General features: G+C 68.1%; 211 protein-coding genes, 1 rRNA gene, 2 pseudogenes and 2 riboswitches (1 of these 216 cut by a window edge). Of the genes and pseudogenes, 92 read left to right on the top strand and 122 right to left on the bottom strand.

All coding sequences use genetic code 11. From position 1 onward, the window contains the following. Together ACFU5V_RS01070 and ACFU5V_RS01065 are read right to left on the bottom strand one after the other, a co-directional pair. On the bottom strand, positions 1–551 hold the 5' portion of the coding sequence (locus ACFU5V_RS01070; protein ID WP_378696123.1) for a maleate cis-trans isomerase. 190 nt of this gene lie to the left of the window's left edge; the window shows 551 of its 741 coding nt (coding positions 1–551); it begins with the start codon at positions 549–551; its stop codon lies beyond the left edge, outside the window. A 47-nt stretch (positions 552–598) separates the two neighbouring features. Next, the gene (locus ACFU5V_RS01065; RefSeq protein ID WP_378696121.1) at positions 599–1342 is read right to left on the bottom strand and encodes an Asp/Glu/hydantoin racemase; all 744 of its coding nucleotides are present in this window, start codon (positions 1340–1342) and stop codon (positions 599–601) included. 80 nt (positions 1343–1422) lie between these two features. Here ACFU5V_RS01065 and ACFU5V_RS01060 point away from each other — a divergent pair, with 80 nt between their 5' ends. From ACFU5V_RS01060 to ACFU5V_RS01045, 4 genes are all read left to right on the top strand, one after another. Beyond that, the gene (locus ACFU5V_RS01060; protein WP_378696119.1) at positions 1423–2397 is read left to right on the top strand and encodes a D-2-hydroxyacid dehydrogenase; all 975 of its coding nucleotides are present in this window, start codon (positions 1423–1425) and stop codon (positions 2395–2397) included. A gap of 36 nt (positions 2398–2433) precedes the next feature. Next, positions 2434–3804: an amidase gene (locus ACFU5V_RS01055; protein ID WP_378440425.1), complete on the top strand. Its 1371-nt coding sequence runs from the start codon at positions 2434–2436 to the stop codon at positions 3802–3804. 128 nt (positions 3805–3932) lie between these two features. Beyond that, complete coding sequence (locus ACFU5V_RS01050) at positions 3933–5420, top strand: hypothetical protein (protein WP_378696117.1); 1488 nt, start codon at positions 3933–3935, stop codon at positions 5418–5420. After that, positions 5417–5764 carry a YidH family protein gene (locus tag ACFU5V_RS01045; RefSeq protein ID WP_095863124.1) on the top strand — a complete coding sequence of 116 codons (348 nt, stop codon included), beginning with the start codon at positions 5417–5419 and terminating at the stop codon, positions 5762–5764. The genes ACFU5V_RS01050 and ACFU5V_RS01045 overlap by 4 nt, the downstream gene beginning before the upstream one ends. On the opposite strand, the gene ACFU5V_RS01040 is transcribed toward ACFU5V_RS01045, so the two are convergent. From ACFU5V_RS01040 to ACFU5V_RS01005, 8 genes are all read right to left on the bottom strand, one after another. Next, complete coding sequence (locus ACFU5V_RS01040) at positions 5756–6640, bottom strand: formylglycine-generating enzyme family protein (protein ID WP_378696733.1); 885 nt, start codon at positions 6638–6640, stop codon at positions 5756–5758. The two genes, ACFU5V_RS01045 and ACFU5V_RS01040, sit on opposite strands and share 9 nt — an antisense overlap. Before the next feature lie 75 nt (positions 6641–6715). Then, on the bottom strand, positions 6716–7657 hold the full coding sequence (locus ACFU5V_RS01035) for an HAD family hydrolase (protein WP_378696115.1): 942 nt from the start codon (positions 7655–7657) through the stop codon (positions 6716–6718). A gap of 5 nt (positions 7658–7662) precedes the next feature. After that, complete coding sequence (locus ACFU5V_RS01030) at positions 7663–9201, bottom strand: arylsulfatase (RefSeq protein WP_378432215.1); 1539 nt, start codon at positions 9199–9201, stop codon at positions 7663–7665. Between the two features lie 106 nt (positions 9202–9307). Beyond that, on the bottom strand, positions 9308–9961 hold the full coding sequence (locus ACFU5V_RS01025; protein ID WP_378432216.1) for a hypothetical protein: 654 nt from the start codon (positions 9959–9961) through the stop codon (positions 9308–9310). Positions 9962–10003: 42 nt separating this feature from the next. Beyond that, positions 10004–10462, bottom strand: coding sequence for an Rrf2 family transcriptional regulator (locus ACFU5V_RS01020; protein WP_218272333.1), 459 nt, complete (start codon positions 10460–10462; stop codon positions 10004–10006). Positions 10463–10472: 10 nt separating this feature from the next. Beyond that, positions 10473–11216 carry an SDR family oxidoreductase gene (locus ACFU5V_RS01015; RefSeq protein ID WP_378432217.1) on the bottom strand — a complete coding sequence of 248 codons (744 nt, stop codon included), beginning with the start codon at positions 11214–11216 and terminating at the stop codon, positions 10473–10475. A gap of 73 nt (positions 11217–11289) precedes the next feature. Further along, positions 11290–13479 (bottom strand): maltose alpha-D-glucosyltransferase, encoded by a 2190-nt coding sequence (treS, locus tag ACFU5V_RS01010; protein WP_378696113.1) that lies wholly within the window; start codon positions 13477–13479, stop codon positions 11290–11292. Positions 13480–13638: 159 nt separating this feature from the next. After that, positions 13639–14700, bottom strand: coding sequence for a LacI family DNA-binding transcriptional regulator (locus tag ACFU5V_RS01005; protein WP_378696111.1), 1062 nt, complete (start codon positions 14698–14700; stop codon positions 13639–13641). Positions 14701–14910: 210 nt separating this feature from the next. On the opposite strand from ACFU5V_RS01005, the gene ACFU5V_RS01000 reads away from it, so the two are divergent. The 3 genes from ACFU5V_RS01000 to ACFU5V_RS00990 are packed head-to-tail and all read left to right on the top strand — an operon-like array spanning position 14911 to position 18967. Next, entirely contained in the window at positions 14911–15576 is a 666-nt protein-coding gene (locus ACFU5V_RS01000) for a ThuA domain-containing protein (RefSeq protein WP_378432222.1), read from the top strand. A 20-nt stretch (positions 15577–15596) separates the two neighbouring features. After that, positions 15597–17384 carry a thiamine pyrophosphate-binding protein gene (locus ACFU5V_RS00995; protein ID WP_378432224.1) on the top strand — a complete coding sequence of 596 codons (1788 nt, stop codon included), beginning with the start codon at positions 15597–15599 and terminating at the stop codon, positions 17382–17384. Beyond that, entirely contained in the window at positions 17381–18967 is a 1587-nt protein-coding gene (locus ACFU5V_RS00990) for a GMC oxidoreductase (RefSeq protein WP_378696109.1), read from the top strand. The genes ACFU5V_RS00995 and ACFU5V_RS00990 overlap by 4 nt, the downstream gene beginning before the upstream one ends. 231 nt (positions 18968–19198) lie before the next feature. Here the strand turns inward: ACFU5V_RS00990 and ACFU5V_RS00985 are convergent, their stop codons facing one another. The 4 genes and pseudogenes from ACFU5V_RS00985 to ACFU5V_RS00970 form a co-directional block, all read right to left on the bottom strand. Continuing rightward, positions 19199–19714 (bottom strand): hypothetical protein, encoded by a 516-nt coding sequence (locus tag ACFU5V_RS00985; RefSeq protein WP_378432227.1) that lies wholly within the window; start codon positions 19712–19714, stop codon positions 19199–19201. A 281-nt stretch (positions 19715–19995) separates the two neighbouring features. After that, complete coding sequence (locus tag ACFU5V_RS00980) at positions 19996–21264, bottom strand: MFS transporter (RefSeq protein WP_378696107.1); 1269 nt, start codon at positions 21262–21264, stop codon at positions 19996–19998. A 107-nt stretch (positions 21265–21371) separates the two neighbouring features. Then, a pseudogene (locus ACFU5V_RS00975) lies at positions 21372–22688 on the bottom strand (MFS transporter); the annotation flags it as partial. 269 nt (positions 22689–22957) lie between these two features. After that, a complete protein-coding gene (locus tag ACFU5V_RS00970; protein ID WP_378696105.1) occupies positions 22958–24499 on the bottom strand; it encodes a PucR family transcriptional regulator in 1542 nt (513 codons plus the stop codon). Positions 24500–24629: 130 nt separating this feature from the next. Between ACFU5V_RS00970 and hisD the strand changes: the two genes are divergently transcribed. From hisD to ACFU5V_RS00940, 6 genes are all read left to right on the top strand, one after another. After that, entirely contained in the window at positions 24630–25955 is a 1326-nt protein-coding gene (hisD, locus tag ACFU5V_RS00965; protein ID WP_378696103.1) for a histidinol dehydrogenase, read from the top strand. Next, positions 25952–27346: an aspartate ammonia-lyase gene (locus ACFU5V_RS00960; protein WP_378696101.1), complete on the top strand. Its 1395-nt coding sequence runs from the start codon at positions 25952–25954 to the stop codon at positions 27344–27346. The genes hisD and ACFU5V_RS00960 overlap by 4 nt, the downstream gene beginning before the upstream one ends. Before the next feature lie 134 nt (positions 27347–27480). Further along, positions 27481–29067: a GMC family oxidoreductase gene (locus tag ACFU5V_RS00955; RefSeq protein WP_378696099.1), complete on the top strand. Its 1587-nt coding sequence runs from the start codon at positions 27481–27483 to the stop codon at positions 29065–29067. A 29-nt stretch (positions 29068–29096) separates the two neighbouring features. Beyond that, positions 29097–30896: a thiamine pyrophosphate-binding protein gene (locus tag ACFU5V_RS00950; protein WP_378696097.1), complete on the top strand. Its 1800-nt coding sequence runs from the start codon at positions 29097–29099 to the stop codon at positions 30894–30896. Between the two features lie 12 nt (positions 30897–30908). Next, positions 30909–31748, top strand: a complete 840-nt coding sequence (locus ACFU5V_RS00945) for a sugar phosphate isomerase/epimerase family protein (protein ID WP_378696095.1) — start codon at positions 30909–30911, stop codon at positions 31746–31748. A gap of 215 nt (positions 31749–31963) precedes the next feature. Continuing rightward, positions 31964–33028: a LacI family DNA-binding transcriptional regulator gene (locus tag ACFU5V_RS00940; protein ID WP_378696093.1), complete on the top strand. Its 1065-nt coding sequence runs from the start codon at positions 31964–31966 to the stop codon at positions 33026–33028. 1 nt (position 33029) lies between these two features. Here ACFU5V_RS00940 and ACFU5V_RS00935 read toward each other — a convergent pair whose 3' ends face one another. Continuing rightward, positions 33030–33923 (bottom strand): LysR family transcriptional regulator, encoded by an 894-nt coding sequence (locus tag ACFU5V_RS00935; protein WP_378696091.1) that lies wholly within the window; start codon positions 33921–33923, stop codon positions 33030–33032. 110 nt (positions 33924–34033) lie between these two features. On the opposite strand from ACFU5V_RS00935, the gene ACFU5V_RS00930 reads away from it, so the two are divergent. Next, positions 34034–35524, top strand: a complete 1491-nt coding sequence (locus ACFU5V_RS00930) for a CoA-acylating methylmalonate-semialdehyde dehydrogenase (protein WP_378696089.1) — start codon at positions 34034–34036, stop codon at positions 35522–35524. A 12-nt stretch (positions 35525–35536) separates the two neighbouring features. Then, on the top strand, positions 35537–36703 hold the full coding sequence (locus ACFU5V_RS00925) for an iron-containing alcohol dehydrogenase (protein ID WP_378696087.1): 1167 nt from the start codon (positions 35537–35539) through the stop codon (positions 36701–36703). On the opposite strand, the gene ACFU5V_RS00920 is transcribed toward ACFU5V_RS00925, so the two are convergent. From ACFU5V_RS00920 to ACFU5V_RS00910, 3 genes are all read right to left on the bottom strand, one after another. After that, positions 36700–37521 (bottom strand): PhzF family phenazine biosynthesis protein, encoded by an 822-nt coding sequence (locus tag ACFU5V_RS00920; RefSeq protein WP_378696086.1) that lies wholly within the window; start codon positions 37519–37521, stop codon positions 36700–36702. The genes ACFU5V_RS00925 and ACFU5V_RS00920 overlap by 4 nt on opposite strands. A 68-nt stretch (positions 37522–37589) precedes the next feature. Continuing rightward, complete coding sequence (locus ACFU5V_RS00915; protein ID WP_012691631.1) at positions 37590–38084, bottom strand: DUF3830 family protein; 495 nt, start codon at positions 38082–38084, stop codon at positions 37590–37592. 69 nt (positions 38085–38153) lie between these two features. Beyond that, positions 38154–39395, bottom strand: a complete 1242-nt coding sequence (locus tag ACFU5V_RS00910) for an aspartate aminotransferase family protein (protein ID WP_378696085.1) — start codon at positions 39393–39395, stop codon at positions 38154–38156. A gap of 115 nt (positions 39396–39510) precedes the next feature. Between ACFU5V_RS00910 and ACFU5V_RS00905 the strand changes: the two genes are divergently transcribed. Continuing rightward, positions 39511–40959 (top strand): NAD-dependent succinate-semialdehyde dehydrogenase, encoded by a 1449-nt coding sequence (locus ACFU5V_RS00905; RefSeq protein ID WP_378696083.1) that lies wholly within the window; start codon positions 39511–39513, stop codon positions 40957–40959. 4 nt (positions 40960–40963) lie between these two features. Here ACFU5V_RS00905 and hsaB read toward each other — a convergent pair whose 3' ends face one another. From hsaB to hsaA, 4 genes are read right to left on the bottom strand one after another with little or no spacing between them, the layout of a single operon-like run. Further along, a complete protein-coding gene (gene hsaB / locus ACFU5V_RS00900; protein ID WP_378437745.1) occupies positions 40964–41542 on the bottom strand; it encodes a 3-hydroxy-9,10-secoandrosta-1,3,5(10)-triene-9,17-dione monooxygenase reductase subunit in 579 nt (192 codons plus the stop codon). A 5-nt stretch (positions 41543–41547) separates the two neighbouring features. Then, positions 41548–42450: an iron-dependent extradiol dioxygenase HsaC gene (gene hsaC, locus ACFU5V_RS00895; protein ID WP_378696081.1), complete on the bottom strand. Its 903-nt coding sequence runs from the start codon at positions 42448–42450 to the stop codon at positions 41548–41550. Continuing rightward, positions 42450–43328 (bottom strand): 4,5:9,10-diseco-3-hydroxy-5,9,17-trioxoandrosta-1(10),2-diene-4-oate hydrolase, encoded by an 879-nt coding sequence (gene hsaD, locus ACFU5V_RS00890; protein WP_378696079.1) that lies wholly within the window; start codon positions 43326–43328, stop codon positions 42450–42452. Before hsaD ends, hsaC begins: the two co-directional genes overlap by 1 nt. Before the next feature lie 8 nt (positions 43329–43336). After that, positions 43337–44512 carry a 3-hydroxy-9,10-secoandrosta-1,3,5(10)-triene-9,17-dione monooxygenase oxygenase subunit gene (gene hsaA, locus ACFU5V_RS00885; protein WP_378696077.1) on the bottom strand — a complete coding sequence of 392 codons (1176 nt, stop codon included), beginning with the start codon at positions 44510–44512 and terminating at the stop codon, positions 43337–43339. A gap of 190 nt (positions 44513–44702) precedes the next feature. Between hsaA and ACFU5V_RS00880 the strand changes: the two genes are divergently transcribed. The 3 genes from ACFU5V_RS00880 (at position 44703) to ACFU5V_RS00870 (ending at position 46755) form a co-directional block, all read left to right on the top strand. Next, positions 44703–45887 carry a Rieske 2Fe-2S domain-containing protein gene (locus ACFU5V_RS00880; protein ID WP_378437735.1) on the top strand — a complete coding sequence of 395 codons (1185 nt, stop codon included), beginning with the start codon at positions 44703–44705 and terminating at the stop codon, positions 45885–45887. Between the two features lie 2 nt (positions 45888–45889). Further along, a complete protein-coding gene (locus ACFU5V_RS00875) occupies positions 45890–46237 on the top strand; it encodes a hypothetical protein (protein WP_378696071.1) in 348 nt (115 codons plus the stop codon). Positions 46238–46377: 140 nt separating this feature from the next. After that, positions 46378–46755, top strand: a complete 378-nt coding sequence (locus ACFU5V_RS00870; protein WP_378696069.1) for a VOC family protein — start codon at positions 46378–46380, stop codon at positions 46753–46755. Positions 46756–46783: 28 nt separating this feature from the next. Here the strand turns inward: ACFU5V_RS00870 and dmpG are convergent, their stop codons facing one another. From dmpG to ACFU5V_RS00855, 3 genes are read right to left on the bottom strand one after another with little or no spacing between them, the layout of a single operon-like run. Then, positions 46784–47827, bottom strand: coding sequence for a 4-hydroxy-2-oxovalerate aldolase (gene dmpG / locus ACFU5V_RS00865; protein ID WP_378696730.1), 1044 nt, complete (start codon positions 47825–47827; stop codon positions 46784–46786). 44 nt (positions 47828–47871) lie between these two features. Then, complete coding sequence (locus tag ACFU5V_RS00860) at positions 47872–48774, bottom strand: acetaldehyde dehydrogenase (acetylating) (protein ID WP_378696067.1); 903 nt, start codon at positions 48772–48774, stop codon at positions 47872–47874. Between the two features lie 10 nt (positions 48775–48784). Beyond that, the gene (locus tag ACFU5V_RS00855) at positions 48785–49570 is read right to left on the bottom strand and encodes a 2-keto-4-pentenoate hydratase (protein WP_378696065.1); all 786 of its coding nucleotides are present in this window, start codon (positions 49568–49570) and stop codon (positions 48785–48787) included. Positions 49571–49716: 146 nt separating this feature from the next. Here ACFU5V_RS00855 and kstD point away from each other — a divergent pair, with 146 nt between their 5' ends. After that, on the top strand, positions 49717–51435 hold the full coding sequence (gene kstD, locus ACFU5V_RS00850) for a 3-oxosteroid 1-dehydrogenase (protein WP_378696063.1): 1719 nt from the start codon (positions 49717–49719) through the stop codon (positions 51433–51435). After that, the gene (locus tag ACFU5V_RS00845) at positions 51425–52291 is read left to right on the top strand and encodes a MaoC/PaaZ C-terminal domain-containing protein (RefSeq protein WP_378696061.1); all 867 of its coding nucleotides are present in this window, start codon (positions 51425–51427) and stop codon (positions 52289–52291) included. Before kstD ends, ACFU5V_RS00845 begins: the two co-directional genes overlap by 11 nt. 98 nt (positions 52292–52389) lie before the next feature. Here the strand turns inward: ACFU5V_RS00845 and ACFU5V_RS00840 are convergent, their stop codons facing one another. Next, a complete protein-coding gene (locus tag ACFU5V_RS00840) occupies positions 52390–53724 on the bottom strand; it encodes an MFS transporter (RefSeq protein ID WP_378434643.1) in 1335 nt (444 codons plus the stop codon). A gap of 218 nt (positions 53725–53942) precedes the next feature. Beyond that, positions 53943–54680 (bottom strand): GntR family transcriptional regulator, encoded by a 738-nt coding sequence (locus ACFU5V_RS00835; RefSeq protein WP_378696058.1) that lies wholly within the window; start codon positions 54678–54680, stop codon positions 53943–53945. Positions 54681–54886: 206 nt separating this feature from the next. On the opposite strand from ACFU5V_RS00835, the gene ACFU5V_RS00830 reads away from it, so the two are divergent. The 4 genes from ACFU5V_RS00830 (at position 54887) to ACFU5V_RS00815 (ending at position 59604) form a co-directional block, all read left to right on the top strand. Beyond that, entirely contained in the window at positions 54887–56224 is a 1338-nt protein-coding gene (locus tag ACFU5V_RS00830) for an enolase C-terminal domain-like protein (RefSeq protein ID WP_378696056.1), read from the top strand. Continuing rightward, positions 56221–57687: an aldehyde dehydrogenase (NADP(+)) gene (locus ACFU5V_RS00825; RefSeq protein ID WP_378434649.1), complete on the top strand. Its 1467-nt coding sequence runs from the start codon at positions 56221–56223 to the stop codon at positions 57685–57687. The genes ACFU5V_RS00830 and ACFU5V_RS00825 overlap by 4 nt, the downstream gene beginning before the upstream one ends. Continuing rightward, positions 57687–58904 carry a fumarylacetoacetate hydrolase family protein gene (locus ACFU5V_RS00820; RefSeq protein ID WP_378696054.1) on the top strand — a complete coding sequence of 406 codons (1218 nt, stop codon included), beginning with the start codon at positions 57687–57689 and terminating at the stop codon, positions 58902–58904. Before ACFU5V_RS00825 ends, ACFU5V_RS00820 begins: the two co-directional genes overlap by 1 nt. A gap of 172 nt (positions 58905–59076) precedes the next feature. Continuing rightward, complete coding sequence (locus tag ACFU5V_RS00815) at positions 59077–59604, top strand: NlpC/P60 family protein (RefSeq protein WP_378696052.1); 528 nt, start codon at positions 59077–59079, stop codon at positions 59602–59604. Here ACFU5V_RS00815 and ACFU5V_RS00810 read toward each other — a convergent pair. Genes ACFU5V_RS00810 through ACFU5V_RS00790 form a run of 5 tightly spaced genes read right to left on the bottom strand, consistent with a single transcriptional unit; the run spans position 59583 to position 63539 of the window. Then, complete coding sequence (locus ACFU5V_RS00810; protein ID WP_378696050.1) at positions 59583–59897, bottom strand: hypothetical protein; 315 nt, start codon at positions 59895–59897, stop codon at positions 59583–59585. The genes ACFU5V_RS00815 and ACFU5V_RS00810 overlap by 22 nt on opposite strands. After that, positions 59894–61117 carry a DUF58 domain-containing protein gene (locus tag ACFU5V_RS00805; RefSeq protein ID WP_378696049.1) on the bottom strand — a complete coding sequence of 408 codons (1224 nt, stop codon included), beginning with the start codon at positions 61115–61117 and terminating at the stop codon, positions 59894–59896. Before ACFU5V_RS00805 ends, ACFU5V_RS00810 begins: the two co-directional genes overlap by 4 nt. A 30-nt stretch (positions 61118–61147) precedes the next feature. Beyond that, positions 61148–62104, bottom strand: a complete 957-nt coding sequence (locus ACFU5V_RS00800; RefSeq protein WP_378434658.1) for an AAA family ATPase — start codon at positions 62102–62104, stop codon at positions 61148–61150. Further along, a complete protein-coding gene (locus ACFU5V_RS00795; RefSeq protein ID WP_378434660.1) occupies positions 62101–62583 on the bottom strand; it encodes a hypothetical protein in 483 nt (160 codons plus the stop codon). Before ACFU5V_RS00795 ends, ACFU5V_RS00800 begins: the two co-directional genes overlap by 4 nt. Further along, a complete protein-coding gene (locus tag ACFU5V_RS00790) occupies positions 62565–63539 on the bottom strand; it encodes a DUF4129 domain-containing protein (protein WP_378434662.1) in 975 nt (324 codons plus the stop codon). Before ACFU5V_RS00790 ends, ACFU5V_RS00795 begins: the two co-directional genes overlap by 19 nt. Before the next feature lie 122 nt (positions 63540–63661). Here ACFU5V_RS00790 and ACFU5V_RS00785 point away from each other — a divergent pair, with 122 nt between their 5' ends. Next, positions 63662–64972, top strand: coding sequence for a TrpB-like pyridoxal phosphate-dependent enzyme (locus ACFU5V_RS00785; protein ID WP_276137959.1), 1311 nt, complete (start codon positions 63662–63664; stop codon positions 64970–64972). 43 nt (positions 64973–65015) lie between these two features. On the opposite strand, the gene zapE is transcribed toward ACFU5V_RS00785, so the two are convergent. Beyond that, positions 65016–65933 carry a cell division protein ZapE gene (gene zapE, locus ACFU5V_RS00780; protein ID WP_378696728.1) on the bottom strand — a complete coding sequence of 306 codons (918 nt, stop codon included), beginning with the start codon at positions 65931–65933 and terminating at the stop codon, positions 65016–65018. A gap of 146 nt (positions 65934–66079) precedes the next feature. Here zapE and ACFU5V_RS00775 point away from each other — a divergent pair, with 146 nt between their 5' ends. From ACFU5V_RS00775 to ACFU5V_RS00720, 12 genes are all read left to right on the top strand, one after another. Further along, a complete protein-coding gene (locus ACFU5V_RS00775; RefSeq protein WP_378434665.1) occupies positions 66080–67327 on the top strand; it encodes a DUF6986 family protein in 1248 nt (415 codons plus the stop codon). A gap of 87 nt (positions 67328–67414) precedes the next feature. Further along, on the top strand, positions 67415–68410 hold the full coding sequence (alc, locus tag ACFU5V_RS00770; RefSeq protein ID WP_378434667.1) for an allantoicase: 996 nt from the start codon (positions 67415–67417) through the stop codon (positions 68408–68410). Next, positions 68407–69339 (top strand): allantoinase PuuE, encoded by a 933-nt coding sequence (puuE, locus tag ACFU5V_RS00765; RefSeq protein WP_378434669.1) that lies wholly within the window; start codon positions 68407–68409, stop codon positions 69337–69339. The genes alc and puuE overlap by 4 nt, the downstream gene beginning before the upstream one ends. Positions 69340–69349: 10 nt before the next feature. Further along, positions 69350–70063 carry a GntR family transcriptional regulator gene (locus ACFU5V_RS00760; RefSeq protein WP_378434671.1) on the top strand — a complete coding sequence of 238 codons (714 nt, stop codon included), beginning with the start codon at positions 69350–69352 and terminating at the stop codon, positions 70061–70063. 178 nt (positions 70064–70241) lie between these two features. Next, complete coding sequence (locus ACFU5V_RS00755; RefSeq protein WP_378696047.1) at positions 70242–71783, top strand: NCS1 family nucleobase:cation symporter-1; 1542 nt, start codon at positions 70242–70244, stop codon at positions 71781–71783. 10 nt (positions 71784–71793) lie between these two features. Continuing rightward, entirely contained in the window at positions 71794–72522 is a 729-nt protein-coding gene (locus ACFU5V_RS00750) for an aspartate/glutamate racemase family protein (protein ID WP_378696045.1), read from the top strand. Positions 72523–72595: 73 nt separating this feature from the next. Further along, a complete protein-coding gene (uraD, locus tag ACFU5V_RS00745) occupies positions 72596–73108 on the top strand; it encodes a 2-oxo-4-hydroxy-4-carboxy-5-ureidoimidazoline decarboxylase (protein ID WP_378696043.1) in 513 nt (170 codons plus the stop codon). Further along, on the top strand, positions 73108–73437 hold the full coding sequence (uraH, locus tag ACFU5V_RS00740; protein WP_378696041.1) for a hydroxyisourate hydrolase: 330 nt from the start codon (positions 73108–73110) through the stop codon (positions 73435–73437). The genes uraD and uraH overlap by 1 nt, the downstream gene beginning before the upstream one ends. Before the next feature lie 3 nt (positions 73438–73440). Next, positions 73441–74352 (top strand): factor-independent urate hydroxylase, encoded by a 912-nt coding sequence (gene pucL, locus ACFU5V_RS00735; protein ID WP_378696039.1) that lies wholly within the window; start codon positions 73441–73443, stop codon positions 74350–74352. Continuing rightward, positions 74352–75719 (top strand): 8-oxoguanine deaminase, encoded by a 1368-nt coding sequence (locus tag ACFU5V_RS00730; RefSeq protein WP_378696037.1) that lies wholly within the window; start codon positions 74352–74354, stop codon positions 75717–75719. Before pucL ends, ACFU5V_RS00730 begins: the two co-directional genes overlap by 1 nt. A 4-nt stretch (positions 75720–75723) precedes the next feature. Next, a complete protein-coding gene (locus ACFU5V_RS00725; RefSeq protein WP_378696035.1) occupies positions 75724–76533 on the top strand; it encodes an FAD binding domain-containing protein in 810 nt (269 codons plus the stop codon). Then, entirely contained in the window at positions 76530–79253 is a 2724-nt protein-coding gene (locus ACFU5V_RS00720) for a molybdopterin-dependent oxidoreductase (RefSeq protein WP_378696033.1), read from the top strand. The genes ACFU5V_RS00725 and ACFU5V_RS00720 overlap by 4 nt, the downstream gene beginning before the upstream one ends. 21 nt (positions 79254–79274) lie before the next feature. Here ACFU5V_RS00720 and ACFU5V_RS00715 read toward each other — a convergent pair whose 3' ends face one another. Continuing rightward, positions 79275–79742 carry an NUDIX domain-containing protein gene (locus ACFU5V_RS00715; protein ID WP_378696031.1) on the bottom strand — a complete coding sequence of 156 codons (468 nt, stop codon included), beginning with the start codon at positions 79740–79742 and terminating at the stop codon, positions 79275–79277. Positions 79743–79751: 9 nt separating this feature from the next. Further along, on the bottom strand, positions 79752–81056 hold the full coding sequence (locus ACFU5V_RS00710) for an NAD(P)/FAD-dependent oxidoreductase (protein ID WP_378431879.1): 1305 nt from the start codon (positions 81054–81056) through the stop codon (positions 79752–79754). Positions 81057–81209: 153 nt separating this feature from the next. On the opposite strand from ACFU5V_RS00710, the gene ACFU5V_RS00705 reads away from it, so the two are divergent. Then, positions 81210–82109 (top strand): LysR family transcriptional regulator, encoded by a 900-nt coding sequence (locus tag ACFU5V_RS00705; protein WP_378696029.1) that lies wholly within the window; start codon positions 81210–81212, stop codon positions 82107–82109. On the opposite strand, the gene ACFU5V_RS00700 is transcribed toward ACFU5V_RS00705, so the two are convergent. Then, complete coding sequence (locus ACFU5V_RS00700) at positions 82106–83050, bottom strand: alpha/beta fold hydrolase (protein WP_378696027.1); 945 nt, start codon at positions 83048–83050, stop codon at positions 82106–82108. The genes ACFU5V_RS00705 and ACFU5V_RS00700 overlap by 4 nt on opposite strands. A gap of 132 nt (positions 83051–83182) precedes the next feature. On the opposite strand from ACFU5V_RS00700, the gene ACFU5V_RS00695 reads away from it, so the two are divergent. Continuing rightward, complete coding sequence (locus ACFU5V_RS00695; RefSeq protein ID WP_378696025.1) at positions 83183–83764, top strand: NTP transferase domain-containing protein; 582 nt, start codon at positions 83183–83185, stop codon at positions 83762–83764. On the opposite strand, the gene ACFU5V_RS00690 is transcribed toward ACFU5V_RS00695, so the two are convergent. Beyond that, a complete protein-coding gene (locus tag ACFU5V_RS00690) occupies positions 83761–84579 on the bottom strand; it encodes an ABC transporter permease (RefSeq protein WP_072939452.1) in 819 nt (272 codons plus the stop codon). The two genes, ACFU5V_RS00695 and ACFU5V_RS00690, sit on opposite strands and share 4 nt — an antisense overlap. Beyond that, on the bottom strand, positions 84576–85532 hold the full coding sequence (locus ACFU5V_RS00685; protein WP_378431875.1) for an ATP-binding cassette domain-containing protein: 957 nt from the start codon (positions 85530–85532) through the stop codon (positions 84576–84578). Before ACFU5V_RS00685 ends, ACFU5V_RS00690 begins: the two co-directional genes overlap by 4 nt. 149 nt (positions 85533–85681) lie before the next feature. Here ACFU5V_RS00685 and ACFU5V_RS00680 point away from each other — a divergent pair, with 149 nt between their 5' ends. After that, entirely contained in the window at positions 85682–87322 is a 1641-nt protein-coding gene (locus tag ACFU5V_RS00680) for a LuxR C-terminal-related transcriptional regulator (protein WP_378696023.1), read from the top strand. 109 nt (positions 87323–87431) lie between these two features. Further along, entirely contained in the window at positions 87432–88529 is a 1098-nt protein-coding gene (locus tag ACFU5V_RS00675; RefSeq protein WP_378696021.1) for a flavin-containing monooxygenase, read from the top strand. On the opposite strand, the gene ACFU5V_RS00670 is transcribed toward ACFU5V_RS00675, so the two are convergent. Beyond that, on the bottom strand, positions 88530–89729 hold the full coding sequence (locus ACFU5V_RS00670; RefSeq protein ID WP_378696019.1) for a PucR family transcriptional regulator: 1200 nt from the start codon (positions 89727–89729) through the stop codon (positions 88530–88532). 147 nt (positions 89730–89876) lie between these two features. Here ACFU5V_RS00670 and ACFU5V_RS00665 point away from each other — a divergent pair, with 147 nt between their 5' ends. The 3 genes from ACFU5V_RS00665 (at position 89877) to ACFU5V_RS00655 (ending at position 94014) form a co-directional block, all read left to right on the top strand. Further along, complete coding sequence (locus ACFU5V_RS00665) at positions 89877–91397, top strand: long-chain fatty acid--CoA ligase (RefSeq protein ID WP_378696017.1); 1521 nt, start codon at positions 89877–89879, stop codon at positions 91395–91397. Continuing rightward, complete coding sequence (locus ACFU5V_RS00660) at positions 91394–93091, top strand: PHA/PHB synthase family protein (RefSeq protein ID WP_378431869.1); 1698 nt, start codon at positions 91394–91396, stop codon at positions 93089–93091. The genes ACFU5V_RS00665 and ACFU5V_RS00660 overlap by 4 nt, the downstream gene beginning before the upstream one ends. A 98-nt stretch (positions 93092–93189) precedes the next feature. Further along, positions 93190–94014 carry an alpha/beta fold hydrolase gene (locus tag ACFU5V_RS00655; RefSeq protein WP_378696015.1) on the top strand — a complete coding sequence of 275 codons (825 nt, stop codon included), beginning with the start codon at positions 93190–93192 and terminating at the stop codon, positions 94012–94014. A 6-nt stretch (positions 94015–94020) separates the two neighbouring features. Here ACFU5V_RS00655 and ACFU5V_RS00650 read toward each other — a convergent pair whose 3' ends face one another. The 6 genes from ACFU5V_RS00650 to ACFU5V_RS00625 form a co-directional block, all read right to left on the bottom strand. After that, positions 94021–95190 (bottom strand): lipid-transfer protein, encoded by a 1170-nt coding sequence (locus tag ACFU5V_RS00650; RefSeq protein WP_378696013.1) that lies wholly within the window; start codon positions 95188–95190, stop codon positions 94021–94023. Beyond that, positions 95187–95609, bottom strand: coding sequence for a MaoC family dehydratase (locus tag ACFU5V_RS00645; protein ID WP_378431864.1), 423 nt, complete (start codon positions 95607–95609; stop codon positions 95187–95189). The genes ACFU5V_RS00650 and ACFU5V_RS00645 overlap by 4 nt, the downstream gene beginning before the upstream one ends. Beyond that, positions 95606–96601, bottom strand: coding sequence for a bifunctional MaoC family dehydratase N-terminal/OB-fold nucleic acid binding domain-containing protein (locus ACFU5V_RS00640; RefSeq protein WP_378431863.1), 996 nt, complete (start codon positions 96599–96601; stop codon positions 95606–95608). The genes ACFU5V_RS00645 and ACFU5V_RS00640 overlap by 4 nt, the downstream gene beginning before the upstream one ends. A 14-nt stretch (positions 96602–96615) precedes the next feature. Continuing rightward, a complete protein-coding gene (locus ACFU5V_RS00635) occupies positions 96616–97767 on the bottom strand; it encodes an acyl-CoA dehydrogenase family protein (protein ID WP_378696011.1) in 1152 nt (383 codons plus the stop codon). Further along, the gene (locus tag ACFU5V_RS00630) at positions 97752–98792 is read right to left on the bottom strand and encodes an acyl-CoA dehydrogenase family protein (RefSeq protein WP_378431859.1); all 1041 of its coding nucleotides are present in this window, start codon (positions 98790–98792) and stop codon (positions 97752–97754) included. The genes ACFU5V_RS00635 and ACFU5V_RS00630 overlap by 16 nt, the downstream gene beginning before the upstream one ends. Before the next feature lie 83 nt (positions 98793–98875). Continuing rightward, complete coding sequence (locus tag ACFU5V_RS00625) at positions 98876–101038, bottom strand: acyl-CoA dehydrogenase family protein (protein ID WP_378696009.1); 2163 nt, start codon at positions 101036–101038, stop codon at positions 98876–98878. Positions 101039–101132: 94 nt separating this feature from the next. Between ACFU5V_RS00625 and kstR the strand changes: the two genes are divergently transcribed. Both kstR and otsB read left to right on the top strand, forming a co-directional pair. Next, on the top strand, positions 101133–101771 hold the full coding sequence (gene kstR, locus ACFU5V_RS00620; protein ID WP_005566090.1) for a cholesterol catabolism transcriptional regulator KstR: 639 nt from the start codon (positions 101133–101135) through the stop codon (positions 101769–101771). Positions 101772–101839: 68 nt separating this feature from the next. Next, positions 101840–104380 (top strand): trehalose-phosphatase, encoded by a 2541-nt coding sequence (gene otsB, locus ACFU5V_RS00615; RefSeq protein ID WP_378696007.1) that lies wholly within the window; start codon positions 101840–101842, stop codon positions 104378–104380. A gap of 13 nt (positions 104381–104393) precedes the next feature. Here the strand turns inward: otsB and ACFU5V_RS00610 are convergent, their stop codons facing one another. Continuing rightward, complete coding sequence (locus ACFU5V_RS00610) at positions 104394–105482, bottom strand: substrate-binding domain-containing protein (protein ID WP_378696005.1); 1089 nt, start codon at positions 105480–105482, stop codon at positions 104394–104396. A 137-nt stretch (positions 105483–105619) separates the two neighbouring features. Here ACFU5V_RS00610 and ACFU5V_RS00605 point away from each other — a divergent pair, with 137 nt between their 5' ends. The 3 genes from ACFU5V_RS00605 to ACFU5V_RS00595 are packed head-to-tail and all read left to right on the top strand — an operon-like array spanning position 105620 to position 108358. Beyond that, the gene (locus ACFU5V_RS00605) at positions 105620–106576 is read left to right on the top strand and encodes a metal ABC transporter solute-binding protein, Zn/Mn family (protein ID WP_378696003.1); all 957 of its coding nucleotides are present in this window, start codon (positions 105620–105622) and stop codon (positions 106574–106576) included. Positions 106577–106589: 13 nt separating this feature from the next. Then, on the top strand, positions 106590–107468 hold the full coding sequence (locus ACFU5V_RS00600; RefSeq protein WP_072939478.1) for a metal ABC transporter ATP-binding protein: 879 nt from the start codon (positions 106590–106592) through the stop codon (positions 107466–107468). Then, positions 107465–108358, top strand: a complete 894-nt coding sequence (locus ACFU5V_RS00595) for a metal ABC transporter permease (RefSeq protein ID WP_378431851.1) — start codon at positions 107465–107467, stop codon at positions 108356–108358. Before ACFU5V_RS00600 ends, ACFU5V_RS00595 begins: the two co-directional genes overlap by 4 nt. A gap of 20 nt (positions 108359–108378) precedes the next feature. On the opposite strand, the gene ACFU5V_RS00590 is transcribed toward ACFU5V_RS00595, so the two are convergent. From ACFU5V_RS00590 to ACFU5V_RS00575, 4 genes are all read right to left on the bottom strand, one after another. Further along, positions 108379–108888 carry a DUF3558 family protein gene (locus ACFU5V_RS00590; RefSeq protein WP_378696726.1) on the bottom strand — a complete coding sequence of 170 codons (510 nt, stop codon included), beginning with the start codon at positions 108886–108888 and terminating at the stop codon, positions 108379–108381. Between the two features lie 23 nt (positions 108889–108911). Next, the gene (locus tag ACFU5V_RS00585) at positions 108912–109325 is read right to left on the bottom strand and encodes a hypothetical protein (protein WP_378696001.1); all 414 of its coding nucleotides are present in this window, start codon (positions 109323–109325) and stop codon (positions 108912–108914) included. Positions 109326–109388: 63 nt separating this feature from the next. Then, positions 109389–110150: an ESX secretion-associated protein EspG gene (locus ACFU5V_RS00580; protein ID WP_378695999.1), complete on the bottom strand. Its 762-nt coding sequence runs from the start codon at positions 110148–110150 to the stop codon at positions 109389–109391. After that, a complete protein-coding gene (locus ACFU5V_RS00575; protein WP_378695997.1) occupies positions 110147–111322 on the bottom strand; it encodes a hypothetical protein in 1176 nt (391 codons plus the stop codon). The genes ACFU5V_RS00580 and ACFU5V_RS00575 overlap by 4 nt, the downstream gene beginning before the upstream one ends. A 129-nt stretch (positions 111323–111451) precedes the next feature. Between ACFU5V_RS00575 and ACFU5V_RS00570 the strand changes: the two genes are divergently transcribed. Continuing rightward, positions 111452–112210, top strand: a complete 759-nt coding sequence (locus tag ACFU5V_RS00570; protein WP_378695995.1) for a LamB/YcsF family protein — start codon at positions 111452–111454, stop codon at positions 112208–112210. Then, on the top strand, positions 112210–112830 hold the full coding sequence (locus ACFU5V_RS00565) for an allophanate hydrolase subunit 1 (protein WP_378431839.1): 621 nt from the start codon (positions 112210–112212) through the stop codon (positions 112828–112830). Before ACFU5V_RS00570 ends, ACFU5V_RS00565 begins: the two co-directional genes overlap by 1 nt. Positions 112831–112875: 45 nt before the next feature. Here ACFU5V_RS00565 and ACFU5V_RS00560 read toward each other — a convergent pair whose 3' ends face one another. From ACFU5V_RS00560 to ACFU5V_RS00530, 7 genes are all read right to left on the bottom strand, one after another. Next, the gene (locus ACFU5V_RS00560) at positions 112876–113829 is read right to left on the bottom strand and encodes a PDR/VanB family oxidoreductase (RefSeq protein WP_378695993.1); all 954 of its coding nucleotides are present in this window, start codon (positions 113827–113829) and stop codon (positions 112876–112878) included. Next, entirely contained in the window at positions 113810–114835 is a 1026-nt protein-coding gene (locus ACFU5V_RS00555; protein WP_378695991.1) for a Rieske 2Fe-2S domain-containing protein, read from the bottom strand. The genes ACFU5V_RS00560 and ACFU5V_RS00555 overlap by 20 nt, the downstream gene beginning before the upstream one ends. A 19-nt stretch (positions 114836–114854) precedes the next feature. Further along, positions 114855–115625, bottom strand: a complete 771-nt coding sequence (locus tag ACFU5V_RS00550) for an SDR family NAD(P)-dependent oxidoreductase (protein ID WP_378695989.1) — start codon at positions 115623–115625, stop codon at positions 114855–114857. After that, positions 115622–117127: a C45 family autoproteolytic acyltransferase/hydolase gene (locus ACFU5V_RS00545; protein WP_378695987.1), complete on the bottom strand. Its 1506-nt coding sequence runs from the start codon at positions 117125–117127 to the stop codon at positions 115622–115624. The genes ACFU5V_RS00550 and ACFU5V_RS00545 overlap by 4 nt, the downstream gene beginning before the upstream one ends. Further along, positions 117124–117963 carry a polysaccharide deacetylase gene (locus ACFU5V_RS00540; protein WP_378695985.1) on the bottom strand — a complete coding sequence of 280 codons (840 nt, stop codon included), beginning with the start codon at positions 117961–117963 and terminating at the stop codon, positions 117124–117126. Before ACFU5V_RS00540 ends, ACFU5V_RS00545 begins: the two co-directional genes overlap by 4 nt. Before the next feature lie 192 nt (positions 117964–118155). After that, positions 118156–119643 carry an APC family permease gene (locus tag ACFU5V_RS00535; protein ID WP_378695983.1) on the bottom strand — a complete coding sequence of 496 codons (1488 nt, stop codon included), beginning with the start codon at positions 119641–119643 and terminating at the stop codon, positions 118156–118158. A gap of 115 nt (positions 119644–119758) precedes the next feature. Continuing rightward, a complete protein-coding gene (locus ACFU5V_RS00530) occupies positions 119759–121138 on the bottom strand; it encodes an aspartate aminotransferase family protein (RefSeq protein ID WP_378695981.1) in 1380 nt (459 codons plus the stop codon). A gap of 291 nt (positions 121139–121429) precedes the next feature. Here ACFU5V_RS00530 and ACFU5V_RS00525 point away from each other — a divergent pair, with 291 nt between their 5' ends. Then, complete coding sequence (locus ACFU5V_RS00525) at positions 121430–122956, top strand: gamma-aminobutyraldehyde dehydrogenase (RefSeq protein ID WP_378431666.1); 1527 nt, start codon at positions 121430–121432, stop codon at positions 122954–122956. A gap of 2 nt (positions 122957–122958) precedes the next feature. Here the strand turns inward: ACFU5V_RS00525 and ACFU5V_RS00520 are convergent, their stop codons facing one another. Further along, positions 122959–123420 (bottom strand): Lrp/AsnC family transcriptional regulator, encoded by a 462-nt coding sequence (locus ACFU5V_RS00520; protein ID WP_378431667.1) that lies wholly within the window; start codon positions 123418–123420, stop codon positions 122959–122961. 252 nt (positions 123421–123672) lie between these two features. On the opposite strand from ACFU5V_RS00520, the gene ACFU5V_RS00515 reads away from it, so the two are divergent. Then, positions 123673–125169 carry an APC family permease gene (locus tag ACFU5V_RS00515; protein WP_378695978.1) on the top strand — a complete coding sequence of 499 codons (1497 nt, stop codon included), beginning with the start codon at positions 123673–123675 and terminating at the stop codon, positions 125167–125169. Positions 125170–125231: 62 nt separating this feature from the next. On the opposite strand, the gene ACFU5V_RS00510 is transcribed toward ACFU5V_RS00515, so the two are convergent. The 3 genes from ACFU5V_RS00510 to ACFU5V_RS00500 form a co-directional block, all read right to left on the bottom strand. After that, complete coding sequence (locus ACFU5V_RS00510; RefSeq protein WP_378695976.1) at positions 125232–128489, bottom strand: NAD-glutamate dehydrogenase domain-containing protein; 3258 nt, start codon at positions 128487–128489, stop codon at positions 125232–125234. Between the two features lie 129 nt (positions 128490–128618). Continuing rightward, the gene (locus tag ACFU5V_RS00505; RefSeq protein WP_378695974.1) at positions 128619–130007 is read right to left on the bottom strand and encodes an aspartate aminotransferase family protein; all 1389 of its coding nucleotides are present in this window, start codon (positions 130005–130007) and stop codon (positions 128619–128621) included. Positions 130008–130027: 20 nt separating this feature from the next. After that, positions 130028–131599, bottom strand: coding sequence for a CoA-acylating methylmalonate-semialdehyde dehydrogenase (locus ACFU5V_RS00500; RefSeq protein WP_378695972.1), 1572 nt, complete (start codon positions 131597–131599; stop codon positions 130028–130030). 141 nt (positions 131600–131740) lie between these two features. Here ACFU5V_RS00500 and ACFU5V_RS00495 point away from each other — a divergent pair, with 141 nt between their 5' ends. Continuing rightward, positions 131741–133348: a PucR family transcriptional regulator gene (locus tag ACFU5V_RS00495; RefSeq protein ID WP_378695970.1), complete on the top strand. Its 1608-nt coding sequence runs from the start codon at positions 131741–131743 to the stop codon at positions 133346–133348. Between the two features lie 212 nt (positions 133349–133560). Continuing rightward, positions 133561–134667: an alanine dehydrogenase gene (gene ald / locus ACFU5V_RS00490; RefSeq protein WP_378695968.1), complete on the top strand. Its 1107-nt coding sequence runs from the start codon at positions 133561–133563 to the stop codon at positions 134665–134667. Positions 134668–134672: 5 nt separating this feature from the next. On the opposite strand, the gene ACFU5V_RS00485 is transcribed toward ald, so the two are convergent. Further along, positions 134673–135362, bottom strand: a complete 690-nt coding sequence (locus tag ACFU5V_RS00485; protein ID WP_276139084.1) for a ZIP family metal transporter — start codon at positions 135360–135362, stop codon at positions 134673–134675. A 47-nt stretch (positions 135363–135409) separates the two neighbouring features. On the opposite strand from ACFU5V_RS00485, the gene ACFU5V_RS00480 reads away from it, so the two are divergent. Beyond that, positions 135410–136291, top strand: coding sequence for a biotin-dependent carboxyltransferase family protein (locus ACFU5V_RS00480; protein WP_378695966.1), 882 nt, complete (start codon positions 135410–135412; stop codon positions 136289–136291). A 13-nt stretch (positions 136292–136304) separates the two neighbouring features. Here the strand turns inward: ACFU5V_RS00480 and rlmB are convergent, their stop codons facing one another. The 5 genes from rlmB to carD are packed head-to-tail and all read right to left on the bottom strand — an operon-like array spanning position 136305 to position 140345. After that, positions 136305–137273, bottom strand: coding sequence for a 23S rRNA (guanosine(2251)-2'-O)-methyltransferase RlmB (rlmB, locus tag ACFU5V_RS00475; protein ID WP_378431678.1), 969 nt, complete (start codon positions 137271–137273; stop codon positions 136305–136307). Between the two features lie 2 nt (positions 137274–137275). After that, the gene (gene cysS / locus ACFU5V_RS00470; protein ID WP_276139081.1) at positions 137276–138670 is read right to left on the bottom strand and encodes a cysteine--tRNA ligase; all 1395 of its coding nucleotides are present in this window, start codon (positions 138668–138670) and stop codon (positions 137276–137278) included. An 11-nt stretch (positions 138671–138681) separates the two neighbouring features. Beyond that, positions 138682–139158 (bottom strand): 2-C-methyl-D-erythritol 2,4-cyclodiphosphate synthase, encoded by a 477-nt coding sequence (ispF, locus tag ACFU5V_RS00465; RefSeq protein WP_378431680.1) that lies wholly within the window; start codon positions 139156–139158, stop codon positions 138682–138684. Further along, positions 139158–139838 (bottom strand): 2-C-methyl-D-erythritol 4-phosphate cytidylyltransferase, encoded by a 681-nt coding sequence (ispD, locus tag ACFU5V_RS00460; protein ID WP_378695964.1) that lies wholly within the window; start codon positions 139836–139838, stop codon positions 139158–139160. The genes ispF and ispD overlap by 1 nt, the downstream gene beginning before the upstream one ends. 18 nt (positions 139839–139856) lie before the next feature. Continuing rightward, the gene (carD, locus tag ACFU5V_RS00455; protein WP_005262216.1) at positions 139857–140345 is read right to left on the bottom strand and encodes an RNA polymerase-binding transcription factor CarD; all 489 of its coding nucleotides are present in this window, start codon (positions 140343–140345) and stop codon (positions 139857–139859) included. Positions 140346–140608: 263 nt separating this feature from the next. Between carD and ACFU5V_RS00450 the strand changes: the two genes are divergently transcribed. Next, positions 140609–141241, top strand: a complete 633-nt coding sequence (locus ACFU5V_RS00450) for a hypothetical protein (RefSeq protein ID WP_378695962.1) — start codon at positions 140609–140611, stop codon at positions 141239–141241. Between the two features lie 46 nt (positions 141242–141287). Next, positions 141288–142670 (top strand): DNA repair protein RadA, encoded by a 1383-nt coding sequence (gene radA / locus ACFU5V_RS00445; RefSeq protein WP_378695960.1) that lies wholly within the window; start codon positions 141288–141290, stop codon positions 142668–142670. Between the two features lie 9 nt (positions 142671–142679). Here the strand turns inward: radA and ACFU5V_RS00440 are convergent, their stop codons facing one another. After that, a complete protein-coding gene (locus ACFU5V_RS00440) occupies positions 142680–143243 on the bottom strand; it encodes a PaaI family thioesterase (RefSeq protein WP_378431684.1) in 564 nt (187 codons plus the stop codon). Between the two features lie 85 nt (positions 143244–143328). Here ACFU5V_RS00440 and disA point away from each other — a divergent pair, with 85 nt between their 5' ends. Continuing rightward, positions 143329–144414 (top strand): DNA integrity scanning diadenylate cyclase DisA, encoded by a 1086-nt coding sequence (gene disA / locus ACFU5V_RS00435; protein WP_012691546.1) that lies wholly within the window; start codon positions 143329–143331, stop codon positions 144412–144414. A gap of 17 nt (positions 144415–144431) precedes the next feature. Here disA and ACFU5V_RS00430 read toward each other — a convergent pair whose 3' ends face one another. Continuing rightward, positions 144432–145151, bottom strand: coding sequence for a FadR/GntR family transcriptional regulator (locus ACFU5V_RS00430; protein WP_378695958.1), 720 nt, complete (start codon positions 145149–145151; stop codon positions 144432–144434). 218 nt (positions 145152–145369) lie between these two features. On the opposite strand from ACFU5V_RS00430, the gene ACFU5V_RS00425 reads away from it, so the two are divergent. The 3 genes from ACFU5V_RS00425 to ACFU5V_RS00415 are packed head-to-tail and all read left to right on the top strand — an operon-like array spanning position 145370 to position 149234. After that, positions 145370–146818: an aspartate ammonia-lyase gene (locus tag ACFU5V_RS00425; RefSeq protein WP_378695956.1), complete on the top strand. Its 1449-nt coding sequence runs from the start codon at positions 145370–145372 to the stop codon at positions 146816–146818. Further along, positions 146815–148257, top strand: coding sequence for an amino acid permease (locus ACFU5V_RS00420; RefSeq protein ID WP_378431687.1), 1443 nt, complete (start codon positions 146815–146817; stop codon positions 148255–148257). The genes ACFU5V_RS00425 and ACFU5V_RS00420 overlap by 4 nt, the downstream gene beginning before the upstream one ends. A 14-nt stretch (positions 148258–148271) precedes the next feature. Beyond that, positions 148272–149234 carry an asparaginase gene (locus tag ACFU5V_RS00415; RefSeq protein WP_378695954.1) on the top strand — a complete coding sequence of 321 codons (963 nt, stop codon included), beginning with the start codon at positions 148272–148274 and terminating at the stop codon, positions 149232–149234. Here the strand turns inward: ACFU5V_RS00415 and ACFU5V_RS00410 are convergent. Further along, positions 149227–149991: a hypothetical protein gene (locus ACFU5V_RS00410; RefSeq protein WP_378695952.1), complete on the bottom strand. Its 765-nt coding sequence runs from the start codon at positions 149989–149991 to the stop codon at positions 149227–149229. The two genes, ACFU5V_RS00415 and ACFU5V_RS00410, sit on opposite strands and share 8 nt — an antisense overlap. 59 nt (positions 149992–150050) lie before the next feature. Next, a complete protein-coding gene (locus ACFU5V_RS00405) occupies positions 150051–150677 on the bottom strand; it encodes a carbonic anhydrase (protein WP_276139070.1) in 627 nt (208 codons plus the stop codon). A gap of 100 nt (positions 150678–150777) precedes the next feature. Here ACFU5V_RS00405 and ACFU5V_RS00400 point away from each other — a divergent pair, with 100 nt between their 5' ends. Next, positions 150778–151719: an A/G-specific adenine glycosylase gene (locus ACFU5V_RS00400; RefSeq protein ID WP_378695950.1), complete on the top strand. Its 942-nt coding sequence runs from the start codon at positions 150778–150780 to the stop codon at positions 151717–151719. On the opposite strand, the gene ACFU5V_RS00395 is transcribed toward ACFU5V_RS00400, so the two are convergent. Both ACFU5V_RS00395 and ACFU5V_RS00390 read right to left on the bottom strand, forming a co-directional pair. Then, on the bottom strand, positions 151658–152650 hold the full coding sequence (locus tag ACFU5V_RS00395; RefSeq protein WP_378431691.1) for a methyltransferase: 993 nt from the start codon (positions 152648–152650) through the stop codon (positions 151658–151660). The genes ACFU5V_RS00400 and ACFU5V_RS00395 overlap by 62 nt on opposite strands. 2 nt (positions 152651–152652) lie before the next feature. Next, positions 152653–153909 (bottom strand): hypothetical protein, encoded by a 1257-nt coding sequence (locus ACFU5V_RS00390; RefSeq protein ID WP_378695948.1) that lies wholly within the window; start codon positions 153907–153909, stop codon positions 152653–152655. A 217-nt stretch (positions 153910–154126) separates the two neighbouring features. Between ACFU5V_RS00390 and ACFU5V_RS00385 the strand changes: the two genes are divergently transcribed. The 5 genes from ACFU5V_RS00385 to ACFU5V_RS00365 all read left to right on the top strand — a co-directional run bounded on the left by ACFU5V_RS00385 (position 154127) and on the right by ACFU5V_RS00365 (position 161733). Next, entirely contained in the window at positions 154127–155179 is a 1053-nt protein-coding gene (locus ACFU5V_RS00385; RefSeq protein ID WP_378695946.1) for a cupin domain-containing protein, read from the top strand. Next, positions 155173–158616 carry an ATP-binding cassette domain-containing protein gene (locus ACFU5V_RS00380; protein ID WP_378695944.1) on the top strand — a complete coding sequence of 1148 codons (3444 nt, stop codon included), beginning with the start codon at positions 155173–155175 and terminating at the stop codon, positions 158614–158616. Before ACFU5V_RS00385 ends, ACFU5V_RS00380 begins: the two co-directional genes overlap by 7 nt. Further along, complete coding sequence (locus ACFU5V_RS00375; RefSeq protein WP_378695942.1) at positions 158582–159508, top strand: hypothetical protein; 927 nt, start codon at positions 158582–158584, stop codon at positions 159506–159508. Before ACFU5V_RS00380 ends, ACFU5V_RS00375 begins: the two co-directional genes overlap by 35 nt. Continuing rightward, positions 159509–160363: an aminotransferase class IV gene (locus ACFU5V_RS00370; protein WP_378695940.1), complete on the top strand. Its 855-nt coding sequence runs from the start codon at positions 159509–159511 to the stop codon at positions 160361–160363. A 125-nt stretch (positions 160364–160488) separates the two neighbouring features. Beyond that, a complete protein-coding gene (locus ACFU5V_RS00365; protein ID WP_378695938.1) occupies positions 160489–161733 on the top strand; it encodes an acetyl-CoA carboxylase biotin carboxylase subunit family protein in 1245 nt (414 codons plus the stop codon). Between the two features lie 38 nt (positions 161734–161771). Here ACFU5V_RS00365 and ACFU5V_RS00360 read toward each other — a convergent pair whose 3' ends face one another. The 5 genes from ACFU5V_RS00360 to ACFU5V_RS00340 form a co-directional block, all read right to left on the bottom strand. After that, positions 161772–162965, bottom strand: a complete 1194-nt coding sequence (locus ACFU5V_RS00360) for an ATP-grasp domain-containing protein (RefSeq protein WP_378695936.1) — start codon at positions 162963–162965, stop codon at positions 161772–161774. Between the two features lie 64 nt (positions 162966–163029). After that, a complete protein-coding gene (locus ACFU5V_RS00355) occupies positions 163030–164049 on the bottom strand; it encodes a methyltransferase (RefSeq protein ID WP_378695934.1) in 1020 nt (339 codons plus the stop codon). A 117-nt stretch (positions 164050–164166) separates the two neighbouring features. Beyond that, positions 164167–165357, bottom strand: coding sequence for a PIN domain-containing protein (locus tag ACFU5V_RS00350; protein WP_378695932.1), 1191 nt, complete (start codon positions 165355–165357; stop codon positions 164167–164169). A 19-nt stretch (positions 165358–165376) separates the two neighbouring features. After that, the gene (locus ACFU5V_RS00345) at positions 165377–165835 is read right to left on the bottom strand and encodes a helix-turn-helix domain-containing protein (RefSeq protein ID WP_378441065.1); all 459 of its coding nucleotides are present in this window, start codon (positions 165833–165835) and stop codon (positions 165377–165379) included. A 62-nt stretch (positions 165836–165897) separates the two neighbouring features. Beyond that, complete coding sequence (locus ACFU5V_RS00340) at positions 165898–166653, bottom strand: alpha/beta fold hydrolase (RefSeq protein WP_378695930.1); 756 nt, start codon at positions 166651–166653, stop codon at positions 165898–165900. A 32-nt stretch (positions 166654–166685) separates the two neighbouring features. Here ACFU5V_RS00340 and ACFU5V_RS00335 point away from each other — a divergent pair, with 32 nt between their 5' ends. From ACFU5V_RS00335 to ACFU5V_RS00325, 3 genes are all read left to right on the top strand, one after another. After that, entirely contained in the window at positions 166686–167000 is a 315-nt protein-coding gene (locus ACFU5V_RS00335; protein ID WP_012691525.1) for an antibiotic biosynthesis monooxygenase, read from the top strand. Positions 167001–167050: 50 nt separating this feature from the next. Next, positions 167051–167184, top strand: a riboswitch (cobalamin riboswitch). 22 nt (positions 167185–167206) lie between these two features. Continuing rightward, positions 167207–167401, top strand: a complete 195-nt coding sequence (locus ACFU5V_RS00330; protein WP_005244930.1) for a CbtB domain-containing protein — start codon at positions 167207–167209, stop codon at positions 167399–167401. Then, positions 167392–168189 carry a CbtA family protein gene (locus ACFU5V_RS00325; protein ID WP_378441069.1) on the top strand — a complete coding sequence of 266 codons (798 nt, stop codon included), beginning with the start codon at positions 167392–167394 and terminating at the stop codon, positions 168187–168189. Before ACFU5V_RS00330 ends, ACFU5V_RS00325 begins: the two co-directional genes overlap by 10 nt. A gap of 40 nt (positions 168190–168229) precedes the next feature. On the opposite strand, the gene ACFU5V_RS00320 is transcribed toward ACFU5V_RS00325, so the two are convergent. Continuing rightward, positions 168230–169174 (bottom strand): DUF5996 family protein, encoded by a 945-nt coding sequence (locus ACFU5V_RS00320; protein ID WP_378441327.1) that lies wholly within the window; start codon positions 169172–169174, stop codon positions 168230–168232. 70 nt (positions 169175–169244) lie between these two features. Then, complete coding sequence (locus tag ACFU5V_RS00315; protein WP_378441325.1) at positions 169245–169910, bottom strand: DsbA family protein; 666 nt, start codon at positions 169908–169910, stop codon at positions 169245–169247. 237 nt (positions 169911–170147) lie between these two features. On the opposite strand from ACFU5V_RS00315, the gene ACFU5V_RS00310 reads away from it, so the two are divergent. The 5 genes from ACFU5V_RS00310 to ACFU5V_RS00290 are packed head-to-tail and all read left to right on the top strand — an operon-like array spanning position 170148 to position 172122. Beyond that, a complete protein-coding gene (locus ACFU5V_RS00310; protein ID WP_378441323.1) occupies positions 170148–170342 on the top strand; it encodes a CbtB domain-containing protein in 195 nt (64 codons plus the stop codon). Between the two features lie 22 nt (positions 170343–170364). Further along, positions 170365–170808 carry a hypothetical protein gene (locus ACFU5V_RS00305; protein ID WP_378441321.1) on the top strand — a complete coding sequence of 148 codons (444 nt, stop codon included), beginning with the start codon at positions 170365–170367 and terminating at the stop codon, positions 170806–170808. Beyond that, positions 170805–171104 (top strand): SH3-like domain-containing protein, encoded by a 300-nt coding sequence (locus tag ACFU5V_RS00300; protein ID WP_378441319.1) that lies wholly within the window; start codon positions 170805–170807, stop codon positions 171102–171104. The genes ACFU5V_RS00305 and ACFU5V_RS00300 overlap by 4 nt, the downstream gene beginning before the upstream one ends. Further along, positions 171101–171790: a thiocyanate hydrolase subunit gamma gene (scnC, locus tag ACFU5V_RS00295; protein ID WP_072947369.1), complete on the top strand. Its 690-nt coding sequence runs from the start codon at positions 171101–171103 to the stop codon at positions 171788–171790. Before ACFU5V_RS00300 ends, scnC begins: the two co-directional genes overlap by 4 nt. Then, positions 171787–172122 (top strand): ScnB, encoded by a 336-nt coding sequence (locus tag ACFU5V_RS00290; RefSeq protein WP_378441315.1) that lies wholly within the window; start codon positions 171787–171789, stop codon positions 172120–172122. Before scnC ends, ACFU5V_RS00290 begins: the two co-directional genes overlap by 4 nt. Before the next feature lie 7 nt (positions 172123–172129). Here the strand turns inward: ACFU5V_RS00290 and ACFU5V_RS00285 are convergent, their stop codons facing one another. Together ACFU5V_RS00285 and ACFU5V_RS00280 are read right to left on the bottom strand one after the other, a co-directional pair. Then, positions 172130–172567: an OsmC family protein gene (locus ACFU5V_RS00285; protein ID WP_378441313.1), complete on the bottom strand. Its 438-nt coding sequence runs from the start codon at positions 172565–172567 to the stop codon at positions 172130–172132. Between the two features lie 39 nt (positions 172568–172606). Continuing rightward, positions 172607–173557 (bottom strand): helix-turn-helix transcriptional regulator, encoded by a 951-nt coding sequence (locus ACFU5V_RS00280; RefSeq protein WP_378695925.1) that lies wholly within the window; start codon positions 173555–173557, stop codon positions 172607–172609. 61 nt (positions 173558–173618) lie between these two features. On the opposite strand from ACFU5V_RS00280, the gene ACFU5V_RS00275 reads away from it, so the two are divergent. After that, the gene (locus ACFU5V_RS00275; protein WP_378695923.1) at positions 173619–174200 is read left to right on the top strand and encodes a TIGR03086 family metal-binding protein; all 582 of its coding nucleotides are present in this window, start codon (positions 173619–173621) and stop codon (positions 174198–174200) included. 68 nt (positions 174201–174268) lie between these two features. On the opposite strand, the gene ACFU5V_RS00270 is transcribed toward ACFU5V_RS00275, so the two are convergent. The 18 genes and pseudogenes from ACFU5V_RS00270 to ACFU5V_RS00185 form a co-directional block, all read right to left on the bottom strand. Further along, positions 174269–176806, bottom strand: a complete 2538-nt coding sequence (locus ACFU5V_RS00270; RefSeq protein WP_378439663.1) for an ATP-dependent Clp protease ATP-binding subunit — start codon at positions 176804–176806, stop codon at positions 174269–174271. Positions 176807–177292: 486 nt separating this feature from the next. After that, positions 177293–178225, bottom strand: a pseudogene (locus ACFU5V_RS00265) (esterase/lipase family protein); the annotation flags it as partial. 99 nt (positions 178226–178324) lie between these two features. Then, complete coding sequence (locus tag ACFU5V_RS00260; protein ID WP_072947363.1) at positions 178325–178675, bottom strand: Lsr2 family protein; 351 nt, start codon at positions 178673–178675, stop codon at positions 178325–178327. 139 nt (positions 178676–178814) lie between these two features. After that, a complete protein-coding gene (lysS, locus tag ACFU5V_RS00255; RefSeq protein ID WP_378439659.1) occupies positions 178815–180326 on the bottom strand; it encodes a lysine--tRNA ligase in 1512 nt (503 codons plus the stop codon). A 45-nt stretch (positions 180327–180371) separates the two neighbouring features. Continuing rightward, positions 180372–180794, bottom strand: a complete 423-nt coding sequence (locus ACFU5V_RS00250; RefSeq protein ID WP_378695921.1) for a rhodanese-like domain-containing protein — start codon at positions 180792–180794, stop codon at positions 180372–180374. Further along, positions 180791–181324 carry a cysteine dioxygenase gene (locus tag ACFU5V_RS00245; RefSeq protein ID WP_378439656.1) on the bottom strand — a complete coding sequence of 178 codons (534 nt, stop codon included), beginning with the start codon at positions 181322–181324 and terminating at the stop codon, positions 180791–180793. The genes ACFU5V_RS00250 and ACFU5V_RS00245 overlap by 4 nt, the downstream gene beginning before the upstream one ends. Before the next feature lie 122 nt (positions 181325–181446). After that, positions 181447–182262: a type III pantothenate kinase gene (locus ACFU5V_RS00240; RefSeq protein WP_378439654.1), complete on the bottom strand. Its 816-nt coding sequence runs from the start codon at positions 182260–182262 to the stop codon at positions 181447–181449. Between the two features lie 3 nt (positions 182263–182265). Then, positions 182266–182712, bottom strand: coding sequence for an aspartate 1-decarboxylase (gene panD, locus ACFU5V_RS00235; RefSeq protein WP_012691507.1), 447 nt, complete (start codon positions 182710–182712; stop codon positions 182266–182268). An 18-nt stretch (positions 182713–182730) separates the two neighbouring features. Then, positions 182731–183666, bottom strand: a complete 936-nt coding sequence (panC, locus tag ACFU5V_RS00230; protein WP_378695919.1) for a pantoate--beta-alanine ligase — start codon at positions 183664–183666, stop codon at positions 182731–182733. Positions 183667–183671: 5 nt separating this feature from the next. Then, the gene (locus ACFU5V_RS00225) at positions 183672–184598 is read right to left on the bottom strand and encodes a Rossmann-like and DUF2520 domain-containing protein (protein WP_378695917.1); all 927 of its coding nucleotides are present in this window, start codon (positions 184596–184598) and stop codon (positions 183672–183674) included. A gap of 147 nt (positions 184599–184745) precedes the next feature. After that, complete coding sequence (locus ACFU5V_RS00220; protein ID WP_378695915.1) at positions 184746–185714, bottom strand: DUF6779 domain-containing protein; 969 nt, start codon at positions 185712–185714, stop codon at positions 184746–184748. Between the two features lie 69 nt (positions 185715–185783). Next, the gene (locus ACFU5V_RS00215) at positions 185784–186251 is read right to left on the bottom strand and encodes a DUF3180 domain-containing protein (RefSeq protein ID WP_378437771.1); all 468 of its coding nucleotides are present in this window, start codon (positions 186249–186251) and stop codon (positions 185784–185786) included. Positions 186252–186271: 20 nt separating this feature from the next. After that, on the bottom strand, positions 186272–186784 hold the full coding sequence (gene folK / locus ACFU5V_RS00210; RefSeq protein ID WP_378695913.1) for a 2-amino-4-hydroxy-6-hydroxymethyldihydropteridine diphosphokinase: 513 nt from the start codon (positions 186782–186784) through the stop codon (positions 186272–186274). Continuing rightward, positions 186781–187143, bottom strand: a complete 363-nt coding sequence (gene folB, locus ACFU5V_RS00205; protein WP_087559822.1) for a dihydroneopterin aldolase — start codon at positions 187141–187143, stop codon at positions 186781–186783. The genes folK and folB overlap by 4 nt, the downstream gene beginning before the upstream one ends. Then, positions 187136–187993: a dihydropteroate synthase gene (gene folP, locus ACFU5V_RS00200; protein ID WP_378695911.1), complete on the bottom strand. Its 858-nt coding sequence runs from the start codon at positions 187991–187993 to the stop codon at positions 187136–187138. Before folP ends, folB begins: the two co-directional genes overlap by 8 nt. Then, complete coding sequence (gene folE / locus ACFU5V_RS00195; protein WP_043826734.1) at positions 187990–188607, bottom strand: GTP cyclohydrolase I FolE; 618 nt, start codon at positions 188605–188607, stop codon at positions 187990–187992. The genes folP and folE overlap by 4 nt, the downstream gene beginning before the upstream one ends. Before the next feature lie 60 nt (positions 188608–188667). Beyond that, positions 188668–190956, bottom strand: coding sequence for an ATP-dependent zinc metalloprotease FtsH (gene ftsH, locus ACFU5V_RS00190; RefSeq protein ID WP_378437762.1), 2289 nt, complete (start codon positions 190954–190956; stop codon positions 188668–188670). A gap of 212 nt (positions 190957–191168) precedes the next feature. Further along, complete coding sequence (locus ACFU5V_RS00185) at positions 191169–192515, bottom strand: amidase (protein ID WP_378695909.1); 1347 nt, start codon at positions 192513–192515, stop codon at positions 191169–191171. A gap of 164 nt (positions 192516–192679) precedes the next feature. On the opposite strand from ACFU5V_RS00185, the gene ACFU5V_RS00180 reads away from it, so the two are divergent. Continuing rightward, positions 192680–194782: a serine/threonine-protein kinase gene (locus ACFU5V_RS00180; protein WP_378437757.1), complete on the top strand. Its 2103-nt coding sequence runs from the start codon at positions 192680–192682 to the stop codon at positions 194780–194782. A gap of 10 nt (positions 194783–194792) precedes the next feature. Here ACFU5V_RS00180 and hpt read toward each other — a convergent pair whose 3' ends face one another. From hpt to dacB, 4 genes are read right to left on the bottom strand one after another with little or no spacing between them, the layout of a single operon-like run. Further along, entirely contained in the window at positions 194793–195347 is a 555-nt protein-coding gene (gene hpt, locus ACFU5V_RS00175) for a hypoxanthine phosphoribosyltransferase (protein ID WP_072947351.1), read from the bottom strand. Between the two features lie 4 nt (positions 195348–195351). Further along, positions 195352–196332, bottom strand: a complete 981-nt coding sequence (gene tilS / locus ACFU5V_RS00170) for a tRNA lysidine(34) synthetase TilS (RefSeq protein WP_378695907.1) — start codon at positions 196330–196332, stop codon at positions 195352–195354. A gap of 19 nt (positions 196333–196351) precedes the next feature. Beyond that, the gene (locus ACFU5V_RS00165; protein WP_378695905.1) at positions 196352–197398 is read right to left on the bottom strand and encodes a zinc-dependent metalloprotease; all 1047 of its coding nucleotides are present in this window, start codon (positions 197396–197398) and stop codon (positions 196352–196354) included. Beyond that, complete coding sequence (gene dacB, locus ACFU5V_RS00160; RefSeq protein ID WP_378696724.1) at positions 197398–198783, bottom strand: D-alanyl-D-alanine carboxypeptidase/D-alanyl-D-alanine-endopeptidase; 1386 nt, start codon at positions 198781–198783, stop codon at positions 197398–197400. Before dacB ends, ACFU5V_RS00165 begins: the two co-directional genes overlap by 1 nt. Positions 198784–198914: 131 nt before the next feature. On the opposite strand from dacB, the gene ACFU5V_RS00155 reads away from it, so the two are divergent. After that, complete coding sequence (locus tag ACFU5V_RS00155; RefSeq protein WP_378437750.1) at positions 198915–199406, top strand: inorganic diphosphatase; 492 nt, start codon at positions 198915–198917, stop codon at positions 199404–199406. 57 nt (positions 199407–199463) lie between these two features. Here ACFU5V_RS00155 and ACFU5V_RS00150 read toward each other — a convergent pair whose 3' ends face one another. Both ACFU5V_RS00150 and ACFU5V_RS00145 read right to left on the bottom strand, forming a co-directional pair. Continuing rightward, entirely contained in the window at positions 199464–201161 is a 1698-nt protein-coding gene (locus tag ACFU5V_RS00150; RefSeq protein WP_378695903.1) for an MDR family MFS transporter, read from the bottom strand. 75 nt (positions 201162–201236) lie between these two features. Then, the gene (locus ACFU5V_RS00145; RefSeq protein ID WP_378433388.1) at positions 201237–202067 is read right to left on the bottom strand and encodes a crotonase/enoyl-CoA hydratase family protein; all 831 of its coding nucleotides are present in this window, start codon (positions 202065–202067) and stop codon (positions 201237–201239) included. Between the two features lie 82 nt (positions 202068–202149). On the opposite strand from ACFU5V_RS00145, the gene ACFU5V_RS00140 reads away from it, so the two are divergent. Further along, a complete protein-coding gene (locus ACFU5V_RS00140; RefSeq protein ID WP_378695901.1) occupies positions 202150–203469 on the top strand; it encodes a monooxygenase in 1320 nt (439 codons plus the stop codon). A gap of 75 nt (positions 203470–203544) precedes the next feature. Continuing rightward, positions 203545–204612, top strand: a complete 1068-nt coding sequence (locus ACFU5V_RS00135; protein ID WP_378695900.1) for an alpha/beta fold hydrolase — start codon at positions 203545–203547, stop codon at positions 204610–204612. 67 nt (positions 204613–204679) lie between these two features. Here the strand turns inward: ACFU5V_RS00135 and ACFU5V_RS00130 are convergent, their stop codons facing one another. Then, entirely contained in the window at positions 204680–205258 is a 579-nt protein-coding gene (locus tag ACFU5V_RS00130; protein ID WP_378696722.1) for a TetR/AcrR family transcriptional regulator, read from the bottom strand. A gap of 124 nt (positions 205259–205382) precedes the next feature. Here ACFU5V_RS00130 and ACFU5V_RS00125 point away from each other — a divergent pair, with 124 nt between their 5' ends. The 3 genes from ACFU5V_RS00125 (at position 205383) to dszD (ending at position 207686) form a co-directional block, all read left to right on the top strand. Beyond that, positions 205383–206474: a hypothetical protein gene (locus ACFU5V_RS00125; RefSeq protein ID WP_378695899.1), complete on the top strand. Its 1092-nt coding sequence runs from the start codon at positions 205383–205385 to the stop codon at positions 206472–206474. A 34-nt stretch (positions 206475–206508) separates the two neighbouring features. After that, complete coding sequence (locus ACFU5V_RS00120; protein ID WP_378433384.1) at positions 206509–206982, top strand: YbaK/EbsC family protein; 474 nt, start codon at positions 206509–206511, stop codon at positions 206980–206982. Between the two features lie 119 nt (positions 206983–207101). Further along, a complete protein-coding gene (dszD, locus tag ACFU5V_RS00115; protein ID WP_072947395.1) occupies positions 207102–207686 on the top strand; it encodes an NADH:FMN oxidoreductase DszD in 585 nt (194 codons plus the stop codon). Positions 207687–207691: 5 nt separating this feature from the next. On the opposite strand, the gene ACFU5V_RS00110 is transcribed toward dszD, so the two are convergent. The 5 genes from ACFU5V_RS00110 to ACFU5V_RS00090 form a co-directional block, all read right to left on the bottom strand. Continuing rightward, positions 207692–208318 carry a hypothetical protein gene (locus ACFU5V_RS00110; protein ID WP_378695897.1) on the bottom strand — a complete coding sequence of 209 codons (627 nt, stop codon included), beginning with the start codon at positions 208316–208318 and terminating at the stop codon, positions 207692–207694. A 55-nt stretch (positions 208319–208373) separates the two neighbouring features. Further along, positions 208374–208442: a putative leader peptide gene (locus ACFU5V_RS00105; RefSeq protein ID WP_369325290.1), complete on the bottom strand. Its 69-nt coding sequence runs from the start codon at positions 208440–208442 to the stop codon at positions 208374–208376. Positions 208443–208470: 28 nt separating this feature from the next. Next, a complete protein-coding gene (locus ACFU5V_RS00100) occupies positions 208471–209766 on the bottom strand; it encodes an aminotransferase class V-fold PLP-dependent enzyme (RefSeq protein WP_378695895.1) in 1296 nt (431 codons plus the stop codon). Between the two features lie 51 nt (positions 209767–209817). Continuing rightward, positions 209818–209932, bottom strand: a riboswitch (SAM riboswitch). Between the two features lie 79 nt (positions 209933–210011). Further along, positions 210012–211259, bottom strand: coding sequence for an MlaD family protein (locus ACFU5V_RS00095; RefSeq protein ID WP_378695893.1), 1248 nt, complete (start codon positions 211257–211259; stop codon positions 210012–210014). Next, positions 211256–211378: a hypothetical protein gene (locus tag ACFU5V_RS00090; RefSeq protein WP_378695891.1), complete on the bottom strand. Its 123-nt coding sequence runs from the start codon at positions 211376–211378 to the stop codon at positions 211256–211258. Before ACFU5V_RS00090 ends, ACFU5V_RS00095 begins: the two co-directional genes overlap by 4 nt. Positions 211379–211551: 173 nt before the next feature. Here ACFU5V_RS00090 and ACFU5V_RS00085 point away from each other — a divergent pair, with 173 nt between their 5' ends. The 4 genes from ACFU5V_RS00085 to ACFU5V_RS00070 are packed head-to-tail and all read left to right on the top strand — an operon-like array spanning position 211552 to position 215704. Next, on the top strand, positions 211552–213033 hold the full coding sequence (locus ACFU5V_RS00085; protein ID WP_378695889.1) for a purine-cytosine permease family protein: 1482 nt from the start codon (positions 211552–211554) through the stop codon (positions 213031–213033). A 27-nt stretch (positions 213034–213060) separates the two neighbouring features. Beyond that, positions 213061–213687, top strand: a complete 627-nt coding sequence (locus ACFU5V_RS00080; RefSeq protein WP_378433379.1) for a TetR/AcrR family transcriptional regulator — start codon at positions 213061–213063, stop codon at positions 213685–213687. Continuing rightward, positions 213684–214682, top strand: coding sequence for a nitrilase-related carbon-nitrogen hydrolase (locus tag ACFU5V_RS00075; protein ID WP_378695887.1), 999 nt, complete (start codon positions 213684–213686; stop codon positions 214680–214682). Before ACFU5V_RS00080 ends, ACFU5V_RS00075 begins: the two co-directional genes overlap by 4 nt. Then, positions 214679–215704 carry an agmatine/peptidylarginine deiminase gene (locus ACFU5V_RS00070; protein WP_378695885.1) on the top strand — a complete coding sequence of 342 codons (1026 nt, stop codon included), beginning with the start codon at positions 214679–214681 and terminating at the stop codon, positions 215702–215704. The genes ACFU5V_RS00075 and ACFU5V_RS00070 overlap by 4 nt, the downstream gene beginning before the upstream one ends. Here ACFU5V_RS00070 and ACFU5V_RS00065 read toward each other — a convergent pair. Continuing rightward, complete coding sequence (locus ACFU5V_RS00065; protein ID WP_378695883.1) at positions 215683–216936, bottom strand: RNA polymerase sigma factor; 1254 nt, start codon at positions 216934–216936, stop codon at positions 215683–215685. The genes ACFU5V_RS00070 and ACFU5V_RS00065 overlap by 22 nt on opposite strands. Next, positions 216936–217637 carry a YciI family protein gene (locus ACFU5V_RS00060; RefSeq protein WP_378433375.1) on the bottom strand — a complete coding sequence of 234 codons (702 nt, stop codon included), beginning with the start codon at positions 217635–217637 and terminating at the stop codon, positions 216936–216938. Before ACFU5V_RS00060 ends, ACFU5V_RS00065 begins: the two co-directional genes overlap by 1 nt. A 219-nt stretch (positions 217638–217856) precedes the next feature. On the opposite strand from ACFU5V_RS00060, the gene ACFU5V_RS00055 reads away from it, so the two are divergent. Next, the gene (locus tag ACFU5V_RS00055; RefSeq protein ID WP_378695881.1) at positions 217857–221747 is read left to right on the top strand and encodes a Pls/PosA family non-ribosomal peptide synthetase; all 3891 of its coding nucleotides are present in this window, start codon (positions 217857–217859) and stop codon (positions 221745–221747) included. Between the two features lie 14 nt (positions 221748–221761). After that, positions 221762–223060 (top strand): M1 family metallopeptidase, encoded by a 1299-nt coding sequence (locus tag ACFU5V_RS00050; RefSeq protein ID WP_378433393.1) that lies wholly within the window; start codon positions 221762–221764, stop codon positions 223058–223060. Here the strand turns inward: ACFU5V_RS00050 and ACFU5V_RS00045 are convergent. From ACFU5V_RS00045 to ACFU5V_RS00035, 3 genes are all read right to left on the bottom strand, one after another. Continuing rightward, on the bottom strand, positions 222991–224325 hold the full coding sequence (locus ACFU5V_RS00045; protein WP_378433373.1) for an MFS transporter: 1335 nt from the start codon (positions 224323–224325) through the stop codon (positions 222991–222993). The genes ACFU5V_RS00050 and ACFU5V_RS00045 overlap by 70 nt on opposite strands. Beyond that, complete coding sequence (locus ACFU5V_RS00040) at positions 224322–224969, bottom strand: GntR family transcriptional regulator (protein ID WP_378433392.1); 648 nt, start codon at positions 224967–224969, stop codon at positions 224322–224324. The genes ACFU5V_RS00045 and ACFU5V_RS00040 overlap by 4 nt, the downstream gene beginning before the upstream one ends. Positions 224970–225118: 149 nt before the next feature. Next, positions 225119–225979 carry a LysR family transcriptional regulator gene (locus ACFU5V_RS00035; RefSeq protein ID WP_378433372.1) on the bottom strand — a complete coding sequence of 287 codons (861 nt, stop codon included), beginning with the start codon at positions 225977–225979 and terminating at the stop codon, positions 225119–225121. A gap of 83 nt (positions 225980–226062) precedes the next feature. Here ACFU5V_RS00035 and ACFU5V_RS00030 point away from each other — a divergent pair, with 83 nt between their 5' ends. Then, on the top strand, positions 226063–227067 hold the full coding sequence (locus ACFU5V_RS00030; protein WP_378695878.1) for a bile acid:sodium symporter family protein: 1005 nt from the start codon (positions 226063–226065) through the stop codon (positions 227065–227067). An 8-nt stretch (positions 227068–227075) separates the two neighbouring features. On the opposite strand, the gene ehuA is transcribed toward ACFU5V_RS00030, so the two are convergent. From ehuA to rrf, 5 genes are all read right to left on the bottom strand, one after another. Next, on the bottom strand, positions 227076–227837 hold the full coding sequence (gene ehuA / locus ACFU5V_RS00025; protein ID WP_378696720.1) for an ectoine/hydroxyectoine ABC transporter ATP-binding protein EhuA: 762 nt from the start codon (positions 227835–227837) through the stop codon (positions 227076–227078). A 19-nt stretch (positions 227838–227856) separates the two neighbouring features. Continuing rightward, a complete protein-coding gene (gene ehuD / locus ACFU5V_RS00020; RefSeq protein WP_378695876.1) occupies positions 227857–228501 on the bottom strand; it encodes an ectoine/hydroxyectoine ABC transporter permease subunit EhuD in 645 nt (214 codons plus the stop codon). Further along, positions 228498–229229 (bottom strand): ectoine/hydroxyectoine ABC transporter permease subunit EhuC, encoded by a 732-nt coding sequence (gene ehuC / locus ACFU5V_RS00015; RefSeq protein WP_378433369.1) that lies wholly within the window; start codon positions 229227–229229, stop codon positions 228498–228500. Before ehuC ends, ehuD begins: the two co-directional genes overlap by 4 nt. A 22-nt stretch (positions 229230–229251) precedes the next feature. Beyond that, complete coding sequence (gene ehuB / locus ACFU5V_RS00010) at positions 229252–230136, bottom strand: ectoine/hydroxyectoine ABC transporter substrate-binding protein EhuB (protein ID WP_378695874.1); 885 nt, start codon at positions 230134–230136, stop codon at positions 229252–229254. Between the two features lie 230 nt (positions 230137–230366). After that, positions 230367–230483, bottom strand: a 5S ribosomal RNA gene (rrf, locus tag ACFU5V_RS00005). Between the last annotated feature and the right edge of the window lie 203 nt (positions 230484–230686).

The following is a 230686-nucleotide window of genomic DNA, read 5'->3' as shown; positions in this document are numbered from 1 at the left end:
GCTTCGGCGTCCGGGTGGTCGTTCTCCACCGCGAGTTCCACCACGGATTCGGGGCTGAGCTGACCGACCTCGGCGGCGGTGTCGATGCCCGCGCTCGACATCGACAGCACCTCGATGCCGGCGGCGGCGAGGAATTCGACGAACAGCTTCGCGACGTCCTCCGGGTAGCTCGCGGCCACCGCGACCCGGGTGATCCCCAGTGCGTGGAGGGCGTTGACGAACGCGAAACTGGTGCTGGACGTGGGCACACCGGTGGCCGCGGCGAGCGTCTCGGCCTGCTGCTTCGCGCCGTCGGGGCCGTAGACGAAGCTGCCCGACGTGCACGCCCACACGACGGCGTCCGGCTTCTCGTCGGCGAGCAGCGCGGCACCGCCTGCGAGCTTCTCGGGGCTGCCGAGGTCGAGCAGTTCGGGCACGGCGTGCAGGTCGGTGCCGTAGATGTGCACGACCGGCAGATCCACGCCGAGCATTTCCGCGGCGAAGGGGTAGTCGTCTTCGGCGGCGTGGTCGGGGTAGATGAATCCCACCGTGGGGGTCGGCGTGCTCGTCATGCGTTCTCCTCGTTCCGTGTCGTGAAGGAGTTGGGTCGTGAGGTGTGTCAGAAGACGTTGCGGAGCCACTTGCCGGGCCCCGTCATGGGGAGTTTCATCCGGCCCAGACAGGCCCAGATCGTGAGCTGGTTGGCGGTGAGGACCGGTTTGCCGAGTTCCTGCTCGAGCGGGGCGATGACGTCGTAGGTCGGCAGGTTGGTACAGCTGACGAAGATCGCCTCCGACCGTGGGTCGTCCGCCGCGATGATCCGCTCGGCGATCGTGCGGTAGTTGACCTTCCAGATGCCGCCGCCGAGCCCGAGGTGATCGGAACGCACCACCTCGGTGCCGGCCTCGTTCAGGAACGCGTGCAACCGTTCGGTCAGCGGGGCGTCGTACGGCGTGATCACCGACAACCTGCTCAGCTCGAGGTGTTCGATCGCCTCGACCAGCGCCCCGGACGTGGTGATCGCGTGCAGGGCGCCGGCCTCGCAGATCGCGTCGCACAGCGTCCGCTCGTATTCGAGGCCCTTGATGAAACTTCCCGACGTGCACAGATACGCCACGACCTCGGGCTCGACGTGCAGGACGTCACGCGTCGCCGCCATGAGGTGTCTTCGCTCGGAGACGAGTTCGGCCATCTCCAGGCTGACGGGCACGGGTTCGTACGGCGTGCGCGCCAGATGCAGGCTCACCTCGAGGGGAGCCCAACGCCACAGTTCGCGTTCGAGCGCCAGGTCGAACGGGGCGATGATGCCTATTCCCCGTTGCGCGATCGGCCCTTCGAATTCGGGAATGTTCAGTTCCAACACCAGGCCTCACCTTCGATTCGGCCGCGCCCGAGCATTTTCAGATTGTTGACAATCATACGAGTTACTCTTACGGTGTCAACGTGAGTCGGAACCCGATCGTCGCGGTGCTACATGCCCACGTTCTGCCGAGCGACGAACTCATGGCACCGGTCGCGTCCCGTGCCGAAGTTCGCTACACCGGCAAGGCGGGGCTGAGCGACGCCCTCGACGGCGCGGACGTGCTGTTCCTCTACGACTTCCTCACCGATGCGGTGCCCGGAGCGTGGCATGCCGCCGGTTCCCTGCAGTGGCTGCACATCGCCGCGGCCGGCGTCGATCCCGTCATGTTCCCCGAGGCCCGCGACAGCGACGTCACGATCACCAACTCCCGCGGCGTGTTCGACGGCGCGATCGCCGAATACGTGCTCGCCCAGATCCTCTCCTTCGCGAAGGATCTGCCGGGTTCGCTGCGACTGCAGCAGTCCCACACGTGGCAGCACCGCGAATCCGAACGAATCGCGGGCCGCACCGCCCTGATCGTCGGCACCGGACCCATCGGCCGCGCCATCGCTCGGCTTCTCCGCGCCGCGGGGATGAAGGTCAGCGGATCGGGTCGCACCGCCCGGGGTGCCGATCCCGACTTCGGGACGGTCACCGCCACCGAAGATCTGCCGCAGCAACTCGCCGTCGCCGATTACGTGATCGCGGTGGCCCCGCTCACCGAGCAGACCCGCCACCTGTTCCGCGATACGACGTTCGCCGCGATGAAGCCGGGCGCCCGGTTCGTCAACGTCGGACGGGGTGAGCTCGTGCGCACCGACGACCTCGTCGCCGCACTGCGGGCAGGAACGATCGCGGGCGCCGCGCTCGACGTGTTCGACACGGAACCGCTCCCCGCGGACCATCCGCTCTGGGACATGCCGAACGTGTCGATCACGCCCCACAATTCCGGCGACTTCGCCGGCTGGCGCGACGACCTCGTCACCGTGTTCACCGACAATTTCGAACGCTGGGTGACGGGGTACCCGCTCGAGAACGTAGTTGACAAGCACCTCGGGTACGTACCGAGCCGATGATGACAGGGCCCGAACGTCCAGGCTGAAGGAGTTCTCATGAATCCCACCGACATGACCGCCGTCGAACTGGTCACGGCCTACTCGTCCGGAGAACTTTCGCCGGTGGAAGCCACGCAGGCGATGCTCGACGCCATCACCGAGCGTGATCGCGACATCAACTCCTACTGCCTCGTCGACGAGGAGCGGGCGCTCGCGCAGGCCCGCAAGTCCGAGGAGCGCTGGAACACCGGCTACTCCAAGGGACTGCTCGACGGCGTCCCGATCTCCATCAAGGACATCTTCCTCACCGACGGCTGGCCGACGCTCCGCGGATCGCAGGCCGTCGACGAGGACCAGCCGTGGGACGTCGACAGTCCCGTGGCCGCCCGGCTGCGCGAGGACGGGATGGTGTTCCTCGGCAAGACCACGACCCCCGAGATCGCGTGGAAGGCCGTCACCGACAGCGCCTTGTGCGGCATCACGCGCAACCCCGCCGACCCGACCAAGACGGCCGGTGGTTCGTCGGGCGGCAGTGCCGCGGCGGTCGCGGCGGGTCTCGGCCCCTGCTCCGTCGGCACCGACGGCGGCGGCAGTGTGCGGATCCCCGCGTCGTTCTGCGGCGTCGTCGGTTTCAAGCCCACCCACGGTCGGATCCCCCTGTTCCCGGCGAGCCCCTTCGGGCCGCTGGCGCATGCCGGCCCGATCACCCGCACAGTCGAGGACGCGGCGCTGCTGATGGACATCCTGGCGCTGCCCGACCCGCGCGACCCCACGTCGCTCGCCCCGTTCCCGACCACCTTCCGCGGCGAGATCGGCCGCGACGTGGTCGGACTCGGCGTCGCGTACTCCCCCACGCTCGGCTACGTGACCGTCGATCCGGAGGTCCGGGCGATCGTCGACCGGGCGGTGCAGGCGATCGACGCCGCGGGTCTGCCGGTCACCGCCGCCGACCCCGGGTTCGGCGATCCGATCGACGCCTTCGAACTGCTGTGGGCGGCCGGGGCCGCGGCCATGCTGAAGAACTTCCCGGACGGGGCACGCGACAAGGTCGACCCGGGCCTCGGCAAGGTCTGGGAACGGGGCGAGAAGTTCAGCGCGGTCGACTATCTCGACGCTCGCGCGGTCGCCGCGGACATCGGCATCACGATGGGAAAATTCCATCTGATGCACAACGTCCTGCTCACACCGACCGTCCCCATTCCGGCTTTCGAGGCGGGGTACGACGTGCCGCCGGGCAGCGACCTCACCGGCTGGCCGCAGTGGACGCCGTTCACGTACCCGTTCAACCTGACGCAGCAACCGGCGATCAGCATCCCGGTCGGTCGCACCGCGGCGGGTCTGCCGGTGGGCCTGCAGATCATCGGCCCCCGGCATTCGGACGACCTCGTGCTCGCGGTCGCGCGCTACGCGGAGCACGTCCTCGGCTAGGTCGGCCGAAAAGCACACGATTCGCGCCGCATCCGAGGATGATCAGGGTGAGGCCCGGTGCTGCGAACGTCTGCTCTGCTGCCGGGTGACGGTTGCCTGACAGGAGTTTTCGGGGTCGGGGAGAGTAGATGACAGCAGTGCCGGTGTCCGGGGTCCCGCCGCATTCGCCGCAGGACGGGGGTCCGTTCGCCCCGGGCATGCTCGTCGCCACTCGATACACACTCCTCGGACGATTCGCCGGACCCGGCTGGGTGCAGTGGTGGCACGCGCACGACACCGAACTGTGCAGGGACGTCTCGCTCAGCCTCGTCGACGCCGCCCATCTCCGCGCCACCGACACCCGTCCGGATCCGGTTTCCCGGTTCTGCCGGAACACCACGGGGACCAGCTTCAGCCACGAGGGGCGGATCGCGCAGGTCTACGACATCGCGGCGGTCGGCGACCGGATCGCCGTGGTCGCGGAATGGACGCCCGGATGGCGTGTCGCGGATGTCGCGCGCACGGTTCCGCGGCCGTTGGACGCTGCGCGCATCGTGCGCGACCTCGCCGCCGCCACCGCGGACGCACATCATTTCGGCGCCCGCATCTCGCTCGATCATCCCAACCGGGTGCGGATCTCCCGGGAGGGGCTCGCGGTCCTCGCCTTCCCCGCCACCCTTGCCGACGACAGCACGGCCGACGACGTCGCCGGCCTCGGCGCGCTGCTGTACGCGTTGTTGCTCGGCACGTGGCCGCTGCCTTCGTCCGGCGAGACCCTCGCGGCCGGACTTCCCCCGGCCGGCCGTCGGGGTGACGGTTCCGTCGTCCCGCCGCATCGGGTGCGACCCACGATTCCCCGGCGGCTGTCCGACGTGGCCGTGAACGCCCTGACCCGGCAACCCGGAATGGACACCGCGCAGGCGGTGGTCGACGCCCTCGACCGGATGCTGGCCGACGCGCGGGCTCGGTCGGCTCCCGCGTTCGCCCCGAAGAAGAAGGTCCGCCCGAAGCCCGACGACCGGTCGGCCCGACCGAGGACGCCGCTTCCCGCGATGAGCGCCGCGCTCGCCGTGGTCGTCGCCCTCGGCGCCGCCGGGTGGGCGATCGGCACCGCGTTCACCGCGTCGGACGCCCCGCCCGCGGCCGTCGCGGACAGCACGCTCAGCGAGATCGCGCCCGCACCGGAACCCGACCCGACACCGCTGATCCCGTCGTCCGCGACCGTCTACTCTCCCCAGCACTTCCCGGACAACGGGACGAGGGCGTCGCTCGCGGTCGACGCGAACCCGGCAACGTTCTGGGCCACCGACCGCTACCCGCAGCAATTGCCGCCGACGAAGGGCGGCGTGGGTCTGATCGTGTCGTTCCCCGAGCCCGTCGATCTGCGGACCGTCTGGATCGAATCACCGACGCCGGGCACCAGGGTCGAGATCCGGACCGCGCCCGCCGCCTGGGCCAACATCGGCCACACCCAGTTGCTCGGCGCCGCCACGCTCGCGCCCGGAGTCACCCGGATCGCCGCCCGGACGCCCGCACCCACCACCCGCGTCCTCGTGTGGATCTCGGGCCTGTCCCCGGTCGAATCCGGATTCCAGTCGAGCCTGGCGGAGATCGGGTTCCTGGGCGGCGGCGCATGAGTCGCGACATCTTCGGCCCCACCCAGCCGAACACGGGCAGCACCGCGCGCGACCACCTCGCGAACGAGCGCACCTACCTCGCGTGGCATCGCACCGGCATCAGTGTCGCCGCACTCGGTGTGGCGGTGGCGAAGTTCGCCCCGCACCGCGGCGACCACGCCATTGCCGCCGGATTCATCCTGATCGGCGCGGGCCTGCTGGTATCCGCCTACGGCACCTACCGATACCGGGTCATCAGCAGGCAGATCGAATCCGGGGTATTCGCGCCGGCGACGTTCGCCGCCGTCGTCACCTCCAGCGTCGTCACACTGCTCGCGCTCCTCGCCGTGCTGGTTCTACTCTGACCCCGACACGGCCTCGACGCAGCGGAATCCGATGTGGCTCATCCCGGTGTCGACCATCTGCGGCCGCCGCGCCGCGGGCCGGTACCGGCGGCAGTAGGTGTCGGCGCAGAGGAACGATCCACCCTTGATCACCCGCCGCGGAACCCGGAACTGGGGTTGGCGCGGGTCGAAGCTCTCCGCCATGCCGGGTCCACGCGGATTGCGCGGCGCACAGCACGACTCCGCGGCGTCGTCGTGCCGATCGGCGTACCAGTCGTCGGTCCACTCCCACACGTTTCCCGCCATGTCGAACAGACCGTAGTCGTTGGGCCGATAGCTACCGACCGCGGTCGTGGTGCCGTACCCGGAGTCGGCGCGCCACGGGAAGTCCCCGTGCCAGTAGTTCGCCGGCGGCGGGGACTCGGCGTCCGGGGTGTCGCCCCAGGTGAATTCGGCCTGGTCGAGACCGCCGCGCGCCGCGGCCTCCCACTGTGCCTCGGTGGGGAGGGACCGTCCGGCCCACTGTGCGTACGCGGCCGCGTCCTCGTGGGCGACGTGGACGACGGGATGCCGTTCGCGGCCGGCGATCGTCGACGCCGGCCCGGTGGGGTGCTGCCAGGACGCGCCGACCGTCCAGGTCCACCACTGGCTCAGGTGACGGAGATCGACCGGTCCGCGAGTGGGGGTGAACACCATCGATCCGGGTTGCAGATTCTCCGCAGGCGCCCCGGGAAAGTCGGCGGGGTCCAGTGGACGCTCGGCGACCGTGACGTAACCGGTGTCGTGGACGAACGTCGTGAACTGTTCGTTGGTGACCGGGTACGCCTCGATCGCGAACGTGTCGACCGCCACCCGATGCGCCGGACCCTCTTCCGGATAGTGCCGATCCGAGCCCATGGTGAACGTCTGGGCGGGAATGCGACGGACGTCGGAAACGGTCACGGTGTCCACGAAGTCTCCCCTTCCGACTGCTCAGGTGACGGCCGGCGAGAAGACGCTCGTCCAATCGTTCTTCATGCTTACCACGGTCCAGTTGTTCGCTCGTGCCTCTTCGAGGGCCTGCTCGGCGCCGGCGACGTAGTCGAATTCGCGATCGGCGTCGTCGTGCAGGATCAGCACCCGCAGTGACGGGCGGTCGGGTAGCCCGGAGAACGCCAGCATCGGCAGGTCGCCGTTGGAGTTGCCGACCGACAGGATCGGCCGACGCCCGATCCTGCTCCAGATCCGGACCGGTTTCTCCGGTCCGTCGTCGAAGAAGTCCATCGCAGCCTTGTAGAGCAGCTCCGTTCGGCCCTCCTCGGCGCTGTAGGTCAAGCCGAGTGCGCTGCCGATGATCCGTTCCGGCGGCACCCCGTAGAGCTGCCCGGCGATCGGGCGCATGAAGTCCCGGTCACCGCCGGACGCGATGTAGATCGTGAATTCGTTCGCCTCCAGGTAGCGCAGCAGTTCGACCATCGGTGCGTATCCGCAGCCCCGGTACGGGCGACCGAGCGTCGGATGGTCCGCCCCGTCGAAGAATGCGGTGACGCGGGCGTCGTAGTCCTCGACGCTGACCTCGTCGAACGCCCGGGTGATCGCACCCATCAGCAGCTTCAGATCCGCGTCGTCGCCGTGATAGTGCTTGACCATCGCGGCGCCGAGCCATGTCAGGTCGTGCTCGTGCGCGGCCTTCCAGGGCTGCGTCTGCTGCAGATCGGGATCGGCAGCGGCCATCTCGGCCAAGCGCCGGATCGTGAAGTCGAGTTGGATCGGCATCGGCTTCTCGCACCACAGTGTGCCGTCGTTGTCGAAGACGGCGACCCGGTCCGCAGGCTCGACGAAGTCCGGACCCCGCGCCGTCACCCGTCCGACGAAGTCCTCGATCGCGGACCGCGTCGATCCGTCCGCCCAGGAACCACCCAGTCCGGCACCCATCCCGGTCAGTCCTTCGACAGGAAGGCGTGCAGCTTCGCCACCGCGTGGTCGATCGTGAAGCTCGCCGGCTCCTGTCGCGGAGGAAACTCCTTGAACGTCTCGAGGAATTGCGTCGTGATGACCGTTCCGTAGATCGCGATGTAGTCGTGGTCGAGGAACCAGTCCCAGTAGGTGTTCGACGTGATGTCGGCCCGCTCGAACGGGTCGGTGCGCAGGTTGAACAGTTTCGGTAGCCGCAGTGGGGTGAACGGCTCCGCCCACAGTCCGAGGGTGCCCTGCGCCCGCTGCTCCATGAACACGATCTTCCAATTGTCGAACCGGATGCCCAGCACATCGCAGTCGTCGGAGAAATAGACCATCCCCCGCCGCGGGGACTTCTCGACCTCACCGGTGAGATACGGGAGCAGGTTGTAGCCGTCGATGTGCGCCTTGAACGTCTTGTCGCCGGCCTCGTGACCGGTCTTCAGTTGCTCGACGACCTCGGGTGCACCCGCGGCGGCGAGGAAGGTGGGCAGCCAGTCGTGGTGCTGAACGATCTCGTTGGAGACCACGCCGGCGGGAATCTTGCCCGGCCATCGGATCACTTCCGGGACGCGGAATGCGCCCTCCCAGTTGGTGTCCTTCTCACTGCGGAACGGGGTGGTCGCGCCGTCCGGCCACGTGTTCGCGTGCGGGCCGTTGTCGGTGCTGTAGATGACGATGGTGTTCTCGGCAAGACCCAGTTCGTCGACGGCGTCGAGCAACTGGCCGACATGCTTGTCGTGATCGACCATCGTGTCGTGGTACGGCGACTGCCAGTGCCCGGCCTGCCCGACGCTCTCCGGTTTGGTGTGGGTCCGCAGGTGCATGTGCGTCGTGTTCATCCACACGAAGAACGGGGTGTCCGCTTCCTTCTGCCGCGTGATGAAGTCGATTGCCGCGGAAACCGTCTCGTCGTCGATGGTCTCCATGCGCTTCTTGGTCAGCGGCCCCGTGTCCTCGATACGCTGCTTCCCGAACGGCCCGTACCGCGGATCGACCTCGCCGGCATCTTCCTCGGTGGCCCAGCAGTGGAGGACGCCGCGCGGCATCATCACCTCGTGCAGTTTGGGATAGTCCTGCGCGCTGGGATAGTCCGGCAGTTCGGGTTCTTCCTCGGCGTTGAGGTGATAGAGGTTGCCGAAGAACTCGTCGAAACCGTGGACGGTCGGCAGATATTTGTTCAGGTCGCCGAGATGGTTCTTCCCGAACTGCCCGGTGGCGTATCCGAGGGGCTTGAGCAGCTCGGCGATGGTGGGGTCCTCCGGGGACAATCCGACGTCGACTCCCGGGATTCCCACCTTGCTCATGCCGGTCCGGTACACGCTCTGCCCGGTGATGAACGACGCGCGGCCCGCCGTGCAGCTCTGTTCCCCGTAGGAATCGGTGAACCTCATCCCCTCGTCGGCGAGGCGGTCGATGTTCGGTGTGCGGTAGCCCATCAGCCCGTCGCTGTAGCAGCTGAGATTGGTGATACCGATGTCGTCGCCCCAGATGACCAGAATGTTGGGTTTCGCGTCCGTCATCTGTCTCTCCTCGCAGCATCGGGGGAATCGCAATCCTGACGATGCTCGCGGGACGTCCCGGCCACATCACCCGCACCGGGTGAGAACCTCCTGCCGCCGACCGGCGTCAGTCCGGCGGCACCGACGCCGGTCGGTCCACGGTGAGGATGTACACGCTGATCACCATCACCCACGCCGGAAACACCAGCGTCACCCAGAGACTGAAGCTGACGACCACCAGGAGCGTGAGTGACAGCACGTAGGTGGCGACGGCCAGCCATCGCGGCATCAGCCCGGTGCGGAGCCAGATGGTCCCCAGCGAGATCATGAACACCCCGGCCATGCGAACTCCGTAGACGTTGTTCATATGCAACATCACCTCCCGACCGAAGTAGACGAGGTCGTTCTGCGGAGCGTTGGGCAGCCGGGATATGGCGAGCATTCCACCGGCGAGTGCCATCGACACGAAGGTCGTCGAGAGGAACAACAGCCCGCTGCCCAGGAAGACGGTCGAGAAGAATCGGTCTTCGAGGTCTCCGAGCCGGTCGCGAACGACGCCGATGAACCACAGGAACGCGATGCCCGCGAAGGGTGCGAGGACCAGGGCCGCCGTGATCTGAGTCTGGTGACTCACCCACGGGGTGCCCGCGGCGCCCGGCAGTGCGCTGCGCAGCAGGACGATGCTGGAGGCGAACAGGACGCCGAAGACGACGCCGGCGACGGCTGCGGCCCGTGGGGTCCGCAGCCGGTGGTACTCGGCATCGCCCCGTGTGCCGGCCATGAGATCAGTCTTCGCCGAGGTCGCGCTCCGGGGCAACAGGGACTATCCGGAAGCCTCCAGTGTCGCTTTGAGAACGGTGACGTCCAGCGTCGCCGCGAGATCGGCGATCGTCACACCCGACAGCGTGTTCCGCCACGCACGCTCGGCGTCGGCCATGACCTTCGCGATGCCGCAGGGGGTCGTGCACTGTTCCGGTGGCGCGGCGAGCAGCCCCTGCTGGCGGATCTCGGTGCACCGAAATGCCGGCGCATCGCCGTCGACCGCCTGCACGACGTCGAGCACCGTGATGTCGCCGGGGGCGCGGGTGAGGACGTACCCGCCGTCGCGGCCCTCGGTCGGGTGGACGAGACCGGCCCGTGCCAGCGACTGCAGGTGCTTGGCGAGATAGGACTTCGACACGCCGTGCAGGTCTGCCAGCCGCGCGGTCGGCACCGGACCCTCGGCCTGGCTGAGCACGACGCAGCAATGGAGCGACCACTCCACACCACCGGAAATCTTCATGCTCACGACCCTATTTGCGCAACCATTCGTCCAGGGTGGTCGGGGCGATCCAGGCGCCGGCGCCGGGTGTCGGCGTGATGGCCGCGTCGTCGAGTTGCGCACCGAAGTAGCCGGCGGCGGGATCGGTCGTCACGGACCGCTTGTCGCCGGTCGACGCGAACAGCCGGCGCACCAGTTCGTCGATGCCCAGCGGCTCGGGACCGGCGATCTCGACGGTGCCGTTCAAGGGGGCGCCGGCGGCGACCTCCGCCACCCGGGACACGACGTCACGCGAGGCGATGGGCTGCAGGTGCGCCGGCGTCGCGTGCACCGTCTCGCCGACGGTCCCGGCGTCGGCGATGCCCGCGATGAACTCGAAGAACTGGGTCGATCGCACGATCGAGTAGGGCACCGGGCCGGCCTTGACCACGTCTTCCTGCGCGACCTTGGCCCGCATGTATCCCGAGTCGGGAAGCCGGTCGGCGCCGACGATGGACAGGACCACATGGTGCCTCACACCGGCGGCCTCCTCGGCGGCGAGCATGTGCTTCGTCGAGTCCCGGAAGAACGCCAGGACGTCGTCGTCCGCCCACGACGGCGAGTTGGTCAGGTCCACCACCGCGTCGGCTCCCGCGACAGCCTCCGCGACACCCTTGCCGGTGGTCGTGTCGATTCCGTCGCCGCGGCCGAGTGCCACGACGTCGTGCCCGGTCTCGCCGAGCGTGGCCGCGACCTGCCGTCCGATCAGTCCGTTCCCGAAAATGACGATCTTCACGTCTTCACTCCTTTACTCGGATAAGTCATATCCAAGTTTACTCCGACAAGTGTTGTCCGAGTCAAGACCCGTGTCACGCCGATTCCGGCCGCACCACGACGGGGACGCCCTCGTACGGCGCGAGGGTGATCGGAAAACTGTGCAGCTCGTCCACGGCGCCGATCTGTTCGTCGGTGAACAGATCGACCGCAGGCGAGCCCGCCGGCAGGAACTGCGACTGGACGGTCGCGGCGATCTCCTCGGACGTGAAGTTGAGGACCGTGACCTCCAAACTGGCGTCTGCCAGTTCGTGGACCATCACGAGCAGCCCCTTGTGCGACACGGTCGGCACGTCGAGCTGGACGGCGGTGGCGATGCCGAATCGGTTCCGGACGTCGATGATGCGGGCCAGCCGGCGCGCGAAGGACGTCGGATCCTGCAGTTGCACAGGCAGACTCCCGTACAGACTGTGTCCGCGGGGAATGCCCGACTCCGACCGCTCGGCGTCCGGGTTGACGCCCATCAGGTCGTGCGCACCCCGGTTGATCCAGCGGGTGTCCCCCTCGGCGAGGAGATCGGCGACATCCTCCGAGGGCACGGGAAGCAACCCGCACAGGTCCCAGCCCGACAGGGCGAACACTCCCGGCTGGAGTGCGTTGAACATCGCCAGCAGCAGGTGGGCCTGCTTGACGGTGTCGATGTCGGCGGCGTCCATCCGGTCGAGGTCGCGGATGCCCAGCGCGGCGGTGATGACACTGGCTGTCGTGCAGGCGATCCCGTTCGTGGTGAACGTGCGGTTGTACGGCGCCCACCGCCCGGTGAGCCGCTCGCACAGGTCCTTGCGGATGCGGTCACCGAGGTCCGACCCGGTGACGGACTCGCCGCCGTAGTCGAACTCGTCGTCCTTGTGCAACGTCGCGAAATGGACCAGCTCGAACGTCAGCTCGTCGTGGTTCTGCAGAGCATGGACGAGCGAAGCCGCGTCGACGCCGTGATCGCGGGCGAGGTTCATCGTCAACCGGAGAAACTCGGTGTTCCCCATGACCAGCGCATGGTGGTAGGCGGGGCGATTGATGAAGTCGTACGACAGGTCGGCGCCGGTCGTGCCCATCGCCTTGATGTCGTCGATGGTGAGGTTCAACTCCTGGAACGTGAATCCGCCCATCTTCCGCACGATGCTGGCGATGAGGTGATTCGCCGCCTCCGACAGCGGGTGCCCCTCCGACCAGCCGGGAAGGCCCTCGGTGCGGCGTTCCACCCCGAGGAAACCGTTGGCGTCCAGGCGGAGCGCCCCTGCGCCGAGGTCCGCGATGGAATGGCATGCGTCGCCGATGACGAGGCGCATGCCCGCGAACGACGGATCGAGCCAGTTGATCGACGGCTGCCCCGCCTTGAAATAGTGCAGATACACCCACCTGCGCTCGACGCCGTCCACCCCCATCACCGCAGGTGTGACACTCCAGTTGGTCTCCTTCACCCCGAGTTCGTAGAAGATGACCCGCTGGAGTTGCCCGATGATGTACCCGGCGCGGGCGAGTTGCGCCTCGGTGTCGGCGTCGATGTTCACCGCGTCCCGGCCTTCCGGCACGCGGGGAAGCAGATGCCAGTCCTGCTGTTCGATCTCCACCATGTGATAGATGCCCGGATAGTCGGCGTGCGCCATCTCGGCGAGCCGGAAGTCGGCGCCCTTACCTGTGTGACCGGGGACGATGTCGTCGATGACGATGCCGTCGTACGCTGCGGCGACGACGCAGAGCTTGCGGAACTCCTCCTCCGTCCCGAACGCCGAGTCGATCTGCATGCTGATGCGGTCGAAGTGGCCGTCCACCGAGGGCGTGGCCCGCCAGCCGTCGATCCCACCGGCCTGCTTCACCGGCCCCGTGTGCACCGCCGTCACCCCGATCTCGGAGAACGCCTGCCACAGCGATTCGTCGCCGAGCGAACTCAGGAAACTCGCGCCCGGCGCCGTGATGATCGAGATCGGGTACGCCGTGAACCACACCGAACCCCGCTCCACCGCGGCCCGCGGATTGGGGTCGGCATACGGGTTCTGCCACATGCTGCCTTTGCCGGACAACTGCTCCGCGATCAACTTCGCGTCGTGCAGGATCGACTGGTTGATCAGCCACTCCACATACTTCGGGTTGTCCGGCACCGGTTCACCCGACTGCGCATCCACCCTGGCCGCGCGGCGCACCGACGGTCTCAACGGCCGCGGGCGCGCCGGGTAGAACTGCTCGTCGTAGCTGATCTCGCTGGGCTCGTGATGGATCTCGGGGTTCATGGTCCTCCGTCGTCATCTCGTCGACTCCGCCGCACCGGTCGGCTACCCGTCCACCGTCCCACGGAAACGACCGCCCGGCACGTTGTTGATTGTTTCCACGCGTGACCCCCACGTGAGTGAGAAAGTGTGCTCGGGCACTCTTTCCCACTCACGTGGTGGTCACGATTCCCGCAACCGGGCGGTGCTGGCGCGCACGACCAGTGACGTCTTCATCAACGATCGCGTGCGGGTGCCGCCACCCAGTCGATCGAGCAGGATCGTCGCGGCCGCGCGCCCCTTCTCGACGATCGGCTGATGAATCGTGCTGAGACCGAGAAGTTCTGCGACGGGCGCGTCGTCGAAACCGATGACGGACATGTCGTCCGGGACCGACAGCCCGCGCTCGCGCAGCACCTGCCACGCCGCCACCGCGTGCACGTCGGACGTCGCCACGAGCGCGGTGGGCCGTGCGGCGTCGAGCAGGATCCGGGTGGCCTCGGCACCGGAGTCGCTGTCGATGTTGCCCGCCACCACGATGGACAGGTCCTCCACCGGGAGGTGATGGTCGCGGGCCGCGTCGAAATAGCCGGCGAGGCGTTCGCGTGCGTTGCGCTCGGTCGCCGCACCGACATCGTCCGCCGTGACCATCCTGCAGTCGGAATCCTGGCCGAGTTTGTCGACGATGATCCCGATGCGCCGGTGGCCCAGCTTCAGGATGTGGTCCATCTGGAGATAGGCGCCGTTCCGGTCGTCGATGGCCACGAAAGGCAGTCCCGCGCTCCTGGGCGAATCGACGACGACGGCCGGGATACCCCGCGCGATGATCGCCTCGACCAGCGGATGCCCGTCCGGGACGTTGTGGATGACCACACCGTCCACTAGTCCACGCAGGACCAGCGAGTTCGGGGGTGAATCCGCGGCGCCACCGCGCGAGGCCGGGAACAGGGTGAGGGCGATGTCGGCGGAGTTCCCGATCTCCGCGATGCCCTTCATCAGCAGGGTCACGGACGGATCCTCCAGCGCTTGCACCGGGGAGTCGGGCACGATCACGCCGACTGCGCCGATCCGTCCCGACCGCAGGCTGCTCCCGGCGATGTTCGGCCCGGCGTAGCCGAGGTCCGCGGCCACGGAGTAGATACGTTCCCGTTGTGTCGCAGAGACCTTCGACGATTTGCTGAATGCGTAGGAGACCGTGGCGACCGACACTCCGGCCGCCTTCGCGACGTCTTTCATCGTGACCACGTGGTACTCCCTCGTCGGCGTTCATCGGCCACGACCGGCCGTTGCACACCGAAGCGCACCAGGTGGCGAAGCCCGATCCTAGTCCGCGGTCGGGCGCTCCCCGGCACTCCCCTCGACATCACCCATTGACAGCACTCCAGCCGGTGATACGATTCACCACCATAAGTTAATCGTTTCACCATTTCGGTTTCACCATCCATGGGAGCACTCATGACCAAGGTCCTCTACCTCTACGGCGGCTGGCCCGGCCACCATCCGTACGACATCGCCGCGTGGGCACGCGAATTGTTCTCCGAGCTGAACTACCAGGTCGAGGAGTCGCAGGACATCTTCACCCTCGACCGCGACCTCACCGGATACGACCTGATCGTGCTCGGCTGGAACAACGCGCTCACCACCGAAGACCTGAGCGATTCGCAGGAGAAGAACCTGCTCGACGCCGTCGCCGCCGGAACCGGGGTCGCGGCGTGGCACGGCGCCGCGGCCGCGTTCCGGGCGAGCCTGAAGTACCACTTCCTCCTCGGCGGCGACTTCGTCGAGCACCCTGCGGGAGAAGCTTTCCCGCAGCCGTACAAGGTGAGCATCACCGACCGCGAGCACGAGGTGACCGCCGGGGTCGAGGACTTCGCCGTCGCGTCCGAGCAGTACTACATGCACGTCGACCCGAACAACCGGGTCCTCGCGGAAACTGAGTTCAGCGGCGAGCATCTGCCCTGGTTGGAGGGGCTGCGCAGCCCGGTGGCGTGGGTGCGGCAGTGGGGCGCCGGCCGCGTCTTCTACCACTCGATCGGCCACACCCCGGAAGACCTGTCGGAGCCGAACGTGCGCCGGCTGACCAAGCAGGGACTGCGCTACGCCGCCCGCGTAGCGAACTGACACGGCAAGGAGACACGATCATGGCGAAATTGACCGGCGGGCAGGTGGTCGCCCAGGTCCTGAAGCAGTACGGCGTCGAGTACGTCACCGGCATTCCCGGCCACGGCATCTGGTCGCTCACCGATGCGTTCCTGGAGAAGGGATCCGAGATCCCGTTCATCCAGGTCTACCACGAGCAGAGCGCCACACACCTCGCGGACGGGTACTACCGGGTGTCCGGTAAGCCGATGGCCGCGGTGGCGTCGATCGGGGCGGGCGCCGCGAATACCGTGCTCGGTCTCGCGACCGCGTACAGCGACTCGACGAGTCTGCTGTGTATCACCGGCGGGCCGCCCACCCACATGCGCGGGCGCGGTCTGCTCCAGGAACTCGAGCGGCACACCGACAACGGATTTCCGCAGGTCACCGACGCGGTGTCGAAGCGCAGCTGGGTCGCCACCCGCGTGGAGGAACTGCCGTTCATCATGCACCGCGCGTTCAGCACCATGCTGACCGGCCGCCCCGGACCGGCGCACATCGAGGTGCCGATGGACGTGCAGGCCGAAGCCGCCGACGTGAACCTGCACGACCTCGCGCGACGGCTGCCGGTCGGCCTGCAGCAGCCCGACCCGCTGGCGATCGACAAGGCCGTCGACGTGCTCCGTGACTCGCGCCGGCCGGTGATCGTCGTCGGTGGCGGCGCCATCACGTCCGACTCGGCCGACGAGGTGCTCGCCCTCGCCGAGGCGTGGCAGATCCCCGTGGTCACCACGTGGAACGGCAAGGGCGCATTCCCCGAGGACCACGCACTGTTCGCGGGCAGCGTCGGCCAGACCGGCACGATCGTCGGCAACGCCGTCGCCTCTCGCGCCGACGTGGTGATCTCCATCGGATGCCGGTTCACCGACTGGTCCTCCTCCAGCTACGCGCAGGGAGTGACGTTCTCGATCCCGCCGGCCAAGCTCATCCACATCGACATCGACCCGCACGAGATCGGCAAGAACTACCCGGCCGAGGTCGGCATCGTCGCCGACGCCAAGCCGACCGTCGCCGCGATCGTCTCCTCACTCCCCCGCAGCAGCGCCGACCGCTCCGAATACCTCGCCGAACTCGAACAGCTGAAGGCGGAGTGGGAGGCCAAGCTCGCGGGCCGACGCGACTCCGACCGGTTCCCGTTCACCTCGCAACGCCCCCTCGGCGGTCTGCGGTCGGTGATGGAACGGGACGGCATCATCGTCGCCGGCTCCGGCAACACCCAGGGCGCTGTGAAGCAGACGTTCCCGGTGTATCACCCGCGCACGCATCTCACCTCCGGCGGATTCTCGTCGATGGGCTGGGCCGTGCCCGCCGCGATCGGCGCCAAGCTCGCCGCCCCCGACCGTCAGGTCGCGTGTGTGCTCGGTGACGGCGACTTCCTCATGACGTCGCAGGAGATCGGTGTCTGCGTGCAGCACGACATTCCGGTCGTGTTCGTGGTCCAGGACAACGCCGGCTTCATGTCCATCCGGGGCGGCCAGCGCAAGCAGACCAGCCGGCACATCGGCACCGAATTCAACCGCCCCGACGGCACCCCGTACAGCCCCGATTTCAAGGCGCTCGGCCAGTCGTTCGGCCTCGAATCGTTCCGGGTGGACGACCCAGCCGACCTCGAGAGCACGTACCGGAAGGCCTTCGACTCGAAAGCGCCTGCCCTGATCGAGATCCCGACGGATCGTGACGCCGCCGGACCGTGGGTTCCCGGGTGGTGGGACTTCCCCGTCCCCGCGTACATCGACGACGAACGTCAGGACGAGTACTGGTCGACCCGAGCCAAGGAACAGCACCTGTGAGAACCTCGGGCCACGATCAGATCGACGCGTATTCACCGCTGCGCGAGGGCGCGGTGGTCGAGGTGGGCGACTCCGACACGGTCACGGCCGATGTCGTGGTCGTCGGGTCCGGGATGGGTGGTTCGACCCTGGCGTGGGCGCTCCGGGATCGGGACGTCGACGTCATGGTCGTCGAACGCGGCCGGTTCCTCCCCCGCGAGGTGGAGAATTCGCAGGCCGCGGAGATGTTCCTCGAGGGCCGGTACAAGACCGCCGAACCGTGGTTCGACGGCAGCAACGGTGAGCCGTTCCAGCCCGGGGTGTACTACTGGGTGGGCGGCAACACGAAGTTCTACGGCGGCAGCCTCCCCCGCTTCCGCGTCACGGATTTCGAGGAGACACAGCACTACGACGGCATCTCACCGAGGTGGCCGTTCCGCTACGCCGACCTCGAACCGTTCTACGCCGAGGCGGAGCGCCTCTACCAGGTGCACGGCAGCGACGGCGAGGATCCGACGGAACCGCCGCGGTCGTCTCCGTACCCGTTGCCGCCGCTGCCGCACGAGCCCACGATCGAGCGTTTCGCCTCCTCGCTGCGCAAGCAGGGTCTGCACCCGTTCCACACACCGAACGGCATGAACCTGACCACGCAGGAGCATCGCCGGCAGTCGACGGCGTCGGACGGCACCCCGTCGCAGACCGATCACAAGAGCGAAGCGGAGAACCGCGCACTGCGCCCCGCCCTCGAGTCGGAGCGGGTGCGCCTGCTCACCGAGGCGAAGGTGACTCGTCTGCTCACCGACGCGAAGGGCACGCGAATCGTCGCCGCGGAGGCCGAGTTCCGTGGCCGCACGATCCGGATCACCGCCAACCAGTTCGTCGTTTCGGCGGGCGCGGTCAACACCGCGGCGCTGCTGCTCCGCTCGGCCGACGAGCGGAACCCCGATGGCCTCGGCAACTCGTCGGGACTGCTGGGCCGGAACTACATGGTGCACAACAGCACGTTCTTCATGGGCGTCAACCCCTTCCGGACCAACACAACCGCGTGGCAGAAGACGCTGGGCATCAACGACTGGTACGTCGCCGGCCCGGACAACGAATTCCCGCTCGGCAATCTGCAGATGCTCGGCAAACTGCAGGCCGCGCACGTGAAGGGGGCACGGCCCTGGGCGCCGATGTGGGCGCTGAAGGCGGTGGTGGATCGCAGTCTCGACATCTACCTCACCACCGAGGACCTGCCGGCGCGCAGCAACCGGGTCCGCGTCGACGGCGACCGGATCATCGTCGACTGGACGCCCAACAACACTGCGCCGCACCGTGAACTGGTCCGCCGGGTCTCCGCGGCGGTCCGCAGGGCAGGGTATCCGATCATCCTCACCGAACGGATGGGGATCGCGACGAACTCGCACATGTGCGGAACCGCCGTCGCGGGGACCGATCCGGCGGCGAGTGTCCTCGACCCGAACTGCCGCAGTCACGACGTCGACAACCTGTGGGTCGTGGACGGATCGTTCTTCCCGTCGTCGGCGGCGCTCAACCCCGCACTGACCATCGCAGCCAACGCGCTGCGGGTGGCACCCCACATCGCCGTCGCGGCCGGGTGACACCGGACTGAACCCGTCAGGCTGCATTAGCGACTCAGGCCCGGATCCGGTTGATGAAACCGGCCCGGGCCTGAGTAGTTCTGCTGAAAGCAGCGGGTTCGATTACAGCTCGAGTCATCGGTGGTGCGGGCGTTGTCGGTGTTCGGGTAGCGGGATGGTGCCACGGCTGACAGGTGGGCGGGCGTTGCGTGACGCTCCCACACTCGAGCCCGGTCTTCGAGCGCACATGCTCTACGGGACGGCGAAGGTGCCGAACCCCGGGTGGACCAGTATCTGGTACCCGTCGGCAGGAGGATCTGCTCCGACGTCGGCGACCGCGGCGATCATGCCGCCGCCGGTGACGACCGTCGTGGGGGCGTATCGGCATCGATCCCCCGGTCCGGTGGACCCACTGAGGTCACGCTCCACAAGCCCGAGGACTGTCGTCCCGGCGACGCCTGTGGTCAGGTTCCTCCAATTCACCGACACGGGAACGCAGTATCTCGCGGTCGTCGCGGAACGCTCCGCCGCAAAGGTCACCACCCCGGATGCACCCGTCGTTGCCGACGGCGTGACGGTCGACAGTGGCGGCGGGTAGTCACAGGCCAACACGGTCAGCAACAAGCATCCTGCGACGAACCGCACCGGGACCTGGAACACCGTGGTCGTCGCCGCCGGGACCGGCGGCGTGTCCGCCACCGCCGAGGCGGACGAGCAGAGCGGGATCGTCACGACCGCCAATGACGCCGCGGCCCAGGCTACGAACAAACGACGAATCGCTACACGACGCACGGCGTCAGCCTCCCGTGTCAGGTCTATCCCGACCCTATGCAGTGTCACGCTACTCGCTCGGCGGCAGCGCGGACCTGGCAATGGCGATCGGGACAAACCCAGACACACTCGAGCCCGCGGGAATGGACTCCGATCACCGACCTGCCCGCAGCGCGCGATGACGCGAAAGACAGGGGTTCACGCCCGCCGCACCGGTCAGGTCCGTGCGTCCACGACGGCCGCGCCGATGCGGCCGGTTCCTCCGACGACGAGGATCTTCATTGCCGAAAACCTGGGTGTTGAAGACATTCCTGTGTTTCCAGCGGCGGCGGTGCCTGAAATATTCCGGGATCACGGGCCGCGGTTTCCCGCGCCGCACTCGCCACCAGTCCGGCGAGGACGGCGCCGGCGAGGACGACGTAGAAGGCCTGCAGGAGGCCGAACTGCTCGCCGAGCAGACCGAGGAGCGGCGGCCCGACGAGGAATGCCATGTACCCGAGCGTCGACACCGCGCTGACTCGCCGCGCAGAGTCCTCGTCCGATTCGGCGGCCGCGGACAGTGCAAGCGGAAAGCCCAGGGCGACACCGACACCCCACAACGCGCACCCGGCCGCGGCGAGTATCAGGTTCCCCGACAGGATGACCGTGAGGACCCCCGCCACCGCGAGCACGGCGGACCAGCGGACGGTCACGGCGCGGCCGTACCGGTCGACGACACGCCCGCCGAGTAGGCGGCCCGACGTCATCGCGGCCACGAACACGACGTAGAACGCGGCGCCGGTCGACGAGGCGACTCCGTAGCCGTCGACGATCCCGAGCGGCAGCCAGTCGTTGGCACTGCCCTCCGCGAACGCCATGCCGAGCGCGATCAGTCCGAGCAGGACGATCCGGGTGTCCCGCCAGACCGTCGTGTTCCCGGACGCGCTCGGCCTCGTGCGTGTGCGCGTGACGTCTCGCCCGGACGCCGGCGGAAGCAGCGCCACGACGCTTCCGCTCGCCACCAGGACGACGGCGGCGAGCACCCCGAGATGCACGGGCACCGGGACGTCGAGCAGTTCGGCGATCGCCCCGAGGCCGGCGCCGGCGAGTGTTCCGAGGCTGAATGCACCGTGCAGCGAGGGAAGGAAGCTGCGTCCCATGCGTTTCTCGATCGCGGCGCCTTCGACGTTGAGCGCCACCTCGCACATGCCGAATCCCGCGCCGGTGAACGCGAGTCCGAGACCGACCAGGGCTGCGATCGCGAAACCCGATCCGAGCCCGACGGTCAGGAGGCCGAGGCTCGCGATCGTGGCCGCGGCCGTGATGACGTGGCGGGCTCCTACGCGGGCAACGATCGGACCGGCGAGCAGCAGTCCGGCCATCGAACCGATCGACAGACCGAGAATGATCAGACCCATGTCGCCGGTGTCGACCCCCAGGGACGAGCGAATGGCCGGGGTGCGGGTCACCCAGGACGCGTAGGTGATCCCCGTTCCGACGAAGATGACGAAAGTTGCTGCTTTCCAGCCGCGCTCACCGCGCTTCAACGGCGGACTCTCGGTAGGCACAGCTGTCTCCTGTTCGTCTCGACGGAATGTGGTTAATCGTATCAACAGACAACGGTCCGGCACCTCGGGAGAGGTGCCGGACCGCGGGAGCCGGAGTGGCGGACGACCTACCCGGCCGCCACCTCGTGCCTGCTCGAGTCCGCCGCCGGCTTGTGGTAGCGCGGCACCAGGCGCATCAGCGCGGGACCGCCGACCGCGATCAGCGCGAGGAGGATGGCCGGCAGCAGCGGCATCCATTCGATACCGAGATTGTCGACGACGACGGTGATCGCGGCCGGTCCGACGAGCATGCCGACGTAGCCGATTGCGTTGACCAGTCCGATGTTCCGTCCCGCATTCTCAGGATCGCGTCGCCCGGCCGCCGACAGCATGAGCGGTGCCATGCAGGCCAGGCCGAGACCCAGCAGCACGAAACCGGTGAGTGCGAGCGGCGCCGAGCCGCCCAGCATCGCGAGAAGAGCACCGGCGGCACCGATGACACCGCTCGCGCCGACGATGAGGCGGGCACCGAAGTACTCGGCCAATTTGTCGCCGAACAACCGGCCGACGAACTGCGCACCCGAGTAGAGCGTCACGGCCGTCGCCGCCAGGCCGGCCGTGGTGCCGACCGCACGGCGAACGAATTCCTGGCCCCAGTCCAGGACCGCACCCTCGCTCAGCATCGAGCCGAGCAGGAGCACACCGAATCCGATCATCACGAGCAGCGTCGCCGTGGTGGCCGACCGCTTCCCCGGGTGGGCGGGGTCGGCAGCGCCGGGAATCTCGTCCCGCTCCGGGGGCAGCAACTCGTCGAGGGAGAGGAGCCACTTGCCGAAGACGAAACCGAGCACGGACAACACGACGCCGATCGAGATGTAGGCGACGGCGGGGCTGTCGGTGAAGTGCCGGGCCAGCGCACTGCCGACGAGACCCAGTACGAAGCCACCCGCCGGGTAGGCCGCATGGAACGCCGACATGATGGGTCGCCCGTAGTACCGCTCGACCTGCACACCGTGGGTGTTGAACGCCGTGTCGAAGGCGCCGCGGAGCAGCCCGATGAGCACGCCGATCACCATCGCCCCGATCAGCCCGTCGAGGAACGCGAGGGGGATGTAACAGAGCGGGTAGATCACCATCGTGGGCATGGCCGTGTTTCGCGGACCGTAGCGATCGATGAACGGGCCGATGGCGAAGCACCCGACGGCGGCGCCGATGCCGATCGACAGCGCGAGGAGGCCGAACTGCGAGTCGCCGCCGTCGCCTTCCCATCCGAGGTGACTACGCAACGAGGTGGTGCTCGTCGACCACATCAACATCACGGCGCCCAACTGGAAGAAGCCGAAGAATGTTGCGATTCGCGCCTTTCGCACGCGTGTATGGTCGAGCACGGGAGCGGTGCCTGCTCCATGTGTTGCCATGATTTCGTCCTTGCGGTAGGTCTCGGACCGCCGCGGGCGCCTACGGGGGTAGGCATCCGTTCAGCGAGTAGCGAGTGCGTGAACTTTCGATCAACGCCGACTGGATGGCCGGAATCTTGGTGAAAACACTACGAAGGTGACGCGCCGCACAACAGGTACAGACCGTGTACCTCCTGCGCGCAGACTGCACAAAATGAGAACCCCATACCGACGGTTTCATGGTCGCCCGCTCCGAATCATGGTCGCCCGCTCCGTGTCATGGTCGCCCGCTCCGAATCATGGTCGCCCGCTCCGAATCATGGTCGCCCGCTCCGCCGCGCCGCGACCGACGACCCCTCGAGCAGATCCAGCCCCTTCACCGCGAGCAGCAGGCTCTGCCGGGTGGCGGCGTCGTCCAGGGACTTGCCCAGGATCGCGGCGATGCGGTCGAGCCGGTTGTACAGCGTCCGGCGCTGGATGAAGAGTTTGTCCGCCGCTTCGGTCTTGCGGCCGTCGACGGCGAGGAAGGCCCGCAACGTGGGGAGCAGCGGGGTCGTGGACTGCGCATCCTTCGTGAGCAGGGGGCCGAGTTCGTCCTCGACGAAGCTGGCGAGTTCGGGACCCTGCGCCAACGTCACGAGCAGACGTTCGACGCCGAGGTCGTCGAAATGCAGCATCGGTGAGGCGGGCAGGGAGCGCGACACCGCGGCGGCACTCTTCGCCTGCGTGACCGCGACCTGCAGCATCGACGCGGGCACCGCGCGGCTCATGCCACCCCCGTGCTCCGTCTTCCCGAGCAGGCCCGCGAGTTCGGCGCGTGTTCGCCCGGATTCCGGCGCCACCGCCACGACGTAGTCGCCCATGTCGGCGTGGATCGCCCCGGTGTCGGGCTGGCGGCCGGCGCGCGGAGCCGACGACTCGTCGCGGCCGTCCTTGTTCGCGATGACGACGACGATAGGTCCCGACCCCAGCTGATATCCGAGTCTTCCCGCCTGGTCTACGAATTCGGCTCCGGAGAGGTCGCCGATCAGCAGTCGCGTGATCAGTGCCGTGCTCCGCTGGTCGTCCCTCGCTTCCCGGCTCCGGTCGGTCAGCAGGGAGATCGCGACGGACGCGGCGGCACGCTCCGCTGCGAACACGGCTGTGGAGCGTGCGGTTGCCGGCCGGTCGGTGAAGACGTGGATCCAGCCCCACGGCTGGCCGCGCATCAGAACCGGCCTGCGAACACATCCGTCGTCGTCGCCGTGGAGGCCGCGCGCGTGCTTGTCCCAGTCCTCGATGCCGGCCTCCTCGTCGAACTCGCCGACGTACGCCATCACACGGTGCGCGATGTTCTCGAGTACCACCGTGCCGTCGGTGAGTTCTGCCAGCGTCTGCACGATCGACAGGTAGTCGGCGCCGTCGAGCAACAGGTTCGAGAACGTGGACTCGACTTCCCGCTCGTAGGTGAGTGCCTGCAGGCGCCTGTCGGTGAGGATCTCGTGCACCTGCGCCGAGACCCCGGCGAACGGCACCTCGCGGGCGAGGGCAATGATCGGCAGGTCGCAGGCCTGCCCTTCGGCGACTACGGCATCCGGTACGCGGTCGAACATCCGTCCCGACTCCTCGATGACGAGAGCGGCGGCCCCGGCATGAGCGGCTGCGCGCACGAACACCTGCTGGAGGGCGCCCGTGTTGCCCATTCCGAGCCCGGCGGTCAGGAGTAATTCTCCACCTCGGAGGAAGCGGGCGATATCCGAGATCTCGGAGGAATGCACCCAGCGGACCTCACGGTCGAGGCTGCCCGATCCGGTCAGGACACGGGCTCCCGCGTCCTTGAGGAGATCGATTTCGAGGGCATCGGCGACGGTGAAGACCATGAACAATGGTACACAGAACGTGCATGAACCGACGCAAATAGTTCCCACAATGCAACTGTCGGAAACGGTGTGGCACCGCAATGCTGAATGACAACAGATCCAGCCCCTCGCTCATCCGAAGGAAGCACCCATGTCATTCGTTCTCAAGGCCGCCGTCGGTGAACCAGCGCAGCGGGCGAGCAACCCCGCCGTGGTCGCCACCGTCGCCGCCGTCATCGCCGACGTCCGCGCGAACGGCGACGACGCCGTCCGGAAGTACTCCGAGAAGTTCGACGGCTGGTCCCCCGAGTCGTTCCGGCTGAGCGAGGACCAGGTCGCGGAGATCGTGAAGTCCGTACCGGAGACCGTCCTCGACGACCTGCGGTTCGCGCAGCGACAGATCCGCAACTTCGCTCAGGCGCAGCGGGACTCGATCCAGGACATCGAGGTCGAGACGCTGCCCGGCGTCTTCCTCGGCCACCGCAACGTGCCGATCGACGCGGCTGCCGCCTACGTGCCCGGCGGGCGCTACCCGCTGACCGCGTCCGCGCACATGACCGTGCTCACCGCGAAGGTCGCCGGCGTCGATCGCGTCGCCGCGACGACCCCGCCGAACGCGGGCGAGGCACCGCCGATCAGCGTCGCCGCCATGCACCTGGCCGGCGCCGACGAGATCTTCGTCCTCGGCGGCGTCCAGGCGATCGCCGCGCTGGCACTCGGCACCGAGACCGTCGACCCGGTCTCGATCCTCACCGGTCCCGGCAACGCCTACGTGGCCGAAGCCAAGCGGCAACTGTTCGGTGAGGTCGGAATCGACCTGTTCGCCGGGCCGACCGAGACGCTCATCGTCGCCGACGACCACGCCGACCCGTTCACCATCGCCGTCGACCTGCTGTCGCAGGCCGAGCACGGCCCCGACTCCCCGTGCGTGCTGATCACCACGTCCGAGGCGGTCGGCCGGGCCACCCTCGACCACATCGAGGCCCTGCTCCCGGGCCTGGTGACCAACGCCATCGCCGGTCCCGCGTGGCGCGATCACGGGCAGGTCCACATCGTCGACACCCTCACCGAGGCCTACGCCCTCGCCGACAAGTTCGCGTCCGAGCACGTCCAGATCCTCACCGAGGACCCGCGCCAGGCCCTGACGTCCATGCGCAACTACGGCGCCCTGTTCCTGGGCGAAGGCACGTGTGTTCCCTACGGTGACAAGCTGATCGGCACGAACCACGTCCTCCCGACGCTCGGCGCCGCGAACTACACCGGCGGTCTGTGGGTGGGCAAGTTCCTCAAGACGCTCACCTACCAGGAGGTCCGCAACCTCGACACCAGCGCCCAGCTGGGCGAGATCTGCGGACGGGTCTCGCGACTCGAGAAGTTCGAGGGCCACGCCCGGTCCGGCGACCTCCGGGCCGCAAAGTTCGGCAACGCCCCGCTGGCGTGGGGCGACCTCCCGACCCGGGTGACCTCGGACCGATGACTCGACTCGAGCACGATCTCCTCGGCGACCGGGAAGTTCCCTCCGACGCCTACTACGGCATCCACACCCTGCGGGCGACCGAGAACTTCCCCATCACCGGCATTCCGCTGTCCGCCCATCCCGACCTCGTGTCGGCGCTGGCCGCAGTGAAACAAGCAACAGCACAGGCCAATGCGAACCTCGGCCTGATCCCCTTGCGCGAGGCGGGGGCGATCGCTCAGGCGTGCGAAGAGATACGGGCAGGCGCCCTCCGGGACCAGTTCGTCGTGGACGTCATCCAGGGCGGCGCCGGCACCTCCAGCAACATGAACGCCAACGAGGTGGTGGCCAACCGGGCCCTGGAACTGCTCGGCCACGCCCGCGGCAGCTACGAGCATCTCCATCCGCTCGAGCACGTGAACCTGAGCCAGAGCACCAACGACGTCTACCCCACCGCGATCAAGGCCGGCCTGCAAACCGCCCTGACCAGGCTGCGGGCGTCGATGCAGGACCTGGCGGGCGCGTTCGCGGTGAAGTCGACGGAGTTCGCCGACGTCCTCAAGGTCGGGCGCACGCAACTGCAGGATGCGGTTCCGATGACCCTGGGGCAGGAGATCGCGACGTTCGCGCTGATGATCGACGAGGACTCGCAGCGGCTCGGGGAGGCGGCGACGCTCATCTCCGAGATAAATCTCGGCGGAACGGCGATCGGGACCGGTCTCAACGCGCACCACGAGTACGCGTGGCGGGTCCGCGAGCATCTCGCCGCGATCACCGGCATCGAGGTGACGACGGCGTCCGACCTGATCGAAGCCACCCAGGACGTCGGGGCGTTCGTCCAGTTGTCCGGGGTACTCAAGCGCACCGCGGTGAAGCTGTCGAAGATCTGCAACGACCTTCGGCTGCTGTCGTCGGGGCCGCGCGCCGGTTTCGGTGAGATCACGCTGCCGCCCGTGCAGGCCGGCTCGTCGATCATGCCGGGCAAGGTGAATCCGGTGATCCCAGAAGTGGTCAACCAGATCGCTTTCCGGGTGATCGGGAACGACCTGACCGTCACGATGGCCGCCGAGGGCGGGCAGCTACAGCTCAACGCGTTCGAGCCGATCATCGCGCACAGCCTGTTCGAGACGATCGAACTGCTCACCCGCGGATGCACGGTACTCCGCGAGCGGTGTGTCGTGGGAATCGGCGCGAACATCGAGCACTTGAAGAACACCGTCGACGCGTCCATCGGCGTGGTCACGGCCCTCAACCCGCACATCGGGTACACCGCGGCCACCGCGATTGCCGCCGATGCACTGGCGACCGGTCGCACCGTGGCCGCGCTCGTGCTCGAGCGGGGTCTGCTCAGTCGCGAGCAGCTCGACGACGTGCTGCGTCCGGAGAATCTCACTCGACCACTCGTGCCCTGACGACCGCGAGCAGCTCGTCCCCTACCGGGATGAGCTGCTCGTGCGGGGTTGACATCCACGACGTCGTCGCTAACCTTTAGTTATACGTATAACCAACTCGTCACACCACTCTCTACGACCGAGGAGCAGGACCCATGAGAGACGCATCCGTGGGGGAGCCCACAGGCCCGAGCAAACACAGCTACGACGTCGTCATCGTCGGCAGCGGAATGGGCGGTGGAACGCTCGCCTACGCGCTCGCGGAGTCGGGAGTCGATGTGCTTCTGATCGAGCGCGGCGACTTCCTGCCGCAGGAAAAGCAGAACTGGAGCCCGCAGGAGGTCTTCGAAGATCACCGGTACGCGAACGCCGAGCAGTGGTACGACACCGAGGGCAGGCCGTTCAGCCCCGGCACGTACTACTACGTCGGCGGGAACACCAAACTCTACGGCTCCTCACTGGTGCGGTTCCGCCGGGAAGACTTCCAGTCGACGCAGCACGAGGCCGGCGAATCACCCGAGTGGCCCTTCTCGTACGACGACTTCGCGCCGTATTACGCACGCGCAGAACAGGTGTACCGGGTCCACGGCGACCACACCGACGACCCGACCCTGCCCCGCGACGAACCGTTCCCCTACCCGGCGATCGGACACGAACCGACGGTGCAGGAGGCCGCCGACGCCCTGCGCCGCCTCGGATACACCCCGTCGAACATTCCGCTGGGCATCGACCTCCGCGAGGGCGGCGGCTGCATTCGATGTCGGACCTGCGACGGGTTCCCCTGTCGCGTGCTTGCCAAGTCCGATGCGGACGTGTGCTGCGTGCGTCCCGCCGTGGCCTCCGGCACGGTGGAACTGCTGACCAACGCCTACGCCGAACAGGTCCTGACCGACGACACCGGCACACAGGCCACCGGAGTTCGGCTGCGGCACCGCGGGACCGAACTCGTCGTCGAGGCAACCACCGTCGTGGTCTCCTGCGGCGCCGTCAACTCCGCGGCACTGCTGCTGCGGTCGGCGAACCCCGCGCATCCGGACGGTCTCGCCAACTCCTCCGGCATGGTCGGACGAAACTACATGGTGCACAACAACTCCATCATGGTCGGCATCAACCCGCTGAAGAAGAACACCGCCGAGTTCCAGAAGACGCTGTACCTCAACGACTTCTACACCCGCGGCACCGCCGAGCACCCCTACCCGCTCGGGCACGTGCAGCTGATCGGGAAACTGCAGGGCGAGATGATCAAGGGCCAACGGCCGCTGATCCCCAAGTGGGCGCTGAGCCAGGCGACGGCCCGCAGCATCGACTGGTGGCTGTTCACCGAGGACCTGCCCGATCCGGACAACCGCGTCACCCTCACCGCCGACGGCAACATCCAGATCGCGTGTACCCCCAACAACACGCGCGCCCACGAGGTGCTGGTCCGCGAGATGCGCACGATCCTCCGCAAGATCGGGTACCCGTTCGTCTTCAGCGAGGGCACCGGCATCGAGGTCAACTCCCACCAGGCCGGCACCGTCCGCGCCGGAACCGACCCCACGACCTCCGTGCTCGACGCCGACTGCCGCGCCCACGACGTGCACAACCTGTACGTCGTCGACTCGTCCTTCTTCCCGTCCCTGCCCGTGATGAACCCCGCCCTGTCCATCGCGGCCAACGCCTTCCGCGTCGCCGAGGCGATCACCGCACAGCACCGCACGACCGCAGGCCGGACTTCCCCGGCCGAACCCACGTCCGTCTGACACCGTCACCGACAGCGAGGAACACCGACATGACAACACAGCAACTCACCGGCGGACAGATGGTCGTCGACTTCCTGATCCGCGAGGGAGTCGAGAAGGTCTTCGCGATCCCCGGCCACGGCAACACCGCACTCCTCGACGCGTTCGTCGACCGCGCCGACGAGATCGAACTGGTCCCCGCCATGCACGAGCAGGGCGCCGCCCACATGGCCGACGGCTACTACCGGGCCTCCGGGAAGATCGCCGCGATCTGTACCTCCATCGGACCGGGCGCCACCAACACCCTCACCGGGTTGGCGACCGCGTTCGCCGACTCGATGCCGATGCTTCTGATCACCGGCGCCGTGCACACCTACATGGAGAACCGGGGTGTGCTGCAGGAGATCGACCGCCCGCACGGCAACAACTTTCCCCGCATGGTCGAACCGGTGGTCAAGCGCTGGTGGCAGCCCAGCCGCCTCGAACAGCTTCCGGTGGCGCTCGCCCAGGCGTTCAACACGATGCACGAGGGCAGGCGCGGACCCGTCCTCGTCGACATTCCGCAGGACCTGCAGGCCGAGTACGGCGACTACACCCCCGACACCGGCACCCGCAGGCCCGCCACCCGCGCCACCGGTGACCCGGCCGTGATCGCCGACGCCGCCCGCCTGCTCGCCGGTGCGAAGCGTCCCGTGATCGTGGCCGGCGGCGGCGTCATCCACGCCGAGGCCGCCGCGGAATTGATGGCCGTCGCCGAGCACCTCGGGGCACCGGTCACGCACTCGTTCCAGGGCAAGGGCGCATTCCCCGCCGACCACGACCTCTACGCCTGGCCGTGCGGCGACATGGGTTCGATCCCGGGCAACGGCGTCACCCGCACCGCCGACGTGATCCTCGCCGTCGGCTGCCGGTTCAGCGACCGCATCACCTCCTCGTACCGCCCCGGCGTCACGTTCGACATCCCGAACACCAAACTGGTGCAGATCGACATCGACGGATTCGAGATCGGCCGCAACTACCCGGTCGAGGTGGGTGTCGTCGGCGACGCGAAAACGTCCCTGCAGTCCCTGCAGAACGCCCTCACCGACCTCGGGCCCGGCCGCGACTACCGCAGCACCGACTACTTCGCGGAACTGCAGGACCTCAAGGCGCAGTGGGACGAGCACCTGCGGCCGATGCGGACCACCGACTACCTGCCGATGACCAACTCGCGGGCGATGGTGGAGATCCGCAAGGCCCTGCCGCGCGAGGGCATCCTCGTCACCGACTCGTCCAACCCCGCCAACCAGGCGTTCAACGAGTTCCCGATCTACGGCCCGAAGACCAACATCGTCGCGGGTGGGTTCTCCGGCATCGGATTCGGTGTGCCCGCCGCGATCGGCGCGCAGATCGGCGCCCCGGACACCCCGGTCCTGGCGATGGTCGGCGACGGCAGCTTCCTGCAGACCGGCACCGAGATCGCGACCGCCGCGATGCTCGGAGTGCCGCTGGTGATCGTCGTCCTCAACAACGGCGGCTGGGAGGCGATCAAGGACCTCCAGATCAGCCTGTTCGGTGAGGAGCGCGAAATCATCTCCGGATGGAAGAATCTCGACGGGACACCGTATTTCGCCGACATCACCCGGTTCGCCCAGTCGCTCGGCTGCAGCGCCGAACGCGTCGAGGACCCGGAGAAGCTGGCCGACGCCATCGAGCGCGCGTTCGCGACACCGGGACCGGTGATCATCGAGGCGATGAGCGCCCACGAACTGCCCTGGACCGAGATGCACCCCACCGGCTGGTGGGACATCACCGTCCCCGCCTACCACGGCGAAGTCCGCGACGACTACGTCGCTCAGCGCGGATTCTGATCGGGGACCGGCATGGGAGAAATCAAACTCGGCCTGAACCTGGAGTTCGCGCGGTTCGAGAACGGGTCTTTCGACTGGGCGATGGACCAGGCCGCGGAGATCGGCTACAAGTACGTCGAACCGATGGTCTACTGGGGCCGCGAACTTCTGAGCACCGCCGGGTACTTCCACACCCGGTCCATGCTCGACGACCCGCTGATCATGCGGGACGCCGCCGAATCCCGCGGGCTGAGCATCTCGTCGCTGTCCAGCCACGCCCCGCTCGCCAAACCGGACGTGAGCGTCGACTACCTGAAGCAGTCGATCCGCTACGCCGCCGAGGTCGGGTCTCCGATGATCATGGTCGACGACGGCCCACTGCCGACATGGACCACCGAGGCGGAGAACTACACGCTGATGCGGTACACTCTGCAGGAGGCGGCGAAGGTGGCCGAACCGCGCGGCATCAGGATCGCAATCGAGACGCACGGCGAATACACCGCCACCCCGGAGCGGCTCGAGAAGATCATGAACCTGATCGACAGCCCCGCGCTGACGATCAACCTCGACACCGGAAACAGCTACCTCAGCGAGAACGACCCGCACGAGTGGCTCGAGCAGATCATCGGGGACGTCACCCACCTGCACGCCAAGGACATCGGCGTCGACGACGCGAAACGGCTGCGCGGCAAGGTCCGCGGCATGCTCGGCTGCGCCTGCGGCGACGGCGTCATCGACTGGGAACGGATCGTGACAACCCTCCACGGGGCCGACCACGACGTCGTCCTGTCCGTCGAATGCGGCGGCCTCGACGCCGCGAAGAAGAGCTACACCTATCTCACCGATCTGATCACCCGCATCCAGGCCGGCTGACAACGGCGTCACGGTCCTGCAGGTGATCCCACGACACGCTGGATCCTGAACCGACATTCGAGTCTCCGGCGCGTCGTGTCCACAGCGTGCCGCCCGACACACCCCGTGCGCCGGGCGGCACGCTTCACCTCAACCGGCGGCACGGATGGCGGTGGGCATCCTGTCCGGCCGATAAGCTGGGCCGGGTAACCGCGTGACGGAGAGGATCGGCATTCGTGACCACGATGCACGACGTTGCCCGAGCGGCAGGCGTGTCCCAGGCGGCGGTCTCGTATGCGTACAACCAGCCCCACAAGCTGTCGGCGGCGCGGCGCGCCCACATCTTCCAGGTGGCCGCGGAACTCGGCTACGCCGGCCCCAACCCCGCGGGACGCAATCTGCGCACCGGGCAGGTCGGTGCACTGGGGCTGATGATCACCGACTCGTTGCGCTACGCGTTCGACGATCCGGCCACCTCACAGTTGCTGAAGGGCATCTCGGAGGTCGGTGAACTCGCCGAGGTCGCGCTGACGCTGCTGCCCTGCCCACTCGAGTCGACCCGGGTCGCGGAAGGTTCCGGGGTGCTGGTGCGCGGCGCGGTGGACGGCTTTCTCGCGTACGCGATGCCGGAGGGCCACCCCGGTATGCAGACGGCGATGAGCCGCCGGCTGCCGATCGTCGTGATCGACGGTCCGAATCCCGGCGGGCTGCCCCGGGTCGGAATCCGGGATCGGGAGGCCGCCAAGGAGATCGCGGAGCATGTGCTGTCGCTCGGGCACCGCCGTGTCGGGTTTCTCGTCGACCGCCTCGTGCCCGACGGCAAGGGCGGGCGCGTCGACGCCGCCCGCACCCGGGCAGCCCGCGACCACGTGATGAAGGAACGCCTCGCCGGCTACGCGTCCGCGTGCCGCAAATTCAAGGTCCCGTGGTCCACCGCCGTGGTCGTCGAAGCAGGCGGGTTCGACTACGAGTTGTCCCGCACCGCCGTCGAGACTCTGCTCGACGCCGGACCCGTGACCGCCGTCGTCGCAGCCTCCGACCTGCTGGCCCTCGCCGCGATCGACGTCGCCCAGGAACGCGGCCTCCGGGTGCCGGAGGATCTGTCGGTGGTCGGTTTCGACGACATTCCCGCGGCGCGCGGCGCGGGACTCACGACGGTTCGGCAACCCCTCGTCGGTAAGGGTCGCGAGGCCGCACAACTGCTGCTCGACATCATCGGCGGCGGCGCCGGACGCGAGATCACACTCCCCACCGAACTCGTCGTCCGCGAGAGCGCCGGACCGGTTCCCGCCGATCAGTGAGTTACCCTGCTGCGCCGCGCAGTTCGGGATTGCCGTCGACGATGGAGTAGAGCGCCTCGGTGATCGCCTTGACCCGGGCCAGGCGGGTCAGTTCCCGCGGCACCACCAGCCAGTAGGTGCGGTGGGCGATGAAATCGTCGGTGAGGATCGGCACGAGGTCCTCGTCGAGCGCCCCGATGTAACTCGGCAGTGGCGCGATCCCGACACCGTGCTTCACCGCCTGGTAGTGACCGGCGATGTTGTTGGTCTGGATCTGCGCCTGGAAATCCGGAATCAGCGCGTCGAGGATGCGCAGCGGTTCGACGTCGAGGAACGCGTCCACGTACCAGATCAACGTGTGATGCCGCAGATCCTCGAGCGCCGTGATGGGGTCGTGCTCGCTCAGGTAGTGCCGTGACGCATACAGGCGGAGGTCGTACTCCGCCAGTTTGCGGACCACCACGGACCGCGGCGACGGTCGCTCGAGGGTGACGGCGATGTCGAAGTCGCGCCCGGTCAGCAGGTCGTGGGTGGTCGACGTGACGAGTTCGGTGAACAGATCGGGGTGCTCGGACCGCACCGCCGCGAGACCCGGCACCAGCACGAACGACCCGAAACCGTCGGGCGTGATGATGCGGACGGTGCCGGTCAGCCCGCCCCGCGACGACGTTTCGTCGAGGGCGGCGAGCACTGCGGTCTCCACCGCCTCGGCGTGGGGAACCAGCCGCCTACCCGCTTCGGTGAGCTGCCATCCCGACACCCCGCGGTCGAAAAGCCTGGTGCCCGTATCCTTCTCGAGTCGGGTAATTCTCCGCGAGACGGTCGTGTGATCGACGCCGAGTCGCTTCGCCGCGTCGGCGAGGCGGCCGGTTCTCGACAACTCCAGAAGGTATCGCATGTTGTCTGCGGTAAACATCGCCCTCACCCTCGTGCAAATCTGCAGTCCGAAGTGCCATTTTACTCGTTGACGTAGGCATTGTTGCCCAGCAGACTCGTGGTCACCCCACCTTTCCAGGAGTACATCCCATGGCCGTCATCTCCCATTGGTTCGACAACAAGACCTTCCCCGGCACGAGCGGCAACACCGCCCCCGTCACCAACCCGGCCACCGGTGCCGTCACCGGTCAGGTCGCCCTCGCCAGCGTCGAGGACGCCCGTGCCGTCATCGACTCGGCCGCCGCCGCGTTCCCCGCCTGGCGTGATACTTCGCTGGCCAAGCGGACGCAGATCATCTTCAAGTTCCGGGAACTGCTCAACGAGCGCAAGGGTGAACTCGCCGAGATCATCACCTCCGAGCACGGCAAGGTCGTCTCCGACGCATTGGGCGAGGTCTCCCGCGGCCAGGAGGTCGTCGAATTCGCCTGCGGCATCGCCCACCTGCTCAAGGGCGGCATGACCGAAAACGCCTCCACCAACGTGGACGTGCACTCGATTCGTCAGCCCGTCGGCCCCGTCGGCATCATCTCCCCGTTCAACTTCCCCGCGATGGTGCCGATGTGGTTCTTCCCCATCGCCATCGCCACCGGCAACACCGTCGTGTTGAAGCCGTCCGAGAAGGACCCCACCGCCGCCATCTGGATGGCCGAACTCTGGGCCGAGGCCGGACTCCCGGCAGGGGTGTTCAACGTGCTACAGGGCGACAAGACGTCCGTCGACGAACTCCTGACGAACCCCGCCGTCAAGGCCATCTCCTTCGTCGGCTCCACCCCGATTGCCCAGTACGTGTACGCCACCGGCACCGCCCACGGCAAACGCGTCCAAGCCCTCGGCGGCGCGAAGAACCACGCCATCGTCCTCCCGGACGCCGACCTCGACCTCGCCGCCGACGCCATGGTCAACGCCGGCTTCGGATCCGCCGGCGAACGCTGCATGGCCATCTCCGCCCTCGTCGCCGTCGGCGACATCGCCGACGAGTTGGTCGCGAAAATCAAGACGCGCACCGACACGTTGAAGATCGGCGACGGCACCAAAGATTCCGACATGGGACCGCTGGTGACCAAGGTGCACCGCGACAAGGTCGCCTCCTACATCGACGCCGGCGAGAAGGACGGGGCCACCATCGTCGTCGACGGCCGGCAGGTGCAGCCCAACGGCGGCGCCGACGGATTCTGGCTCGGCCCCACCCTGATCGACCACGTCACCACCGACATGTCCGTCTACACCGACGAAATCTTCGGCCCCGTCCTCTCTGTCCTTCGCGTCGAGAGCTACGACGACGCCCTCGACCTGGTGAACTCCAGCCAATTCGGCAACGGCACCGCCATCTTCACCAACGACGGCGGCGCCGCCCGCCGATTCCAGAACGAGGTCGAGGTCGGCATGGTCGGCATCAACGTCCCCATCCCCGTCCCCATGGCCTACTACTCCTTCGGTGGCTGGAAGAACTCCCTGTTCGGCGACACCCACGCCCACGGCGCCGAAGGCGTCCACTTCTTCACCCGCGGCAAAGTCGTCACCACCCGCTGGCTCGACCCCAGCCACGGCGGCCTCAACCTCGGCTTCCCCCAGAACGCATAAGGAACCTCTCCCATGAGCGCACACCTCTCACTCCCCCGTTTCGCCAGGATCGGGGCCGGAGCAGTCGACGAGATCGGCTCGGTCGTCGACCAATTGGGTCTGCAGAGACCGGTTCTCGTCACCGACTCCTACCTCGTCGGCACCGGCGCAGCCGACCGGGTGATGGCCCTCCTCAGGTCGGCGGGCAAGGACCCGGCCCTGTTCGACGGCACGGTGCCCGACCCCACCACCGATTCCCTGGCGGACGGGCTGAGGATCGTCACCGAACACCGGGCGGATTCGGTGATCGGGTTCGGCGGCGGCAGTCCGATGGACACCGCGAAGGCACTGGCCGTGCTGTCCGCGAACGGCGGCGAGATGCGCTCGTACAAGGCGCCGCACGTGTACACCGGGAAGGCGCTGCCGATCATCGCGATCCCGACCACCGCAGGCAGCGGCTCCGAGGCGACGCAGTTCACCGTCATCAGCGACAGCGCGTCCGACGAGAAGATGCTGTGCCCCGGGCTGTCGTTCCTGCCGATCGCCGCGATCGTGGATTTCGAACTCACGATGTCGATGCCGCCGCGACTGACCGCCGACACCGGAATCGATGCCCTCACCCATGCCATCGAGGCGTACGTCAGCAAGAAGGCCCAGCCGTTCACCGACGGACTCGCTCTCGCCGCGATCCGCACCATCGGCAAGCACATCCGCACGGCCTACGCGGACGGTGAGAATCGCACCGCGCGGGAAGCGATGATGGTCGCGTCCACCCAGGCCGGCATGGCGTTCTCCAACTCGAGCGTGGCGCTGGTCCACGGGATGAGCCGGCCGATCGGTGCGCATTTCCATGTCGCACACGGGCTTTCGAACGCCATGCTGCTTCCCGCGATCACAGCGTTCTCCGTACAGGGCGCGGAGAGCCGCTATGCCGACTGCGCGCGGGCGTTCGGCGCCGCATCGGAATCGGCAGGCGACTCCGTGGCCGCGCAATTCCTCGTCGAGACGCTGAGCACGCTGTGTCACGACCTGAAGGTGCCGACCCCGCTCGAATACGGGATCGATCGCGATGCCTGGGACGGCCTCGTCCCGCTGATGGCGCAGCAGGCGCTGGCGTCCGGGTCGCCCGGCAACAACCCGGTCGCGCCCACCGCCGAGCAGATCGAGACGCTGTACGCGGAGGTCTTCAGCCAGCGCTAGAACTCGACGGTGCCCCTGAGGTACCGCCGGTACGCCCCGGACAGGTGGACGCGGTCGCCGCGCACGTCGCAGTGAACGGTTCCGCCGCGCGCCGACAGTTGCCGTCCGACGAGGTTGTCACGCCCCAGCGTGGCAGCCCAGTACGGCGCGATCTGCGAGTGCGCGGAACCGGTCACCGGGTCTTCCTTCACACCGGCCGCAGCACCGAACCAGCGCGACACGAAGTCGACCCCGTCCGCGTCCGACGCTGCGGTGACGACGACGCCGCGCACCTTCAGCGGGCTGATCACGGTGAAGTCGGGGGTCATCGACGCGATGTCGTGTTCGGATTCCGCGACGAACACGAGATCGGTGGCCTCCAGGCACTCCCGCACCGGGATGCCGAGCGCTGCAACGATCCGAGGATCGGCGGCGGTCGGCACCGGCGCCTCGGCCGGGAAATCCATCACCAGTGTGGCGTCCGGTCCGCGGTCGACGTGCAGCCAACCGCTGCGCGTCCAGAACTGAATCCGGTCGGCGTCCGGGTGCACGTCCTCGAAGATCTGCGCGGCGGCGGCGAGCGTCGCATGACCGCACAGATCCACCTCGACCGCCGGCGTGAACCACCGCAGGTGATACGCCGGATGTGCCCGGTCGTGAGGCGTCGCATCCGCGGGAAGGCGGGCGGTGTAGAACGCCGTCTCGGACAGATTGTTCTCTTCCGCCAGTTGCTGGAGAACCGCATCGTCCAGCCAGTCGGTCAGCGGCATGATCGCCGCCGGGTTGCCCTCGAACGGTCCGGCGGCGAATGCGTCGATCTGATGGATGTCCAGCTTCATAACGTCCGATCGTGGCCGATGCCCCGACGGTCGTCGAGGGCCATCCCGCACACTCTGGACCGGTCGAGTCAGGCGCGCGCGAAGCTCATCGTCTCGCCCTCGACCCCGCGCATCCAGAGGTCGTTGCACGCGGCCGCCAGTTCCGGCAGCCCCTCCTCGATGGCGGCGAACACGTTGCCGGGCACCCAGCCGACGTCGCCATTGAGCAACAGGTTGTTGCGGCCGTAGAAGATCGCGAGGTCGGTGGCGCCCTGTGCGGCGTGCGCCTCGGAGCCGGGTTCGTACCCGTAGGCGGAGTTGCCGATCTCCCAGGGCTCGAAGTCGAACAGGCACACGTCACCGGGAATCGGTGTGACGGTAGGATTTTCTCGCCGCGGTGCCGCCGTGATCCGCGGGATCAGCGTGTACACCTCGTTGCGCGCGTACTTGGCGTGGTACGCGTCGCCGCTCTGCGGAAGGACGTCCCACACCGCGTCGCACGTGAGCGGTGCGTCCTCGTCGAGAAGCCGGGCGCGGCACGTCACGCCGCGCTTGTCCAGGGTGATGGTGATGTAGCGAGCCATGTATGCCTCCTTCGGAGCCCGTGAGTACTTCTTAACCGCCCGCGGTTAACAAGTACTCACGGGTGCTGGTCACACTTCGTCGAGTACCTCGGACCAGATCTTCAGGGCGTCCTCGATCTGGTCTGCCGTCACGATGAGCGGTGGAATCATCCGTACCACGTTCATGTGGGCGCCGCAGGTCAACAGCAGCAACCCCTTCTTCGCTGCCAGTTGCTGCGCTGCAGCCGCTTTCGCACGGTCGGCGGTGCCGTCGGCGGCGGTGAACTCGCTGCCCACGAGCAGTCCGAGGCCGCGGACGTCGCCGATGCCGTCGATGGCGTTCCGGCGGGCACCGTCGAGCAACTGCGCGCCCCGGGCGGCGGCGTTGGCGACGAGGTCTTCCTTCTCGATGACCTCGAGCGTCGCGATCGCGGCCGCGCAGGAGACGGCGTTGCCGCCGTAGGTTCCGCCCTGCGACCCCGGCCAGCCCTTGGACATCAGCTCCTCGGACGCCGCGATGCCCGACAGTGGGAAGCCGCTGGCCAGACCCTTGGCGATGGTGATGATGTCGGGGCGGACGCCGAAGTGCTGGTGCCCGAAGAACTTGCCGGTGCGACCGAACCCGGTCTGGATCTCGTCGATGACGAGCAGGATGCCGTAGCGGTCGGCGCGCTCACGGAGCCCCTGGAAGAACGCGGTGTTGCCGGGCACGTACCCGCCCTCGCCGAGAACCGGTTCGACGACGAACGCGGCCGTCTCGTTCGGGGCGGTGAGCGTCGCGAAGATGTAGTCGAGTTCCTTGAGCGCGAACGCGGTCGCCTCCTCCTCGGACCAGCCGTAGCGGTACGCGTTGGGGAACGGTGCCACGTGCACACCGCCCATCAGCGGGCTGAAGCCGGCCGAGAACCGGGTGCCGGACGTGGTCATCGTCGCCGTCGCGACGGTGCGTCCGTGGAATCCGCCGTGGAAGACGATCACGTTGGGCCTGCCGGTCGCCTGCCGCGACAGTCGCAGCGACGCCTCCACGGCCTCGCTGCCGGAGTTCGCGAAGAACAGCGAGTCGAGTCCTTCGGGCAGCACCGACCCCAGGCGGTCGACGAGTTCGAGCATCGGCTGGTGCATGACCGTGGTGTATTGGCCGTGGATCAGGGAGCCGACCTGCCTGCGGGCGGCCTCGACGACGTGCGGGTGGCAGTGCCCGGTACTGGTGACGCCGATGCCCGCGGTGAAGTCGAGATAGCGGCGGCCGTCGGTGCCGTAGAGGTAACAACCTTCACCGTGATCGACCGTCACGGGTGTGGCCTGAGCGAGCAGTGGAGATAGCCGAGTCACGGGTAACCCTCCCACGCGTAGATGCCGTCGGATGTCGGCAAAGTGCATTGTCAGATTGTTGACAATATGTATAACATGGGGGCGTCCCTACGGCAACGGAGAACGGGGAAAAATCATGCTCGAGGACGCAGCAATCGGATCGGTGCAGACCGGCCTGTTCATCGGCGGCAAGTGGCGCGACAGTGCGCGCACCATGCCGGTCCACGACCCGTCCACCGGACAACTCCTGTGCACGGTCGCCGACGCCGACGCCGCGGAGGCCCGCGAGGCGCTCGACGCCGCGGTGGCCGCGCAACCGTCGTGGGCGGCCACCACGCCCCGCGAACGCAGCACCATCCTCATGAACGCGCACCGTCTGCTGCTCGAGAACGTCGACCGGCTCGCGCTCGTCATGACACTCGAGATGGGCAAGCCGCTCGCCGAGGCGCGTGGTGAAATCGCCTATGCCGCGGAATTCTTCCGCTGGTTCGCGGAGGAAGCCGTCCGCATCGACGGCGGTTACACGACGGCGCCGGGCGGCGGATCGCGATTCCTCGTCACCAAACAGCCCGTCGGGCCGAGCCTGCTCATCACCCCGTGGAACTTCCCGATGGCGATGGGCACCCGCAAGATCGGGCCCGCGATCGCCGCCGGATGCACGTCCGTCATCAAACCGGCCGCCCAGACGCCGCTGTCGATCCTGGCGCTCGCCGACATCCTCACCGAGGCCGGACTGCCGGACGGCGTCGTCAACGTCGTCACCACGTCCAGCCCCGACGAGGTCATCACTCCCCTCATCCTCGACGGCCGGGCCCGCAAGCTGTCGTTCACCGGTTCGACCAAGGTCGGGAAGCATCTGCTGGAACTGTGCGCCCGCACCGTGATGCGCACGTCCATGGAACTCGGCGGCAATGCGCCGTTCCTTGTGTTCGACGACGCGAATCTCGACGACGCCGTCGACGGGGCGATGGCCGCGAAGATGCGCAACATCGGCCAGGCCTGCACGGCCGCCAACCGCATCCTCGTGCACAGTTCGGTCGCCGAGGAATTCACCCGCAAGCTCACGCAGCGAATGGAGGCCCTGCCCGTCGGGCGCGGCACCGAGGACGGCGTCGTCGTCGGACCGCTGATCGACGGGGCCGCCGTCGCCAAGGTGAGCAGCCTCGTCGCGGACGCCATCGACCGCGGCGCCACCGTGCTCACCGGAGGCGAGGCGCTCGACCGCCCGGGCAACTTCTACCCGGCGACGGTACTGACGGGCGTGCCCGACGACGCCGAGATGTGCCACAACGAGATCTTCGGCCCGGTCGCCGCGATCAGTACGTTCGAGACCGAGGCCGAGGCCGTCGAGCGCGCCAACGACACTCCGTACGGGCTGGTGGCCTACGTGTACACCGAGAGCCTCAAGCGCGGCATCCGCGTGTGCGAGGCGCTGGAGTCGGGCATGGTCGGACTGAACCAGGGTGTGGTGTCGAACCCGGCCGCACCGTTCGGCGGCGTGAAGGAATCCGGTCTCGGACGCGAGGGCGGGACCACCGGTATCGACGAATTCCTCGAGACCAAATACATCGGGGTCGCCGTCTAGATATCTAGAGCCAGGTGTCTTCCGACGACGTGGTGAGGAACGCCTCGAGGTCGTCGCGCCACGGCGCGGGCACGGTCTTGTCCGGTTCGATGCCGGTGTACTGACCGCGGTAGAACAGCAACGGCCGCTCCTCCTTGATCTCGCTCAGGGAGGAGACCCGGCCGAACGCGACCCAGTGGTCGCCGCCGTCGTGCACGCTCTCGAGCGAGCAGTCGATGTGGGCGAGCGACCCGGTGAGGATCGGCGACCCCAGCGGCGACGCCGTCCAGTCGATTCCGGCGAACTTGTCCGGTTCGCGGGATCCGAACCGGGCGCACGTCGACTGCTGCTCTTCCGCGAGCACGTTGACGCAGAACACGCCGCTGCGCTCGATCGCCGCCCACGACCGCGACGTCTTCGTCGGGCAGAACAGCACCAGCGGCGGTTCCAGCGACAGCGCGGCGAACGACTGGCAGGCGAACCCCACCGGTTCGCCGTCGTCGACGGTCGTGATGATGGTGACCCCGGTGCAGAACTGGCCGAGCACCGTCCGGAACCGTCGCGGGTCGATCGCCTCGGCCGCGACGGCCCCGTCCCCGGTCATCTCGCTCACGGCTGCATCCCGACGCTGAAGTCGTGACCCCACAGGCTGACGGCCGTGCTCTCCCTCGCAATCCAGCTCTCGTCCTCGACCTGACGTCCCTCGCAACCGAATTCGACGTCGAACCCGCCGGGTGTCTTCATGTAGAACGACAGCATCAGGTCGTTGACGTGACGGCCCAGTGTGGCCGACATCTTGACCTTCTTGCGGAGCGCGCGGTCGAGGCACAACCCGACGTCGTCGGAGTTCTCGACCTCGATCATGAGGTGCACGATGCCGCTGGGCGTGGGCATCGGCAGGAACGCGAGGCTGTGGTGCCGCGGATTGCAGCCGAAGAACCGCAACCACGTCGGTTTGCCGTCGGCCGGTCGCCCGACCATCTGCGGGGGCAGCCGCATCGAATCGCGCAGGCGGAAGCCGAGGACGTCGCGGTAGAAGTGCAGCGACGCCTCGTCGTCCGTCGTCGAGAGGACGACGTGCCCGAGCCCCTGCTCACCGGTGACGAACTTGTGCCCGTACGGGCTGACCACCCGCCGATGTTCGAGGGCCGCGCCGTGGAACGCCTCGAGCGTGTTGCCGGACGGGTCTTCGAACGTGATCAGCTCGTCGACCCTGCGGTCCTGCAGTTGTTCTGCCGTGCCCTCCTTGAACGCGACGCCGGCCGCGGACAGGTTGTCGCGAACCTCCTGCAGCTCCGCCGCATTCGCCGTCTCCCAGCCCGACACCGACAGCCGGTCGTGCTCCCCCGGGAAGATCACGAGACGAGCCGGGAAGTCGTCCATCCGCAGATACAGGGCGTCCGGGTCGGAACCCTTGCCCTCGACCATGCCGAGCACCTTGAGACCGTATTCGCGCCACGCGGCCATGTCGGTGGCCTCGATGCGCATGTACGCCAGTGAACGAATACTCATCACTTATCCCCGTCCAGGAGGAAATCGGTTGCCAGGCGGTTGAACTCGTCGAACTTCTCCAGCTGCGCCCAGTGTCCGCACCCGCCGAACACGTGCAGCTGCGCCCGCGGGATCATCTTCAGCGCCACCAGCGCACCGTCGAGCGGGTTGACCCGGTCTTCGCGACCCCAGATCAGCAGCACCCGCTGGCGCAGCTTGTAGGCGTCACGCCAGAGCATGCCCAGCTCGAAATCGGCCGAGGAGAACGACTTTCCCATCGCCTTCGCGGCCGTGAGCGACTCGGGGGTGCTCGCGGCGGCGAACCGTTCGTCGATCAGGTCGTCGGTGATCAGCTTCTGATCGAACACCATGATGCGCAGGAACGCCTCGAGGTTCTCGCGGGTGGGCTGGTAGCCGAACCTGCCGAGGTTCTTCACACCCTCGGTCGGGTCCGGGGCGAACAGGTTGACGCTCAGCCCGCCCGGCCCCATCAACACCAGCCGGCCGGCGCGGTCCGGATAGTCCAGCGCGAAACGCACTGCGGCACCGCCGCCGAGAGAGTTGCCGAGCAGGTGGACGCGTCCACCGATGCCGAGGGTGTCGAGCAGATCCTTCAGCGCGGACGCACTGTGCACGAAGTACTGCGGGTGCTCGGTCGGCTTGTCCGACAACCCGTATCCCGGCTGGTCGACGGCGAGCACGTGGAACTTCTCGGCGAGGACCGGGATGTTCCTGGCGAAGTTCGACCACGACGACGCACCGGGACCGCCGCCGTGCAGCAGCACGATCGTGGTGTCGTTGCCGACGCCGGCCTCGTGGTAGTGCAACCTCAGGTCGGGCCGCACCTGGGCGAACTTCGAGGTGGACTCGAACGTGAGGGCTTCTTCGGTCGTCGTCACGTGTTCTCCTAGACCATCGTGTCGGTGATGGGCAGTCCGAATTCGCCTGTGCCGTACATGACGTAGGCGCGCTCGGGATCGTTGGCCGCATGGACGCGTCCGGCGTGCGCGTCCCGCCAGAACCGTTGCAGCGGGGTGCCGTTGGCCAGCGCGGTGGCCCCCGAGCTCTCGAACAGTTTGTCGATGGACGAAATGGCGCGGCCGGTGGCGCGCACCTGGTCGCGGCGCGCCCGCAGTCGCAGCTCGAACGGCACTTCCTCACCGGCGACGAGCAGCGAGTACTCGTCGGCGACGTTGCCGGACAACTGGCGCCACGCGGCGTCGATGTCACTCGAGGCCTCGGCGATGCGGACCTTCGCGAACGGGTCGTCCTTCGCCTTTTCGCCGGCGAACGCCGCGCGGACCCGCTTGCCCTGGTGTTCCACGTGGGCGTCGTAGGCGCCGTAGGCCATCCCGACGATCGGCGCGGAGATGGTGGTGGGATGGATTGTCCCCCAGGGCATCTTGTAGACGGGCGCGGTGTTGCGCTCGAGCCCGGGCGCGGTGAGAGTGCTCATCGCCTTGAAGCTGAGGACGCGGTGCCGCGGGACGAACACGTCCTCGACCACCACGGTGTTGCTGCCGGTTCCGCGGAGCCCGACCACGTTCCACACGTCGTCGATCCGGTAGTCCTCGCGGGGGATCAGGAAGCTGACGAAGTCGACGGGGCGGCCGTCCTTGATGACGGGGCCGCCGAGCACCGCCCAGGTGGCGTGATCACAGCCGGAGGACCAGGCCCACGCGCCGTTGACCGTGTATCCGCCGTCGACGACCTGGCCTGCGCCCATCGGCGCGTACGACGACGAGATGCGGACGTCGGTGTCGTTGCCCCACACGTCCTCCTGCGCCTGCTGGGAGAACAGCGCGAGGTGCCAGTTGTGGACACCGATGATCGACGAGACCCACCCGGTGGAACCGCACGCGCTCGCGATCTTCCGCACCGCGGAGTAGAAGAGCACCGGATCCGCCTGATATCCACCCCACTGTTCGGGCTGGAGCAACCGGAAGAATCCGGTCTCCTGGAGCGCCTTCATGGAATCGTCGGGGATACGACGGAGATCCTCGGTCTCCTGTGCCCGCTCTCGCAGCGTCGGCAGTAGTGCGTCGAGCCGCTGCATCACCTCGTGACTGTCATGGTCACCCACAGGACGCTCCTGTCTCGTTCGATGGTTCACCTGTCTTCTGAGACTAGAACACGTTCCCATTTATGTCGAGATACCGGCAAAGGCGCTGTTTGACGCCCCGGGTCTGGAAGAAAGCCTCCGGAAATCTGGCGGATCGTGGCGAAGTTCTATAACGTGTTCTACTAACAGCATGAAGGGATGTGAGGGCACAATGGCGCAGATTCGCGAGATCGATGTGGGCACGGTCCAGACGCGCTTCGCGCGTGGTTGGCACTGCCTCGGTTTGACCAAGACGTTCACGGACGGCAAACCGCATTCGATCGAGGCATTCGGCACCAAGCTCGTCGTCTTCGCCGACAGCAAGGGCGAACTGAAGGTTCTCGACGCGTACTGCCGGCACATGGGCGGAGACCTGTCGCAGGGCACCGTGAAGGGCGATTCCGTGGCCTGCCCGTTCCACGACTGGCGCTGGGGCGGCAACGGCAAGTGCACCAGCATTCCCTACGCACGCCGGGTTCCCCCGATCGCCCGCACCCGGGCATGGATCACGCTCGAGCAGAACGGTCAACTGTTCGTCTGGAACGACCCGGAGGGCAACCCCCCGCCGGAGAACGTCACCATCCCCCGCATCGAAGGTGCCTACAGCGACGACTGGACCGACTGGACCTGGAACTCGATGCTGATCGAGGGCTCCAACTGCCGCGAGATCATCGACAACGTCGTCGACATGGCGCACTTCTTCTACATCCACTACGCGTTCCCGACATACTTCAAGAACGTCTTCGAAGGCCACATCGCGACGCAGTACCTCAACACGAAGGGCCGCCCCGACGTCGGGATGGCGACGCAGTACGGCATGGAATCGCTGCTGCGCTCCGAGGCCGCCTACTACGGCCCGTCCTACATGATCAATCCGCTGTGGAACAGTTACGGCGGATACGAGGTCGAGAGCGTTCTCATCAACTGCCACTATCCAGTGACGAACAATTCGTTCGTGCTCCAGTACGGCGTCACCGTCAAGAAACCCACCGGCATCGACGACGTGACGGCCGACAAGCTGGCCGCGAAATTCACCGAGGGCATCGCCGAAGGCTTCCTGCAGGACGTCGAGATCTGGAAGAACAAGACCAAGATCGACAACCCCCTGCTCTGCGACGAGGACGGCCCGGTCTACCAGCTGCGACGCTGGTACGACCAGTTCTACGTCGACGTCGCCGACGTCACGGACAAGATGACGCAGCGCTTCGAGTTCGAGGTCGACACCACCAAGGCCAACGAGGCCTGGCAGCACGAGGTCGACGAGAACCTGGCCCGGCAGAAGGCCGAACGTGAGGCCGCCGAGGGGTCCGAGAATGCGACCGCCGAGGCGTCCGACAGCAGGGAAGCGCAGGTCTGATCATGAGTGCCTCGACAGAATGGGCCAAAGCTCCCGACTTCGCCGGGCAGCCTGCTCGGCTCGAGGCCATTCATGCGCAGACGGTGGCCGACAAGGCCACCTACCTCGACGACGGCATGAACGAAGTCGAGTGCCGTACGTGCGGAACCTGTGTGCTGGTGCGCAAGAACAGCCTCGAGCACACGAGCGTCCAGTGGACGGACGACCCCGCGAAGACGTGCCCGACCTTCCGGGACGCCGTCGGCGAGGGAAAGTCCACCGCGCTCCGGGAAGGGTGCCCGCGGCTGTGGGACAGCATCGATCACGCGGTGATGGAGGGGTTCATCGACGTGCGAGATCGAGTCGAATAGTCGCCGACGCCCGCGCGCCCGGGTAGATCGCCCGATGTGACATTCGTGCAGTCAGGAGCTGCACGAATGTCACATCGGGCGCTTACGCTGGACTGTGCCGTCGGACGCGGCGGCGTCAGCCGAACCACCGGAGGCGTGCCATGACAGGCCGAATCGTGCACTTCGAGATCCCCTTCGACGACGGTGACCGCGCACGAGCGTTCTATCGCGACGCATTCGGGTGGGCCATCGCCGAGATCCCCGACATGGAATACAGCATGGTGACCACCGGACCCGTCGGCGAGAGCGGCATGCCCGACGAGCCCGGCTACATCAACGGCGGCATGATGCAGCGCGGCGACGTGACCTCTCCCCTGGTCACCGTCGACGTCGAGAGCATCGAATCCGCCCTCGAACGGATCGAATCCCTCGGCGGGAAGACCGTCACCGGCAGAACACCCGTCGGGAACATGGGTTTCGCCGCGTACTTCACCGACTCGGAGGGCAACGTCGTCGGGCTGTGGGAGACCGCCCGCTGACCCGTGAGTACTTGTTAACCGCCGGACGTTAAGAAGTGCTCACGGGCGGCGCAGCCGCATTCTCGCGCTGCAGTTCGAGCGCAATGTCGATGAGCTGGTCTTCCTGGCCGCCGACGAGTTTGCGTTTGCCCGCGCGGACGAGGAGTTCGGCGGACGAGACGCCGTACCGTTCGGCCTGGCGTTCGGCGTGCTTGAGGAAGCTCGAATAGACGCCCGCGTACCCCATCATCAGGGCCTGCCGGTCGAGGAGGCATTCGGCGGGCATCGCGGGCCGCACCACGTCCTCGGCGGCGTCGGCGATCGCGAAGAAGTCGATGCCCGTCTTGACACCGATCTTGTCGCAGACGCCGACGATCGCCTCGACCGGCGCGTTTCCTGCGCCGGCACCGAATCGTCGTGTGCTGCCGTCGATCTGCTTGGCGCCCGCCCTGATCGCGGCGATCGAATTGGCCACGCCGAGGCCGAGGTTCTCGTGACCGTGAAAGCCGACCTGTGCGTCGGAGCCGAGTTCCTGCACCAGCGCCTCGACGCGGTCCGACACCTGCTCGAGCACGAGGGCGCCCGCGGAGTCGACGACGTACACGCACTGGCAGCCGGCGTCGGCCATGATGCGGGCCTGCTCGGCGAGCTTCTCCGGTGGGATGGAGTGCGCCATCATCAGGAAGCCGACGGTCTCGAGGCCGCGGTCGCGGGCCAGCCCGAAATGCTGAACGGACACGTCCGCCTCGGTGCAGTGCGTGGCGATGCGGCAGATCGACGCGCCGTTGTCCTGGGCGACGATGATGTCGTCCTTGATGCCGAGCCCGGGCAGCATCAGGAACGCGATCTTCGCGTTCTTCGCCGTGTCGACGGCGATCGAGATGAGTTCCTGCTCCGGCACCCTGGAGAATCCGTAGTTGAACGAGGACCCACCGAGTCCGTCGCCGTGCGTCACCTCGATGACGGGGACCCCGGCGCCGTCGAGGGCACCGACGATGGCCCGGACCTCGTCCCCGGTGAACTGGTGCCGCTTGTGGTGCGAACCGTCCCGCAGGGAGGTGTCGGTGACGCGGATGTCCCAGCTGCTGCTCATATTTCCCGTCGCTTCGCTCGCCCCTTCGAAATGGACCATTGTGCTCATGCCTCCACACTCAGGAGTTTCTGGGCGATCTCCTCGCCCACCTTGGTTGCCGCCGCGGTCATGATGTCGAGGTTGCCCGCGTACGGCGGCAGGAAGTCGCCTGCACCCTCCACTTCGACGAACGTCGTGACCGTCGCCTGCCCGCCCGACACGACGCTCGGGTCGTCGAACTGGGGTTCGTTCAGTAGCCGGTAGCCGGGGACGTACTGCTGAATGTCCGCGACGACGCGGTGGATGGACTCGGTGATGGCGGCGCGGTCGGCGTCCTCGGGGATCGCACAGAAGATCGTGTCGCGCATGATCATCGGCGGGTCGGCGGGATTGAGGATGATGATGGCCTTGCCGCGCTGCGCTCCGCCGATGGTCTCGATGCCGCGGCTGGTGGTCTTGGTGAACTCGTCGATGTTGGCGCGGGTGCCCGGGCCCGCGGAGACGGACGCCACCGACGCGACGATCTCGGCGTAGGGCACGTCGACGACGCGGGAGACGGCGTACACGATGGGGATAGTGGCCTGCCCGCCGCACGTGATCATGTTGACGTTGGGGGCGCCGAGGTGTTCGCGCAGGTTGGCCGGCGGGACCACTGCGGGTCCGACGGCGGCGGGCGTCAGGTCGACGGCGCGGATGCCGGCGGCCTCGTACTTCGGCGCGGCCTCCCGGTGTACGTACGCCGACGTGGCCTCGAAGACGAGGTCGGGTTTCTCCGCCTGGTTCAGCAGCCAGTCGACGCCGTCCGCGGACGTCTCCAGCCCCATCGTGCGGGCCCGCGCCAGGCCCTCGCTCTCGGGGTCGATACCGATCATCCAGCGGGGTTCGAGCCACTCGGATCGCTGCAGCTTGTAGAGCAGGTCGGTGCTGATGTTGCCCGAGCCGACGATCGCCACACTTGCCTTGGTCATGAACAGACTCCTACTTGAACTGCAGGGATACGGTGCCGAGCCCACTGAACTCGGCGCGGAAGTGATCGCCCGGGTGCGCGTCGATGGCGCGGGTGCAGGAGCCGGGCAGCACGATGTCGCCGGCCTTCAACCGCACACCGAAGCTCTCGACCTTCTGCGCGAGCCAGGCGACGGCGGTCACCGGGTTGCCGAGTACCGCGTCGCTGCGGCCCTCGGCCTTGGTCTCGCCGTTGCTCGTCAGGACGGCGTCGATGGCTGTGATGTCGATGTCCGCCGGCCGCACCCGATTCTTGCCGAGCACGAAGCCGGCGGACGACGCGTTGTCGGCGATCGTGTCCGGCAGGGTGATCTTCCAGTCGGTGATCCGGCTGTCGATCAGTTCGATGGACGGCCTGAACGCCACGGTGGCGTCGAGGACGTCCTGTTCGGTGCAGCCTGCGCCGGGGAGGTCGGCGCCCAGCACGAACGCGACCTCCACCTCGACGCGCGGGAAGCAGAACCGGGCGGTGTCGACGGGCTGGTCCTCGAACACCTCCATGTCGGCGAGCAGGTGCCCGTAGTCGGGTTCGTCGACACCCATCATCTGCTGCATGGCAAGGGAGGACAGGCCCACCTTGTGCCCGACGACCTTCGCCCCGTCCTGCAGCCGGCGGCGGATGTTGATGAGCTGGATCTCGTAGGCGTCGATCACGTCGATGTCGGGATGGTCCGCGGTCAGGGGGCCGATGGGAGCGCGGCCGCGTTCCGCGGCGTCGAGCCGATCCGCCAACTCGGTGCGTAGTTGCGTCGAGAGCATGGTGTGAGCCCTTCCCTGAAGTTCGTGTGCGTGCGCACACCACCGGTTTTCACTGCAACGTGTTTCGTTCTTCTTCGTTGGCGTCAGTAATACTTCCTGGCAGAAAGGATGGACTGACAACCCCATCATTCTATAACGTGTTCTACATGAGCAAGCACGAATACGACATCGTGGTCGTCGGTAGCGGTGCCGGTGGAATGACCGCGGCCCTGACCGCTGCCCACAAGGGACTCAGCGTCGTCATCCTCGAAAAGGCAGCGCACTTCGGTGGCTCCACCGCGCGCTCCGGCGGTGGCGTGTGGATCCCGAACAACGAGGCGCTGATCGCCGCCGGCGTCGAGGACACCACCGACGCCGCGCGGACCTACCTCCACAGCATCATCGGCGACGTCGTCCCGAAGGACCGGATCGACGCCTACATCGACCGCGGCCCCGAGATGCTGTCGTTCGTGCTGAAGAACAGCCCGCTGAAACTGCAGTGGGTGCCCGAATACTCCGACTACTACCCGGAGGCCCCCGGCGGTCGGCTCGGCGGACGGTCCGTCGAGCCGACCCCGTTCGACGGCCGGAAACTCGGCGCCGACCTCGCGAAGCTCGAACCCGATTACGTCAAGGCCCCGTCGAATTTCGTGATCACCCAGGCGGATTACCGCTGGCTTAACCTGCTGATGCGCAACCCGCGCGGTCCGCTGCGGGCCGCCCGGGTCGGGCTCCGGTTCCTCGGCGCCAAGCTCACCGGCAAGCGCCTGCTCGTCCGCGGTCAGGCCCTCGTCGCCGGATTGCAGGCCGGACTGAAGGCCGCCGGCGTCCCGATCCTGCTCGACACCCCGCTCACCGACCTGTACGTGGAAGACGGTGTGGTCAAGGGCGTCAACGCCACAGTGGACGGACAGCCGCAGGTGTTCCGGGCACGCCGCGGCGTGGTGATCGCGTCGGGCGGATTCGAGCACAACGACGAGGCCCGCAAGAAGTACCAGCGGGCGCCGATCGGCACCGAGTGGACCGTCGGCGCGAAGGCCAACACCGGCGACGGCATCTGGGCGGGCGAAAAGCTCGGTGCCGCGCTCGATCTGATGGAGGACGCGTGGTGGGGGCCGTCCATCCCGCTCACCGGCGGGCCGTGGTTCGCGCTGTCCGAGCGGAGCCTGCCCGGCTGCATCATGATCAACGAGTCCGGCAAGCGCTTCGTCAACGAATCGGCACCGTACGTCGAGGCGACGCACGCGATGTACGGCGGGACGTACGGCCAGGGCGACGGACCGGGTGAGAACGTCCCGTGCTGGCTCGTCCTCGACCAGCGGTACCGCGACCGGTACGCGTTCGCCGGCGTCACCCCGCGGTCTCCGTTCCCCGGTCGGTGGCTGAAGGCCGGTGTCATCGTCAAGGCCGGCACCGTCGCCGAACTGGCCGGGAAGATCGGCGTGCCCGTCGACGCACTCACCGAAACGATCTCGCGTTTCAACACTTTCGCCCGCAACGGCAAGGACGAGGACTTCGGCCGCGGCGAGAGCGGATACGACCATTACTACGGGGATCCCCGCCACAAACCGAACCCGAGCCTCGGCGCGCTCGAGAAGGCGCCGTTCTTCGCCGTCAAGATGGTTCCGGGCGATCTCGGCACCAAGGGTGGGCTGCGCACCGACCGCAACGCCCGCGTGCTCCGGGCGGACGGCAGCACCATCGAGAACCTCTACGCGGTGGGCAATGCCAGCGGTCCGGTGATGGGCCACACCTACGCCGGCCCCGGCGCGACCATCGGTCCGGCGATGACGTTCGGCTACCTCGCGGTCCTCGATATCCTCGACAAGTCCGCCCAGTCCGACTCGCCGACGTCACTGACCGGAGACGCCACCAATGCCGATTGATCCCAGCATCGCCCTCGGGGCCGAACTGCCCATCCAGGAGTTCTCCTGGACCAGTTCCGACGTCCAGCACTACCACCTCGCTCTCGGCGCCGGAGCGCGCCCGCTCGACGAGAAGGAGTTGCGCTACCTGACCGACGGGACACCGCAGGTACTTCCGACGTTCGCCACGGTCGCCGCGAATTTCCACGCCACCGAGGCGCCGAGCGTGTCGTTCCCGGGAGTCGAGATCGACCTCGCCAAGGTCGTCCACGGCACCCAGGAAGTGACCGTGCACCGGCCGATTCCCCCGGAGGGCAAGGCCCGCACCACCACCCGCATCGCCGAGGTGTGGGACAAGGGCAAGGCCGCCGTCATCGTGCAGGAATCGGCGACCACCGACCTCGACGGCACTCCCCTGTGGACCGGGCGGTCGTCCATCTTCGCCCGCGGCGAAGGCGGTTTCGGCGGTGAGCGCGGCCCGTCCCGGTCCGTCACGTTGCCCGACCGGCCCGCCGACGTCGAGGTCGACACCCCCGTCCTCCCGCAGCAGGCACTGATGTACCGGATGTGCGGTGACCGCAACCCACTGCATTCCGACCCGAAGTTCGCCTCCGCCGCAGGGTTTCCCGCCCCCATCCTGCACGGCCTGTGCACGTACGGGATGGTGTGCAAGGCGGCCGTGGACGCGGTCCTCGACTCGGACGCAGCGCAGGTCGCGGGATTCCGGGTCCGGTTCGCCGGCGTCGTGTTCCCCGGCGAGACCCTGCACACGCGGATCTGGAAGGAACAGGGAAGACTCCTCATCTCGGCGACGGTCCCCGAGCGTGATCACGCCCCGGCCCTGGCCGACGTGGTCCTGACCGTGGCCGAGGGATGACAGTCAGCGTTCACGCGCAGCCGGAACGATCACGCCCTCGATCGGATGGCCCCAACCTGCTGAGAGGGTGGGGCCATCCGTTCCGGTGAGCAGGTCGCTCAATGCGGGGAAGCTTGGGGTGCAGCGACTTTCAGCGGTTCGATCTTGCCCATGACGAACAGGTAGTTGGCCGCACCGAGCAGGGCCACCGCGCCGATCACGGCGAGTGGGGCCATGTAGGAGCCGGTGCGGTCGACGAGGACTCCGATGACGACCGGGGTGAAGATGCCGGCCAGGTTGGAGGCGAAGTTCTGGATTCCCCCGATCGACCCGACGTGGTTCGAGCTGGGTGCGACGTCGGCCGGGAGGGACCAGATGCCGGTGGCGGCGATGGTGAGGCTCGAGTAAGCAAGCGACAGGAGGGCGAGTGCCATCCAGGCCTCGGGGACGGCGGCCGCGAACATGATGACGGAGCCGCCGGCCAGGCCTCCGGCAATCTGGGTCTTGCGGACAACGGTGATCGAGTGTCCCCGGCGGACTGCGCGGTCGGCGAGCAGGCCGCCGATCCAGCCGCACGCGACGGCGCACACTCCGGGCAGGGCGCCGAACATGCCGAGCTTAAGCAGGTCGAAGCCGCGTTCGCTGACGAGGTAGCTGGGGAAGAAGGTGATGAAGAAGTAGATCGCGCTGTTCAGGCAGAAGAAGCCGAACATCATGCTCAGGATGGTGCGGTACCGGAACAGCGCCCGCCACGGCAACTTCGCGGCCGCGGCGTCGTCGTTCTCGGCGCTGCGGGCTCCGCCGTCTTCGATGTGCGCGAGTTCGGCTGCGTCGACGCGCGGGTGCTCCTGCGGGCTGCGGTAGAACTTCCACCAGGCGAATGCCCACACCACGCCCAGCGCGCCGATGATGACGAATACGCCGTGCCAGGTGGTGAACGAGATGATGAGCGCAACGATCGGCAGCGCGATCACGGCGCCGACACGGGATCCCGAGTCCCAGATGCTCGTCGCGAAAGCCCGCTCGCTCCTCGGGAACCACGTGGCGACGACCTTCGCGGACGTGCTCGGGGCCGGGCTCTCACCGACACCGAGGAGGAAGCGGACCGCGAACAGCGAGCCGAACCCGCGGGCGAGCGAGGTCGCCATCGTGCACACCGACCACCACAGGGCGGCGATGGTGAACGATCGCCGTGGTCCCACCTTGTCGACGTACCATCCGGCGGCGAGTTGGCACACGTCGTAGGCCCAGAAGAAGGCCGCGAAGATCAGGCCCTGCTGGGTGCCGGTGAGATGGAAGTCCTCGCCCATGAACGGCAGGGCGACGCTCAGGCTCGACCGGTCGAGGTAGTTGATGCTCAGCCCGACGAAGGCGAGCCAGATGATCGCCCAACGCGTGCGCGTCATGGTGCGCGGTGCTCTCACGTCGGTTGCACGTCCTACTGCAGTACTCATGTGGGGTCTCCCTGACCTGACCATTGTGTCTCTCGGATGCGGGTGCCGAGCCGGGTGGAGGTGTCGATCGACGAGCCGGATCGTATAGGAACCAACTTGATCGTATAGGGAGCATGGAATCAGGTGATCGCCGTCACTGTCAAGGGTGCGGGCGGGACGGGCACTGTTTTCGAGTCGGCCGACGGCCGGGATCGCCCGCGAAGGTGTCGAGGGCGCGCCTAGCGGACGACGCGCATCGCCGAGGACGGCCGCGCCGCGTCGGGGTCGAGCGCCGGGAGGGTGCCGTCGAAGGCCTGCGCGAATCGGGTGAAAGAGTTCCGAATGTGGTCGGCCATGGCCTGCTCGGCCGCCTCCGGCGTGCAGGCGCGGATCGCGTCCCACACGCGGCGATGCTCGGTGACGGTGACGGTTCCGTCGACATCGGCAGGGTAGAGCCGGAAAATGTGCAGGTGGCAGTGCGTTTGCTGAAACGCCTGCTGGACCACGCGGTTACCGGCCGCGCCGAGGATGGTGTCGTGAAAGCGGGTGTCGTGCGCGACGAGGTCCTGCCGCAGGTCGCCGCCCTCGTCGATCCGCCGTTCGAAGACCTCCAGCTCCCGATCCAGGCCGGCGCTCGGATTCGCAAGGCGGTCCACTGCCGCCGACCGTGCAGCCCACGGTTCGACGAGCAGGCGGAACTCGAACAGAGAGCGCAATTCCGGCAGACCGAGCAGAGGGGTGGTGCTGTATCCGCGACCGGGGCTGTAGACGACCAGGTTGTCGCCCTCCAGTCGTTGCAGCGCCTCCCGGACCGGTGTCTGCGACACCCCGAGCTCACGCGCGATGGCGTCGATGTTCATCCGGGTGCCCGGCGGTATCTCGCTGGCCACGATGGAGTCGCGTAGCGTCGAATAGACCTCGCCCGCTGCCGCTTTCGGCGCGGACTTCGGAGCGTCGGACACCTCTCGCCGGGGCATGACTACCTCATTTCATTCCTCGGGCTGCCACAGCGACGTGGCAGGTCACGGGCATGACGACTCTATACGCCCGGCGTCGGGTCTCGGTCGATCAGGCGCAGTGCACGCGGTCGGTGACGCGGCCCGGATTCCAACTCGGGGTTGACGCCCATCACAGCATCTATATGATTACGGCTATTCCTATACGATTCTCGGAAGAGAGCGCCATGTCTCACATTGCTTCCATCACCACCGCCGACGTCCGGTTCCCGACCTCGTTGGAACTCGACGGCTCGGATGCAGTCAACGTCGACCCCGACTACTCCGCCGCCTACGTCACGATCCGGACGGACGCCGGCGAGGAAGGCCACGGCTTCGTCTTCACCTGCGGCCGCGGCAACGACGTCATCACGCACGCTATCGACGCCTACGCACAGTTGCTCGTCGGCCGGAACGTCGAGGAATTGATCTTCGACCTCGGTGGTGCGTCCCGACGGCTGGTCCACGACTCGCAGCTGCGGTGGCTGGGTCCGGAAAAGGGGGTGAGCCAGATGGCATGCGGCGCACTGATCAACGCGCTGTGGGACATTCGCGCGAGGCGTGAGGGCAAGCCGCTGTGGCTCCTGCTCAGCACGATGACACCGGAAGAGATCGTCGACGTCGTCGACTTCACCCACATCCGCAACGCACTCGACCCGGCGGGGGCCCTCGACCTCCTGCAGCGCGCCGGTTCCGGCAAGGCCGACCGCATCGCCGCCCTGCAATCAGACGGATATCCCGCCTACACGACATCACCGGGATGGCTGGGCTACAGCGACGACAAACTTGTCCGGCTCAGCAAGGAGGCCGCCGCCGACGGCTTCGCCATGATCAAACTCAAGGTCGGCGGCAGCATGGAGGACGATCTGCGCCGCCTCGCTCTCGCCCGGGACGCGGTCGGCGACCTGCCCATCGCTATCGACGCCAACCAGCGCTGGGAGGTCCCCGAGGCCATCGACCGGGTCAACCGGCTCGCGCAGTTCGACCCGTACTGGATCGAGGAACCGACCAGCACCGACGACATCCTCGGGCACGCCGACATCCGCAAGGGCGTCGCGCCGACCCGCGTCGCCACCGGTGAGGCCGTCGCCAACCGGATCGTGTTCAAACAGTTGCTGCAGAAGCAGGCGATCGACGTGCTCCAACTGGATTCGACCCGGGTTGCGGGAGTGAACGAGAACATCGCCACGATCCTGCTCGCCGCACGCTTCGGCGTCCCGGTGTGCCCGCACGCGGGTGGGGTCGGGCTGTGCGAACTCGTCCAACACTTTTCGTTCTTCGACTACGCCGCCGTCAGCGGGTCGCAGGAGGGCCGCATGATCGAGTACGTCGACCACCTGCACGAGCACTTCGTCGAACCCGTCCGGATCGTCGGAGGACGCTACGCCGCCCCGACACTGCCCGGCATCGGCGCCGAGATGCTCGCCGGGTCGCGGGATCGTTGGGTCTTCCCCGACGGGGCCGGCTGGCGCGAGGTGAACGGCCGCGCAGCCACCACCTCCGCCGGGGTGGAGGTCGCATCGTGACCACGTCCCCCGAAGACCTGAATCGGGCGGTGGAGACGGCGCACGCCGCCTTCGAGAAGGCCCGCACGGTCACGCCCGACACCCGCGCCGGCTGGCTCGAAGCCGTCGCGGACGGCCTGGAAAGCGACGCGGCCGCTCTGGTCGAGATCGCCGCCCGTGAGACCCATCTCGCAATTGCCCGACTGCACGGGGAACTGCGGCGCACCACCTTCCAGCTCCGGCTGTTCGCCGACGAGATCCGCCGGGGTGAACATCTCGACGCCACCATCGACCACGCGGACGAAACCTGGGGGATGGGGCCGCGTCCCGACATCCGGCGTGTCAACGTGCCGTTGGGTGTCGTCGGTGTCTTCGGGGCGTCGAACTTCCCCTTCGCCTTCAGTGTGATGGGCGGCGACAGCGCGTCGGCGCTCGCCGCCGGATGTGCCGTCGTCCACAAAGCCCACGACGGACACCCCGATCTCGCCGCACGCACCGCGGCTGTCGTGGTCGCCGCACTGGAGGCCGCCGGTGCCCCCACCGGTCTCTTCGCGCTCGTGACCGGGCGGCCCGCCGCGGAGGCACTGGTCGATCATCGTCTGGTCAAGGCAATAGGTTTCACCGGATCCACTACTGGTGGTCGTGCGTTGTTCGACCGCGCGGCGGCGCGTCCCGAACCGATTCCCTTCTACGGCGAACTCGGTGGCATCAACGCGGTTTTCGTCACCGGATCCGCATGGAAGCGCCGCCGCGACGCCATCCTCGCCGGTTTTGCGCAGTCCTTCACACTCGGTATGGGACAGTTCTGCACCAAACCCGGACTGCTGTTCGTCCCGGCAGGAGACACCGATGACCTCGCGCGGACACTGGCCGATGCTCTCGACGGATTCGAGCCCACCGCACTACTCAACGAACGCCTGCACACCGGATACCGCAAGGCGGTGACCGCTGTCCGAAGCAATCCTGGTGTCACCGCGGTCATCGCCGGAACCGATCAGGCGGAGCCGACCCCGACAGTGCTCCGTACCACCGCGACGCACGTCCGGACGAACCCGGAACTGTTGCGGCAGGAAATGTTCGGTCCGGCGAGCTTCGTCGTCGAGTACGACGACGAAGCCGAGTTGACAGGTCTTGCACGACTTCTCGACGGGCAGCTCACCACCACGCTGCAGGCCGACACCGACGACGACGTGACCGAACTGGCCGCCATTCTCGCCGACATCAGTGGCCGGGTGCTGTGGAACGGCTGGCCGACCGGAGTGACCGTCAGTTACGCCCAGCACCACGGCGGTCCGTATCCGGCGACCACCTCGACAACCACCTCGGTGGGCACCGCCTCGATCCGGCGATTCGTCCGCCCCGTCGCGTATCAGTCCTTTCCCGCCGCACAGTTACCCGAACCGGTGCAGGACACGAACCCGTGGGGCGTGGCACAGCGGGTCGACGGTCGGTGGCGACACCCGGATCGGAAGGAATCGGAATGATGACGGTCGACCAAATCTTGCCCGACGACGCCGACCGTGCGCGTCTGGTCGGGAGGGTGTGGGACGTCGAGACGGGAGGCCCCCGGGTGGTCGCGATCCGTGGCGGCGACGTCTTCGATCTCGCCGCCGCCGCCGGGACCGTCTCGGATCTGCTCGAGTCGTCCAGCGTCGTCGCCGACATCGACGCAGCCACGACGACGCCGCGCTGGCGGCTCGACGACCTCCTCGATGCGTCGGCCGTCCAGGATCCGAGCCGCTCCCGCCTTCTCGCTCCGATCGACCTGCAGGTCGTCAAGGCATGCGGCGTCACGTTCGTCGACAGCATGATCGAGCGCATCATCGAGGAACGTGCGGCGGGAGATCCGAACCGGGCAGCGCAGATCCGGGCGTCCATCGGGCAGGCGATCGGCGGTAGCATCGCCGCACTACGGCCGGGATCGCCCGAAGCCGCCGCGGCCAAACGCATCCTGCTCGACGAGGGCCTGTGGTCGCAGTACCTCGAGGTGGGCATCGGTCCCGACCCCGAGGTATTCACGAAGGCCCCGGTGCTGTCGTCGGTGGGCTGGGGCTCGAAGATCGGCGTCCCGGCATTCTCGTCGTGGAACAACCCCGAGCCCGAACTGGTGCTGGTCGTGAACTCGGCGGGCCACATCGTCGGAGCCACGCTCGGCAACGATGTCAACCTGCGCGACGTCGAAGGCCGCAGCGCTCTACTGCTCGGGAAAGCGAAGGACAACAACGCCTCGAGCGCCCTCGGACCGTTCCTGCGGCTGTTCGACGAGCACTTCACCCTCGAGACCGTCCGGAAGGAGGAGATCCGGCTCCGGGTCGACGGTCCGGACGGCTTCGTGTTGGAGGGAACGAACAACGTCGAAAGGATCAGCCGTACCTTCGAAGATCTCATCGCGGCGACGATGGGCGATCACCACCAGTACCCCGACGGTATCGCCCTCTATACCGGAACGCTGTTCGCTCCCACCGTAGACCGCGACGTGCCGGGCCACGGGTTCACGCACCATCCCGGTGATGTCGTCACCATCCGAAGTCGTCACCTCGGAACGCTCGTCAACGAGGTCGGTGCCACCGAAACCTTGCCCGCGTGGACCTTCGGGCTGCGGCAGTTGTTCGACTACCTCCACTCCGGTGCCGTGCATCGCGCCGCCGCTGATCGCAGACAGCTCCGAGGTCTCCCGATCGATGCCACGTCAGGTCGGTGACAGTTACCGAAATTTGACCGAATTCGCCCAGTTCGGGCGGATGTTCGCAATTGCCGGGCACGGCGGGGCAACACTTTGTACGCTGTCCGTGACCTCATCGAGACGTGTCAACCGATGGTCGGGGCGGTTCCACGGCTCTCCACGAGCAGTAGCGAACAAAAGGGGGGACCTCGTGTCCCAGCGCAGACCTCTCCGTCCCGTGCGCCGTGCCGCCGTTGCCGGTGCTCTCGCGTTCTGTGCCACCGCTCTCGTCGCTTTTCCCGCGAATGCCGCACCGGTGGCGGGCAGTTCCGACAGCGGCAGCACCGGCGGCAGTTCGATGGGTTCTTCCGTCCTCCCGACGCCCATTCCCACTCCGACGGGGCTGGCCGCGCTCGCGGCCGCGACCACCCAGACGGGCAAGCCCTATCTGTGGGGTGGGACGGGTCCGGACGCGTGGGACTGCTCGGGTCTGGTGCAATGGGCATTCCGGCAGGCCGGGGTGAACCTGCCGCGCACCACCTGGGAACAGGCCGAGGTCGGTGCCCCCATTCCGCTGTGGGCGCTGGCTCCCGGCGACATCGTGGTGCTCAACGACGACGCGTCGCACATCGGCATCTACGCGGGCTTCGGTCAGGTCTTCAACGCGTACGGGCGCGGCGTTCCGGTGGGTCTGGCGCCGCTGTCGCAGTTCCACATCTACAGCATCCGCCGGTTCTGACGGTCGCCGACGTACGGCCACACCGCGACGACGAACAGCACCACCACCGCGACCGGTCCGAGCAGGGCCGCCCACGCGGGCACATCCGGCAGTGCCGCCGCCAGCACGGCCACGGCGCCGGTGGCGACCGCTCCCAGCAGGAGCGTCGGGATGCCCCGGGCGGGGCCGACGTAGGCGACGAGCAGCAGTGCCGTCGCCGCGACCCCGGCAGCGGCCGCTGCGGGCGCGGACGCGTCCCCCAGGACGAGCGCGATGAGCGCCCCCTGCACCGCGAGCACCGCAACCCATCTCATCGGTGCGCTCCCGACGGCCTGCGGGCCCGGTCCGCGAGGGCCAGTGCCAGATCCAGCGCGGAATCGTCGTCCCACGCCACCACCGGGACGCCGAGGACACTCATGTTCCGGTACATGTTCCGCCGCTCGAGCCGCCACATCCGGCCGGTCATCGGATCGAGTTCGTGCTCGAACGGCGGGCCGCGGAGGACGTCGACGGCCACGACGACGTGACCGCGCCGCCGCAACTCCAGCAGCGACAGCGCGAACCCGGTGTCCAGCATGGTGGAGAACGCGATGACCACCGCCCGCGGCGGCAACGCGACCCGCGGGACCAGCGTGCCTTCAGCCGCGCCCTCCTCGGAGTCGAGGACGGTGTCGAGGATCCGGTAGAACTGCCTGCGCCCGATGTCGGCGCCGAGCCACCGCAGCCGGAGACCGTGGGCGACGACCCCGGCCCGATCGCCGCGCTGCAGGGCCGTCTGCACCACCTGAGTCGCCCCGCGGACGGTGCGGTGCAGACTCTCCGACGCCGGTCCGGGCGCCTGCGGGGTGGTGTCGAGTACGGCGACGACGTCCGCGGCGCGGTCCATGATCCGTTCGGTCACGTGCAGCCTGCCGCGACGGGCACTGACGGGCCAGTTGACGCTGCGCAGCGGATCTCCCGGGGCGTGCGGCCGGATGTCGCCGAATTCGACTCCCGAACCGAATCGGCGGGTGCGGTGCGCGCCGATGCGGTCCGGAAGCGGGGCGCGCGGGAGTGGCGTCGGCATCGGCGGTGCGAGCGGAAAGATCCGCAGTTCCGCGGCGGGCACCCGCGCCGTCGCGGTCAGCAGGCCGCCGCCCGCCCGTGCCTTGACGATCACTGCGGGTTCGTATCGACCCCACCGGTCCGCCGACACCAGGTACTCGCCGTCACCGGTCTGCTCGACCCGGTAGCTGTCGGACGGCGCCGGTGTCACCGCCAGCTCCGCCGCGCCGCCGCACGTCGTCACGTCCACCGAGAACCGCACGGATTCGGATTCGAAGCACCGCAGCGTGCCGCCCGAACTGTCGACCCGCACACCGGTGGCCGGTCGCGGCAACCACGTCAGCGCACCGAGCGCGCCCAGCATCGGGGCGGCGAACACCATCAGTTCCCACCACCGCCCCACGACACCCACGGTCAATGCCACGGCCGCGCAGGTCGCCAGGGCGAGGGCCGCCGGCGACGCCCGCCACGTCAGCGGCTGCTCGGTCATCGTGCTCTCGCCGTCATCGCGCTCTCGGCGTCATCGTGCCCTCGGCGCGGGGAGGCGGCGCAACAGTTCCGCGAGGACGTCGTCGCTGCGGATACGGCGCACCCACATCTCCGGTCGCAGGCTGATGCGATGCGCGACGGCGGGAACGGCCAGCGCCTTGATGTCTTCGGGAATGACGAAGTCGCGGCCGGCGAGGAGGGCGCGTGCCCGCGCCAGTTGGACGAGGTCGAGTTCCGCGCGGGGACTGGCCCCGACCTCGACCTGCGGGTGGTGCCGGGTGGCGTTCGCGAGTGCGACGACGTACCCGAGGACGTCGTGATGAACACTGACCTGTTCGAGCGACTCCCGCATCGCCAGGAGGTCGGCGGCATCGACCACCTGCTCGACGACGACGGCGGCGGATCCCCTGTCCAGCCGGCGGCGCAGCATCTCGTGCTCGTCGGTCTCGGTGAGGTACCCCAGTCTCAGGCGGAGCGTGAACCGGTCCAGCTGCGCCTCGGGCAGCGGGTAGGTGCCCTCGTATTCGATGGGGTTGTCGGTGGCGAGCACGACGAAGGGACGCGGCAGGATCCGGGTGGTGCCGTCGACGCTGACCTGCCCCTCGGCCATGGCCTCGAGCAGCGCGGCCTGGGTCTTGGGCGGGGTGCGGTTAATCTCGTCGGCCAGCAGCAGGTTGGTGAAGATCGGGCCCGGACGAAACTCGAACCGTCCCGACGGCATGTCGTAGATGGTGGCGCCGAGCAGGTCGGCGGGCAGTAGGTCGGGGGTGAACTGGACGCGTGTGAAGTCGAGCCCGAGCGCGGCGGCGAAAGAGCGGGCCACCAACGTCTTTCCGAGCCCGGGCAGATCCTCGATGAGCACGTGCCCGCCCGCGAGCACGGCGAGCAGAATCGACGTGAGTTCGTCGTGCTTGCCGACCACCGCCCGTTCGACCTCCGCCAGCACGGCGTGGGCGCGCGCGGTGGTGACCTGGGCGGGCATCGTCACAACTGCTCCAGTCGTTGCAGGATCCGGTCGAGGACGTCCCGGCCCGGACCGGGCTCCGTCCTGTCGATGCGCTGAACGCCGTCGGGATCGACCCACCGCCACAGGTCGCCGAAGAACACTTCACCCGCGGCGGCGGTGTCGGCGGGGTCGAGTCCCTGCCGCTGTCCGGTGGACTGCTGGAATTCGCGCGCCAGCAACGGACGCAAATGGTGATCCCAGTCGCCGCGTGTACCGTCCGCCCAGCTGATCAACGATTCTGTCCGTGCCATCCAGCGGGCCGTTGCCTCGGCTCGTTCCGCTTCCAGACCCAACGCTTCGCCGTCGACGTCTGCGGGTGCCATCCGTCGCCGAATCTCGAACAGCACCAGCGCCGTCACCGCTCCCGCGATCAGCACGGCGGCGCCGTACCGGCCCGCGGCCACCAGCGGGACCTCCACGGCCAGTACCGCTCCGACCCCGATTACCGCGACGGCAAGCACGCGTCGCTCCCCAGGTCGGCGAGCACGCGCCGGAGCAGGTCCGCGGCCTCGTCGCGGTGCAGTTCGCCCATCGGATGCAGGCTGAACCTCGCCTCCGAGAACAGCCGCACCAGCGGCGCCGCCGCCTCGAAACGCAGCGCTCCGAGTTGCACTGCGCGAGCCAGTACTTCGGACGGTGTGTCCGAATCCCGCGGCTCGGCGCCCGGCGCCGTCCGCAACGCGTCCTCCATCGCGGCGTAACTGGCGATGATGGCCTCGCGCGGCGGCAGACCGGTGGCCACGACCACGGCGAGACCTTCCTCCGCGGCCCGGGCCAGCGACTGCGCGCCTGCCGGAGCGTCGGGGGAACTCGCCGCGGTCCAGGCGCCGACCCGGGACCTGAGGGGACGCCGCGCCACGGCACCGAGGATCAGCACCGTCACCAGAATCGGTCCGACAATGGCTGCCGCGGTCCACAATTCCGCGAGATCCTCACGGGTCTCGGCGACCGTGTCGGGCGGCAGGACCGTCTCGGTGGGAACCACCCGGTCGGTGCGGTCGGCCCCCTCGTCGGCGGTCTGGGTCGTCGTCGAGCGCTGACGGCCCGGGGGTTCGTCGCCACGGACGGATCCGAGGAGGAACGCCACAGCCACGAGAAGGGAGGCGAACACCGCCCACCCGACCACGTGCCGGCGCGAGACCGAGGACCCGGTGTTCCCGGTCGGCCCGACCGCCGGCGGGTCGGGGGCGACCCGTGGCCGTCCGCCGCGCACGGCCGACGCGAGTGCCACGGCCGCGACGACGACCGCGATCGCGGACAGGACGACCAACGCGCGCGTCGCCCCCGCACCCGGCTCCGCCGTTGTGGCGGGGGTGTCGGATGCGGGGACCGCCCTGACCACAAGCGTGACCGTCACGACGGCCGCCAGCAGGGCAACCGTGTGGACGACCCTGCTCATCACCCGACGGTCCGGCATCCTCACTCCCGAGTTGCCCCTCCATCGTGACACGCGGAGACCGCGAAAATCACTCGTTCACGACGGCGGACAGCGCAGCATGTTCTGCGGCGCATCCATCGACGAAGGAGAGTTACTCGACCATGTCCCCGGTAACCGGAGCAGAACTGGCTCGTTCATTGGAACCTCTGGGGGTTGCGGTCCCCTCGGCCGTTCCCACACACTGGTACAACCTGGCGGCGGATCTTCCGGAACCCGTTCCGCCGCATCTGCATCCGGGCACTCGCGAGCCGCTGGGGCCGGAGGACCTGGCGCCGCTGTTTCCGGCGAGCCTGATCGAGCAGGAGGTCGCGACCGACCGCTACATCGAGATCCCCGAGACGGTTCGGGAGATCTACGGCATGTGGCGTCCGTCGCCGCTGGTGCGGGCGCATCGGCTCGAGCGGGCGCTCGGCACCCCGGCGCGGATCTACTACAAGTACGAGGGTGTGAGCCCGGTCGGCTCGCACAAGCCGAATACGGCTGTCGCGCAGGCCTACTACAACGCCCTCGAGGGCACCACCAAGCTCACCACCGAGACCGGCGCCGGCCAGTGGGGCGCGTCGTTGTCGTTCGCCGGTGCGCTGCTCGGTCTCGACGTCGAGGTGTGGCAGGTTCGCGCGTCCTACGACGCGAAGCCCTACCGCCGACTCCAGATGGAGGCGTACGGCGGCATCTGTCATCCGTCGCCGTCCGACCTCACCGAGGCGGGCCGGGCGATTCTCGCCGAGCACCCCGACACGACGGGGTCGCTGGGCATGGCGATCAGCGAGGCCGTCGAGGTTGCCGCCCAGGACCCGCGCGCGCACTACTCACTGGGCAGTGTCCTCAACCACGTCATGCTCCACCAGACCGTGATCGGCCAGGAGGCCATGGCCCAGCTGGAGGAGGCCGGCGAGCCGGTCGCGCACACGGTATTCGGTTGCGCCGGCGGCGGTTCCAACCTTGCCGGCCTGACGTTCCCGTTCCTCGGCCGCAACTTGCGCGAGGGCACCACCACCCGCCTCGTCGCGTGTGAGCCGGCGGCCTGCCCGTCACTCACGCAGGGCGAGTACCGCTACGACTTCGGCGACGTCGCCGGTCTGACGCCGCTGTTGAAGATGTACACGCTGGGCAACGACTTCGTTCCGCCTGCAATCCACGCGGGCGGCCTGCGATACCACGGCATGTCGCCGATGGTCTCGCACGCCGTCGCCCTCGGACTGATGGAGGCGACCGCGATCGAACAGGACGACGCACTCACCGCGGGCCTGCTGTTCGCCCGCGCCGAAGGCATCATCCCCGCGCCGGAATCCACGCACGGTGTGGCCGCGGCCATCGCGCATGCCCGCACGGTCACCGAACCGGAGGTCGTGGTCATCGGATTGTCCGGCAACGGCCAGCTGGACCTGCCCGCGTACAGCCGGTACGTCTGATCGATGTGCCGAGGCAGATCCACGTACGGGTCTGCCTCGGCGGTCACCGGCGCAGCGTCGACAACCGGCTCGCCAGGCGGTCCGCGTCGAGGGTCCCCGTGAGTCCGCTGAACATGCCCTCCCACGGCGCGTCCGCCACGACGGTCAACGCGGTGCCGCGGTCGTACAGCACGTCGACGACGTTCGCGAACCGTCGCACGGTGTCCGTGCCTACCTCCCGCAACCGGGGCACACCGGTGATCACCCAGCAGCGGTACTGCTCGGACAGGTCGAGGTAGTCGGCGGGCGCGGTCGGGGTGCCGCACAGCGCCGCGAACTCGAACCAGACCGTCCGGTCGCGTACCGCCGCTGCCGTCACGGTCCGCGTGCCGACGGTCAGTGCAACTCGCTCGGACGGGGCCGGAACCTCCACTTCGGACGCATTGACGAAGCGGCCGGCGGCGAATCCGTTCTCCGACGTGACCGCCGTGCGATAGTCGACGGGTCCGGCCACCCGCACGACGGTCAGATTCTGCTCCAGCACGGTGATCGTCGGCGCGAACAGGTGGTGGAACAGCGGGTTGGGCAGCAGTCCTTCGGGCGGATAGTTCGACGTCACGACCAGCGTGATGCCGCGGGCGAACAGCGCCTTCAGCAGCCGCGCCACCAGCATCGCGTCCCCGACGTCGTGGAGGTGGAATTCGTCGAAGCACAGCAGCCGGACGTCGCCGAGCGTCGCGTCGATCGCGAGGTCGATGGACCCCAGCGCGTGCGCGTCGGCGTGGAGGCTGCGGAAGAACGAGTGAAAGTGCACGCGCCTTCTCGGGACGTCGGAAGCCGCGTGGAAGCGGTCCATCAGCCACGTCTTGCCCCGTCCGACGGGCCCCCACAGGTACACGCCGCGAACCCCGGGTCTCCCCTGCGCCAGGCCGTCGGCGGTCTCGTCCAGGACTGCCGCGGCCGAGCGCTGCGCGTCGTCCAGCAGAACCTCTACATTCACGGAAGGAGACATTACGAACGGGGAGTCTCGGGCGACAAGCAGATGTGAGCAGGGAGACTGTGCGACGCGACGGCCCGAACGCGGCAGACCAGGCGACGAGAATCCCGCATTTCTGGGAAGATCGTGACGTGAACCCCCAGTACCTCAGCCGTCTCCCCGACAGCGGTTTCGATCGCGTCGACGCACTCCTCGCGCCCGTCGACGACGACCTCGCGGCGGCGTTTCCGGGTGACCGGCAGCAACCGCAGCCCATCCACACCGTCTACGTGAGCGCGGCGGACGCCGGCCCGGACACTCCGAGGGTGTGGGGTGAGCAGGCTGTCGAACTGCTGGACAGGTACACGGAGGCACTGTCCGAAATCGGCACGACCGGTGCACTTCCCGACGTGCGTGCGACGCTCGAGCGCAGCCCGATCCAGGATCTGCGGATCGACTTCGAGGACGGCTACGGCTGGCGGAGCGACGACGTCGAGGACGCGGCCGCACTGGAGACGGGTCGCACACTGCGACAGCTGTCGTCCGACCTGTCCGGACCGCGGTCGCTGGGGATCCGCGCGAAGGGCCTGGCGCCGCACGAGCGCCGCCGCGGCATCCGCACGCTCGAACTCGTCCTCGAAGGCGCGGGTGGGGTTCCCGACGGCTTCGTGTTCACCGTGCCGAAACTGCGTGCAGCCCAGCAGGTCACCGCCGTCGTCGCGTTGTGCGAGGAACTGGAGAGCGCGTACGGGCTCCCCGACGGGTCGCTGCGCTTCGAGTTGCAGATCGAGAGCCCGCAGGCCGTCCTCGGTCCGGACGGCACCGTGACCGTCGCGAAGGCGATCCAGCTCGCGGAAGGTCGCTGCACCGGATTGCACTACGGCACTTACGACTACAGCGCGGCCTGCGGAATCGCCTCCCGGTTCCAGTCGCTCGAGCACCCGGTGGCCGACCACGCCAAGTCCGTGATGCTGGTGGCGGCGGCCCAGACCGGGGTGTGGGTGTGCGACGGATCCACCCAGGTGGTCCCGCAGGGCGGCGACGAGGAGATCCGCGCCGCGCTGGCCCGGCACTACCGGCTCGTCACCCGTTCGCTCGAACGCGGGTACTACCAGGGATGGGACATGCATCCCGGGCATCTGATCACCCGCTGGCTCGCGACGTTCGACTTCTACCGCGACGCCCTGCCCGGCGCGGCCACCCGCCTGCAGGCCTACCTCGACCGCCAGGGCGGCGGGGTGATGGACGAACCGGCCACCGCGCAGGCCCTCGCGACGGTGGTGCTGCGGGGGCTGGCGTGCGGAGCGTTCGACGAGGACGTGGTCCGCGTGCAGGCCCCCGGATGCACGGTGGACACGCTCCGCGACCTCCTCACCCGAGCGGTGGTCCCGGAGATCTGACCGCCTCCCCGCCCGCGAGGACCACCCGCACCACCGCCTCCGAGGTCCTACACTGGCCCCACGCCCGATCAGGAGGTACCAGCACCCGTGACCCCGAACGCCTTGACCCCGCCCAGCTTCCGGAGTCTGCCGGACCTGGCCGTACGCACACTCGGCGGCGCCGTCGTGTGGGCCAACGACGAGCTGTTCGCCGAGCGGGAGAACCTCATCCGCCCGACGGCCGCCGAGTACCAGCCGGCGACGTTCGGGCACAAGGGTCAGGTGTACGACGGCTGGGAGACCCGCCGGCGCCGGGTGGCGGGCACGGACGAGGCGATCGTCCGGCTCGGGGTTCCCGGTGTGGTGCGCGGCGTCGTGGTCGACACCGCCTGGTTCAAGGGCAACTACCCGCCGGAGATCTCCGTGCAGGCCGCGTCCGTCGACGGCTACCCGTCCTCCGACGAACTGGTCGCCGCCGACTGGACCACGATCGTCGAGCGCAGCCCCGTTCAGGGTGACACCGAGAATCCGTTCGCGGTCGACTCCGGCGCACGGTGGACGCACGTGAAGCTCACGATGCACCCGGACGGCGGTGTCGCCCGGCTCCGCGTGCACGGCGAGGGCCGTCCCGACCCCCGTTTCCTCGATGCGGGCCCCGTCGATCTCGCGGCGCTCGAGAACGGCGCCCGAGTCACGTCCTGTTCCAACATGTTCTACGGGTCGCCGCAGAACATGCTGCTCCCCGGTCTCGCCCGGGTGATGGGCGACGGCTGGGAGACGTCCCGCCGCCGCGACGACGGCAACGACTGGGTCGAGATCCGGCTCGCCGCCCAGGGCACGGTGTCGCTGGCCGAACTCGACACGTCCTACTTCCTCGGCAATGCCCCCGGTGAGGCGAGCCTCCTCGGCCGGGACGGCGACGGCGAGTGGACGGAACTGCTCCCGCGGACGCGCCTGCAGCCCGACACGAGGCACCGCTTCGTCATCGACAGCGACCGGCCCGTCACGGAGGCCCGGCTCGACATCTTCCCGGACGGCGGCATGGCGCGGTTGCGGTTGTGGGGTTCCCTGACCGACGCGGGTCGGGCAGGGTTGACGGCATGACTCACGGTTTCGATGACAGCTATCCCCGTGACCTGGTCGGATACGGGCCGCACCCGCCCGATCCGCAGTGGCCGGGCGGCGCGAAGATCGCTGTCCAGTTCGTCCTCAACTACGAGGAGGGCGCCGAGAACAATGTCCTCCACGGCGACGACGCGTCGGAGACGTTCCTGTCCGAGATGGTCGGTGCGCAACCGTTCCCGAACCGGCACATGAGCATGGAATCGATCTACGAGTACGGTTCCCGCGCCGGGTTGTGGCGGGTGCTGCGGGCGTTCGAACGGCGCGGACTGCCGCTCACGATCTTCGCGGTGGCCAAGGCCATGCAGCGGAACCCGGAGGCCGTCAGCGCGTTTCGCGAACTCGGCCACGAGATCGCCTGCCACGGCCTGTGGTGGAAGTCGTACCAGCTGTCCGACGAGGACGCCGAACGCAGGGACCTGGCGGAGGCCGTGGAGATCCTGCGGGACCTCACCGGTGAGGCGCCGCTGGGCTGGTACACCGGCCGCGACTCCCCGCTCACCCGGAAGCTGGTGGTCGAGCACGGCGGCTTCGAGTACGACTCCGACTCGTACGCCGACGACCTGCCGTACTGGGTGAAGGTCGACGCCCCCGGGAAGGGCCTCGTCGACCATCTGGTGGTGCCGTACACCCTCGACACCAACGACATGCGGTTCGCCTCGCCCGGCGGTTTCCCGAGCGGCGAACAGTTCTTCGCGCACCTGCGGGACGCCTTCGACGTCCTGTACGCGGAGGGCACGGCCGGGGCGCCGAAGATGCTGTCCGTGGGTCTGCACTGCCGCATCGTCGGCAGGCCCGCCCGCACCGCGGCGCTGGAGCGTTTCCTCGACCACGTGCAGTCCCACGACGACGTGTGGGTCGCCCGCCGCATCGACATCGCCCGCCACTGGCGCACCGTCCACCCGGCCTGAGGACGGCCCGATGCCCCCACGAAGACCGTCTGTGCTGGTCGCGAACCTGGCCAACCGGGATCCCGGCAGCTCGCAGACCGTGATCCTGGAGGAACTGCGCCGGGTGATCCTCAGCGGCGGCGCCCCGCCGGGCACCCCGATTCCGGTGGACGAGGTGGCCGAGCACTTCGGTGTCAGCCGCATCCCGATCCGGGAGTCGCTGAAGACGCTGATCGGTGAGGGTCTCGTCGATCACCGGGCCAACGCCGGATACACCGTCGCCCGGCTGACCGTCGACGAACTCGAGGAGCTCTACCTGGTGCGGGGCGTCCTCGAGTCGGCGGCGCACTCGGTGGCCATCACCCTGGCCGACGAGGCCGACGACACGAGGGCCCGGGAGACGTACGCGGCGCTCGACCGCTCGGTTCTCGAGGACGACCTGACCGCGTACCACCGGGAGAGCCGCAACTTCCACCTCGCCCTGGCGTCGCCGTGCCGGATGCAGCGGCTGCTGCACATGTTCGAGGCGGCGTGGAACATCACCGAGCCGGTGCAGCCGATGTCGCAGGTCGACACCCCGGAGCGGCTGCGGCTGCACCTCGGACACCGCGACATGCTCGCGGCGTTCCTCGCCCGGGACGCCGCCGCGCTGAAGGCGGCCACCGATCGGCACAACGAACAACTCGACACGGTGATCGCGGCCCTGCCCACGGACACCGGAATCTTCCGGGACACGCCCGGGTAGGCCGGGCGGCAAGATATATTCTCGGCCCGACCGGGCGCCCGCGAGAATATATCTTCGCCGTCACAGTCAGGAAATATCCGAAAACTACTTTTGCTCCCAGCGCTTCGGTGGTGTGCTTTTCACCGAGGCACCCTCACGTCGAAGCAGTCGTCTCCGGACTGCACCAGGGAGCAAAACGATGACTCAGACAGCGCCCTCCTCCTCCGAAGGGGAAACCGTCCCCGGTGCACACCTGGCCGGCGCCGGGCTGATCAAACCCGGCTACCACCCTCGACTGACCAACGACGACCTCGCGCCGCTGAAGACCCAGTCGTGGTCGTCGTACAACATCTTCGCGTTCTGGATGTCCGACGTGCACAGCGTCGGCGGGTACGTCACCGCGGGCAGCCTGTTCGCGCTCGGGCTGACCAGCTGGCAGGTCCTCGTCGCCCTGGTGGTCGGCATCGCGATCGTCAACGTGTTCGCGAACCTGGTGGCCAAGCCCAGCCAGGTCACCGGTGTCCCCTATCCGGTCATGTGCCGCAGCGCCTTCGGCGTCCTGGGGGCGAACGTCCCGGCCGTCATCCGCGGACTCATCGCGGTGGCCTGGTACGGAATCCAGACCTACCTGGCGTCACACGCGTTCGTGATCCTCGGTCTGAAGATCTGGCCGGGCCTGGCGCCCTGGGCGGACGTGCACGAGCACGGATTCCTCGGACTGTCGGCGCTCGGCTGGGCCGGCTTCATGACGATGTGGGTGCTGCAGGCGCTGGTCTTCTGGCGCGGCATGGAAAGCATCCGCAAGTTCATCGACTTCTGCGGCCCCGCCGTCTACGTCGTGATGTTGATGCTCGCCATCTATCTGATCAGCGAGGCCGGCTGGTCGAACATCAGCCTGAACCTCGGCGAGGTGAACTACACCGGCTGGTCGGCCGTTCCCGTGGTGCTGGGCGCGATCGCCCTTGTCGTGTCGTACTTCTCGGGCCCGATGCTCAACTTCGGCGACTTCTCCCGGTACGGAAAGACGTTCGCCGCGGTCAAGCGCGGCAACTTCCTCGGCCTCCCGGTGAACTTCCTGTTCTTCTCGATCCTCACCGTCGTCACCGCGTCGGCGACGCTGCCCGTGTACGGCCGCCTGATCACCGATCCGGTCGAGACGGTCGCGCAGATGGACAACCTGTTCGCCGTCGTCCTCGGCCTGCTCACCTTCATCGTCGCCACCATCGGCATCAACATCGTCGCCAACTTCGTGTCCCCGGCCTTCGACTTCTCGCACGTCAGCCCGCAGCGCATCAGCTGGCGCACGGGCGGAATGATCGCCGCCGTCGGATCGGTCCTGATCACCCCGTGGAACCTGTACAACAACCCGGAGGTGATCCACTACACGCTCGAGACACTCGGCGCCTTCATCGGGCCGCTGTTCGGAATCCTCATCGCGGACTACTACCTGGTGCGCAGGCAGCGGATCGTCCTCGACGACATGTTCACCATGTCGCACGACGGAACATACTGGTACAAGAAGGGTTACAACCCGGCCGCGATCATCTCCACCGTCGTCGGCGCACTCGTCGCGATGGTTCCCGTGATCCTCAAGGCCCAGCCGTTCGGACTCGACGTGTGGGGCATGGCCGGCGCCGCCCAGTACTCGTGGTTCCTGGGCATGGGCATCGGATTCCTCTGCTATTTCGCGCTGTCCACCGGCGCGCGTCGTGCGCACCGCACGGCCCCGGCCGAGGTGTAGGTCGAGGAACGTGCACATCACGATCGTCAATCCCAACACCACCCGGGCGATGACCGACAAGATCGGCGACTGCGCCCGCTCCGTCGCCGGGCCCGGGACGCTCGTCGAGGCGGTGAGCCCGCGGATGGGCCCCGCCTCGATCGAGAGTCATTACGACGAAGCACTCAGTGTCCCCGGGCTTCTCGAGGAGATCGCGCGCGGCGAGGAGGCCGGCGTGGACGGGTACGTGATCGCCTGCTTCGGCGACCCGGGCCTCGACGCGGCCCGGGAACTGGCCTCCGGCCCCGTGCTCGGCATCGCCGAGGCCGCCATGCACACCGCGAGCTTCCTCGGCCGCGGGTTCAGCGTCGTCACCACACTCGGACGCACCCGGGGACGGGCGTGGGAACTCGCCGAACGGTATGGCATGCAACGCTTCTGCCTCGGGGTGCACGCGTGCGAGATCGCGGTCCTCGACCTCGACCGCGACCCGGACGCGGTGAAGGTGATCACCGAGGCCTGCCGCGTCGCCCTCGACCGGGACGGTTCGGACGCGATCGTGCTGGGCTGCGCGGGCATGGCGGACCTGTGCGCCGTCATCTCGGCGGAACTCGGCGTGCCGGTGGTCGACGGCGTGGCAGCCGCGACCCTCATGGTGCAGTCCCTCGTCACGCTCGGTCTGCGGACCGGCGCGCGCGGCGAGTTCGCAGCTCCCCTGCCCAAGAAGTACACCGGACTGCTCGAGGGCTTCGGCCGCTGACCCCGAATGGCTGCGCCCTGTGCGCCATAGTGGTAGCCAGAGGTACCGAAAAGGCGCAGAGCGAGGAGCCGTCATGACCGAACCGCCCGGCCTGATCGCGTTCAACGCACTGAGCGACGCGCGGGCCGCCGACCTGCTGGTGCAGTGCTGCGCGTCGACGGTGTGGGCGCAGCGGGTGGCCGCCGGGCGGCCGTTCCCGTCCGCCGACGCGCTGCACACCGCCGCCGACGACGTCCTGGCCGACCTGACCGAGTCCGAGATCGACGCGGCCCTGGCCGGTCATCCGCGGATCGGCGACCGCGCGGACAACCCGTCGTCGGCGCGCGAACAGTCGGCGGTCGCGTCCGCCGACGACGACGTCCGCGCGCGCCTGCGGTCGGGCAACGAGGAGTACGAGCAGAAATTCGGGCACGTCTACCTGGTGTGCGCGTCCGGTCGGTCGGCGCAGGAACTACTCGACGTGCTGCACGCGCGTCTCGGCAACGACGCCGCGACGGAACGCACGATCCTGCGGACCGAGCTGGCCGCCATCAACCGGTTGCGCCTGGAACGCCTTCTCGGCGAGATCGGAGACACGGTCCCCTGATGTCCAAGATCCTGAGCACCCACGTACTGGACGCCACCGACGGCGCACCCGCAACGGGGGTGCAGGTGCAACTGGTGAACTCGGCCGGCGACGTCCTCGCGAGCGCGACGACCGATTCGGACGGCCGCATCGCCGAGATCGCGCCGGACGGTCTGACCGCAGCCACCTATTCGCTGGTCTTCGCCACCGGCGACTACTTCGCCGCCCGCGGCCGGGAGACGTTCTACCCGGAGGTGACCGTCACGTTCGTCCTCGACGACCCGCAGCGGGGGTATCACGTCCCGTTGCTGTTGTCCCCGTTCGCCTATTCCACCTACCGCGGGAGCTGAAGAATGACCGACCTCACCGGCGCCATCGTCCTGGGCGAGCACCAGTACGGCAAGGCCGAGAACCGCATCGTGCGGATCTACCGCGACACCCCGCGGCACGAAATCCGGGACGTGAGCGTGTCGACGTGTCTGCGCGGCGACTTCTCGGCCGCGCACCTCGCCGGCGACCAGAGTTCGGTGCTGCCCACCGACACCCAGAAGCAGACGGCGTACTCCTACGCGAAGGAGAAGGGACTCGACTCCATCGAGGAGTACGGGCTCACGCTGGCACGGCACTTCGTGGACGACGTGGCCCCGGTCGTGGGTGCCCGCATCGAGATCGAGGAGTACGCGTGGCAGCGCGCGGTGGTCGACGGGGCGGAACACGACCACACCTGGGTGCGCAAGGGCGAGGAGGTACGCACCGCGGCGATCACCGTCGACGCCGACGGCACGTGGGTGGTCGGCGGGCTGAAGGATCTGGTGATCCTCAAGTCCACGGGCAGCGAATTCTTCGGATTCCTGAAGGACGAGTACACGATCCTCGAGGAGACCCACGACCGGGTGATGGCGACGTCGCTGGTCGTGCAGTGGCGGTTCGTCACCACCGACGTGGACTGGAACAGCGTCTACGCCGGCATCAAGGAGCAGATCGTCGCGACGTTCGCGACCGTCCATTCGCTCGCCCTGCAGCAGACGCTGTACGAGATCGGCAAGGCGATCCTGGAGCGCTACCCCGTGCTCGCGGAGGTGCGGCTGTCCGCGCCGAACAAGCACCACTTCGCCCACGACCTCGCGCGTTTCGGCGTGGAGAACGACAACGAGGTCTTCCACGCCGCCGACCGCCCGTACGGCCTGATCCAGGCCACGGTGCAGCGTTCCGACGCCCCGGACGCCGGGCCCGCGTGGTCCGCGTACGCGGGGTGGCTCAGCTGATGTCCGACGTCCCCGGCACGGTCGTCGTCGCCGGTGCGTACGTCGCCACGGTCGACACGTCGGGCACCGAGCATCCCGACGGCTACGTCGTCGTCCGGGGCAACCGCATCGTCGACGTCGGTGCCGGTCCCGCGCCGGAGATCGAGGGGGCACGGGTCGTCGACGGACGCGGCTGCCTGCTGACACCCGGACTGGTGAACACCCACCACCACCTGTATCAGTGGATCACCCGCGGGCTCGCCGCCGACGACAACCTGTTCGACTGGCTGACCACCCTCTACCCGATCTGGGCGGGCGTCGACGCCGACGCCGTCCGGACCGCGGCCACCGGCGGTCTCGCCTGGCTGGCGAAACACGGGTGCACGACCACCACCGACCACCATTACGTCGTGCCCCGCAACGGCGGCGACGTGTTCGGCGCCGAGATCGAGGCCGCGCGGACCGTCGGTCTGCGGTTCCACCCCAGCCGGGGGTCGATGGACCTCGGCCGCAGCCGGGGCGGGTTGCCACCAGACTCCGTGGTGGAGCGTCTCGACGACATCCTCACGGGCACCCAGGACGTCGTCGACCGCTGGCACGACCCTTCGCCCGACTCGATGCTGCGGGTCGCCGTGGCGCCCTGCTCCCCGTTCTCCGTCACCGCCGACCTGCTGACCGAGGCCGCGGCCCTCGCCCGGTCCGCCGGGGTGCGACTGCACACCCATCTCGCGGAAACCGTTGACGAGCAGGACTTCTGCCTCGACCGCTTCGGCTGCACCCCGGTGCAGTACCTGGAGCGACTCGGCTGGGTGGGCCCCGACGTCTGGTACGCCCACGCCGTCCACCTCGACGACGTCGCGATCACGACCCTGACCGGCACCGGCACGGGTGTCGCACACTGCCCCACGTCCAACGCCCGCCTCGGCGCCGGGATCGCCCGGGCCCGGGACCTCCACGCGGCCGGGGTCCCGCTGGGGCTCGGTGTCGACGGCGCCGCCAGCAACGAGGCGTGCAACATGCTCGAGGAGGCCCGCCACGCCGTGCTGTTCGCCCGGGCCCGCGGCGGCCCGCGCGAGATGACGGTGCGCACCGCGCTGGAACTCGCCACGATCGGCGGGGCCCGGGTGCTCGGCCGGGACGACGAACTCGGCTCCCTCGAACCCGGCAAACTGGCCGATCTCGCGCTGTGGCGGATCGACACCCTCGCGCATTCCGGCATCACCGACCCGGTGGCGGCGCTCGCCCTCGGGGCCACCGCGCCGCTGGAGTTGCTTCTGGTGAACGGGCGCGCCGTCGTCGAGCGTGGAAGAGTGATCACCGTGAACGAGGACGACGTCGCCGCGGAGGTCGAGCAGGCCCACCGGGCCCTGGTGCGCAAGGCGGGGTGAGACCATGGATCTGTCGTTCGTGACGGAGATCTCGGCGCCGCGCAGCCGGGACGACCTGCCCGCGCCGGAACCCGGAACGGCGTACCTGGCGGGCGGCACCTGGCTGTATTCGGAGCCGCAACCAACGGTCACCCGGCTGGTCGACCTGGCCACCCTCGACTGGCCTGCGATCACCGTCCACGACGACGGACTCGAACTCGCCGCGACGTGCACCATCGAGAACCTCTGCAATGCACCGCTTCCCGCCGAGTGGTCGGCGAAGAACCTGTTCCGGCCGTGCGCCGAGTCGCTGGTCGCGTCGTGGAAGATCTGGCACACCGCGACCGTCGGCGGCAACCTCGCGCTGGCGCTGCCGGCCGGTGCGATGATCACGCTGTGCTGCGCGCTGGACGCCGAACTCCTGATCTGGACGCCCGACGGCGGCGAACGCCGGGTTCCGGTGGACCGGTTCGTCACCGAGGCCGGCCGCACGACGCTGGAGCCCAGTGAACTGATCCGCAGCATCCACCTCCCCGCCGCCGCTTTGCGAGGCCGCACGTCGCTGCGGAAGATCGCGTACTCGCCGCTCGGACGGTCCGGCGCCCTGCTCGCCGGGCGCGCCGGCGCGGAGGGATTCACGCTGACCGTCACCGCGTCGACCGTCCGCCCGTTCGTCCTGCGCCTCCCCGTCGTGCCCGGCGTCGACGAGTTGAGTTCCCTTCTGGCCGAACGGATCTCCCCCGACGACTACCTGACGGATGCGCACGGCGCCGCGGACTGGCGTCGCCACGTCACGGGCGTCCTCGCCGAGGAGATCCGGAGGGAGCTGGAATGAAGTTGACGGTCGACGGTCAGCCGGTGGACGCCGACGCACGGCCCGGTCAGTGCCTGCGCACCTTCCTGCGGGAACAGCAGCGGTTCGCGGTCAAGAAGGGCTGCGACGCCGGGGATTGCGGCGCCTGTTCCGTGCTGCTCGACGGCGCCGCGGTGCACTCCTGCGTGGTGCCGGCGCATCGCGCGGAGAACCGCGAGGTCACCACCGCCGCCGGTCTCGGCGGTCCCGGCCAACTCCATCCCGTGCAACAGCAGTTCGTCGACGCGGCGGGATTCCAGTGCGGGTTCTGCACACCAGGGATGGTGGTGACCGCGTCCGCGCTCGACGCCGCGCAACGCGCCGACCTGCCGCGCGCGCTGAAGGGAAATCTGTGCCGCTGCACCGGTTATCGCTCCGTCCGCGACGCTGTCGGCGGCGTGTGCACCACCGAATCGGACAGTGCCGGTGCGTCGTTCGGACGATCGATTCCCGCACCCGCGGCCACCCGGGTGGTGTGCGGCGCCGAACCGTACACGCTCGACCTGGCCGTCGACGGTCTGGCGCACATCCAGATCCTCGGCAGCCCGCACCCGCACGCCCGCATCACCCGCCTCGACACGTCTGCCGCGGAGCGACTGCCCGGCGTCCACGCGGTGCTCACCCACCGCGACAGTCCGGGCGTGGCCTTCTCCACCGCGCGTCACGAGTTCCGCACCGACGACCCCGACGACACCTACGTGTTCGACACGATCCTCCGGTTCCGCGGGCAGCGCGTCGCCGCCGTCGTCGCGGACTCGGTCGACATCGCCCGGCGCGCACTGCAGTTGATCGAGGTGGAGTACGAGGTCCTCGAGCCGGTCTTCGACCCCGACCTGGCGCGCCGCCCGGGTGCACCCCTGCTGCACGGCGACAAGGGCGCCGAGTCCCGGATCGCGGACCCGGCCCGGAATCTGGTGGCCGAGGTCCACGGCGAGACCGGCGACCTCGCCGCCGGGCTCGCGGCGGCGCGGGACACGGGCGCGGTGGTGGAGGGCACGTGGCAGACCCAGCGCGTGCAGCACACGCATCTCGAAACCCACTCGGCCATCGGCTGGCTCGACGCCGACGGCCGGCTCACCCTCCGCAGCAGCACCCAGGTGCCCTTCCTCGTCCGAGACGAACTCGCTCACCTGTTCTCGCTCGACCGCGCGCAGGTCCGGGTGTTCACGGCCCGCGTCGGGGGCGGTTTCGGCGCGAAGCAGGAGATGCTGGTGGAGGACCTCGTCGCCCTCGCCGTGCTGCGCACCGGCCGACCGGTACAGTACGAGTTCACCCGGTCCGACCAGTTCACGATCGCCCCGTGCCGCCATCCCATGCGGGTGTCGGTGAAGGTCGGTGCCGACGGCGACGGCAAGCTGACGGCACTCGCCGTCGACGTGCTGTCGGATGCCGGTGCGTACGGCAATCATTCGGTGGGGGTGATGTTCCACGGTTGCAGCGAATCCGTTGCGCTGTACCGGTCGCCGAACAAGCGGGTGGACGCCCAGGCCGTCTACACCAACAACCTGCCGTCCGGGGCGTTCCGCGGCTACGGACTGGGGCAGATCATCTTCGCGGTGGAGTCCGCGCTCGACCAGCTGGCCGCGGAGCTGGGAATCGATCCATTCGAGTTGCGTCGTCGCAACGTGGTCGTCCCGGGTGACGACTTCGTCGATTTCGAAGTCGAAACCGGCGACCTCACGTACGGCAGTTACGGGCTCGACCAATGCCTCGACCTGGCGGAGGCCGCACTGCGCCGCGGCAACGACGCGCTTCCGCCGGACGGGCCGCAGTGGCGGGTCGGCGAGGGCATGGCGGCGTCCATGATCGCGACCATCCCGCCGCGGGGGCACTTCGCGGACGTGTCCTGCACCCTCGTCGAGGGCAGCCGGTACGAACTGCGGGTGGGCACAGCCGAGTTCGGGAACGGCACCACCACCGTGCACGCGCAGCTCGCCGCGTCCGCGCTCGGCACCACCGCCGACCGGATCACCGTGATCCAATCCGACACCGACGTCGCCGGGCACGACACCGGAGCGTTCGGTTCGGCAGGCACGGTCGTCGCCGGGAAGGCGGTACATCTCGCGGGAACCCGGCTGCGGGAGCAGCTGTTCGAGGTCGCCCGCCGCGTCGCCGGCGCCGCCGAGGACAGCGACTGCGCGCTCACACCCGACGCGGTCGTGGTTGCGGGGCGGACCGTCGAACTCGACAAGCTGGTGCCCGAGGGACCACTCCGGGCCGAGGGCCACCACGACGGCACCCCGCGGTCGGTGGTGTTCAACGTGCACGCCTTCCGGGTCGCGGTCGACACCGTCACCGGGGAGGTCCGGATCCTGCAGTCCATCCAGGCGGCGGACGCCGGCACGGTCCTCAACCCGCAGCAGTGCCGCGGGCAGGTCGAGGGCGGCGTGGCGCAGGCCATCGGCAGCGCGCTGTACGAGGAGATCCTGCTCGACGGCGCCGGGACCGTGCTCAACCCGCAGCTGCGGAACTATCACATCCCGCAGCTCGTGGACGTGCCGGACACCGAGGTCTACTTCGCGGACACCTACGACGAGCTGGGCCCGCACGGCGCCAAGTCGATGAGCGAGTCCCCGTACAACCCGGTCGCCCCGGCCCTGGCCAACGCCATCGCGGACGCCACCGGCGCCCGCCTTCGGCGGCTCCCGATGACCCCCGCCGCCGTCTGGCGTGCGGCTTCGCCGCCTGTGAGCACTTATTAACGTCGGGCGGTTAACAAGTACTCACGGGCGGCGGAGCCGCAGCAATGCCTGGACGATCGGACGCTGACCCTTGACCAGCTTCGTCTCGGCGACATCCGACGGGAACCAGCGGGCGTCGTCGACCTCGGGGAACTGCTGAATCTTCCCCGACCGCGGCGGCCATTCCAGGTCGAACGTGTTGCTCTCGACGAAGGCGACGTCTTCGCTCACCTCCGCCGCGTAGACGGTGATCACCTTGCGTGAGGGCTGCCGGAATTCGCCGAGCAACTCGTACTCGACCGCGGGCGGCGGTGCCCCGATCTCTTCCTCGTACTCGCGCAGCGCGGCCGCGAACGGATCCTCGCCGGCGACGTATTCGCCCTTGGGGATCGACCACGCGGCCTCGTCCTTGCGCGCCCAGAACGGGCCGCCCATGTGCACGATCCACAACTGGAGCACTCCCGCATCGTCTGTGCGATACAGGAGTACTCCAGCGCTGGTGACGGTCATGGAACCACGTTAGGCCGCGGCGTCCTCTCGCTGGTCGCTCAACTCGATCGTTTCGATCTCCTGGGCGTAGTGGAAGTGCGGGCGGCGGTGTCCGAGGAACGAACCGCACCACGACATCACCGCGACGTACCGGTTGCGGAATCCGACCAGGTAGACGAGGTGCACGGCGAGCCACAGGAACCAGGCGAGCACACCGGTCAGCTCGACCTTGCCGACGCGGGTGATCGCGCGGAACCGGTTGATGATCGCCATGCTGCCCTTGTCGCGGTACGTGAACGGCGTGCCGAGGGCGCGTTTCCCGGTGATGATGGCCGCGACGTGCCGTCCACCCTGCATCGCGAACGGCGACTGCGCGGGCAGATTGTTCAGCGACGCCATGTCGCCGATCGCGTAGACGTCGTCGTAGCGGCCCACCGTGAGGTCGTCGTCGACGAGCAGACGGCCACCGCGCCCGGTCTCGCAGCCGGTCCGGTCCGCGAGCACAGCCGCGAAGTCGTTGGCCTGGATGCCCGCCGACCAGATGATCGTGTCGGCCGTGAGCCGCTTCTCGAAGCCGGTGCTCGGCGACGACAGCGTGGCGCCGTGTTCGTCGATGTCGGTGACCATCGTGCCGAGAACCACCTCGACACCCGCCTTCTCCAGCGAGTCCTGCGTGTACTTGCTGAGCTTGCCGCCGAAGACGGGCAGCGTCTCGTTCGCACCCTCGACGAGCGTGACGGTGACATCTTCGGACGTGATGTCGCGAAGCGACTTCTCGAAGTAACGGCCCGCCAGTTCCTTGATCTGACCTGCCAGTTCGACACCGGTCGGGCCCGCACCGATGACGATGAAGTGCAGCAGGTCGCGGCGACGCTCCGGGTCGGAGGTGGTGTGCGCCTCCTCGAAGCAGCGGACGATCTGCCTGCGCAGCCGGTCGGCGTCGGCGACGGTCTTGAGCGCGTACGTGACCTCGGCGAACTCGTCGCGACCGAAGTAGGCCTGCCGGGCGCCCGTCGCGGCGATGAGGCTGTCGTATCCGATGGTGTGGCGGATGCTGCCGGCCTCGTAGACGACCTCTTTCTTGTCCGGGTCGACGTCGACGACGCGGCCGAGCCGGACGTCGCCGCTCGGGTACTTGGCGAGGATCGCGCGGATGGACGGAGCGATCTCGCCGGGCGAGATGACACCGGTGGCGACCTGGTACAGAAGGGGCTGGAACAGATGCTCGGTGGTCTCGGAGATCAGCACGAACGGCGTGCCTGCCTTGCCGAGCTTCTTCGCCGCCGCGAGTGCGCCGAATCCCGATCCCACGATGACGACCTGTGTGCGATCCACCGAAACCTCCTACTGCTTCTGGCGTCTACTTAGCGCCGCGTATGAGCTCCACATTAGGGATCGACCCGTGTTAATCGCCAGTAAGCTGGGGAAATCGAAATTGTGTTATCTCGATTGCTCATAAGTCTTCCCCGAAGGACGTAACCTCAGGTCATGGAGTTCCGACAGCTTCGCTACTTCCTCGCGGTCGGCGAGGAGGGCAGTTTCTCGCGCGCGGCACAGCGCTGCTTCATCTCCCAGTCGGCGATCAGCCATCAGATCGCCAAACTCGAACAGGAGTTGGGCACCACCCTGCTGGAACGCTCGACGCGCGCCACCCGGCTCACCGCTGCGGGCGAACGACTCATGCCCATCGCCGCCGAGATGATGGGCCTCGAGGCCCGCGCTCTGTCGGTGGGACTCGACCCGCGCAACCGGCTCCGCATCAGCGCGAGCATGAGCTTCGCGACCCAGAGCCTCGAGGCGATATCGGCTGTCCGCGAAGACTTCCCACAGCTCGACATCGAGTTCGTCATCAAGGATTTCACCGACCGGATGACCGCGGTCGCGTCGGGCGACGCCGACCTCGCACTCATCCGCGGCGGCGTCGACCGGCCCGGGCTCGAAACCGTGGAATTCGGGCTCGAAGACCTGGTCATCGTGACGTCGAGCAAACACCCGCTGGCCGGGGTCTCGACCGTCGACCTCAGCGAACTGGCGCCGTACCCGCTGCTACTGCCGCCCCGCAGTAGTCAGATCCTGATCCACAACGTGGTCGAGGACGCATTCCGGCAGGTCGGGCAGCGGGTCATGCTCGGACCGTCGATCCCCAGCGACCACACGGCCACACTCGACGTCCTCACCACCCCGCGGTCGTGGACGGTGCTGTACGCCGACACCGCCGACGCGACGCCCCGGCGGGGGCTGAGCTTCCTGCGCGAGGCGCACGATCGGCTGCGCATCCCGGTGTGCGGGGTCGTCCGGAGCGGAACCGCGACGCGGCCCGAACTGACGCACCTGTTCCGTGCGCTCGCGCAGTCGATCGCCGGGACCGGCGGAGCGTCCGACACCTAGACGTCGATCAGCCCGTGCCTGTCGACCCACGTCAGCACGCGGTCGAGCATCGTGTCGGGGACCTCGAGCTGCGGAGTGTGCCCCACGTCCGCGAGAATCACGCTGTCCCACCGCGGATTCGCGGTCGCCACCTTGCGGGCCGCCGCAACCGGGACCAGCCGGTCACGGTCGCCGTGGAGCAGCAGAACGGGCTGCGCGAGCGACTGCATGGCATCGAGATATCGCCGCGGACGCGCCAGCACACGCATCAGTGAGCGGCTGGCCTGAAGGAACGCAGCGTCCTCGGACGGCAGTGCGCGGCGATAGCCCACCAGCGCCGTTGCGGCGTCCAGGGAATCCTCCGACGCCCGGCTCGGATCGGCGAAGCACAGGTCGATCGTGCGCTCGACCAACTGCCGGTCCGTCATCTTCCGGCTCGAATACTGCAGGAACCGCTCGCCCACGAACGGGGTGAAGTACATCGCGAACTGTGCGGCGACCCGCGGGTCCGGAATCCGTTGCGCGACAGGCAGTGCGGGGTCGACCAGGACCAGCGCCGAGACGGTCTCCGGGTGCGCCGCCGCCTCGAACAGCGAGATCATGCCGCCCATCGAGTTGCCCATCAGGATCACGGGACGACCGACGACGTCACGCAGGAAGCGGTGCAGCACCTTCGCGTTGGCGCCGACCCCAGTGCGGCGTCGTCCGGACGGGCTGAGCCCGAACCCGGGAAGATCGACGGTGAGCACGCGGGTGCGCTCGGCGAGAACCGGTGCGATCCGCACCCAGTTCAAATGCGAGCCGCCGAGCCCGTGGACCATGACCACCGGAGGGAACTCGGTCTCCTCGCCGTATTCGACCCAGTGCACGGGACCGTCGAGGTCGACGACGCTGCCCGCGCCGCCCCACCGCTGCGCGAACTCCTGCTGGGCAGGTTCGCCGACTCTGTTCGGATCCACCATGCGTCCGTCCGTTCCGATTGGGCGTGCCGTCTGTTGGGCGTGCCGTCTGTTGGGCCTGCCGAGGCCACCGGCCAGTCTACGACCGCACCGTCGTATGTTTGAGCGCATGCAGCGTTGGACGGTGAGAGTTCGATGACGATCGGGGGCGTGCTGCTCGCGGCCGGGGCCGGTTCGCGCATGGGCATGCCGAAGGCGCTCGTCGTCGGCGCGGACGGGGAACCGTGGCTGGCGCGCGGTGTCCGGGTGCTGTCGGAGGCCGGATGCGCGCCGACCGTCGTGGTGCTCGGTGCCCGCGCCGACGAGGCCCGGCAGCTCCTGCCGGGCGGGGTCCCCGTCACCGTCGGGATCGCGGACGACTGGCAGTCGGGGCTGTCCGCGTCCCTGCGGCGGGGGCTGGAGGTCGCGGATGCGTTCGACGACGTCGATGCCGTCGTCATCACCCTCGTCGACCTCCCCGACCTCGGCGTCGACGCCGTCCGGCGGGTGGCTTCGGTTCCGCCCGGCGACGCCCGGTCGGCGCTGCGCCAGGCTCACTACGGCGGACGCCCGGGGCACCCAGTTCTGATCGGCCGGGACCATTGGCTCCCGTTGCGGCGCAGCCTCACCGGGGACTCCGGTGCACGAAAGTACCTTGCGGCACACGGCGCCGAGGCGGTCGACTGCTCCGATCTGGGCTCGGGACGCGACGTCGATTCGCCGCGCGAACTCCACTAGCGGCTGACCGCCTTCTTGTACCGCCGGATGGCAAATGGCACGAAGATCACCAACAGGACCGCCGACCACAAAAGTGATGCGATGACCGGGTGCTGCAACGGCCAGGCGTCGGGAACGGTCATGGCCGGGTTGGTGTTTCCGAACAGTTCCCGCACGGCCTGTGTCACCGCGGACACCGGGTTCCATTCGGCGATCACCTTGAGCGGGCCGGGCAGGTTGGTGGTCTCGACGAACGTGTTCGCGATGAACGACAGCGGGAAGATGACGATGAAACTGGCGTTGTTGAACACTTCCGGGGTGCGGATCCAGAGCCCGACCACCGCCATCACCCACGACAGGGCGTAGGCGAACAACAGCAGGAGCAGGTAGCCGAGGACCGCTTCGCCGAGACTCGAGTGGATGCGCCACCCGATGATCAGACCGGTCAGCGACATCACGACGAGGCTGACGATGTTGATCAGGACGTCGGTGGACGTGCGGCCGAGGAGGACGGCGGACGGGGCCATCGGCAGCGACCGGAATCGGTCGATGATCCCCTTCTGCAGATCCTCGACCATCCCGAGGCCCGTCCAGGTGGCCCCGAAGATGACCGTCTGCGTGAAGATCCCGGCGATCAGGAATTCCCGGTAGGACATCCCGGGAACCTGGATCGCGCTACCGAAGACGTACGCGAACAGCAGCACGAACATGATCGGCGACAACGTGGTGAACACGATGAGGTCGGGGACGCGTTTGATCTTGATCATGTTTCGTTTGGCGATCGTGAGCCCGTCCGCGAGCGCGGTGTGCACGGACGCCGTCTGTGGGGCGCTCATGAGATGTGCTCCTCTTCGGCTTCGTGTCCGGTCAGGGTGAGGAAGACGTCGTCCAGGGTGGGCCTGCGGAGTCCGACGTCGAAGACTTTCACTCCTCTGTTGGAGAGTCGGCCCAGCGCCTCGACGAGGGCGTCGGCACCGCCGGTCACCGGCACCGTCACCCGGCGGACGTTCTCTTCCAGCAGGATGTCGCCTGCGGCGAGCGGGGCCAGTTCGTCGCGCACGACGGACAGGTCGACGCCCTCACGGACGCTCAACTCGATGCGCTCACCGCCCACGCGGTCCTTCAATTCGTCGGCGGTTCCGCGGGCGATGACGGAGCCGTGGTCGATCACCGCGATCTGGTCGGCGAGGCGCTCGGCCTCCTCCATGTATTGGGTGGTCAGGAGCAGGGTGGTGCCCCGGGCGACCAGATTGTCGATGACGTCCCACAGTGCCAGCCGGGCGCGGGGGTCGAGCCCGGTGGTCGGTTCGTCCAGGAACAGCACCTCCGGCTCGGCCACCAGCGCGCCGGCGAGGTCGAGACGCCGGCGCATGCCGCCCGAGTACCCCTTGACGGGGCGATCTCCCGCCTCGACGAGGTCGAACTGGTCGAGCAGTTCGCGGGCTCGCGCCTTACTGCGTTTGGCCCCGAGGTGGTAGAGCCGACCGACCATCTCCAGGTTCTCGAAGCCGGTGAGGTACTCGTCGACGGCCGCGTACTGTCCCGACGCGCCGATCCGGGACCGGAGCACCCGCGCGTCGTGGACGACGTCGAGACCGGCGACCTGCGCGCGGCCGGCGTCCGGGACGAGGAGGGTGGTGAAGACCCGCACCGCCGTCGTCTTGCCTGCGCCGTTCGGGCCGAGCAGCGCCATCACCGTTCCCGAGGGGACCGCGAGGTCGACCCCGTCCAGCGCTGTGACCTTGCCGTACTTCTTGACCAGACCCTCTGCCGTTATCGCATCGACCATCAGAAGTTCCCATCCGTTGGCGTGTCGACCCAGTGTGACTCGAGGCACCGACAGGTGCAGCGGAATATTCGACGTTCCGGGCAGGCACTGTGCGGCGGTAGTCTGAAATTCGAGCAGGTCAGCGCGCAGATCTTCGGCAGGAGACCATGATGTCGGATGCGGCGTCGGAACTCCGGACGGGCCGTGCGGCCTTCGAGCGGCGAGACTGGCGCGACACCTACACCCGCCTGTCGAGCGCCGATCGGCAGGACCCGCTGCCGGGTGCCGACCTCGAACTGCTCGCCACCGCCGCCTACCTGCTCGGTGAGGACGACGCCAGCACCGGATGGTGGGAGCGGGCGGTGCACGAGTGGACCCGCACGGGTCGACCGGTGCGCTCGGCGCGGTGCGCGTTCTGGCTCTCGTTCGGCCTGCTCATGCGGGGCGAGCACGCCCGCGGCGGCGGTTGGCTGGGCAAGGCCCAGCGACTTCTGGACACCGCGGGCGTGGACTGCGCGGAGCGCGGCTACCTGCTGGTGCCGCAGGGGCTGCGCCGGATCGACGACGGCGACGGCACCGCGGCCCGGGACATCTTCCGCACGGTGACGGACGTGGGCATCCGGTTCGCCGACCCGGATCTGACGACGCTCGGGGTGCTGGGCACCGGCCATTCGCTCGTCCTGCTGGGGCACGTCGCGGAGGCGGTGTCCGCGTTCGACGAGGCGATGGTCGGGGTGACGTCCGACAACGTCTCCCCGGTGGTCGCGGGGATCGTGTACTGCGCCGTGATCGAGCAGTGCCAGAACATCTGCGACCTCCGGCGGTCGAGGGAATGGACTGTGGCGCTGGAGGAATGGTGCTCTTCGCAACCCGGCCTCGTCCCCTACCGCGGCCAGTGCCTCGTCCACCGTGCCGAGATCCTGCAACTGCAGGGCGAGTGGCCGACGGCGATGGACTCGGCGCGGCGGGCGCACGAACGACTCGCCTCGCAACCCGCGGCCGGGTCCGCCGCCTACGTGATGGCCGACCTCCACCGCCTGCGCGGCGAGGTCGCCCAGGCCGAGAAGTTGTTCCTGGAGGCGAACCGCTTGGGCAGGCGCCCGCAACCCGGACTCGCACTGCTGCGGATGGCGCAGGGGCGGGTCGGCAGCGCGGCCGCGTCGATCCGCTGCGCGCTGGACGAAGCCACCGGCGCCGTGGAACGCGCCCGGCTGCTGCCCGCGTGCGTGGAGATCCTGCTCGCCTCGGGCGACGTCCCGGCGGCGAGATCTGCCGCGGACGAACTCGACGCGACGGCAACCCGATTCGCGATTCCCTATCTGTGCGCCCTGGCCGCGCAGGCGTCGGGATCGGTACTGCACGCCGAGGGACGGGGCAGCGACGCGCTGACCGTTCTGCGCGACGCGTGGCGGCGCTGGCAGGAGATCGGCGCGCCCTACGAGTGCGCGCGGGTCCGGGAGTCGGTCGCGCTGGTGTGCCGCGACCTCGGCGACGACGACACCGCGGAGATGGAGCACGACCTCGCGTCCGCCACGTACCGGCAACTGGGCGCGCTCCCCGACCTCGAGCGACTGCGGGCGGAGTTCCGTCCCGGCCCCGCGGACTCCGCTCCGCTGACCCCGCGTGAAGTGTGCGTGCTCCGCCTCGTCGCGGCGGGCAAGAGCAACCGGGCGGTGGCGACGGAACTGTTCCTCAGCGAGAAGACGGTCGCGCGGCACCTGAGCAACATCTTCGTCAAGCTCGGAATCTCGTCGCGGTCGGCGGCCACGGCCTATGCCTACGAGCATCATCTCGTCGGCCCGGCTGCATGAAAGTACCCATACGGTCGTACGTATCTGCGCCTTTCTCCCGACGCGCCGGGATCGGCCCCGCTCCTAGCGTTGAGCACAACCACCGAACGCCGAGGGAAGAAGGCACCCGATGTCCACAGAACGTTTCGACACGATCGTGATCGGTGCCGGGCAGGCCGGTCTCGCCACCGGCTACCACCTCACAAGGCGCGGGCAGCAGTTCGTGATCCTCGACGCCCACGACCGCGTCGGGGACGTGTGGCGGGAACGGTTCGACTCGCTGCGGCTCTACAGTCCCGCCCGGTACGACGGCCTGCCCGGCTGGGGAATCCCGGCCCCCGCGTGGTCCTGGCCGGGGAAGGACGAGATCGCCGACTACTTCGAGGCCTACGCGGAGCGGTTCGCGCTGCCGGTCCGGACCGGCGTCACCGTGGACGGACTGTCCCGTCTCGGCGACCGCTACGTCGTCACCGCCGGAACGGACCGATTCGAGGCCGGCAACGTCGTCGTCGCGTCCGGCACCTGGCAGACCCCGGTCGTCCCCGACCTCGCCGACCGCCTCGACCCCCGGATCCGGCAACTGCATTCCAGCGACTACCGCAATCCCTCCCAACTGCAGGACGGGCCGGTGCTGGTGGTCGGGTGCAGCCACTCCGGCGCGGACATCGCCCTGGAGGCGTCGCGTTCGCATCACACCACGATCTGCGGTCCCGTCCGCGGTGAGGTGCCGTTCGACCTCGAGGGCCGCGCCGCGCACGTCGCCATCCCGATTCTGTGGTTCATGGCGAATCACGTTCTGACCGAACGCACCCCCGTCGGCCGGAAGATGCGCGCCCACGTCCGCTCGGGCGGCGGCCCACTGCTCCGGGTCAAGCGCGCCGACCTGGCCGCGGCTCGTGTGGAGCACTTCCCGGCGAAGGTCACCGACGTGCGCGACGGCAATCCGATCCTGGACGACGGCACCGCTCTCGACGTCCGCAACGTGATCTGGTGCACCGGGTTCCGCAAGGACACGACGTGGATCCAGATCCCCGTCACCGGTGCGGACGGGTGGCCCGAGCAGTCCCGCGGAGTCTCACCCGACCATCCCGGACTGTATTTCGTCGGTCTGCCGTTCCTGCAGGCCTTCGCGTCGATGCTCACCGGCGGGGTGGGCCGCGACGCCGCCTACGTCGCAAAACACATCGCGAAGCGCGTGGTCGTACGGTCGCCGCGGGCTGTGGCCTGACTACGCCTCGGAGGCTCGCGGCCGGCGGCGGTCGATCTCGAACGCCAGGCACAACTCGGCCACGTCCCGCGGTCGCGAGAGAGACCTGCCGGTCCGCTCCTCGATCCGGCGCAGGCGGTGACGCACCGTGTTGGGGTGGCAGAAGATGGCGGTCGCGGTGTCGTTCGCCGAACCGCCGGTGTCGAGCCAGGCCTCGAAGGTGGTCACCAGGATCTGACGCTCCGCGTCCGGCAGATCGTCGAGCGGACCGAGAATGGACGTCCGGATGCGAGCCATCGTGTCCGGTGCGCTCGCCGCGGCGAAGGCGAGCGGGGAATCGTCGAACAGCGCGACCAGTGACTCCGACGAGGGTTCACCCGCGATGGCCAGCCGGGCGAGACGCAGCCCCTCACTCGTCTCGGCGAGGTCGTCGAAGCGCGGGCTGATCCCGACGCGCGACGACGCGACGCCCTCGAGCACCTGGACGACGGCATCGAGCACCGCAGGCGCCCGAAGGTAGACGATCCCGACCTGCAGGTCGGGAAGCAGCCGCCACGCCGAGCGAATGTCGCGCACGTCCAGTTTGCTCGCGATCTCGGGGAGCCCCAGACGTCCGATCTCCGGGACCTCAGCTGCTACAACCACATAGGGACCCGAGGTGGGCAACCGGAGACTGTCGGCGATCTCCCACAGATTGTGCCGGTCGGTGATCCGCCGGAACAGGAGCGCTTCCACCAATGCGGACCGCTCCTCCTCGTGGCTGAGGATCTGAATGGTGAGCTGCTTTCGGTAGGCGGTGGCCATGGCCTGGGTGAAGGTGTCCTGGGCGAGCAGGATCTGCGACGTCGCAGCGAGGATCGAGTCGATCGACAGGTCGCCGTTTCGGCGCGCGTGCGCGATCGTCGTCTCCCACATGAATCTGAACCCCACGCGGTACGCGTCCATGACCGCCGGTAACGGCACACCGGCGCGGGCCCGCGCGGTACCGGTCTCTGCCGCCGCGGGAAAGTCCGAGTCGGCCTCACCGGACAGTTGCCGGAAGACGAAAGCAATGTTGGCGGTGCAACTTTGCCGGAGCTCGTCCTTCGTGACGACGGCATTCGAACCGTAGAACTCGATCTGCACGCAGATCAGTTCGGCGAGCTGCGCACCCAGTTCGTCGGCGTGAACGAGCATCACCTTGCCCAGTGCTGCGACTGAGGGATCGGGGGACGCAGCCATACCGGACACGATAGTCGGCCGGAACACGCACTGTGGCCGGGAACATCCTGGAGGCCGTCATGTTGTTTCCGCCACCATCGCCCTTCCGCGCGGGTGAGGTCACGATGGATGCAATCGACGACAACCGGTAGCGAGCGGAGACCCATCTTGCCGAATCTGAGTCTGAATCTCACAGCGTCCGCCCACGACGTTCCCGGGAACATCGCCCTCCGGTGCGACGACCTGCAGCTCACTTTCACCGAGTTCGACGACGCCGCCGCCCGGCTCGCCACCGTCCTCGAACGCGCCGGCGTCGCACCGGGCGACCGTATCGGGTTGATGCTGCCCAACACCCCCGCGTTCGCGATCGTCTTCTACGGCATCCTGCGCTGCGGTGCGATCGCCGTCCCCATGAACCCGCTGCTGAAGTCGCGGGAGGTCGAGTTCTTTCTGTCCAACACGGGCGCGACGGCACTGTTCGGGTCGCCGGCGTTCGCGGACGCGGCCACCGACGCCGCGGCGGCGACGGGCGCGCGGTGCTGGCTGGTGGACGACGCGGGCCTCGACGACCTGATGGCCGGCGTTGCTCCGCAGCCGCGTCCGGTCGACCGGACGGACACCGACACCGCCGTCGTGCTCCACACGTCCGGGACGACCGGCAAGCCCAAGGGCGCCGAACTCACCCACGGCGGACTCGCGCGGAACGCCGAGGTCACCGCGCGCACTCTGCTCGAGATCGGGCCCGCCGACGTGGTGATGGGATGTCTGCCGCTCTTCCACGTGTTCGGCCTGACCTGCGGGCTGAACGCCGCCGTGTCGGTCGGTGCGACCCTCACGCTGATCCCGCGGTTCGAGCCACGCAAGGCGCTCGAGGTGGTCGAACGTGACGGCGTCACCGTCTTCGAGGGTGTCCCGACGATGTACTCGGCGCTGCTCGGCGTGGCGTCCGAGTTCCCGAAGTCGGCTACCGCGACCCTCCGCGTCTGCGTGTCCGGCGGCGCGGCGCTGCCGGTGCAGGTGCTCACCGACTTCGAGGAGGCCGTCGGGGCCGTGGTCCTCGAAGGGTACGGACTGTCGGAGACCTCCCCCGTCGCCTCGTTCAACCACCCCGGCCGGGAACGCAAACCCGGCACGATCGGCACCCCCATCGAGGGCGTCGAGATGCGCGTGGTCGACGACGCGGGCGCCGAGGCGGCGCAGGGCGAATCCGGCGAGATCCAGATCCGCGGCGGCAATGTGATGAAGGGCTACTGGAACCTGCCCGACGCCACGGCGGCGGCCGTCTCCGCGGACGGCTGGTTCGCCACCGGGGACATCGGAAAGGCCGACGAGGACGGGTATTTCATCATCGTCGACCGGAAGAAGGACCTGATCATCCGTGGCGGTCTCAACGTCTACCCCCGCGAGGTCGAGGAAGTGCTCTACGAGCACCCCGCGGTGGCCGAGGCGGCCGTCGTCGGTGTTCCGCACGAGTCCCTCGGCGAGGAGATCGGCGCCGCGATCGCGCTCAAAGCGGGTGCGCACGCCGATCCCGCCGAACTGCGCGACTTCGTCAAGACCCGGGTCGCCGCCTACAAGTACCCGCGCGAGATCTGGCTCGTCGACACCCTCCCCAAGGGCCCGACCGGCAAGATCGTCCGCCGCGAGATCACCATCCCTGCATCCACCACCGAAAGCACCGCACCGTGACCACTGCGCCCTCGTTCACCAGCCCCGACGAACTCGCCGTCCCCCTCGACCTCCTGCTCACGAAGCCGACGCGCGGACTCCCGGCGAGAATGCAGCCGAACAGTTCGTGGACCCGATTCGGGTTCGAACTCGCCAAGCAACCGCGCACGCTCGCCTCCCGGGGCGGCGCACTCGCACGTGAGCTCGGCGCGATCGCCGCCGGCCGGTCCGACCGCGCCCCGGCCAAGGCGGACAAGCGTTTCAGCGACGTCGCGTGGCAGCAGAATCCACTGCTCCGTCGCACCATGCAGGCCTATCTCGCGGCGGCGCACACCAGCGATGCCCTGCTCGCCGACGCCGCGCTGGACTGGCGGGACACCGAGAAGATCCGGTTCGTCCTCGACAACATCGTCGAGGGCCTGTCCCCGACCAACAGCCCGCTCCTCAGCCCGCTCGGGTGGAAGGCCCTGATCGACACCGGCGGTCTCAGCGCCGTCCGGGGATTGCGTGCCTTCGCCCGGGACATGAGTTCCCAGCCGCGGGTGCCCGCCATGGTCGAGCCCGACGCGTTCGCGGTCGGTGAGACCGTCGCCACCACCAAGGGCGCGGTGGTGCTCCAGACCCGGGCCTTCGAGCTGATCCATTACACACCGCAGACGCCGACCGTCCGCTCGACCCCGCTCCTGATCGTGCCCCCGGTGATCAACAAGTACTACATCCTCGACATCGCTCCGGGACGGAGCATGATCGAATACCTGCTGCAGCAGGGCCAACAGGTGTTCACGATCTCGTGGCGCAATCCTCTTGCTCGCCATCGCAGTTGGGGCACCGACGCCTACGGCCAGGCGATCATCGACGCACTCGACGCGGTGGAGAAGATCACCGGTGCCGATCGCACGCACCTGCTGGCCACCTGCTCGGGCGGCATCCTCGCCGCCATGACGGCGGCCCATCTCACCGAGATCGGCGAGGGCGACCGGATCGCCGGGCTGGCGCTCGCCGTCACCGTGCTGGACCAGAACCGGGCCGGGTTCGCCTCGGCCGCGCTGAGCGAACGCGCCGCGAGCGCCGCGATCCGGGCCTCGTCCGCGCAGGGATACCTCGACGGTCGCACACTGGCCGAGGTGTTCGCCTGGCTGCGCCCGACCGACCTGGTCTGGCGGTACTGGGTCAACAACTACGTGCAGGGACGTCGTCCGGCGGCCTTCGACGTGCTGTTCTGGAACTCCGACACCACCCGGATGACGGCCGCCCTCCACCGCGACCTCGTGATGATGGCCCTGCGGAACGCACTCACCACCCCCGGAGCGGTGAGCATGCTGGGCACCCCCGTCGATCTGTCGACGGTCACAGCCGACGCGTACGTGATCGGCGGTATCGCCGACCACATCAGCCCGTGGCAGTCCGCATACCGCAGCGCCCGCCTGCTCGGCAGCAAGGACAACCGATTCGTCCTCTCGTCGAGCGGCCACATCGCCTCGATGGTCAACCCGCCTGACAACCCGCGCGCGTCGTTTCGTTTCGCCCAGGCCGACCACGAGACCCCCGAACAGTGGCTGGAAACCGCCCAGACGGCCTCGGACTCGTGGTGGCCCGACTACGCGCAGTGGCTCGGTGAGCGCAGCGGCCCCGAGATCGACGCTCCGCAGAGCCTCGGCGCCGGCGAGTATCCGCCCGTGGCCCCGGCGCCCGGCACCTACGTGCACCAGAACTGACACCCGACACACCCGGAGACAACCATGACCCTTCACCTTTACGACATCGAGGGAGCGCAACGGCCGGCGTGCATCGCCGACGTCGTGGTGCTGTACCGATGAGTGTGACCGAATTGTTTGCAGACCGCGGCGGGGACGACACGTACGTCGTCCCCGTCGGCGGCCAGCGGATCCGGGTGAAGGTCCGTCGCGGAACCGGGGTGCCCCTGGTGTTGTGCAACGGGATCGGCGCCGGATTCGAGGTACTCGAACCCCTGGTGGACAAGCTGGATCCGGAACGGGCGATCGTCCGGTTCGACGTTCCGGGAACCGGTGGGTCGCCCGCCTCGCCCCTGCAGTACGGGTTCCCCTACCTCGCGTGGGTGCTGGGCCGGTTGCTCACCACACTGGGTACGGGCGTCGTGGACGTCCTGGGGCTGTCCTGGGGCGGCGCCCTCGCCCAGCAGTTCGCCCTGCAGAACCCGTCCCGCTGCCGGCGGCTGGTTCTCGTGGCGACCGGGACCGGTGTGCTCATGGTTCCGGGCAGTCCCCGGGTGCTGGCGAAGATGCTGACGCCGCGCCGGTTCACCGACCCCGACTACGCCGCCTCGATCGCCGGCGACCTGTACGGCGGGACCGCGCACCGCAGGGGTGACGACGTCGCGAAATTGTTCCTGCAGCAACTCCACGCCGGTTCCCTCGTCGGCTACCTCCATCAACTGCTGGCCGGATCGGTGTGGACCAGTCTGCCGGTGTTGCCCCTGATTCGGCAGCAGACGCTGATCGTCGCGGGTACCGACGACCCCATCATCCCGGTCGTCAACGCGCACATCATGAATCGACTCTTGCCGAATGCGACGCTGCACCTGCACTCCGGTGGGCACATCGACATCGTCACCAACGCAGGCGCGCTGGCGCCGGTGATCGGTGCCTTCCTGCGTTGATCGGGCTCAGGCCGTCAACACCAGACCCGACGTCGGAACGCCCGTCCCGGCGGTGACGAGGACGTTCTGCGCACCGGAGACCTGGTTGACGGACGTGCCGCGGACCTGCCGCACCCCCTCGGCGATGCCGTTCATGCCGTGGATGTAGGCCTCCCCGAGCTGGCCTCCGTGGGTGTTCAGCGGCAGGCTGCCGTCGAGTTCGATCGTGCCGTCGGCGATGAAGTCCCTGGCCTCGCCGCGACCGCAGAAGCCGAGCTCTTCGAGCTGCATCAATACGTAGGGTGTGAAGTGGTCGTACAGGATCGCCAGATCCATGTCCTGTGGTCCGAGACCGGCCTGATCCCACAGCTGCCTGCCGACCAGCTCCATCTCGGGCAGTCCCGCGAGCTCGGGCCGGTAGTAGCTGGTCATGATGTACTGGTCGCTGCCGCTCCCCTGCGCCGCCGCCGTGATCACGACCGGTTTCTGCCTCAGATCCTTCGCCCGCTCCGGCGACGTGACCACGATCGCGATGCCGCCGTCGGACTCCTGACAGCAGTCGAGCAGGTGCAGCGGTTCGGCGATGAAGCGGGAATTCTGGTGGTCCTCGAGGGTGATCGGCTTGCCGTGGAAGAAGGCGTTCGGATTGGTGGCCGCGTGCTTGCGGTCGGTGACCGCGACCCGGCCGAAGTCCTCACTCGTGGCGCCGTATTCGTGCATGTACCGCTGCGCGACCATCGCGACGAACGCCGCAGGCGTCGACAGGCCGTGCGGGTAGGAGAACGCGTTGTCGGTACCGGACGAGTTCACCTGCTGCACCAGACCGGAGTTCACCTGCCCGAACCGCATCCCCGACCGCTCGTTGAACGCCCTATACGCCACCACCACGTCGGCGACGCCGGTGGCCACGGCCATCGCGGCCTGCTGCACGGTCGCGCACGCCGCGCCACCGCCGTAGTGGATTCGACTGAAGAACTTCAGGTCCGGGATGCCGACCGAACGGGCCACGGCCGCTTCGGTGTTGGTGTCCATCGTGAAGGACGTCAGGCCGTCGACGTCCGCCGGTGTCAGCCCGGCGTCCTCGAGCGCCGCCGTCACGGCCTCCGCCGCCAGCCGCAATTCGCTGCGGCCCGAATCCTTCGAGAAGTCGGTGGCGCCGATCCCGGCGATGACAGCCTTGCCCGACAGCCCGCTCATGCACCCGCTCCGTTCGTGCGTCCGTCCAGGACGAGGGTCACCTTCGACGTGATGTGGTCGCCGAGACCGTTCTTCCCGACGACGTCGAGCGTGACGACGCCGTCGTCCACCGACGCCACCGTGCCGCTCAGCGTGAGCGTGTCGTAGGCGTACCACGGAACCCCGAGGCGCAGCGCGATCGACCTGATCACCGCGGTCGGTCCCGCCCAGTCCGTGACGAACCGCTGCACCAGACCGGTGTCGGTGAGGATGTTGACGAAGATGTCCTTCGATCCGCGCTGCTGCGCCAGGTCGCGGTCGTGGTGGACGTCCTGGAAGTCGCGCGTCGCGAGCGCGGCCGAGACGACGAACGTCGGGTCGCCGGTGACGGACAGTTCCGGAAGCGTCGTTCCCACGACGACATCGAGAGTGGACGTCATGACTGCTCCTTCGCTCCGCGCTGCCACGCGTACAGGGTCCACGGCGCGCCGCCCGTCTCCTCGTCGCCGGGGAAGTCGAGGTAGATCGCCTCCACCGGCATCCCGATCGTCACGTCGGCGGGCTCGACACCGCGCAGTTCGCCGAGCATGCGGACGCCTTCCTCCAGTTCGACCAGCGCCACCACGAACGGCAGCGAACGCCCCGGGACCTTCGGCGCGTGGTGGACGACGTAACTGAACACCGTGCCGCGGCCCGACGCGACGACGTAGTCCGTCGCCTCCGCCTTGTCCTTCCACAGCGCGGGCACCGGCGGATGCTGCAGCGACCCGTCCTCGCGTTGCTGGATCCGCAGTTCGTGCGCGGCCACACCGTCCCAGAAGAACTGGGTGTCCTGGGAGGCGCTGGGCCGCATCATCCTCGACGGGTCCAGGTCGTCGTAGGACGCACCGCGGCCGTTCCCCGACGGCCCGGGCCTGTCGGTTCTCGGCATGAACTTCAGGATCCGGAACAGCATCTCGGCCACCGGTTCGCCTGCGGCGTCGCGCCACACACTGCGGGTGTTGAAGAACCACCCCTCGCCGAGGCCCGTCTTCTTCGGGCCCACCACGTCCTCGAGGGTCGTGGTGATGGTGACCTCCTCCCCGACCGTCAGGTAGCGGTGGTAGATCTGATCGCAGTTGGTGGCGACGACGGACGTGAACCCGGCCTCGTCGAGGATGGTCGTCATGCGCCCGAGCGGGTCGTCGGTTTGCCGAACGGCGTTCAGGCCCTGCATCGTCCACACCTGCGCCATAGCGGGCGGGGCGACGATGCCGTCGTGTCCGGCTGCCCGCGCGGCCGCCTCGTCGACGTAGATCGGATTCTTGTCGCCGATCGCCTCCACCCAATTGCGGATCATCGGCAGGTTGATCGGGTCCCGTCCGGGCCGGGGAGCGCTCGGACCCGCCGACCGGACCTCTTCTGCGGCAGCGAGAATCTGTTCGGAACTCATATCGCGCGGCGCTCCTATCGCGGGACTCTGGGAAGTTTCAGGCCGGCTGTCGCGATCAGCTCGCGCATCACCTCGTTGACGCCGCCGCCGAACGTGATGACGAGGTTGCGTTTCACCTGCATGTCGAGCCACGTCACGAGGTCGGCGGTCGCCGGCTCGGACGGGTCGCCGTAACGTCCGACGATCTCCTCCGCGAGCCTGCCGATACGCTGAATGCGTTCGGTGGCGAACACTTTCGTCGCGGACGCGTCGGCGATGTCGACGGCATCCGACTCACTGGACGCGACCTGCCAGTTGAGGAGTTCGTTGAGGCGGTACGTCGCGTGGATCTCGCCGAGCGCGCGCCGCACGTCCGGTTCGCCGAGCAGGTCGTGCGCGACCGCCCAGTTGCGGACGCGGTCATAGAGTCCCCCGACCCGGCCGGCGGGCCCGAGCATGACGCGTTCGTGGTTGAGCTGGGTGGTGATCAGGCGCCATCCCTGGTTTTCCTCGCCCACCAGCATGTTCGCGGGCACCCGGACGTCGGAGTAGTACGTGGCGTTGACGTGGTGCGCGCCGTCGCACGTGATGATCGGCGTCCAGCTGTAGCCGGGGTCCTTGGTGTCCATGATCAGGATGGAGATGCCGCGGTGCCGCGAGTCGGCCGAACCGGTGCGGACGGCGAGCCACAGGTAGTCGGCGTCGTGGCCGCCGGTGGTGAAGATCTTCTGGCCGTTGACGATGTACTCGTCCCCCACCCGGGTGGCCGTGGTCCGCAGCGCCGCCAGGTCGGTACCCGCCTCGGGTTCGGTGTAGCCGATCGCGAAGTGCACCTCGCCCGCCAGGATCGCGGGCAGGAACTTGCGCTTCTGCTCCTCGGTGCCGTAGGTCTGCAGCGTCGGCCCGACCGTCTGCAGCGTCACCGAGGGCAGCGGAACATCGGCGCGCACAGCCTCGTTCACGAAGATCTGCTGCTCGATCTCTCCGAAACCGCGACCGCCGAACTCCACCGGCCAGCCCACCCCGAGCCAGCCGTCCTTCCCCATCCGGCGGATGACCTCGCGGTAGGTGGCGCCGTGGCGCTCGGTGCGCATCACCTCCGCCTCGGCCGGGGAGATCAGCCCGGAGAAGTAGCGCCGGAGTTCCGCCTGCAGCTCCCGCTGCTCGTCGGTCAGATCGATGAACACCGGGCCCCCACGAGGTCGAGTCGGTACGAGGCGCCGCCCACGAGGCGGGCCAGGTCTTTGGCGGTCGAGTAGTAGCGGTGCAGCGGGTACGTCACGTCGACGCCGATCCCGCCGTGCAGGTGGTGCAGCACCTGCATGGCGGCGGGCACCTCGGCGGCGATCCAGTAGGCCATCACGTCCAGATCGTCCTGTGCGTCCAGGCCCTCGGACACCCGCCAGGACGCCGCGAGCGCCGACACGTGCAGGGTGCGGGACGTGACGTAGACGTCGGCGATCTGCTGCGAGACGGCCTGGAACGTCGCGAGCGGCTTGCCGAACTGGTGCCGGGTGGCCAGGTGCTCGCCCGCCAGAACCGTTGCACCGGAGAGCAGTCCGTCGGCCACCGCCCCGATCGACGCCAGCGCGATCCGGTACAGCGTCTGCACCGCGTTGTCGCCGGCGGCGAGCAGTTCGCCTTTGGCCCGGTCGAACGTGATCGCGAATTCGGGACTATCCGACGCCGTGGGTGTCGGTGTGAGCGTGACGCCGTCCTCGCCCGGATCCACCAGCACCACCCCGGCGTCCGTCGGCACCAGGATCCGGTGCGCGTGCTCGGCGAACGGGACCGCGAGTACGCGACCGGTGACGGAGTGGCCGTCGCCGTCCACGACCGCGGTCACCGACGGCCGTGCCGGGAACTGCGCCCCGGGTTCGGCGAGCGCCGCGGTGAACGTGCGACCGTCGGCGAGACCGGTGAGCAGGGCGTCCTGTTGCGCGTCGTCGCCCAGCGCGACGATGGGCAGCACCCCGAATCCGAGCGTCGCCAGCGCAGGAACCTGCGCCGCATTCCGCCCGACCTCGGTGAGCAGCGCGCCGACGTCGGTGACCGAGAGCCCTTCGCCGCCGAGACGTTCCGGCAGCGCGAGGGTCAGCAGGTCGGCGTCGGCGAATGCGGCCCAGAGGGCGTCGCCGTCGAGGTCGCGGGCCAGCAGTCCGGCCGCGACCTGGGCCACGGCCTCCTGGGTTTCGTCTCGAGTGAAGTCCACGCTGACAATCCCACCTTCGATTTAGAACGTGTTCTAGTTGTATCACCATCCCGGAGCCCGCGAAAGGCCGAGCGCGACCCGGCTCAGCCGCGCGGCAGCCCTAGAATCCGCTCGGCCGCCACGGTCAGCAGGATCTGCGTCGTTCCGCCGGCGATGGAGAGGCAGCGGGTGTTCAGGAACTCGCGCGCGAGCGGACCCTCCACCCAGCCGTCCGTGCCGCCGAGTTCCATCGCGAATTCCGCGACCGCCTGCCGTTGACGGACGCCCACCAGCTTGCGGACGCTCGATTCGGGCCCGGGGTCCTGGCCGTCCAGCTGCCGGAGGGTGGTGCGCAGTTCGAGTTGCGAGCCGACGAGCGCGGTGCCGATGAGCCGGCCGAGCGTGTCGTCGGCGACCGGGTCGCCGTCACCCGCGAGCGCGAGCAGTTCCTCCATCGCCGCACCGAGCGAGGAGCCCCCGCCCATCGCGACCCGCTCGTTCGCCAGCGTGGTGCGGGCCAGCTTCCAGCCGTCGCCGAGATTCCCGACCATCAGGTCGTCCGGCACGAACACGTCCTCGAGGTGCACCTCGTTGAACAGGGCGTCGCCGGTGATCTCGCGCAGCGGCGAGACGGTGATGCCGGGGGTCGTCATGTCGACGAGGAAGTAGCTGATGCCCTTGTGCTTGGGCGCGTCCTTGTCGGTGCGCGCCAGGCAGATCGCCCAGTCCGCCTCCCGCGCCCGCGACGTCCACACCTTCTGGCCGTTCAGCCGCCACCCGCCGTCCGCCTTCTCCGCCGACGTGCGCAGCGCCGCCAGGTCGGAGCCGGCGCCGGGTTCGCTGAACAGCTGGCACCAGACGATCTCGCCGCGCAGCGTCGGGGTGGCGAAACGCTCGATCTGCTCGGCGCTGCCGTGCTCGAGGATGGTCGGCACCGCCCACCAGCCGATCACGAGGTCGGGCCTGCCGATCCCGGCCGCCGCCAGCTCCTCCTCGATCAGGATCTGCTCCGCGGCGCGCGCACCTCGCCCGTAGGGCACGGGCCAGTGCGGCGCCAGGTAACCCGACTCGGCCAGGGCCGCGCGTCGCTCCGACTCCGGCCGGGCCACCAGCGCGGCGATGTCGGCGCGGATCCGCGCCCGCTCCTCTCCCAGGCCCGTCAGGTCGATCGACAGGTGCCGGCGAGCGCCCGCCCGGGTCAGTTCGGTGACCCGCGACCGCCAGTGGGCGGAGCCGCCGAGCAGCTGCCGCAGCGACGTCGCCCGGCGCAGGTAGAAGTGCGCGTCGTGCTCCCACGTGAAGCCGATGCCGCCGAGCACCTGGATGCAGTCCTTGGCGGTTTCGACGGCGGCATCGAGCGTGATCGTCGCCGCCACCGCGGCCGCGACCGGCAGCTCGCCGCCGTCCGCGTCCCACGCGTCCTCCGCCGCCACGGCCGCGTCCCAGGCCGCCGCCGCGGACTGTTCGACGCGGCACAGCATCTCCGCGCACAGGTGCTTGATCGCCTGGAACGATCCGATGGGTTTGCCGAACTGCTCGCGAATCTTGGCGTACTCCACCGCCGTTCGCAGACACCAGGCCGCGATGCCGGACGCCTCCGCGGCGGCCAGGGTCGCGGCGAGGTCGGACACCAGCCCGTCCCGCACCCCCGTGACCACGCGGTCGGCCGCCACCGCCACCCCGTCGCACCGCACCCGCGCGAGCGGACGGCTCTTGTCGATCGTGTCGGCGACCGTGATGCCGAGACCGTCGGATTCGCCGTCGACCAGGCACCACACGACCCCTTCGCTCGTGTCGGCCGGCACCAGCACGGTCACTCCCGTGTCGCCGCCGATCGCGAAGCCGGCGTCGCCGGTGACCGTCAACCCGCCGTCGGCGCCGAGGGTCGCGTTCACCGGGGAGTTGCCGAGAACCACCGCGCACGGCATCGCGCCGTCGGCGAGGTCCTCGGACCATCGTTTCGCGGCGGCGCCGGAGCTGCGGCCGACGACGAGAGCGGCCAGAGCGGTGGAGAGAACAGGGCCCGGGACGAGTTCGGTCGCGGCCTGTTCGAGCATCGCGGCGAGATCGACGATCTCCGCCCCCGACCCACCGACCTCTTCGGGCACGGCGACCGAGAAAATTCCGAGCGAAGAGAAGGACGGCCACGACGTGTGCCACGAATCTGCTGGTCCTTGCCGTACTGTGGCCAGCGGATCCGTCGACCGCGCCCACGCCTGGATCGCACCCGCTGCAGCTCTCTGTTCCTCGGTGGTGGCGATAGTCACAACGGGTATCCGCCTCTCCTGAATGACACATTCGTCTAGAACGTGTTCTAATATGACACCTGGCCATGAGTCAAGGCGCGAAGGAAAACAGGTAATGACGACCAGCTCTCGATCACGGTCCACGACGGTCGCTGCGGCGACGCTGGGCGAGGACGATCTCAGTTCCAACGCGCAGAAGGAACGGCGCAAGCGGATCCTCGACGCGACCCTGGCCCTGGCGTCCAAGGGCGGATACGAAGCCGTGCAGATGCGGGCCGTCGCCGAGCGCGCCGACGTCGCCGTGGGAACGCTGTACCGCTACTTCCCGTCCAAGGTGCACCTGCTGGTGTCGGCGCTCGCCCGCGAGTTCGAGCGGATCGACTCCCGCGGAAAGAACCCGCCGGGCCGCAACCCCCTCGAGCGGATGCAGCTGATCCTCAGTCAGATCACCCGGGCCATGCAGCGCGACCCGCTGCTGACCGAGGCCATGACGCGCGCGTTCATGTTCGCCGACGCGTCCGCCGCCGCCGAGGTCGATCAGGTGGGCAAGCTGATGGACCGGCTGTTCGCCCGCGCGATGACGGACACCGAACCCACCGAGGACCAGCTGGCCGTCGCCCGCGTCATCTCCGACGTATGGCTGTCGAACCTGGTGGCCTGGCTCACACGGCGCTCGTCCGCGACCGATGTGGCGAATCGGCTCGAACTCACCGTAGAACTGCTGCTCGGTGACGGGAGCCGCAGACCCGAATAGGACGCGATCGGGGCACAGCCCCGGCCGAGAACGCGCTCACATCCGTCACATCCCCTAGATTTGAACGTGTGAGCGCCCATGATCTGCCCATCGAACTTCGTCGTGCCCTCTCCCGGGTTGCGCGGACCCCTCGCCTGCTCGTCGCGTCCGATTACGACGGCACGATGGCCCCCATCGTCTCCGACCCCGAAAAGGCGTTTCCCCACGCCGAATCGGTGCGCGCTCTCCGCGCCCTGGCCAGCCTCGCCGGAACCACGGCGGCCGTGATCTCGGGCCGGGCGCTCAAGGACCTCGCCGCGCTGTCGCGGCTGCCCGCCGAGGTTCAACTGGTCGGCAGCCACGGTTCGGAATTCGACATCGGGTTCATCCACGCGATCGACGCCGACGCCAAGAAGCTTCTCGGCGAGATCACCGAGGAACTCACCCGGATCGCCGGCCTGCACGCCGGCACGTCGGTGGAGGCGAAGCCGGCGAGCGTCGCCCTGCACGTCCGCAACGCCGACGCCGAGGAAGGCGCCCGGGCCCTGGCCGCGGTGCGCGCCGACGCCGGGCAGCGGGTGGGCGTGCAGGTCACCGAGGGCAAGTCCGTCATCGAACTGGCCGTCGTCGCCACCGACAAAGGCCACGCCCTCGACCTGATCCGCCACCAGGACGGCGCGACCGCGGCCGTGTTCGTCGGCGACGACGTCACCGACGAGAAGGCGTTCGCCCGTCTCCAGGGTCCCGACCTCGGTGTGAAGGTCGGCCCCGGCGAGAGCCTCGCCGAATTCCGGGTGTCGACCACCGAGGACGTCGCCGCGGCCCTCGCGTTCCTGCTCGAGGAGCGCCGCACCTGGCTGTCCGGGGCGCACGCGCCGCCGATCGAGCGCCTCACCATGCTCGCCAGCCCGCGGACCGTCGCCCTCGTCACGCCGGACGCGACCCTCACATGGCTGTGTCACCCCGAACCCGACTCTGCTTCCGTCTTCGCGCACCTGCTCGGCGGACCGGAGGCCGGCCATTTCAGCGTCGGCCCGCACCGCAGCGCCCTGCCGCTGAGCCAGCGGTACATCGACAGCACGATGACCGTCCAGACCCGGTGGGCCAGCCTCTCCGTCACCGACTACCTGCCGCACGACGTCCGCCTGGGCCGCACCGACCTCACCCGGGTGATCAGCGGGCAGGCTGCCGCCGTCGTGACGTTCGCCCCGCGGCCCGAGTTCGGTCAGGGCCAGGTCATCCTCGAGGCGGTCAGCGAGGGACTGCGGGTGCACGGCACCAACGAGCCGATCGTGTTGCGCTCCCCCGGCGTGCAGTGGAACGTCACCTCCGACGGCAACCAGCAGACCGCGCATGCCGTCGTCGATCCGTCCGGTGGCGACGTCGTCCTGGAATTGCGTTGCGGCACCGAGGAGCTCGGCCCCTCCGAGACCCCGGAGGCGGAACGCCGCGCGCGCGCCGAATCGTACTGGTCGGACTGGGCGAAGAGCCTGACCCTGCCCACGCTGAAACCCGACCTGATGAAGCGTTCCGCGCTCACTCTCCGCGGCCTGGTGCACGTCGACTCCGGCGCGATCATGGCGGCCGCCACCACGTCGCTGCCCGAGGAGATCGGCGGCGTCCGCAACTGGGACTACCGGTACTGCTGGCTCCGCGACGCGGCGCTCACCGCGTCCGCGCTCGTCAGCCTCGGTTCGCTCGGCGAGGCCGAGGGCTACCTCGACTGGGTGCACGACGTCCTCGAGACGCTGCCCGGCCCCGAACGCCTGCACCCCCTCTACACGCTGCACGGCGGTGGTCTGCCACCCGAGGCGGTCATCGACTCGCTGCCCGGGTACGCAGGATCGCGTCCCGTCCGCATCGGCAACGCGGCCAACCAGCAGGTGCAACTCGACGTGTTCGGCCCCATCGTCGAACTCATCCACGACCTGTCCCACGCCCGCGAGACGCAGGGCGCCCCGGTGGCGCTCAACGACCGCGACTGGGAACTGGTCTGCGCCATGGTCGAGGCCGTGGAGCGGCGCTGGTTCGAACCCGACCACGGCATCTGGGAGATCCGCGACAACCCGCGGCACCACGTGTACTCCAAGGTGATGGGGTGGGTCACCATCGACCGCGCGGTGGCGCTGGCCGAGCACTTCGGGCGCGACGTCGAACCCGGTTGGATACCGTTGCGCGACAAGATCGCGGACGAGGTGCGCGAGAAGGGCTGGAAGGACGAGGTCCGCTCGTACACCGCCGCCTACGACGGCACCGACCTCGACGCCGCCACCCTCTACATCGGACTGTCCGGGCTGATCGACCCGTCGGACGAGAAGTTCGCGGCCACGGTCACGGCCACCGAGGCGGAACTGCGCAGCGGCTCCACCGTGTACCGCTACCACCACGACGACGGACTGCCCGGCACCGAGGGCGGGTTCCACCTCTGCGCGGCGTGGCTGGTGGAGGCGTACCTGCTGATCGGTCAGCGGTCGCAGGCGGAGGCGTTGTTCGCGCAACTGGTCGACGCCGCCGGGCCGACCGGGTTGCTCAGCGAGGAGTACGACCCCGTCGCCGAGCGGTCGCTGGGCAACCACCCCCAGGCGTACAGCCACCTGGGACTGCTGCGCTGCGCTCAGCTCCTGGCGTGAGCCGGAGGCCGGGTCAGCGGCTGGCGGGCCCGGCCGTCGAACCGCGCAGCAGTTCGGTCTCGAGCATCTCGACGGTCGCGACGCCGGAGTGCGACGGCGACATGAGCAGGGCCCCGGCCCGGCGGCCCTTCTCCTCCTGCGGTTGCCGCACCGTGGTCAGGCCCTCGCGCAGTGCGTCGTCGACGCCGTCGAATCCGGTGACCGACAGCTGACCGGGCACGTCGATGCCCTGCCAGCGCGCCCAGTCCAGCGCGCCGAGCGCGAGGACGTCGGTGGTGCACACGAGCGCGGTGATCCGCGGATTCACGGCGAGCGCCTGCGCGGCACCGGCATGCCCCGACTTGCCGGTGTGCTCGAACCGCTCGATGACGGTGAGGGTGGCGGGGTCCAGGCCGGCATCGGACATGGCGTCGCGCACGCCCTCGATGCGTTCGCGCTGGACGTGGAAGTTCGGCGACCGCAGCCGCTCGGCATCGGCGACCCCGTCCGCGCGGTCGCGCCCCAGCCTCATGCTCAGCACGCCGATGTCGCGGTGGCCGAGGCCGATGAGGTAGTCGGCGAGACCGCGCATCGCGCCGCGGTCGTCGATGCCCACGAGCGACGCACCGGGGATCTCCCGCGGCTGATCGCACACGACCATCGGCAGGTGCCGTTCGTACACCGCCGCGAGGTACGGGTCGTCGTCGGCCACCGAGTACACGACGAACCCGTCGACACCCGCCTGCTGCACGACCGCCGCGGCGTCCGCCTCCTCCCGGCCCGGGCCCGCCGGGATCAGGAGCAGGCCCTGCCCGGCGGCCTCGCACGACTCGGCCAGCCCGGACAGGAAGCTCATCGCGGCGGGGTCGCGGAAGGAGTAGCTGAGGGCCTCGGTGAGCAGTAATCCCACGGCGCCGGCCTTGCGGGTGCGCAGTGACCGGGCCACCGGGTCGGGGCCCGGGTAGCCGCGGCGCTTCGCCGCCTGCAGCACCCGGTCGCGGAGTTCGGCGGAGAGCTGATCCGGCCGGTTGTAGGCGTTGGACACCGTCGTTCGCGAAATGTTGAGCTCGGCCGCGAGCGACGCCAGCGTGGCTTGGCGACGTGGCTGTCGAGACCTGGGCATAGGGGGACGTTAGTACCTGGTGCCGGTTCGGGCTCGTCGGGGCTGCACCGAAAGTGCACTACCAGGACCGATCCGCTAAAGTGCAACGGTAACGGTTTCCAATAGCGTTTAGCGATTCGTTCTGTCAGGAGTTCTCTGTGCGCGCTTCCTCAGGTTTTCGTGCAGCCACGGCGGCCGTCGGGCTGTCGTTCGCCGCGGCCCTCACCCTCACCGCGTGCGGCTCCGACACAACCGGCGACGGCACCCTGACCGTCGTCGCGTCGACGAACGTGTGGGGCAGCGTCGCCCAGGCCGTCGCCGGCGACAAGGTCGACGTCACCTCGATCATCACCGAGCCGTCGTCCGACCCGCACTCCTTCGAGGCCAGCCCCACCGACGCCGCCAAGCTCACCGACGCGTCGCTGATCGTCTACAACGGCGGCGGATACGACCACTTCGTCGACGACATCATCGGCACCGGCAACAGCGACCAACTCACGGTCAACGCGTTCGACCTCCTCGAGGGCGGCGCGCACGCGGGCGAGGACGAGCACTCGGACGGCGGCGATTCGCACGAGGGCCACGACCACGGCGACGTCAACGAACACGTCTGGTTCGACGTCGACACCGTCGACGCCACCGCGCAGTCCATCGCGGACAAGCTCGGCCAACTCGACCCCGACAACGCCGACGCCTACCAGGCCAACGCCGCCACCTTCCACGGTCAGCTCGAGAAGATCTCCGCGATCACCGACGGCATCGCGGCAGCGCACAAAGACGCACCTGTCGCGCAGACCGAACCGATCGCGTACTACCTGCTCCAGTCCGCAGGCCTGAAGGACGTCACCCCGCCCGAGTTCACGAGCGCCATCGAGAACGGCAACGACCCCGCGCCCGCCGCCATCGCCGCAACCCGGCAACTGCTCACCGGCAAGCAGGTGCAGGCCCTCGTCTACAACGTGCAGACACAGGACCGGGTCACCCAGGACGTGCGCGCCACGGCCGAGTCGGCGGGCATCCCCGTCGTCGAGGTGACCGAAACCCTGCCCGAAGGCCTGGACTACATTCAGTGGCAGACCAACACCGCCGAGTCGCTCGCCGCGGCTCTGCAATAGAACTGATCGGCTTGTGACAGAACCCACTTCGAAGAACGCCGGCAACGGTCGCGTCCCCGCACTGGAATTGACGGGGGCGCGACTGTCCTTCGGCGAACGCACGCTCTGGCAGGACCTCGACCTCACCGTGGAACCCGGCGAATTCGTCGCCGTCCTCGGACCCAACGGGTCGGGCAAGACGTCGCTGCTGAAGGTGCTGCTCGGTCAGCTCGCCCTCAGCTCCGGCACCGCCCGCATCGCCGGTACCCCGGCGCGGAAGGGCAATTCGCACGTCGGGTACATCCCCCAGCAGAAGTCGCTCGACGACGGGTTGCCGCTCCGCGGCCGCGACCTCGTCGGGCTCGGCGTCGACGGCCACCAGTGGGGAACCGGTCTCCTCCGTCGCGGGCGGCGCCGGGCCATCGTCGACGCGGCGATCGCCGAGGTCGGCGCCCAGCACTACGCGGACGCGCCGATCGGCTCCATGTCCGGCGGCGAGCAGCAGCGACTGCGGATCGCGCAGGCCCTCGTCGGCAACCCGCAGATCCTGCTGTGCGACGAGCCGCTGCTCAGCCTCGACCTGGCCAACCAGAACCTCGTGTCCGGACTCATCGACCGGCGCCGCCGCACCCACGACACCGCGGTCCTGTTCGTCACCCACGAGATCAACCCGATCCTCCCCCTCGTCGACCGCGTGCTCTACCTCGTCGACGGCCAGTTCCGCATCGGCAAACCGGAAGAGGTCATGACGTCGGAGGTGCTGTCCGAGCTGTACCGCACCGACGTCGAGGTGCTGCACGTACGCGGCCGCCTCGTCGTGATCGGCACCGGCGACGCCATCGACGCCCTCGGCAGCGCGGGCGGCCTCCGCCCCGGCGAGGGTGTGCACCACACGGACGAGGGACACGCATGAGCAACAAATTCACCGACGCCATGTCACGCATGTTCGACGTCTCCGCCACCGTCGACCTCCTGCACTACGACTTCGTGCAGCAGGCCTTGATCGCCGGCGCCATCCTCGGCCTCCTCGCAGGAGCCATCGGACCGCTGATCGTGAGCAGGCAGATGTCGTTCGCCGTGCACGGCACCAGCGAACTGTCCCTGACCGGCGCATCCGCTGCCCTGCTCATCGGCGTCAGCGTCGGGGCAGGCGCCATCGCCGGGTCGGTGGTCGCGGCCGTCCTGTTCGGGCTGCTCGGCGCGAAGGCCCGCGACCGTGACTCCGTGATCGGCGTGATCATGGCGTTCGGGCTCGGCCTGTCCGTGCTGTTCATCTGGTCTTACCAAGGGCGCACCGGCACCAGTTTCTCGCTGCTGATCGGCCAGATCGTCGCACCCGGAGACAGCGGCCTGCAGTTGCTGCTGCTGTGCGCCGTGCTCGTCATCGGAGTCCTCGGCCTGATCTACCGTCCCCTCCTGTTCGCGAGCACCGACCCCGACGTCGCCGAAGCCCGCGGAGTCCCCGTGCGCGCCCTGTCGATCGTGTTCGCCGTCCTCGTCGGCATCACCGCCGCCCTCGGCGTCCAGATCGTCGGCGCACTCCTCGTCATGGCGCTGCTCATCACCCCCGCCGCAGCCGCCGCCTACGTCACCGCCAGCCCCCTCAAAGCCACGATCCTGTCGATCGTGTTCGCCGAACTCGCCGCCGTCGGCGGCATCCTGCTGTCCCTCGCACCCGGCGTGCCCGTGTCCAGCTTCGTCACCACGATCTCGTTCGTCATCTACCTCGCCTGCCGACTGAGCGGCTCCTCACGACGAAAGAACGCCGGACGCATCGCCCACACCCACGCACACACGCACTGAGCCGGATCGATGCAAGCCGCCTACAGGTGGTCGGGGAAATAGGGTGCCAGCGCCGTCGCCACCTTCGTCGCCTGATCGCACGCCTCGTCGACAGTCGTGAAATCCTCCAACTCGCTGTACCCGATCATGAACTCGAGAATCCCCGGCTCGATCGCCACCGACACCGTGCACGCACTACCACCGCGAAAATCCGACACCAGCGCATTCCGCCCGCCGATCTCGGTGTCCCTCAGGACGGTGAAGCGGTCGTCGCTCGCGATACCACTGAAAGGTGCGCCGATCGCCGAAGCCACGACCACGTAGGAGGGATCTCGAGACAAGAACCCGCATGCATGATTTGGGGGGTCATCTCGATCCGGCATCCGGTCAGGCGGTGCCGCATCGATCCTTGCCGCGGCGAGCGCTTCCGGCGAGAAGGCGTCGCATGGCTGATAAGCAATCTCGACCGCGGGCTCTCCAGCAGGCTCCCCGTCGACCGGCTGAGAGCATGCGACGACCCCGACAACCGACAGGAGACTCAAGGTCGCCATCGTCGCGCGGACCGCGGCACGCTTCACAGCTGCACTCCAACGGATCCCAATCGCGCGGCGGTTGCAGCGTCCTGCTCTCTGTAGCTCGCCAAGACGGCCTCGAACATCGACTTCATATCCGACGCGTAGGTCTCGTGAGCCAGAAATAGGCCGACGGCAGTGTTTGCGAACTCGATGTCATCTCCGCCGATCGCCTTTTCATCGAACTTCCGCGCGAGTTGCTTGGCCGACTCGATGTCTTTTTCCCCTAGTCCAAGGTCCGTAGCGCGCAGTTCTCGGCGCGCTCGGCCTCCGAGAAGCTTCATGTGGTCCGCATGCTCCTGGCACAGCTTGATGCACTGTTCCAACCCGGCCGGGTCGAGTTCGAGCCTGCCTCCCCCGACGATGTTTTCGGTGAAAGCCTTCCATCCGGCTTCCGGTGCTTCTGGCCCTGCCATGTTCGTGTCCCCTCCGTGTGTCGTGCTGTGTCCCCACCTGTGCAATCGCCGGCGCGTGGCAATCTACCAACTGCGGGCACCGACCGAGCCTGCCCGAGGAGTCGTACCGACCCTGATCAGGGTGTCGAGCGAGGATACGAGCTGGTCGGGGCCTGCCGGGTGCGCGGCGGCGGGATCGTGCGGGCCGATCAGGTATCGGCCGTCGGCGGCGATGTCGATCCACTGCATGACGCCGGCGTCGCGGCCGGTGCCGTAGCGGGGACCGCGGAAGACTCGGATCTTGCCGCGGCCCGCGTATCCCTTCTGCACGGCGGATTCGAGTCGCGGGGCGGGGGCCGCCCGGTTGACCTCCTGCAGGATTCCCTGGGAGAAGTGGGCGTCTACGTCGTCCCGTCGCTGGAACCGGCGACTGCCGGCGGCGTTCTGCGGGATGAGGCCGATCAGTTGCGCGCCCAGGCGGCCGGCCGGCCCGGCGCCGATCACCACGTCGCCGCCGATCCGCGGTGCCCGGCCGGGGAGTTGCGACGCGATCACGACCGACTGCCGGTGCTGCGCACCGATGATGCGGATCGGTGTCTCGTCGGCCGTGGAACCGGAAATCTCGACGTACACCTCGGGCTCGGCGAGCACGTTCAACGCCGACCGCACATCGTCGTGCTCGGCTCCCGCGAAGGCTTCCCTTATCTGGTTCTGCTCTGCCACATAGGCGTTGAGCCCGGGGTGTGCGCTGACGATCCGGAACGGGTACGGGATGCGGTCCTGCCCGGCGCCGGCCCACAGTGCGTCGAACAGTTCCGGACGCAACCGCCAATTGCGCATGCTCATGCGCCGATCACCGGCGGTGAAACAAGAGGCAGTTTGCCGATCAGCTCGTTGCCGTTGTCGAGGGTGATCAGGTAGTCGGGCGTCTTGTGTTCCTTGTCCTCGCCGCCGGCCCTGGCAGCCCCCGGGGCGCCGCCCATCATTCCGCCGCCCATCGGGCCGGTGCCCCGCACCCCGGCACCGGTGCGACCACCGGCTGCGGTCCCCGCGACCCCGGGCGGTGTAGTGCCCGGCCGGGCGCCGGCCCCCGCCCGACTTCCGGCGCCGACGCCGCCGGCACTGCCGAGCCCGCCGACGCCGAATCCGCCGGCACCTCCACCCGCACCCGCCCCCGCGGATCGCGAACCGGCACCCGAGGACGAGTCGGCACCCGGCGGCACGACCGATCGGCTCTGCGCCTGATCACCCGTCACCGCGGCCGGGGCCGTCGCCGCGGGGGCGGTGGCCGACGACGACGCGGTTTCCGCATCCTGCTGCGCGCCGTCCGCTGCGGGGGTGCCGGGCGCAGCGGACGCGTCGCTGTCGGGACCGTCGATATTCGGAGCGTCGCCGGAACTCGGCTGCCCGGCGATCGGTCCCCCGATCCGATCGCTCGAACTGGGGACGCCGCTCGAGTAGTCGACGCCGGGCGCGGACGGACCCGAAGGAACATCGACCCGGCTCTCCGGTCTCGTGAACGACGGGACGGTGCCGTCCGAAGTCGCGAGCCCCGGGTTGTAGATCGTGGCCATCTTCTCGCGCGCTTCACCCTCGCGCCGGTAGTACTCGTCCTCGGTGTCCGTGTCCCAGGGCGTCAGCTTGTCCCACAGTCCGGTGCCGATGGTCTCGGGGACCTGCGACCGCAGCGACGCGACCGTCTCCGCCAGCGGGGTCAGCGCCGCCGCCACTCCGTGAAGTTGATTCTGTGCCTCCGGCGCGGACGTCGAGTACCGCTCGGTCTCGACGTAGGCCGCCGACGCGGCCGCGCCCTGCCAGCTCTCGCCAATCGTCTTCTTGATCGCGTCGCTGAAATCGACGATCGCGTCGTGGGCCGTCGTCCCCAGTTCGGTCCAGGCTCGCGCGATGCCGCTCACGTGCTCGACGTCCATGCCGGCGACGGCACTCGCGATCCTCGCGTGGTCCCACTGGTCCGAGTGGAAGTTCTCGGGATCCTTGATGTATGCCGGGTCGGTCACGTTTCCCCCTCCGATGGCGCGGTCCGCCACACACGGTCAATTGTTCTGACGCAGCAGCACCCTCACCGGTTCCGCCCGCCCCCGCGAGAGAATCTACAAGACGGCACTCGGAACCCTAATATCGAATATGTGCCGGCAATCGATCTGAACAGCGACCTCGGCGAGAGCTACGGTGCCTGGACCCTCGGCGACGACGTCGCGATGCTGAAGCTCGTGACCAGTGCAAACGTGGCCTGCGGTTTTCATGCGGGTGATCCCGCGACCCTGCTGGCCTGTTGTTCCGCGGCGTCCGAGCTGACGGTCCGGATCGGCGCGCAGGTGGGCTATCACGACCTCGCCGGGTTCGGGCGCCGATTCATCGACGTCACACCGCGTGATCTGACGGCCGACGTCGTGTACCAGATCGGCGCCCTCGACGGTCTCGCCCAGGTCTCCGGGTCCGCGGTGGCGTACGTGAAACCGCACGGCGCGCTGTACAACGCGATCGTGCATCACCGTGAGCAGGCCCGCGCGGTGGTCGCGGCGGTGACCGCATACGACGACACCCTTCCGGTTCTCGGTCTGCCCGGTTCGGTGTTCCTGGAGGAGGCCGAGAAGGCCGGACTGCGGACGGTCACCGAGGCGTTCGCCGACCGCGCGTACACGCCCGAGGGAACGCTGGTGCCCCGCAAGAGGGACGGCGCGGTCCTGCACGATCCGGCGGTCGTGGCGGAGCGGGTCCGTCGACTCGTCGTCGATCACGTCCTCGAAGCGGTCGACGGCACCGTCCTCGCGGTCGCCGCCGAATCCGTCTGCGTGCACGGCGATACGCCCGCCGCCGTCGAGATGGCCACCGCCATCCGGTCGTTGCTCGACGCCGAGGGCGTCACGGTGGAGCCGTTCGTGTGATGCGCATCCTCGACGTCGGAGAAAGCGCGATCCTCGCCGAGTTCGAGGATCAGGGCACCGTGCTCGCGTACTTCCGGGCTCTGGACGACTCCCGGCCACCCGGGGTCCGGGAGGTGATACCGGCGGCGCGCACCATCCTGGTGCGGTTCGACCACGGCGCGACGAGCCGCGACCGCGTCGCCAAGTGGGTACGGAGGACGGAACCGGCGGCGGTTGTCGCCGAGGACTCCCCGGAGGAGGTCCGGATCGCCGTGCGCTACGACGGACCCGACCTCGAAGACGTGGCCGAACTGACCGGTCTCGGTGTCGACGGCGTCGTCGCGGCGCACACCGGAACGCCGTGGACGGTGGCGTTCTGTGGCTTCGCCCCCGGTTTCGGGTACCTCACCGGCGGCGCACCCGAATTGCACGTGCCGCGCCGCGCGACGCCCCGAACCTCGGTCCCCGCCGGGACGGTGGCGCTCGGAGGGGAGTTCACGGGGATCTACCCCCGCACCTCGCCCGGCGGGTGGCAGCTCATCGGGACCACGGACGAATCGATCTGGGATGCCGGGCGCACTCCCCCTGCCCTGCTCCGTCCCGGTGTCGTGGTGCGCTTCGCGCCCGTGAGTACTTGTTAACCGCCCGCGGTTAACAAGTACTCACGGGTGGCGGAGCCGCCCCCGTCACAGGTCCAGGACCAGGCGATCACCCCTTGCCCGGGACACGCAGATCATCATGCTGTTGCATTGCGCGCGTTCACTTTCGGTGAGGAGGTCGTCACGGTGGTCGACGTCGCCGCTCAGGACCTTCACCTCGCAGGACCCGCAGATGCCCATCTCGCACGACGACGGATGGTCGATCCCGGCGCCGCGGACGGCCTCGAGCACAGTCTGGTCGGGGCGCACCGGGACGACCTTCTCACTGCGGGCCAGTTCGACCTCGAATTCTCCGCTCGACTCGACCGCGGGGGCCGCCGCGGCGAACCGTTCGAGGTGGAGGTCGCCGGCGCGACCCGCCTGCGACATCCGCTCCACCAGCGCGTCCATGAGCGGTGTCGGCCCGCAGCAGTAGACCGCCGCCTCCGCCGAGGACGCCACGACGGACGCCAGATCGAGGTGACCGTCCGTGTCCTGCGGCACCAGCCGCACCGCGGACGGGTCCAGTTCGCTCACGAACGCGAAGTGCTCGGCGGTGCGCGCTCCGTACACCAGCTCCCAGGTTCCGCCGCGCCGTTGCACTTCCCGGATCATCGGCAGCATCGGGGTGATGCCGATGCCGCCGGCGACGAACACGTACCGGTCCGCGTCGGTCAACGCGAAATTGGAACGGGGACGACCGATCTCGATCAGGCGGCCCGGACGCAGCTCGCGATGGACCTCCACCGAACCACCCCTGCCCGCGGGCAGTTCGAGGACGGCGATGCGGTAACGGCTCGTGTCAGCGGGGTCGCCGCACAGCGAGTACTGCCGGATCGTGCCGGACGGCAGGTGCACGTCGACGTGAGCGCCCGGTTCCCAGGCAGGCAGCTCGCCGCCGTCGGGGCGGGCGAACTCGTACGACGTGATCGACTCCGCCTCCCAGCGAGCGGCGACGACGCGCAGCGGGAGGATCAGCGGGTCAGACGAACTCGGTGACATGACTGCCGTCCTTGACGCGGTTCATCAGCTCGGTGAACGAGCGCCGGTAGTTGAGGGTGAACAGATCGGCGGGTACGGAGAATTCCTGGAACTCCGAATCCCAGGGAATTTCGCGGGGTTCGATGAATTCGACGATCGGGATGTCTTCGAGGTACACCATCTCCTCGACGCGCAGGCACTCCTCGAGGTCGGCGCCGCGGTAGCCGACCTCGTTGGCGACGCCCCAGAAGATCTTGACGTGCTCGTAGTCGATCGGCGACGGGAACCCGGCGACGACGCGGCGGCCCAGCTTCTCGTAGTGGTACGTGATGGACGCGAGACCCGGTGCGGAGCAGCGGTACCGCATCATGCAGTCGCCGTCGTTGGCCCAGTCGCCGGAGCCGGCGTCGAGGGGCCGGTCCATCCAGACGTCGAGTCCGTCCCGGTTGACGTTGAGCGGTTCCACGACCTCCGGCGTCGGGCCCATCGACACCTTGTGGACGAAGGGGAAGTGCGCGACGTCGCGGAAGTTCTCGATCGTCACCCCGACTCCGACGGACGAGTCGATGGGGTCGGCGGCGAGCCATTCGAGGTCGAGGCCCTGCCACTCCTCGATCTCGTATATGTCGCGGATCGGGTCCTCGAGCACCGTCCAGACGTGACCGAACCGTTCGACCGCGGGGTACGTGGCGATCGACGCGCGCGGCGGGATCTTGCCCTGATCGGCCAGGGACGGGATGCGGCTGCAGCTGCCGTCGGTGCTGGAGAACTCCCAGCCGTGGTACGGGCAGCCGATGGAGCTCTGGTGCACTTCACCCATCGACAGGTCGCCGCCGCGGTGCGGGCAACGCCGAGACTGCACCGAGATCCGCCCCTCGCCGTCGCGGTAGATCACCAGGCTGACGCCGAGAAGCGTGGCCGTCTGGGGCTTGTCGAGGTCGCGGAGGCGGGCGACGGGGAACCAGGAGCGGCGCATCGACGCTTCGGCCAGTTCGCGTTTGGTGGGGGTGGGGATCGAGGTGGTCACGAGGGTCCTTTCGGGGAGTTCAGGCGCCGATGACGAGCGCTCCACCGTTGACCGCGAGGGTCTGTCCGGTGATGAAGGCGGCTCCGTCGGAGGCGAGGAAGGCGACGGCCGCGGCGATTTCGTGGGCGTCGCCGAGACGGCCGAGGGGGACGGCGGCAAGTTCCTCGGCATAGACGTCGTCGGGCACCATCCGGGTGTGGATCGCGCCCGGAGCGACGGCGTTGACGAGGATCTTCTGCGAGACGAGTTCGGAGGACAGCGCCTTCATGAGCCCGAGTTGCGCCGTCTTGGACACCATGTAGCCGTAGGAGTGGCCGCCGGGGACCTGCCCCCACTGCGAGGAGATGAAGATGACGCGCGGTGCCTCGCTGCGGGCGAGGAGCGGCGCGGCGGCGCGGGTGATGGCGTACGGCCCGAGGACGTTGACGTCGAGGTAGGGCCGCAGGTTCTCGACGGGTGTGTCGCTCAAACCCTTCCAGTCGTGCATGATGCCGGCGTTGTGGACGAGGATGTCGAGGCGGCCCCAGTTGTCGTTCGCGACGGCGACGACCCGTTCGCCGGCGTCCGGTGCGGTGACGTCCAGCTCGAGGCATTCGACGCGGCGGCCGGTGCTGTCGCGGATCTCCTTGGCGACCGTCGACAGCTCCGCGGCGTCGAGGTCGGCGACGATCAGGTCGGCGCCGCGGGCAGCCAGGGTCCGGGCATGTGCGGCTCCCATGCCGCGTGCGGCGCCGGTGACCAGCGCGACGCGGTCGTCCAGCCGAACACTCGGAATGGCGGTGACACTCATGCTCCCGCCCCCACGATGTGCGGCTCGGTGACGTACAGCATGTTGCCGTCTGGGTCGAAGAACGGGCGGTACTGGTACCAGGTGCCGCTGGGGTGCTTCCACTGGATCCGCTCGTCGACCCATTCGACACGCCCGTCGAGCGCGGCCTCGGCCTCGTCGAGGCTGTCGACCTCGAACGCGATCGAGTCGTAGCCGGGTGCGTTGTCGGGGTTGACCGCGGTGCGGCGCGGAGCATGTTCGCCCACTTCGGATTTGAAGATGTAGAGCGTCACGTTGCCCATGTCGATCGCCGCCCATTCCTCGTCCTTCTCGTAGGGGAGGTGGAAGGGCAGCCCGAGGACGCCGTGGTAGAACGCCACGAGTGCGTCGACATCGCGCGTGAGGATGTCCATGTTGTCGATGCGCTTCAGTTTCAGCACGGTGTTCTCCTTGGTCGGTGCCGCGAAATCGGCGGGAATGGTGCAGGGCCCACCGGAATGGGCGGTCAGGGTTCCGTTCTCGACGTCGAGCGAGACGGTCGCGAGGGTTTCGAAACGCGACGAGGCCGGCAGGGCCGGGTCGACGTGGCAGCACGTCGCCCCGCCGCCGAGCAGATGCGACGTCATCGCCTCGACGACCGCGGGTGCGTCGATGTCCGGCCGGCCGGCCAGTCGACGGCGGAGCAGGTCGAATCGGATCACGGTGTCCGGTCCGTTCCGGAGTTCCGTGTCGTGCAGGTTCGCCGGGCTGCTGAGGAAATGGTTGGTGTGGACGAGCAGGCCGTCGTGGTCCGGCAGCGCGTATCCGATCCCGCCGGGGTGGAGTTCGACGCTCACGGCCGCGGATTCGCCACCGGCGCTCGCAACGAGCGTCAGCGACGTCGACGCCGTGACGTCCGCCTGCGCGAGCCGGACGAGCGCGTGGTTGAGGTCGCGTGATTCGTCGAGTACGGCGCGGGCCAGCACGTGCACCGGGACACCGATTCCGTTTCCGTCCCCGGTGTGGTGGAGGATGTTGAAGTGCACGCCCAGGCCGCGGTCGTTGACGCCGATCTTGCCGACGATGCCGTATTCGGTGACGGTGGTGGTCACGTGACCGTTCTCGTGCGGGATCTCCCAGACGAGCCACAGGTCGGCGAGTTCGGCGAACCAGTCCCACGCCTGGACGGAGACCGGCGGCGTCCCGTCCCGGAGCCGGACGACGGTGGTGCACTCACTCGGCGTGGTCGAGCCCACCGCCGCAAGCACTTCGGTGCGCGCATTGATCGCCGCGACCGCGGTCACGGGAAGGCCGGCGCCGTCCGCGATGCCGGCGATCTCGTCGGCGAGTGCGGGCGCGGCCGCGGCGATCCGTTCGAGGGCACGGGTTCCCCAGTGGTCCAGGTCGACGGCCGAGCCGGCGGCACGGTCGAACAGCTGCTGGTACGCGGCCACCGACGCGCCGACCCGTTCCGCGTGGGCATTGCCGAATTCGTATCCGCGATCCCACGGCCGGGTCTGCGTGGAGCGGAACCGGCGGGTCACGACGCCACCCGCAGCAGTCGCGGCGCCACCAACTCGGCGACCTCGTCGAGACGGGCGAACCACACGTCGCCGGATTCGGCCATGTGTGCCACCACCTGCTCGAACTGGGCGAGCCGGTAGGGGCGTCCGATGACCTCGGGATGCATGGTGAAACTCGTGTGCCGACGTTCGGCGCGGGCCGACTCGAATTCGGCTGTCCAGCAACGACGCAGTTCTTCGGGGTCGGCGACGTTGCCGCCTCCGTCGATGTTCCATCCGAAGCGCGGCCAGTCGTCGAGCGACCAGTGCACGGGCAGTTCGAGGATCTCGAGGCCGTCCCAGGACTCGACATACGGGCGGTCGTCGCCCATACAGCTGGAGTCGTACAGGAATCCGCGCTCGACGAGCAGAGCGAACGTCTCTGGGGTGAGTTCCCAGGACGTGGAGCGGTATCCCTTCGGCCGCGGGACGCCGAGCCGTTCGAGGGCTTCGAGGCCCTTGTCGATCTCGTCGATCTGCTGCTGCTCGCTCACCTTGTCGCTGCGCAGGTGCAGGTGCCCGTGGTGGCCGATCTCGTGCCCCGCGTCGAGCAGGCTCTCCACCATCGCGGGGTGATGCTCCGCGGTGTGTCCGGGGACGAAGAACGTGGCCGAGATGTCGTATCGGGCGAGCAGTTCGAGGATGCGCGGCACGCCGCGCGTGACGCCGTAGCGGCCCTCGGACAGGATGGTCAGACGGCGTGCGTACTCGTCGCCTTCACCGAGCCAGCCGGCCTCCGCGTCGACGTCGAAGGTCAACGACACCGCGGCGGCCTTGCCTCCCGGCCAGTCTGCGGTGGGAAAGTCCTGAATCGTCAAGACGCGCTCCTCTGATTGCGCCGCTTCGGCGGCGGATGGGACCCGATGCTGCGCATTTCGGCGTCCAATGGGGATTGATTCAACGCTTTGCGTGTTACAGACCACATTAACAGCGCGCAAACCGACACACAACCCCGGAGACACTGAAACTTTGCGTCAAACTACGCCGGCCTTGCTGCGCATTGCGCAGCGTCAGTCGCCGGCCTGCGGTTCGCCGTCCCGCAGCGCCGCGTAGGCCGCAGGGCGGGACCGTCGCATCCGCAGGGCGACGGCCACACCGGCGCCGTACGCGGCGAGCACCAGGCCTCCGATGATCAACGCGCCCAGCCGATCTCCGATGAGGAGTTCGAAGTTGGTCACGACGAGAGCGACCACCGCGAGCAGACCGAGGATCGCGAGCGACGGTGCCGCGACCGTGTGCCACCGGCGTTTGTCGAGATCGTGCGTGCGGAAGAACACGATGACCGCCAGGTTGGTGAGCGCCATGAGCAGGACGATCCCGAGCGTCGCCGCACCGGACAGCCACGTGTAGGCCTGGGTGATCGGGTCGATGCCGCTGACCGCGACCACCGCGAGCAGCACTCCGGAGATCGCGGTCAGGGCGATCGACGAGCGCGATGGCGCCCCGTACTTCGGGCTGACCCGGCCGAGCGCCGACGGCAGCACTCCCATCGCGCCGAGCGTGAACTGGTATCGCGTGATGACGTTGTGGAACGACAGGACGCACGCGAAGACGCTGGTCACCACGAGAAGCTGCATGATGTCGTGCACGACCGGCCCGGCGTACCGGGTGGCGAGGTCGAACACCATGTTCACGGGATCGTCCGACGCCGTGTCCACCGCATCGGTCACACCGGCTCCGACGACCACCGCCCACGCGGACAGCGCGTAGAACGCCCCGATCGACACGACCGCGACGTACGTTGCGCGCGGAACGGTGCGGTCGGGGTCGCGCGCCTCGTTCCGGAACACGGCTGTGGCCTCGAACCCGAAGAAGGCGAAGAACGCGAACATCAGACCCAGCCCGGGCGAGCCGTCGAACACCGTGGCCGGCAGCAGAGGGGCGCCTGTCAGACCTGCTGCGCCGCCCTTGACCAGGATGGCGAGATCGAGCACGACGACGATGAGTGCCTCCGCGACCAGGAGCACTCCGAGAACCTTGGAACTCAGCTCGATGTCGCGGTACCCGAGCACGGAGACGATCGCGAAGGCGGCGAACGAGAACACCCACCAGGGAGCGTCGACATGCAGGTACTGCGCGGCGGCGTTGCTCGCGGCCACCCCCTGATAGGAGTAGACGGCGATGAGGAGCATCGAGTACGACACGAGCGCCAGCAACGCGGCACCGAGCCCGTTGATCCGTCCGAGCCCGGCCTGCACGTACGAGTAGAACGCCCCCGCGTTGCGGACGTGCCTGCTCATCAGCGTGTACCCGACCGCGAACAGGGTGAGGATGACGGCGGCGATCAGGAAGAACAGCGGCGCACCGATGCTGCCCCCGAACGCGATGACGATGGGTACCTGGGCGGCGACGACGGCGAGCGGTGCGGCGGCGGCCACCACCATGAAGACGATGGCGCCGACGCCCAATCCGCGGTTCAGGGGATGCATGCCCTCGCCGCGATCGGCGCCGTCCGGGCCGGCACCGCCGTTCGCGGACAGCGAGGAGTGGGAAGTCATGATTCTGCCGTTCTCGTGAGAAGGGGCGATGCGCGCGTGCGGCGCACCGGCAACACGAAGGCGGCACCTCGACGCCGTTGTCGAGGTGCCGCCTTCGTGCATGGGACCCGTTGCGTTACAGCAGCGTCCAGGCTTCGGTGAGGACGCCGCGGAGGATGTTTTCGATTTCGTCGAATTCGGCCTGTCCGCAGATCAGGGGCGGTGCGAGTTGGATGACCGGGTCTCCTCGGTCGTCGGCGCGGCAGTACAGGCCGGCGTCGAACAGGGCGGTGGAGAGGAAGCCGTGCAGGACCCGCTCGGCCTCGGCGTCGGTGAACGACTCCTTCGTGGTCTTGTCCTTGACCAGTTCGATGCCGTAGAAGAAGCCTTCCCCGCGCACGTCCCCGACCATCGGCAGATCCGTCAGCTTGTCGAGGGTGGCCCGGAACGCCGGCGCCTGCTCGGCGACGTGCGCGTTGAGGCCTTCGCGTTCGAAGAGGTCCAGGTTCGCCAGCGCCACCGCCGCGGAGACCGGGTGCCCGCCGAAGGTGTAGCCGTGCGCGAACATCGACGTCCCGTCGGCGAACGGTGCGAACAGCCGGTCGGAGGCGATCATCGCCCCGATCGGCGAATACCCCGACGTCAGGCCCTTGGCGCAGGTGATGATGTCGGGCACGTACCCGAAGTCCTCGCACGCGAACATCGACCCGATCCGCCCGAACGCGCAGATCACCTCGTCCGAGACCAGCAGCACGTCGTACTCGTCGCAGATCTGCCGGACCCGGTCGAAGTAGCCGGGCGGGGGTGGGAAGCAGCCGCCGGCGTTCTGCACCGGTTCGAGGAAGACGGCGGCGACGGTGTCGGGGCCCTCGAATTCGATGGCCTCGGCGATCCGGTCGGCGGCCCAGATCCCGAACGCCTTCGGGTCGGTGCCGAGGGGGTCGGGGGCGCGGTAGATGTTGGTGTTCGGGACCCGGAACGCGCCGGGGGTGAGCGGTTCGAACGGCGCCTTCAGCGCCGGGATGCCGGTGATCGCCAGGGCGCCCTGGGGGGTGCCGTGGTAGGCGATGGAGCGGGAGATGACCTTGTGTTTGCCGGGTTTGCCGACCTTCTTGAAGTACTGTTTGGCCAGTTTCCAGGCGCTTTCGACGGCCTCGCCGCCGCCGGTGGTGAAGAACACCCGGTTCAGATCGCCCGGGGCGTAGCCGGCGAGGCGTTCGGCGAGCTCGATGGCCGGTTCGGTGGCGTAGGACCAGAGCGGGAAGAACGCCAACTGTTCGGCCTGTTTGGCGGCGGCCTCGGCGAGCTCGGCCCGGCCGTGCCCGGCCTGCACCACGAACAGCCCGGACAGCCCGTCGAGGTAACTCTTCCCGGTGGAGTCGAAGATCCGGGCGCCGTCGCCACGGGTGATGATCGGCGGGGTGATGTTCTCCCCGTGCCGGGAGAAATGCCCCCACAGATGGCGGCGAGCGGACGCTTCGAGTCCGGTCGTGGTTCTTTCGGTGACTGCAGTCATCGTAGTCCTCAATTATGTTTCGGTTCAGTCGAATTCGGACTGGTCCAGCGTCAGAGGTCGAATCCGGGCCGATCGTCTCGGCAGGCCGTCGAACGCAGAGGTCCGATCCGGCATGCGTCAATCGTGACGCCTTCTGCCCGCGAATTCAAGTGGCAAGTTGATAATTTTTGACGCAATGCGCAGTAGCAGTTGCGTTTTTATGACTGAATTCGTGGCGACAGGTAGCCAACACGAGTGCGCTCTTCTACTGTGAGTGAATCTTTTTTCTCGCCCCCGTCTTGGAGTGATCCCATGACCGTCTCGGTCCCCCTTCCGTCGTCCCCCTCGCTCGACCTGCCGACCACCGTGCCCGGCTGCTGGATCTCCGGATCCCCGGCCGAGGGCTCCGGTGCCATCCACCGCATCATCGATCCGGCGACGGGCGCCCCCGTCACGGCACTGACCCTCGCGACCGCCCGGGACGTCGACGCCGCCGTCCGGTCGGCGCGTGCCGCCTTCCCCGGCTGGTCGGGTGCCGCCCCGGCCGAGCGCGCAGCCGTTCTCACCACCCTTGCCCGCGCACTCGAGCGCGACGCGGAACTGTTCGCCCGCGAAGAAGTCGCGCAGACCGGCAAGGCAATCCGGCTCGCCCGCGAGTTCGACGTCCCGGGCAGCATCGACAACATCGATTTCTTCGCCGGAGCCTCCCGCAATCTCGAGGGCAAGGCCGCCGCGGAGTACTCCCCTGACCACACATCGAGCATCCGGCGTGACGCCGTCGGCGTCGTCGGGTCGATCACGCCGTGGAACTATCCGCTGCAGATGGCGGTCTGGAAGGTGATTCCGGCGCTGGCCGCCGGGTGCACGGTCGTGCTCAAACCGAGCGAGCTCACGCCCCTCACGACGCTCCGCCTCGCCCGGCTGGCCACCGAATCCGGGCTGCCCGACGGCGTGTTCAACGTGGTGACGGGTACCGGCGCCGAGGTGGGCGCCGCGCTCGCCGGACACCGCGGAATCGACGTGCTGACCTTCACCGGGTCGACCGCCGTGGGCCGGACGGTGATGGCGCAGGCGGCCGTGAACGGCACCCGCGTGCAGCTCGAGCTGGGCGGCAAGGCCCCGTTCGTCGTGTTCGACGACGCCGATCTCGAGGCGGCAGTGCACGGCGCGGTCGCGGCGTCGCTGATCAACGGCGGACAGGACTGCACCGCGGCGACCCGCGCGATCGTGGCGGACTCGCTGTACGACGAGTTCGTGGCCGGGGTGGCCGCACTGATGGAACGGGTCGTGGTGGGCGATCCCTACGACCCGGACACCGACCTCGGATCGCTGATCACACTCGCGCACCGCGACCGGGTCGACGGCATGGTGCAGCGCGCCCGCGCCGCCGGTTTCCGGATCGTGACCGGCGGATCCGCCCCCGACCTGCCCGGAGCGTTCTACCTCCCGACCCTGATCGCGGATGTCACCGAGGATGCGGAGATCTACCGCGACGAGGTGTTCGGACCGGTGCTCACCGTGAGCCGTCATTCGGGCGACGACGACGCGATCCGCCGCGCCAACGACACCGACTACGGTCTCGCCGCGTCGGCATGGACGACGAACCTGTACCGCGCGCAGCGCGCATCACGGGAGATCGACGCGGGATGCGTGTGGGTCAACGATCACATCCCGATCATCAGCGAGATGCCGCACGGCGGGGTCGGCGCGTCCGGCTTCGGCAAGGACATGTCCACGTACTCGTTCGAGGAGTACCTGACCGTCAAGCACGTCATGAGCGACATCACCGGAGTGTCGCGGAAAGCGTGGCACCGCACGGTGTTCGGCGCGACGCAGTAGGACTACTCCTTCGAGGGCGTGCCGTACCGCAGCTTGTGCACCTTCAGGATCGAGATGGTCTCCGTGGTGCGCACGCCCTCGATGGTGCTGACGTACTGATTCAGGAAGGCCCACAGTTCCGCGTTGTTGGCGGTGCCGACCTCGACGCAGATGTCGGCCCGCCCCAGCAGCGTCGAGACGTACGTGATCTCCGGCATCTCGGTCAGCGCATCCACCACGTCCTGGTGCCGCCCGGGGTCGACCGTCAGGAACACGAGTGCCAGTTGCGAGTCGCCCAGCCGCTCGGGATCGGCGAACGCGACGATGCGCAGGATGTTGAGATCCTGCAGTCGCTTGACCCGCGCCCGCACCGTCGCCTCGGACGAGCCCAGATTCCGGGCGATTTCCCGGAACGCTCGCCGCCCGTCGTCCTCGAGTTGCCGCAGGATCGCGCGGTCCAGTTCGTCCAGAGTGTGCTGAGACATGGACCGACTCTATCCAGAACGACGAGATCAGTGGCGTAGTGGGCACGAAATGCTGCATTTCATGAATGTTAAGCGTCGGTTAATACGCATTGCGAGGGCATTTTCATCTTGTGCGACGCATTGCGCGGTGTTAGTGTCTTGAATCACATACTTGCGGCGGCCCGTCGGCCTCCACCCACTCGACTCGAGTCGCCGAGGGCCGCATTCTGAATACACACACTGCGCCGACAAGGCCCAGAACTGGAGAATCCCGTGAGCTTGCACGATTCCTTCGCCGACGACCACACCTACGAGAAGAACCTGCGGTGGTGGGACGGCTTCACCATCAGCCTCTCCATCCCCGCCGCACTGTTCGTCGGCATGGGCTACGCAATCGGCCTGATCGGTGCCTGGACGACGCTCGTCCTCCTCGGCGCCGTCGCCGTCCTCGCGTGCCTGCAGAATTTCATCTACTCCGAGATGGCCAGCATGTTCGTCGACAAGGTCGGCGGAATCTCCATGTACGCCCATCAGGGCTGGCGGACCCGCTCGACCCTCGTCGGTCCGCTCGCGACCTACGGCTACTGGTTCTCGTGGTCCAGTTCGCTGGCCATCTACGGCCTCCAGATCGGGAAGCTGGTGCAGGCCGAATGGTTCCCCGAGCAGACGTGGACGTTCTCCACGGGCCTGGCCACCATCGGACTGCCCCACTTCATCGCACTCGGCGTCCTGGTCATGGGCTGGGGACTGAACGTCCTCGGGATGCGACCCGCGATGTGGCTCATGTACGCGACCGGCGCCCTCGTCCTCGTCCCGATCGTCGTGTTCGCTGCCGCTCCGCTCCTGTCCGACAGCTGGTCGATGAGCAACCTGCACTGGGACATCGCCGCCAGCGGTGAAGCGGGCTGGCGCACCGCGATCGCCTGGATGTTCGTCCTCGCCTGGTCGGTCTACGGCATCGAGGCGGTCGCCTCGTTCGTGCCCGAGTTCCGCGACACCATCCGCGACAGCCGAATTGCGTTGCGACTGGCCGGTTTCTTCGTCATCGCCGTCTACATCCTGGTCCCCTTCGGCGTCGGCGGACTCGTCGATCAGGCGAACGTCGCCGAGAACCCCGTCTCCTTCTACCTGACCGTGTTCGAGAGCCTCTTCCCCGGCGGCGACATCGTGATGGCGATCTGCCTCATCGCCGGCCTCGTGCTCCTGATGGTGATGACCACCGCCGACGGCGGACGCGTGCTCCACGGCAGCGCCCGGGAGGGGCTCACCATCAAGCAACTCGGTGAACTCAACCGCTTCAAGGTCCCGGGGCGGGCCATGTCGCTCGACCTGCTCGTCAACGTCATCCTGATCCTGTTCGTCGGCGAGGCCCTCGCCGTCATCGTCGCCGGCATCGTCGGCTACCTGATCTGCCACATCCTGTCGCTGACCGGCTTCCTCAACCTGCGCCGCGACGAACCGGACGCCCCTCGCCCGATCAAGCTCGGCAAGCAGTGGGTGTACATCGCCGGTGTCCTCGTGGTGATCGACACGATCATGGTCGTCGTCGGCGCTCTGAGTGCCTCCATCACCGGCTACGGCAGCACGAAGGAACTGATCGTCGGGGTCTTCGTCCTGTCGCTGTCGATCGTGCTGTACGCCTACCGGCGCGTCGTCCAGGACGGTCAGCCGTGGGTCTGGAAGGAACCGGCGTCCGCCGTCGAAGCCGATTTCGTGCCCGACGACGACGAGGACGACGCACCCGCCGCCGATCCGGCACGCACCGTATAGCTCCACCTGTGAGTACTTGTTAACCGCCCGCGGTTAACAAGTACTCACAGGCGCGAAGCACATCAGGCCATGGACCGCACGTGGCGAGCCGCGACCGACAGCGATGCGAGGTCGTGGGTTGACGCGGCGTCGATCTCCCCCAGCGTCCGTCGAGCTCGCTCGATCCGGGCGCTGTTCGTCGTCTCCCACAGCAGAATCCGGGAGTCCGCCGAATCGCCGGGCTCACCCGAGGACAACACGTCCCTGGTCAGGAGCCGGACGGAACGGTACAGATCGTCCCGCAGCGCCACCCGGGCGAGCGTGTGCCACCGTTCGCCGCGCGGAAGGGCCGACACCTTGATCAGCCAGCGATCCACGCCGAGGTGATCGGAGAGGGCGAAGTAGAGCGGCGCCACCTCGGCAACGTCGCGTCCCACTTCTCGTGCGACGTCCACGATGTCGAGCAGACTGAACCGGTAGAGGCCGTCGGCGATGCGCCGGGCGATGGACGTCTCCACGCCCGCCTCGTCGTAGATTCGCCGCGTTTCCTCCATCGCCAGCGCCTCGGCGCCGCGGAGCCATCCGCCGACGTCGACGGAATGCGCGTGGACGTCACGCCGGAACTCGTCGATCTCGGCGTCCACCGACAGCGGCTGACGTCGGTTGGCGAGGAACCACCGCGACGCCCGGTCGAGCAGTCTGCGGGCCTCGACGACCAATTCGTACTCCGCGGCCGGCGGCAGTTTCGCCGCGGCGATGTCGGACCAGAGTTCCTCGAGCCCGAACACTTCCGACGTGATGACGAACGCACGCACCACATCCGCGGGCCCGGCCCCCGTCTCTTCGCGCAACCGGTACGCGTACGTGAGCCCGCCGCGGGCGAAGATGTCGTTCACGATCTCGGTGGCGAGGATCTCCTGGCGGAGGGGGTGCGTGTCGATGGGGAGGACGGAGCTCAGTGCGGCCGGGAAGTACGCGCAAAGCCGTTCGGAGAAGTACCCGTCGGTGAAGACGTCCGAATCCTCCAGTTCCGCTTTCAGATCCAGTTTCGCGTGCGCGAGGAGGGTCGCCAGTTCCGGTGAGGTCAGCCCGAGGCCCGCCTCCGACAGCTCGGTGAAGCCGTCGGCGGTGGGCAGCGCCTCCAGTTCGCAGTCCAGACCGCGCTTGTCGACCAGGTCGTTCACCATCCGTGCGTGCACGTCCACCATCCGGTGGGCGTTCGACCGGGCGTCGCCGAGCACCCGGTTCTGTGCACGATTGTTCGCGAGAACGAGGTCCGACACGTCGTCGGTGAGCGTCCCGAGCAGGTCCGAGCGCCGGGACGGGTCGAGCCGTCGGTCGACCGGCAGGGAGTCGAGCAGGATCTTGATGTTCACCTCGTGGTCCGAGCAGTCCACGCCGGCCGAGTTGTCCAGTGCGTCCGTGTTGACGCGTCCACCCGTGCGGGCGAATTCGATGCGGGCGAGTGCAGTCACGCCCAGGTTGCCGCCCTCGGCGACGGCCCGTGCGCGCAGCCGGCCGGCGTCGATCCGGACGTTGTCGTTCGCCTTGTCCCCCGCATCCGTGTGCGACTCCGACGACGCCTTGACGTACGTCCCGACGCCGCCGTTGAACAGCAGATCCACCGGGGCGGCGAGGATGGCGCGGATCATCTCCGGCGGCGTCAGCGTCGTCACCGACTCTGCCAGTCCGAGCGCCGCCCGCATCTGGCTGCTCACCGGAATCGACTTGCTCTCCCGCGACCAGACACCCCCGCCCGCACTGATGAGGGACCGGTCGTAGTCGGCCCACGACGACCTCGGCAGTTCGAACAACCGGCGGCGTTCCTGCCGGGCCTGCTCGCGGCGGGGAGTGGGGTCGACGAAGATGTGCCGGTGGTCGAACGCGGCGACCAGGCCGATCCCCGACGTCGCGAGCATGGCGTTCCCGAACACGTCGCCGCTCATGTCGCCGATCCCCGCCACCGTGAAGCTGTCACGATCGACGTCGATTCCGAGTTCGGACAGATGCCGGGTGACGCTCACCCAGGCACCCTTCGCGGTGATGCCCATCTTCTTGTGGTCGTAGCCGACCGAACCACCGGACGCGAACGCGTCCCCCAGCCAGAAGTCGTAAGTCCGGGCCACCTCGTTGGCGGCGTCGGAGAACGTGGCCGTGCCCTTGTCCGCCGCCACCACCAGGTAGGGGTCGTCGCCGTCGCGGCAGACGACGCCGTCCGGGTGCACCGATTCGGCGGTGTCCGAACGGTTGTCGGTGACGTCGAGCAACCCGGAGATGAACTGCCGGTAGCAGTCCAGGCCGGTCGACGACGGGTTGCGCACGACGAAACCGCCCTTGGCGCCTGCGGGCACGATGACGGCGTTCTTCACCGCCTGCGCCTTGACGAGTCCGAGGATCTCGGTGCGATAGTCGTCGGGGCGGTCGGACCAGCGGAGCCCACCGCGCGAGACGGGTCCGTACCGCAGGTGCACACCCTCCATGTCCGGTGAATACACGAAGACCTCGTAGAGCGGCCGCGGCCGCGGGAGTTCGTCGATCTCGCCGGAGCGGAACTTCAGCGACAACTGGGGCCGCGACGGACCGAGCGTCCCGTCCCGGTAGAAGTTGGTGCGGGTCGTCGCCGAGACGAGATTCACGTACGCGCGCAGGATCCGGTCGGCGTCGAGGCCCTCGACCTCCTCGAGCAGTGATTCGACTCTGGTCCGACGGGTTTCGACCTCACCGGCGGAATGCCCGCGCGGATCGAAGTGCGCGTGGAACAGACCCACGACCGCAGAGGCGAACTCGGGACGCGACAGCAGCACCGCCTCGATCCGGCCCTGGTCGTAGGGCAGAGCGCTCTGCCGCAGGAAGCGTGCGTAGGCGCGCAGGAGCACGACCTCACGCCAGTCCAGGCCGGCGGCGAGTACCAGCACGTTGAACCGATCCGCCTCCGCCCGGCCCGACCACATCGCCCGGAACGTCTCGACGACGGCCTCGGGTTCGACGGATCCCGCGGCCATCGCGGACGCGACGAGCGGTCCCGCGGACACCCGGAAGTCGTAGAGCCGGCACACCAGACCGTCGGCGCGGCGGAACACGGACGTCCGCTGGTCGACGACCTCGAGGTCGAGACTGCCGAGGAGGCGGAGCACCCGCTCGAGCGACACGGTCGCCCCTCCGCTGTAGAGCGTGACCCGGAATTGCGGGTTCTCACCGGTTCCGGCGGTGTCGACGTGCAGGTCGAAGGCGTCGGCGGTCAGTCGGTCGAGGATGGCGACGTCGGGGACCGGCGGCCGATCCCGTTCTTCGACATAGCCTTCCGGCAGGGACGGGGCGAGCGTGGACGAAATCGAGCTCATAGATTCTCTCCGTTGAGATCCGGGCGCCGAGTGGTTGTCGTGGAATAGAGAAAGATCCGCCCCGCGGGCGCCATTGACCGCGGGACGGATCGAGTGTCGGGACACGAGGGTGTCGTCGGACGGGGTGTGTCAGGAGTTGCGGTGTGCGTCCGCGATGTCGAGAACCGAGTCGAGAATCGCGAGACCCTCACGGGCCTCGGCCTCGGTGACGGTGCACGGCGGTACCGCGTGAATGCGATTGAAGTTCGCGAACGGCAACAGACCACTTGCCTTGCACGCCGCGATCACCTCGTTCATCGCCGGGCTGGACGCACCGTACGGGGCGAGCGGTTCCTTCGTGGCACGGTCGGCGACGAGCTCGATCGCCCAGAACACGCCGAGCCCGCGCACTTCACCGATCGACGGGTGCCGGTCGGCGAGGCCACGCAGTCCGGGACCGAGAATCTCGCTGCCGATCCGCGCCGCGTTCTCGACGATCCCCTCGTCCTCCATCGCAGTGATCGTCGCGACCGCGGCGGCGGTGGCGAGCGGATGTCCCGAGTAGGTGAGTCCGCCCGGGTACGGCCGGTTGGCGAACGTCGCCGCGATCTTCTCGCTGATCGCGACACCGCCGAGCGGAACGTAGCCGGAGTTGACGCCCTTCGCGAACGTGATCAGGTCGGGTACCACACCGAAATGGTCGATCGCGAACCACTTTCCGGTCCGGCCGAACCCCGACATCACCTCGTCCGCGATGAACACGATGCCGTAGCGGTCGCAGATCTCGCGGACGCCGGCCATGTATCCGGGCGGGGGCACCATGATCCCCGCGGTCCCGGGAACGGATTCGAGCACGATCGCCGCGATCGAATTCGGTCCCTCCAGACGGATCAGCTGATCGAGGTACTGGAGCGCGCGCTCGGTTTCCTGCTGCTCGTTCTCCGAGTGGAACTGCGACCGGTACAGGAACGGTCCGTGGAAGTGGACGACTCCGCTGTTGCCGTAGTCGTTGGGCCACCGACGCGGATCGCCGGTGAGGTTGATCGCGGTGTCCGTGCCACCGTGGTACGACCGGTAGCGGGAGAGCACCTTGTAGCGGCCGGTGTGCAGGCGGGCCATGCGCACGGCGTGCTCGTTGGCGTCGGCGCCACCGTTGGTGAAGAACACCTTGTTCAGGTCACCCGGGGTCCGCTCGGCGATCAGCCGCGCGGCCTCGGAGCGGGCATCGTTCGCGTACTGCGGTGCGACGGTGCACAGCTTCGCGGCCTGCTCCTGAATGGCGGCAACGACTTTGGGGTGCTGGTGCCCGATGTTCGTGTTGACCAGCTGGGACGAGAAGTCCAGCATGCGGTTCCCGGCACCGTCCCACACGTACGAACCCTCGGACGCGAGGATCGTCATCGGCGTGATCTGCTCCTGCGCCGACCACGAGTGGAACACGTGCGCGCGGTCGAGCGCGTAGGCGCGCTCACCCTCGGCACGGGCCGCGTCGAGGGGCTGACCGGTGGGCAGGAGTTCCTGGGAGACTGTCGTCGTCATGACCGTGGGTCCTTTCCTGCTCAGTTGTTCTGGGGGAAGCCGAGGTTGATGCCGCCGTGGCTCGGGTCGAGCCAACGGCTGGTGACGACCTTGCCGCGGGTGAAGAAGTGCACACCCTCGGCGCCGTGGGCGTGGGTGTCGCCGAACAGCGAGTTCTTCCAGCCACCGAAGGAGTAGTACGCGGTCGGGACCGGAATCGGCACATTGATGCCGACCATCCCGACCTCGACCTCGTTCTGGAACCGGCGGGCCGCGCCGCCGTCGTTGGTGAAGATCGCGGTGCCGTTGCCGAACGGACCGGAATTGATGAGTTCCAGCGCCTCGTCGTAGCTCTCGACGCGAATCACGGACAGGACGGGTCCGAAGATCTCGTCGGTGTACACACTCATGTCGGTGGTGACGTGGTCGATCAGCGTCGGGCCGAGCCAGAACCCGTCCGCCCCGCCGTCGGCCTGCACGGTGCGGCCGTCCACGACGATGGTGGCTCCGTCCGTCTCGCCGGCGTCGATGTAGGACGCGACCTTGTCCCGGTGCACCTTCGTCACCAGCGGACCCATGTCGGAGTCCTTGGTGCCGTCGCCGATCTTCAACGTGTCGGTGCGCGTCTTGATTTTGGCGACGAGTTCGTCGGCGATGTCGCCGACGGCGACGAGGGCGGAGATGGCCATGCAGCGCTCACCCGCGGATCCGAAGCCGGCGTTGACCATGGCGTCGGCCGCGAGGTCGAGGTCGGCGTCGGGCAGGACGATGGCGTGGTTCTTGGCGCCACCCAACGCCTGAACGCGTTTGCCGTGGGCGGTGCCGGTGGCGTAGACGTACTGCGCGATGGGGGTGGACCCGACGAAGCTGATGGCCTTGATCGCGGGGTTGGTGAGGAGTTCGTCGACGGAGGTTTTGTCACCCTGCAGCACGTTGAACACCCCTGCGGGCAGTCCGGCCTCGGCCCACAGTTCGGCCATCCAGATGGCGGCGGTGGGGTCCTTCTCCGACGGCTTCAACACCACCGTGTTGCCGGCGGCGATGGCGATGGGGAAGAACCACATCGGCACCATCGCGGGGAAATTGAACGGGGAGATGATGCCGACGGGGCCGACGGGCTGACGAATCGAGTGCACGTCGACGTTGGTGGAGGCATTTTCGGTCATGCCGCCCTTGAGCAGATGCGCGATGCCGCAGGCGAATTCGACGACCTCCTGGCCGCGGGAGACCTCGCCCAATGCGTCGGAGACGACCTTGCCGTGCTCCGAGGTGATGATCTCGGCGAGTTCACCCTTGCGCTCGTTGAGCAGTTCCCGGAACTTGAAGATGATCTGCGTCCGCTTGGCCAGCGAAGTATCACGCCAGGCGGGGAACGCGGCGGCGGCCGAGTCGATGACGGCGCGGGCGTCCTCGACGCTGGCGAGGGCGACCTCGCCCGTTACGGCGCCGGACGCGGGATTCGTCACGGGTGCGGTGTTACCGCTCGTGCCGGCGAAGCTCTTGTTGTCGAACCAGTGCGAGATGATCCGGCCTTCGCCGGAGTGCGAGATGATCCGGCCTTCGCCGGAGTGCGCGATCGTTCGGGTCTGCGCGGCGCCGTCGCTGTGTGTCATGAAATGGGTGTCCTTACCGAGAGAGAGCGGATACCGGGGCGATCCGCACGGATCGCGTGATGCCTCCACTCTGGTCCGTGAACCAGCCCCCAGAGCCCGACGATCTGTATAGCAATCCGCCTTCTGATTTACACTGCGTAAATGCTGCCCACCATCGTCGACATCCTGGCGCTCCCGGTCGTCCAGGCCGGGACGCCCGAGGTGATCGGCGGCGGACCGCTCGACAGGCCGGTGCGATGGGTGCACGTCAGCGATCTACCCGACCTGTCGAACCTCCTCCAGGGCGGCGAACTCGTCCTCACCACCGGGCAGCCCCTCGCCGACGACTCGTCGAGCGTGGGATACCTGGAAGGACTGGCCGCGGCGGGCGCAGCCGGACTCGTCGTAGAACTCGGCGTCCACGTCGACACGGTCCCGGAAGGTGTGGCACGCGCCGCCGACAGACTGTCGTTCCCCGTGATCGCGCTGCACCGTCAGATCAAGTTCGTCGAGGTCACCGAGGCTGTGCACCGGTCGATCGTCGCAGAGCAGTACGACGAGGTCGCGTTCGCACGGCACGCCCACGAGGTCTTCACCGACCTCAGCATGAAGCGGGCGTCGCTCGGCGAGATCGTCGACGCCGCGGCCGGCATGCTCGGCGCCCCGATCGTGCTCGAAGACCTCAACCGGCAGGTGCTGGCGTTCGCGGCGCAGGGCACCGCGACGGCGGACCTCCTCGCCGAGTGGGAACGCCGGTCGCGGCTCACGCCCGTGTCGCATCAGACCGCGGTCGACGGTCCGGAGTCGTGGACGACGACGCCCGTCGGCGCACATCGGCAGGAATGGGGACGACTCGTCGCCCCCCGCCCGGTCGCCGCGGAAGGTCGCGCGCGGATGACCCTCGAACGCGCGGCCCAGGCGCTTGCATTGCACCGCATGGTCGAACAGGACCGGACCGCACTCGAGCAGCAGGCCCAGAGCGGGCTCATCGACGAACTCCGCCGCGGACGCATCCAGGACGAGGCCGAGGCGACCGCACGCGCCCACGCACTCGGTCTCCGGCCGGCCCTGACGTACCTGCCGATGACGGTCCGGGTCGGCGAAACCGCCAGCGCCGACCAGGTTCTGGCACAGCGACGCCGGATCACCATGCTCGACGCCGTGCGTCACGCGGTCCGGACGTCGCGGCAGACGGCACTGACCGCGAACACCCGGGCCGGGCAGATCGACCTACTCCTGTCCCATCCGCCGGCGTCCACACCCGGCGCGCTGACCGAACTCTGCGTGGCGATCCGCGCCGCACTCACCCGGCTCGACGGCGTCCTGCACTGCACGATCGGCGTCGGCCCCGAATCGACCCGGCTCCTCGACGCCGCCGGCGGCCTCGCGGAATCCGCGCACATCGCCGACGTCGCGCTGTCGTTGCCACCGGACGACAAGGCCTTTCACCGGGCAGCCGACATCCGGTTGCGCGGTCTCCTCACCCTGATCCGGACCGATCCGCGGGTGCAGGCGTTCGCCGAGACCGAACTCCGCGGCCTGCTGGAGCATCGGGCGCGTCACGGCGGCGACAGCGTCGAAGTCCTGCGGAGCTTCCTCGAACTCGGTGGCAACAAGACGGAACTCGCGAAGAGGCTCCACCTCTCGCGCCCCACGCTCTACGCGAAGCTCGCCACGATCGAGCGTCTGCTCGGTGTCGACCTCGACGACGCCGAGTCCCGGACGTCGCTGCACACGGCCATGCTGATCCTGCAGCTCCGCCGCCCGTGAGTACTTATTAACGGCGGGCGGTTAATAAGTACTCACGGGGCGGAGCCACTCTCGAACATCGTTCGACGAGAACCCGCTCAGGCCGCCGACGGCCGAATGGTCGCGAGCCGGAACCCCAATCTTGAGAATTATCTTCAGAACTATTGGCATGAATGATCGCTTTCTTCACCATTGGCTCCTACCAATCGAATTTCCAACAGCACGGAGTTCTCATGAAGATCGGCATCCCCCGCGAGATCAAGAACCACGAATACCGGGTGGCCATCACCCCCGCCGGTGTCCACGAACTCGTCGGCCGCGGCCACGAGGTGATCATCGAAACCGGGGCCGGGGTCGGCTCGTCCTTCGCCGACACAGACTTCAAAGCCGCAGGCGCTCAGATCCTCGAGACCGCCGACCAGGTCTGGGAAGGCGCCGACCTGCTGCTGAAGGTCAAAGAACCCATCGCCGAGGAATACCCCCGCCTCCGCCAGGACCAAGTGCTGTTCACCTACCTGCACCTCGCCGCATCCAAGGACTGCACCGACGCCCTGCTCGCGTCGAAGACCACCTCCATCGCCTACGAAACCGTCACCGGCGCCGACGGCTCGCTGCCGCTGCTCGCCCCGATGAGCGAGGTCGCCGGACGCCTCGCCCCGCAGGCCGGCGCCTACCACCTGATGCGCCAGGGCGGCGGCCGCGGCGTCCTCATGGGCGGTGTCCCCGGCGTCCGTCCGGCCAAGGTCGTCGTCATCGGCGCCGGTGTCTCCGGCAAGAACGCGATCGCCATCGCGCACGGCATGCACGCCGACGTCACCGTCCTCGACCTGTCCATCGCCCGGCTGCGGGAGATCGACGCCCAGTACCACGGCCAGGTCAAGACCATCGTTTCCAACAGTCTCGAACTCGAGCAGGCCGTCCTCGACGCCGACCTGGTCATCGGAGCCGTCCTCGTCCCCGGAGCCAAGGCCCCCACCCTCGTCTCCAACAACCTGGTCTCCCGGATGAAGCCCGGTTCGGTGCTCGTCGACATCGCCATCGACCAGGGCGGCTGCTTCGAGGACTCACGGCCCACCACCCACGCCGAACCCACCTACCAGGTCCACGACTCGGTGTTCTACTGCGTCGCCAACATGCCCGGCGCCGTCCCCCGCACCTCCACCTACGCCCTCACCAACGCCACCCTTCCCTACGTCGTCGCGCTCGCCGACAAGGGCTGGCAGGAAGCGACCGCGACCGTCCCCGGCCTCGCCGCAGGCCTGTCCACCCACGACGGCACGCTGCTGTCCGCGGAAGTCGCTGCCGCGCACGGCTACCCGGTCGCAACCCTGCCCGCCTGAGCGGACTAGGCGCCGAGCCCGAACGCGACGAGGAACCCGAGCGCGGTGGACAACCCGACCCACCACCCGCCTTCCCGGTAGGCCTCGGGCATCAGCGAGTCCGCGAGGACGGCGATTGTCGCGCCACCGGCGAACGCCTGGATGGTCGCGATGGTGCCGTCGGAGATGGTGTCGGACACGGCGTCGGCACCGATCACCACCAGCACCAGCAGGACGGCGGTGGCCACCCACACCGACAGGGCGCGGCCGCGGCTGAAGTGCGGCTGTGACCGCATGGACGCCGCGCCCGCAACCGCCTCGGGCACGTTTCCGACCGCGACGGCGACGAGCAGCACCACCCCGCCCGCGCTGCTGATCGTCACCCCGAGGGCGGTGTTCTCGGGGATGCCGTCGAGCAGCGCACCGAGCATCAACGCCCAGCCGAGTGCGGCGGCACCGAGTTTCTGCTCGATGAGCCGGTCTGCGACCACGTAGACGAGTGCCCCCGTGAACAGGGCCGCGCCTGCCGTCCAGATCCCTTCGGTCTCGAACGCGGGCTGGAACAATTCGGTGGACACGGCGGCCACCATCGTTCCCGCACCGAACGCCATGAGTGCCGCGAGGACCGGCCGCGGCAGGTCGTAGCGCAGCCCGACGACGGCACCGATCAGCAGGGGCACGGCCGTGCCGAGGCCGTACAGAGTCGCGGTCAACATGGTCGAGAGCGTATCCAGACGACGCGGGGATGCGGGACAATCGGACGATGGCTTGGCTCGAGGTCGTGCGCACCGGACCGTTCACCACCGTGCAGGATCGCGGCCGCCCCGGCTATGCGTCCATCGGTGTCGGTGAGTCGGGTGCCGCCGACCGCGAGGCGCACGACAGCGCAAACAGGTTGGTGGGCAACCACTCCGGAGCAGCCACTCTGGAGGTCACGCTCGGCGGGCTCGCCGTGCGGGCGGCCGGGACCGTCTCCGTCGCCGTCACGGGCGCCCGCAATCCCGTCACCGTCAATTCCGATCCCCGACCCGACTACACGATGCTCCACCTGGACACGGGGGATCTGCTGGAGATCGCGTTCGCGACCGAGGGGCTGCGCAGTTACGTCGCGGTGCGGGGAGGGTTCGACGTGCCCGCGGTGATGGGGAGCCGGTCCACCGACACACTGTCGGGCCTCGGCCCCGATCCCGTCGCCGAGGGCGACCGGTTGCTCGTGGGTGCGGATGCCGGCGACTGGCCCGCGGACGAGATCATCCCGCCACCCGTCACCCCCGAGGATCCGTTGACGATGCGGGTCCGCCTCGGGCCGCGGGACGACTGGTTCACGCCCGCGTCCGTCGACGCCCTTCTCCGCGAGACGTGGACGGTCAGTTCCGACACCAACCGGGTGGGGGCGCGACTCGAAGGCCCGGGAGCGCTGCATCGATCCGTGCGGGACGAGATGCCGAGTGAGGCCATGGTGGCGGGCGCCCTGCAAGTGCCGCCGAACGGTCAGCCGATCCTGTTCCTCGCCGACCATCCGGTGACGGGCGGCTACCCGGTGATCGCCGTGGTCGCCGAGGCCGACCTGCCGATGGCCGCGCAGCTGCGGCCCGGACACCGGGTGCGCTTCCACCGGGTGGTGACGTCGCCGATCCCGAAGTGATCGGGGCGGAAATCTAACCCCGGCGACGTCGGGCGATGTCGGCGAGCACGACACCCGCGGCGACGGACGCGTTGAGCGATTCGACGGGGCCCGCCATCGGGATGCTGAGGATGGCGTCGCAGTTCTCGCGCACCAGACGCGACAGTCCCTTGCCCTCCGAGCCGACCACGACGACCACCGGGCCGCTGCCGTCGAACTCGTCGAGCGTGGTGTCGCCACCCGCGTCGAGCCCGACCACCTGAACGCCCTTGGACGCCCAATCCTTCAGCGTGCGAGTGAGATTGGTGGCGCGGGCGATGGGCAGTCGCGCGGCGGCACCGGCGCTCGTGCGCCACGCCACCGCCGTGACCGACGCACTGCGCCGCTCGGGGATGACCACGCCGTGACCACCGAACGCGGCCACCGACCGAACGACGGCACCGAGGTTGCGGGGGTCGGTGATGTTGTCGAGGGCCACCAGCAGCGGCGCCTCCTGGTGCTTGCGAGCCTCCGCGATCAGGTCGTCGGGGTGCGCGTAGCGGTACGGCGGCACCTGCAACGCGACGCCTTGGTGCATGCCGTTGGCGCTGAGCCGGTCGAGATCCGTGCGGGGAACCTCGAGGATGGAGATGCCCGCGTCGGCCGCGCGCTGGACGGATTCCTTCAGTCGGTCGTCGCTCTCGGTCCCGACCGCGACGTACAGTGCGGTCGCGGGAACACCGGCGCGCAGGCACTCGACGACGGGGTTGCGGCCCAGCACGGTCTCGGGGCCGTCGAGCACCTTGCGACCGGCGGTCTGACGACCGCGGCCCGGCTGCTTCTCGGCGTCCCGGGCGGCGCGGGCGGCGCGCTTGGCGGCGGGGTGCTTGGTTCGGGCCTCCGCGGGCGGCGTGGCACCACGGCCTTCCAGACCCTTGCGCCGCTGCCCACCGGAACCGGCGACCTGTCCCTTCTTGGTACCGGCCTTGCGGACGGCTCCGCGCCTACTCGAATTTCCAGCCATTACTACTGTCCTGCCTTGAGTGACCACTCGGGCCCGTTGGGGGTATCGGTGACCTCGATGCCCGCCCGGATGAGACGGTCACGCACCTCGTCGGCCACAGCCCAGTTCTTCTCGGCGCGGGCAGTCTGCCTGCGCTCGAGTTCGGCCCGGACCAGAACGTCCAGGGCATCGGTTGCCGCGGACGCGTCCGCGGTCTCCTGAGTCCAGTGCTCGTCCAGCGGGTCGACGCCGAGGATTCCGAGCATGGCCCGGACCTGCGACGCGATCGCGCGCGCACCCTCGAGATCTCCCCCGTCGAGCGCGATGTTGCCCTCGCGGACCTTGCCGTGCACCTCGGCGAGCGCGGCGGGGACGGCGAGGTCGTCGTCGAGAGCGCGAGCGAACGCGTCCGTCCACCGGCCGACCTCGACCTCACCGGCGCGCTCCTGCGTGCGCGTGACGAACGATTCGATGCGGCGGTACGCGGCCGCGCCCTCGTCGAGCGCGGTGTCGGAGTACTCGAGCATCGACCGGTAGTGGGCACTGCCGAGATAGTACCGAAGCTCTTGTGGCCGAACCTTTTTCAGGACGTTCGGCACGGAGAGAACGTTGCCGAGCGATTTCGACATCTTCTCGCCACCCATGGTGACCCAGCCGTTGTGCAGCCAGTACTGCGCGAAGTCGTCGCCGGCGCACTTGGCCTGCGCGATCTCGTTCTCGTGGTGCGGGAACACCAGGTCGAGGCCACCGCAGTGGATGTCGAACGCCGCCCCGAGATAGAACTCGGCCATCGCCGAGCACTCGAGGTGCCAGCCCGGCCTGCCGCGGCCCCACGGCGTCGGCCACGACGGCTCGCCCGGCTTCTCCGCCTTCCACAGCGTGAAGTCGCGGGGGTCGCGCTTGCATTCGCCGGCGCTCTCGCCCTGGTGCACGTCGTCGAGTTTGTGCCCGGACAGGCTGCCGTACCGGGGGTAGCTGCGGACGTCGAAGTAGACGTCGCCACCCGCCGCGTACGCGTGGCCGTTGTCGATGAGGCGCTGCATCATCTCGACCATCTGCGTGATGTGCCCGGTGGCGCGCGGTTCGACGGACGGCGGCAGCACACCCAGTTGCTGGTAGGCCCACGTGAAGGACCGCTCGAACGTGGCGGCCCACTCCCACCACGGCCTGCCCGCCTCGGCGGCCTTGTTCAGGATCTTGTCTTCGATGTCCGTGACATTGCGGACGAACGCCACGTCGTAGTCGTGGGCGAGCAGCCAGCGTCGCAGCACGTCGAAGGCGACTCCGCTGCGTACGTGACCGATATGGGGGTCGCCCTGCACCGTGGCGCCACACAGGTACACCGATGCGTGTCCAGGGGCCAGCGGAGCGAAGTCACGCAAGGCCCGCGTCTCGGTGTCGAATAGGCGCAGGGTCACGACCAGCGATCCTACCTGGCGCTTCGATCGGGAATGACCAATGCGGTGGCCATCGCGGCGATCCCCTCGCCGCGCCCGGTGAGACCGAGCCCGTCCGTGGTGGTCGCGGACACCGAAACCGGCGCTCCCAGAATGTCGCTGAGCACCTTCTGCGCCTCGTCCCGGCGCGGGCCGATCTTCGGCCGGTTCCCGATCACCTGGACCGCGGCGTTGGCGACACCGAAGTCGTCCTCCTCCAGGAGTCGGCGGACCTCCGCGAGCATCGCGGCGCCGCTCACCCCGGACCACTCGGGCCTGCCGGTTCCGAAGACGGAGCCGAGATCGCCGAGGCCGGCGGCGGAGAGCAGCGCGTCACAGAGTGCGTGGACGGCCACGTCGCCGTCGGAATGACCCGCGCAGCCGTTCTCGCCCTCGAACAGCAGACCTGCCATCCAGCACGGCCGTCCCTGCTCGATCGGGTGGACGTCCGTCCCGATTCCGACTCGCACTAGCGCGCTCCCTCTTCCACCAGCGCGCGGGCCAGCACGAGGTCCAGCGGCGTGGTGATCTTGAATGCTGTGGGTTCGCCGACGATGCTGCGGACCCGTTCGCCGAGCCGCTCCACCAGGCCGGCGTCGTCCGTGGCGATGCCGTCGGCGGCGGCGTACGCGCGGCGCAGCAGTTCCGCGGTGAAACCCTGCGGAGTCTGCACGGCCCGCAGTTCGGACCGTTCGGGTGTGCCGGTGACCGCGCCGAGAACGTCGACGGTCTTGATGGTGTCCGCCACCGGGAGGACGGGGATGACCGCGGTGCGGCCGCACCGCAACTCCGCGACAACTCGTGCGATGAGCGACGGCGGCGTCAGAGCGCGGGCGGCGTCGTGCACGAGGACGTATTCGGCGTCGTCGGCGGCGGCGAGTCCAGCGCGAACCGAATCGGTCCGCTCACTCCCACCGGCCACGACGGTGACGTCACCGGGGAGGAGGCTGCGCGTCGACTCGACGAGTTCTTCCGGCACGATCACGACGACGCGGTCGACAGCCCCCGACTGCAGGAGCCCGTCGACCGCGCGTGTCAGCATGGTCGTCCCACCGAGATCAACGAATGCCTTGGGCTTGTTCTCGCCCAAACGCACTCCCTGACCTGCGGCGGGAACCAGCGCGACTACAGGACCTCTTCCCTCGGCCACTGCGTGTATCGCGACTGTCTAGGACGCGGCCGCGAGGACCTCGTCGAGGATGGTCTCGGCCTTGTCGCTGTCGGTGCCTTCGGCCAGCGCGAGTTCGCCGACGAGGATCTGCCGCGCCTTCGCGAGCATGCGCTTCTCTCCCGCGGACAGCCCGCGGTCCTGCTCACGACGCCACAGGTCACGAACGACCTCGGCAACCTTGTTGACGTCACCGGACGCGAGCTTTTCGAGATTCGCCTTGTAGCGGCGTGACCAGTTGGTGGGTTCTTCGGTGTGCGGAGCCCGCAGTACCTGGAAGACCTTGTCGAGACCTTCCTGGCCGACGACGTCGCGTACGCCCACGTACTCTGCGTTGTCTGCGGGAACCCGTACGGTGAGATCGCCCTGAGCAACCTTGAGAACGAGATATTCCTTCTGCTCACCCTTGATGGTGCGGGTTTCAATTGCTTCGATCAGCGCCGCACCGTGATGGGGGTATACGACGGTGTCTCCGACCTTAAAAATCATCTGTCCCGTGCCCCTTTCGATCATTCGAGTTTAACACGTGTCCGGATCCTGGTCGCATCAACGGTGCAGGTCAGGGGCATCATGGCCTGACCCTAGGGGTTGACAGGGGTCCTGATACGTGCATTCCGGACACCCCGATAAGGCCGTTCTCCGGCACCGAAACCGCACGCAGACAACCATTGTGAGTACCCAGCGAGCAGGCCACGCGGGCGAACTACTACTCTGCCTAGTTGAAGTGCGAACCTGACACCGGAGGACAACTCGTGACTGCTCTCGACAAGTCGACTCGCCGAGTCGCTACCGCCGTCGCTCTCGCTGCCGGCGCGGCCCTCGTGCTGTCCGCGTGCAGTGCGGGCCAGATCACCCAGACGTCGAGTCAGGTCGCCGCGGTCAACGGCAACAGCGCGGAGGCCGGGTCGATCGCCCTGCGCAACGTGCACGTCGTCTACCCCGACTCCGCCGAGTACAGCCTCGAGCCGGGCAGCAACGCCGTCCTCGCGTTCACCGCGATCAACAACAACGAGGACACCCCGGACAAGCTGACCCGCATCAGCACCGACTTCGCGCAGTCCGTCACGCTCGGCGAGAAGTCCGGCGGACTCGAGATTCCGCCGCAGAGCGCACTCGTCGCCGGCCTGCCGCTCGGGGACGCCGAAGCCGGCGCGGACGCCGCCGCCGAGACGGACGAGACCGCCGACGCGCCGACCGACGTCGTCCTGGTGACGCTGAACAGCCTGAAGGAAGGCGTCCGCCCGGGCCTCACCTTCCCCGTCACGTTCGCCTTCGAGAAGGCCGGGGACATCACCGTGTCCGTTCCCGTCGACGCGGGCCACGAGACCGAGCGGCACGTCTCCGACAAGTCGCCCGGCACCGAAGCCGAGGGCGGCGGACACTAGCAGCCGGCCCGGGTCCGCTGTCGGACCCGATACCTAGGCTGGCCCGGTGGCCAAACTCAAATCCAGCTTCCGCTGCTCGTCGTGCCAGTGCACGGTTCCCAAATGGGTCGGGCGGTGCCCCGAATGCGGTAGCTGGGGTTCGATGGACGAGGCCCCGATCGTCGCGTCCGTCGCGAGCCGCCCCGGCGCCTCGCTCGCGAAAGCCGGAGCCGGAGCGGTCCTTCCGTCCACCCCCGCCACTCCGATCACGCGGATCGACAGCACGTCCACCCGCGCCAAGGCCACCGGCATCGACGAACTCGACCGTGTCCTCGGCGGCGGTGTGGTGCCCGGTTCCGTCGTTCTCCTCGCCGGCGAACCCGGCGTCGGCAAGTCGACCCTGCTTCTCGAGGTGGTCCACCAGTGGGCCCGGCGCAGCCCGGACGACCGGTCGCTCTACGTCACCGGTGAGGAATCCGCCGGTCAGGTGCGACTGCGGGCCGACCGTACCGGCGCCGTCCACGAGCGGGTCTATCTCGCCGCCGAGTCCGACCTCGCGACCATCCTCGGTCACGTCGAGCAGGTGCGTCCCACCCTGCTGATCGTCGACTCCGTGCAGACCATGCTGGCCGCCGACGTCGACGGCGTGGTCGGCGGCGTCACCCAGGTGAAGGCTGTCACCAGCGCCCTCACCTCCCTCGCGAAGGCCAGCGGGGTGCCGGTGCTCCTCATCGGCCACGTCACCAAGGACGGTGCGGTGGCCGGTCCGCGGTCGCTCGAGCATCTCGTCGACGTGGTGCTGCACTTCGAGGGCGACAAGCATTCGACGCTGCGGATGGTGCGCGGCGTCAAGAACCGGTTCGGTGCCGCCGACGAGGTCGGTTGCTTCGAACTGCGCGAAGACGGCATCGCCGGTATCAGCGACCCGTCCGGACTGTTCCTCCACCACCGTGCCGAAGCCGTTCCCGGAACCGCCGTCACCGTCATGATGGACGGCAAACGGCCCCTTCTCGGTGAGGTGCAGGCACTCGTCGCCGCCACGTCCATGCCCGCGCCCCGCCGCGCCGTCAGCGGACTCGACAGCGCCCGGGTGGCCATGGTCCTGGCCGTGCTCGACCGCCGGTGCGGGGTGCCGATCGCGAAGAACGACGTCTACGCCGCCACCGTCGGCGGAATGCGGATGACCGAGCCGTCCGCCGACCTGGCGCTGGCCCTCGCCGTCGCGTCCGCGGTGAAGGACCGTCCCGTTCCCGACGGGCTCGTGATCCTCGGCGAAGTGGGACTGGCCGGCGAGGTTCGCCGGGTGCCCGGCGTCGGGCGCAGGCTCGCCGAGGCGCACCGCCTCGGGTTCACCCGCGCGATCGTTCCCCTCGACTCCGGGGCCGCGCCGAAGGGCATGAAGGTCACCGAGGTCGGGAACCTGGGAGCGGCGATCGCGTCGCTGCGGTGACGCCGACGCTCAGATCGACGACGTTCCGAACGGGCGCTCCGGCACGCCGTCCACGAAGTCCTTCGTCTTCTCGAAGTGTTCGGCCGTGACGGTGAGGAACAACCCCCGCGACGTCGCCACCACCACGCCGGGGTCGGCGGTGGGCCCCTCGACGATGCGCGCCTCGGCGCTCGTATAGACCTTGCGGCGGATCGACCCGTCGATCCGCGCATGGAATTCGAGGACGGAACCCAGCGGTATGGGCCTGGCGAAGTCGATCTCGAGATGTCCCGTGACCACCGGTCCGTCGACGATGGACCGGCACACCATGCCCTGCGCCTCGTCGAACGCGGTCGAGAGGATGCCGCCGTGGATCACCCCAGGACCGCCCTGGTAGCGGGGTGCCACCTCGAGCCGCCCCCACACGTCGAGACCGTCCCCGGCGGTGAAGCTCATCGACATCCCGGCGGGCGACTGGTCTCCGCACCCGAAGCACCTCGACCAGTGGTGCGGCACCGGCTGACCTGCGGCGGGAAAGCTTCCGACCCGGCCGGGCAGGGTCAGGTCGTCGGGCAAAGTCCAGGTACCACTCATGGATAGGTAATCTAAACGCGGGTCCGGACGTGTTCGCGCGGCGGTCCCCGACAAGTGACGTCTACCTCAGCGGGAGTATTGCGCGATGAACGATGCCGAGTCGTCGTCTGCACTGCGCGAAACGATTGCCCGGCTGGCTCCCGGAACTGCACTTCGCGACGGTCTGGAACGCATTCTGCGCGGCCGAACGGGTGCGTTGATCGTCCTCGGCTACGACGAGCAGATGGAAGAGATCTGCGACGGCGGCTTCGAACTGGACGTGGAGTTCGCCCCGACCCGCCTGCGTGAGCTGTCGAAGATGGACGGCGCCGTGGTGCTGTCCACCGACGGGTCCCGCATCGTGCGCGCCAACGTCCAGTTGGTGCCCGACCACAAGATCCCGACCGTCGAGTCCGGCACCCGTCACCGTGCCGCCGAGCGGACGGCGATGCAGACCGGGTACCCGGTGGTGTCGGTCAGCCAGTCGATGAGCATCGTCAGCGTGTACGTCGGCGGCATCCGGCACGTCATCGACGGGTCCGCGACGATCCTGTCGCGCGCCAATCAGGCGGTGGCCACCCTCGAGCGGTACAAGGCGCGGCTCGACGAGGTGACCCGCCAGCTGTCGGTGGTGGAGATCGAGGATTTCGTCACGCTCCGCGACGCCCTGACCGTGGTGCAGCGCCTGGAGATGGTGCGGCGCGTGTCCGTGGAGATCGAGCAGGACGTGCTCGAACTCGGGACGGACGGGCGGCAGCTCGCACTGCAACTCGAGGAACTCGTCGGCGACAACGACGTGGCGAGGGAACTCATCGTGCGCGACTATCTGGCCGGTTCGGGCCCGGCGCCCGCGGAGGACGTCGAGAAGTCGCTCACCGCGCTCGACAGGATCACGGACGCGGACCTTCTCGACCTCACGACGCTGGCGCGGGCGTTCGGCTACCCGGGCACCATCGAGGCGCTCGAGGCGCCGATGAGCCCCCGCGGCTACCGCGTCCTGACTCGCGTTCCCCGGTTGCAGTTCAACCAGATTCACCGGCTGGTCGGCTCGTTCGGCACGCTACAGTCGCTGCTGGCCGCGACGGCCGCCGACCTTCAGTCGGTGGAGGGGATCGGCGGGCTGTGGGCGCGCCACATCCGCGAGGGCCTGTCCCGGCTCGCCGAGACGTCGATCTCCGGCCCGTACGACTGACCGTCGGCGGTCGCAGCTCACCGTCGGCGGTCCGGGCTGCCTTCTCCGACCACGGATTCCAGTGCGACCCGCACCGCGTCCAGGTGCTCGGCCATGGCGCGTGCAGCCTTGTCGTAGCTTCCGGATGCGATGCCGTCCACGATCCGGTCGTGTTCGTCGTTCGACTTCTGCTGCCGTCCCGCAACCAGATTCAGCGTTTCGGACTGGCGGGTGAGGGCTTCGCGGATGTCGACGATCACGGAGTCGAATACGCGGTTCCGGCTCGTCCGGGCGATGTACGCGTGGAACTGCGCATCCAGCGAGACCCACACGAGCGGGTCGTCCTCGTCCCGCATCTGGTCCACCAGGCCACGCAGGGCGGCGAGATCGTCGGCGGTGTGCCGCTGGGCCGCCCATCCGGCGGCGGGAATCTCCACGTGGGGGCGCGCCTCGACGAGTTCGTTGGCCGCGTAGTTCCCGAAGTCGAGGTCGCGGGCGATCGAATCGCTGACGACGAATGTCCCGAGGCCCGATTTCGTCTCCGTGAGTCCGAGCGCGTGGCAGGAACGCAGGGCCTCCCGGATCACCGATCTGCTGACTCCGTGCCGCGCCGCGAGGGACGCTTCGGACGGAAGTCGCTCACCGACCGACAGCTCACCCGAGGTGATCGCGTCACGAAGATCCGCGAGGACCGCCTCGGCGGCACTGACCCGCGCCGTGACAGGACGCCTGGCTGCCCAGCTGTCTGACAGGTTCATGGGGATATTCTGCTCACTTCCCCGCGACGACGTCAACACGGCGCGGGCCCCGGGTTGACGGCTGCGAGTGAGCGAGGTAACAATTGCACCTGTCTGACAGCCTGGCAGGTGGATAGCCGGGTGGCTCGACCGAGAATCTACCCTCTTCGAGCAGCAGACTCCGTCCACCGCATCCGTGCAGAGCAACAGCGCGCGAATCCCCGTGAGGAATTGATCAAGTGCTCGAAACGCGAACAGAACACGATCTGCTCGGCGACCGCCAAGTGCCTGCGGATTCCTACTGGGGAATCCACACGCTGCGGGCCGTCGAGAACTTCCCGATCACCGGTCGCACCATCTCCACCAACTCCTGTCTGATCCGCGGACTCGCATACGTCAAATGGGCCGCGGCGAGCGCCAACGAGAAACTCGGGATCCTCGATCACCGCCGCGCCGACGCGATCGGGCAGGCATGCCGGGAGATCGTCGACGGCCGCTGGCACGAGCAGTTCGTCGTCGACGTCATCCAGGGCGGCGCCGGCACGTCGACCAACATGAACGCCAACGAGGTGATCGCCAACCGGGCGCTCGAGATCCTCGGCCACGGACGCGGGGACTACGCGGAACTCCACCCCAACGAGCACGTGAACCTCAGCCAGTCGACCAACGACGTCTACCCCACCGCGGTCAACATCGCGACGATCTTTGCGATCGACGACCTCCTCGACGCACTGCGGGTCCTGCAGGAGGCCTTCGCGACCAAGGCCGTGGAGTTCGCCGACACCGTGAAGATGGGGCGTACCCAACTCCAGGACGCGGTGCCGATGACGCTCGGCCAGGAATTCGCCACCTACTCGGTGATGATCGACGAGGACCGCGCCCGCCTCGGCGAGGCCGCTCTCCTCGTCCACGAGATCAACCTCGGCGCCACCGCCATCGGCACGGGCCTGAACGCGCCCGCCGGCTATGCCGAGGCCGCCTGCGACACACTGCGGGAACTCACCGGACTCCCCCTCGTGCTCGCAACGGACCTGGTCGAGGCCACCCAGGACGTCGGTCAGTTCGTCCACCTCTCCGGCGTGCTCAAGCGGATCGCCGTCAAGCTGTCCAAGGTGTGCAACGACCTCCGCCTGCTGTCGTCGGGACCGCGCGCGGGCCTGAACGAGATCAATCTCCCCCCGGTACAGGCCGGTTCGTCGATCATGCCCGGCAAGATCAATCCGGTGATCCCCGAAGTCCTCAATCAGGTGGCCTACGAGGTCATCGGCAACGACGTCACCATCACGATGGCCGCCGAATCCGGCCAACTGCAACTCAACGCGTTCGAACCGATCATCGTGCACTCCCTGTCCGAGGGGATGCGCCACCTCGGCGCCGCCTGCCGGATCCTGGCCGACCGCTGCGTGCTCGGCATCACGGCCAACGCCGATCTGCTGCGGGCCCGGGTCGAGGACTCGATCGGGCTCGTCACCGCACTCAACCCGTACATCGGGTACACCGCCTCGACCCGGATCGCGCAGGAGGCCCTGATCTCCGGCCGCAGGGTCGCGGACCTCGTGATCGAGGCGGGCCTGCTCGACCGGGACGAACTCGACCGGCTCCTGAGCCCCGAGCATCTCGCCAACCTGAGAGCGTCCGGTTCGCCACGCCAGATGCCCGTCGCCGCGACCGCGGAGGTGGTCTCGTGACGATCGAGAAGGACGACACCTCGGGAGACATCTTCGTCGAGGAAGATCTCGGCTACCGGAAAGCGCTCGGCCCGAGACAGATCCAGATGATCGCGATCGGCGGTGCGATCGGCACCGGCCTGTTCATGGGCGCAGGCGGACGCCTCCAGCAGGCCGGGCCCGCACTCGTCCTCGTCTACGCCCTCTGCGGGTTCTTCGCCTTCCTGATCCTGCGGGCCCTCGGCGAACTCGTCATGCACCGGCCCACCTCCGGGTCGTTCGTGTCGTACTCCCGCGAATTCTTCGGCGAGAAGATGGCCTTCGCCGCGGGCTGGTTGTACTGGATGAACTGGGCGATGACGGCCGTCGTCGACGTCACCGCCGTCGCTCTGTACATGAACTTCTTCAAGAAGTACTGGGCACCGCTCGGGAACGTCGACCAATGGGTCTTCGCCCTGGCCGCCGTCGTGCTCGTCCTCGGGCTGAACCTCGTGTCCGTCAAGGTGTTCGGCGAACTGGAATTCTGGTTCGCGCTCATCAAGGTCGTCGCCTTGGCCGCGTTCCTTTGCTTCGGCATCTATTTCGTGCTGTTCGGGACGCCGATCGAAGGCCACACCTCGGGATTCAGCATGATCACCGACAACGGCGGACTCTTCCCCAACGGCCTGCTGCCCGCGGTCGTGGTGATCCAGGGCGTCGTGTTCGCGTACGCCTCGATCGAACTCGTCGGCACCACCGCCGGCGAGACGAAGAACCCGCAGAAGGTCATTCCCAAGGCGATCAACACGGTCATCATCCGGATCCTCGTCTTCTACGTCGGATCCGTGCTGCTGCTGTCGCTGCTGCTCCCCTACACCGAGTACCACGCAGGCGAAAGCCCGTTCGTCACGTTCTTCGGTTCCATCAACGTGCAGGGCGCCGACGCGATCATGAACCTCGTGGTGCTCACGGCCGCGTTGTCGTCTCTCAACGCCGGTCTGTACTCCACCGGACGAATACTGCATTCGATGGCCATGGCCGGGTCGGCGCCGTCGTTCGCCGCCCGGATGAACAAGGCCGGAGTACCGTACGGCGGCATCGCCCTCACCGGATTCGTCATCCTGCTCGGCGTCGGACTCAACGCCGTCGTTCCCACGCAGGCATTCGAGATCGTTCTGAACCTCGCCGCACTCGGGATCATCAGCGCCTGGGCCGTCATCGTTCTGTGCCAGCTGAAACTGTGGAAACTCGCGAAGGACGGCACCCTCACCCGTCCCGGCTTCCGGATGTTCGGCGCCCCCTACACCGGTCTCCTCACTCTGGTGTTCCTCGGATGCGTCGTCATACTGATGGCGTTCGATCACCCGGTCGGAACCTGGACCGTCGGATCCATCGCGATCATCGCCCCGCTGCTGGTGATCGGATGGTACGGCGCGAGGAACCGCATCCGGACCCTGGCATCCGACCGCCCCAACGCCTAGCAGGAAGGACAACAGTGCCGAAAGTCGCCGTCGTCACCACCGGAGGCACCATCGCCAGCACGCGGGACGGGCAGGGTGTCAGCAGGCCCGCGGTCGCAGGCTCCGATCTGCTGGGCAGCACCCGGACCGGAAGGGAAATCCGTGTCGTCGACGTGATGTCGAAGGACAGTTCGAGCATGACGTTCGCCGACATGGACCGGGTCCGCGACACCGTCACCTCGGAGCTGAGCGACCCCGATCTCGACGCGGTGGTCGTCCTACACGGAACGGACACCATGGAGGAGACCGCTTTCCTGGTCGACCTCCACCACGACGACCCGCGGCCGGTGGTCTTCACGGGTGCGCAGCGCACCTTCGACCATCCGGAATCCGACGCCCGCGCCAACCTGGCCGACGCTATCGTCGCGGGAACGAACCCGGCCCTGCGCGGAGCGGGTGTCCTCATCGCGTTCGGAGGTGTCCTGCACCGGGCGTCCGGAACGCGCAAGGCGGACACGACGTCCCTGGACGCGTTCCGATCCGTCCACCCCACCGGCGACCTGCTGCCGCACCGTCTCGATCCGCTGTCGTGGCATCCGATCTCCGGAACCCGCGTCGACATCGTGGCCGCCTATCCGGGCGCGGACCGCGTCCAGTTCGACGCGTGCCTCGCGGCCGGGGCCCGGGGGCTGGTGCTCGACGGGCTCGGGTCCGGGAACGTGAACCCCGCGATCGTCGAGGCGGTCCGGGACTGCACGTCCGCCGGAATCCCGGTCGTGGTCACCACCCGGGTGCCGCACGGCCCGACCTCCGCCACCTATGGCGGCGGGGGCGGCGGACACGACCTCGTCTCGGCGGGGGCGCTGTTCTCCACCGACCTCAGAGCAGGTCAGGCCCGCATCCTGCTCGCGGCGCTGCTCGCCGACCCCGACCTCACCGAGCTCGACAAGGAATTTGATCGACGCTCACGCGTCGACCCCGCACCGAGAATCAGCTGAGGTTGAACGGCTCCGGCGCACTGCGGAGCTGACCGAGCTGCCCGACCACCGTGTACGCGCCGGGCCCCACCGGATCACGCTGGGGTTCCGGCTGCGTCAGGCAGTCCGGGGCGGACGTCTTGGCCGACCACTTCACGGTGAACTGGGCCTGCTCGCCCGCGGCGAGGGTGCGCACATCGGCCGCGGACTGCGGGAAGCAGTCGATGTTGGACCACAGGCGCACCGCGCCGTCGATCGTGTAGACGAGCACCTGCTGCAGGCTGCTACCCAGATCGCGTTCGCACGGCGCGGTGCCGATGTTGGTGACGACCGTCGTGAAGCTCGGCTCCTCACCGGGCAGGTACGTCGGCTTGTCCGCCGCCACCTTGATGGCCAGCGACTGGTCCGGGCACTGTCCCGCAGCGACCGGCTGACCGCTGGGAGCGGCGCTGCTCGAGGCACCGCTGCTCGACGCCCCCGACGAACCGGACGTACCCGACGACGCCTCGCCGCCGGCGGCAGCGGCGCCACCGCCGCCACCACCGGAACCGCCCGAACCTCCGCTGGACGTGGACGAACCCGAGGCTGTCGGGGAAATCGACACAGGCGTCGTCAACGACGAACTCGCTGCCGCCGGATCCGTCTCGGAGTCACCGCCACCACGCAGCGAGTTGATCAACCACACCACGAGCATCAACACCACGATGGCACCGCCGATCGCCAGCGCCCTGCGGCGCCAGTAAATCTCGGGGGGCAACGGTCCATTCGGTTCCAGCACGACGTCAACGGTAGTTCGGCGTCGCGCGGCAACGGCTCAGCGGCTGCGGCGTGTCGCGGTCAGTCCGTGAGCTCACCGATGTCCCCGACAGCGCCCTGCAGGTGAGTGCGGCCGTCGGACAGCTTGTACGTGACACCCGCGATGGCGCACGCGCCGCTCTCCACCTTCTCCGCGATGATCCGCGAACGCTGCATGAGCAGTGCACCGGTCTCCACCACGTGGCGACCCTCGAGTTCGTCGACGCTGCTCAGGCCCTCGCGACGTCCCTGGAGGATCGACGGCGCGACGCGTTCCACGATGCTGCGGATGAAGCCGGGCGGCACGTTGCCGTCGTCGAGGGCGTCGAGCGTCGCCTTCACGGCACCGCAGCTGTCGTGACCGAGCACGACGATCAGCGGCACGTTCAGCACGCCGACCGCGTACTCGATGGACCCGAGCACGGCGTCGTCGATCACGTGACCCGCGGTGCGGACGACGAACATGTCGCCCAGACCCTGATCGAAGATGATCTCGGCGGCGACGCGGGAGTCTCCGCAACCGAACAGGACGGCCGTGGGGTGCTGGCCGCCGACGAGCTTCGCCCGATCGGCGACGCCCTGGCTGGGATGGAGCGAGGTGCCGCTGACGAATCTGTCGTTACCCTGACGAAGGGCTTTCCACGCGGACACCGGGTTCGAATTAGGCATGGGATCATTGTGCACCGGGCGTGTGGCACCGTCGCGACGGGATTATGACGAGCCCGGAAATTCTGTTTCACCCGTGAACGAAGGGACTTGTGAGGACGAAGTGGCCGTTGACTCCTCCGCGCTGCTCAGCTGGTACGAGGTACAGGCGCGGGATCTGCCGTGGCGCCGCGACGGCGTCACCGCCTGGCACATCCTGATGAGCGAGATCATGCTGCAGCAGACTCCCGTCGTCCGGGTGGCCCCGATCTGGGAGGAATGGGTGCAGCGCTGGCCGGTCCCGTCTCGCATGGCCGCGTCGAGTCAGGCCGACGTCCTGCGCGCGTGGGGCAAGCTCGGCTACCCGCGTCGCGCGCTGAGACTCCACGAATGCGCCGGTGTGCTCGCCGCCGACCACGGCGACGTGGTGCCGAGCGACGTCGACACCCTCCTCCGACTGCCCGGCATCGGCGCCTACACCGCACGGGCCGTCGCCTGCTTCGCCTACGGGCAGCGGGTCCCCGTCGTCGACACGAACGTCAGGCGCGTGGTCGCCAGGGCGGTGCACGGAAGCGCCGAGCCCGGAAACCCGTCGACCACCCGTGACCTCGCCGACGTGTCCGCGCTGCTCCCCCGGACCCGTGCCCGCGCCGCCACGTTCTCCGCGGCCCTGATGGAACTCGGCGCCACCGTCTGCACCGCCCGCTCCCCCGAATGCACCCGCTGCCCGCTGCCGAACTGCGCCTGGGTCGACGCCGGACGTCCCGCGCACACCGGGGAGCGCCGGAAGGTCCAGAAATTCGCAGGCACCGACCGTCAGGTGCGCGGCAAGCTCATGGCCGTGCTCCGCGAAAGCACCGCGCCGGTCGAACGCGTCCTACTCGACCAGGTGTGGCTCGACGACCCCGGGCAACGCGACCGCGCACTCCACTCCCTGCTGATCGACGGACTCGTCGAGCAGACCGACGACGGGCTCTTCGCCCTCGCGGGCGAGGGCAGCCGGCTCACACCGGAACCGCCTCGATCACGGATGATCGGGGACCCTGCGTCACCGAATCCAGCATGAATCCGTGGTCGGTCAACAGTCGGCGCCATTCGGTGATCGTGCGCTCGCGGCCTCCCAGGAGAACCAGCATGTGGAGATCCAGCAGAGCCATGGGGTGGGTTGTCGCCGATTCCGGGAGGATCTGCTCGACGATCATCAATCGTCCACTTGCCGGGATCGCGTGCCGACAACTGCTGAGGATCTTGCCGGCGGACACGTCGTCCCAATCGTGCAGAATCTGAGACAGCACGTACACGTCACCGTTCCCCGGGACGTCGTCGAAGAAACTTCCCCCCACAACCGTCGTTCGCTCGCCGATACCGGCCGAACACAACGTCGACGGCGCTTCCTCGACCACATGAGGCAGATCGAACAGAATTCCGCGTAGATGCGCGTGCCGATCGAGCAACCGGGTGATCAGTGCGCCGGTCCCGCCTCCGACGTCGACGACTGTTCCCACGCCCGACCAATCGTGGTCGAGCAAAGGCAACAATCGCAACTCGACCAGCCCTGCCTGGCCCCGTGCGAACTCGTCGGCCGCCGACGGATTGTCGGACAACCATTCGAAGTACGGCTTGCCGAAGGCTGCCGAAAACGATTCCTTCCCCGTGCGGATCGAATGGGCCGCGTGCCCCCACACGAGGTAGGCCTCGTTCGACATCAAACCGACCAAGTGCCGAAGCGAGCCCGCAGTGTCTGCCCGCAGGAGCTCACCGGCCTCCGTCAACGCGAACCGTCCTCCGTCTTCCGCAAACAATCCTTCCGCGACGAGGACCCGCAGGAATCGACCGAGCGCGTCGGCGTCGACACCCACGCTCGCCGCGAGATCGCCGAGCGAGCACGCATCGTCCGCCAACCGGTCGGGCACACCCAGTTCACAGACGGCTGAAATGGATTGGGACACGATGTATCCCATGATTTGTTTTCGGACCCGGTGGTTGATGTCGCTCATGGTCACGCCACCTCGGACAGCCGCGGGAAGAGTGACATCATCGCAGCATGTTTTAAATACGACGCGCCTGCCGTCCCGCCGGTACCAGGTACCGTCCCGATGACTTTCAGGGTGATGCCCCAGTGGCCTCGCTTCATCGCAACCCACGCACGGTCCAGGCGCCGCATCGACTCCTCGACAACGCCTGCGTCCGGATGCGTCTTGCGCATCGCGAGATAGGCGTCCTGCAACGTGGTGTCCCCGACATCGATTGTCGCAACGTGCTCGAAGTCACGGGGATCGAGTGGAGCGCACGCGAACTCGACTTCACGAAACGCGCGCGACTGCACCGCGCTCCGCCCGTGGGTGAAGCCGCGAATGATCGCGAAGGCGTCAACCGGCATCGTCGTGAGAACCCGGAAGAGCGCAGGCACCGCTTCGAGTCGGATCGATGCCCGGTCGAGGCGATCCTTTGCCGCTGCTGCCCGACCGCGGCGCAGATCACGGATTGCCCTCGAAATAGCCGTCGCGACTTGACGATACAGACCTTCGAAGATCTGGATGCAGCGGATGAACATCTGCTCGTCGTGCAGGCGAGTCGTCGGCAACAACGTCAACCGGACTGCACTTCCGATCTCTTCGGGGACGCCGTTCAGCGCCGGCGCGGCGACTGAGACAAACGAACCGTAGTCGGTGCCCGGCTGAGCCAGCGCCGCGAGGCCGGCCGCGGCGACGGAAGGATCGAGCGAGAAATCGGGTGCGAGCCTGTCGAGTTGTGTCACGACCCGTGCCGCCGCGCGCGCCCGAGCCACCTGGGGTGCGTGTGCCGACCTGCCGAGGGCTCGCGCCTCCAGCAACGCAAGGTCCATGGCCGCGGCAGCCACGAATGCGTCCACGCGCCGCGCGTCGTCGGACCGGACGACCTGGTCGACATAGTCGAGCCCGACGTAGGACAGGTAGTCGCCGTTCTGTGCATCGAACGTCATCGGTAGCCAGGCGCCGAGAACATGATGCGAACGGTTGTCGCTGTGGAAGTTTCGCAGCATGGCGACCAGATGGGGCCGGACCCCGTGACGCCCGACTGTCTGGTAATGGGCCGCGACGGCGGCATGGGGAAACTCCGCGTGCCCCGCTTCCCATCGTCGTAGCGCATTCTCGACAGTGCGGCCGGATAATTCATCGGCCGTCGCTTCAGCAGTCTGAAGGCATGTGCCCCCGACGCCGATCACGCCGGAGCGGACAAATTTCTGCTCGGCTTCGAGCATCGTTTCGGAAATCAATGCGAAACTCGCCTTTCATTCTTACTGCGGTGTTCAGCTATCTTCGGCGGCGCTCGGCTGATGCGGATAGACACCCTGGGGAGAGTTTTCGACACCCTTTCCACTGGGGGGGTGACGTTTTCAACCCTGGGGTACCTGTTCGACGGGAAGGCGTGTGCCCACGATTGGGGACGACAAAGAGCTCGAGGTAGGTCGATCCCACAGAAGGAAGAAATCTATGCACATAATCGCCAGAAGCGCACTCGAGACGATCAACGAAGCCGTTGTCGGCGGGGACATCCACAACCTGGGGGTCGTGAAGATATTCAGCCAGCACCCTCAGTTGGCGCAATTCATTCCTGCTTCCAGCAATCTGGCGATCAGCTGGGTCAGGTTGGAGTGCGGTGAGGTGCTCGCGGTGCACAAGCACCCGGAGCCCAGCCTGATCCTGATCTGCGAGGGTTCCGGACGAACGATGGGCAGTGCGGAGCAGGAGGTCGATGCGGGCGACATGATCCTCGTCCCCGGCGACACCTGGCACGGCTTCGAAGGAACCCGGAACGGCTTCTGGGCGCTCTCGATCCAGTTCAACGGCAAGGCGCTCTACGAGGACGCAGACAAGCCCAACGCGGTATTTGCAGGCGAGGCACCGAATCGGGCGGCTGTACTCCTGGCCGACAACGAGAAATACCTGCAGCAATTCGGAACCAGCGACCTGTTACGGCTGATCGACGACCCTGCGTTCGACAACCCACACGTTCGGGAACGGCTGCTCGACTGCCAGCAGACCTGGTCGGACGTGTTTCAGGACCTGCTGCACCTGCGTGTCGCGATGACTTCCGATATGGCACACAAGCAGGTAGCGCTCGACCATCTGGTCGAGGAACTGGGCCACAACGACAACCTGCGCACCCAACGGGGTACAGCGCACACGCCCGTCACCGATGCAACGTTCGTCTCGGCGATGGAGTGGTTCCGACATCAGATGCTGTACCGGAGCGACATGGTGCGCACTCTGCTGATGCATGTGGTGCTGGAAGGTAGTGGCGAAATCTGGCATCGAGAAGCGGCACGAGCGTTTCCGGCAATTCCGCACTTCCAAGAACACGGAGAAGACGACGGCCAGCACGTGAGCATGGGCATCGACCTGCTCGATGGAGCAACGCCGGCCGAGATCCGAGAACTCCGTGAAGCACTCGCCGACGGATGGAAGATGATCACGCAATTGTGCGACAGAATCGCGTCGATCGCCCTGGCCGACCCGGTGGCCCCCACGTACTCCACATGCTGAGCGTCCTCAGGAAAATCGTCTGGTTCGAGGTTCCCACACCCCGAACTCGGCGAGACCCGGTGCCCAACGCCTCACACCTTGCCAGATGGCGGCGGTGGTGCGACGCGGCGCAGCGGGACAGCATGAACGCGCTCGGAGGCGAGCGACTCGGCAGATCCGTCTTCGGCGGGCTCCGTCGTGACATCGTGCTCGGGCTCGTGGCCATCGCGATCAACGCAGGATGCGCCTTCGGTGCCGCGATCACGCTGAAGTCGCTGATCCAGCGCCTCGTCGCCGGCGATTCCGCGCTCACGACGAACCTCACGCTCGGCATCACCTGCATCGTGCTGACGTACGTGGCGTGGCTTGCGTTGAACCACACTTTCATGCAAGCGGACGTGGTAGGAATCGGCGCCCGGACATACGTCGAACAACGACTGCTGCGCAAGAAACGCAGCATTACCCCTTCCGGCCAACCAGCCGACCTGGTCACCCTGCTGGACCGGGAGGCAGCGCGCGTCGAAAATGCTTGGTCAGGACTCATTTTCATCATCCTGGCACTCGTAACCGTCACCTTCACCTCCGCGTACTTCTTCGTGGCACTGGGGCTGAGTGCGCTGGCGGCTCTGATCGTGATCCTCATCAGTTCCGTGGTGATCTACGGGAACGCCAGACAACTGAATGCCGCACATGCCGCACTGTCGGCGACGGCGGCAGATCGCATCGACGTCGGCCTGTTCTCGATGAACAATCGCCTGCTCGTGTGGCTCAAGAACTGGAACGACGAACTGTTTCTGCGCTATGGAGACAAACGGGACGGCGAGGAGCGCGCGCTCCTGAAGGCGGCCCGTCTCGTCGCGCGGATCAATCTCATCTCGACACTCACTCCGATCGTGGCCATACTTGCCGCGGTATTTGCCCAGCTGGTCCACGTCGGGTACGTCGATCCGGCAGGCCTGTTGTCCACAATGGCGTTGGTCGGAGGCCTGAAATCCGTCGCCAACAATATCCCCTTCATTGTTCAGAGCCTTTCTCAGGGCATCGTCGGGCACGCCAACGTTGCGAAGTACTTGTCCAGTCCCCACCCACTGGACACCGATGCGACGGCAACGCGCCTACCGGCAACAACGGCAAAGCACATCGCCGTAGTCGGCGCCGCAGGCAGTGGCAAGACATCCGTTCTGAAAATCGGTGCACGACGCAGCAGCGAGGTGAGCGACAAAACGTTCTTCGTACCGGATGAACCGTGGATATTCCCTGGCGGGCTCTACGAGAACTTGTGTCTCTATCGAAGCGAATTCACCGACGACGAGGCCCGTCGAGCCTTGACACTGTCCCGACTTCCCGACACCTTCTACGGCGACTACCTCTCGAGCAAGGCACGCGACCGGACCGAATGCTGGGACGTGTCCCGCGGGCAGGGGAAGCGGCTGGAACTGGCACGGGCAATAGTGGCCGAGCCTGCGTTCGTGTACCTGGATCAGCCCACGGCAGGGCTGGACGACGACCTGGCCAGGGGGCTGCTGGCCTCGCTTCTGCGCGGGCCGTGGCACGACACCACGGTCATCTATGCAACGGACAAGCCCGATGAAAGAGATGCCGCAGACGAGATATGGGTAGTGGCCGGGGGCGAGGTCGTGGAGGTGATGCGAAACCCCACACCACGTGCCGCGAATCCAGTTCACGACTGCACAAGGCGGCTCGCTCACGAGGATCGGCCGGTCGCTCGCCGTCCTCAGGGCGTGGACCGACCGGAAGTCTCGACCTCGTCACGCCGCAGTCTGATGAGCCTGGGTGTCGCGAAGGTCGTAATTGTCGCATGCGTCCTGTTCGCGTGCCGCGACGTTCTGACGATTGTCGGTGACTACACAGCTGCCAGCGGAATTACGACCACGAATGCTCGGACAGCAGTGACAATCCTCATCGCCGCACTGTCCGCCGGGGCGCTCCTGTCGATGTTCACCTCCCTGTTCATAGTCGAACGCAGCATCATCGCGGCATCCCGAAAGTGTCGGAATTATTTCTCGACGGTCATGAGTCCCAAGCCCTCCAGGTCGGACTTCGACGACGTCGATCAGGACTATCAGAGCAAACTGACGTGGGATCAACGACGTATCGACGAACTTCTGCCGGAAGTACTTCTGAATACGCTGGGTGCGGTGACGTTGCTGCTCACGACCGCCGCGTTCGTCGCGAGCAGGAACATTCTCGTCCTGCTGCCCCTTGCGGGGATGTGCTTCGCCTACTGGCACAGTTCGAAGCGATCGGGAAGGCGGCTGCAGGACTTCAACGACAGAGAGATCGGCACGACGTCGACCGTATTGGAGCGGGTCGAGGCCATTACCTGGAGCTCGGCGAGATTCGACTTGGCACGCGACAACTCGACCCTCGTCAATTGGCTGAACAAGAGTGTGATGAATCGTGCCTTCGCGTCGATGGACAATGCCGGCGCGCGCCGCTGGTTCAATTACAAGCTCGATTTGATGGGTGTGCTCTTCCTGTCGGTCGTCGTCGGTTCGACCGTGTTCGTCCAGGCCGGCGGCGGACCCGGCCTCGGCGGTGTTCTCGCGCTGAGTCTCTCGTACAGCCTCATCGCGGTTTTCGCCCGGGTGGGCCGTTGCCTGGTGGACCTCAGACAGGTCCTCGACAGCGCGGATCGTCTCCGCACGCCTCCGATCGGCCCTGCGCCGTGCCGGACCGATGCGGCCCTCGACGACGCAGCGCTCGTGTCGTTTTCGGAGGTGACGTACGTCGCGCCGCACACCGGGGCTGTGCTGCTGGAGGAGCTTTCCGAGTCCTTCGCCAGCCGAGACGTCGTGGTCGTCATGGGCCCGAGCGGGGTCGGCAAGTCGACATTTGCGAAGCTGGTCGTCGGCAGCCTGCAGCCCACGACAGGCGTCGTCTCGACATTGGGCCGGACGACGGGATACGTCTCGACTTCCCACGCCGACGACGTCCGCCTCCTGACGTCGAGTCCGATCTTCAAGCCGGGCAGATTGATCGAACACTTCAACAGCCCAATACCGCTCGAATTGGCACGCGCCGTCGACTATCTCGACGTGGCAGACGTCGTCGGACGATTACCGTCCGGATTCGACGAGCCCGTCCCCGCCACCGGTCAGTTGAATCTGAGCAAGACGGAACTGCAGCGGCTGGCGCTCCTCGACCTCCTGATCACTCGCCCTGCGGTCGCAATTCTCGACGAAGCGACTTCCGAGTTGAGTACAGGAGCAGAGCTCTCGATACTGCAGACCGTGATCTCTGCCTTGCCGGACACGCTCTTCTTCATCATCACGCACAATCCCGGGCTGACCGGACTTGCCAATCGAGTCTTTTATTTCAACGGGGAGCGACGTCTTCTCGAGAATTCCGGGCTGTCGCACACGACCGCCGATCGGAACCGGAACGGAAAGGAGGAAGACCATGGAATGGCTGCCCCAACGAGATGCGTTCTGTAACAGCCACAACGTTCCACGGCCACAACTTCCGCTGAGGGACATCGCCCACTGGAACGCGGTACTCCGAGACAGCGTGAGCAGCGACGACGCCCTGCATCGCGAGCGGGCGTACGTCGCACCCGGATACTTCTACATGCCCGTGTGCGACGAGCCCGACGATTCGACACTGGCGGAGTTGTCGAGCCTGGCATCAACCGCCGACTGGTTGCTGGTCCCTTCCCTTCGCAGAAACGATAGTCGCCCGCGCGCCGACGTCATTGCAGTTCCTTTCATGAAGGCGGCATTCTTTCGGTCTTCGCGAAGTGTGGACCTCGCCCTGCGAACAGCGGTAGGAGCCAGTCAATACAAATCGATAGTCAGGATCACGAGAAGGGCCGAGGCGGCGTGCACCACCGAGATACACCGTCTCTCGGACGTGGCGGAAGACAGTCGAGTCGTGGACGATTTCGCCGGCCTGCAGGCATTGAACGTGGCCAAATACGGACACGCCAAGAACCTCTATACGAGAGATGTGCTGCGTATGCTTGCACGCTCGTCCGAAGGTGCCAAATACTTCGTCAAGGTGGACTACGACAAGTCTTCGACTACTCCGTTGGCCGGATCACTGAGCTATGCCGACGATCACCGTGGCGTGTTCACGAAACTCGTTCGGGGACTGGACCACGACCGAATTCCGCGTGGGTTGAATCTGTATATCGCCGACTACTATCACATGTATCATTTCGCGGATCGGCTGGGTTTCTCGGACGTCTGCCTCGGCCGAGGCGCCATTGACGCCAAGGTCCGGGTAGGCGCAATTCACATCGTCGACCTGGAGAACTGGCTGATTCCGGTCAACACACGGCGTACACAGGCGATGCACGAATACGCCAGAGCGCGACTGGGAGACTAGATGATCAGCGAAATAGCCTGGGAAGACGGCCGATGCGTCCGATTCGACGACATGAGTCTGTCGCCTGCCACCCACGGGTTGTCCTATGCCACTTCGGTGTTCGACGGCATCCGCACATACGGCGGAAACATCTTCAGATGTGACGACCACCTAGCCAGGTTGCGACGGTCCGCCGAGTTGTTCGGGCACACAGTGCACTATTCGGATGCGGACTTGGCCGATGCGTGCCGCGAGTTGGTGAGGGCCAACGATCTCACCGATGCGTACATCAAGTGCCTCGTCTTCTACGACGACACCGATGTGAGCTTCAAGGCGCAGGGATCGTCCAGCAAGGTGGTCCTGTTCGCCCTGCCCTTTCCGTCGCATTCGGCCGCGGAGCACTATCGGCTCTCGACGGCAACGTGGCGGCGGGCACCCGCCTCGTGCCACCCGTATCAGGCGAAAACGTCGTCTACCTATGCGTTGAGCTACTTGAGCCACCGCCACAGGGCTGACGGCTACGATGACGTGCTCTTTCTCTCGACAACCGACGCTGTGTGCGAATCGAGCGGCTCCAACGTGTTCTTCGTCGACGGGGACACACTGTTCACACCCACTGCCGAATTGGCACTCGACGGGATTACCCGAAGGGTGATCATCGACGAGCTGTGTCCGCGACTGAATCTCTCGGTCACGGAACGCGACATCGCGTACGACGAGATCGGATCGTTCGATGCCGCATTTCTGTGTGGCACTGCGATCGAGATCATGGGGGTGGCCGGCATCGACGAGATCCGGTATGCGAAGTCCGCAGTGGTCGATGCGATCGCCACCGAGTACCGGGACTTGACCCACGGCCGGTCCGCGATTCGATGACGACCGCGCAAGGTGGGTGATCTCTCCCCCCAGGGTCCCTGGCTTCACGTCGGCCGGCTCGCGACAATACTGGAAGGCGAAAGCCTTTTACTCCCATCGGCATTCCATCCAGCGGAGTCTTCCGAATGAAACTGCTCATCCTCCACCGCGTTCCCTATTCCTTCATCGAATACCACCGGGTCATAGATCATGGAATTCACGATGTCGTGTACGTCGGCACAGCTGCGCAACTTGCCACCGTGCCGCCCGACCTTCCCTGTACGAGGGTTGAACGGCCCGGTCACGCGGGTGTGGCCGAGGAGGTTCGCACCCTGTTCTCCCCCGACGATGCCTTCGACAGAGTGATCAGCGTTTCCCAATACGAGATGATGGACGCAGCGCAGATACGGCGTAGCCTCGGCGTCGAAGGAGTATCCCCGGAGCAGGTCCACATCGTGAACGACAAGGTGGCGATGAAAGCCGCAGTCGCAGGATGCGGACTTCGCGTGCCCCGATTTGTTCGCTGCGACGAGGCGCTCACCGCGTCGTCCGCCGATGTCGCTCCCTGGTATGGGAAGACAGTGCTCAAACCACTCGATGGAACCGCCAGCAAGGATGTTGTCGTTTTCGCCACCTACGCTGACGCCGGCGCTGCGATTCTCGACCACCCTGCAGGTGTGGAGGACTGGGATCCGGAGCGCTTCCAGCTCGAAGAATATGTGGAGGGGCCGATCTTCCACTTCGATGGCGTGATGCTTGCCGGTGCGCCGGTGGCGATCGTCGCCAGCAGATATCTGGGCACGTGCCTCGAGTTCGCCCAGGGAGTTCCGCAGGGATCGATTCAAGTCGACGACGACGGCGGGCGCTGCACGGCAGCGGTCGAGTACCTTCGGGCAGTGGGTATCGACAACGGCCCATTTCATCTCGAAATGATCGAGGCCGCAGAGGGAATGGTGTTCCTGGAGGTCGGCGCCCGTCCCGGCGGGGGACATATCAAGGAGACGTTCCGGCTCGCCACGGGCATCGACCTGGTCGCAGCCGGCTTGGCCTGCAACCTCGATTGGTCACCTCTCGACACCAATCCACTGAAACGGTGGTTCGAAAGGACGGCGAGTACCAAGGTCTACGGGGACTTCATGTTCCCGGGGCACCTGCTTCGGTCGCGGCACTGTGCGATTTCGGGTGGAGAAAGATTCCAAGGCCACCCCGATGTCCTTCGATGGAAGGAGCTGGATGCCGGCGCCTCCCTCCCGGAGACCGTGAGTTATTTCGATTTCGAATTGCCCGTCAGCGGCATCGTCGCCGGCCGGTCCAGCTCTGACGTGACCTCACTCATTCGCGAAATCTTGACGACCGTGCAAGTAATGCCCATCGAGCAGCCCATGCAATGACCGTCATCTGACCGACCGGTGAGCCCGCTCCCGCCCTGTCAGTGCGGGAGCGGGCTCGTCTCCACCCGGATCCGGGCCTGCGCCTCAGCCAACCGGCGCTCGGCATCCACGAGATCGGTGCCGACCGCGACAATGACACCTTGACGATCCGCGGAGGATCGGAGCGGACCGAGGCGTTGCCCCGGTTCGAGAGAACACTGCAACCGGATTATCCCCTCGGCCTGACGCGCGGCCTCGATGCCATGCACCCGTTCGATCACCACGTTCTCGTACGCGAAGAATGCGACGCAGCCTGCACCGCGCCCGGGTGTTCGCGATTGCGGCGGCAGTCCGGCAAGATGGCAGATCGACTCCCGGACCAGATCGCGACCCATCGCACGGAGCACCAGCTCCCAAATGAAATCGCCGCCCGGACGGGTATTGCCCTCGATGATCCGGGGCCCGGCCGAGCCGAAACGCACTTCCGTATGGGCCGGCCCAAAGGAATGACCGATCGAACCGAGGAATTCGGTGACGAGACCGCGGAGCTCGGCAAGGGCCGATGGTGCGACCGCGGCCGGCATCAGATGACCGGTTTCGATATACCGTGGTGCGCCGGTGGTGGTCTTGGCGGTCACCGCGATGATGTCGTGCCGGCCGTCCGTGGTGAAGGATTCGACGCTGTATTCGGGGCCGTCGATGAACTCTTCGGCGAGGGTCGGCCCGGGGTACTCGCCGCGAGAGCGGGCGAATGCGGACTCGACCTGGTCGAGGCTCGAGACGCGAAAGACGCCGGAACTGCCGGCGCCTCCAGCGGGCTTGACGACGATCGGGCCGCCCACTGCGAGAAGGAAGTTCCGCACCTCGGACGCCGAACTGCAGCTCCGGGTCAGCACAGCGCCGAGATCACGGCCGGCCAGGTGCTCGCGCATGGCAATCTTGTCGCGGGTCAACCGGACGGCTTCCCGCGCGTTCCCCGCGATGCCGAGAGCCTCTTTGATCACGGCGGCCGGCATGAGGCCGTGCTCGGTGAAGGACACGACGGCATCGAAGGGTGTGAACTCGTGCAGCGCCCGCGCCCTGCAGAGCGCCTCTGCCTGGTCGCGGTAGTCGAATACGCACAGCCGGTGCGCGCGCCTGGCCTGGTCCACGGTGACCGATTCGGAGTTCTGAAAGACGGACAGTTCGACCGGTAGATCGTCGATCATCCGGAAAGTCTCGTCATGTCCGCCGACGATCAATATGTGCGCCATGCCGAACCTGCTCCTCGAGGTCCGCTGATTTCGGCGTTGCGAGGTCGTCCTCGTCCGGCCCGTCTCACTTCCGGCCCTCGATCACGCTGAAGCCACAGGGCAGGAGCGTACTGCCGGTGAGCCCGAGACCTGCGCGCTCGTACAGGCGCGCATAATCCTGAATGGTTCGCTCCCGGCCGCCCGTCATGACCAGCATGGCGACGTCGACCACGTTTCCCCAGACGTATCCGCCGTCCTCGCTGATCACCCGCTCCAGGACCAGGATCCTTCCGCCGGGCTCGAGCGCGTTCGCGCAATGGGTGAGAACGCGTATCGAGTCGTCGTCGTTCATCGTGTGGAGAACGCTCTTGAGCAGGTGGACGTCACCCCCGCCGGGCACCTCTGTCAGACCGTCGCCGGGCACGATGCCACACCGCTCCTCGACGCCGTATTCCCGCAAGGTGTGACCGGCCCTGGCCAGCGAGAACTCCAAGTCGTAGATCGTGCCCCGCAGATGATCGTATTTGCGCAACAACTGGGCGGTCACGATGCCGTAACCACCGCCGACATCGATGACGTGCCGATTGTCCGCGAAATCGATCGCCTCCGCGGTCTCGAGACCGGCGCGGACCGAGATCTCGTGCCAGCCCAGATGGAAGCGCTGGGCGGAGTCGGGGTGCTCGGCCAGGTACTCGAAGAGGGATTTGCCGAAGAACTGGCCGAACCCTGTCCGCCCCGTACGAGCGCATTGGAGCAGCTCGCTCCAGGCCAGGTACGTTTCTGCGCCGGCAAAGAGCTCCACCTCGCTTGCGATCGATTCCGGATTGTCCCTGCGCAAGAATTCGGCTCGCGGCGTGAGTGCGCACGTGTCCTGCTCGTCCACGGCGAAGATCCCCGCGCTCATCAGTAGGCGGAGGATCCGCTTCAGCGCATCGGGGTCGGTTCCGCTTCGTCGGGCGAGATCGACAAGCGCCAGTGGGCCCCCCGCCAGCAGATCCGCGAGCTCCAGCTCGACGGCGACGAACAAGCAGCTGGATATGTTGTAGCCGTGGACCATTTCTTTGACACAGAGACGGTCGGGCTTGTCACGGAAGTCGAAATACATTGTGCGCCTTCGAATAGGTTGTGGAGTACGCCTTCGACCAGCGTGAGGCTTCGCCGCGTCGCGCGATAGATACCCCGGGGCTGGCAACCATTCACCCCCGCCCGCACCGACGTAGGTTCAGGTGGTAGTCGCGGGGTCCGACTCCGACCCCAGATTTCGCACCAGCCAACGCCCGTCGACGAGATGCATGAGGACCGGGCACACATACCGGGTGTCGTTCGGCTGCCACAGGCCGCCCTCCAGCGTCGAGGTGTCGAGCACGTAGAGCGCCTCGACGCCCGGAGCGACCATCCTGGTGGCTGAGCTGATACCCCACGTCGCCGGATCCGGCAGCATCGCCCGGAACGACCGCACATGCACGCGCTCGAAATGCACCCACAGCGGATGATCCGGCACCGGCCCGGCAAGGGCCGCCTCGACCGCCTCGCCGTCCCAACCGTCGACAGTCATCTGATAGTGGTTGTCGCGCACCCACTTCTGTGCGAGTACCGCCCGGAAGCCGGGATCCACATTCGGCCATACCGACAGCAGATCCCCGTCCACACACACCGGCATCAGGAACGCCCACGCCGCATTCACCAGATCTGCGTGCCCGAGCAACCGCACCCGCTCGGCCGGATCCATCGCACGAAGCTGCCGGTACGTCTGCCGCACCTCGGGCGGCAACGAGTCGATCTGCTCGTCGGTCAGCTCCGGAAGGGCGGACACAGCCGGCGCCGCACCGCGGTCCGAGGTGTCGTCCCGGCCGACCAGCACCGCCCGGACCGCGTCGACGAACCGTGGGGTCAGCCGGTCGAGTGACTCGAGCAACTCACCCACCGTGCGCGGCGGGAGCGCATTCCGGGCGACCAGCAGGTGTATACGCTCGAACACCGCTTCCGAGTCGAGATCGAGCTGATCGCAGAGGAATTCGTCGGGGTGGATCGCCTCGACGTCGTACGGGTCGAGTGCCGCCGGCGGGAAGTCCGTCAGGTTGGCGGTCACGATCAAGGCCGCACCGGACCGTACCGCCGCGGCCAGGACGTGCCGGTCCTTCGGATCGTTGGTCATCGCGGGGATCAACTCGCGGTACCCGCGTGACTCCTCCTCCGCGAACGGGAACGCCCTGCGCATCTGGTGGACCCGACGCGCCGCCTGCTCCGGCGACTTGCCGAACCTCTCCCCGGCCAGGTCGCGCTCCACCTCGTCGAGCAGGTCCGGCGTCCACACCGGCCGGAACAATTCGGCATCGGCCAGGGTCAGCAGCAGGTTGTTCAGGACCTGCGGGAGCAGGACGCACCCGTCGAGAACCACCCGAAAGGCAGCCATCGGTTGTCCTGCCCCTCGATCAGCGGGTCGAGACGAAGCCGTCAGCGGCGTCGCCGGGGTCCGGGGTTTCCTCCTGCGCCATCTCCTCGAACACCTGACCGCGTCGCGCACGCTCGTGTTGTCGGAATGCGAGCACGTCCGCCAACTCCACCCGCCGATGCCTGCCCGGCGACGAGTACGGAATCTTCCCGGCCTCCAGCAACCGCACCAGCGTCGGCCGGGTAATACCCAGCAGTTCCGCGGCCTCCTGCGTCGTCAGCACCGTCCGATGCGGCTCCACCGTCACCGCCTGCCCCCGGTCCAGAGCCGTGACCGCGTCGACGAGCAAACCCCGGACACTGTCCGGCAATGGCGCCGAACCCTCCGGGGTCGAGATCGTCACATCGTCCTGACCAGCGAGAAGATACTTCAACGCGGTGAGAATTTCGCGATCGTCGGAGCCCGGTGGCAACACCGTGTGGTTCATCAGAGCGGCCATACCTCAACGATAAAACGAAAAAAACGAACACACAATGTCCTCCGCAGCGGACGAGGCGGATCTCAGCCGAGCCCGTCGAGGAATTCCTCGACCACTTTCCGGTACTGCTCCGGCTGGTCGTCGTGGACGAGGTGCCCGGCCTGCGCGATGCGGACGTACTCGGCGCCGGGATGCCGCTCCGCCATGGTCCGCATCTGGCCGTCCGGGGTGATGGTGAACTCCCCCTCGATCAGCAGGGCCGGAACGGTGATCGACGCCCACTGGTCCCAGAAGTGCCTGTCGCCCCACTCCGCCGAGATGTCGCGGAACGTGTCGACGTCGCCGTGCAGGTACCAGCCGTCGGCGCGCTTCTCGAACGAATTCAGGAAGTACTGTCCGGCAACCGGACCGAAGAACTCGAACAGATCCTCCCGGGTCGCGAACGGTTGCGGCCAGTTCGAGATCATCGCCGCCCAGTCGTCGGCGGTGCGGCCGCGGAAGTCGGGGGCCATGTCTTCGAGGACGAGCGCCGACACCGTCTCCGGATGCTCGGCAGCCAGGCACCAGGCGTGCAGGGCGCCCATCGAATGGCCGATCACCACCCACGGCCCGGCGACGGGCGCGAGTGCCGTGGACAGGTCCGCGACGAACGCTTCCGTCGTCAACCGCGACGGCGCGGGCCTGCCGTGGCCTGCGGCGTCGAACGTGAAGACGTGGCCGTGCTCGCGCAGCCACGGCACGTGCCGTCCCCACGTCCGGGCACTGCCCATCAACCCGTGCAGCAGCAGAATCGGCTGTCCCGCCCCACCCTCGTCGTGCAACGCACTCTCACCCGCCACCACTCCGACGCTAGCGGAGTAACCTCGCCCGCATGGCAGTGGTGAAGATCAACGCAATCGAAATCCCCGAGGGTGCGGGCCCCGAACTCGAGAAGCGCTTCGCGGCGCGCGCGCACGCAGTGGAGAACTCTCCCGGCTTCCTCGGCTTCCAGCTCCTGCGTCCGGTGCAGGGCGAGAACCGCTACTTCGTCGTCACGCAGTGGGAGAGCGAAGAGGCATTCGCGGCGTGGCGCGACGGTCCGGCCCGGGAAGCACACGCGGGTGAGCGGAAGAAGCCGGTGGCATCCGGTGCGTCGCTGCTGGAGTTCGAGGTCGTACTCGACGTCGCGGCGGCGAACAAGAGCTGAGCGGCAGGGGCTGGCCGAGGATTGACACGACGGCCCGCCGGGTGCAAAAGTTCGCAGGACAATGCGATGGTTCGGCAGGAATCCGGTGCAATCCCGGAGCGGTCGCGCCACTGTAAATCGGAGTAGTCCCTCACGGGAACCACCTCGACAGCCAGATACTGCGGCCATCGCCTGGACCTAGGGGACGCGAAATCCCAGGAGGAACTATGGCACTCGCCTACGCACCCGGCTCGTCGGTCGACACGACCCGCCTCGCCGTCATCTCTTTCGCGATCGTTCTGTTCGCGATGCTCGCTCTCTACCTCGTGGGATTCGACCAGGGCGCGATCTCGCGCAGCGGCATGTACATGCATGAATTGATGCACGACGGCCGCCACCTCCTGGGTCTGCCATGCCACTGACCGATTCCTTCACGAAACTCCTCATCCGCGGCCTGCTGGCCGGCCTGATCGCAGGCATCCTGGCCGGTGGCGTCGCGTTCGTTCTCGGTGAGTCGCACATCGACGCGGCCATCGCGATCGAAGAATCGCACAGCGCCGCCGAACCCGAAGGCCACTCGCACGACGCCACCGCGGCGGAGGAACCGGCCGGGCACTCGCACGACGAGGAAGAGGCACTCGTCAGCCGCGACGGGCAGCGCTTCGGGCTGTTCCTCGCCACGTCCCTCGCGGGACTGGCACTGGGAGCGATCTTCGCCGTCGTCGCGAACTACGCGCGTCGGGTGACGACGCTGTCGGGACCGTTGCTCGGCCTGACCCTGGCCACCTTCGGCTGGCTGGCAATCGAGGCGGTGCCGTTCTTCAAGTACCCCGCCAACCCGCCCGCAGTCGGAGACCCCGAGACGATCAACCAGCGCACCTGGCTGTGGCTTGCCGCGGTCGCGCTGGGCCTGCTCGCCGTGGTGGCGTCCGTCTTCGCGGCGAAGGCCGTCGCCGCACAGGAGTTCCTGTCGGTGCGGATCGCGGCGCCGGTTGTCGCGTTCCTCGTGGTGGCGACCATCGGATATCTGGTGCTGCCCACGATCAACGAAGTGGGTGACGACTTCCCCGCGGTGCTGCTGTGGCAGTTCCGGCTGTCGTCCCTCGCGACGCAGGCCACGCTGTGGCTGGTTCTCGGACTCGTGTTCGCGTTCCTCACGGAGCGTGCCACCCGGGCCACCGCGCCCGCGCGGGCGAACGCCTCTGCCTGACCATGTGAGTGGCACCGTGTGCCGGAGCACACCGTGCCACTCACATGGGGTGGGCGTCCCAACGGGACGGGTCCGTCTCCAGAGCGGCCCGGTCCCAGCCACCCCGATCGGCGGCCGCGTCGTACGTGCTGTGCAGGAACTTCAGCAGAGCCGCGTCGGGATCGTCCGCGGTGCGGACGGTCTCGTACGGCAGCAGGAATTGCCGGAACTCCGCGCTGTAGAACGCCCCTTCGGGCCCGATCGGGTAGTCGGCGAAGCCGTCCGGTTCCGGATAGGCGTACGCGTAGAACGCACCTTCGACGCCACCGCCGGGCCAGAATCCGCAGCTGCTCAGCTCGTGTGAGTAGCCCTCGACCATCACCCAGTCTCCGCAGTTCGGCGCTCCGCCAGGGTGAGTCGGCGCGCTTCGACCGGAGAACCGGGTGCAGGCCAGGTCGAGCGCACCCCAGAAGAAGTGCACGGGACTGACCTTCCCGATGAAATGGGCACGGAATTCGTGCAGCACACGGTCCGCCTGCACGAGCTGCCGCCAGAACCGGTGCACCGACTCACCGTCGTACGAGCAGTGCTGCGTGTCCTCCGCGAACGGGACGGCCGTCACCACCTCGTTGGGCCTGGCCAGGATGGTCGTCGTGACGCCCAGTTCGGCCAGCGTGTCCATCGTTTCCGCATGGAAATCGGCCACCGACTTCGGTTCGAGCGCAATCGTCCCGGTGCCACCCGTGCTCGTGCGGATCACCAGCCGATGGTCTACGAAGTCGAATTCGATGTCGAAACAGTCGGTGCCGTACGGGACGGTCGACGTGGTGAGACCGCGGGGACTCACGTACAGCGGCACCTGCCACCAGTGGTTGATCAGCGGTGCGTGGGCCAGGCGGATCTTCCCGACGATCTGCGTCCACATGTGCAGGGTGTCCCTCGTCGACGTCCACTCGTCCACCTTCAACGCAGGCCATGCATCTCCGGATCGTGTCTGCTCGCGCACAGTGCCTCCCTGCCGACGACTGCTTTTCAATGTGCTCCCCGTCCGGGGCGATGGCAAGCGATGCCGGTGGTCAGGAGACCGGTGCCGCGCTCGCCTGCGTCAGAAGCTGCAGGAACACGTCCTTCGGCTGCGCGCCGGACACCGCGACGCGGCGGTTGGCGACGAAGAACGGCACCGCCGTCACCTGCAGCCGGCGGGCCGCCTCGAGGTCTGCCTGCACCGCGTCCGCGCCGGCATCGGAATCGAGTTCGGCGCGCACCGAGTCGGCGTCGAGCCCGGCCCGCGCCGCGATGTCGACGAGCACCTCGCGGTCGTCGATCACGGCACCCTCACCGAAATGGGCGCGGAACAGTCCCTCCACCACTGCATCTCGCTTGTCGCCCGCGAGGTGGATCAGCCGGTGCGCGTCAAAGGTGTTGGCGGCGACGACCGTGTCGAAGTCCAGTTGCAGACCCTCGTCGGCCGCCGTCCGCGCGACGTGCCCGAACATCTGACGGACCTGCTCGACCGACAGCCCCTTGCTCTCCACCAGGGCGTCGAGTTCGGTGCGCCGCTCCCCGACCGGGGTGTCCGGCGACAGCTGGTACGACCGCCACGTCAGGGTGACCCGGTCGCGCCCCTCGAACTCGTCGAGGGCCGACAGGAAGCGTCGCTTGCCGATGTAGCACCAGGGGCAGGCCACGTCGGACCAGATCTCGATCTCGATGTCGCCGTCGTGCTTCTGCTGTGTTCTCACAGTTCAGTGGAACAGACGGGTGCCGCATTCTGTTCCGGCACGTTTCCGCGCAGAGAGTGTCTTGGCTCGCCGTGGTGCATTTCCGCCCGCCGAATTCGACCGAACGGTACGGTGAGGGTGTCGACACGGCGAGAGTAACGTCGTATCGATCGTGCCGCTGAACGAGGGGCGCTCGTCGCGTTGCCCGGAAGATCGACGGCCGATGGTTGCGGAACCCGAACTCCTCCAGGAGTAGCCATGGTTTACGTCTCGTCACCGAGCAAGTCCGTCGAATCACTCGGAATCGTGCTGATCGCCGTCGGAGTCGTCCTGCTCTCCCTTCTCACCCTCTACCTGGTCGGCTTCGACCAGGGTGCGATCTCCCGAAGTGGCATGTACCTGCACGAATTGATGCACGACGGACGCCATCTCCTGGGAGTTCCCTGTCACTAGTTCCACCCCTACGGAGCACGCGATGAACTCTCCAGCAGAATTCGAAGCACAGGCGAACAGAGTGGCGGGGTACGGCCCCCTCCATCACGAAGAGATGGATTCGCCGTACTACCTGTCCAATTCCGCATTCGACGCGCTGCGGCACGTGCTGCACGACGTCGGCGGCCAGCCCGCCCTTCCCGTCGCGTACGAGGAGAAGGTCGAAGAGGACTGGGAGATGAGCACGTACGTCACGTGCGAATGCCTCGGCTGGCGGGGTGTGTGGAACTCGGAGGAACGCCGCCGCGCCGAGAACGACCTGGGTGCGACGCTCTACTTCGGATTGCCGTACTACGCGCGCTGGATCACGGTGGCCGCCAAGACACTCGTCAACAAGGGCTTGATCACGCCGGACGAACTGTCCGCCAAGATCGACGAAGTGCGGGCCCGGACCGCAGGCGGACCTACGGCTGGAGGCCGGTCATGACGAAATTCGCGATCGGCGACCGCGTAACCGTCAAGGACGCGACGTCGATGTTCCACACCCGCACGCAGGCATTCATCCGCGGGCACACCGGTGTCGTCGTCGAACACCGCCCGGAGTGGGTGATCCCCGAGGACGAGGCGTGGGGACGCGTCGACGACGGGCGGACCGAACCGTTCTACGTCGTCCGCTTCCAGCAGACCGACCTCTGGCCCCGCTACACCGGATACGAGATCGACACCTTGGAAACCGAGTGCTCCGAGCGCTGGCTCGAGCCGGCAGGAGAGGCCGACACATGACGCATTCGCACGACGATCACGCTCCGATCCAGGCCTCGGAGGAGGTCAGCGAATTCGAGATCCTGGAAACCGCCATCCGGGAACTGTCCATCGAACACGGACTGTTCTCCCGCGAGGATCACCGGCGGTTCTCGGAATGGGCCGAGTCGGTAGGGCCGTCGGGTGGTTCGAAGTTGGTCGCGAAGGCGTGGGTGGATCCGGAATTCAAGAAGCGCCTGCTGGCCGACGGCACCGAGACCTGCAAGGAGGTGGGGATCGACTGGCGCGACCCCACGGGATCGGGCACGCCGAGCGACTACACGTACTTCTACGTGCTGGAGAACACCCCGAAAGTGCACAACGTCATCGTCTGCACGTTGTGTTCGTGCTATCCGCGGCCCGTCCTCGGCATGTCCCCGGACTGGTACCGCACACCCAACTACCGCCGCCGGCTGGTGCGCTGGCCCCGCGAGGTGATCGCGGAGTTCGGCCTGCACTTCCCGTCGGATGTCGAAGTGCGCGTGCATGATTCGAATCAGAAATCGCGATTCATGGTGATGCCGATGCGCCCCGAGGGCACCGAGGGGTGGAGTGAGGAACAGCTGGCGTCGATCGTCACCCGCGACACCATGATCGGTGTCGCCGTCCCTCAGGTCGACTGGACGGCGACCACACCACCCTCGGACAACGGAGGAGCCGCACGATGATGGCGGACAAGGGCTACGACGTCATCCTGAACACGTTGACGCCGGAGACAACTCGCGACGACGTGACGCTCCCGGACCTCGACCGCAAGCCCGACCCGTGGGAATCGAGCATGCAGGCCACCGCGGAATGCCTGTCCTGGCGTGGCGCCTGGGACAATCTCGACAGGCGCCACACCGAGGACCAGCTGGGCGAAACCCTCTACCGCGATTTTCCCGTCCGCTCCCGGTCCGTCGTCGCCACCGCGCACGCGCTGATGGACAAGGGCGTCATCAGCCCGGACGAACTGCAGGCGAAGATGGAGGAGATACGCGCACGGTTCAACCGTCGGTAGTCGGCACTCAGGATTCGAGTGCCGCGTCCAACGTGATCTCGACGCCGGTGAGCGCCTTGCTCACCGGGCACGACTCCTTCGCGGCCTGAGCGGCCTTGGCGAAGCCGTCGGCGTCGAGACCGTCCACCTCACCGCGGACCGTCAGCGTGATGCCGGTGAGCTTGAAACCCGGGTTGTCCGGCCCGAGTGAGACATCGGCCTTCACCTCGAGGCTCTGCGGGGTTCCGCCTGCCTCCGCGATGAGTGCGGACAGCTGCATCGCGTAGCAGGAGGAATGCGCCGCCGCGATCAGCTCCTCCGGGCTGGTGGTTCCACCCGCCTCCTCCGCCGCGCGCTTCGGGAACGAGACGTCGAAGGTCGCGACACCGGAACTGGTGAGTTCCACCTGGCCGCTTCCCTGTTCGAGTGATCCGTTCCAAGCGGTCCGTGCGGTACGTGTCGGCATGCCACATCCTCTCGTGGTTCTTCGGTTTACGTGTCGAACCTACTCGTACCTGGCGCACATCCGCAGCGCCCGGGAACGCAGGGCGGCCCGCAGATCGTCCGGCGCCAGCACTTCCGCGTCCTCGCCGAGCGACCACAGCACCCCGCTCGCGTGGGAGTCGTCGCCGAACACCACTTCCAGGCGCACCCGGTCGCCGTCGGCGGGCTGCTCGGATCGGACGGCGTAGGCACGCTCCGCCAGAACGTCGCGACGCTCCCGCCGGACGAGAACGTCGACGACCACCGGTGTGCCGCGCGCCCGGAACGCCGAACGGCGACGCTCCCAGATCGCGGCGAGGTCGATGTCGGCTGTTCGCTGCGCCGGTTCGTCGAGTTCGCGGACGTCCTCGATCCGCTCGAGCCGGTACGTCCGGTCGCGGCCGGCGTCCGTCGCCACCAGGTACCACCGTCCCCCCGCGTGGATGAGACCCTGCGGGTCGATGACGCGCCACACCGGTTCGTTCCCTCGTGACGGGTAGAGGATGCTCAGGCGCCTGCCCACGAACACCGCCTGCTGGATCAGCCCGAGATGGTCGTCGGCCGGTTCCGGATCGGTCAGCCACGACCCCTGGGTGACGAACACGCGTTCCGCCACCTTCGTCGCCGCGGCCCGGTGCGCGTCCGGCATCGCCGCGACCACCTTGCGCATCGCCGACGCGAACGCCGGCGCCATGCCCAGCGACTCCGAGGTGATCGCGGAGCCGGCGGCCAGCAGGGCCTTGGCCTCGTCGACGGTCAGGCCGGTGAGATCGGTGGTGAATCCCGGAAGCAACTCGAAACCGCCGTCCCGGCCGCGTTCGGCGTACACCGGGATCCCCGCCGTCGACAGAGCGTCGATGTCCCGCAGCACGGTCCGCGGCGACACCTCGAGTTCGCGGGCCAGCGCCGACGCCGACATGCGCCCACGGTTGCGGAGCAGGAGGACGAGCGAGAGCAGGCGGTCGGCGCGCATGCCGAAAAGTCGTCAGAAATATACGACAGAAGATGTCATGTATTGCGGCGATAGTTGCCTCATGACACACACGACTGATCCCCGGCCCCTGTACCGCGAAGCCCTCACCTGGACCACCGGCCTCATCGACAACGTCCGCGAGGACCAGCTGACGGCTTCCACCCCGTGCGCCGACTTCGACGTCCGCACCCTGCTCGGCCACCTCGTCGCCACCGTGGAACGTGCCCGCGTGATCGGCGAGGGCGGCGACCCCCGCAGCATTCCGATCGTCGTCGCCGACATCCGCGACGACGGCTACGCGGACGCCTACCGATCCGCCGCCGACCGCATGTGGCCCGTCTGGGCCGACGACCACAGCCTCGACGCGACGGTGACCGCACCATGGGGCACCGTCCCCGGCCGCGCCGCGATCTGGGGCTACATCAACGAGACCCTCGTGCACGGCTGGGACCTGGCGGTCGCCACCGGCCAGCCCTCGGAGACCCGCCCGGAGCTGGCCGAGGCCGTGCTCGGCGTCGCACGGCAGGCGATCCCCGCGGAGCCACGCGGCGGCCCCGTGCCGTTCGCCGACGTCGTCGACCCGCTCCCCACCGCAGGCCCCACCGAACGTCTCGCCAACTGGTCGGGACGCAAGAGCATCTGACCCCGCACACACGAACGGGCCGCCGGTGGAAAACCACCGGCGGCCCGTCTCGTTCGACTACCGCACGACTACTCCGAGTCTGCTGCGCCCGACTTGGCCAGGTCGACCGGAACCTCGTCGGGAACCGTGACCGGCTTCGCCTCGCCGCGGAACGTGAACTTCGCGTCCTCGCCCGCGCCTTCGCCGTCCCAGTTCTCGACGTCGACGTACACGATCTGACCGGGGCCGACCTCGCCGAAGAGGATCTTCTCCGACAGCTGGTCCTCGATCTCGCGCTGGATGGTGCGACGCAGCGGCCGCGCACCCAGGACCGGGTCGAAACCACGCTTGGCCAGCAGCGCCTTCGCCTTGTCGCTGACCTCCATCGTCATGTCCTTGTTCTTCAGGGCCACCTCGACGCGCGCGACCATCAGGTCCACCATCTGAACGATCTGCTCGGTGGTGAGCTGGTGGAACACGACGATGTCGTCGATGCGGTTGAGGAACTCGGGACGGAAGTGCTTCTTCAGCTCGTCGTGGACCTTGAGCTTCATCCGCTCGTAGTTCGACTCGTCGCCCTTACCGGACGTGAAGCCGAGACCCACGGCCTTGGAGATGTCCGACGTGCCGAGGTTCGAGGTGAAGATGAGCACCGTGTTCTTGAAGTCCACGGTCCGGCCCTGACCGTCGGTGAGACGGCCGTCTTCGAGCACCTGCAGGAGGGTGTTGTAGATCTCCTGGTGTGCCTTCTCGATCTCGTCGAACAGCACCACGCTGAACGGCTTGCGGCGCACCTTCTCGGTGAGCTGGCCGCCCTCTTCGTAGCCGACGTAGCCGGGAGGGGCACCGAACAGCCGCGACGCGGTGAACCGGTCGTGGAACTCACCCATGTCGATCTGGATGAGAGCGTCGTCCTCGCCGAACAGGAAGTTGGCGAGCGACTTGGCCAGCTCGGTCTTACCGACTCCGGACGGGCCGGCGAAGATGAACGAACCGGACGGACGCTTCGGGTCCTTCAGGCCGGCGCGGGTGCGACGGATCGCCTTGGCGACAGCCTTGACCGCGTCTTCCTGACCGATGATCCGCTTATGCAGCTCCTCCTCCATGCGGAGCAGACGGGTGGTCTCCTCCTCGGTGAGCTTGAACACGGGGATGCCGGTCCAGTTACCCAGGACCTCGGCGATCTGCTCGTCGTCGACCTCGGCGATGACGTCCAGGTCACCGGAGCGCCACTGCTTCTCCCGCTCCGCACGCTGAGCGACGAGGGTCTTCTCCTTGTCGCGCAGGTTCGCGGCCTTCTCGAAGTCCTGCGCGTCGATCGCGGACTCCTTCTCGCGGCGGGCGTCGGCGATCTTGTCGTCGAACTCGCGGAGGTCCGGCGGTGCGGTCATCCGGCGGATGCGCATCCGTGCTCCGGCCTCGTCGATGAGGTCGATGGCCTTGTCCGGCAGGAAGCGGTCGTTGATGTAGCGATCGGCCAGGGTGGCCGCGGCGACGAGTGCACCGTCCGTGATGGACACGCGGTGGTGCGCCTCGTAACGGTCGCGCAGACCCTTGAGGATCTCGATGGTGTGCTCCACCGTCGGCTCGCCGACCTGCACCGGCTGGAAGCGGCGCTCGAGTGCGGCGTCCTTCTCGATGTACTTGCGGTACTCGTCGAGGGTGGTCGCACCGATGGTCTGCAGCTCACCGCGGGCGAGCTTCGGCTTGAGGATCGAGGCCGCGTCGATGGCGCCCTCGGCCGCGCCGGCACCCACCAGGGTGTGCAGCTCGTCGATGAACAGGATGATGTCGCCGCGGGTGTTGATCTCCTTGAGGACCTTCTTCAGGCGCTCTTCGAAGTCACCGCGGTAACGGCTGCCTGCCACGAGCGACCCGAGGTCGAGCGTGTACAGCTGCTTGTCCTTGAGCGTCTCGGGGACCTCACCGTTGACGATGGCCTGAGCGAGACCTTCGACGACGGCGGTCTTACCGACACCGGGCTCACCGATCAGCACGGGGTTGTTCTTGGTACGGCGCGACAGCACCTGCATGACGCGCTCGATTTCCTTCGAGCGGCCGATGACGGGGTCGAGCTTGCCTTCGAGGGCCGCCTGGGTGAGGTTGCGACCGAACTGGTCGAGCACCAGCGACGTGGACGGGGTGCCCGCCTCGCCACGAGTGCCGCCGGACTCGGCCGGCTCCTTGCCCTGGTAACCGGAAAGCAGCTGGATGACCTGCTGACGGACCCGGTTGAGGTCGGCGCCGAGCTTCACCAGAACCTGCGCTGCGACGCCTTCACCCTCGCGGATGAGGCCGAGCAGGATGTGCTCCGTGCCGATGTAGTTGTGTCCGAGCTGCAGTGCCTCGCGCAGGCTGAGCTCCAGGACTTTCTTGGCACGCGGGGTGAAGGGGATGTGGCCGGACGGGGCCTGCTGGCCCTGGCCGATGATCTCCTCGACCTGGCTGCGCACTCCTTCGAGGGAGATGCCCAACGACTCCAGCGACTTGGCAGCGACACCTTCGCCCTCGTGAATGAGGCCGAGCAGGATGTGCTCCGTACCGATGTAGTTGTGGTTGAGCATCCTGGCTTCTTCTTGAGCCAGGACAACAACGCGCCGTGCGCGATCGGTGAACCTCTCGAACATCGCTCTCCCTCACACTTTCCGACGTGCAGTCACGAGACCGGGTGTCTCGTCCCTGTTCGCCGCGTTTCGCTCCGGCACTACAAGCAGATCGCCAGCGCCTGATCCGAGGGCAGAAGCCCCGAACCGACGAAGGTTCCACGACCCCAGCTATTACTCTAGTTGGCTGCCGATCGACCTGCTGCCCCTCCACCCCTTTAGGTGGGCGAGCACGCCTGCTTATTCGTATTTAACGCCCCAGGTCCGGCAATCGTTTCCCCTTCGCTGTACGCCTGGAGCGAACAGGTCCGGCGGCGCCTGTGGAGGGCATCCGGTCGAGAGAGGCCGACGGCCCGCTCCCCGAGGGGGCGAGACCTGCGTATCCGGACAGGGTATGTCGACGAGCTGCGAGTTCGCCACCCGTTCCTTTCCGCCGGCGTCGGCAACGTTACCCAGGCTCTTGCTCCGGCCTCCCCCGGTAACTGGCGGCGCGATGCATCTCGCGGGGCTACCCCGCGACGGGGCGACGAAACGGCACGGCACCTCGCGCGGATTGTCGCGGTCCAGCGCGTTCAGCACGAAACCGGCGGCGCGTGCCGAGCCGGCGACGGCGACGTGGTCGGAATAGTCCTGCTCACACCCGTCCTGGACGACGATGTTGGTGGTGTCCGGCCCCGGCTCGAGGCCGCTCGTGTACGGGACGACCAGTTCGTCGTAGCGGGTGACGATGTTCGTGTACTCGATCCCCGGGACGTAGACCCCGCCCGCGCGCATGCGGTCGATGAACTTCGACCCCTGGAGCATCTCGGGGCACGCCCGGCAGACGGGGAACCCCGCCGCCACCGCGTCGTCGACACCGAGCGACCGCAGGAACCGGCCGGCACTGATCTGATCGTTTCCGTAGGTGCCCTGCCACGGCGGGGCGAGCGACACGATCTTCGCGACCTTGTCCGCACCGCCGAAGAACTTCGCATAGTTGTTCGCCTGCACCGTGCCCTGGGAATGCCCGACCAGGTCGACCTTCGCGGCGCCCGTGCTCGCCAGCACCCGGTCGACGAACGCGGCGATCTGAGCGGTGCCCGTGTCGATGGGAGTCATTCCGCCGATCGCGTCGAGCGGCCACGGCAGATCGGGAAAGTTGCCGTAGGTGAGCGAATAGACGCAGTAACCCTCGTTGGCGAGCAGCGGCGCGTACACCGCCCAGTTGGTCTGGCGCGCGCCTCCCGTCCCGTGGACGAGGACCACCGGTTCGGGGTGCGCATCACTCGGCCGGCAGGACCAGTCGTTCGAGCCCGGTGCCGAACCGCCCGGATTTCCCAATTCGAGGGGCACTCCGGCGAGGAACGAATCCGGCACCGGATAGGCAGGCGCCGCGGACGCCACCCCGGCCCACATCACGAACGCCAGGAACAGAATCCCTGAAACGGACACGCAGCGGCGCACAGCTACCCCCAGACTCCCCGAATATCGGATCAGTGCGGGACGGTAACAGCCCAGGTCGGTGTGCGGAGCGAATCAGCGAATTCTGTTCCCAGCTAACTTTCAGTTCGCCTTGTTGTAGGCCTCGATAATTTCCGCGGAGATACGGCCGCGCGCAGAAACCTTTTTGTTGTTCTTGCGCGCCCATTCCCGGATAGCGGCGCTCTGTTCCCGATCGACCGAAACTCGGGACTTGGTGACAGCCGGAGCCGCCACCGCTTTGCCGCGCTTGCGCGAGCTCACCTTGCGCGCGTGGGAAACCCACACGTCGAGCTGCTCGCGCAATTTCGCCGCATTCTCCGAGGAAAGGTCGATCTCGTACTGAACACCGTCGAGTCCGAACTCGACCGTCTCGTCGGCAGACGCCTCTTGGTCGACGTCGTCGATCAGGGTGACAGTGACCTTCTTAGCCATGGGATGAAATTCCTCTCGAATGAAGCGACGTCTCATCGTCAACGTGAGCTACGACCCGGAGGTAACCATACCCCTGTTCTTCCGATTCGGAATACGAGGAATGGATCGAATTTATCCGCGCGAATTCATCCCGGGCGAATCAGCGAGAAGACGGCCGAACAATGGGAAAGAGGATTGTTTCGCGGATTCCCAATCCCGTCAAAGCCATGAGCAGACGGTCGATTCCCATTCCGGTACCGGTGGTCGGCGGCATTCCCTGCTCCATTGCGGCGAGGAATTCTTCATCGAGGGCCATCGCCTCGTCGTCGCCGGCCGACGCGAGGCGCGCCTGATCGACGAACCGCTCACGCTGGATCACCGGATCGACCAATTCCGAATAGCCCGTGGCCAACTCGAACCCACGGATGTAGAGGTCCCACTTCTCGGTCACCCCGGCCTTGCTGCGATGGTCACGCGTCAGCGGTGACGTCTCGACCGGGAAATCACGGACGAAAGTCGGCTCGAACAACTGGTCGCCGCACTGGTGCTCCCACAGTTCCTCGACCAGCTTCCCGTGCCCGTAACCCTTGTCCTTCGGGACTTCGAGGCCCACCTTCTCGGCGAGAGCCAGCAATTCCTCGACCGTGGTATCCGGAGTGACCTCGACACCGATCGCCTGCGACAGCGACGGATACATCTCGAGGGTCTTCCATTCACCGCTCAGGTCGTATTCGGTGCCGTCGGCAAGAGTGACGACCTGCGAACCGAAAGCGGCCTGCGCCACCTCCTGAACGAGTTCGCGAATCATGACGGCCGAATCGTCGTACGTGCCGTACGCCTCGTACGTCTCGAGCATCGCGAATTCCGGCGAGTGCGTCGAGTCGACGCCCTCGTTGCGGAAATTCCGGTTGATCTCGAAAACCTTCTCGATACCGCCGACGACGCACCGCTTCAGGAACAGTTCGGGAGCGATTCGCAGATAGAGGTCGATGTCGAGGGCATTGGAATGCGTGATGAAGGGACGGGCCGCCGCGCCACCCGCCACCGTCTGCAGCATCGGCGTCTCGACCTCGAGGAACCCGCGCCGCTCGAGCGCGTTCCGGAGCTCACGGACCACGGCCACACGCTTACGCGCATTGTCCCGCGCCTCGGGGCGCACGATCAGATCGGCATAACGCTGCCGAACCCGGGACTCCTCGTTCATCTCCTTGTGCGCAACGGGCAGCGGGCGGAGCGACTTGGACGCGATCTGCCACGAATCGGCCATCACGCTCAGCTCGCCGCGACGGGAGCTGATCACCTCACCGTGCACGAACACGAAGTCGCCGAGGTCGACATCGGCCTTCCACGACGCGAGCGCATCCTCGCCGACGGCGGCGAGACTGATCATCGCCTGCAACTGGGTGCCGTCGCCTTCCTGCAGCGTCGCGAAGCACAACTTGCCCGTGTTGCGCACGAAGATCACCCGGCCGACGACACCGACCTGGTCACCCGTTGCGGTGTCAGGTTCGAGTTCCGGATACTTGGCGCGGATCTCCGCCAGCGAGTGGGTGCGCGCCACCGACACCGGGTACGCCTGGCGTCCCTCCGCGAGAATGCGCTCACGCTTCTCCTGGCGGATCCGAAGCTGCTCGGGGGTGTCGTCGACTGGCTGGGCTGCTACTTCACTCACGGGTCACCAGCCTAATCGACGGCCGGGCGTGCCCCTATTCAGAGGTCAGTGAGCCGAGACGGTGGCCAACTCCCGCACGCAGTGCTTCGTCGCGATGAGCGACCCCAGCAGCCCTGCCGCCTTGATCGCCTTGTAGCCGCCGACGAGGTCGGTCGCCTTGTGCAGACCCAGCTCCTGCAGGGCCGCCGCGGCCAGGCTCGACGTGTAGCCCTCGGAGCAGACGATGATCCACTCGACGTCGTGGTCCACGGCCAGCGCCAGGTGCGCCGAGCTGGTGGGATCGCAGCGCCACTCGAGGACGTTGCGTTCGATGGCGAGCGCGCCGGGCAGCGTCCCCTCGATCGCGCGCTGCGCCTGCGGGCGGATGTCCACGACGATCGCGCCGCGCGCCACTGCCTCGGGCAGCTCGAACGCGTACATCCGGTCGATCTTGGTGCGGGCCTCTTCGAGCATCTGGTCGATGTTCACTTCGAACCGCCCTCGGGGAGATCGGTGAGCTCGGTACGGGTACGGCGCAGCGTGCCGTGGTCCGTGACCTCGTAATAGGACATGGCCGACAATGGCGGCGAGTAGGCGTGCACACTCAGCGTCGGCGTCACCACCTCCGCCCCCGGTGCGTCCGGCGCGCGTACCACGTCGTGGACCCAGCCGAGCGGGAACGAGGCCTGATCGCCGGCGTCGAGGATGCGGTGACGCAGTCGATCACCCGCCCAACGGAACTCGGACAGCGCGCCGCTGAGAACGGTGAGCGCACCGAAAGAGCCTGCGTGGTCATGCAATTCGGTATTCCGGTCGGGAACCCAGCTGATCAGCCAGACGTCGACGTCGTCGTCCGAGTAGAGCCGGGTCGACCAGCGCTCGTCGGTGGGCCAGCTCTGCGGGAGCAGGACGTCGTGGCGGCCGTCGAGGACCTCGGAAGCACCCTGATCGGTGATGCGCAGCAGGTCGGCCGGGCGAAGACGGGTGGGTACAGATGCAGAAGAATACGTTGCGAGCACGAGAGAGACTCCCAGAAGTGTGAATTGGTCAAGGCAGCGTTCAGCCTCGACAACACTCCTGAGCACTCGTGCAGAGATTCACGGGGACCATTCTGACATAACTTCCGCGAAGAGGGAACCCATCAGTCAAGTGGGCTGCGACGCGCTCCCCGGCGGGCCTGATTCCGCTCGTAGACCAGGCGCAGCCCTTCGAGCGTGAGATCCGGTTCGTGCTCGTCGACGGTCTCCGTCTCGGGCATGATCAGCGGCGCACGGTCGCCGGTCGCGATCACCACCACGTCGGAGCCGGAGAAGGCAGGCAACTCCTTGCGGACGCGACGAACCAGCCCGTCGACGAGGCCGGCGAAACCGAACACCGCACCCGACTGCATACATTCGACGGTGTTCTTGCCGACGACGGACCGAGGCCGCACCAGTTCGACCTTGCGCAGCGCCGCCGACTGCGACGCCAGTGCGTCCGAGGAGATCTCGAGGCCGGGCGCGATGGCGCCGCCGAGGAACTCGCCCTTCGCGGACACGACGTCGACGCACGTGGACGTCCCGAAGTCGACCACGATGCACGGCGCGTCGTAGAGATGATGCGCCGCAAGACTGTTGACGATCCGGTCGGCACCGACCTCTTTGGGGTTGTCGACGAGCAGCGGAACACCGGTTCGCACCCCGGGTTCCACCAGCACGTGCGGGACGTGCCCCCAGTACCGCGTCAGCATCACGCGGATCTCCCGCAGCACCGACGGCACCGTCGACAGTGCGGACACCCCGGTGATCTGATCGGTGTGCGCGCCGAGGAGCCCACGGAAGATGAGGGCCAGTTCGTCGGCCGTCATCCTCGCATCGGTGCGCATTCGCCAGTCCTGCACCAACTTCGAATGTTCACCAGTCCCGGTGAACAGTCCGAGAACGATGTTCGTGTTCCGGACGTCGACGGTGAGGAGCACCGGTTACACCAAACTGGATTCGCGCTCGGCGTCGAGCGTCGACAGCATGCGCGGGGTGATCAGGCCGGAGCCCTCCGGCGCATGCGCCGGGTCGGCACCGAGGTCGACCGGCGTGTTGGCGGCGTCGACGAACACGACCCGCGGCTCGTAGTCGCGCACCTCCTGCTCGTTCATGACGCCGTAGGCGATGAGGATGACGAGGTCGCCGGGCTTGACCAGATGCGCTGCCGCACCGTTGATCCCGATGACACCACTTCCCCGCTCGCCGGCGATGACATAGGTTTCGAGCCGCGCGCCGTTGTCGATGTCGACGATGCACACCTGCTCACCCTCGAGGAGATCGGCGGCATCCATCAGATCCTGGTCGACCGTCACCGAGCCCACGTAGTGCAGGTCGGCGTGTGTGACGGTGGCGCGATGGATCTTCGACTTCATCATGGTGCGAAACATGTTCCGGTCCTTACTCTTCTAGCGGGAAAGAAGTTCGTCTGTCGCCGACGCGTCCGACGCCTCGGTGTCACGTTCGAGGAAACCGGTGCCGACGGCGACACCGACGTTGTCGATCAAGCGGGTGGTTCCGAGCCTGGCCGCCACGAGCAGCCGGCCGTCGCCTCGTTCGGGTGCGGGGCCGAGGTCGACGCCCCGCACCTCGAGGTAGTCGACCTCCACCTCGGGGGTGGACGCCAGCACCTCGCGCGCGGTGGCGAGGATCGCCTCGGCGCCACCGGCCGCGGCGTGGGCGCCGGCGATCAGGGCCGCGGACAACGTCGTCGCCGCGTTCCGCTGATCCTCGTCGAGATAGCGGTTCCGTGAGGACAGCGCGAGTCCGTCGTGTTCACGCACCGTGGGCACGCCGACGATGCGGACGTCGAAGTTCAGATCGGTCACCATCTGCCGGATCAGCGTCAGCTGCTGGTAGTCCTTCTCGCCGAAGTACGCGGCGTGCGGTGCGGCGATCTGCAGCAGCTTGGCGACGACGGTGAGCATGCCCGCGAAGTGCGTGGGCCTGGACGCGCCCTCCAGTTCCGCGCCCAGCGGTCCGGGATGGATCGTCGTCCGCGGACCGGCCGGGTACATAGTGGCCGCGGTCGGCACGAACGCCAGCTCGACTCCGGCCTCACGCAGCAGTTCGAGGTCGGCGTCGACGGTGCGCGGGTAGGCGTCGAGGTCTTCGCCGGCACCGAACTGCAACGGGTTGACGAAGATCGAGACGATCACCACCGCGCCGGTGAGCTTGGCCTGCCGCACCAGCTCCAGGTGTCCCGTGTGGAGGGCTCCCATCGTGGGCACGAGCGCGACCTGGCGGCCGACGCCGCGCAGCGCCTTCGAGACCCGGGTCAGCACGCTCGGGTCGTGGTGCACGGTCAGTTCGCCGCGCTTGTATCCGCCCTGCAGATCGCTCACGGGGCTCACCTCCGGTCTTCCAGGATGTCCAGCAGTTCAGGTGTGGCGCCGGCGCGTTGCGCCGACCTCAGCGAGAGGGCCCGGTAGCCGGCCGCAATCCGCGGATCGACTTCCTCGAGGACGCGCAGATGCGTGGCCACCGCCTCGGAGTCACCCCGGGCGACGGGCCCGGTGAGGGCAGCAGGCCCGCGGCGCAGGGCGTTGTCGAGCGCCGCCGACAGCAGCGGCTGGAGAACGCGTTCGGCCAGGCCGTTCGGATCGTCGCCGATCAACTCCTGGCCGAGCAGTTCCTGGCCCTCGAGCGCGACCCGCAGCGCCGCCACGGCGTCGACGACGAGCGTGACCAGGTGGTTGCTGCCATGAGCCAGAGCGGCGTGGTACAGCGGCCGCATGTCCTCGCGGACCCGTACCGGCTCGCCGCCGATCTCCAGAACCAGCGACTGCGCGATCGCGTAACCGATGTCATCGGCTGCGGTGATTCCGAAACAGGCGGACGCGAGACGGACCGTGTCCTCGTCGTGGCCGGTGAACGTCATCGCGGGGTGGATCGCGAGCGGTACGACACCCTGCTCGGCGAGGGGGGCGAGGATCCCGATGCCGTTCGCGCCGGACGTGTGGGCCACGATCGCGCGCCCCGGCACGGCACCCGTGGAAGCCAGGCCCGCGATCAGCGACGGCAGTTCGGCGTCGGGGACGGCGAGAATGAGCAGTTCGGAGCGGGCCGCGACCTCCGCGACCGGAAGAATTTCCGTCTCGGGCAGCCGGGTGCGGGCCCGATGCCGTGACGCGTCGGAGACGGCCGAGCAGGCGACGACCACGTGACCTGCCCGCTCCAAAGCGGCACCGATTGCTGTTCCGACCCGGCCTGCGGAGACGACTCCTACCGTCAACCTCGCAGGCGCAGGGCCATTAGTGATCCCGAAAGAGGTCACCTTCGTCCTCTCGTTCGTTCCAGTCCCGCTCGGCGGGTACCAGACGTTCCACGGTGAGGATAGCCCGGCTCGAACGCACCCCGCCATGAGCGGGCGGAGTGATATATGCCTCACACCGTGCGGGTTGATCCTCGGGCGAGTCCGGGCCTATTCGGCCCGCCGGCGCCTGCCTCCAGCGCTCTGGGACGCCCCCGACGCGGACTTCATGTTGGCCATGATCTCGGCGACGGACAGCCCGTTCGAGTGCGCGCCCGAAGAGTCGTCGTCCTCCGCCGCCCGTCTGCGGCCCCGCCGCCCCTCGGGCTCCGGCTCTGCGGCCGCATCGGGTTCCGGCTCCGGCTCCGACTCGGGTTCCGGCTCCGGCTCCGCCTCCGTGGACTCTGGTTCCGGCTCGGCGACCGGCGCTGTCTCGGCGACAGGCTCCGGCGTGGGCTCCGGTTCCGGTTCGACCTCGATCTCCGGTTCGGTGTGTCCGGCGCCGGCGGGCTCGACGATGGACGTCTCGGCGGTGACCGGATCGTCGTCGGGATTCGCGAAATGCGAAGACTGCGCGGAACCGCTCTGATGCCCTGCGCCCGCGGCGTGCCCCGCACCGGGGACGTACAGGCCCGACGCGGCCGGCTGATAGCTGCTGTACGAGCGCCCCGCGAGTTCCTGCACACGCGTCGAATCCGCCCGCAGCGCGATCCGTTCGGTCGGCATCGCGCCGTCGAACAGTGCCTCGAGATTCTTGCGGAGCGACGAGAGTTCGGCACGCAACGCGGCGAGTTCCTCTGCATCGGCACGCACTTCGCTGCGCACCCGCTTCTCGACGGTGAGTTCGTATTCGCGCCGTGCCGAGATCTCGCGCTCGAGCTGCAACTCGTAGACGGTCTGCAGGTCGCTGACCTTCGCCTTGTCGAGCGCCGACTCGCGCCGGTACTTCGTCATCGCGATGGCCCCGACCGTGGCGGCCCAGAGCGCGGCCACCAGGCCCACCCGCAGGAGTTGGACACTGTCGCTGAAGATCAGGAAGAGGGACGCGATCACCGCGAGGGCGAGCAGACCCGCAACGATCATCTGGCTCGCGCTGCGCCTGTTGCGGCGCGCAGACTTGAGGCGACCAGGATTCGTCATGGTGCCAGGGTACTTGGCCGCGAAGGGTGCGCCGCGCATTCCATCCGACCTGCGGCGATCCCCGATGTCCTAATGCGCGGGCTCGTCCGAGGGGTCGTCGGGGGTGCGGCAGCAGTGTTCCAGCCACAGCGCCGCGCCGACGAGCGCCAGTGCCGCGACGAGCCCGACCCACGCGCCGGGACTGTCCGAGGCGGCGGCACGCAGCACCGACTGCTGCGGAAGCAGGTACAGCAGGAAGCCTCCCCACACCCCGGCCGTCGCGGCGCCGACGAGCGCGGATGCCTTGGCCAGAGCGGCAACCCGGGCGGCGGTGATCGGATGCAGCTGACGCGGCCCGTCGCCCACCTGGTGGTTGCTGACCCGGGATCGGACCATGAACGCGAGCACGACCTCGATCAGCGCGACCGGATACAGCGACGCCCCCGCGTACACGGGGATGGGTGGGAACGACCCGTAGAACACGCGCACCAGGATCCAGGTGGCGGCGACGGCGAGCGCGGCGAGGAATAGCAGATCCCAGATGCGGGTGGGTTTCATCGTGCCCGTCGGTTCCGGCTTCATCGCGACCGCCGGTCCAGGGCGAGGTCCGTCCGGTGCACACCGGACCGCTCTTCGTCGTCCAGCAGCGGCAGCAGCGCGTCCACACGGGTCGCCGTTCCGTGGACCGGCAACACGGCATCGGGTTCGACGTCGAGCCACGGAATCAGCACGAAGGCCCGTTCGTGGGCTCGCGGGTGCGGCAACGTCAGTTCCGGGTCGTCGCTGCGGACGCCGTCGCACGTGACGACGTCGACGTCGAGCGTACGGGGACCCCACCGCTTCACCCGCACCCGGTCGGCGGCGGCCTCGAGTTCCTGCCCTCGCCGCAGCCAGCCGTAGCCGTCGAGTGCGGGATCGTCGACGACGAGGACCGCGTTGAGGAAGTCCTGCTGCTCGACGCCGCCCCACGGCGCCGTCGAATACACCGGGGAGACCGCAACGACGGCGGCGCCCAGCCCGTCGAGGACGGACTGCAGGTGGGCAAGGCTGTCGCCGACGTTCGACCCGATCGACAGCACCGCGCGACTCATGGTCGCGACCTGTGCGCCACCACCGCGACGTCCGCGAACGTCAGCGGGATCGGCGCGGACGGTTTGTGCAGCACCACCTCGGTGCTCCGGACGCGGGGGTCGGTCATCACCCCGTCCGCGATCTCGGCCGCCACGGTCTCGATGAGGTCCCGGGAGGGGCCAGCGATGATCGCCGCCGCGCGTTCGGCGAGCCCGCCGTAGTCCAGGGTGTCGTCGAGGTCGTCGGACGCGGCAGCCGGGGCGAGATCCATCCAGACGGTGATGTCGACGTAGAAGTCCTGACCGTCCCGCTTCTCGTGGTCGAAGACACCGTGATTGCCGCGAACCTTCAAGCCGCGCAACTCGATTCGATCACTCACGTCCGGCTGCACCCCTCGTCCAGGCCTCGGCGACCGCGATGGCGTCGAGGGAAGCCTGTGCGTCGTGCACACGCACCCCCCACGCGCCGTGGGTCGCGGCGAGCGCCGACACGACGGCCGTCGCGGTCTCCCGGCCGGCGGGGGGACGGGGTTCGCCGTCCGCACCCGCGAGCAGCGAACCCAGGAACCGCTTGCGGGAGGCGCCGACGAGAACGGGGAATCCCAGCGCGGTGAACTCGGGCAGCGCCTTCAGCAGCGCCCAGTTGTGATCGGAGTTCTTCGCGAAACCGAGACCCGGATCCAGCACCAGCGAGCCCGGATCCACGCCGGCCTTCACGGCCAGGTCGACCTGCGTCATCAGTTCGTCCCGCACCTCGCGAACCACGTCGTCGTAGTGGTCGGCGGTGCCGCGGTGCACGTAGTCACCGGCCGAACGCCAATGCATCAGGATCCACGGAACGCCGGCGTCCGCGACCACCGACGCCATCGCCGCATCGGCCCGGCCACCGGCCACGTCGTTGATGATCGACGCGCCCGCACCGATCGCGGCCTCCGCGACGGACGCCCGCATCGTGTCGACGCTGACGCAGATGCCCTCGGCGACCAGGTCCGCGATGACGGGTGCGACCCGGCCGGCCTCGACGTCGGGATCGACCCGTGCCGCGCCCGGCCGGGTGGACTCGCCGCCGACGTCGACGATGTCGACGCCGAGACGCTTCAACGCGAGACCGCGTTCGAGCGCCGCGTCACGATCGAGGAAGCGTCCGCCGTCGGAGAACGAATCGGTGGTGACGTTGAGAATCCCCATCACCACGGTGCGGCCCGGTGAGGGCAGCTCGATCACGGTCACTTCCGCAGAATAAGGTCCAGAGCCTCGGAACGTGAGGCCGCGCTGGACTGGAGCAGACCACGCACCGCGGACGTGGTGGTACTCGCACCAGGCTTGCGGATCCCCCGCATCGCCATGCACAGGTGCTCGGCCTCGATGACCACGATCGCACCGCGCGGATCGAGCTTGCGCATGACGGCGTCGGCGATCTGACTGGTCAGACGTTCCTGAACCTGCGGGCGCTTGGCATACAGGTCGACCACGCGGGCAAGTTTCGACAGGCCGGTCACCTTGCCCGTCCGGCCGGGGATGTACCCGACGTGCGCGACCCCGTGGAACGACACGAGGTGGTGCTCACACGTGGAGTACAGCGGAATGTCGCGGACGAGCACCAGCTCCTGGTGCCCCTCGTCGAACGTCGTGTTCAACACGGTGTCCGGGTCGGTGTACAGGCCCGCGAAAACCTCGCGGTACGACCGCGCCACGCGAGCGGGCGTATCGCGGAGTCCGGGACGGTCCGGGTCTTCACCGATCGCGATCAGCAGTTCCCGCACCGCAGCCTCGGCACGCGGCTGATCGAACACCCGGCCCGTCTCGAGGGCCACGGGCTCACTACCGAGATGATTCACCGACAACCGAAACTCCTCCAGTACCGGGACCGATCGTCCCGAAGCAACAGCCTAGTGTCGGGCGGATCAGTTCGATCCGTCCGGTCCTTTCCAGGCCCTCGTCTGCGCGTCGTCGTCCCCGGTACCCCGCTGCTCGTGCGGCGGATTCCACTGGTTCCCCGGGCCCTGGTCGGTTCCCGGCCCCTGGTTGCCGGGGTACTGCCCCTCCGGACTCTGGTTGCCCGGATCGCGGGGCGGCCAGCCGGGAGCCGACCATCCCGCGGGGGCGCCGTAGTCGGGACGCGGCTGCGTCATCCCGCCCTGCGGCCGGGCCGGAGCGGGCTGCGAGTAGCCGTTCGCGGGCGCCGGCTGCGGGTACTGCTGCTGCGGCGGGGCCTGCTGCGACTGCTGCTGCGCGAACACCGGTTCGGGCTGCTGGGGCCACGGCTCGCCGCGCTCGGTCGCGAGTTCCCGCGGTGTCTTGACCGGCGGCTTGTCGGACGGGGTCCGGTGGCCGAAGTCGTTGAACGCCGTGATCCGGGGACGCTTCTCGACGCTGTGGAAGATCTTCTCGAGATCCTTGCGGGTGAGCGTCTCCCGCTCGAGCAGTTCGGTGGCCAGGATGTCCAGCACGTCGCGGTACTCGTTGAGAATCGCCCACGCCTCGGTGTGCGCGGCCTCGATGAGGTTGCGGACCTCTTCGTCGATCTCGCGCGCGACCTCGTGGCTGTAGTCGGACTGCTGCCCCATCGACCGGCCCAGGAACGGGTCGCCGCCCTCCTGGCCGTACCGCACGGCACCCAGCTTGGCGCTCATGCCGTACTCGGTGACCATCGACCGGGCGATCTTCGTCGCCATGTCGATGTCGGAGGACGCACCGGTGGTGGGCTCGTGGAACACGAGTTCCTCGGCGGCGCGGCCACCCATCGCCATGACCAGCCGGGCGATCATCTCGGACCGCGTCATCAGGCCCTTGTCGTCCTCGGGCACCGTCATCGCGTGACCGCCGGTGCGGCCGCGGGCGAGGATGGTGACCTTGTAGACGGGTTCGATGTCGGGCATCGCCCACGCGGCGAGCGTGTGCCCACCCTCGTGGTACGCGGTGATCTTCTTCTCGTGCTCGCTGATGATGCGGCTCTTGCGGCGCGGACCGCCGACGACACGGTCGACGGACTCCTCGAGCGCGGCCTCCGTGATGACGGTGCCGTTCTCGCGGGCGGTGAGCAGCGCGGCCTCGTTGATGACGTTGGCCAGATCGGCACCCGACATTCCGACGGTGCGCTTGGCCAGGCCCTCGAGGTCGGCGTGCTGGTCGATCGGCTTGCCCTGCGAGTGCACCTTCAGGATGGCGCGACGGCCGGCGAGGTCGGGGGCGCCGACCGGGATCTGCCGGTCGAAGCGGCCCGGACGCAGCAACGCCGGGTCCAGGATGTCGGGGCGGTTGGTGGCGGCGATCAGGATGATGCCGGTGCGGTCACCGAAGCCGTCCATCTCCACCAGCAACTGGTTGAGGGTCTGCTCACGCTCGTCGTGACCGCCACCGAGTCCGGCGCCGCGTTGACGTCCGACGGCGTCGATCTCGTCGACGAAGATGATGCAGGGGCTGTTCTGCTTGGCCTGGTCGAACATGTCGCGCACGCGGGACGCACCGACACCGACGAACATCTCGACGAAGTCCGAACCGGAGATCGTGAAGAACGGGACACCGGCCTCGCCTGCCACCGCGCGGGCGAGCAGGGTCTTACCGGTTCCGGGCGGACCGTAGAGCAGGACACCCTTGGGAATCTTCGCGCCCAGCGCCTGGTAGCGCGCCGGATTCTGCAGGAAGTCCTTGATTTCGTACAGCTCCTCGACGGCCTCGTCCGCACCCGCGACGTCGGCGAAGGTCGTCTTCGGCATGTCCTTCGACAGCTGCTTGGCCTTCGACTTGCCGAAGCCCATGACGCCGCCGCGGCCGCCGCCCTGCATGCGGCTCATCACGAAGAAGAAGATGCCGAGCAGGATCACCATCGGCAGGACGAACAGCAGGATGGACGTGAGCCAGCTCTCCTGCGTGACCGTGGTGTTGTAGCTCTGCAGGCCCTTGTCGGAGATCTCGTTGAAGATCTGCTCCGACGCCGACGCCGGATACTTGGCGAGGATCTCGGTCTTGCCGTCGGTGGCGTCGTTGCCGTCCTTCAGCCACAGGCGCACCTGCTGCTCCCGGTCGTCGATCTGCGCCTTCTCGACGTTGTTCGAGTCGAGCTGCGCGATCGCCACGGAGGTGTCGACACCCTTGAATCCGCGCGTGTCGTTGCCGAAGTAGCTGAAGGCGTAGATCACCAGCAGGATGCCGGCAACTATCGCCAGGTTTCGAAACACAGTCTTACGGTTCATACAGGTCGGCCGAGATGGCCGGTCCTTTCGAGAGTGCGGGTCTTCCGGGTGCGCCTTCCGGCTGCCAACCGGACAAACCAGGTTACCGCGAAGGCACCCCGGCGACTCCAGGTAGCAGCCAACCGCTGTCGCGAGCGGTCTCTATTTCGTTCAACGCACGCGGTGGCCCATCGGTTCCCTCCGCCTCGATCCGGGTCCGGATGTGCGGGAGTTCACCGGGTGGGCGCAACCCTCGGCCAGCCGCCGCCGACCCGCTCGATGTGGGCGGCGAGGGCCAGGATTCTGGCCTCGCCACCGGGCGGCGCGGCGATCTGCACGGCCAGCGGGGTGCCCGAGTGCGAGTGGGTGCCGACGGGGACACTGGCCGCCGGCCAGCCGACGAGATTCCACAGCGCGCTGAGCGGGGCGTACCGCACGTTGGCCACGATGTTCGACAACCACGACCGCTCACTCCACGTCGTCGCGGCGAGCGGCGGCTGCGCGAGCGCGGGGGTGATCACCACGTCGTAGTTCTCGAAGAAGGCACGCAGCGAGTCCTCGAGCCGGTTCACCTGCTCCGGTCGGACGAACCGGCCCAGCGCGCGACCCAACGCCACGTGCCTGCGGGTCCTCGGCTGCAGTCTCCTGCGGTCGAGGCCCTTGGCGTCGGCGGCCGTTCCCGCGGTCCAGCGGGCGAGAACGGGGATCAGGTTGACCGGGTACGGCAACGTCGCGGGCTCCACGTCGTGGCCCGACCCGGTCAGTTCCGTCCCCGCGCGCACGGCCGCGTCCCGCCACTGCGGATCGACCGTGGCCAGGAACGTCGGCGACCCCGGCGCCACCGCGATGCGCAGCGGCTCCGACGGCCCGATCCGCGCGAGCTCGGGACGGTCGGCGATCACGGACAGCATGAGGGCGGCGTCGTCGACGGTCGTGGCGATGGGCCCGTTCTCGGCCATACCGAACCAGGAGGTGGCGCCGAGTTCGGACGGCACGACTCCCCTGCCCGGTTTGATACCGAACACTCCACAGTTCGCCGACGGGATGCGGATCGACCCCAGACCGTCGGTCCCGTGCGCCAGCGGCACCATTCCCGCGGCGACGGCGGCCGCCGCACCCCCGGACGAGCCGCCGCAGGTCCGGGACGGATTCCACGGGTTGCGGGTGATGTGGCCGGGCGCGTCCGTGGTTCCCCACACCGCCAGTTCGGGGAGGGTCGTCAGGCCCACCACCACCGCTCCCGCCGCCCGCAGTCGCGCCACGACCGGATGGTCGGCGGCCTTCGGTTCGGCGCTGGTCGCGCCCGAGCCCTCGCGCATCGGCAGCCCGGCCACGGGGATCACGTCCTTGATCGCGACGGGCACTCCGGCCAGTGGAAGGGCCGCCAGATCCGATCGGTGGGACAGCGCGAGCGCCTCGGCTCGGGCCTGGTCGCCGAGGACGGCGGCGAACGCCTGGATCTTCGGTTCACGCTCCGCGATGGCCGCGAGCGCGGCCTCGACCTGCTCCATCGGGCTCGAGACGCCCGAGCGGACCTGCTCGGCGACGACGACGGCTGAGGTGAACGGGGACTCCCCCATCATCCGAGTATATGGTGCAGCGCAGCAGCGATTTCGAGTATTCGCGCTGGATACGGTAGGTCTGCGGGGTTACCATTCGCTTGTCCCTGGATGGGACTCTTCACACCGCTCCAGACAACCTCGATGTGCCCAGAGAACCCGCCCAGTAGAACCCTCGATGTGCAATGACCAGAGGAAACGGGTCGGGCAGAGACGGATCGGCCGCTGGATCGGACTCTGCCGAACGGACCGTCGGAGTCACGAACTCCGAACACGAGAGCAGCGACGCGACGGTCGCGGCCGGCCCGTCGACGGTGACGGCTGAGCAAACCCTGTCGGCACGGACGATGACCGCCGAGCAGACCGCCCCCGCCGAACAGACCGCCGCGGCCGAGCGAACCGCCGCGGCCGAACAAACCGCTGCCGCCGACCAGACCGTGACCGCCCGGCAGCGGGACACGCTGATCACCACACCGCCCGGCAATGCGGCGCTCGACGACGTGGAGGTCGGGCAGCAGGTCGACGACTTCGATCTGCTGATGGGGCTGGGCAGCGGCGCGTTCGGCCGGGTGTTCCTCGCACGCCAGCGGTCGATGCAGCGTCTCGTCGCGGTGAAGATCTCCCACGACAAGGGCAACGAGCCGCAGACCCTGGCCCAGCTCGACCACGACTACATCGTCCGCGTGTTCGACCAGCGGCTGCTCGAGGACCGTCAACTGCGCCTGCTCTACATGCAGTACCTGCCGGGCGGCACCCTGCTGCGGGTTCTGCGGCGCGTGCGCGTCACCCCCGAACAGGAGCGGACCGGCAGCCTGCTGCTCGACGTCGTCGACGAGGAGATGCGGGAGAAGGGCGAACTCCGGCCCACCGACTCGAGCGTGCGGGACGAGATCAGTTCACTCACCTGGCCCGAGACGATCGCGTGGCTGGGACGGCGACTGGCCGAGGCGCTCGACTACGCAGGCAAACGCGGCGTGCTGCACCGCGACATCAAACCCGCCAACATCCTGCTGACGGCGGAGGGTGTGCCCAAGCTCGCCGATTTCAACATCAGTTTCAGCGACACCGTCACCGGGGCGTCACCGCTCGCCTACTTCGGCGGGTCCCTGGCCTACATGTCCCCCGAGCAACTCGAGGCATGTCACCGCGGAATGCCGGGAACGGCGGCGGACCTCGACACCCGCAGCGACATCTTCGCGCTCGGGGTGATGTTGTGGGAGCTGATGTGCGGGCGGCGTCCGTTCCAGGACGAGGACGTGTCGAGCGAGTCGCTCGCCGCACTCGAGGCGATGCTGGACAGCCGCAGCCGCGCCGTCGACCCGGAGTTCCTGGACCAGTTGCCCGCCGACTGCCCGCCGTCGCTGCGCCGGGTACTGCTGACGTGCCTGGCGCCGAAGCCGGCGGACCGGTGGTCGTCCGGCGCCGAACTGGCCCAGCAGTTCGACCTGTGTCTGAACCCGCGGGCCCGTGATCTCGTCGATCCGCCGCCGAACTCGTGGCGCATGCGGTTGCGGCGGTTCGCACTCCCGATTCTGGTGATCGGTATCGCGGTGCCGAACGCCCTCGCGGGTGCGTACAACTATCACCACAACAAGATGCTGATCATCAGCAATCTGACGCCCGAGGCGCAGCAGTCGTTCGAGGGGATCCAGTTGGTGATCAACTCGATCGCGTTCCCGTTGGGCGCGATCATGCTGCTCTACTGGTGTCGCTACCCGCTGCTGGTTCCGCGGGGTCTGCGCAAGGGCCGGACGTACGACCGCCAGACCCTGGCCCGGGCGCGCACCGACACGTTGCTGCTCGGCGACCGCGTGGTGCTCGTCGTGTTCGGGTTGTGGGTGATCGCGGGAATCGCCTATCCGATTTCCCTGCAACTGGCGGCGGGGAACGTGCCGCCGGGCGCGTACGTGCACTTCATCGCGTCGCTGATCGTGTGCGGTGCGGTGTCGGTGGCGTACCCGTTCTTCGTGGTGGCGTTCTTCGCGGTGCGCTGCATCTACCCGACCCTGCTACCGCAGGACATCGCGAGCAGTGCCGACGCGCACAAACTGCGAGGACTCGACCGCCGCAGCACGCTGTATCTCGCGGTGGCCGCCTCGGTTCCGCTGGCCGGTGTCGCCGGGGTGACGTTCCTGTCGCCCGACGAGATCACGCTGGTGATCATCGCCGTCCGCATTCTGTGCGTCGGCGGCATCTTCGCGTTCGTCGGCGTGTACTGGCTGTTCCGGCAGCTGGAGCAGGATCTGCGGGCGCTGGAGCTCGCCGTGTCCCACGAACCCGTCCGCTGACGGGCGGGGTTCAGCCGCCGTAGACGGAGGGCTCGAGCGTTCCGATGTACGGCAGGTCGCGGTAGCGCTCGGCGTAGTCGAGGCCGTAGCCGACGACGAACTCGTTGGGAATGTCGAAGCCGACGTTCGCGACGTTGATGTCGACCTTGATGGCGTCGGGCTTGCGCAGCAGCGTGACGACCTCGAGCGACGCCGGGTTCCGCGTCGAGAGGTTGCGCATCAGCCAGGACAGCGTGAGACCGGAGTCGATGATGTCCTCGACGATCAGCACGTGGCGGCCGGCGATGTCCTTGTCGAGGTCCTTGAGGATGCGCACGACACCCGAGGACGACGTGGACGACCCGTAGGAGCTGACGGCCATGAACTCCATCTGGGTGGGGATGGGGAGGGCCCGCGCGAAGTCCGTCATGAAGAAGATGGCGCCCTTGAGGACACCCACCAGGAGCAGATCCCCTTCCGGGGCGCCCTCCGGGTAGCGCTTGGCGATCTCCTCGGCCAGTTCGACGGTACGTCGACGGATCTCGTCCTCGGAGATCAGTACCGATGCGATGTCGCCTTCGTACACGCGATCAAACCCTTCGTCGGTCGTCCAATCCGACGTTCAGCCTGCCACGTCGCCGTCGGACCACCAACCTCGCGTCCGGTGTTCCGCCCCCGACCGCCACCTGTCCCTGCCCCCGCCACCGTGCGACGAGGTCGTCCACGGCCCGCAGCTGGGTGTCTCCGAGGCCGCGCGCACCGGCCGCGAGCAGCCAGCTGCGCAGTACCCGGCGGCGGACGGGCGGCGCCGACAGGGCCAGGAGCGCCGCGTCGATTTCCCCGTCCACCACGACTTTCGCTTCGGCGTCGGCGGCCAACGTGTCGAGGACGGCCCCCTCCTCGCGCAGGTGTTCCCCGGTGCGGGCGAGGGCCCCGGCGACACCGCCGCCCAGGACGTCCTCCAGCAGCGGCAGCACTTCGGTACGCAGCCGCACCCGCACGAAATCGGGTGAACTGTTGTGCGGATCCTCGTGCGGGTCGAGGCCCAGTTCCGCGCAGGTCTGCCGGGTCACCGCACGTCGCACGTCCAGCAGCGGCCGGCCCCACGGGCTGTCGTAGGGGCTCATTCCCCAGATGGATCGACCGCCCGAACCGCGCGACAGCCCCAGCAACACGGTTTCGGCCTGATCGTCGAGGGTGTGCCCCAGCAGCACCGGGCGGGTTTCGCGTGCCGAGTCGAGGGCCCGGTAGCGGGCGTGCCGGGCGGCCGCCTCCAGCCCACCCGCCCCGGTCACGTCGACGGGAAGCACCACGGCGGACGCGCAGCCGAGGGCCCGGGCGCGCGCGGCCGCCTCGTCGGCGACGGCGTCCGACCCCGGCTGCAACCGGTGATCGACGACCAGGGCGACAGCCGAACGTGCCTCGGCGGCGGCGGCCGCCGTCAGGGCCAGCGAGTCGGCGCCGCCCGACAACGCGACCGCGACGTCGCCGTCCGGGGAATGCGCCGCGATCCAGCGCCGCACGGCGTGACGAACCTCGAGGATCGCCGGCTCCTCGGGAAGCACTGTCACCGGCTCAGCCCTCCGCGAATCAGCCCAGCACCCGGGACACCCAGGCGTCCGGCGCGTCGATCTCCGCGAGCCGGGGCAACGTGTCGGGCCCGGTCCACACGACGTTGAACCGGTCCATTCCGACCTTGTCCACGACGGCGTCGACGAACGCCTTGCCGCGCACGTACTGCGCCATCTTCGCGTCCATCCCGAGCAGCGCCCGGATGAGGCGCTGCACCGGGTTGCTCTTGCGGCGCCGCCGGCTGTCGAATGCCGCGCGGATGGCGGCCACCGACGGCACGACCGCGGGACCGACCGCGTCCATCACGTGGTCCGCGTGCCCCTCGAGGAGGGTGCCGAGCACCAGCAGACGGTCGAGTGCCTCACGCTGCGGCTCGGCCTGGGTCGCGCGCAGGAGTCCGACGATGCCGCCCGGCGCACCCGACTCGTCGGGCTCGGTGCGCCCACGGTCGCGCAGCGCGGAGGACAACCGGCCGACCATGTCGGTGATCGACTCGTCCTCGGCGGATCCGAGGGTCTCGACCGATTCCTGCATGTACCCGGTGAGCCACGGTGACGACGAGAACTGCACCCGGTGCGTCACCTCGTGCAGGCACACCCAGAGCCGGAAGTCACTGGGCTGCACCCGAAGTGTGCGCTCGACGGACACCACGTTGGGCGCGACGAGCAGCAGGGTTCCGTTGTCGCCGGTGAACGGGTCGTACTGACCGAGGATCGCCGAGGACAGGTAGGCGAGCATCGCCCCGGCCTGAATGCCGGCCGGTTTGCCGAGAAGCATGCCGGGGGCGGCGTCGCCGCCGGTGAGTTGCGACATCGAATGCGCGGCGGCGTGGATCCAGCCCGCCCGGTCGAGGATCTGGGCGGTGGGCACCGGCAGTCCGTCGGCGAGGCCGGTGACTTCCCGGACGGGCAGTTCCGCGCGCATCGACGCGTCGGCCAGTTCCGCGACCACGGTTTCGGCCGTGTACCGCGACGTGGCGGGCCCGCTGCGCGCCAGTTTCACGCCCGTCCTGGCTGCGAGTTTCCAGTCGACGGCACCGCTGAAGGCATTTCCCTCGGCGGCCATCACTGGCACCCGCACGTGCGGAGCGCGGCCGCCAGTGCGTCGAGCGCGGGACGGCTGACCTCCGGCGGACGGTCGTTGGACATCAGCGCGAACGTGAGGACGCGCCCGTTCTGGTCCACCACGTAGCCGGCGAGGGCGCTGGCCGTGGACAGGGTGCCGGTCTTCGCGCGCACCCATCCGGCGCCGGTGCGGTTGCCCGACGCGTACCGGTCCGACAGGCTGCCCGTGGCACCGGCCACCGGCAGGTAGTCGAGCATCGGCCGCAGGGCGGGATTGCCTTCCCCGGCGGCGGCCGTCAGGACCTGGTCGAGCGTGTGCGGTGCGATGCGGTCGTCGACGGACAGCCCGCTCGCGTCGTGCAGCGTGAGCCCCGACAGATCGAACCCGGCGCCGGACAGGGTCCGGCCGATGGTCGCGACGGCGCCCGCGAACGATGCTTCCGCGCCGGCATTCATGGCCACCTCCCGCCCGATCGCTTCGGCAAGCACATTGTCCGAGTGTTCCATCATCTGCCGCAACCGGTCGCGCAGCGGCGCGGACTGCACACTCGCGACGGTGGCGGCGCCGGGTGCCGCGGCCCCCGACGCGACCGCCGACGGGTCGACGCCGAGCGCAGCGGCCAGTGTCCGCCCGGCGTCGAGCGCGGGCGTCGAACTGCGCGGCGACTCGTCCACGAGTGGGTCGGCGCGGCCGCCGTCGATCATGATGGGCTCGGTGGGGGTGATGAATCCGGCGCCGACGTCGGTCGGGAACCATCCCTGCGCCATGGTGTCGCCCGAGTAGATGCCGGTGTCGACGACGATGCGCGTCACCTGGATGCCCGCGTTCCGGATCTGGTCGACGAGTTGCGAGATGTGCGCCGCACCCGGGTAGTAGCCGTTCTCCCCGACCGGCTTCGCGGTGAGAGTGGGATCACCACCGGCGACGAGGACGATCTCCCCGGGAGTCGCCCCCTGCACCACCGTCGTCGTGACGCGGTGGTCGGACGGCAACGACAACAGCGCGGATCCCGCGGTGAGGACCTTGGTGGTCGACGCGGGCGTCATCGGGGTCTGCGGGTTGACGCTCCACAGCACCTGGCCGGTGACCGCGTCGGCGACCGTTCCGCTGAACTTGCCGAGGTCCGGGTTGGCGGCGGCCGGACCGATCGCGGCCGCGATCCCCTGCGAGGTCGGCATCGGCGCGTCGTCCGGGACCGGCGTGACCTGCGGGGCCGCGATGACCGGCGCCGGTTCGGGCGCGATCGTCAGTTCGCCGCGCCTCGCCGACGCGTTGTGCGCGCTCACCGCGACCACCAGCACGGCGGCCATCGCGAGCACCACGACGACGACCGACGCGAACAGAATTCGCATGTTCCGACGGTGGCGTCCCGCCAACGAGCCCATCTTCTTCTTTCCCTGGCCCGGCAACGCGCCTCCGTCTTCACTGTGATTCGTGGGTGGTCAGACAACCAACCTTATCCTCGACCCGATATCCTCTCCCCGAATCATCATCGACACGACAGCGAGGAATCGGCGTGGAGTTCGACGTCACCATCGAGATCCCCAAGGGTCAGCGAAACAAGTACGAGGTCGACCACGTGACCGGTCGCGTGAAGCTGGACCGCTACCTGTACACCGCGTTCGGCTACCCGGCCGACTACGGCTACATCGAGAACACCCTCGGCGAGGACGGCGACCCGCTGGACGCGCTGGTCCTGCTCCCCGAGTCCGTGTTCCCGGGAGTCATCGTCGAGGCACGTCCCGTCGGCATGTTCAAGATGGTCGACGAGGCCGGCGGCGACGACAAGGTGCTGTGCGTGCCCGCCGGCGACCCGCGCTGGGACCACATCCAGGACATCGGCGACGTCCCGCAGTTCGAGCTGGACGCCATCAAGCACTTCTTCGTCCACTACAAGGACCTCGAGCCGGGCAAGCACGTCGAGGCGGCCGACTGGGTCGGGCTCGCCGAGGCGAAGGCCGAGGTCGAGGCCTCGCTCGAGCGTCTGAAGGCCAACGGCGGGCACTGAGCCTGACGCTCGTTCACGCGGCGCCCACCCATGCTCGGGGTGGGCGCCGCCGTCGTCTCACTCCCCCGCGTCGCCCCGCGCCGCGGCCTGTAGCCCGGACTCGCTGCGCAGGGGCACTTCCTTCCACAGCACGGTGAGGACGAAGGCGACGACGGCGAGTATCGACACGGTGAGGAAGACGGATCCGATGGCGTCGGCGAATCCTTCCCGGAAGGGCAGGGCGAGCACGTCGTCGAGTCTTCCGATCACCGAACTGTCCGTGAGGACACCGCTGACGCCTGCGTGGTCGGGGCTGAGCATTCCCTGACCCATGGCGGCCTCGGCGGGGTCGTTGCTCTGCGCGGCGGCCACCACTGCCCGCCGGAAGTCGGAGGTGCCTGCGGCGGCCGTCACGCGCTCGCCGATGGCCGGGGTGAGGCGGGAGAAGAGGATCGACAGGAAGATCGCGACGCCTGCGGTGCCGCCGATCTGCCGGAAGAAGGTGGCCGCTCCGGTCGACACTCCCATGTCCTGCGGGGGCAGGGCGTTCTGGATGGCGAGGGTGAGCGGCTGCATCAGGTTTCCGAGACCGAGTCCCAGGATCAGCATGAAGGCCATCACGACGGGCATCGGAGTGTCGGCTGCGAGCGTGTGCAGCAGGAACGCGGCGACCGCGATGAGGGCGGTCCCCAGGATCGGGAAGTACCGGTATCGCCCGGTCCGCGAGATCATCTGGCCGCTGACCACCGACCCGGCCATGAGGCCGAGGACCATCGGCAGGATCTGGAACCCGGCGAGGGTGGGGCTCGAGCCCTTCACCACCTGCAGGTACTGGGGCAGGAGGGTGATGCCGCCGAACATCACGGCGCCCACGACGAGGCTGATGACGACGCCGAGCGCGAACGTGCTGTTGCGGAAGAAGCGCATCGGGATGAGCGCGTCGTCCTTCATCGCCAGTTCCACCAGCACGAACGCGAGCACGCCGACGACGCCGATCACATAGCACGCCAACGACTTCGAGTTGCCCCATCCCCAGGTGTGCCCCTGTTCGGCGACGATGAGCAACGGCACGACACCCACGGCGAGGGCGATCGCGCCCCACCAGTCGATCCGCCTGCTTCCGCCCGGTCGCCGCGGAAGCTGCAGCACCCGGGAGACGACGGTGAGCGCGACCAGCCCCACCGGCACGTTGACCAGGAAAACCCAACGCCAGCCGTCGATTCCGAGGATCACGTCCTGCCCGGCGAACAGTCCGCCGAGCACCGGCCCGAGCACGCTGGACGTGCCGAACACGGCCAGGAAGTAGCCCTGGTACTTGGCGCGCTCACGCGGGGAGACGATGTCGCCGATGATGGTGAGCGCCAACGAGAACAGGCCGCCGGCGCCGAGTCCCTGCACCGCACGGAAGGCCGCGAGCATGTACATCGACGTCGAGAACGTACACAGGACCGAGCCGATCACGAACACCGTGATGGCGAACATGAAGAACGGCTTGCGGCCGTAGATGTCGGACAGCTTGCCGTAGAGCGGCGTCGCGAGGGTCGCGGTGACGAGGTAGGCGGTGGTGGCCCACGCCTGCAGCGAGTAGCCGTCGAGGTCGTCGGCGATGGTGCGGATCGCCGTCGCCACGATCGTCTGATCGAGCGCGGCGAGGAACATGCCGAGCATCAACCCGCTGAGTACAGCCAGGATCTGCCGGTGGGTGTAGGCCACCGGCGTTTCGACCGAATTCGACACTGTTTCCTCGCTGCGCTGTCGTTTACTTGTAGTCGGCAAGTATGCGAGCGCAGCGAGGATTCGGGCAACTGTTGGACTGGGCTTTACCTGCGGATAAGCTCTGCCGCCGCCGGATTACTCGCCCGTGAACTCGGGGGCGCGTTTCTCGAAGACGGCGGTGATCGCCTCGGTCAGGTCCTGAGACGGCAGGAATGCGGCGTTCCACGCGGCGACGTAGCGCAGGCTGTCGTCGACGGCGGCCGCCCGGGAGTGGTCGAGGACGTCCTTGATGCCGTGCACGACGAGCGGCGGGTTCGCCGCGATCTCGGCTGCGGTGGCGTGCGCGGCCGCGAGGACGGCGTCGGTGTCCGCACACACGTCGTTGACGAGACCGATCTTCTGCGCGCGGTCCGCGTCGATGTCCTTGCCGGTGAGAGCGAGTTCCCGCAGGTGTCCGTCGCCGATGATGGCGGGCAGCCGGGCGAAGCTGCCCATGTCGGCGACGATCGCGACCTTGACCTCGCGGATGCTGAACTTCGCGTCGGCGGCGGCGTAGCGGATGTCGCAGGCGGAGATCAGGTCGACGCCGCCGCCGATGCACCAGCCCTGAATGGCCGCGACCACGGGCTTGCGGCAGTCGGCGACCGCGTTGATGCCGGACTGCATCCGCTTGATCATGTCGTGGAACGCGGTGCGCGGGCCTGCCTGCGCCTTGTCGGCGAGAACGGAGCCGAAGCTGCCGCTCATGGCGGGCAGGTCGAGACCGAAGGAGAAATTCTTGCCCGAGCCGGCGATCACCACGGCCCGCACGTCGGGATCGGAGTCGAGTTCACCGAAGATCTCGGGGAGCTCGCTCCAGAAATCCGGCCCCATCGCGTTGCCCTTGCCGGGTCCGGTGAGCGTCACCTGCGCGACGTGATCCTTGCGCTCGACGGTGAACGCATTCCAGGTCTTCTGTTCGGTCATTACTCGAGAGTAACCTCCGCTCGCCGGTGTCAGGAGAAATACCCTGGAGGCCTCTGCACCGTCCTGCGAACGGACAGCCGCGATGACGCATCGGACGCCCCCGGGTGGCGACGCCGTGGTCGTCGGCGCCGGAATGGGTGGCCTGCTGGCCGCGGCGGCGCTCGGCGGCGCGTTCCGGAACGTCCTCGTCCTCGACCGCGACGTTCTGCCCGACGCGGCCACGGCGCGCCGGTGCGTGCCGCAGGCCCGGCACGTGCACGCCCTCCTCGCCGGTGGGCAGGCCGCGATGGAGGACCTCCTGCCGGGTCTCGTGCCCGAACTCCTCGCCCTCGGCGCCACCGCTGGCGACGCGCTCGGCGACATTCGGTGGATCGTCGACGGGCACCGGATGGCCCGCGCGACCAGTGGGGTTCCCGGCATTCTCGCCAGCAGGCCGCTCGTCGAGCGGCAGGTGCGGCGACGGGTCCGGGCCTTGCCGAACGTGCGGATTCTGGACCGTTCCGACGTCACGGGTCTCACCCTCGACGGCGGGAGGGTGACCGGCGTGACCGTGCAGCACCGGGGCGGCGTTCCGCCGGAGGTCGTCGGGGCCGATCTCGTCGTGGATTCGTCGGGCCGCAGTTCGCAGAGCGTCGCCCGGCTCGGCGCGCTGGGATTTTCGCCGCCGTCCGAGTCGCAGGTGGCAGTCGACGTCAGTTACGCGACGAGGCACTTCCGACTCGACCCGCCGCACCTGGACGGCGATTCCGGCATCGGGATGGCGCCGGGACCGTCGAGTCCGCGCAGTGGATTCATGGGCGTGCAGGAGAACGGCACGTGGATCGTCACGCTCGCCGGGTACGGCGACGACGTGCCGCCGCTGGATCCGGGCGGGTTCCTCGACTTCGTGAAGTCGTTCCCGGCTCCGGACATGTACGACGCACTGCGCACGGCCGAACCGGTGGACGACGGCGTGCGCTACCGGATCCCGACGACCGTCCGGCGGCACTATTCCGCGGACGATCTTCCGCCGAACTATCTGCCGTTCGCGGACGCCATCTGCTCGTTCAATCCCATCTACGGCCAGGGGATGAGCGTCGCCGCGGTGGAGGCGCAGATCCTGCGGGACTGCCTGCGGTCGGGTCGGACGCATCTCGCTCGCCGGTTCCTGCGCGGGGCGAACCGGTGCATCGATGCCGCGTGGAATCTCACCGTCGACAACGACCTCCGGATCCCGGCCGTGCCGGGACGACGGTCGGCGCGGGTGCGGTTCGCCAATGCCTATGCGTCCCGACTCGACCGGGCCGCGTCCGTGGACCCGGCCGTCGGGGCCGCTTTCCTCCGGGTGACGCATCTCCTCGACCGTCCGGGGACGCTGCTCCGACCGGCGACGGTGCTGCGGGTTCTGCTCGCCTCCCGCTGACGGACCACCGCAGGATTACCTGTATGTTGACGTCACAGATACCTGAAGGCTCTGCGCCGCCACGAGAGGAAATCCGTGCTCGACATCGCCTGGAACCCGACGCTGAACACGCTGACCCGCAACGCCTGGCGACTGTCCTTCGGCGGCGGCATCGCGCCGGTCCAGCGCACCCCGTCGACCCGCATCCACGAGGCACCCCATCAGGACCTGTACCGGTTCGACGGTTCCGACACCGACGACGACCGGCCCATTCTCCTCGTGCCGCCGCTCGCCGCGCCCGCGCACTGCTTCGACCTCCGGCCGGGCCAGAGCCTGGCCGCGCACCTGGTCGGGTCGGGCAAGGCCACGTATCTCGTCGACTACGGAACGATGGGCTACGCCGACCGCGGCCTGGGGTTCGAGGACTGGGTGGACAACTTCATCCCCGCCGCCGTCGACCGCGTGTCCACGCTCCACGGCGGCGCACCCGTCGACTTGATCGGCTGGAGCCTCGGCGGCACGATGTCGCTGCTCACGGCTGCCGGCCGCGGCGATCTGCCGATCGGTTCGGTGACGGCGATCGGCACGCCGATCGACTACGAGTCGGTGACCATGATCGCGCCGTTGCGGGCGGTCGGCCGGTTCACCGGCGACCGTCCCCTCACCACCGCCACGGGGGCGATGGGCGGACTGCCCGCGCCACTGGTCCAGGCCAGCTACCGCTTCACCGCACTCCAGCGCGAACTCACCAAGCCATGGTTCATCGCGCGGAACCTGCACGACACCGAGACCCTGGCCCGCATGGAGTCCATCGACCGGTTCATGGCCGACATGCCCGGGTACCCCGCACGCTTCTTCCGCCAGGTCTGCACTCAGCTGATCCTCGGGAACGCGCTCGCCGAGGGGAGCTTCGAGACCCGGAACGGCGCGATCACGCTCGCCGATCTGACGGTGCCGGTCCTCGCGATCGGCGGCACCGAGGACGTCATCGCCCCGATCCCGTCGGTCCGGGCGGCGACGGACGTGCTCACCGGTTCACCGTCGGTGCGGTTCGAGTCCGCGCCGGGCAGCCACCTGGGACTCGTCGCGGGCCCGAAAGCCAAGAACTCCACGTGGGCGCACGTCGACGGCTTCCTCGACGGGGTCGTCGCGCAGACAGCCTGACATCGGCCCAGCCCAGACTGTTCAGACGAGCCCGGCCCGGGCGGTTACACCAGCCCGGCCCGGGCGGTTACACCAGCCCGGCCCGGGCGACGGCACCTGCGAACAACGCAGTGACCGCGGCGCCCATCGTCTGCTGGTCCACTCCCTCCGGGTCGACGGAGTGTTCGAGCACGAGGCCGGAGATGAGGGCCATGAGTGAGATGGCCGTGGTGCGGACGTCGAACGTGTCGTCGACTCCCCACTCCCGCGCGCGCTCGCCGACCAATTCGACGAGTCGTCCCCGCAGTTGCCGCCGTTCCCGCAGGTAGGCCTGCGCGATCTGCGGGTCACGGGCGGCAAGCACGCCGAATTCGAGTACCAGCAGCGACCACCCCGGCTCGCGCACCATCCACGACGCGACGGCCTCGCCACCCTTCCCCGCGGCGTCCGTGGGGTTCATGCCCGCGATCTCGGCGAGCACCCGTCCCGCGAGTTCGAGGGAGCGCGCCGCGAAAAGTTCCGCGAACAGGTCCTGTTTCGACTCGAAGTTCGAGTAGACCGCGCCCTTGGTGAATCCGGCCCGGCGCGCGACTTCGGCGAGCCGGGCCGCACTGAAGCCGCGTTCCGCGAATTCCTCCGCCGCCGCGTCGAGGAGGCGCTGACGCACGACGTCGCGACCGGGACGCGTCGTCGGCGTCCATTCGGTGTGACGACTGTCCGGTTGACGTTCTTCAGTCACGATACCTAGGGTATTCAATACCTACGGTATCGACAAGGATCGAGGACGCCCGATGACCATCACCGACAGCGAACCCGCCACCCCGGCTCCCGTGCACCACGACAGCCCGGTGTCGAAGCACGGCGCGCCCACGGTGATGACCGCGCTGGTCTTCGGTGTTCTCCTCCTCCAACTCGGCTTCATCCTCAGTTACGTGGCCGCATTCCATCAGCCCACGCCCCGCGACATCCAGATCGGTGTCGTTGCCGCGGCGGGACTGCCCGCCGGGACGGACCAGCAGGTCGCCGACCGACTCGACGCGATCGACGGCAAGCCGCTCCGCGCACGGGTCGTCTCGGACACCGCGGAAGCCCGCCGCCTCCTCCACGACCGCGAGATCCAGGGCGCGTTCGTCGTGAATCCCGCCGGCCCCGACACCCTGATCACGGCCAGCGCGGGCGGTAGTTCCATCTCCAGCGCACTCGAATCGGTCTTCGCCCGGGTGGAGGACAGTCAGGGTCGCCAGTTCACGGTTCGCGACGAGATCCCCGTCGGCGCGCACGACAACCGCGGCCTGTCCGGCTTCTATCTGGCGGTCGGGTGGGTGGTCGGCGGCTACCTGCTCGCCGCGGCGATCGGCCTGTTCATCGGCGCCCCGCGAACTCTGCGCCAGGCGTCCGCGCACACGGCCGTCCTGTTCGGCTACGCGCTGCTGTCCGGCGCTCTCGGCGCCCTGATCACGACGCACGTGCTCGGGACGTTCGCGGGCCACTGGTTCCCGCTGTGGCTGCTCGGGACCGGGGTCGTCTTCGGCACGGCCGTGTTCACACTCGGCCTGCGCGCCTCGGTCGGCATCCTCGCGGTGCCGCTCGCGATCGCCGTCTTCGTCATCCTGGGCAATCCCAGCGCCGGCGGGGCGTTCGGTTCGAACGTCATCCCCACGTTCTACGCGGCCATCGGACGGTGGATCACCCCCGGCGCGGGAACCGAGGGAATCCGCAGCATCGTGTACTTCGACGACGTGGGGCTGGGACAGCCCGCACTCGCCCTCGCGCTCTACTCCGCGGTCGGGCTGGGACTGCTGTTCGGGTTCACCGTCCGGCGCCTCCGGAAGCTGGAATCGACTACGCCCCGTTCCGATGTCGTGTCGGAAGACGCATCTTGATGTCGTTCCAGGGGAATGGACCTACTCTTGGTTCATGCCGACGCCCCTGCACCCCCACGCCGCGCATGTCGCCGAGACTCTGATCGCGCGAGGGCACCATGGGGTGATCGTGACCCAGCCCGACTCCACCCACTCGGCGGCCGAGGCGGCCGAGTCGCTGGGGGTCGATGTCGGCGCCATCACCAAGTCGCTGGTGTTCCTCCTCGACGACGACCCGATCCTCCTCCTCGTGTCGGGCGCGCACGAGGTGGATCTGGCGAACACGGGCAAACGACTGCAGGGAAATCTGACCAGGGCGCCCCTCGACATGGTGCGGATCGCGACGGGGCAGCCGATCGGCGGCATCGCCCCGCTCGGCCATCCCACGAACCTTCCGACCTACGTCGACAACGCCCTGTCGGAGTACGCGGAACTGTGGGCGGCCGCCGGTCACCCGGACACCGTCTTCCGCACGTCGTTCTCGGAGTTGGTCCGGATCACCGCGGGCCTGGCGATCGACGTCGACTGAGTCCCGGGCGGTTCCCGCCCCCTATAGTTGACGTCAGATCTCGTGAACGAGAATGACGCGCGCGAGAACGACCGCGCGAGAACGACACAGTGCCCACACGGGCCGACCCGGAGAATGATTTGTCCGACAGAGCCGAGAACGCCGATACCGTCGATGGTTCGGACCTCCCCCGCGACCCCGAACTCGCCCCCGGAATCTGTGCCGAGGATTACCGCGCGGCCCTGCGTCGTCACCCGGCGGGCGTCACCATCGTGACCCTCGACTCGGGTTCGGGCCCGGTCGGCTTCACCGCATCCTCGTTTTCGTCCGTCTCGCTGGCTCCGCCGCTGGTGTCGTTCAACATCGCGAACACGTCGTCGAGCATCGACGCGCTCCACTCGGCGGGCTCGCTGGTGATCCACCTGCTCGGGGAGCACCAGCAGCACCTGGCTCAGCGGTTCTCACGGAGCGCGGACCAGCGGTTCTCCGACGAGTCACTGTGGGCGCGGCTCGACACCGGCGAACCGGTGCTCCACGGAACGCCCAGCTGGATGCGGGTCGTCGTGGACCAGTTGATCCCGGTCGGCGACCACACGCTCGTCATCGGCCTCGTCACCCGCGTCCACGCCGAGGCCGACGACGATTCCGCGTCGGCTCCGCTGCTGTACCACGAGGGCCGGTACTACCGGCCCACTCCGCTGGGTTCAGCGAACAACGGCAACTGACCTGGTCAGGACGCCAGCACCCGTTCGACGCGGGGGAGGTCGAAGCGGCGCAGCGCCTCGTCCACGGCTTCCGCGGACGTGACGAGACCCCGCTCCTCCAGCCACGGGAGGGTGCCGTCGACGAGCTGCTCGAGCACCCTGGGCAGCGACAGCGGGAGCAGGGTGACGCCGTCGGCGACGCCGGCCGCCTGGATGTCGGCGATGAGCCCGGCGAGGCCGGCCGGAGTTCCGATGTACTGCAACGACACCGGTGCGCGCGGTGTGTCCAGTGCACTGTCGAGGAGGGCCAGCTCCTTGCGCGCGGCTCGGGCTTCTCCGGCGATGAGCACCTCGAGGTCCACCAGGACGGTGACGCTGTCGGGGTCGCGACCGTCGGCGACGATCTCGGCACGGATTCGCGCGCGCTCCTGCTGCGCCTCACGCAGGTCGGCGGCCCGGATCCGGACGACGTTCGGCGGGAACGACGTGAGATCGAGCTGATCCGTCGAGTCGGCGGTCAGGTCCACCCAGTAGTCGGCGCCGTTGATCGGCCGCGTGCCTGCGGCGCCCTCGGCGGCCGGGTGGTGTCCTGATCCGGTCAGCTCGACGGCGACGCGAAGGGGACGGGAAACGAAGGCATTGTCTCGAGACATAGGGGTTCCTCGGGAATGACGTGTGCGTGTGAGTGAAACGGAGCGGGAAGACCGGTCAGCTCGAACACATACCCGAGGCGGTTCGGCACAGATCGACATGCCGACGGCACCAGTGAGCAATCATTGTGCTCCCAGCCTGCGATGCCATGCCGTCATACTAGCGCGTCTCGCGAAAAGCGGGTCTCGGGCACCGGATTCCACTGGCCGCTCTCCTTGGCGTAGGCCCAGTTCCGGCGTCCCGCCACCAGGGTGCGCACGGCGTCGACCAGCCGATCCACGTCCTCCGAGCAGCTTCCGAGACCCAGGCTGACCCGCACGGCGCCGTCGGGCCTGCCGAGGCGGCCGAGCAGCGGGTGTGCGCAGAAGCGTCCGTCGCGAACCCCGATTCCGTGTTCGGCGGACAGGTAGGCGGCGATCTCCCCCGGCTCGAAACCGTCGATCGTGAACGTCACGATCCCCACGGTGTCGGGGGCGTCCGACCACAGCCGCAGGAACTCCAGGCCGTCGACGGAGCCGAGGCCGTCGAGCAGCCGGCCGGTGAGCGCCGCCTCGTGTTCGGCCACCGTGCCGAAGTCCAGTTCGGACAGCGCATCGCACGCGGCGGCGAGGGCCGCGGCGCCGAGCACGTTGGGGGTTCCCGCCTCGTGCCGGGCGGGGGAAGGCGCCCACTGAGTGGATTCGACGGTCACGTTCCGGACCGCGCCGCCGCCCGCGAGGTAGGGCTCGGCGGCGTCGAGCCAGTCCCGGCGGCCCACGAGCACGCCGGCGCCGAACGGGGCGTACAGCTTGTGCCCGGAGAAGGCGAGGTAGTCGACACCCCACTCCTCGACGTCGATGCGGCGGTGCGGTGCCAGCTGAGCGGCGTCGACGAGAATCCGTGCGCCGCAACGATGCGCCACCTCGGCGAGGGCGGCGATCGGCAGCACCTCGCCGGTGACGTTGGAGGCACCCGTCACCGCGAGCAGGGCGGTGGGCTTGGAGCACAGTTCGGCGACGAGCAGCCGGACGGTCTCGGCCAGCGTGTCCGCGGCCCGCACGACGCGAGAATCCTTCCACGGCAGCAGGTTCGCGTGGTGTTCGATGTCGAGGACGACGGTGCTGCCGGGAACGCAACCGGCGAGCAGGTTCAGCGAGTCGGTGGTGTTGCGGGTGAACACCACCACCTGGTCGTCACACGCTCCGACGAACCGGGCCACCGAGTCGCGGGCCTTCTCGTAGCACTCGGTCGACACCCGCGAGGCGTAACCGGCGCCGCGGTGCACGCTGGAGTACGTCGGAAGCAGTGCGCCTATACGGTCCGTCACCTGTGCCAACGCCGGCGCACTGGCCGCGTAGTCGAAGTTCACATACGTGCAGTCGCCGCCCTGAACGAGCGGAACCCGCAGGTCGGAACCCGAAACCTGAGCCAGGGGGGCAACACACACGTCAGCGGTCAATACAGCAGTCATCACGACATCCCTCGTAGTCAGGGACTCGTCGCAGGGTCGGCGCCCTCTCGGAGTCCGCGCTTGCCGGGTTCGGTATGAACCTCAGCCTGGTCGTCACCCGGAGCACCCCGCCGCGGTGGAGGGTTGCCGACCAGCTAGCCGGGGCTTGACGCTGGTACTCGTGACCTGTTTCGAAGATTGCAGGATCGGCGCGCAGTTGTCAACTCGACACCGGAAGGGTCCGGGATCCGGGCTCGGCGCTCGCGTCAGCCGGGGGTGACTCCGAGCAGCGGGGCGAGCTGATTCGCAATCGGGTTGAGGTCCAGCTTGTTCGGGTCCTTCTTGGGTGTGGAGTCCCACGGCTGAACGGTGGCGGGGTCGCCGAACACGATCCGATTCGCGCTGCGGACGCCGGTGAGACTGCCCTGCGGGGCCGCACAGGTGGCGGCGGTGTTCTGCGGGAAGTCCTGCTGCGTGTCGTCGAAGTTCGGATCCTGGCTCTTCATCTCCCGGAGGATCGCCTGGGTGCCCTCGTACCCGACGGTGCACGACGGCGGGTTGTTCGTCTCGGCCACCAGGCCCAGGTGCACGGTTCCGTCGTCGGGAGCGATGGTCGACGACGCCGCCGCCACGCCCGGCAGGTACACGAAGAGGGTGCGCAGGGCCGTCGCCTGCACGGAGATCACCTTCGCCGTGGCCGACAGGTTGGCGAGGCCGGCCGTGATTCCGGGTCCCGCCTCCGAGACCAGTTGCCCCAGTTGTCCGCTCGCCGGGTTTCCGTTGTCGATCAGCTGCCGGACGTCGGGGTCGCTGCTGCGCAGGCGATCCGCGAGCGAGTCCAGGTCGGAACTGAAATCCTTGATCGCCGAGGACTGTTCGGACTGCGTGCCCAGCACGGTCCGGCCGTCGCGCAGCAGTGCCACGGTGCGGTCGAGCGATTCGGCGCCCGACGCCGACAGCCCGGACAGCGAGTCCGCCAGCGACTGAAGGTCTTCGCCCTTTCCGTCGAAGGCCGCGCCGAGTTCGGTCACGACGGTGTGGAGCGCGTCGATCGGCACGGATTCGGTCAATCCCTGCGTGCCGGCAAGCAATTCCTCGACAGGCACCGGCGTGGACGTGTCCCGGGCGGCGATGCGGGAACCGTCCGTCAGGAACGGTCCCCGATCAGCAGAGGGCTGCAGGTCGACGTACTGCTCACCGATCGCCGACCGGTTCGCCACAACGGCTTTCGCGGACGCAGGAATGCCGGGCGCGCTCTTGTCGATCCTCAATTCGACGACGACGCCGTCCGCGGCGAGAGACATGTTCCCGACACGGCCGACCGGCACGCCGCGGTAGGTGACTTCGGCGTTGGTGAAGATGCCGCCCGACGTCTCCAGTTCGAGATTCACGGTGTATTCGCCGAAGCCGAGGAGGTTGTCGAGGCGCACGTAGTGGGCGCCCACGTAGACGAGCCCCGCGACGGCGACGAGTACGAAGCCGATCAGCTGCCACCGGACCATCGGCGACCTCACGGTGCGCCCTCGATGTCGCGTCGGTCGAGCGCCGTCCCTGCGGCGGCGACCGGGTGCCGGTTCACGGTTCGGCTGGTGGTGGCGGCAGGCACAGGCACTCCGATGACTGATGAATACATGAGACGAGCGGTCACACATATATCTAGCCCGATTGCCGGAGCAGCGCAAACTCCGCGCAGCCCACGGTGGCGCACGTCACCATCCGGTATTGACTGAATTTTCAGTTTGGAATATGTTCGGTAGCCAACAGGACGTGATACCTGTCACCTCCGCCCCGAATGTGAGGTCCGCAGTGTCCACGAATCTCGACCCGACGACGCCCCTCGACGACACCGCCCCCTCCCCACCGGAGGACCGGTTCGGCCACGTCGAGACGATCGGCGTGGAGTACATCCCCGAATCGGAACGCGATTCGCGACCGCTCAACATGCTCGCGGTGTTCTTCGGCGGCAATCTGGCGTTCTCCGTGATCGTGTTCGGCTGGCTCCCCATCACATTCGGGCTCAGCTTCGGCAGCGCGGTGGCGGCCAGCGCGATCGGCATCGGGCTCGGAACGCTCCTCATCGCTCCCCTGTCGCTCCTGGGCCCGCGCACCGGCACGAACAACACCGTGTCGAGTGGTGCGCACTTCGGAGTGAGCGGGCGGATGATCGGCTCGGGACTCACCCTCCTCTTCGCCCTCGCCTACGCGGCGATCGCGGTCTGGACCTCGGGTGACGCACTGATCGCCGCCGCCCACCGCCTGTTCGGCACACCGGTCGACAACGGCATGCTCGCCCTCGGCTACGGCATCATCGCCGCCGAGATCGTGGCCGTCGCACTGTTCGGGCACGGCACGGTGGTCGCGCTCCAGAAGTTCGTGCTGCCCGTCGTCGCCGCACTGCTCCTGCTGGGGGTCTTCGCGTTCGGTGGCCACTTCGACGGCGGCGCGGGCAGCGGCGACTACCTGCTCGGCGGCTTCTGGCCGACCTGGATTCTGGCCGTGGTCCTCGCCGTCGGCGGTCCGCTGTCCTACGCCCCGACGCTCGGCGACTACAGCAGGCGGATCTCCCGGGAACGGTTCAGCGACCGTTCGATCGTCGCGGCCACCATGGCCGGCATCTTCTTCGGACTGTTCCTGACCGCGGCGTTCGGATCGTTCACGGCGTCGACGTTCACCACGCTGAGCGACTCCTACGTCGCCGACCTGGTGGCGGAGGCTCCCGGCTGGTACGTGCTGCCGATCGTCCTCGTCGCCCTCGCGGGCGGACTCGGCCAGGGCGTCCTCAACGTCTACGCCAGCGGACTCGACCTGGAGGCGCTGATCCCCCGGTTGCGCCGCGTCCACACGACGCTGATCACGTCGGCGCTCGCGGTGGCCCTGCTCTACATCGGTGTCTTCGTCGTCGACGCCGTCGATTCGATCACGGCGATGACGTTGGTGCTCAACGGTTTCGCCGCGCCGTGGGTGGCGATCAACGTCGCCGGGTTCCTGGTTGCGCGGCGCGGGCAGTACGACGCGGTCGATCTCCAGGTCTTCAACCTGGGCCGGAAGGGCGGGCGGTACTGGTTCACCGGCGGCTGGAACCTGCGCGCCGTCATCCCCTGGGCCGCCGGATCGCTGTTCGGCCTGCTCGCGGTCGACACGTCGCTGTACTCCGGGCCGCTTGCCGACATCGCGCACGGTGTCGATGTCAGTCTGATCGGATCGTCGGTCATCGCCGTGGCCGGCTACCTCGTCGCGCTGCGACTGTGGCCCGAACATGTGGCCCCGGTCGAGGCGCAGTCGCCCTAGGGCGACACGAACCGAAGGAGATCCCCGATGAGCGAGCGACGCGACGCGATTCTGAAGGCGAGCGCGACGGCCATTGCCCAGCGAGGCATCCGCGGGCTGCGCGTCAACGATGTCGCGGAGGTCGCGGGCGTCTCGCCGGGACTGCTGTACTACCACTTCAAGGATCGCATCGGCCTTCTCGAGGCCGCCCTGAACTACATCAACGACCGTGCCCGCGACTACCGCAGCGAGGGCGAGGGGTCCGCGGACTCCGCTCGCGACCGGCTCACCCGCTCGCTCCTCGGCGAGATCCAGGACCGTCCCGAGGTCGTGGAGAACTCGCTGGCCTGGAACGAGTTGCGCGCCTCCGCCGTGTACGAGGAAGCGCTGCGGGAGCCCCTCGCGCGGACCACCGACGCGTGGGTTGCGGAGATCGCCGACGCCATCACACAGGCGCAGGCCACCGGCGAGATCTCCCCCTCGCTCGACGCCCGGCGCACCGCGGTCACGATGACCGCCCTCGTCGAGGGACTGTCCGGGCGGTGGCTCTGCAAGGAGATCTCCACCGAGGACGCCCGCTCCCATCTGCTCGGCGCGATCGACGTCGTGATGTCCGAGCCCCCCAACCGCACCACCGACAACCCCGTCACCACCAGAACGAAGGAACAACGATGACCATCCGCACGATCACCGCTCTGCCGGCACCCTCTTCCCCCGCTCGGTCCACGGCGTCCGGCCGCGCTCCGCTGCGGGTCGGGTTGGTGCAGCACCGCTGGCGTGCCGACGCGGACGCATTGCGCTCCGGGTTGACCGACGCGATCGGCGAGGCGGCCGCCCTCGGCGCGGCGGTGGTTTTCCTGCCGGAACTCACGCTGTCGAAGTACCCCGCCGACACCCGCGCGACCGGGACGCCCGGCCGCGATGCCGAAGACCTCACGACCGGACCCACCTACACGTTCGCGGCCGCGGCCGCGGCCCGGCACCAGGTCTGCGTCCACGCCTCGCTGTACGAGAAGGCCGACGGCCCGGACGGTCTCGGTTTCAACACCGCCATCCTCGTGTCCCCGTCCGGTGAACTGCTGTCCCGGACACGGAAGCTGCACATCCCCGTCAGCGCCGGATACTACGAGGACACCTACTTCCGAGGCGGCCCCGCCGACGACGCCTACCCCGTCTACCGGCCGGCCGAACTGGGCGGCGCCGCCCTCGGACTGCCGACGTGCTGGGACGAGTGGTTCCCCGAGGTGGCCCGGATGTACTCGCTCGGCGGGGCGGAGATCCTCGTCTACCCCACGGCGATCGGGTCGGAGCCGAGCTTCCCGGCGTTCGACACGCAGCCGATCTGGCAGCACGTGATCGTCGGAAACGGCATCACCAGTGGCACATTCATGGTGGTCCCGAACCGGTGCGGCAACGAGGGCGGCATCGACTTCTACGGTTCCTCGTTCATCTCCGACCCGTACGGCCGCGTGCTGGTGTCCGCTCCCCGTGACGAGGAAGCAGTCCTGGTGGCCGACCTCGACCTCGACCAGCGCAAGGACTGGCTCGACCTCTTCCCGTTCCTGACCACCCGTCGGCCGGACACGTACACCCGGCTCACGGACGCCGTCGACCACGAGCACCCGTACGGTCTTCCGTCGACGGTCGCCGCCGCGGAGACCCGGTCATGACCTGGCGGATGCCCAGCGAGACGGAACCGCAGGAGCGGGTGTGGATGGCGTTCCCGCCCCTGGGGGCGTCGATGACCGCGACGGCGGACGACGCCCACGAGGCACGGACCGCGTGGGCGGCCGTCGCCCACGCGGTCGCCGAATTCGAACCGGTCACCATGGTCGTCGATCCGGCAGACAGGAACGTCGTCCGGCAGTACCTGTCGCCGGACATCGACGTGGTCGAGGCGCCCCTCGACGACGCCTGGATGCGCGACATCGGTCCCACGTTCGTCCTCGACGAGGAGGACCGTCTCGGTGCCGTCGACTGGGTGTTCAACGGCTGGGGACAGCAGGAGTGGGCCACCTGGGACCGTGACCGCTCGATCGGCGCGGCGGTCACCCGGTGGTCCGGTGCGCAGCCGATCCCGTCCTCGATGGTCAACGAGGGCGGCGGAATTCAGGTGGACGGCCACGGAACCGTGCTCGTCACCGAGACCGTGCAACTCGACCCGCTGCGCAACCCCGGCCTGGACGCGGCCGGCGTCGAGGCGGAACTCGCGCGCACGATCGGCGCCGAGCACGTCATCTGGCTGCCCCGCGGATTGACGCGGGATTCCGAGAAGTTCGGCACCAAGGGGCACGTCGACATCGTCGCGGCGCTGCCGGCACCCGGGGTGGTCCTGGTGCACTGCCAGCGCGACCCGTCCCACCCCGACCACGAGGTGACCGCCGAGATCCTGAAGGTGCTGTCCGACAGCCGTGACCGGTCCGGCGCGCCGTGGCGGATCGTCGAGGTGCCCGCGCCGACGGTCCTGCGTGACGAGGAGGGATGGGTCGACTACAGCTACATCAATCACCTCGTCGTCAACGGCGGCGTCATCGCGTGCGGCTTCGACGACCCCCACGATGCCCTCGCCCGCAACATCCTGTCGAGCGTCTACCCGGGTCGTCGCGTCGTCACCGTCGACGCCCGGCAGATCTTCGCGCGGGGCGGCGGCATCCACTGCATCACCCAGCATCAGCCGCGCGGGCGGATCTGACGGGCACCGGTTCCGCCGTCCACTTCCGTGAGCCGTCGGGTCAGGAAACGCCGGGTCGGTTCGTTCGCCGCCAGTCCGATCGCGGCGCGGTACTCCACGCTCGCGTCCGCCGGCCTGCCTGGCCGGCGCAGCAGGTCGGCGCGGGTGGCGTGCAGGGTGTGCGTCCGGGCCAGCCTCGGCTCCCCGGCGAGCGCATCCACCTCGGCGAGACCGGCGTCGGGACCGTCCCGGAAACTCACGGCGACAGCATGATTGAGACGGACCGCGGGTGAGTCACCGTACGCGGCGAGATCGTCGTATCCGGCGACGACGGCATCCCAGTCGGTGGCCTCCCAGGTCGGCGCCGTCGCGTGGGCGGCGGCAATCGCGGCCTGCGCGCTGTACGGACCGCCTCCCCGGCGCCGGGCAGCCCGCAGGCACGCGACGCCCTCGTCGATCTTCGCCCGGTCCCACCGCCGGCGGTCCTGGCACTCGAGCGGGACGAGGTCACCGGCATCGTTCGTGCGCTGGATCCGCCTGCTGTCGTGGAACAGCATGAGCGCCATCAGCGCCCACGCCTCACCCTCGTCCGGCATCAGCTCGCACAGCAACCGGCCGAGCCGCAGCGCCTCGTCGCAGAGTTCGTCCCGGATCGCGGCGTCACCGGACGTGGCCGAATACCCCTCGGTGAACACCAGGTAGATGCAGGCAAGTACCTGCGGGGTGCGCTCGGGAAGCAGATGGTCGGGCGGAACCCGGAACGGGATCCCCGCCGTCCGGATCTTGGCCTTGGCGCGGCTGAGCCGTTGGGACACGGTCGGTTCCGGGGCGAGGAACAAGCGGGCGATCTCCGCAGGCCTCAGCCCGGCCACCAGCCGGAGCGTCAACGCCACCTGAGACTCCGAGGACAGCGCGGGATGGCAGCACGTGAACATGAGCCGCAACTGGTCGTCACGCACCGGCGACACCTCTTCCTCGCCCGGAGGCGGAACGAGCCGCGCCGCATCGTGCTCCTTGTCGCCGCGCAGCGACTCCCGGCGCAACCGGTCCAGTGCCCGGTTGCGGGCGACGGTCGTGATCCAGGCTCCCGGGTTGTTCGGCACACCCGAATCCGGCCAGGTGCGGATCGCCTCGGCGAACGCCTCCTGCACCGCGTCTTCCGCGAGGGACAGGTCGCCGACCATCCGAGCCACGGTGGCCAGCGCCCGACCGGACTCCTCCCGGAAGACGCGGCCCAGCGTGTCGCCGTCCATTACTCGGCGAAGTCGACGATCTGCCGGAGTTCGATGCAGCCTTTCGGCGACACCGGGATCTTCGCTGACAGCGCGATCGCGCTCTCCCGGTCGTCGGCTGCGAGCACGTACAGACCGTTCGCGACCTCGGCGGTCTCGGCGAAGGGGCCGTCGGTGAGCAGAAGTTCGCCGTCCCGGACGCGGATCGTCGTCGCGGAGTCCGGCGGATACAGCGCTCCGCCACCTCGCACCGCGGACCCGGCGAGGCGACCGAACTCCTCGTGCTCGGCCATCCCCTCGTCCCACTGAGGTGTGCCCGGGGGCACCGCCGCCGCCACCGGTTCGCGAAGCAGCGCCATCCAGCAGCCTGTCTGATCGGTCACGGGCATCCACTCGACCATCGGCCACAACTCGATGATCGCCTCCGGGATGTGCCGCGCGACATTCAGCACCTCGTCCAGGTCCGGCCCCTCGAGGACGTAGAAGCCACCGATCACCTCCGCGGTCTCCGCGAACGGACCGTCCGTGATCAGCGCGCGGCCGCCCTCGTTCCGGACGGTCGCCGCCTCCGCACTCGGATACAAGGCACCACCTCCGACGATCGCGGAGCCCGCTCTCTCCGTGAACGCCTGATGGCGCGCAACGGCCACCGCGAACTCCGGACTGTCCGGTGCCCATTCGGTGGCGTTCTTCTCGTCCGCCAGCAATGCCAGGTAGTACATGAGGTCATCCTTCCTCGATTCGAAGGAACTCGGGTGCTCCCTCTGACCAGACGACGAAGAAAAGGAGCGAACTTCTACATCCGCGGCGAGAAACCTCCAACAGCAGGTGAAGAATGGTCGACAGAGCCGTGTCCAACCCCAACTGTTCACCATCTGGCCACTTGATCGTGAGATAACGAGCCGTACGCACCACTACCCGCTCAGAGAAGGAATCCTGGATTGTCTCTCCAGTCGCCGACGGATTCGGACCTGTCGCTCCGTATACCCCGGGAATTCCTCCGCCGTGAATTCGCACCGGCGCCGCGCACCCTCGTCGACATCCTGTTCGCGACGGCCGACGCGCACCCCGAAGCCCCCGCGATCGACGACGGCACCACGTCGCTGACGTACCAGGAACTGCTCGAGGAGATCCGGCAGACCGCCGACGTCCTCGCCGGATCGGGCGTCGGGGCCGGCGATCGGGTCGGAATCCGCATGCCCTCCGGGTCGTGCTCGCTGTATGTCGCGATCCTGTCGACCCTCGCCGTCGGCGCCGCCTACGTGCCGGTCGACGCGGACGACCCCGACGAACGCGTCGAACTCGTCTTCGGCGAGGCACAGGTCCGCTGCGTGGTGACCGGTACCGGGATCGTCGCCGGCACCGCGCCGGACAGGGCCGAGTCACCGAGCGCCCGCCCGCCGACCGTCGACGACGACGCCTGGATCATCTTCACGTCCGGTTCCACCGGCACCCCCAAGGGCGTCGCGGTGAACCATCGCAACGCGGCCGCGTTCGTGGACGCCGAGGCCCGGATGTTTCTGCAGGAAGACCCGATCCGGCCCGGCGACCGGGTCCTCGCCGGACTGTCGGTGGCGTTCGACGCGTCCTGCGAGGAGATGTGGCTGGCGTGGCGTCACGGCGCCTGCCTGGTGCCCGCACCCCGGTCGCTGGTGCGCAGCGGCATGGATCTCGGCCCGTGGCTCGTCGCCCGCGACGTCAGCATCGTCTCGACGGTGCCGACCCTGGCGTCGCTGTGGCCCGCCGAGGCCCTCGAGGCCGTGCGCCTGCTGATCTTCGGCGGCGAGGCCTGCCCACCCGAACTGGCCGAACGCCTCGCCGTCGACGGCCGCGAGGTGTGGAACACGTACGGGCCCACCGAGGCGACGGTCGTGGCCTGCGGCGCCCTGATGGACGGCCGGAGCCCGGTCAGCATCGGCCTCCCGCTGGACGGCTGGGACCTCGCGGTGGTCGACGGATCCGGCGAACCCGTACCCGAGGGCGAGGTCGGCGAACTGGTCATCGGCGGGGTCGGCCTGGCCCGGTACCTCGACCCGGCGAAGGACGCGGAGAAGTACGCGCCGATGCCGACGCTCGGCTGGGATCGGGCGTACCGGAGCGGCGACCTGGTCCGGCTGGACCGTGGCGGACTGCTGTTCCAGGGCCGCGCCGACGACCAGGTGAAACTCGGCGGCAGGCGGATCGAGCTGGGCGAGGTCGACAACGCGCTGCAGAACCTCCCCGGCGTCGGCGGTGCGGCGGCAGCCGTGCGCCGGACCGGTGCGGGTCACCAGATCCTCGTCGGCTACCTGGCCAGCACCAACCCCGACTTCGACCTCAAGGCCGCGCACACCGCGCTCATCGGCCAGCTTCCTGCCGCGCTGGTCCCGCGGCTCGTGCTGGTCGACGAACTCCCCACCCGCACGTCGGGGAAGGTCGATCGCAACGCCCTTCCCTGGCCGCCGCCGGGCGTCGACGACGCCGCGGAGAAGCTGGGTCTCGAGGGCACTCCGGCGTGGGTCGCCGAGTTGTGGACGTCGATTCTGGGCGCCGAGATCACCGGTCCCGACAACGACTTCTTCGAGCTCGGTGGTGGCTCCCTCTCCGCCGCCCAGCTGGTCACGGCGCTGCGCGAACGGTTCCCCGAGGTGACGGTCGCACAACTCTACGATCATCCGCGGCTCGGTTCGCTCGCCGAATACCTCGACGAACTGGCGCCGATCGACGCGGCCGAACCCCGCATCGTCACCCCGACCCCGCGGCGAAGCCAGCTCGCGCAGATCGCGGCCACGGTCCCGTTGACCACACTCACCGGTCTGCAGTGGGTCACGTGGCTGGCCATCGCGAACAACGTCCTCTCCTGGTTCACCACCGTGTCCTGGGCGCCGACGGTGTCGTGGTGGTGGATTCTGCTCGCGTTCTTCGCGTTCATCAGCCCGGTCGGACGGATGGCGATCTCGGTGCTCGGCGCACGGATCCTGCTGCGCGGACTGGAGCCCGGAACGTATCCCCGCGGCGGCAGCGCACACCTGCGACTGTGGGTGGCGCTGCGTCTCACCGAGGCCAGCGGCGCCGCGAACCTGTCCGGGGCCCCGTGGATGCTCTACTACGCGCGGGCGCTCGGCGCCGACGTCGGCAAGGGTGTCGACCTGCACACCCTGCCGCCGGTCACCGGCATGCTCGAACTCGGCGACGGCTGCTCCGTCGAACCGGAGGTCGACCTGTCCGGGCACTGGGTGGACGGCGACGTCGTCCACATCGGCGGGATCAAGATCGGTCCCGGCGCCTCGGTCGGCGCGCGATCGACGCTGCTGCCCGGCGCCACGATCGGCCGCAATGCCGAAGTCGAGGCGGGTTCCGCCGTGTTCGGACGCGTCAAGGCCAACCAGCACTGGGCCGGTTCACCGGCGGTCAAGGTCGGCAAGGCGGTCCACCCGTGGCCCGAGGAGACTCCGCGGCGCGCGTCCTACTGGGTTCCCGCGTTCGGCGTGACGTCCATGCTCATCGCGGGACTGCCGATCTTCGCTCTCGTCGCCGGCATCGTGGTCGTCGGGTGGTGGATCCGTGACGCGGCCACGGTCGGGGCGGCCGCACTCCGGTCGCTGGTGATCCTTCCCGCCGCGACCCTCGTCAGCCTCGCCGTGTTCGCCGTCCTCACGGTCGTGACCGTCCGGTTGCTGTCGATCGGTTTGCGTGAGGGCTACCACCCGGTCCGCAGTCGCATCGGCTGGCAGGTGTGGGCCACCGAACGGCTCATGGACTCGGCCCGCACGTTTCTGTTCCCGCTGTACGCGAGCCTGCTGACCCCGGGTTGGCTGCGGTTGCTCGGCGCCCGGATCGGCAAGAACGTGGAAGCGTCGACCGTTCTCATGCTGCCGAAGTTCACGACCGTGGCGGACGGTGCGTTCCTCGCCGACGACACGATGATCGCGAGCTACGAACTCGGCGGCGGCTGGATGCACATCGAACACGCCAAGGTCGGCAAGCGCGCATTTCTCGGCAACTCCGGCATGACCGGCCCGGGCAGGCGGGTCCCCAAGAACGGTCTCGTCGCTGTGCTCTCGGCCACGCCGTCGAAGGCGAAATCCGGTTCCTCCTGGCTGGGCAGTCCGCCCGTCCGCCTCCGCCGGGCGCCCGGCGACACCGACGCCTCCCGCACGTTCCGTCCGCCGTTCCGGCTCAAGGTCGCGCGTGCCGTCGTCGAGACGTGCCGTCTCCTGCCCGTGATGGTGACGTTCGGGATCGGGCTCGGCGTGCTGTTCGCGTTGGAGGCGATGGCCGGCCGGGTCGGGTTCTGGCTGGCAGCGCTGGCCAGCGGGGTCGTGCTCCTCGTCGCGGGTGCGGCCGCCGGACTGATCTCCGTGGTCGCGAAGTGGCTGGTGGTGGGTCGGATCGGGAAGATCGAACACCCGCTGTGGAGTTCGTTCGTGTGGCGGAACGAGGTGTCGGACGCGTTCGTGGAGACCGTCGCCGCACCGTGGTTCGCCCGGGCCGCCACCGGCACCGCCGTGCTGAACGTCTGGTTGCGGGGCCTCGGCGCCACCATCGGCAAGGGTGTGTGGTGTGAAACCTACTGGCTCCCCGAGGCCGATCTCGTGACGCTGGGCGACGGGGCGACCGTGGAACGGGGGTGCGTGGTGCAGACTCACCTGTTCCATGATCGGATCATGTCCATGGACACCGTCATCCTCGGAGCCGGAGCCACCCTCGGTCCGCACTGTGTCGCGCTGCCCGCCGCCCGGATCGGCGACGGTGGCACGGTCGGACCGGCCTCTCTCGTCATGCGCGGCGACACCGTGCCGCCGTCCACGCGGTGGCAGGGGAACCCGATCGCCCCCTGGGCGGCCACGTGAAGTCGGACAAGGGGATGGACGAGCCGGTCGACCCGTACCTCCCCCAGAACGGCAACCGTGGGTACCGGGTGTCCCGGTACGAACTCGACCTCACCTACAAGGTCCACAGCAACCGGCTGGCGGGCAAGGCCACGATCACCGCGGTCACGACCGCCGCCCGTTCCCGGTTCGCCCTGGACCTGGCGGCAAACCTGCACGTCACCAAGGTCACGACCAACGGTTCCCGCAACACCAAGTGGTTGCACCGCAACGGCAAGCTGATCATCACGCCCGCGCAGAAGATCCCCGCGGGCGGCGCCCTCGTGCTCGCCGTGCAGTACGGGGGTTCGCCGAAACCGATCCGCAGCATGTGGGGTGAGGTCGGGTGGGAGGAATTGTCGGAGGGCGCCCTCGTCGCCAGTCAGCCCAACGGGGCGGCGTCCTGGTTCCCGTGCGACGACCATCCGAGCTCGAAGGCCAGCTACCGCATCTCCATCACGACCGATTCGCCGTATTACACGGTGGCGAACGGCGCGCTGGTGAGCAAGCAGACCCGGGCCAGTCAGACGACGTGGGTGTACGAGCAGACCGAGCCGATGCCGAGTTACCTCGCCACCATCCAGATCGGGCCGTACGAACGCCGCAGTTTCGGTTCCGGTGGTGTTCCCATGTTCGCCGTCCACCCGCCGCGGCTGCGTGCGTCGTTCGACGTCGACTTCGGCAGGCAGACCCAGATGATGGACGTGTTCTCCCGGTTGTTCGGCCCCTACCCGTTCGCCGACTACACGGTGGTCGTGACGGACGACGAGTTGGAGATCCCGCTCGAGGCGCAGGGATTGTCCATCTTCGGCGCGAACCATTGCACCGGCAGGCGCTGGGCCGAACGTCTCGTGGCGCACGAACTGGCCCACCAGTGGTTCGGCAACAGCCTGACGCTCGGCCAGTGGCGGGACATCTGGTTGCACGAAGGCTTCGCCTGTTACGCCGAGTGGATCTGGTCGGAGAATTCCGGTGGACATTCGGCGCACCAACTCGCCCTGCAGGCGCATCAGGGCCTGGCCCGCAAACCGCAGGACCTGGTGATCGCCGATCCGGGGCCGCAGTTGATGTTCGACGACCGCGTCTACAAGCGCGGCGCTCTCACACTCCACGCGCTGCGGCGCCGGCTCGGCGACGACAAATTTTTCGCGTTGTTGCGCGAGTGGACCCTGGCCCACCGCCACTCCACCGTCACGAGCGAGCAGTTCACCGACCTGGCCGCGCACTACACCGACGAATCGCTGCGCCTGCTGTGGGATTCGTGGCTCGGGGAGAAGACGCTGCCGTCGATGTGATCTGACACAGCTTCCGAATTCGGCAGGTGCGCGCGCCATTTCGTGAGTGCGAGCGCGAGGCAGCCCGCGGCCGCCACCGCGCCGAACACGAACATCCTCGGGTACGTCACCGCCGGGAACGTCTCGGAGAGGTACGCCATCACGACGGGTGTCCCGAATCCCAGGTACGTCAGCGAGTAGAAGACGGCCGTCAGTCCGGCGAGGTCGTCCGGTCCCGCGATCCGCTGGATCTCCTGCAGTCCCGACACCATGGCCATGCCGTATCCGCAGCCGAGCACGACGGCCGCGGCGAGCGCGAGCGGAACGGTCAGCGCGGACGCGGCGACCGCTGCGACACCCATTCCGGCGAGAACGACGACGAGCGAGACCACGACGGCCCGCGCGTTCCGGGGAGTGTCGATCTTGCGGCCGAGAGCCTGGATGGCGAAACCCGCCCCGAGACCGACCATGCACATGAGCGCGGAGAACGCGAGCGGCAGCCCACCGCTGTTCCGGGACATCAGCGACGGGAGCACCGCGTAGGCGGCGGCCGCCGTGCCGAACACCCACGGTGCGAGCGGCACGATCACGAACAGGAAACGCTTGTGCGCGGCGGACGGGATCGCGAGGTCGCGGGCGAGGGAGGCCCGTTCGGAGACGGGCTGGGCCGCGCGCGTTTCGGGTGCCCGCCACAGCGCGAAAGCGGCGGCGACGGCGATCGCACTGTGCACGGCGTAGGACAGGACGCTCGGCAGCGGCGCCCACTGCGCGAGAACACCGGCGACACCGGCGCCGAGGCCGAACCCGCCGGTCAGGCTCATCGCTGCCCGGCGCGCACCCGCCCCGTCCGCGGCCGCGGGATCCCACGGCGCGGCCGACAGTTCCTTCACCCAGCTGCCGCCGACGGCCATGCCGAGGCCGAGCGCGACGCCGCACAGGACGCGGCCGACGACGATCATCGCCGCGGAGTCGGCGCCGAGGGCGAGGAGCGCGGAGCCGGCCACCGTCAGGAACGGTGCCGGGAGCAGGATCGGCCGTCGCCCCAGCCGGTCGGACAGCGGTCCGCCCAGGAGCAGGGCGGGCACGATCCCGACGACGTAGGCGAACAGGAACAGGTCGACCGTGACCGGTGAGAATCCGTGATCGGCGCGGTACATGCCGAGGAGCGGCGTGAACTCGTTGCCGCCCCACGCCACGGCGAACATGGTCGCGGCCACGAGCATCCAGGCGCGCGGGGACGCGAGGGCCTGCGGCATCTCCGTCGGGTATTCGCGGACGGCGGTCATCGCGCAACTCCTCTCGGGTTGAGGGCGTGGACCTGTCGCATGTGGACGAGCACCGCGGCGTCGAAGCCGGCGGCGTCACCGGCTTCGACGAGTTCCGTCAGCTGTTCGTGGTCGGCGATGATCCTGGGCAGCTGTCCCGGGTCGCGGGTGATGGAGTGTGCCGTCATCCGGCGCTGGCGTTCGCGGATGCTGGAGTAGAACGTCGCGAGCAGCGGGTTCTCGCCCGCCTCGACGATCATCCGGTGGAAGTCTGCGTCGGCGGCGCTGAAGGCGGCGATGTCGCCTCGTGCGGCGATCTCGCGCTGCTCGGCGAGGTTCTCGCGCAGGCGGGCGACGAGGAGTTGGCGGGCGTGTGGCTGATCGGCGAGCACGTGGACGCTGTGTGTCTCGACGAGTTGGCGGGCGTCGACCACGTGTTCCGCCTCGCCGTCCGCGACGGGCACGACGAGCGCGCCCCGCTTCGGGTACAGCCGCATCCAGCCCTCGGCCTCGAGCCGAAGGAAGGCCTCGCGCACCGGGGTGCGGCTGAGCCCCATTCGTCCGGCGATCTCGCCCTCGCTGATCAGCTCACCGCCGGGCAGGCCGCCCGACAGGATGAGCTCCTTGACCTCGCGATAGGCCTGCTCCGCAGCGGAATACAACATAGACACAAGATGTATTTATACGCCGGTGACCGGTCCCGGGTCTATGTCGAGACGGCCATTGTGAGCTCTATCTCCACGGGCGCGCCGGACGGCAGGGACTCGAATTCCGAAAGCTCGACGGCCTCGGTGGGGCAGCCCTCCCACCGAGGTCACGCGCGCAGTCGATCCGCGTTCTCGAGGATGGCGGCGCGCAACGCCTGCTCCGGTTCGCTGAGAACGCTCCGGCGGGCCTCCAGCACGAATTCGACGTCGACCGCGGGCCCCCACTCGTCGCGCGAACGCATCCGCACCGGAACCAGCCCCGCGGGTGGAAGGGTCTCCGCGTGGAACACGACGCCGAGTCCCGCGAGGCAGGCGGCCCGCAACCCGTTCAAACTGTCCGTCACACAGGCCACGCGCGCGCCGCGCCCGGATTTCTCCAGGGTGTCCAGCGCCGCTGCCCGCGTGATCGACGGCGGCGGGTACGTCACCAGCGGCACCGGGCCCTCGGCGTCCGGCACGAAATCGGGTGCGGCGAAGAACGCCAACCGGTCGGTCCACACCAGTTCCCCGTGCCGGTCTCCTCGGCGACGCTTCCCGAAGACCAGATCCAGCCGGCCTTCGCGCAGTTGCCGGAACAGCACTTCGCTCAACGCCACGGTGAGTTCGAGATCCACGAGCGGATGGCTGCGCCGGAACTCGCCCAGAATCCGGGGGAGTTCGTGCAGAACCAGATCTTCGGACGCGCCGAACCGGACGCGTCCGCGCACCCCGGACTGCGTGAAGTAGCGTTCGGCGTCCGAGTGCCGCTCGAGTATCGACGTCGCGAAACCCACCATCACGGAGCCGTCCGCGGTGAGCTCGACCGAATGCGTGTCCCGCAGAAACAGGCGGCGACCGGCAGCGTTCTCGAGTTTGCCGACATGCTGGCTGACCGTCGATTGCCGCAGGTCCAGGCGCCGCGCGGCGGCGGTGAAGCTCTTGGTGCGCGCGACTGCCAGGAAGCTCCGCAGGTGAACCGGATCGAACATGACCTATTGTTATCACGGTTCGGCATTACAGTAAACGTCACTATCGCCTTTCGAAATATCCCCGGATTCCTTACGGTCGAACCATGCTGACCAAGATCCCGCTGCTCGGAAGACTCGATCCGTTCATCATCGGCATCCTGATCACCGTCGGGATCGCCAGCCTGGTCCCCGCCGACGGCACGGCCCTGACGGCGTTCACCTGGGCCACGAAGGTTGCTGTCGGAATTCTGTTCTTCCTCTACGGCGCCCGGCTCTCCACACAGGAGGCGCTGCAGGGCCTGCGTCACTGGCGCCTGCACCTCACCATCCTCGCGGCGACGTTCGTCATCTTCCCGCTCCTCGGAATCGCCGCACGCGTGCTGGTCCCGACGATCCTGACCCAGCCGCTGTATCTGGGCCTTCTGTACGTCTGCCTCCTGCCTTCGACCGTCCAGTCGTCTATCGCCTTCGTGTCGATCGCCCGCGGAAACGTGCCCGGGGCGATCGTCAGCGCGTCGTTCTCCAACATCCTCGGCATCTTCGTCACTCCGCTCCTCGTCGCGTTGTTGATGACCAGCGAGGGGGCGGGTTTCGACGCGTCCTCCGCGATCGGCATCCTCGTCATGCTGCTGCTCCCGTTCATCGCCGGCCAGTTGGTGCGACGATGGATCGGGCCCTGGGTGAAGAAGCACGGCGCGCCGCTCAAGCTCGTCGACCGGGGATCGATCCTGCTGGTCGTCTACGTCGCATTCAGCGAAGGAATGAACGAGGGCATCTGGGGCACGCTGTCCGTCGGCCGGCTCCTCGGCCTGCTCGCGGTGTGCGCGGTGCTGCTCGCGCTCGTCCTGTCCCTGACCTGGTTCGGGTCGAAGCGACTCGGATTCGATCGGGCCGATCAGATCACGATCACGTTCTGCGGGTCGAAGAAGAGCCTCGCCACCGGTCTTCCGATGGCCACGGTCCTGTTCGCCAGTCAGCCGATCGGCCTGATCGTGCTGCCGCTCATGCTGTTCCACCAACTGCAATTGCTGGTGTGCGCGTGGATGGCGGGCCGGCTGGCACGGCGCGCTCCCGCCGACGACACGGAACTCGCGACCACCTCACGCTAGTCCGGGAGTCAGTCGGCCAGCACGGCCTTCAGGAACGTCTTGGTGCGCTCGTGCTTCGGTGCGGTGAAGATCGTGGCCGGGTCGCCTTCTTCCACGATGCGGCCTGCGTCGAACATCATCACCCGGTTCGACACGTCCCGCGCGAACTGCATCTCGTGCGTGACGATCAGCATCGTGATGTCGGTGGTGCGCGCGACGTCCCTGAGCACGTCGAGGACGTCCGCCACCAGTTCCGGATCCAGTGCCGACGTCACCTCGTCGAGCAGCAGAATGTCGGGGTCCATCGCCAGGGCTCGCGCGATCGCGACCCGCTGCTGCTGACCACCGGACAGCTGCGTCGGGTGCGCGGTCTCCTTGTCCGACAGACCGACCGTCTCGAGCAACTCGCGTGCCCGCTTCGCGGCCGCGGCCTTGTCCAGTCCGAGCACGTGGATCGGCGCTTCGGTGATGTTCTCGATCACGTTCATGTTGGGGAACAGGTTGAACTGCTGGAAGACCATGCCGATCCGGCGCCGTATCCGGCGTGTGTACTTCTCCGACGCCGGAACGAGTTTGCCGCCCTTCTCCTCGTGCGTCAGCGGCGCTCCGTCCACCCAGATGACGCCGCCGTTCACCTTCTCGAGGGTCATGACCAGTCGGAGGATCGTCGTCTTCCCCGATCCGCTCGGACCGATGAGCGTCACGCGGTCGCCGCGTTCGACCTGAAAATCCAGGTGGTCGAGCACGACGTGGTCACCGAACTGCTTGACGACGTCGTCGAATCGGATCATCGGGGTTGCTGCGCTCGCGTCATCGGGCAAGACGTCTCTCCAATCGCCGTATGAGCAGGGACGTCGGGTAGCTGGCGAGCAGGAAGATCACACCCGCCAGCGTCAACGGTTCGAGGTACTGGAAGTGCCTGGCGCCGAATTGCTGCGCGGCCGTCACCATTTCCACCACCGTGATGGCGAACAGGAACGGGGTGTCCTTGAACATCGACACCGCGTAGTTGCCCAGCGCCGGGACGACGCGACGGATGGCCTGCGGCAGGATGATCGCCCGCCACGTCCGAGTCGGCGCTATGGACAACGCCCGCGCCGCCTCCCACTGACCGACGGGCACCGCCTCGATCCCCGCCCGGTACACCTCGGCCATGTACGTCGAATAGTGGATTCCGAGCACCGCGACACCGATCTGCAGCGGCGACAGTCCCGTGAACGTGTAGTACACGAACAGCAGTTGCACGACGAGCGGGGTCAGCCGGATGAATTCGCTGACCGCGCGGACCGGCACACTCACCCACCGCGGTGCGGCCTGCCGGATCAATGCGATGACGAGTCCGAGTACGACGGAGATCAGGAACCCGAGGGCGGTGGCGATCAGGGTGATCTTGAAACCCTCGAGCAGCACGGGCAGAGCCTCGAACGCGCGGTTCCAGCTCCAGTGGGCACTCATTGTTTCGCCGCCTCCAATCCCCGTGGATCGGAGGGTGCGAGACTGAAGATCTCACGCAGAGAGGGTCCCGTGCCGAGGCGATTCTTCGCCCGCACCTCGAGCGCGTTCATCAGCAGGGTCAGCACGTAGCCGATCACGAAGTAGATGACGAGCCCCACACCGAATGCGAACAACGTGTTCCCGGTCGTCTGCCGGAGCTGATCGATCTCGAAGGTCAAGTCCTGCAATAGGATGTAGCTCGCGAGGGCGGTGCCCTTGAGCAGCTGGATCAGCAGATTCGTCAGCGGCGGAATCATCTCCGCCCATGCCTGCGGGAAGACCACCCGGCGCAGCCGTTGCCAGTGGCTGAAGTCCAGTGCCGTCGCCGCTTCCCACTGCGATTGCGGTACCGAGTTGATCGCACCGCGGACCACCTCGGCTCCGTAGGCGCCGTAGTTCAGCCCGAGCGCGAGGATCCCGCACAGCACCGGGTCGAGGAGATAGCCGAACAGCGGGACCACATAGAACAACCAGAACAGCTGCACCAACAGCGAAGTGCCCCGGAAGAATTCGATGAACGCACGAGCCGATCCCCGGACCACGATGTTGTGGGCACGGGCTGCCAACCCGAGTGCTAGAGCCAGCACGAACGCCAGGAGTGCGCCTCCCGCCGTCAGTTGGAGCGTGACGACGATACCTTCCTGGATGCTCGGCCACGCATCCAGCAGCGCGTCGATGTTCTCCTTCACAGGCAGCAGACCCCGGCGACGATCAGCTGGTCTCGCCGCAGAGTTTGGCGGTGGTCAGGTTCGGATCGGGCAGTTCCTCTTCGGTGAATCCGAACGGTCCGACGATCGACAGGTACTTCTCCTTGTCGGACGTTATCTTGGCGAGTTCGGCGTTGTAGGCGTCGCGCAACTCGGTGTCCTCCTTACGGAAGACCGTCCCGCCGGCACCGACCTGGGGTACCCCGTCGATCACTGCGACGAACGAGTTGGTCACCTCAACCGGCACCTGCGGGTTGTTCTGCGCCAGCCAGTTCAGCGAGATCCCGGTCAGGGCAAAGACATCGGCACGCCCGTTGGCGACGGCGTCCATGCCGTCCTGCGGCGACGCCACCTGCATGGCGTCGATCCCGAGTTGCTGCGCGTAGTCCGATTCGATCGCCCCGGTCATCGCGGCCATCCGCACACCGCTCTGCTGCACCGACTGCATGTCGGTGAGGTTCGCGGGATTTCCCTTGGGCACCATCAGCGCGGTCGTGTAGTTGAATTCCGGCTCACTGAACGCTGCCTGCTCGCAGCGCTGCGGCAGGATCGACATGCCGGCGCTGACGACGTCGAAGCGGCGCGCCTGCAGTCCGGGAATGAGGGCTCCGAAGTCGGTGCTCACGCCCTCGACGTTGTCGATGCCGAGGTTCTTGAAGATTTCCCGGTGCAATGCCACGGTGGCACCGGTCAACTGGCCGTCCTGCTCGAAGCTGTACGGCGCCTCGCCGGCGAAACCGACGGTCACCGTTCCGCTGTCCTGCAGTTGCTGGAGAAGCGATCCACCGCCGGCCGTGTCGGTCTTCGTGCACCCCGCGACGGAGCCGGCGGCCACCATCAAGCCTGCGAACGCGACCGCCGCTCTGACAGCCGGACGTTGTTTCGACATCGTGCTCGTCACCACAGATTCCCCTTCGTCACCTCGGGTGATCCGGGAGGACGCGCACCGCACGGCACGATCCCAACGGATCTGCCCGGGCCACGTTACGCAGGCGAAGGACTTGCCAACGGGGAACCGAGGGGACGTTACCGCAGCGTTATCAAGTCGCGGCGGGGTGAACCTGTTCCGGGAATGCCGAAAGCCCCCCAACAAGTGTTGGGGGGCTTTCGGTAACGGATGTTCGGCGGTGTCCTACTCTCCCACACCCTGTCGGGTGCAGTACCATCGGCGCTGGAGGGCTTAGCTTCCGGGTTCGGAATGGGACCGGGCGTTTCCCCTCCGCTATGGCCGCCGTAACTCTGTGAAACCTGACTCACTCACGCTTTTTCGAGTGAGTCGGAAGGGGCGCAGCCCCACCCTGATAGGGGGCAGCGTTCACTCCGACTTCCTCGCGCAGCGAGTGAGTGTGTTGTTTCAGATACTGCACAGTGGACGCGTAGCTTCTTTGTGGTAAGTCCTCGGCCTATTAGTACCAGTCACCTGCACCAGTTACCTGGCT

The organism is Rhodococcus sp. NPDC057529 (genome assembly GCF_042802055.1).
Lineage (GTDB): Bacteria > Actinomycetota > Actinomycetes > Mycobacteriales > Mycobacteriaceae > Rhodococcus_F.
This window is presented reverse-complemented; position numbering and strand designations above follow the sequence as displayed.

Bases quoted from the DNA above. Each gene is read 5' to 3' on its own strand.
- ACFU5V_RS01055 (WP_378440425.1), top strand. From the start codon at position 2,434: ATGAATCCCACCGACATGACCGCCGTCGAACTGGTCACGGCCTACTCG.
- ACFU5V_RS01050 (WP_378696117.1), top strand. From the start codon at position 3,933: ATGACAGCAGTGCCGGTGTCCGGGGTCCCGCCGCATTCGCCGCAGGAC.
- ACFU5V_RS01045 (WP_095863124.1), top strand. From the start codon at position 5,417: ATGAGTCGCGACATCTTCGGCCCCACCCAGCCGAACACGGGCAGCACC.
- ACFU5V_RS01040 (WP_378696733.1), bottom strand. From the start codon at position 6,640: ATGGGCTCGGATCGGCACTATCCGGAAGAGGGTCCGGCGCATCGGGTG.
- ACFU5V_RS01035 (WP_378696115.1), bottom strand. From the start codon at position 7,657: ATGGGTGCCGGACTGGGTGGTTCCTGGGCGGACGGATCGACGCGGTCC.
- ACFU5V_RS01030 (WP_378432215.1), bottom strand. From the start codon at position 9,201: ATGACGGACGCGAAACCCAACATTCTGGTCATCTGGGGCGACGACATC.
- ACFU5V_RS01025 (WP_378432216.1), bottom strand. From the start codon at position 9,961: ATGGCCGGCACACGGGGCGATGCCGAGTACCACCGGCTGCGGACCCCA.
- ACFU5V_RS01020 (WP_218272333.1), bottom strand. From the start codon at position 10,462: ATGAAGATTTCCGGTGGTGTGGAGTGGTCGCTCCATTGCTGCGTCGTG.
- treS (WP_378696113.1), bottom strand. From the start codon at position 13,479: ATGAACCCCGAGATCCATCACGAGCCCAGCGAGATCAGCTACGACGAG.
- ACFU5V_RS01000 (WP_378432222.1), top strand. From the start codon at position 14,911: ATGACCAAGGTCCTCTACCTCTACGGCGGCTGGCCCGGCCACCATCCG.
- ACFU5V_RS00995 (WP_378432224.1), top strand. From the start codon at position 15,597: ATGGCGAAATTGACCGGCGGGCAGGTGGTCGCCCAGGTCCTGAAGCAG.
- ACFU5V_RS00970 (WP_378696105.1), bottom strand. From the start codon at position 24,499: ATGGTCTTCACCGTCGCCGATGCCCTCGAAATCGATCTCCTCAAGGAC.
- hisD (WP_378696103.1), top strand. From the start codon at position 24,630: ATGTCATTCGTTCTCAAGGCCGCCGTCGGTGAACCAGCGCAGCGGGCG.
- ACFU5V_RS00960 (WP_378696101.1), top strand. From the start codon at position 25,952: ATGACTCGACTCGAGCACGATCTCCTCGGCGACCGGGAAGTTCCCTCC.
- ACFU5V_RS00955 (WP_378696099.1), top strand. From the start codon at position 27,481: ATGAGAGACGCATCCGTGGGGGAGCCCACAGGCCCGAGCAAACACAGC.
- ACFU5V_RS00950 (WP_378696097.1), top strand. From the start codon at position 29,097: ATGACAACACAGCAACTCACCGGCGGACAGATGGTCGTCGACTTCCTG.
- ACFU5V_RS00945 (WP_378696095.1), top strand. From the start codon at position 30,909: ATGGGAGAAATCAAACTCGGCCTGAACCTGGAGTTCGCGCGGTTCGAG.
- ACFU5V_RS00935 (WP_378696091.1), bottom strand. From the start codon at position 33,923: ATGTTTACCGCAGACAACATGCGATACCTTCTGGAGTTGTCGAGAACC.
- ACFU5V_RS00930 (WP_378696089.1), top strand. From the start codon at position 34,034: ATGGCCGTCATCTCCCATTGGTTCGACAACAAGACCTTCCCCGGCACG.
- ACFU5V_RS00925 (WP_378696087.1), top strand. From the start codon at position 35,537: ATGAGCGCACACCTCTCACTCCCCCGTTTCGCCAGGATCGGGGCCGGA.
- ACFU5V_RS00920 (WP_378696086.1), bottom strand. From the start codon at position 37,521: ATGAAGCTGGACATCCATCAGATCGACGCATTCGCCGCCGGACCGTTC.
- ACFU5V_RS00915 (WP_012691631.1), bottom strand. From the start codon at position 38,084: ATGGCTCGCTACATCACCATCACCCTGGACAAGCGCGGCGTGACGTGC.
- ACFU5V_RS00905 (WP_378696083.1), top strand. From the start codon at position 39,511: ATGCTCGAGGACGCAGCAATCGGATCGGTGCAGACCGGCCTGTTCATC.
- hsaB (WP_378437745.1), bottom strand. From the start codon at position 41,542: ATGACCGGGGACGGGGCCGTCGCGGCCGAGGCGATCGACCCGCGACGG.
- hsaC (WP_378696081.1), bottom strand. From the start codon at position 42,450: ATGAGTATTCGTTCACTGGCGTACATGCGCATCGAGGCCACCGACATG.
- ACFU5V_RS00880 (WP_378437735.1), top strand. From the start codon at position 44,703: ATGGCGCAGATTCGCGAGATCGATGTGGGCACGGTCCAGACGCGCTTC.
- ACFU5V_RS00875 (WP_378696071.1), top strand. From the start codon at position 45,890: ATGAGTGCCTCGACAGAATGGGCCAAAGCTCCCGACTTCGCCGGGCAG.
- ACFU5V_RS00870 (WP_378696069.1), top strand. From the start codon at position 46,378: ATGACAGGCCGAATCGTGCACTTCGAGATCCCCTTCGACGACGGTGAC.
- dmpG (WP_378696730.1), bottom strand. From the start codon at position 47,827: ATGAGCAGCAGCTGGGACATCCGCGTCACCGACACCTCCCTGCGGGAC.
- ACFU5V_RS00860 (WP_378696067.1), bottom strand. From the start codon at position 48,774: ATGACCAAGGCAAGTGTGGCGATCGTCGGCTCGGGCAACATCAGCACC.
- ACFU5V_RS00855 (WP_378696065.1), bottom strand. From the start codon at position 49,570: ATGCTCTCGACGCAACTACGCACCGAGTTGGCGGATCGGCTCGACGCC.
- kstD (WP_378696063.1), top strand. From the start codon at position 49,717: ATGAGCAAGCACGAATACGACATCGTGGTCGTCGGTAGCGGTGCCGGT.
- ACFU5V_RS00845 (WP_378696061.1), top strand. From the start codon at position 51,425: ATGCCGATTGATCCCAGCATCGCCCTCGGGGCCGAACTGCCCATCCAG.
- ACFU5V_RS00840 (WP_378434643.1), bottom strand. From the start codon at position 53,724: ATGAGTACTGCAGTAGGACGTGCAACCGACGTGAGAGCACCGCGCACC.
- ACFU5V_RS00835 (WP_378696058.1), bottom strand. From the start codon at position 54,680: ATGCCCCGGCGAGAGGTGTCCGACGCTCCGAAGTCCGCGCCGAAAGCG.
- ACFU5V_RS00830 (WP_378696056.1), top strand. From the start codon at position 54,887: ATGTCTCACATTGCTTCCATCACCACCGCCGACGTCCGGTTCCCGACC.
- ACFU5V_RS00820 (WP_378696054.1), top strand. From the start codon at position 57,687: ATGACGGTCGACCAAATCTTGCCCGACGACGCCGACCGTGCGCGTCTG.
- ACFU5V_RS00810 (WP_378696050.1), bottom strand. From the start codon at position 59,897: ATGAGATGGGTTGCGGTGCTCGCGGTGCAGGGGGCGCTCATCGCGCTC.
- ACFU5V_RS00805 (WP_378696049.1), bottom strand. From the start codon at position 61,117: ATGACCGAGCAGCCGCTGACGTGGCGGGCGTCGCCGGCGGCCCTCGCC.
- ACFU5V_RS00790 (WP_378434662.1), bottom strand. From the start codon at position 63,539: ATGCCGGACCGTCGGGTGATGAGCAGGGTCGTCCACACGGTTGCCCTG.
- ACFU5V_RS00785 (WP_276137959.1), top strand. From the start codon at position 63,662: ATGTCCCCGGTAACCGGAGCAGAACTGGCTCGTTCATTGGAACCTCTG.
- puuE (WP_378434669.1), top strand. From the start codon at position 68,407: ATGACTCACGGTTTCGATGACAGCTATCCCCGTGACCTGGTCGGATAC.
- ACFU5V_RS00760 (WP_378434671.1), top strand. From the start codon at position 69,350: ATGCCCCCACGAAGACCGTCTGTGCTGGTCGCGAACCTGGCCAACCGG.
- ACFU5V_RS00755 (WP_378696047.1), top strand. From the start codon at position 70,242: ATGACTCAGACAGCGCCCTCCTCCTCCGAAGGGGAAACCGTCCCCGGT.
- uraD (WP_378696043.1), top strand. From the start codon at position 72,596: ATGACCGAACCGCCCGGCCTGATCGCGTTCAACGCACTGAGCGACGCG.
- uraH (WP_378696041.1), top strand. From the start codon at position 73,108: ATGTCCAAGATCCTGAGCACCCACGTACTGGACGCCACCGACGGCGCA.
- pucL (WP_378696039.1), top strand. From the start codon at position 73,441: ATGACCGACCTCACCGGCGCCATCGTCCTGGGCGAGCACCAGTACGGC.
- ACFU5V_RS00730 (WP_378696037.1), top strand. From the start codon at position 74,352: ATGTCCGACGTCCCCGGCACGGTCGTCGTCGCCGGTGCGTACGTCGCC.
- ACFU5V_RS00725 (WP_378696035.1), top strand. From the start codon at position 75,724: ATGGATCTGTCGTTCGTGACGGAGATCTCGGCGCCGCGCAGCCGGGAC.
- ACFU5V_RS00720 (WP_378696033.1), top strand. From the start codon at position 76,530: ATGAAGTTGACGGTCGACGGTCAGCCGGTGGACGCCGACGCACGGCCC.
- ACFU5V_RS00715 (WP_378696031.1), bottom strand. From the start codon at position 79,742: ATGACCGTCACCAGCGCTGGAGTACTCCTGTATCGCACAGACGATGCG.
- ACFU5V_RS00705 (WP_378696029.1), top strand. From the start codon at position 81,210: ATGGAGTTCCGACAGCTTCGCTACTTCCTCGCGGTCGGCGAGGAGGGC.
- ACFU5V_RS00700 (WP_378696027.1), bottom strand. From the start codon at position 83,050: ATGGTGGATCCGAACAGAGTCGGCGAACCTGCCCAGCAGGAGTTCGCG.
- ACFU5V_RS00695 (WP_378696025.1), top strand. From the start codon at position 83,183: ATGACGATCGGGGGCGTGCTGCTCGCGGCCGGGGCCGGTTCGCGCATG.
- ACFU5V_RS00690 (WP_072939452.1), bottom strand. From the start codon at position 84,579: ATGAGCGCCCCACAGACGGCGTCCGTGCACACCGCGCTCGCGGACGGG.
- ACFU5V_RS00685 (WP_378431875.1), bottom strand. From the start codon at position 85,532: ATGGTCGATGCGATAACGGCAGAGGGTCTGGTCAAGAAGTACGGCAAG.
- ACFU5V_RS00680 (WP_378696023.1), top strand. From the start codon at position 85,682: ATGTCGGATGCGGCGTCGGAACTCCGGACGGGCCGTGCGGCCTTCGAG.
- ACFU5V_RS00675 (WP_378696021.1), top strand. From the start codon at position 87,432: ATGTCCACAGAACGTTTCGACACGATCGTGATCGGTGCCGGGCAGGCC.
- ACFU5V_RS00670 (WP_378696019.1), bottom strand. From the start codon at position 89,729: ATGGCTGCGTCCCCCGATCCCTCAGTCGCAGCACTGGGCAAGGTGATG.
- ACFU5V_RS00655 (WP_378696015.1), top strand. From the start codon at position 93,190: ATGAGTGTGACCGAATTGTTTGCAGACCGCGGCGGGGACGACACGTAC.
- ACFU5V_RS00650 (WP_378696013.1), bottom strand. From the start codon at position 95,190: ATGAGCGGGCTGTCGGGCAAGGCTGTCATCGCCGGGATCGGCGCCACC.
- ACFU5V_RS00645 (WP_378431864.1), bottom strand. From the start codon at position 95,609: ATGACGTCCACTCTCGATGTCGTCGTGGGAACGACGCTTCCGGAACTG.
- ACFU5V_RS00640 (WP_378431863.1), bottom strand. From the start codon at position 96,601: ATGAGTTCCGAACAGATTCTCGCTGCCGCAGAAGAGGTCCGGTCGGCG.
- kstR (WP_005566090.1), top strand. From the start codon at position 101,133: ATGACGACCAGCTCTCGATCACGGTCCACGACGGTCGCTGCGGCGACG.
- ACFU5V_RS00610 (WP_378696005.1), bottom strand. From the start codon at position 105,482: ATGCCCAGGTCTCGACAGCCACGTCGCCAAGCCACGCTGGCGTCGCTC.
- ACFU5V_RS00595 (WP_378431851.1), top strand. From the start codon at position 107,465: ATGAGCAACAAATTCACCGACGCCATGTCACGCATGTTCGACGTCTCC.
- ACFU5V_RS00590 (WP_378696726.1), bottom strand. From the start codon at position 108,888: ATGGCGACCTTGAGTCTCCTGTCGGTTGTCGGGGTCGTCGCATGCTCT.
- ACFU5V_RS00585 (WP_378696001.1), bottom strand. From the start codon at position 109,325: ATGGCAGGGCCAGAAGCACCGGAAGCCGGATGGAAGGCTTTCACCGAA.
- ACFU5V_RS00580 (WP_378695999.1), bottom strand. From the start codon at position 110,150: ATGAGCATGCGCAATTGGCGGTTGCGTCCGGAACTGTTCGACGCACTG.
- ACFU5V_RS00565 (WP_378431839.1), top strand. From the start codon at position 112,210: ATGCGCATCCTCGACGTCGGAGAAAGCGCGATCCTCGCCGAGTTCGAG.
- ACFU5V_RS00560 (WP_378695993.1), bottom strand. From the start codon at position 113,829: ATGTCACCGAGTTCGTCTGACCCGCTGATCCTCCCGCTGCGCGTCGTC.
- ACFU5V_RS00550 (WP_378695989.1), bottom strand. From the start codon at position 115,625: ATGAGTGTCACCGCCATTCCGAGTGTTCGGCTGGACGACCGCGTCGCG.
- ACFU5V_RS00535 (WP_378695983.1), bottom strand. From the start codon at position 119,643: ATGACTTCCCACTCCTCGCTGTCCGCGAACGGCGGTGCCGGCCCGGAC.
- ACFU5V_RS00530 (WP_378695981.1), bottom strand. From the start codon at position 121,138: ATGACTGCAGTCACCGAAAGAACCACGACCGGACTCGAAGCGTCCGCT.
- ACFU5V_RS00525 (WP_378431666.1), top strand. From the start codon at position 121,430: ATGACCGTCTCGGTCCCCCTTCCGTCGTCCCCCTCGCTCGACCTGCCG.
- ACFU5V_RS00520 (WP_378431667.1), bottom strand. From the start codon at position 123,420: ATGTCTCAGCACACTCTGGACGAACTGGACCGCGCGATCCTGCGGCAA.
- ACFU5V_RS00510 (WP_378695976.1), bottom strand. From the start codon at position 128,489: ATGAGCTCGATTTCGTCCACGCTCGCCCCGTCCCTGCCGGAAGGCTAT.
- ACFU5V_RS00505 (WP_378695974.1), bottom strand. From the start codon at position 130,007: ATGACGACGACAGTCTCCCAGGAACTCCTGCCCACCGGTCAGCCCCTC.
- ACFU5V_RS00500 (WP_378695972.1), bottom strand. From the start codon at position 131,599: ATGACACACAGCGACGGCGCCGCGCAGACCCGAACGATCGCGCACTCC.
- ACFU5V_RS00495 (WP_378695970.1), top strand. From the start codon at position 131,741: ATGCTGCCCACCATCGTCGACATCCTGGCGCTCCCGGTCGTCCAGGCC.
- ald (WP_378695968.1), top strand. From the start codon at position 133,561: ATGAAGATCGGCATCCCCCGCGAGATCAAGAACCACGAATACCGGGTG.
- ACFU5V_RS00485 (WP_276139084.1), bottom strand. From the start codon at position 135,362: ATGTTGACCGCGACTCTGTACGGCCTCGGCACGGCCGTGCCCCTGCTG.
- ACFU5V_RS00480 (WP_378695966.1), top strand. From the start codon at position 135,410: ATGGCTTGGCTCGAGGTCGTGCGCACCGGACCGTTCACCACCGTGCAG.
- rlmB (WP_378431678.1), bottom strand. From the start codon at position 137,273: ATGGCTGGAAATTCGAGTAGGCGCGGAGCCGTCCGCAAGGCCGGTACC.
- carD (WP_005262216.1), bottom strand. From the start codon at position 140,345: ATGATTTTTAAGGTCGGAGACACCGTCGTATACCCCCATCACGGTGCG.
- ACFU5V_RS00440 (WP_378431684.1), bottom strand. From the start codon at position 143,243: ATGAGTGGTACCTGGACTTTGCCCGACGACCTGACCCTGCCCGGCCGG.
- disA (WP_012691546.1), top strand. From the start codon at position 143,329: ATGAACGATGCCGAGTCGTCGTCTGCACTGCGCGAAACGATTGCCCGG.
- ACFU5V_RS00430 (WP_378695958.1), bottom strand. From the start codon at position 145,151: ATGAACCTGTCAGACAGCTGGGCAGCCAGGCGTCCTGTCACGGCGCGG.
- ACFU5V_RS00405 (WP_276139070.1), bottom strand. From the start codon at position 150,677: ATGCCTAATTCGAACCCGGTGTCCGCGTGGAAAGCCCTTCGTCAGGGT.
- ACFU5V_RS00395 (WP_378431691.1), bottom strand. From the start codon at position 152,650: ATGAGCGACATCAACCACCGGGTCCGAAAACAAATCATGGGATACATC.
- ACFU5V_RS00385 (WP_378695946.1), top strand. From the start codon at position 154,127: ATGCACATAATCGCCAGAAGCGCACTCGAGACGATCAACGAAGCCGTT.
- ACFU5V_RS00380 (WP_378695944.1), top strand. From the start codon at position 155,173: ATGCTGAGCGTCCTCAGGAAAATCGTCTGGTTCGAGGTTCCCACACCC.
- ACFU5V_RS00375 (WP_378695942.1), top strand. From the start codon at position 158,582: ATGGAATGGCTGCCCCAACGAGATGCGTTCTGTAACAGCCACAACGTT.
- ACFU5V_RS00370 (WP_378695940.1), top strand. From the start codon at position 159,509: ATGATCAGCGAAATAGCCTGGGAAGACGGCCGATGCGTCCGATTCGAC.
- ACFU5V_RS00365 (WP_378695938.1), top strand. From the start codon at position 160,489: ATGAAACTGCTCATCCTCCACCGCGTTCCCTATTCCTTCATCGAATAC.
- ACFU5V_RS00360 (WP_378695936.1), bottom strand. From the start codon at position 162,965: ATGGCGCACATATTGATCGTCGGCGGACATGACGAGACTTTCCGGATG.
- ACFU5V_RS00355 (WP_378695934.1), bottom strand. From the start codon at position 164,049: ATGTATTTCGACTTCCGTGACAAGCCCGACCGTCTCTGTGTCAAAGAA.
- ACFU5V_RS00350 (WP_378695932.1), bottom strand. From the start codon at position 165,357: ATGGCTGCCTTTCGGGTGGTTCTCGACGGGTGCGTCCTGCTCCCGCAG.
- ACFU5V_RS00345 (WP_378441065.1), bottom strand. From the start codon at position 165,835: ATGGCCGCTCTGATGAACCACACGGTGTTGCCACCGGGCTCCGACGAT.
- ACFU5V_RS00335 (WP_012691525.1), top strand. From the start codon at position 166,686: ATGGCAGTGGTGAAGATCAACGCAATCGAAATCCCCGAGGGTGCGGGC.
- ACFU5V_RS00330 (WP_005244930.1), top strand. From the start codon at position 167,207: ATGGCACTCGCCTACGCACCCGGCTCGTCGGTCGACACGACCCGCCTC.
- ACFU5V_RS00325 (WP_378441069.1), top strand. From the start codon at position 167,392: ATGCCACTGACCGATTCCTTCACGAAACTCCTCATCCGCGGCCTGCTG.
- ACFU5V_RS00310 (WP_378441323.1), top strand. From the start codon at position 170,148: ATGGTTTACGTCTCGTCACCGAGCAAGTCCGTCGAATCACTCGGAATC.
- ACFU5V_RS00305 (WP_378441321.1), top strand. From the start codon at position 170,365: ATGAACTCTCCAGCAGAATTCGAAGCACAGGCGAACAGAGTGGCGGGG.
- ACFU5V_RS00300 (WP_378441319.1), top strand. From the start codon at position 170,805: ATGACGAAATTCGCGATCGGCGACCGCGTAACCGTCAAGGACGCGACG.
- scnC (WP_072947369.1), top strand. From the start codon at position 171,101: ATGACGCATTCGCACGACGATCACGCTCCGATCCAGGCCTCGGAGGAG.
- ACFU5V_RS00290 (WP_378441315.1), top strand. From the start codon at position 171,787: ATGATGGCGGACAAGGGCTACGACGTCATCCTGAACACGTTGACGCCG.
- ACFU5V_RS00285 (WP_378441313.1), bottom strand. From the start codon at position 172,567: ATGCCGACACGTACCGCACGGACCGCTTGGAACGGATCACTCGAACAG.
- ACFU5V_RS00280 (WP_378695925.1), bottom strand. From the start codon at position 173,557: ATGCGCGCCGACCGCCTGCTCTCGCTCGTCCTCCTGCTCCGCAACCGT.
- ACFU5V_RS00275 (WP_378695923.1), top strand. From the start codon at position 173,619: ATGACACACACGACTGATCCCCGGCCCCTGTACCGCGAAGCCCTCACC.
- ACFU5V_RS00270 (WP_378439663.1), bottom strand. From the start codon at position 176,806: ATGTTCGAGAGGTTCACCGATCGCGCACGGCGCGTTGTTGTCCTGGCT.
- ACFU5V_RS00260 (WP_072947363.1), bottom strand. From the start codon at position 178,675: ATGGCTAAGAAGGTCACTGTCACCCTGATCGACGACGTCGACCAAGAG.
- panD (WP_012691507.1), bottom strand. From the start codon at position 182,712: ATGTTTCGCACCATGATGAAGTCGAAGATCCATCGCGCCACCGTCACA.
- ACFU5V_RS00220 (WP_378695915.1), bottom strand. From the start codon at position 185,714: ATGACGAATCCTGGTCGCCTCAAGTCTGCGCGCCGCAACAGGCGCAGC.
- ACFU5V_RS00215 (WP_378437771.1), bottom strand. From the start codon at position 186,251: ATGAAACCCACCCGCATCTGGGATCTGCTATTCCTCGCCGCGCTCGCC.
- folK (WP_378695913.1), bottom strand. From the start codon at position 186,784: ATGAGTCGCGCGGTGCTGTCGATCGGGTCGAACGTCGGCGACAGCCTT.
- ftsH (WP_378437762.1), bottom strand. From the start codon at position 190,956: ATGAACCGTAAGACTGTGTTTCGAAACCTGGCGATAGTTGCCGGCATC.
- ACFU5V_RS00185 (WP_378695909.1), bottom strand. From the start codon at position 192,515: ATGGGGGAGTCCCCGTTCACCTCAGCCGTCGTCGTCGCCGAGCAGGTC.
- ACFU5V_RS00180 (WP_378437757.1), top strand. From the start codon at position 192,680: ATGACCAGAGGAAACGGGTCGGGCAGAGACGGATCGGCCGCTGGATCG.
- ACFU5V_RS00165 (WP_378695905.1), bottom strand. From the start codon at position 197,398: ATGGCCGCCGAGGGAAATGCCTTCAGCGGTGCCGTCGACTGGAAACTC.
- dacB (WP_378696724.1), bottom strand. From the start codon at position 198,783: ATGGGCTCGTTGGCGGGACGCCACCGTCGGAACATGCGAATTCTGTTC.
- ACFU5V_RS00145 (WP_378433388.1), bottom strand. From the start codon at position 202,067: ATGACCGAACAGAAGACCTGGAATGCGTTCACCGTCGAGCGCAAGGAT.
- ACFU5V_RS00140 (WP_378695901.1), top strand. From the start codon at position 202,150: ATGACGCATCGGACGCCCCCGGGTGGCGACGCCGTGGTCGTCGGCGCC.
- ACFU5V_RS00125 (WP_378695899.1), top strand. From the start codon at position 205,383: ATGACCATCACCGACAGCGAACCCGCCACCCCGGCTCCCGTGCACCAC.
- ACFU5V_RS00120 (WP_378433384.1), top strand. From the start codon at position 206,509: ATGCCGACGCCCCTGCACCCCCACGCCGCGCATGTCGCCGAGACTCTG.
- ACFU5V_RS00110 (WP_378695897.1), bottom strand. From the start codon at position 208,318: ATGTCTCGAGACAATGCCTTCGTTTCCCGTCCCCTTCGCGTCGCCGTC.
- ACFU5V_RS00100 (WP_378695895.1), bottom strand. From the start codon at position 209,766: ATGACTGCTGTATTGACCGCTGACGTGTGTGTTGCCCCCCTGGCTCAG.
- ACFU5V_RS00090 (WP_378695891.1), bottom strand. From the start codon at position 211,378: ATGTATTCATCAGTCATCGGAGTGCCTGTGCCTGCCGCCACCACCAGC.
- ACFU5V_RS00080 (WP_378433379.1), top strand. From the start codon at position 213,061: ATGAGCGAGCGACGCGACGCGATTCTGAAGGCGAGCGCGACGGCCATT.
- ACFU5V_RS00075 (WP_378695887.1), top strand. From the start codon at position 213,684: ATGACCATCCGCACGATCACCGCTCTGCCGGCACCCTCTTCCCCCGCT.
- ACFU5V_RS00070 (WP_378695885.1), top strand. From the start codon at position 214,679: ATGACCTGGCGGATGCCCAGCGAGACGGAACCGCAGGAGCGGGTGTGG.
- ACFU5V_RS00065 (WP_378695883.1), bottom strand. From the start codon at position 216,936: ATGGACGGCGACACGCTGGGCCGCGTCTTCCGGGAGGAGTCCGGTCGG.
- ACFU5V_RS00060 (WP_378433375.1), bottom strand. From the start codon at position 217,637: ATGTACTACCTGGCATTGCTGGCGGACGAGAAGAACGCCACCGAATGG.
- ACFU5V_RS00050 (WP_378433393.1), top strand. From the start codon at position 221,762: ATGGACGAGCCGGTCGACCCGTACCTCCCCCAGAACGGCAACCGTGGG.
- ACFU5V_RS00045 (WP_378433373.1), bottom strand. From the start codon at position 224,325: ATGACCGCCGTCCGCGAATACCCGACGGAGATGCCGCAGGCCCTCGCG.
- ACFU5V_RS00040 (WP_378433392.1), bottom strand. From the start codon at position 224,969: ATGTTGTATTCCGCTGCGGAGCAGGCCTATCGCGAGGTCAAGGAGCTC.
- ACFU5V_RS00035 (WP_378433372.1), bottom strand. From the start codon at position 225,979: ATGTTCGATCCGGTTCACCTGCGGAGCTTCCTGGCAGTCGCGCGCACC.
- ACFU5V_RS00030 (WP_378695878.1), top strand. From the start codon at position 226,063: ATGCTGACCAAGATCCCGCTGCTCGGAAGACTCGATCCGTTCATCATC.
- ehuA (WP_378696720.1), bottom strand. From the start codon at position 227,837: ATGATCCGATTCGACGACGTCGTCAAGCAGTTCGGTGACCACGTCGTG.
- ehuD (WP_378695876.1), bottom strand. From the start codon at position 228,501: ATGAGTGCCCACTGGAGCTGGAACCGCGCGTTCGAGGCTCTGCCCGTG.
- ehuB (WP_378695874.1), bottom strand. From the start codon at position 230,136: ATGTCGAAACAACGTCCGGCTGTCAGAGCGGCGGTCGCGTTCGCAGGC.